This window comes from Flavonifractor sp. AGMB03687, from assembly GCF_017811815.1.
Lineage (GTDB): Bacteria > Bacillota > Clostridia > Oscillospirales > Oscillospiraceae > Flavonifractor.
Window position 1 is genome coordinate 113536 of record NZ_JADKZI010000001.1, and the last position, 228140, is coordinate 341675.

A 228140-nucleotide genomic window follows, 5' to 3' on the forward strand; every position below is an offset into this window, starting at 1 on the left:
TATATCCCGGTGGGGAACAAGCAGCTGCGCTGCGGCTACACCACTGGTACCTGTGCCGCCGCCGCGGCCACCGGGGCGGCCCGGCTGCTGCTCACCGGGCAGAGCCTGCCCGCCGTGGTCATTGACACCCCGGCGGGGATCACGGTGGAGGCCGAACTGCTGGAGCACGCTGCCGGACCGGGCTGGGCCAGCTGCGCCGTCCGGAAGGATGGGGGAGACGACCCGGACGTGACCCACGGCACCCTGATTTTCGCCCGTGCGGAAAAGACCGACACCCCCGGCGTTACCATCGACGGCGGTACCGGCGTGGGTCGGGTGACCCGGCCCGGCCTGGACCAGCCGGTGGGCCAAGCCGCCATCAACTCCACCCCCCGGCGGATGATAAGCCGACAGGTGGAGGAAGAGATGGCCCGGGCGGGCTATACCGGCGGGCTGGCCATCACCATCTCGGTGCCGGAGGGGGAGGCCCTGGCGGGGCACACCTTCAATCCACGGCTGGGCATTGAGGGGGGCATCTCCATCCTGGGCACCAGCGGCATCGTCCGGCCCATGAGCGAGGCCGCCCTCATTGACTCCCTCTATCTGGAGCAGGACATGGCCAAAGCGGCCGGCGTGACCGACCTGCTGGTCACCCCCGGCAACTACGGGGATTCCTTCGCGGAGGAGACCCTGGGGCTGGACCTGACCCACCGCTGCACCTGCAGCAACTACCTGGGCCACGCCATCGACCACGCCGCCGGGCTTGGCTTCCGGTCCTTCCTGCTGGTGGGCCACCTGGGTAAGCTGATCAAGGTGGCGGCGGGGAGCATGAACACCCACTCCAAGGTGGCCGACGGCCGGCGGGAGACCCTTACCGCCCACGCCGCCCTGGCGGGCGGGAGTCCGGCGCTGCTGAAAGCCCTCTTTGATTGCCCCACCACCGACGCGGGGGTGGCGCTGCTGAAGGAGGCCGGACTGCTGGAGCCAGTGATGGCCTCCATTGCCCAAGCCCTGGAGGAGGTGCTCCGCCACCGGGCTGGGCCGGACCTGGCTATTGAGGCGGTGTTCTTCTCCAACCAGTACGGACTGCTGGGAAAAACCACAGGGGCCGAGAAACTGCTGGCCCTGCATCAACATCAATCGTAGGGGCAACCGTTACGGTCGCCCACCGGTACAGATAGGAGTTTCGATTATGGTACATTTCATCGGCGCGGGCCCCGGCGGGGCCGATCTCATCACCGTGCGGGGAGCCAAGCTGCTGGGGGAGGCGGACGTCATTATCTACGCCGGTTCCCTGGTGAACCCCGCTCTGCTGGATTATAAAAAGGAAGGCTGCCAGGTCTATGACAGCGCCAAGATGACCCTGGAAGAGGTCATTGAGGTGATGAAAGAGACCGAGGCCAGGGGAGGCACCACCGTTCGGCTCCACACCGGCGACCCCTCCCTGTACGGCGCTCACCGGGAGCAGATGGATGAGCTGGACAAACTGGGTATCTCCTACGATGTAACCCCCGGTGTGTCCTCCTTCTCCGGAGCGGCTGCTGCCCTCTGCGCGGAGTATACTCTGCCCGATGTATCACAGTCGGTTATCATCACCCGCATGGCGGGCCGCACCCCGGTGCCCGAGGGAGAGCAGCTGCGCAAGATGGCCTCCCACGGCTGCACCATGGTGCTCTTCCTGTCCACCGGCCTGCTGGAGCAGGTGGAGGAGGAGCTGATGGCGGGCGGCTATGCCCCCGATACCCCGGCGGCCATCGTGTATAAGGCCACCTGGCCGGAGGAGAAGGTGTACCGCTGCACCGTGTCCACCCTGGCGAAAACCGCCCGGGAGAATAAGGTGACCAAGACGGCCCTCATTACCATCGGTTATTTTCTGGGGAACGATTACCAGCGGTCCAAGCTGTACGACCCCACCTTTACCCATGAATTCCGGGAGGCCAGCAAGTGACGGCGGCCATCATCGCCTTTACCCGGCGGGGGGCGGCCCTGGGCCGTACCCTGGCCAATGCCCTGGAGGCCACCCTCCGTGTGCCCGCCCGCTTCGCCCCTGAGGTGGGGGCGGAGGCCTACGACAGCCTGGAGGGCTGGACCGCCAAAGCCTGGACGGAAGCGGACGCCCTCCTCTTTGTGGGGGCGGCGGGCATCGCTGTCCGGGCCATCGCGCCCCATGTGAAGGATAAATTCACCGACCCCGCCGTGGTGAGCGTGGACGAGGCGGGACGCTTTGTGATCCCCCTGCTGTCCGGCCATGTGGGGGGCGCCAATGAGCTGGCCCTGAAGGTGGCCGCCCTCACCGGCGGCCAGGCGGCGGTATCCACCGCCACCGACGTCAACGGCCTGTTTGCCGTGGACGTGTGGGCCAGGGAGCGGGACATGGTCATCACCGACCGGGTGCTGGCCAAGGAGATCTCCGCCGCCCTGCTGGAGGGGAAGCCGGTGGGCTTTGTCAGCGACTTCGGCCACCCCTGCCCGGCGGGACTGACCCGGGGCCCGGCGGAGCTGGGTGTGTGGGTCACCTACCGGCGGGGAGAGGGCCCCTTTTCCCGCACCCTGCGGCTGGCCCCCCGGGGACTGATCCTGGGTATCGGCTGCCGGAAGGGTACCCCGGAGGAGACCATCCGGGAGGCGGTGGAGGAAGCCCTGTCCGGCTATGAGCCCCAGGCGGTGGTCCAGGCGGCCACCATTGATTTGAAGAAAGAGGAGCCCGGCCTGCTGGCCTTCTGCGCTGCCCACAACCTGCCCCTGGCCATCTTCTCGGCGGAGGAGCTGGCCCAGGCGGAGGGGAGATTTACCCCATCCGCCTTTGTGGCCCATATTACCGGGGTGGACAACGTGTGCGAGCGGGCGGCAGTGTGTGCCGGAGGCACCATTCTGATGCCCAAGCGGGCAAAAAACGGCGTCACCACAGCGGTGGCGGGAAGGAAGATCCTATGAAAGTAACTGTTATCGGACTGGGCCCCGGTGGGGGCGCCGATTTGACCGGGCGTGCCCGGGCCGCGTTGGAAGCGTGCGACCTGATCGTGGGCTATACCGCCTATATCGAGCTGGTCAAGCCGGACTTTCCGGAGAAAGAGGTGCTGTCCACCGGCATGCGCCGGGAGGTGGACCGCTGCCGGGCTGCCGTGGAGGCTGCCCTCACCGGCAAGGACGTGGCGGTGGTGTGCTCCGGCGACTCCGGCGTGTACGGCATGGCGGGGCTCATCTACGAGGTGGCTCAGGAGTATGACCCCATTGAGATCGAAGTGATCCCCGGCATCACCGCCGCCTGCGGCGGCGCTGCTGTGCTGGGCGCTCCCCTGACTCACGACTTCGCGGTGATCTCCCTGTCCGATCTGCTCACCCCCTGGGAGAAGATCGAGAAGCGTCTGACTGCCGCGGCCCAGGCGGACTTTGTCATTTGCCTCTATAACCCCTCCAGCCGGAACCGGCCTGACTATCTCCAGCGGGCCTGCGACATCCTGCTGCGGGACAAGGACCCGGAGACCGTGTGCGGCACCGTCCGCAACATCGGGCGGGAGGGGGAGGAGGGCAAGCTCCTCACCCTGGCCCAGCTGCGGGACACCCAGGTGGATATGTTTACCACCGTGTTCATCGGCAACAGCCAGACCAAGGTGCTGGGCGGCAAGATGGTCACCCCCCGCGGCTACCTCCAGCGGGGGGAGTAAGATGAACATCCTGCTCTTCGGCGGCACCGGCGAGGGGAGAGAGCTGGCCCAGTGGCTGCTGGATCAGCAGATCCCCACTCTGGTGTGCGTGGCCACCGAGTACGGCGAGACCCTCCTGCCTCCTGAGGCGGAGGCCCATGTGGGTCGGCTGGACCGGCAGGGGATGGAGAAGCTGATGGCCTCCCGTCCCTTCACCCACGTGGTGGACGCCACCCACCCTTACGCCGTGGAGGTGACCGCCAACATCAAGGCGGCGGCGGAAGGGGCCGGTCTGCCCCTCCTGCGGCTGGTGCGCCAGTCCGACGGGGAGGACCTGTGCCACAAGGCGGGGGACATGGCCGGAGCAGCGTACATGCTGGAGCAGCTGCCGGGCAACGTGCTGCTCACCACCGGCAGCAAGGAGCTGGACGCCTTTGCCAAGCCCGGCCTGGTGGAGCGGTGCTATCCCCGGGTGCTGCCTATGGCGGACTCCCTGGACCGCTGCCTGAAGCTGGGCTTTCCGCCCAAAAACATCATCTGCATGCAGGGCCCCTTCTCCAAGGAGCTGAATGTGGCCCTGCTGAAGCAATATCACATCAAGACTCTGGTGACCAAGGACACCGGGGGCTACGGCGGGTTCCGGGAGAAGGCGGAGGCCGCCCGTGAGGCGGGCTGCGCGCTGCTGGTGGTGGAGCGGCCCCGGGCCGAGACCGGCCTGACCCTGGAGGAATGTAAGGAGAAGCTGCTGGAGGAGGGAGAAGCATGAAAGTCTATCTCGTCGGCATGGGCATGGGCGCCCCCGAGACCATGACGGTGTGGGCGCTGGAGGCCGTCAAGGAGTGCTCCACCCTGGTGGGCGCCCCCCGGCTGCTGGAGCGCTTCCAGGAGAGCCACACCTGCGTCCCCCTCATCGCCGGGAATGATATCGCCGAATACATCGAACAGCAGCAGGAGGGCCCCATCGGGGTGCTCCTGTCCGGGGACACCGGCTTCTACAGCGGAGCCAAAAAGCTGTGGACCCTGCTGGGCAACCACCAGGTGGTCACCATCCCCGGCATCTCCTCCCTCAGCTACTTCTGTGCCAAGCTGCACACCAGCTGGCAGGACGTGAAGATCGTCAGCGCCCACGGCCGCAGCCACAATGTGGTGGGGGAGATCCAGCGCAACAGCCGGACCTTCGCCCTCACCGGCGGGGCCACCAAGGCGGAGGACATCTGCAAGGAGCTGACCCGGCGGGGCCTGGGCAACGTCACCGTCTCGGTGGGAGAGCGGCTGAGCTACCCCGACGAGCGGGTGGTCACCGGCACCGCGGCGGAGCTGGCGGAGCAGTCCTTTGCCGACCTGTCGGTGGTGCTGGCTGAGAACCCCGACCCGGTGGTGCGGCCCTTCAACTCCCCCGGCCTGCCCGACGGAGCCTTCCTCCGGGGGGACGTGCCCATGACCAAGGAGGAGGTGCGTACCCTGGCCATCTCCAAGCTGCGGCTGGAGGAGCACCATGTGGTGTGGGATGTGGGCGCCGGTACCGGCTCGGTATCGGTGGAGTGCGCCCTGGCCTGCCCCGCCGGGCAGGTGTACGCCGTGGAAAAGAAAGAGGAGGCCCTGGCCCTGCTGGCGGAGAATAAGGCCCGGTTCCACACCAACAATCTGGTGATGGTGCCCGGCACCGCCCCGGCGGCCCTCCAGGACCTGCCTGCCCCTGACCGGGTCTTTCTGGGTGGCACCTCCGGCGAGCTGGAGGAGATTCTGAACATCATCTTCCGGAAAAATCCTGCCGCCCGGGTGGTGTGTACCGCCGTCACCCTGGAGACGGTGGCTGAGGCCGCCCGGCTCTTCGCCCCTCTGGAGGGGGCGGATATGGTGCAGATGGCCGCCACCCGCACCCGTAAGGCGGGCCGGTATCACCTGATGGACGCCCAGAATCCGGTGTGGATCTTCTCCGGGGAGGGACGGCCATGAGTACCCCACGGCTGCTGCTATGCGCCCCCGCCAGCGGAGGGGGTAAGACCACCGTCACCTGCGCCCTTTTGCAGGCCCTGATGGATCGAAACCTGAATCCCGTGGCCTTTAAATGCGGCCCGGACTACATCGACCCCATGTTCCACAGCAAGGTCATCGGGGCCAAGAGCCGCAACCTGGACCTGTTCTTCCTGGGGGAGGACCGCACCCGGTCCCTGCTGGAGCAGAACAGCGTGGGGTCCGGCCTGGCCCTCATCGAGGGAGTCATGGGCTACTACGACGGCATCGCCATGAGCCATGAGGCCAGCGCCTACCACCTGACCAAAGCCACATCCACCCCGGCGGTGCTGGTGGTGGACGGCCGGGGAAGCGCCCTCACCCTGTCCGCCGTGGTCCACGGCCTGAAAAACTTCCGGCCGGACAGCGGCATTCAGGGTGTGATTTTAAACCGGGTGTCCCCCATGCTCTACCCCCGGCTGAAGGAGTGTATCGAGGGGGAGACCGGCGTTACCGTGTACGGCTTCCTGCCCAGCCTGCCCGACTGCGCGCTGGAGAGCCGCCACCTGGGCCTGGTCACCGCCGACGAGGTGGCGGGACTGAAGGAAAAGCTGAAAAAGCTGGCCGCCCAGGCGGAGCAGACCATTGACCTGGACGGCCTGCTGGCCCTGGCCGCCTCCGCCCCTGACCTGAACGCCGGACCTCTGGCTCTGCCGGAGCTGGTGGAGGGAGCGCCGGTGATTGCCGTGGCTCGTGACAAGGCCTTCTGCTTCTATTATGCCGATGGCCTGGAGCTGTTGGAGAAGCTGGGGGCTAAGCTGGTGGAGTTCTCCCCCCTGAAGGACCAGGCCCTGCCGGAAGGTACCTGCGGACTCTACCTGGGGGGCGGCTACCCGGAGCTGCTGGCGGAGCAGCTCAGTCAAAACACCGCCATGTTGTCCGCCATCCGGAACGCGGTGGCGGGCGGCCTGCCCACCGTGGCCGAGTGCGGCGGCTTCCTCTACCTCCATGAGAGGCTGGAGGATACCAATGGAACAGACTGGCCCATGGCGGGCGTCATTCCCGGCCGGGCCTGGAATACCGGTAAGCTGGGCCGGTTCGGCTATGTGACCCTTACCGCCCGGACCGACGGCCTGCTGTGCGGGGCGGGAGAAGAACTGCCCGCCCACGAGTTCCACTACTGGGACAGCCAGCAGCCCGGCGACCGCTTCCGGGCACAAAAGCCTTTGAGCAACCGTGGCTGGGACTGCGGCGTCCATACCCCTACCCTGTACGCCGGCTTCCCCCACTTTCATTTCTGCGCCAAACCCGATATGGCCCGTAATTTCGTGGCGGCGGCCCGCCGCTACAAGGAGGAATCGCTATGACACTGGAAGAAGTGGTCCGTTCCATTATCCCCGCCGATCAGAACGCGGCGGCACAGGCCAAGGCCCGCTGGGACTCCATCGCCAAGCCCCTGGGCAGCCTGGGCGCTCTGGAGAGCGCGGTGATCCGCATGGCGGCCATCACCGGCACCCCCGATGTGGACATCTCCAAGCGGGCGGTGGTGGTGATGTGCGCCGACAACGGCGTGGTGGCCGACGGAGTCACCCAGACCGGGCAGGAGGTCACCGCCATTGTGGCGGAAAACATGTCCACCGGTGACACCAGTGTCTGCGCCATGGGCCGGGCCGCCGGGGTGGAGATCGTGCCGGTGGATATCGGCGTGGCCAACCCACTCCACGGTGAGCGGATCCTGCAGAAGAACATCCGCCGGGGTACCGCCAACCTGTCCCAGGGTCCTGCCATGACCCGGGAGGAGGCCGAGCGGGCTGTGCTGGTGGGTGTGGAAGTGGCCCGGGACCTGTGCGCCAACGGCGTCAAGCTGCTGGGCACCGGCGAGATGGGCATTGGCAACACCACCACTTCCTCCGCCGTGGCTTCGGTGTTTTTGAACAAGGAGCCCGAGGTCATGACCGGCCGGGGCGCCGGTCTGTCCAGTGAAGGCCTGGTGCGGAAAATCCACGCCATCGAGCGGGGCATCGCGGTGAACCAGCCCGACTCCAACGATCCCATGGACGTGCTCCATAAAGTGGGCGGCCTGGATCTGGCGGGCCTGGCGGGCGTGTTCCTGGGCGGCGCTCTGTGCCATGTGCCGGTGCTGGTGGACGGCTTCATCTCCTCGGTGGCCGCCCTTATCGCCGCCCGCATCTGCCCCACCTGCAAGGATTACATGCTGGGTTCCCACGCCTCCGACGAGCCCGCCAGCAAGCTGGTGCTGGGCGAGCTGGGCCTGGAGCCCTTCCTCTACGCCGGTATGCGGCTGGGTGAGGGCACCGGCGCGGTGGCGGTAATGCCCCTGCTGGACATGGGCCTGGCGGTGTATCGGGAGATGACCACCTTTGAGGCCGCGGATATTGAGGCCTATCAACCGTTGACCTAAGAGCCGGATACCGAACGGCTTCCATGAAAGGAGGAATCACCATGTTAATCCTGGTTTCCGGCGGCTCGGCCAGCGGGAAGTCGGAATTTGCCGAGGGCCTGGTGACCTCCTCCGGCCTGGAAAAGAGGATCTACCTGGCCACCATGCAGGTGTGGGACGCCGAAAGTGTCCGCCGGGTGGAGCGCCACCGGCAGATGCGGGCCGGGAAGGGCTTTGAGACGGTGGAGTGCCCCACCGGTCTGGCGGACGCCGTTCTGCCCACCGGCTGTGCCGTGCTGCTGGAGGACCTGTCCAACCTGTGCGCCAACGAGTACTTTTCCCCCGACGGAAAGGATGACGCTCTGGAACGGGTGCTCTCCGGCATCTGCAAGGCGGCGGAGCAGGCAGAGCTGCTGGTGGTGGTCACCAACGAGCTCTTCTCCGACGGAATGGATTACGACCCCGTCACTCTGGACTATTTGTCGGTGCTGGGGGAGCTGAATCGCCGGGTAGCCGCCCTGGCGGGACAGGTTTACGAAGTGGTGTGCAGCATCCCCGTGGCGTGGAAAGGAGAACGTGCGTGAAAAGTCTCATCATTGCCTTTGCCATGTACTCCAAGGTCCCCATGCCAAGGGTAGACTGGGAGAAGAAGGCTCTGTCCTGGGCCCTGTGCTGGTTCCCCCTGGTGGGGGCGGTCATCGGCGCGGTGCTGTACGGCTGGATGGCCCTGGCACGGTATCTGGGCTTCGGCCCCCTCTTCTTCGCCGCCTTCGCCCTGCTCATCCCTATCGCCCTCAGCGGCGGCATCCATCTGGACGGCTTCTGCGATACCTGCGACGCCCTGTCCTCTCACCAGACCAGGGAGCGCAAGCTGGAAATTTTGAAGGACTCCCACACCGGGGCCTTCGCCATCATTTGCTGCGGCCTCTACCTGCTGGTGTTCTTCGCCTGCTGGAGTGAGGTGGCGGCGGCGGGACGGGCCGCCCTGGTACTGGCGTTGGGGCCGGTGCTCTCCCGCAGCCTGTCGGGCCTCTTTGCCGTCACCCTGCCCAACGCCCGGGGTACCGGTCTGCTGGCCACCTTTACCGACACTATGGACACCGCCAAGGCCCGTGGCGTCATGGTGATCTGGGTGGTGGCCTGCGTGGCCGTCCTGCTGTGGCTGGACCTGTGGACCGGCGGCGCCGCCCTGCTGGGGGCGGGACTGGCCTGCCTGTACTATCGGGTCATGAGCCAGCGGCAGTTTGGGGGCGTTACCGGCGATCTGGCCGGATTCTTCCTCCAGATCTGCGAGCTGGCTATGGTGCTGATGGTGGCTGTGGTCCAGAAGATCGAGGTGTTGGTATGATACTCATTATCGGCGGCGCGGGCCAGGGCAAGCTGGACTACGTGCTGCAAAAAACGGGATATACCCCCGACCAGGTGGCCCATACCCCGGAGGAGGCCAAAACCAAGCCGATCTTTGACGATCTGGAGCAGTGGCCCCACCTGGACGAGGAGGAGCTGCTGACCGCCAACCCCAACCTGATCCTCATCTGCGATGAGGTGGGCTGCGGCGTGGTGCCCATCGACCCGGACCAGCGGGCCTGGCGGGAGGACGTGGGGCGGCTGTGCTGCCGTCTGGCCAAGCGGGCGGAGCGGGTGGAGCGCATTTTCTGCGGCCTGCCCATGCCCCTGAAAGGAGACAAACCATGGAACTGATCCTCATCCGTCATGGAACCACCCAGGGCAACCTGGAAAAGCGCTTTGTGGGTACCCTGGATGTACCGCTCACCCCCCAGGGGGAGGAGCTGGCCCGTAAAGTGGGGCCCACTCTGCCCCGTGTGGAGCACATCTACCGCTCCCCTCTGATGCGGTGCCGTCAGACGGCGGAGCTGCTGTGGCCGGGGGTGGAGACCACCGTGATCGAAGAGCTGCGGGAGACCGACTTCGGCCCCTTTGAGGGGAAAAACCACGAGGAGCTGAAGGACGATCCCTTGTATCAGGCCTGGATCGGCCAGCCCGGTACCCACCTGAACTTTGCGGCCATGCCGGTGGGCGAGACCGCCGAGCAGGTGGTGGAGCGGGTGTCCATCGGCCTCGGGAAGCTGGCCAAGGACGCCGCCACCCGGGGCTTTGAACGGGTGGGCGTGGTGTCCCACGGCGGGGCGCTGATGGGCCTGCTGTCCAAATATGGCCGCCCAGAGCGGGAGTATTACGGCTGGATGTGCCCCAACTGCGGCGGCTTCCGTATGGCGCTGGACCCGGACACCCTGGAGCTGACGGTACTGGAGGAATATAAGGGATGAGTTGGTGGATCAGTCATCTGACGGCGCTGCTCATTGGCTTCTGCCTGGACCTGCTGCTGGGGGACCCCCACTGGGCCCCCCACCCGGTGCGGGCCATCGGCGCCCTCATCTCCGTGCTGGAGAAGGGCCTGCGGAAGATCTTCCCCAAGTCCCACGGCGGTGAGCTGGCAGGGGGTGTGGTGCTGGTGCTTCTCACCCTGTTCATCCCCACCGGCCTGACGGTGCTGCTGCTGTGGGCCTGCTGGCAGGTGAGCCCCTGGCTGGCCCTGGCGGTGGAGAGCGTGGTGAGCTACCAGCTGCTGGCCACCAAGTCTCTGGCCGCTGAGAGCCGGAAGGTGTACGACGCCCTGAAGACCGGGGACCTGGACAAGGCCCGGTATGCCGTCTCCATGATCGTGGGCCGGGACACCGACCGGCTGGACGAGGCGGGGGTGACCAAGGCGGCTGTGGAGACGGTGGCGGAGAACGCCTCCGACGGCGTTATCGCCCCCCTCATCTTCCTGGCCATCGGCGGCGCGCCCCTGGGTATGTTCTATAAGGCGGCCAATACCATGGATTCCATGGTGGGTTATAAAAATGACAAATACCTCTACTTTGGCCGGGCGGCGGCCAAGTGGGACGATGTGCTCAACTTCCTGCCCGCCCGCATCTCCGGTGTGCTCATGTGCCTGGGGGCTGCGGCGGCGGGGTATGACGGGAAGAATGCCTGGCGCATCTTCCTGCGGGACCGGAAAAAGCACAAGTCCCCTAACTCCGCCCACACCGAGGCGGCCTGTGCCGGCGCCCTCCAGCTTCAGCTGGCGGGCCCCAACTGGTACTTCGGCAAGCTGGTGGAAAAGCCCACCATCGGGGATGACCAGCGGCCTCCGGAGCCCCTGGATATCCTGCGCTCGGGCCGGGTTCTGTACGCCACCGCCTTTTTCGCCCTGCTGCTCTTCTGCGGGGTACCTCTGTTGATTTTATTGTTCCCCTGAGGGCAAAGGCCCGCAAGGGCCACGAAAAGGAGCGTTGTTATGCCAGTCTACACCCACGGCGGGGATATCCTCACCGCCCAGGCCGCCTATGGCGGGGAGGTCCTGGACTTTTCCGCCAACCTGAACCCCCTGGGGATGCCTGCCCCGGTGGCCGAGGCGGTCCGGCAGGCGGCGGACCAGTCGGCCCGCTACCCGGACCCTCTATGCCGGGACCTGCGGCGGGCCATCGCCGCCCACGACGGAGTGGGGGAGGAGCAGGTGGTGTGCGGCAACGGAGCCGCCGACCTGATCTTCCGATTGGTGTTTGCGCTGAAACCGAAAAAGGCCCTGGTCACCGCACCCGCCTTCTCCGAGTATGAGGAGGCCGTGACCTGCGTGGGCTGCGAGGTGGCCCGGTATGCCCTGGACCAGAGCAGGAACTTCGACCTGGATGCTGGCTTCGTGGATGCCATCGGACCGGACACCGACCTGGTGTTCCTGTGTACCCCCAACAACCCCACCGGGCGGCTGATCGATGAGGAACTGCTGGAAAAAGTGGTGAAGCAGTGCGGCGCTGTGGGCGCGGTGCTGGTGGTGGACGAGTGCTTCCTGCCTCTGGCCACCGGCGGGCCGGGGCTGGCTCCCTGGCTGGCCCACCACCCCCATCTGGTGCTGCTGCGGGCCTTCACCAAGAGCTACGCCATGGCGGGTCTGCGGCTGGGCTACTGCCTGACGGCCAACGAGGGCCTGCGGGAGCAGCTGGGCAGGTTCGCCCAGCCCTGGAGCGTGTCCACCCCCGCCCAGGCGGCAGGTGTGGCCGCCCTCACCGGCTGCCCCCACTGGCCGGAGGAGGGCAGGCGCTTTGTGGAGGAGGCCCGGCCCGGTCTGGCCGCCGGTCTGACGGCGGCGGGCTGTACCGTGATCCCCGGGCAGGCCAACTATCTCCTGTTTCAGCTGCCCGGTGTCACTGATCTGAAAGAGAAACTGCTGGAGCGGGGCGTCCTGATCCGTTCCTGCTCCAACTACCACGGCCTGGGCCCCGACTGGTATCGGGTGTGCGTCCGGGGCAAAGAAGAAAACCGGCGGCTGCTGGCCGCCCTCAGCGAGGTGCAGTGATGGCAAAGGCAATTATGATCCAGGGTACCGCCTCCAACGCCGGCAAGTCTCTGCTGGCGGCGGGGCTGTGCCGCATCTTCAAGCAGGACGGCTACAAAGTGGCCCCCTTCAAGTCCCAGAACATGGCCCTCAACTCCGCCATCACCCCTGACGGGCTGGAGATGGGCCGGGCCCAGGTCATGCAGGCCGAGGCGGCAGGAGTGGCCCCTGATGTGCGGATGAACCCCATCCTCCTGAAACCCACCAGTGATGTGGGCTCCCAGGTCATCGTAAATGGGATACCACGGGGCACGATGAAAGCCGGAGATTACTTCAAGTATAAGAAAAACCTGATTCCCGACGTGATGGAGGCCTATTCCTCTCTGGCAGAGGAGTATGATATCATCGTCATTGAGGGGGCGGGCAGCCCGGCGGAGATCAACCTGAAAGAGGACGATCTGGTCAATATGGGCATGGCCCGCATGGCCCACGCCCCTGTGCTGCTGTGCGGCGACATCGACCGGGGCGGCGTGTTTGCCTCCCTCTACGGCACGGTGAAGCTGCTGGACCCCGAGGAGCAGGACCTGATAAAGGGCCTTATCATCAATAAGTTCCGGGGAGATGTGGACATCCTCCGCCCCGGCCTGACCCAGCTGGAGGAGCTGGCGGGCAAGCCGGTGCTGGGCGTGGTGCCCATGCTGGAGGTGGACGTGGACGACGAGGACTCCCTGTCTGCCCGTTTGTCCAGATTCGGTAAAGTGGGCCTGGTGGACATCGCGGTGATCCGCCTGCCCCGGCTCAGTAATTTTACCGACTTTAACCCTCTGGAGCGGATGGAGGAGGTCTCTCTCCGCTATGTGGGGAGCGTGGGGGAGCTGGGCCACCCCGACCTCATCATCCTGCCCGGCACAAAGAACACCATGGACGACCTGCGTTGGCTGCGGCAGAGCGGCCTGGAGGGCGCCATTCTGAAGCACGCCGCCAAGGGCGGCGCTGTGGTGGGTATCTGTGGTGGCTATCAGATGCTGGGCGACACCGTCTCCGACCCCGACGGGGTGGAGGGAGGCGGCACCCTGGCGGGATTGGGCCTACTGCCTGCCAAGACCGTTTTCCAAGGGGAGAAGACCCGCACCCGGGTGACCGGGACCTTTGCAGCTGCCGAGGGCATTTTCTCTGGCCTGGCAGGAGCAGCCTTTGAGGGCTATGAGATCCACATGGGCAAGACGGAGAGCGCCGCCGCCCCGTTGGTGCAGTTTGCCACCCAGACCGGGGAGGAGCACACCGACGGCCTCAGCGACGGCAACGTGTGGGGCTGCTACGTCCACGGCATCTTTGACAAGGCCGGCGTGGCCGAGGCCCTGGTGAACGCCCTGATGAAGGCCAAGGGCCTGGAGGGCCAGGCCGCCAGCGTGGACTGGCAGGAGTATGCCCAGCGGCAGTACGACAAACTGGCGGACGGTTTGCGCGCCAGTCTGGACATGGAGCGGATCTACCGCATCCTGAACGGGGAGGAATGACCCATGAAAAAAATCGAGTTGCAGCGGGTGGCTCCCGCTGATATTGAGGCCAGAAGCATGGAGATCATCGGCCAGGAGCTGGGCGACCGGGTATTTCCCGCTGACCAGCTGCCGGTGATCAAGCGGGTGATCCACACCAGCGCCGACTTCGACTATGCCGACAACCTGGTGTTCTCTTCCGACGCGGTGGCGGCGGGCATCGCCGCCATCAAGGGGGGCTGCACCATCGTCACCGACACCCAGATGGCCTTCTCCGGCGTCAATAAGCGTGTGCTGGAGAAGTTCGGCGGCAAGGCGGTGTGTTTCATGTCCGACCCGGACGTGGCCGCTGAGGCCAAGGAGCGGGGGGAGACCCGGGCCACCGTGTCCATGGAGCGGGCCGCTCAGCTGGAGGGCCCTCTGGTGCTGGCCATCGGCAATGCCCCCACCGCTTTGGTGCGGGCCTGCGAGCTCATTGAGGAAGGAAAGATGGCCCCCGCCCTGGTCATCGGCGTGCCGGTGGGCTTCGTCAACGTGGTGGAGAGCAAGGAGCTGCTTCTCACCATGGATACCCCCCACATCGTGGCCCGGGGCCGCAAGGGCGGCAGCAACGTGGCCGCCGCCATCTGCAATGCCCTGCTCTACCAGGCCAGCAACAACGTACGGGAGTGAAGGATATGAATACACAAGCCCTTCTGGCGGTGTCCTTCGGCACCAGCCACCGGGACACCCTGGAAAAGACTATCGCCGCCATCGAGAAGGCCCTGGCCGCTGCCTTTCCGGAGCGCACCCTGCGCCGTGCCTTCACCAGTGGTATGATTCTGCGGAAGCTGGAAAAAGAGGGCACCCACATCGACGACGTGCCCGCCGCCCTGGAGAGGCTGGCGGCGGAGGGGTACACCGACGTGTTGGTCCAGCCCACCCACATCATGAACGGCGACGAGTACGACAAGATGATGGACCTGGCCGCCCCCTTTGCGGGGAAGTTTGAGAAGCTGACCTTCGGCCGCCCCCTGCTCACCGAGACCGGGGACTATCTGGACGCGGTACAGGCTCTGCTTCAGGACCTGCCGGAGCGGGAGGAGGGCAAGGCCATCCTCTACATGGGCCACGGCACCGAGCACTTTGCCAACTCCTGCTACGCCCTGCTGGAGTATGTGTTCCACGACCTGGGCCGAAAGGACGTAGTCATCGGCACGGTGGAGGGCTATCCCGGCTTTGGAGAGGCGGTGCGCCGCATCCAGGAGCTGGGCGCTGCAAAGGTGGAGCTGCGGCCCCTGATGATCGTGGCGGGCGACCACGCCAAAAACGACCTGGCAGGCGATGAGGAGGACTCCTGGAAGTCCCTGCTGGAGCAGAAAGGCTACGCCGTCAACTGCGTGCTCCAGGGGCTGGGAGAGTTCCCCAGCATCCAGGCCCTTTTCGTCAAGCACGCCGGAGAGGCCCGGCAGCTCCAGGCCTGAGGCCTGTTTTGAATAGAGGGCCGGGAAAAGGGAAGCCGGGTGCAATTCCCGCGCAGTCCCGCTGCCGTAAGAGAAGAGCCGCCGGGCACCATGTCACTGGGGTCACCTGGGAAGACGCGCGGCGGCAGAGAGACTCAAGCCGGAAAACCTTGCCCGGCCCGGCAATCCAAACCGCCTACGAGTGATAGGAAAGGATGAAACAAGTATGAGAAATCTGACTGCCAACAAAACCGTCCGCGCCGCGGCGGTGCTGGTGGGGCTGCTGGGTCTGATGACCATGAGCGCCTCCGCCATGCACATTGCCGAGGGCATGCTGCCGGTAAACTGGGCCATTGGTTGGGGGGCGGTGTGTGTGCCCTTCCTGGTGGCCGGCTTCTTCTCCATCAAGAAGAAGATCGACCAGGCCCCCCGGGCCAAGATCCTGCTGGCCATGTGCGGCGCCTTTGCCTTCGTGCTGTCGGCCCTGAAGATCCCTTCGGTGTCCGGCTCCTGCTCCCACCCCACCGGTGTGGGCCTGGGCGCCATCCTGTTCGGGCCCCTGGTAATGACCGTGCTGGGCCTCATCGTGCTGCTCTTCCAGGCCCTGCTGCTGGCCCACGGCGGCCTGACCACCCTGGGTGCCAACACCTTCTCCATGGCCATCGCCGGACCCATCGTGTCCTGGCTGGTCTACAAGCTGCTGCGGAAGGCCAAGGCCCCCGCTGCCGTGGCGGTGTTTGCCGCCGCCGCCCTGGGGGACCTGTTCACCTATGTGGTCACCTCCCTCCAGCTGGCGGTGGTCAACGGCGGCCTGGTGAAGTTCCTCACCATTTTCGCCGTGACCCAGGTTCCCCTGGCCATTGCCGAGGGCCTGCTCACCGTGGTCATCTTCAACGTGCTGGAGAAGTACAGCAAGACCGAGCTCCAAGAGCTGCAGGTCCTGTAAGGAGGGTATCGGTATGAAGGTTTGGCAGAAAAATTTGATTTTGATCCTGCTGGTGGTGCTCATTGCCGCCGTGCCCCTGTGGCTGCTGCCCAACGCAGAGTTCGGCGGGGCGGACGGCCAGGCCGAGGAGGCCATTATGGAGCTCAACCCTGACTATGAGCCCTGGTTTGAGCCCATCCTGGAGCCCGCCAGCGGCGAGGTGGAGTCCCTGCTCTTCGCCCTCCAGGCCGCCATCGGCGCGGGGGTGGTAGGCTTCATTCTGGGCCGCATCACCAAGAAGAGCGACGGAAAAGAGAAAGGAACGAACTGACCATGGGTACCGACCGCTACGCCTACCAGTCCCGCCTGCGGCGGGTGTCCCCCATGCCTAAACTGCTGCTGACGGTGGTGACGCTGGTGGTGTGCCTGTGCTGCAGCAGCGTGGCGGTGGGCCTGTTTACCCTGGTTTTGATGGGGGTGCTCATCACCGCCCTGGGGGGCCTGTCCCCCAGGGTGTACCTCCACTTTCTCAAGGTGCCCCTGGTGTTTCTGGTCATTGGCTGCATCACCATCGTGGCGGGGTCCTACCCTGCTGGAACAGAGGTGGTGGCCGCCATCCCGGTAGGGGACCGGCTGTTGGGCTTTACCGCTGACGGCCTGCACCTGGGCGGGCAGATCTTCTGTAAGGCCATGGGCACCATCGGATGCATGTATTTTCTGGCCCTCAACACCCCGGTTACAGATTTGACCATGGCCATGGAGAAGCTCCATGTGCCCCGGCTGCTGGTGGAGCTGATGGAGCTCATCTACCGCTTCATCTTCGTGCTGGCGGAGACGGCCTCCAACATCCGTACCGCCCAGGATTCCCGGCTGGGCTATCAGGGCTTCCGCCGGTCGGTGTCCTCTCTGGGGATGCTGGCCTCCATGGTGTTCCTGCGGGCGTGGCGGAAGGCCGACCGCATCTATACCGCCCTGGAGTCCCGGGGCTATACCGGCAGCCTCACCACCCTGTCCGATGCTTACCGGCCGGGGTGGGGGCTGCTCCCCCTCACCGCCCTGGCGGCGGCGGGGCAGATCGCCATTTGGTTTGTGGAAGGGAGGCTGCTGCCGTGAAGGCCATCCAGGCAGAAGATCTGTGCTATACCTATGAGGACGGCACCGTAGCGCTGGACCATATCACCTTCGGGGCCGAAAAGGGCAAGGTCACCGGGATTCTGGGGGCCAACGGGGCGGGCAAGTCCACCCTGTTCCTCAGCCTCAACGGCGTACTTACCCCCAAAAGCGGCAGGGTACTGCTGGGAGGAGAGCCGGTGCGCTACGACAAAAAAGGCCTGCTGGAGCTGCGCCGCCGGGTGGGCATCGTGTTCCAGGACCCGGACGACCAGCTGTTCTCCGCCGATGTGTACCGGGACGTGTCCTTCGGCGGGGTGAACCTGGGCCTGCCGCCCGAGGAGGTCCGCCGCCGGGTGGAGGCCGCCCTGGAGCGTACCGGCGTGTCCCACCTGCGGGACAAACCTACCCACGCCCTGTCCTACGGGCAGAAAAAGCGGGTGGCCATCGCCGGTGTGCTGGTGATGGAGCCGGAGGTGCTCATCCTGGATGAGCCCACCGCCGGCCTGGACCCCCAGGGGGTCAGCGACATCATGAAGCTGCTCACCCGCCTGCGGGATGAGCTGGGCATGACGGTGCTCATCGCCACCCATGACATGGACATCGTGCCCCTGTACTGTGATCACACCTATCTGCTGGGGGGCGGTAAGGTCCTGATGGAGGGCACCCCGGAGGAGCTCTTTGCCGATCCCACGGCCCTGCGGGCCAACCATCTCCGCCTGCCCCGCATCGCCCACCTGATGGAGGTGCTGCGGGATGTGGACGGGCTGGATACCGACCGCTCCGCCGCTACCATCGGGGCGGCCCGGCGGGAGATCCTGCGCATGCTGAAGGAGGAAAGACCATGAGAGGAATGCTGTACGGCGTGGGGGTCGGCCCCGGGGACCCCGAGCTGATCACCAAAAAGGCGGAGCGCATCATCCGCCAGGCGGCGGTACTGGCCGTGCCCGACGCGGGCCGGGGAGAGAAGACCGCCCTCAATATCGTGGGGGAGCTGGCCCAGGGCAAGGAACTGCTCAACTGCGCCGCCCCCATGGTGCGGGACCATGCCGCCCTGGACGCGGCCTATGAGCGCAATGCCGACCTGGTGTGCGCCGCCCTGGATGCAGGCAAGGATGTGGCCTTTATCACCCTGGGCGACCCCACGGTGTACTCCACCTACCTCTACCTCCACAAGAAGATCCTGGAGCGGGGATATGAGGCCGAGATCATCCCCGGCGTGCCCTCCTTCTGCGCGGTGGCCGCCAAGCTGAACATGGCCCTGTGCGAGAAGAGCGAGCGGCTGCTCATCGTCCCCGCCTCCCATAAGGACGTGTCCGACTGCCTGGACCTGGACGCCAACCTGGTGTTCATGAAGGCGGGCAAGGAGATCGGCGCCCTGAAAAACACCCTGGAGGAGCACGGCCTGCTGGGTAAGGCCTCCCTGGTGGCCAACTGCGGCATGGAGGGTGAGCTGGTGTGCCCCCACTTTGCCGACCTGGAGGAGGGCAGCGGCTACTTCTCGGTGGTGCTGGTGAAAAAGGGGGAACAAGCGTGAATCTCATTATGACCGGCCTGGACTGGCACAAGGCTCCCATTGACCTGCGGGAGACGCTGTCCTTCACCCGGAATCAGGTCGTGGGGCTGGACCGGCGCATCAGGGACCGGGCCGGGGTGGAGGGCTGCGTGCTGCTGTCCACCTGCAACCGCACCGAGCTCTATCTGTCCTGTGCGGAGGGGCCTCTGCCCGACCCGGGGCGGCTGCTATGCGCCGCCGCCGGGGTGGACCACGCCCCCTTTGAGGCTGCCTTTGTCACCCGGACGGGGGAGGAGGCGGCCCGCCACCTGATGGAGGTGGCTGGCGGCCTGCGCTCCCAGATCTGGGGCGAGGATCAGATTGTCACTCAGGTAAAAGCGGCTGCCGCCGCCGCCCGGGAGGCGGGGACGGCGGACGGCGTGCTGGAGACTCTGTTCCGCAACGCCGCCGCCGCCGGCAAGGAGATCAAGACCCGGGTGCGTTTCATCGGGGTGCCCCGGTCGGCGGCCCGGTCCGCTGTGGACCGGCTGTCCGCCCATCTGGGGGGACTGAAGGGCCGCAAGGCTCTGGTCATCGGCAACGGAGAGATGGGCCGGCTGTCGGCCTCCCTTCTCCACGAGGCAGGATGCGCCGTTACCATCACCCTGCGCAGCTACCACCACGGGGAGACCGTGGTGCCCGCCGGCTGTGCCGTCACCCCCTACGAGGAGCGCTATCAGGCCATGGAGGGCATGGACCTGGTGCTCTCCGCCACCACCAGCCCTCACTACACCGTGACGGCCTGGGAACTGGCTGAGCTGTCCCATCCCCCTGTGGTGCTGGCCGACCTGGCCATCCCCCGGGACATCGAGCCCCAGGTGGCCACCCTGCCCGGCTTCACCCTCTACAATGTGGACGACCTGGGGGTGGACGCCAGCCGGGAGATTCCACCGGAGGCGGCAGAAATTGTGGAAAAGTATCTGGACCGGCTGAGCCAGTGGGAGAACTACCGCTCCTGCCTGCCCGGCCTGGAGCGGGTGAAGCAGGCGGTGGCCGCCCGTGTGCTGTCCACCGATCTGGAGGGCCCGGAGGCCCGGGAACTGGTGGAGCTGGCGGTGAGCCGGGCGGTGGACCTGCTGTCCGGCGGGCTGAAGGATAACCTGACTCCGGAGGACCTGGAGCGGTGCGCCGCCAAGATCGAGGTGCACACCGCCGCCCGGCCTCGGTGGAGCCTGCCGCCGGAAAAGCACTTCCGTTTTCCACTTTTCATCGACCTGGTGGGGAAAACTGCCGTGGTCATTGGCGGCGGCGTGGTAGCCTGCCGCCGGGCGGAGGTACTGGCCCGCTTCGGCGCGGAGGTCACCGTCATCGCCCCCAGGTGTAAACCTCTGGACGGGCGCATACAGTGGGAGGGACGGCCCTACGCTCCCGGCGATCTGGCGGGAGCTGCCATTGCGGTGGCCGCCACCGACGACCGGGCCGTCAACCGCGCCGTGGGGGAGGAGGCCCGCGCCCTGGGGATCCCGGTGAGCGTGGCCGACGCCCCGGAGGAATGTACCTTCTTTTTCCCCGCCATCTGCACTGGGGACAACATTGTGGCCGGAGTGGCCGGGCGGGGAGACGACCACGCCCGCACCGCCCGGGCCGCCAAGGCCATCCGGGCCGTACTGGAGGGATTGGAATGAAGACCATACGGTTGGGCAGCCGGGAGAGCAAGCTGGCTGTCATCCAGTCGGAGCTGGTGATGGAGGCCATCCGGGCCCATCATTCGGATATAGCGCTGGAGCTGGTGACCATGAAAACCACCGGCGACAAGATTCTGGACCGCACCCTGGACAAGATCGGTGGCAAGGGCCTCTTTGTGAAGGAACTGGACGCCGCCCTGCTGGACGGTCGGGTGGATCTGACGGTACACAGCTGCAAGGACCTGCCCATGGAGGAGGATCCGGCCATTCCCCTGGCGGGCTTCTCCAAGCGGGAGGACCCCCGGGACGTGCTGGTGCTCCCGGAGGGAGTGACCGAGCTGGACCCCGGCAAGCCCATCGGCTGCGCTTCCGCCCGGCGGACGGTGCAGCTCAAGGCCCTGTTCCCACACATGGAGGTGGCTCCGGTGCGGGGTAATGTGCTGACCCGGCTGCGCAAGCTGGACGAGGGCCAGTATTCCGCTTTGGTGTTGGCGGCTGCCGGTCTGAAGCGTCTGGGATTGGAAGGGCGCATCACCCGGTATTTCACCGTGGAGGAGATGATCCCGGCAGCAGGCCAGGGCATTATGGCCCTCCAGACCCGGGCCGGGGAGGATTTGAGCTATCTCAGCGGTGTGGTGGATGAGGAGGGCACCCTGTGTGCCCGGGCCGAGCGGGCCTTTGTCCGCAAGCTGGACGGGGGCTGCTCCTCGCCCATCGCCGCCCATGCCGTGCTGGAGGGGGAAAATATCACCCTCACCGGCCTCTATGTGGACGAGGCCGGGCAGGTGTTCCGGGACAAGATCTCCGGACCCAAGAAACAGGGGACCGCGCTGGCGGAGCAGCTGGCAAATTCCATGAAGGAGGGAAGCCCATGCCTGGTAAAGTGACATTGGTAGGAGCGGGCCCGGGCGATCCCGGCCTGCTGACCCGGAAGGGGCTGGAGGCCCTCCAGAAGGCGGAGGTGGTGGTGTATGACCGTCTGGTCAGCCCTGCCATCCTGGCCATGATGCCCGAGAAGGCCGAGCACATCGACGTGGGCAAGCAGGCTGCCCGCCACCCGGTGCCCCAGGACCAGATCAACCAGATCCTGCTGGACAAGGCCCTGGAGGGCAAGAACGTGGTGCGCCTCAAGGGCGGCGATCCTTTCCTGTTCGGCCGGGGCGGCGAGGAGCTGGAGCTGCTGGCCCAGCACGGCGTCTCCTTTGAGGAGGTGCCAGGCATTACCTCCGCCATTTCCGCCCCCGCCTACGGGGGCATCCCGGTGACCCACCGGGACTGCTGCTCCTCCCTCCACATCGTCACCGGCCATCAGCGGGCGGGGAAGGAGCTGGACATCGACTTTGAGGCCCTGGTGCGCACCAAGGGTACCCTGGTCTTTTTGATGGGTGTGTCCGCCCTGCCTCAGATCTGCAAGGGCCTGCTGGACGCGGGCATGGAGCCCCATATGCCCGCCGCCGTAGTGGAGCGGGGCACCACCACCGCCCAGCGGCGCATTTCCGCCACCCTGGGCACCCTGCCCGCCGTAGCGGAGGAGGCCAAGGTGGAGAGTCCCGCCGTTATCGTGGTGGGCAAGGTGTGCGCCCTGGCCGAGGATTTTGACTGGTTTGATAAGCTGCCTCTGAAGGGCAGACGGGTGGTAGTCACAAGGCCCCGGGAGCGGGCGGGTACCCTGTCTGCCCGGCTGCGTGCCCTGGGGGCCGATGTGTGGGAGTATCCCTGCATCGCCACCGTCCCCCTGGACCCCTGTCCTGCGGTGGATGAGGCTATGGAGCGGCTTTCCGGCTATGAGTGGCTGGCCCTCACCAGCCCTGCCGGGGTGGAGGCCCTGTGGCGGTGGCTGGAGGGCCACGGCAAGGACGCCCGTGCTCTGGGCGCGGTCAAGCTGGCCGCCATCGGTCCCGGCACCGCCCGAGCCCTGGCCGCCCACGGATTGAAGGCCGACTATGTGCCGGAGGTGTACGACGCCGCCCATCTGGGAGAGGGCCTGCCCGCCACCGGCAAGGTGCTGGCCCTCCGGGCGGAGGAGGGCTCCCCCGCCTTGACAGAGGGGCTGGCAAGGCGTAACATTGCCTGTGACGACGTGGCCAGCTACCGCACGGTGTATGAGAATCCCCGCTCCCAGGAGCTGCGGGAGGCGGTGGAGGGAACAGAGGGTCTGCTGGTGACCTTCACCTCCGCTTCTACCGTGAAGGGCTTCGTCTCCTCCATGGGAGAGGACGCCAACTTCTCCCGCATGGTGGGTATGTGCATCGGGGCCCAGACCGCCGCCGAAGCGCAGAAGTACAGCATTCCCGTGCGGGTGGCCCGTGAGGCCACCATGGACGCACTGGTGGAATTAATAACAGAAGGTGTTTGATATGGAACTGATCCAACGGCCCCGCCGCCTGCGGGGCAACGACGCGGTGCGCCGCCTGTGCCGGGAGACCCGCATGTCCCCCGACAGCCTGATCTACCCCATCTTTGTGGATGAGACCCTCCAGGGGGTCCGGCCCATCGAGGCCCTGCCCGGCCAGAACCACTACGGCCTGGACAGTGTGTGCCAGGCGGTGGAGGAGTGCCTGGCCAACGGGGTGACTCACTGCATCCTCTTTGGCCTGCCCGCCCACAAGGACGCCATCGGCTCCTCCGCCTGGGATGAGCACGGCGTGGTCCAGGAGGCCATCCGGGCCATCAAGGCCAAGTACCCCGACTTCTATGTCATCACCGACGTGTGCATGTGCGAGTACACCGACCACGGCCACTGCGGCATCCTGTGCGGCCATGAGGTGGACAACGACCAGACCCTGGAGGTGCTGGCCAAGACTGCCCTCAGCCACGTGCAGGCCGGGGCCGACATGGTGGCCCCCTCCGACATGATGGACGGCCGGGTGGCCGCCATCCGGGCCATTCTGGACGAGCACGGCTACACCTCCACCCCCATCATGGCCTACTCTGCCAAGTACGCCTCCGCCTTTTACGGTCCCTTCCGGTCGGCGGCAGGTTCCGCTCCCTCCTTCGGGGACCGGAAGGGCTACCAGATGGACCCCCACAACCGGAAGGAGGCCCTGAAGGAGTGCGCCCTGGACATTGAGGAGGGTGCCGACATCATCATGGTCAAGCCCGCCCTCAGCTACCTGGACATCATCCGGGAGTGCTCCGACGCTTACGACCTGCCCATGTGCGCCTACCAGGTGTCCGGCGAGTACGCCATGATTAAGACCACCGCCGCCGCGGGCCTCATTGACGAGTACCGCATCATGTGCGAGGCTGCCCTGTCCGTCTTCCGGGCCGGCGCCAACATGCTCATTACCTACTACGCCAAAGAACTGGCTCAGGCCATTCAGAAGGGGGATATCGGCTGATGGGACGCTCGGAAGAACTGTTTGAGCAGGCGGTCAAGGTACTGCCCGGCGGGGTCAACTCCCCGGTGCGGGCCTACCGGGCGGTGGGCATGGCTCCCCGCTTCATCACCCGTGCCGACGGCCCCTTCATCTGGGATGAGGACGGCCGGAAGTATATCGACTATGTGTGCTCCTGGGGCCCCATGATCCTGGGCCACAACCATCCCGTCATCCGGGAGGCGGTGGAGAAGGCCGTGAAGGACGGCCTGTCCTTCGGCGCTCCCACCCGCCGGGAGGTGGAGATCGCCCAGCTGATGATCGACCTGGTGCCCAACATCGAGATGGTACGCATGGTCAACTCGGGCACCGAGGCGGTCATGTCCGCCGTCCGTCTGGCCCGTGGCGCCACCGGCCGGGACAAAATCATCAAGTTTGAGGGCTGCTACCACGGCCACTCCGACTGCCTGCTGGTGAACGCCGGCTCCTCCGCCCTGGCGGGAGGCCATCCCTCCTCCGCCGGTGTGCCCGAGGATATCGTGAAGCACACCCTCACCGCTCAGTTCAACGACCTCTCCTCCGTGGAGGCCCTGCTGGACGCCTGGCCCGGCCAGATCGCCTGCATCATCGTGGAGCCGGTGGCCGCCAACATGGGCGTGGTGAATCCCGCTCCCGGCTTCCTGGAGGGCCTGCGGAAGCTGTGCGACAAGAATGGTACTCTGCTCATCTTTGATGAGGTCATCACCGGTTTCCGGCTGGCCCTGGGCGGCGCGCAGGAGTATTTCGGCGTGAAGGCCGACCTGGTGACCTTCGGCAAGATCATCGGCGGCGGCATGCCGGTGGGCGCCTACTGCGGCAGCCGTGCCCTGATGGAGCAGGTGGCTCCCTGCGGCCCGGTCTACCAGGCGGGTACCCTCAGCGGCAACCCGGTGGCTATGGCTGCCGGTCTGGCCCAGCTGAACTACCTGAAGGACCACCCGGAGGTCTATACCGACATCGCCGCCAAGGGCGAGAAGCTGGCGGCAGGTATGCGGGAGACCATCGCCAAGACCGGCGCGCCGGTGGTGGTCAACCAGATCGGTTCCCTGCTGGCCCCCTTCTTCACCCCCACCGCCGTGTCCACCTTCGTGGACGCCAAGGGCAGCGATGTGGGCAAGTACGCCCGCTACTTCCAGGGCATGCTGGAGCGGGGCGTGGCTCTGGCTCCCGCCCAGTTCGAGGCCATGTTTGTCTCCGCCGCCCATGGGGAGGAGGAGCTCCAGGCCACTCTGGCTGCGGCCGAAGAGGTATTCGCCGCGCTGTAACCACAAAGCCGCTGCTGATGCAGCGGCTTTGTTTTTGGACGGTTGACAGATACCGGAAACCTGCTACACTGGGAGCAGGAACAGGAGGGAACGCCTATGCCAAGACCGAAGAAATGCCGCCGCATCTGTGCCCTGCCCCGGCACAGCAGCTTTGGCCCCCTGGAGGGGGCGGCGGACGGGGTCGTGGAGATGGCGGTGGAAGAGTATGAGTCCATCCGCCTGATGGACCTGCTGGGCTGCACCCAGGAGGAGTGCGCCGCCCAGATGGGGGTGGCCCGATCCACGGTGCAGCAGGTGTACGACGCGGCCCGGAAAAAGCTGGCCCTGGCCCTGGTGGAGGGGCGGCGGCTCCACATCTCCGGCGGAGATTACGCCCTGTGTCCCCAGGGGGAGGTCTGCCCGGGACGCAGCTGTGCCCGAAGGGACTGCGGCAGAGGGCGTTGCGGGTGCGGCTCCTGTTCGGACAAGGATGATGGGCAAAATTCACAAAATATTTTGAAATAAGTTGTGACAATCTGCGGACTTCGTGGTATAATCAAATCAGGGAACCGGTCCAGACCGGAACCCAGTCCCTCCTCGGAGGGTGGAAGGAGTTGAAAACGATGAAGTTCGTATTCACAGACAAGAAGATCAATCTGCCCAACAAGGTCCATGCCTATGCCGAGAAAAAGGTGGGCAAGTTAGACCGTTACTTTAAGGCGGATGCGGAGGCCGCCATCGTCTTCAGCGTAGAAAAGGACCGCAACAATGTGGAGCTGACCATCCGCTCCGGCGGTACCATCATCCGTGTGGCTGAGAGCACCTCCGATATGTTTGCTACCATCGACGCGGCTGTCTCCTCCGTGGAGCGCCAGCTGCGCAAGAATAAGAGCCGCCTGGAGAAGCGCCTGCGTCAGGACGCCTTCTCCCGCAGCGTGGATGTGGAGGAGATATCCTCCTTCGCCCCCGAGACCGACGAAGAGGAATTCAAGATCGTCCGCACCAAGCGCTTCCCCATCAAGCCCATGACGGTGGACGAGGCGGTGCTGCAGATGAACCTGGTGGATCACACCTTCTTTGCTTTCAAGGATACCGACCAGGATGGCCGCTTTGCCGTGGTGTATAAGCGCAACGATGGCGGCTACGGCCTCATCGTGGATGAGGACTGAGATCAGACATAAAAAAAGGGAGCGGCGACGCTCCGGCCTGATAAGGGTATCACCGAAACCGTCCAGAGCAAAAGGAACTGCCACATCACCGTGGCAGTTCCTTTTTATATGCAAGTAATTTGAACAGGCAATTCCTGCTATTATTATCCCCAAAGGTCACTTCATCGTCATGAAAACCGGCACCCACCCCATGCGGACCCGGCTGCGGCTGTTCCTGGAATGGGGGATCACCTTCGGGGAGCCGTACAGCATCCCAGAAAAAGCGGCCCGCTCTGTGGCCTATGCCAATAAGCAGGAACTGGAGCTTGCCATCATGTGCCGACATGTGCGGATGCCCGCGGCAAGCGGCGCGGCGCCGGTATCCAACAAGGCGGATGCCAGACGGGAGCAGCAGGCCGATCCCTCAGCAGGCCATCACGGCCAGGAGCCACCTGATGGGCAGAAAAGCCTGCGCCCATGAGGATATCGTGTATGGCTTATTTTCAGAATATCTACCACTCCGACCTGAGCCACAGGGCCAGATCGGTCTATATGTATCTCAAAGATCGCGCCGACAGTGAGGGCCGGTGCTGGCCGGGGATCCGGACCATAGCCGCCGAACTGGGGTTCTCCCGCTCCACTGTCAAGCGGGCGCTGGACGATCTCTACGGAGCCGGCCTGCTTACCAGAGAGCCGCGCTGGCGGGAGAATGGGAGTCTCAGTTCCAATCTATACCGGCTGGTGTGAATTCAAAATAAAAAGGTCCACCGCCAGGGGGAGATTTTGCCCTGGTGGTGAACCGAGGGTAGGTCCATGATGGATCCACCAGAAGGACACACTCTATCACACCGCCTTTGAAAACGATAACCTTTGTTTCGCTTTCGCTTCTTATTTTATATACGAGACCCCGTAGGTTTTCAAGATTTAAGCAGCCGGAAGAAAAGCCATATTTTTTTCTTCCTGCAGCCCATCTTGAAAATATGCTGATATTCGCATATAATATATACAGCAGATTTCAGACAGGATATATTGACAAAGCAAGCATGACACCTGATGTATCTTTGGGAAAGGCGGAGCGCGAATGAAAGGCTATCTATCCATAAAGGAAGCCGCCCGCAAGTGGGGGATTTCAGAGCGTTGGGTCAATCAATACTGCACAGACGGGCGTATTCCCGGTGCGGAGCGTTTTGGGCGGTCATGGGCAATTCCAGACACCGCCGAGAAGCCCACTGACCCGCGATCTAAGAAACAGCGCCGGGATTGCAGAGAGACAAACCGCTGAGAAGTGTCTTTGTAAAGAAGATACGGCGAGGAAGTGAATGACATGATTTCCGATGAAGAATTATACAGACAATATATAAGCGGCGATGAAACAGGACTTGACGAATTGATGAAAAAATACGGCGACCCGCTGACCTTATACATAAACGGGTATCTGCATGACGTTCACGAAGCGGAGGACTTGATGATAGAGGCTTTTTCCTATCTGTTTACGAAAAAGCCGCGCATCCGGGACGGTGGTTTTAAGGCTTACCTGTATAAAACGGCGCGGCACATGGCTTTGCGCCACAAAAGCAGACAGCGTCTTTCCTTCAATCTTGACGATCTGACTGAGGAACCGGACGGACAAATACTGGTAGAGGAGGTTGTCCAAACAAAGGAAAGAGATCAAATTTTGCATTTCTGCATGGACGAATTAAACCCAGATTACCGGGAGTCACTTTATCTGACCTATTTTGAAGGCATGAGCTACTTGCAGGCTGCCGAGGTCATGGGAAAAAGCGTAAAGCAGATCACCAATACGGTGTACCGGGGAAAAGAGCGTTTGCGCGGATTATTGGAACGGGAGGGAATTACAAATGTTGAGCCATGAGGAACGAATAGCAGAAGTAAAACGGCGTATTGCTGCAAAAGAACATCAAAAAAGACTGCGGCGAGGTCGGATCACTGCTGTTTCTTGCGTGGCGGCGTGTCTTGCGGTGATCGTGGGCTTTTCCCTTTCCATGCCCGGTATTGTGGAGCAAATCGAGCTGGGAACTTCCTCCGGCTTTGAAACGGCGGCAACGATTTTAGGCGGTAACGCCGCGCTTGGATATATCGTGATCGGGCTGCTCGCTTTTGTCCTCGGCGTGTGCGTGACCATTTTGTGCTTCCGCATCCGTTTGTTGGATCAGGAAAAACAGCCAGCGGAAAAGCAAAAAGGGGACGATGCGGATGGAACTGATCAGTAACCTTTTGCAATTTTCTGTCACGTTACTGGGCTTTTGCCTGAGCGGTATCCGGTATCTAAAAAACCGAAAACAGGCGTATTTCCTGCTGACCTGCTTTTATGGCTGCTTTGCCCTCGGCTCTCTGTACTGGACGCTGTATTTGCTTTTATATTCTGAAACACCGCAGGTCTTTTATGTGTCGGAGTTTGGCTGGGTAGCCAGCATTATTTTTCTTTACATCCTGCAATACGCCCTTTCCTCCGCGGAGGAAAGGGGCTTTCTGTGCCGGAAAGCCCTAATCGCCCTCCTGATCAGCGTTCCGCTGTGCGTGTTTTACTGCACCTTTGGCGACATTCTCTCCAATCTACTCTGGTGCGGCATGATGATCGTTGTTTCCTATCATGCGATCCGGGGGCTTGCTTACGCCCGGACGCAGGCGGGAGCGGCGCGTGATATGCGATATTTCCATATTGGGGTACTGTGCTATGTGGCGGCAGAATATGCCCTCTGGACTTCCGGCTGCTTTTGGCCGGGAGATTCCATTTCCAGCCCCTATTGCTGGTTTGATCTTCTGCTGACGCCCTGTATCTTCGCTCTGCTGCCCGCTACAGGAAAGGCGGTGGAGGGATGACCTATATTGAAAATATTTTTATCTGTATGGCGTCGCCCCTGCTGATCGCCGCCCTGTGCATGGGAAAGCGGCAGACAAAGTTTTTCCTGTTTTGCCTTGCGGGAATGGGTGCGTGTCTGCTCTCCGCTTACATCAATACCTTTCTCGCCGCACTTTATGGGGCGGACACCTTTGGCGCAACTGCGGAGATCGCCCCGGTGGTGGAGGAAGTGATGAAGCTTCTGCCGCTGCTCTTTTACCTCTTGGTATTTGAGCCGAAAGCGGAACAGATCAAGATTGCCGCTGTGATCACCGCCCTTTCCTTTGCCACCTTTGAAAATGTCTGCTATCTGATCCAAAACGGGGCCGGACATTTTTCCTTTATTTTCTTCCGGGGCATCGGAACGGGAGCGATGCACGTCATCTGCGGGGCCATCGTCGGAGGAGGGCTTGCGTATGTGTGGCGGCGAACCTGGCTGAAGATCGCCGGGACCTGCGGTTTGCTTGGAGCGGCCATCACCTTTCATGCGATCTATAATCTGCTGATTGCCTACGGCGGCGCGGCGCAGTATATCGCCTATCTTCTGCCTGTGCTGATTCTGACAGCGGGAAAGCTGCTTGCCCGCCGTCTGACACCATAATGAAATAGATTTTTCTCTTTTGGGAGCTGCCTTTGTGCGGCTCCCAAATTTTTTGAAAAAATATGATTTTGGGGTGAGAGTTTTTCCGCGTTTTTGTACCTATATAAATGAAAGGTTTTTTAAGCTACTTTTCAGACGAACCGGAGAGAGGAGGTTTTGCGTGTATGTACGATACAGAAAGGCGTGTTGCGATAGTAAAAAAGCGAATAGCGGAACACCGCCGCAGGCAGGCGCGGCGAAGCATCCGCAGTTTGTCTGCCCTGTGCGTCCTGCTGTTCCTGTCCCTTGTGGGAACGGTGGGAACGGTAGGGACGGTACGGGACCAGCCGATAGATGCCGCAGGAATGTACGGCGCGATCCTGCTGCATGAGAGCGCGGGCGGATATGTGCTGGTGGCGGTGGCGACGTTTATGCTGGCCGTGGTGATCACGGTCGTCTGTATGCGGCTGCATGAACGGGAGAAGCAAAAACAGAAACAAGAACAAGAACATAAGGAGGACGCAACATGAAAAAAATCCTGTCCCTGCTTTTGACCCTCTGCCTGCTGCTGGGCGTTCTACCCTCTCAGGCCCTCGCCTATGTGGGGGACATTATATCGCCTGGCAGTACAAATGTGCAGACGAGCACGAACAATAATTCGCTCGTCCTACAAAACGACTATATCCGTGTGACGCTGAACAGGCAGACCGGCATCCTCACGACCGCTCCGACTGCGGCATCGGACAGCCCCGGCCAGCAGAAGCCCTACTGCGAGTTCATCACGTATGATAACGGAATCGGTTACAATAAGAAAGAAATCACACATCCCGCAACGCTCAGTCTGAAAAGCGCATCGTTTATGGAGAAAACGCCGAACGGCGACACAAAGGCCATTAAGGCGGAGTATGCTCTGACATTCGAGCTGTCCGGGAAATCTGTTTCCGCAACGACTGCGGTTTACTATGAACTGGTGCAGTGCGGAGAAAATAAGTCGTCAGCAGACGCATGGGGCGTGCTGACGTCCGTTGATAACATCAAAATCAACGCCAACAGCTTCGGCGACCTCAACCTGGCTACCGATATGAGTGCTTGGTGGGGCTATACCCTCGACGGCTTCAGCGGTATGGGGCACGCCAACGCCACAGACGGCCCCGCCATCAAGATGAGCCGTACCGTCGTCAAGAATGAGGCAGAAGAGGAGATTTCAACCGAAAGCTCCGTCATCACCAGCAAGGTGGATGATTTGGATACCTGGCAATCTTTCTCACAGGGGACGGATTGGTGCTACAACTACATCACCGAGGTCTATGTGGACGGCTACGCCTGGGCAAATCCCTTTGTAGGACTGTCGGGCTACTATAAGAATAAGACCATCAAAGCCTATCTGCCCGATACGGTCAGCGTCACGCCGGGCAATAACCCCAGCAGCACCCGCGTGGAGTGCAGAAACGATATTGGTTACTATTTCAGCGGTGACGAGAGCTATCCGAATTCAGGACGCTTTCTCTGGGGCTTCCGCAATCTGACAAAAAATGCGGCTGATGTTCCATCAGAGCCGGACAAGGTGGAAGTATCCATCAACGCCAAGCGGCTTGCTGCCTTTGCTGACGGGAATGACGGCGTAACGGTGGAATATGTTGCCGATGACGCGGCGCTGAACGCGCTGAAACAGCGGTACGGAAATCCCGTCGCCCTCATCAGCGGCGAGTATGAGAGCAAAAACGGCGCGGAATTTACCTTTACCGGCGGGGCGGCGCTGCTCTCGCCCTCTGTGACGGCGACATGGGGAAATGGCGGTGAGCTCGTCATTCACAAGGACGGAACAATCACCCACAGTGGCCTGAGCCTGAATGCGCCCAGCTTCAAGTTCTATCAGCCGAACAGCGGCGCGGGCGAGGAATTGAAAATCAAGCTCACACAGGACGGCTTTTTGTTTGAGATTGACCCCGAAAAGAACGACGCCGTGATCTATGTGGACATCCCCTATGCCACGGCGAAGCTGGAAAAGGTCACCGCTGATGCCGCGGGAAACCTGGTGTTCGCCGGCGGGATCAGCTTCCAGACGGTCTTTGAAGGGGCGAGCTTCACCTTGAAAGAGCTGGGCTACGGCTTAAATGACAAAAATGAATTTACGGTCAATGGCGTCCATGCCACGGGCAGCTTTGACACGGCCAAGACGCTGTCGCTGGAGCTGGCGAAGGTCGAGGGCGAGGTCAACACCTTCAAGGGGAAGGAGAAATATGCGTTCACGCTGGAACTGAACGCCTTTGACCTCTTTGAGACTGAGGCGGAGCTGGAGCTGGTGCGCAGCAAAAAGGACGGCAGCCTGCTCCCCAATACGCTGTACTTCTTTGTGTCGGCAAGCCCCGGCATCCCCCTCATTCCTCCGGTGCCCATTGGGCAGCTCAACGGCGGCGGCGCGGGCTTCAAGGATCTTGCCGCCACGGTGAACGGCGACTACTTTGCCATTCCGCCCCTCAAGCTGCGGGGTACGCTGAAGGGCACCTATCTCCACCTCATCGAGGGCAAGGGAGATGTGGTCATCGGCCCCAGCGAAATTTCCCTCAAGGCGAACGATGTGGGCATCGTGGGGACGAACGCGTCTATCATCGACAGCTTCGGCTATTCTCTCCAGCTCAACGGCCAGGAGCGGACCTATCATGGAACGACCTACAAGGGCATTTACTTCGTCGGTTCCGAGACCCTTGAATTGGATCTGCCAAGCACTGAGATAGACGTATTTATCCTGGATACCTCCATCGAGCTGGGCGCGTTTGGCGGAACGGGTACGAAAAATGATACAAAGCATTTGTATCTCGGCGTGGGTGCCAACGCCGTTGTCAAAAGCAAGGTGCAGGTTCCAAGCGATGTGCCCGTGATTGGCGGTTGGAAGCTTGGCAGTTGGGACGTTGACCTCATTGTGGGCGGACAGACGGAGTTCCCCATCGAGGGCGTCAGCGTCAGCGAGGGAATGGAAGACGCTTTCGACAACATTGACGTGTACCTCGGCGCGATGACCGGGGTGTATGCCGGAATCATCGACGCGCGGCTGTGGGTGCTTGTGCCGAATATCGTGGAGACCAACTTCCGCAGGGGTGGCGGTTGGGATGTGGAAACCAAGTGGTTTGGCAGACTACCCGAATGGGACTGGTCGGAAAAGGGCGTTGAGCCAGTGGTGCAGTCTATGCCGTCGGAGGACAGCGGCGAGGCCGTCCCCATGCTGCTTGCGGCGGAGCCCGTTGCGCTTGTAGCCAGCGGCGAGAACTCAACGACTATCACAGTAAATGCCGGTACAGACGAAACGCCGTATATCCTGCTGGCATTTGACAAGAACATCACCGAGGACGAAATTAAACAAGCTCTGTCTGTTACAAAGAGTGGTGAAACCACCCCGATCCAAATCAACTGGCTGGGTAATAGCTACGAAATCAATTCCAGCTACGCCATCAACGCAGACACCGACATCATACATAACAAGAAGGACAACAAGGACTACCGCGTGGCGATCCTGCGGCTGAAAGAGGGCGGGACTTATCAGGTCAACCCGGGCTCGCTTACGCTTGACACGCAGAAATCCCAAGGCGTTTCCATTGCTCCGTTTGAAGAACTGGCTTTGTCTTTGAACAGCAATCAGGTGTCCGGTGAAATCAAATACGCCGAGGAAAATACAAAGTATGTGCTTCGCACCTATTTTGCCAATGAAGAGGGCGGCGCGGATTATCTGATCGACGAGCAGGAAGTAACGGATGCAAGTAAAATCTCAGTCACGATCCCGCAGAGCGGTGCGCTGGCCCCATCGGGCGAATACTATGTGACCTCTTTCCTGATGACGGAAAAGAGCGTGGAAAGCATCGACGAGAACGGCGAAAAGGAAACCCTGACCGGCCTTGTCGCCATCGACCATCAGCAGTTTAATACTCAGGTAAACTATCAGAACCAAAACCAGCCGACCGCACCCCAAACTGTTACGCTGGAGCTGGCCGGAAACGAGGTCATGACGGCAAAGTGGGATAAGGTGGACGATGCTGCCGGCTATGCCGTGACGATTTATCAGAAAAACGGAGGCAAATGGATCGACACCGGCTTTGGCTATGACCTTGATAAAGAAACGACCTCTATCAATATGGCGCTGACCGTGGGCGGAGAAGAAACAACAAAGTCTAAAAACCTGTCCGCAAACGAGGCCTACAAAGTCGGCGTGAGGGCATACAAGGAAGATGCTGAGAACGAGGGCGGCAAGTATTACAGCGCGGAAATCGAGTCTGCGGATGAGGGTGTGTATCTGCCTGAATATACGCCGCTGAAACTGACACTCTCTGTAAACGGCACGACCTGCACAGCAGACGAAAATGGCGTGTACCACGCCTATATCGGCGGTGAATCGAATACGCTGGCGGTAAGCTGCGCTGACGACAACTCCAATGCTACTTTCAAGGTTACAAGAATGGACAAGACTACCGAAAACGAGATTGCGGCGAGCCAGGATGGTAGCTATACAATCCCTGATTTTGAGGGCAGCCTGATGTTCAAAATCGACGGCATTTCAAGCGTCACGGGCAGTTCGACCGCCAAAGATGTGACCAGCGTATTCCTGCTGGTGAGCGTGGACAAGACCGCCCCCGTGCTGACCCTCTCTGATCCGATATTCTATGCCGATATGACCACGGGTGCGTATGAAATCACCGGAACGGCGGACGCGGGAAGCGAGATCTTTTACGGCGATAATAAGGAGTCTGTCTACGCCGACAGCGACGGAACCTTTACCATTCCCGGTACGCTGGATGAAAACAGCGGCATTCTCTCCCTCTGCGCACAGGACAGCGCAGGGAACAAATCCACATCGCGGTTTGCGCTGATTACGAAGCAGAACACCGCTACCGAGTTCATCGTCACCTTTGACGGAAACGGCGGTACGCCCTCTGTCGGCAACATGACCACCACCAATCAGAAGCTGACCTCTCTGCCCAGCGCATCTCAAAGCAAGCACAGCTTCGACGGCTGGTACACCGAAAAGAGCGGCGGCACAAAGATCACGACGGATACCGTATTCCATGCAGATACCATCGTCTACGCTCACTGGACATACACCGGCGGCTCGTCTTCCAATGATGGGGAGGATTCCGTTAACAACGATGCCACCATCATCCAACGCCCCGATGTGAACGAACCCAATGTCCCCACCACGGCACAGAGTGAGAAGGTCAAGACAGATGCTAAGGGCAATGTGACCATTACCAATCCCATGGTATCGGATGCCATCAAGGCAGCAAAGGATGATACGAAAAAGCATGGTAATCAGAAAAATGGTGTTGCGGTGGAAGTCCCTGTGGAGATTGATAAGAAGCTGGACGGTGTACAAATCACGCTGAAAGCGGATGCACTGGATACTTTGGTGAAGGAAAATGTCAAGCGCTTCACCATCGACACAGACCGGATGGCCGATTTCGGCTTCACCTTGGATACCCTCAAGGAGCTGAACCGCCAGACCAGCGGCGACATTATCTTGAAGGTGAAGAAAACTACCGTTTCCTCTATTGAGGCAAAGGCGACTATCGGAAATCGCCCCGTTTATGACATCTCCCTGTGGGAAGTCAAAAACGGCAAGGAAACCAAGCTGAGCAACCTGAATGGAAAGACTATCAGCATTGCCATTCCGTACACACCGGCAAAGAACGAGCAGCCCGGCAACCTCTATGCGGTTTCTGTGGATGGAAATGGTAAGCCCCAGTGGATCACCAAGTCCAGCTATGATGCCAACCAGAAGGCAGTCATCTTTGAGCTGACACAGCCCGGTGTTTACGGCGTGGGCTATGATGCTAAAATGCCAGCCTTGACCGACATTGAAAACCACTGGGCTAAGGATAACATTCTCTTTGTGGTCAGCCGTGGGTTGCTGAATGGCACCAGCGAAACCACATTCAGCCCCAATACCGGCATGACCCGAGGGATGTTCGTCACCGCCCTGGGACGGCTGGCGGGTGTTGACCCGGCTGATTACCAGACCGGCAAGTTCACCGATGTGAAAGCCGATGCCTACTATGCACCGTATGTCAACTGGGCGGCAAAGACCGGTATCGTCAGCGGAACAACGGACACCACCTTCGCCCCGGATACCAACATCAACCGGGAGCAGATGGCGGTCATTATGAAGAACTACGCTGTCAAGCTGGGCTACACAGTTCCGAAAGCCCTGGAAGCCGTGACCTTTGCGGACAACGCAAGCATTTCTTCCTGGGCAAAGGAGGCAGTTAAGTCCATGCAGCAGGCGGGCATCCTGGCGGGCAAGACGAACAATCGCTTTGACCCTGCAGGAACCGCCACCAGAGCCGAAGTCGCCACCGTCCTGTGGCGGTTTGTGGAAATCATCATTGACCCGCAGACCGCAAACGGCTGACAACAGAATGACAGCGGCCAGTGGAGCTTTCTCCGCCCACTCCGCCATAGAGACTCAGCGGTTCTACCGCTCTCTGGGCTGTGTAGATGCGGCCCAGCCCCTGCAAAAGCATGTAGAGGCCGAACCGTTCGACTGCCAGCTGGAATACAGACTGTAAAAGCACGAGCTGCATGGAAGTAAAACATAAGCTCCCCCGGAAGGCAAACGCTTTCCAGGGGAGCTTTGTGGTTACTTGGGAGTAGTATGTATTTCCACTTATCCACAGAGCATGACTTTGGCGGAGAAAGCGCCATTCTGATGGGTAAACGTACTTGTACCGCCGTTTTTTTCCGCAATGTGGTTGACAGCCTGGATACCAATTCCGCTTTCTTTTCGCTTTGATGAGAGGAAAACGCCATTTTTTTCGTTGACTTTACCGTCAAATGCATTTACAACCTCGATCAGAAGAAGCCTCTTGGCATGCACATATGCTGTTATTTCGATTTGCCGGCGGGCGGGTGCGGTGCGAAGGCTGGCTTCCAGCGCATTTTCCAGTAGATTGGATAAGATCAGGCACATATCGACCTCATCGATCGGAAGCGATTCCGGCAGATCGAGCTTGGTGCGGAAGGGAATGTCCTCGCGCTTTGCAAGAGCGCAGTAATAGCCGACAACACTGTCCGCCGTACGGTTTTCACAGAAGCACATATCGAGATTCGGGATGCGGGAGACAGTTTTTGCAAGGTAGCTTTTCAAGTCCTCCAGTTCACCAGCCTCGGCCAGCGCAGAAATATGATTTAATTGATGGCGCATATCGTGCCGCGCCTGCCGGGCCTCTTCAATGGCGGTCTTGAGGCTCTCATAGCGCTGCTGCTGCATGGAAAGCAGCTGGTTTTCCTGCTGTAATCTTGCGTTGCGGTTGAGGCTGTTCGCCATCAGAAGGAAAATCGTGTTGAACCAGAAAAGCAGCACCAGAAGCGCGATGCTGAGCACAATGTAACCCTGCAGGACCCTTCCTGTCTGAAGTGTTGTCTGGTAACGCGGGATCATGAACAGGTTTAGAAGGATGAACCCCAGCGGTAAAACCCAGAACACATACCATGTCTGTGCAAAATTGTCGTCCTCGACCATCGCACGCACCGCATGGGTCGACGGATAGGATGCCGCCAGTACAAAAACCCAGCAAACTGCGTTATAAAAAACGCAGGCAGCAAAGCAGAACCATGGCCCATCCGGCGGCAGCTGCATATGTAGAACAATCGCCGCGCTGACGGCTCTGGAAAGACTATTCAGGCAGGCAAATACCGCGCAGATCGACAGCGCGATCGTTCCGGATTTCCAGAGGGATATCCGGAGCGTTCTGGTATACAGAGCAATCGCAAGCAGCGTGATACCCGCAAGGACAAAAACAGTGGAAATGCGAAGCTGATAGCAGACGAGCCCACCGCCGACGCTCAGGCCTGCCATCAGCGGCAGAAGCCAGGCGGCAAGTTTTCTTGGCGACTGCTTCAGATAGGATTTTACAGGGAAATATGCAAGCAAAAGACCGGGGAGTGCGACGAACAGTTCCAGCATCGGACGCAGAATATCTTTCATCTCATACGCTCCCCTTGCAGCAGAAATTCCATAAACGCCTGCCGGGCAGGCTTCAGAAGCTCCTGGTTGACATAGACACGGCTGCCGTCGGTCATGCAGAAGGCGGTATCCCGGAAATCAGCGGCGTGCTCTAAATTGACGATCACACCGCGGCCGCAGACGAAAAAGCGCGGATCTTTTTTAAGCGGCTCGGTGAACGCCTTGAAGCTTTGGCGCGTGGCCAGCGTTTTTCCGGCGGTGGTGCGGATGTTGATTCTATGAGCAAAATGCTCGGCGGAAATAATGTCCCGATAGCGAAGACGAACGTCGCTGCCGCTGACTTTCACAGTCAGAACCGGCTCAGGACGCGGCAGTTTTGCAAGCATTTCGGTAAGTAAACCGGAGAGTTCTTCCTCGGAAAAGGGCTTCACGAGATAGTGAAGTGCCCGTACCTGAAAGCCTTCGAGCGCGTGATCGGTAGACGTCGTGGTGAAGATCAGAAGGCAGTCTGTGTCCGTCTTTCGAAGCTCCTTCGCTGCGTCCATGCCGCTTAGGCCCTCCATGTAAATATCGAGAAACGCGGCCGAAAAGCGCCGCTCTTTTTCTGCCGCGAGAAAAGCCTCGCCGCTTTCAAATCCCAAAATATCCGCTTCCACACCGCGAAGCGCCAGCTGCTGCGATAAGCGTTCTTTCAGCAGTGCGCGTTCGGTCTTGAGATCATCCACAATTGCAATCCTCATGCTGACCTACTCCTCCCCTCCGTAAAAAACTCCGGTATGATTATATCACAGATGTCCTGCCCCGGCACACCAGCAAAGCCAGATTTCGTGCCGGAAACGGGGCTTTCGTGCCAAACAGCTTGAAAAGCGTGTGCGCATTCGTATACTGACAAGCAGAAAACGTCAACGACGGCAGAAAGGAGGAGCGCTGTGTACCGAATTGCCGTGCTGACAAATAGTGAAGCGCAAGAAGCTTTTTTTACAGAGCAGGTCTCGCAGTTCTACGCCGAATGTGAACGGTTTCCCGTAATTGAAACATTCCGCGATCAGGAACAGTTTTTTGAAACCGCACAGAAAACGCCGCCGACCAATGCGGTGATCGCCCTGCCGGGTGTCGACGGAATGAATGCGGTGGAACATCTGCGTGCGCTTTGCCGCAATACGCGCATCATCTGGTGCAGCGATCTGGATTTTTCGCTTCATGCTTTCCGACTGCGTGCAGATTATTTTCTGCTGGAGCCGGTAACAAAAGCAGCTTTCCAACAGGGGCTTTGCGTCTGGCTGAACGAGAAAAATTTGGTTGCTCAGCTCCGGCCCAACTACGCCGAAACCAACAAGGAGGACTATTCATGAAAAAGAGAAGCATCATCCGTTCTGCGCTATGCCTTATGCTGGCAGCAGTATTGTGTCTGTCAATGGCCGCCTGTGGTAGAACACAGACACCCGCAGACGAAGGTACAACTTCAGAATCTTCTGCGCCGTTATCCGGTGCACTGCCCGTGAAGGCTTTGCAGCCCAAACAGGTGGAGGAAAACCCCTACATGGCAAAGAGCGACGCGAATATTCACCACGACGGGTACAACACCGACTCCACGGATGAAATTCTGCCGCTGGGCATCTATCCGGAGATCAATGTCTCCTACGAGACGACGAACGCAAACGCCTCCCCTGCCATCTACTTTGACAGCTACGGTCATGCGGTCGTGCCGCTGCTCGGCGGCATCGCCATCCGCGATCTGAACGCCGAAGAGACGAAGACGCTCGGCTATTTCTCCCCGAAGCAGCACGACGGCGGTGGTTACGTCATCCAGAGCTCCTACACATTCCTTGACTCCGAAAACCGTATCGTCTGCCCGACCAGCAACAACCATGTGCTGATGCTGCGTGCGACGGAGGAAGACGGCAGCGTCATTCCGGAATTTGAAAAGGTTCTGGACATCGACATCAAGGCTGCAGCAGAAGCCGCGCTCGGCAAGGAGCTGACGCAGAATCTTCTGTCCGTGGTCTTTGACTACGACGGAAACCTTTGGTTTGCAACGGGCGGCTTCCGTATCTACCCCGAGCGCCAGCAGCAGGGTGTTCTCGGCTACATTGCCCGTCCGGCCATCGATGCGATTTTAAGAGGCGAACAGACGGATCTTTCGAAGGCAGTTTTCGTCTATGAGCTGACGCCCGGCGAGGGTGCGGAAAACGGCATCGCCGCATCCAAAGACGGTGCCGTCATTCTGACCAATATGAACTGCTATCTGCTGCGCGCCGACAATGGCGTGGACGTTGCGTGGTGCACGCCGTATGAGAGCGTTGGTGCAAAGGTCAGCGGTGAAGGCGATAAGACCACCGGCGGCGGTCTTGCATGGGGCGGCGGTTGCTCGCCCACGCTGACACCGAACCTTGTGATGTTCACCGACAACGCAGACCCCGTGAAGCTTCTTGCGCTCGACATGAAGACCGGTGAGGTCGTAGCCAGTATGCCGGTTTTGGATGATCTGCCCGAGGGGTATCAGGTGGCGGTTGAGAACTCTGCGATCGTCTATGACGACGGTGAAGGCACGGTCAGCACGATTGTCTGCAACTGGTTCGGCGCAGGCAACGCAGGTCTTGCCGACCCCAACAGCGACTCCTCAATTCAGAGCTATGCCAACATTTATGACCAGAACTGGTTGATGAAGGGTAATGTTATGATTGCCCCGGGCATCGAGCGCGTGGACACTGTGAAAACCGATAGCGGCTATGAGATGAAGAGCATCTGGTCTCGAAATGACCTGAGCGATACATCGATGCTCAAGCTCTCCACCGCGACGGGCTATATCTACGGCTATGTGCAAGATCTGACCGCCGGGATGTGGCAGTACATCATTCTGGACTTTGAGACCGGCGAGACCGTCTTTACGATGGATGTTTCCAACAGGTTTGGCTACAACAATATGGCCATCGGGATGTACGCCGGAAACAGCGGCAACGCACTCTACTGCCCGACGGGCTATATGGAGCTGCTGCGCTTGCAGGATCGCTTTGTGTATCTGCCGGAGATGCCGTATCGTGAGGTAGACTTAGACAAGGCGGCAAGAAATATCCTTTCGCAGGAGCAGTTTGAACTTGACGGCGGCGAAGGTACGGTCGCCAGCTGGAGCAACAGCGTGAGCATCCGCAACGTCCACCCCAACACCACGGTCGCTTTCCGCATGAATAATTTGTCTGGCAGCGCCTCTGATCTGATGCTCTACGCTTATGGCATGGACGGCAAGCTGGCGAAGGTCGCTTCTGAGCTATGGTCGATCACGGATGAGGCCGGTGAGGCTGTGACGGAACTCACTGAAGGAACGCTCTATGAAGTGCGCATCACTGTCGCCGACGGTGGTGAACTCGACCTGAGTGAAGTAGAAAAGGAGATCAAGTTCTCCTGCGTACTTGGGAAATAATTCATTTCAGAATCCGGCGTTTTGAACGCCGGATTCCTTTTAAACAATCATATTCATTACGGAGGAAGTGCCCATGAAACGAATGATTGCGGCAGCATTCATGTTCTTATTTCTGCTTTCTGTCACCGCTTGCGACAAAGCGCCATCTAAAGAATCCACACCGCTGAATGCCGAAAGCAAAGCTGCAACAGAAATTACAGCGCAGACCAACGCTGAGGTCTATCAGCTGCTCGATTTTGACGACGAGCAGGAGGCCGAATTTGCAGGCCGCGGCCTCATCTTCGCGCCGGACTCGCTCGTCATCCAGGCCGAAAACGGCATGACGATCTGGTCGCAGGATGCGTATGACTTCGTGCGGGAAAGCGGCGATGCGCCCACGTCTGCAAACCCAAGCCTCTGGCGCAACACGCAGTACAACGCCCGTTACGGCCTGTTTGAGGTCACGGACGGCATCTATCAGGTGCGCGGCTATGATATTTCGAACATCACCTTCGTCCGCAGTGAAAACGGCTGGATCATCATGGATTGCGGCAGCAGCCGCTATACTGCGTCCGAGGCACTGAAGCTCTTCCGTGAGCAGATGGGCGATGACCGCATTGTCGCTGTCGTTATTAGTCATGCGCATGTCGACCACTACGGCGGCATCGAGGGGCTGATCGGCGCAGAAGATGTGGCGGACGCATCGCTTCCGCTGGACGAGCAAATTGCCTCAGGCAAGACAGCCATCATCGTGCCGCAGGGCTTTGCTGACGCGGTCATGAAGGAAAACGTCTTGGTCGGGACGGCGATGAAGCGCCGCGCGAGCTACCAGTACGGCAGTTTCCTGCCGTACTGCGAGCAGGGACGGCTTTCGGTAGGTATCGGTCTGACCGTCGTGCAGGGCGGCACGGGCTATCTCGCACCGACATATGAGGTCACCGACACACTCTTTGAAACGGAAATTGACGGCGTGAAGGCTGTCTTCCAGCTGACGCCGGGCACGGAGTCTCCCGCGGAGATGAACACATATTTCCCGGACAAACAGGCGCTCTGGATGGCGGAAAACTGCACCGGCACGATGCACAACCTCTACACGTTGCGCGGCGCAGAGGTACGCGACGCCAACGACTGGGCGCGGTACATCACGCAGGCGCAGACGCTCTTTTCGGACGCGGAGGTTGTGTTCCAGTCACACAACTGGCCGCACTGGGGAGCCGATGTGGTGCAAGAATATCTAACCAATACCGCCGCTGTCTATAAATTCATCCACGACCAGACACTTTTGTACATCAATCAGGGCTACACCGCGACGGAGATCGCCGCCACGATCGGGTTGCCGGAGGCTTTGGATAAGGTCTGGTACACGCGGCAGTATTACGGCACGCTTCGCCACAACGTCCGCGCGGTATATCAGAAATACATGGGCTGGTATGATGCGAATCCCGTGCACCTGAACGAGCTGGAGCCGAGCGAATACGCGAAAAAGCTCGTCGAATATCTCGGCGATCCCGAAAAAGTGCTCGAACAGGCGCGCGCGGACTATGAGAAGGGCGAATACCAGTGGGTCGCGCAGATCACAAACACGCTCGTCTTCGCAGACTCTGAAAATATGGACGCGCGGTATCTCTGCGCGGACGCGCTCGAGCAGCTTGGCTATCAGGCGGAGTCCGGCGCGTGGCGCAACGCGTATCTCGCCGCAGCATATGAGCTGCGAAACGGTACAGGCAGCTATCCACAGGTCAGTAGCATCGGCGCCGGCACGACGGCGCAGGGCATGGATGCGCAGACAATGTTAGACTACATGGGTATCATGCTCGATACGGAAAAGCTTGCAGATACGTCCTTTACCATCCGGCTTAAGCTCACGGACAGCGAGGATTATTTCCTGAAGCTCCACCATGGCGTCCTGCTGTATTATAAGGACGATGGCACGGCGGAGGCCGACTTGACGCTCTCAACCGTCCGCACCGGCATTCTCGCCATTGCAAACAGTGATCAGGAAAATATCGCTAAGCTTGTTACAACAGAAAGTGGAGATATGACACTGTTTGAGGATCTGTGCACCAGTATGACCACACCGAAGTTGTATTTTAATATTATCGAGCCATGATTGCCGCTCATCTGACTATATCGTGTATGGCTTATTTTCAGGATATCTACCATTCCGATCTGAGCCACAGGGCCAGAGCGGTCTATATGTATCTCAAAGATCACGTCGACAGTGAGGGGCGGTGCCGGTCGGGGATCCGGACCATAGCCGCCGAACTGGGTCTCTCCCGCTCCACGGTCAAGCGGGCGCTGGACGATCTCTACGGAGCCGGTCTGCTCACCAGAGAGCCACGCTGGCGGGAGAATGGGAGTCTCAGTTCCGATCTATACCGGCTGGTGTGAATTCAAAATAAAAAGATCCACCGCCAGGGGGAGATTTTGCCCTGGCGGTGGACCGAGGATAGGTTCATGATGAACCAGCCAGAAGATTCCACTCTAAGGAGAGATTAAGGCAGAAGAAAATTGAGAGCGGAATAGAAATTACATCCAATGTCCTCGCAACTTTTGCGATGTATGGCAAAGTATGCTCAACGAACTCATTAACCGCATCAACATCTATACCCCCATGATAGGCCGCAACCGCATCGGCAAGGAGAAAATCATCACAATCTACTACAAGTTTGTGGGCGCGTTACAGTAATCTTCTCTTTACCAATTGGAGTGTTCATTATCTGTTGTGAATCGGCAGGGTGATCCCCACCTGAAAGACATCCTCTCCGGGGTAGAGATCCATTGTCCCGCCGTGGCGCTCCACCGTCTCCCGCACCGAGCTCAGGCCGATGCCACAGCGGACACCTCCTGCCTTGCGGGAGAGGATATGTCCTTCCGACCGGTCAAACCGCCCGTCGTAGGTGTTCTCCACCAGAAGGAACAGAGTCCCCTCCGTGGCCCGGCTGGTGAGGGACAGCCGCCGCTCCCCCCGGCTCTGGCGCTGGCAGGCCTCCAGGGCGTTTTCCAGCAGGTTGCCCAGAACAGTACACCACTCCACGTCCCCCAGAGGGACCCCCGCTGGAATGGTCAGAGCCAGGTCCGCCCGGATCTCCTGCCGCTGGGCGGCGGCGCTGTAATATTGCAGCAGGGCGTCCACCGGCGCCCGGTTGCAGAAACTGCCGGGGGACACCCCGGGCCGCCGTGCCAGAACGGAAGGGAAATCCTCCAGATAGCGCAGCAGCTCCCGGCGGTGTTCCTCGGTCTCCGGACGGCTCTCAATCTGTCCCGCCAGCTCCGTGATGGTACGCAGGTGCTGACGGAAGTCGTGGATGAGCCGTCGGTTTTCGTCGGAGCGCTGGGCGAGCTGGTCGGCGTACTCCACCTGCATGGCCAGTTGCCGCTCCATCTGCCGGTACTCCGCCGCGAAGGCCAGATTGAAGCGGTAGGCGCTGACGATGTCCCGCCAGAGGACATACCCAATGGTCAGCGTCATGGCAAAGCTGCCCCACTCACCGAACCAGCCGGTGACCACCGGCTCAAAGGCCGGCAGCAGTCTGTCCCAGAGAAGAAGCGTTGCATAGAAGGCGGCGGCGAAAAACAGCGGCGCAGCCTGGGGGACCTGCTGCCGGACCGCCCGGAGGGCCGCTCCCAACAGATAGACCGCGGAACCAATCTTGAAGCAGAAAATCAGCAGGGAGAATACTTTCATCACCGGGATCGTCAGGTATGGAGACAGCAGTCCGTAGCAGAGGGCTGTCAGGCAAAACAGCCAGCCCGCGATTTCCACCGTCAGGGCAACTGGGCGTCGGGTCTGACAGAGCCGGTTTTGCAGCGTTATCACCAGCACCACCATGGCATAACCCACGGAGATCTCCAAGGCATACCAGGGCCGGGGTGGCAGGGCGGCGGCGCTGTGCAGAATGGGGTAGGCAGTGAACAGCGATCCTGCCAGGCACAAAAGGGCGAAAAGCAGGGCGTTTTTGTGGCGCATCCGCACACCGAAATAGGCGGCCAGCGCCGCCCCCAATACCCCGCACAGCGTTACGCATACCGCCAGTCCCAACCGCAGCCCCCGGCTGAGGTTGACTGCTAGGGGTGTGCCCAGGGCCGGGGGATAGACCAGCCCGCTGTAAAAATGGGAGTCATCCCGCACCGCCAGCAGGATGGTGGTGAGACCGCTTCCTGTAAAGGTGAGCATGCGGTTCTGGGTGCGGGGCTGGTAGTGCTCCAAGTCCGGTTCCCCCACCTGCAATTCCAGATTTCCGTTGAGATAGAGCCGATAGGCGGAGTAGATCTCCGGCAGCTCCAGACCGTATTGGGCGGGCTTCTCCGGAAGCTCCAGGGTCAGCACATAGGTCCCGCAGCCGTGGGGCGTCACCCCGTCCGGCTGGTCAAAGCGGGTGCGTTCCCCGATGGAGGTATCGATCATGTAGTGCTCCGTGCCGTGTGCAGCCCACTCCTCCGGGGTGAGAAGCACGGCGGGGTAGAAGGCCCAGCCGTGGATGAGGAAGTGGAGGTCGGTCTGCTCCAGTTCCTCATCCGTCAGGGTCAGCAGGCCGTCCATAGGCTGGGCTCCGGGGCGGGTATATTTGTTGTCCCAGACATACAGGCTCAGGCACAGGGCGGAGCCCAGCACCACGGCCAGCAGCAGGGCCAGCAGCTGACGGTGGACAGGCTTCATCGCCGCCACCTCCTCCAGAGAAGGGCTCCAAGGCCAACCAGCACCGCCCCGCCCGGGAGAACCAGAGCAGCGGAGAGGACTGTTGCCCGTTTAGGCAGAAACGGCTCGGACAGTTCTTTAGGCTCCTGAGATGCAGGAGCCTGCTCCGGGAGTTCGGGCTCCGGGCTGTCCGAAAGGGCGGCAGGCTCCCCAGCGGTCTGCTCCGACGGGTCAGACGGCTGTGTGGACACGGCACAGGGCTTCGTCTGCGCGGGAACGGAGGCCCCTGCTTCTTCCTCTGCTGTGACTGGTTTCTCCGATTGGGCGGCGGGGAGTGCATCCGGCACAGGTTCCGTCTCCGGCTGCTGGGTCAGCATCTCTGACAGGGTGTACCGGCCCGTGTGCCGGATGGGAAAGACCGCGATGCCCCGCTCGGCATCCAGTGTTCCGGCAGCGGCCGTACCATCTTCCCCCGTCAGCACGAGGACAGCTCCATCCTGTTCCAGCGTGACCGGCAGCATCACCTCACAGTCCGGCAAATCGGATATTCCTCGCCCGTCCACCTCCACAGTGAGGGAAAAGCCGTCCTCCGTGGGAAACAACTCGATGTAAAAGACGCTGTCAGCACGGAGGGAAAGAACGTCTAAGGCGGCGTCAGACAGGGTGAGGGTCACCCCCTGCTTGGAAAAGCGCACCGGCCTCACCTGGGCCATGGTCAGCACCCGGGCCCCGGACAGCAGGCTTTCGGTCTCCGTCACCCGCTCCTGAGAGGGCTCCGGTTTTGAAACCTCCGGATCTTCCTCTGGCGGCTCCGGGCGGCGGGGCGGGTCATCCTCCTCCGGCTCCCATGGCTCCGGGGCGGCGTCGGTCCGGTCATCCCCAGTGTCAGCGGGAGGCTGGACGATGTCCTGGGGCGGATTTCCGCCGGTGTCCCCGCCGTCCCGGTCCCCGTCGTGGTAGCCCTCCAGCACGATCTCGTCGGCGTAGAGAAAGGATAAGATTCCCGTCTGTCCGCCATCGTAGTCGGCCTGGATGCGGTAATGGCACCCCGTATTCAGAAGATCGGTGAACAGGGACAGCTGGGTTTCATCCCAGTAGGCTCCGTCCGTAATCTCCTCCCACGGCCCGCCATCCTCCGACAGCCATACGCGCACAGCAGCCAGATCACCGGGTGGGGCCACCCAGGGAAAGACCAGCGCCCCCCGTGCGGCCAGAAGGCAGTTGAGTTCCGGCCTGCCCTGCTGCTGGACGGAGACGGGAACGGTGATCTGGGGCAGAACAAACCCATCCCCAAAGACCGTGTTTTCCGGCAGGAGCACCGTGCCCACCGCCAGATAGACCCCCACGGTCTGGAATTCCACGCCGGAGAAGTCCCACTCGATGGCAGCGGTCACGGTTTTCCCACTCTCCGTTTCGCATTGGAGGGTATAGGGGGAGAAGCAAAATTTCTCCTCCAGAACCTCCAAATCACTGCCCAGGGGCAGGGCAAATGCGTCAGTATAGGGGTACCAGGATTCCACTGCGGTGATGACCTCCGGGGACTGATCCTCCACCGTGACCGGGATGTACAGTGCCCCCGGCACACCCTCGGCGAGGACGTAGCCCTCGGGCAGCTCGATCCGTCCCACCGCCTGATAAGTCCCGGTCTTGGTTTGGTCGATGTCGCCAAAATCCCAGGCCACGCCCAGGGGTTCCTGCCGGTTCTCCTCCCCCTCCGTCACAAGGGCGGTCACCGATTGATGCTGAACCGCCAGCCGGTATAGCAGCTCCAGATCGTCGTCGCTGTTGCCCGTCTGCCGCACCGGGAGGGTAACGGCGGGCAGAGCGGGCAGCCCGTCTCCGGCAAAGCCGGTCACGACGGCGGAGATCATGGGCGCAGGCTGCGGGGGTTCCTCTGGTTCCGGCGCAGGCAGGCCACCCTCCGGCAGGCCGCTTTCTTCTGTGGCCGCAGGCGGCGGGGTCTCAGGTTCTGCGGCATAGGCGGGCCAAGCGCCGCCCAGGGTCAGGAGCAGCGCCAACAACAGCGCGCTCCCTCTGTTTCTTTTCCTCATTACGGTTCCCTCATTCTTCCAAACATATAGGCCCTGTATTGGGCCAGGATCTCCCGCCTGCGCCGGGGGGCGATGGGCAGGGTGCTCCCGTCGTCCAGACGCAGCTCGTCCCCCGTCTGGGCGGCGATGTGGTCCATGTTCACCAACACTCCCTTGAAACACAGGAGAAACCGCCGGTCCCGCTCCAGCGGGGCGGCCGCGGCGGAAAAGCTGCGGCCCAGGGGCAGGTCTCCCCGGGTGGTGTGCAGCACCACGCTGCGCTGCTGTACCTCCAGATACCGGATCTGGCGGGTGTCCACCTCCAGCGTCCGCCCCTCCACCGTAACGGCAAGGGTGGGTACCTGGAGGGCCCGCCCCAGGCGGCAGTTGGCCATGGCCTGGGCAAAGTCCTCGTCCTTCACCGGCTTGATGAGGTAGTGGGCGCTGTTGAGGGAGAAGCCCTGGCGCATAAAGTCCTCGCTGGTGGTAAGAAAGACCAGCTTGCAGTCCATGTCCCTGGCCCGGAGGGTTTGGGCGGCCTCAATGCCGGTGATGCCGTCCATGTAAATGTCCATAAACACCAGATTGAACCGCTGGCCCTGCTCCAGAGCCGCAGAGAACGCTTCTCCGCTGGCAAAGGCAGTCAACTCGTATTCCAACCGTTCCCGGGCCATATAGTCCGCCAGCTTCTCCGCCAGCCACGCCCGGTCCCGCTCCAGATCGTCCACCACGGCAATGCGGTATGGCGTCATATTGATCCCTCCCGTCCGCATAAAATTCCAGTTTCAGTATACCATAAATCCACCGGCCTGGACGTGTATTTCGCGCCAAAAAAATGCACTTCGTGCCAAAGACCTTGCACTCCTCTTGACAACCTGATACCGTATAGATGACACCAGACTGTGAAAAGCCTGGTGTTTTTTATTTTCAAAATTGGTGGAAGGAGGTGCGCCCGGATGAAGCTGGCCATCTGTGCCCCGTTTATGGAGTCCGATCTGTGGCAGCAGCGGCTGCGGCGGGCTGCGCCCTGGGCGGCGCTGGAGTTTGACGAGTTCTACCGCCCGGAGGAAATCCGCTCCGTCCCCGGTTTCCGGTATGATGCCGGGGTGGTGGTCATGAAGGGGGCGCGGGGGCTGGAACTGGCCACGGCCCTGCGGGAGCGGTCCGACGACCTGCCCCTGCTGTGGCTCAGCGACGACGAGAAATTCGGCCTGGCGGCCTTTGACTTAGGGGTGGCCATGCTGCTTCCTCTGAACTGTACCGATCAGGAACTGGCCGATGGCCTGCGTCGGTGTGGAGTAAAAGAACGATGGGAGGCGATGGGATGATCGCGCTGATCTGTGACAGCTGGGAAAACTTCTGGAGGGAGGTGCTGTCCCCATGGGGAGAGATAAAAACCTTTTCCGACGGGGTGACGCTGGCATACTACCTGCAGCATGGCGGTCCCTGCGACCTGGCAGTGGTGGCGGTTGACGGGGCGGACGGCATGAACTACTGCGACTACGCCCGGCATATACGCCACGGAGTCCGGGTGCTGTGGGTGACCCAGGATGCGGATTTTGCCCCCCGCAGTCAGCGCATGGGGGCGGACGGATTTCTGGTCAAGCCCCTGCCCCGGGGCGAGCCGGAAAATACCCTGCACCGCATCCTGGGCCCGCCCGGCAGCGCCGGGTGACCACACGCAAAACCCATTGGCAAGGGGGAACCCCCTTGCCCCCGGAGGGGTCCCTCCGGGGGCTGATCCCTCTTGTGCCACATTTTTATATGGAGGCGATCTGATGAAGCACATAAGAAAAAACTGGAGACGGTTTGCCGCTGTGCTGCTCTCCGCCGCGCTGATGATTTCCACGGTTTCGCAGACGGCATTCGCCGCCGGAGCAGACACCGGCAAGGCGATACAGCTTGTGGACGGCGGAACGGCCGCAAACATCAGCGGCGGGCAGGCCAGCAGCGTTTATTTCGGAACCTATCCGCAGAACAGCGCCGGAAGCGGCGGATATCATACCGACCCTAATGAAAGCGGCGATGTACATACCCACTGCGTCTGCGGCGGGAATGGAGATGTCAACGGACACGAACATGACACTGCTGCAACATGGATAGCTGCCGATTCCCTGCCTGATTCTGCTGGTAACTACTACCTGACGCAATCTGTGTCGGGGAGCTGGACTGTGCCAACGGGCGAGGTCAACCTCTGCCTAAATGGGCAGACGATTTCCGGCAGTATCACGGTCGGCAGCGGCGCGACGCTGACGCTGACCGACTGCATCGGCAGCGGCAAGGTTCAAGGCGAAGTGCTCGTCAATGGCGGCAAATTGGAGCTGTACAGCGGCACGATCACCGGCGGCGTGCAGGTCGGTAAAAAGGGCGGCACCTATCAGACCGGCTCGTCCTTTACCATGTATGGTGGAGCGATTACCGGTAATGAAGACTACGGCGGTGTGTTCCTTGTCGGCACGACGAATCATATCGCCCCGCCGAGCTTCACCATGCATGGCGGAACCATTTCCGATAACACTGCGGGTGCGTCTGACGGCGGTGGCGGCGGCGTCTATGTGGGTGAGAAGTGCAGCTTCACCATGGACGGCGGCACCATCACCGGCAACACGGCCACCAACGGCAACGGCGGCGGCATCTATATCCACTTTAACGCCGGCAATGTTTCGATCTCCAACGCCACGATCACCGACAACAAGGCGTCCGCCACGGGGAATACAAGTTATGGCCACGGGGGCGGCATTTATTCGGAGAGAGGGGTAACCGTCAAGGGTGTGACGATCACCGGAAACAACAGCACCTTCGAGGGCGGCGGCATCTATGGAAAGGGCGCTATTACCCTCACCGATGCTACCGTTACCGACAACAATCGATATGACGTTTACTACGGCGGACAGGAAAGCTCAGCTCCTGAGCTCACTGTTTCCGGCTTGGTGAAGGCCGGTTATTACGCCAATAATGATTGGAAGCTGCCCATTCTTGTATCAGGCGAATTGAGTGAGGATTCGGTCATCCGTGTGGGCGTGTATGAAGGCATAAAGCCCAATGCCGGCGGCAGTCTCCTGATTGCCGAACCGGCAAGCGGCGTGACGCTCAGCGCCGAGAACTTCAAGGCGGACGCCGCCGACAGCGTGACCAGTCTGGGCGAGGACGGCAAGGTCTATCTCTCCCTCTGCGAACATGAAATGGACGATACCGGCTACACCTGCAAAAAGTGCCATACGCAGTTCGATGCACGTATAGGCGAGAGCGCCTATTATCAGACGCTTGCAAAGGCGTTTCAGAATGCGTGGGATGGCAGCACGATAACACTGATGCGGGATGTGAACCTTAATGGAAGTTGCTCCGCCTCCGATACTATAACGCTGGATCTGCATGGAAAGACGATCACCAGCGGGGATAAGTTCTTCAATGTCAACGAAAAACTGACGGTCAAGGATTCCAGCGAGGGCGGCGGAACGCAGACGCTCAATGTCAAGTTTTCGGTTAGGTCCAACGGAACGCTGGCGGTTGACGACTCCTACACCGGCGAGATTTCGCGCGTGGAGCTGCAGACCGGCGGCGCGCTGGAAGCTTACACCGGTACGATTCAGGAACTGCTCCTGGGAAAGGGTAATGGAACCGGTTATAGCGTGAAGTTGTGGAAGGATAACGCCCACTGCTGCACTGTCAAAACAATTACGCTGGCCGAGAATGCTGACCAGAACCTTACCGTCGGCGGCCTGCTGGAAACCAACCATGCAAAGTGCGAACTGTACGGCGAAAAGGGCGGTATATGGAGCATCGTTCCCAAGACGAAAAAAATCTCCGAACTGACCGGCTATACAGCGTACAAGGTGCAGTTCCCGGAGTGCGTCCATCAGTGTGACAATGATACGGTAGAAAAGCCTGTGTGCTCCAAATGCGGCAAGGTGCTGGTCGTTAAGATAACAGCCACTGCTTCCGATGGCAAAACAAGAACGGCCTGGTTCCCGGCGGACAGCGGTATCGAAAACGGGGACGGCTATGTAGAGGCCATCCAGACCTTGAACGGCTGGAGCGCCGAAGAGTACACTGATGCGACCCTGATGCCGCTCTGTGATGTACACGATGGCACCGGCGGTATCGGCATTAAGAGTGTCACCCTGACCGGAAAGCTTGCTGTGGACGGCGGAGAGCATCTCATCAATTCTACGACCATCGCCGCCGGCGCAGATGTGACCTTCAAAACCGGTCAATTCCGTCATATCACCATCAACGGCAAGGCGTCTTTCGTGGGCGGCACCTACCTGGGCATGGTGACTGCTTCCTCCGGCGCAGAGGCGGTCTTCAGCGGCGGTGCGTATCAATACCTGAAGGTCGAGGACGGCGGTACGGCAGTGGTGAAGGACTCAGCTGCGTTTGGTGAAGATGTTACGGTGACTAAAGGTACGCTGACTGTGGAAGGCGGCAGCTTTCGTGCTGCGGTTGTCGTCGAGGGCGACGGAACAATGAATGTGAACGGCGGCAGCTTTACCGGAACCGGCAAGCTTGATAGAGTGAAATATAGCGGCGGTGCGAAGGGGACGGTCTCCGGCGGCTCCTTTGCCGATCTTTACTTATATAGCAGCGGCACAGCTTGGCTTGCCGGAGGCAGCTTCACTAAGCTGAGCACAGCCGATTCCGGCGTGCTCAGCAGCCTGCTGGCGGACGGTGCGGCTTACTACGATCAGAGCGGTAACGCCATATCGGGCAGCGGAGTTTCAGAACTTAACAATGTGACTGTGAAGACCCATACCCACACTGTGGATGAGCAAACCGGCATTTGCAGTGTCTGTCAGAAGCAGATGGCGGCCTCCCTGACTGCCGGCAATGAAACAAGCTGGTATTTGACCCTTGACGCGGCCATCAAGGCGGTCAATGAGGGAAACGGTGAAAAGACGCTCAAGCTGTATCAGGATGTTAAGACAGATGCTCCGTCCTATGAATTGACCCATGGGCCGGTAACGCTGGACGTGAATGGCAAAAAAGCCTCTGGTTTGATAATCACTATAAAAGGCATCCAGCTGACGGTCACCGGCACAGGTACGATCCGGGATGTGACGGCCAGTGGCAGCAGCGCTGTGGTGAAAAATTCCACGGTCAATATCAACTACATCACGGCCGAGAACGGCGGCAGGCTGGAGCTGGGCGGCGGCTCATACATGGGGCTGGCCGTAAAAAACGATGGCAGCAGCGCCAGCCTGAGCGGCGGCGCATATAAAAAGATTGAATGGGGTAGACCTTATGTTCCGGCGAATGAATATCTGGCGGATGGATATGGCTATAAAACAAGCGAAGGCACATGGGATGATGGCACTGGCAGCGTAGGCAATGTAACTGTCACGCCAGCGCCCATCAAAAGCACAAAGGTCTATCCGAACAGCGAGATGGGCTACTCCGGCAGTACCTTCGACGCAAAGGACAGCACCTCTGTGACGCTGACAGTGTCGGTCACACCCGATGAGAGTGCAGGCCTGACCTATATCTGGTGCAGATCCATCAATGATGAGTGGCGTTGGCTTACGAATCCTTCTATTACGCAAGGCTTGACTGAGAAATATACCGGTGCCGACAGCCAGACGCTCTCCATTACCAAATTGCCCGCAGGCCAGACCTTTTCGTATAAAGTCCAGATTGTAACGAGCGACGGCTATAAGTGCTACAGTGAGCCCTTTACTGTGAGCACCTGTGCCCACGACGGAGATAAAACCTTGCAGCATGATGAAACGCATCACTGGTCTGTCTGTGGAAAGTGCGGTGCGGAACTTGACAGAGCAGAGCACAGTGGCGGCACAGCGACCTGTACCGCAAAGGCGGTATGCAGCACCTGCCAAACTGCCTACGGGGAGCTGGGAGGCCATACATTAACAAAGCATGATGCCGTAGATGCCACCTGTACCGCACCCGGTAATGTGGAATACTGGCACTGCTCTGTCTGCGGCAAGAATTTCTCGGATTCTATAGGAACAGGAGAACTCACAGAGATCACCAGTCCGGCTCTGAACCATAACTGGGGTGCGTGGACTTCCAATGGCAACGGCACCCATACCCGCACCTGTCGGCGGGACAGCCGCCATACGGAAACAGAAAACTGCTCCGGCGGCTCCGCCACTTGCACGAACGCAGCTATCTGCACAAGCTGTAGAGGTTCCTACGGGAAAGAGCTGGGTCATGACTGGGGCGAATGGAAAAACACCAGCAACGCCCAGCAGCATACCCGCACTTGTCGGCGGGATCAGAGCCATACCGAAACCGCCGCCCATACTCCAGGCACTCCGGCCAACTGTACCACCCCGCAGACTTGTACGGCGTGCGGCTATGAAATCACACCCGCTAACAATAACCATGATTGGAATGCGTGGGAATCCAATGGAAATGGAACGCATACCCATACCTGCAAAAACGACAGCAGTCATACAGAAACCACAAATTGTTCCGGTGGTTCCGCCACCTGTGAGGCGCAGGCAGTCTGCGACGTCTGCCATATGGTGTATGGAGAACTTGCACCCCATACACTGACCCATACTCCCGCAGTGGACGCTACCTGTACCACTCCCGGCAATGTGGAATACTGGCACTGCTCTGTCTGTAACAAGAATTTCTCAGATTCTGAAGGGAAAGGAGAACTCACAGAGATCACCAGTCCGGCTCTGAACCATAACTGGGGTGCGTGGGAGAAAGTAAGTGAGACCCAGCATCAGCGGATCTGTCAAAACGACGGTTCCCACAAGGAGACCGGAGACCACACCCCGGGCACTGCCGCCACCTGCAAGGCTCCGGCGAACTGTTCCATCTGCGGACAGTCCTACGGAGAAAAGAATCCGAGTAACCATACGGGTGGAACAGAAGTGCGGAATCAAAAAGAAGCAACCACAACCACCGAAGGTTATACCGGTGATACCTATTGCTTAGGCTGTGGTGAGAAAATCGCCTCCGGTATGGTCATTCCCAAGCTGCCCAGCAGCGGCGGTGGGAGCAGTAGCGGCGGAGGCGGCGGTTCTTCTACTCCGTCCGTCACGATCCCAGTGTCCTCCGACCATGGCGGAGCCAAACTCAGCGCCACGATCTCCGGCAGCACCGCCACTGTGTCCGTCAGCGGAAAGGAAATCGACAAAGTCATTGCCGATGGGGCAAAGTCAGTGACGGTAGATCTCTCCGGGCTTTCCAAGGTAGACAGCGTGAAGCTGCCCGCCTCGATCATTGCCAAAACCGAAGATGCTGAGGACACAAGACTGACGATCCGGCTCCCTGATGGCGCCGTGGAACTGGACGAAGCGGCGCTGGAATCCATCGCCTCCGGCAAAACCGTGACCGTCTCCGTCCAGCAGGCCAATCTGACCGATGCCCAGCAGGAGGCCGTCAGCGCGCTGGCTCAGGTGGCCGTGGTGGTGGACGTGGACATCGTGGTCGGGACGGTGAAGCAGTCCGCCTTCAACGGCGGGCGGCTGACCATCTCCATCCCCTACATCCCTGAGAAGGGCGAGGACACGTCCACGCTGGCGGTCTGGTACATCCGGGACAACGGCTCCATTGAGAACAAGGGCGGCAGCTATGACGCCAAAAGCGGCTGCTTCGTCTTTGAGACCGACCACCTCTCCCGCTACCTGCTGGTCCACACCGAACAGGTCATGGGTTTCACCGATGTACCCGCAAATTCCTGGTACGCCGGTGCGGTAGCATGGGCGGTGGAGCAGGGAATCACTTCCGGCACGTCGGACACCACCTTCAGTCCCAACGTCTCCTGCACTCGGGCGCAGATGGTGACCTTCCTCTGGCGGGCCAGCGGCACCCCCGAGATTGGCACGACGAGTCCCTTCTCCGATGTGAGTGCCGATGCCTACTACTATGATGCAGTGCTGTGGGCTATTGAACAGGGCATCACCGGCGGCACCGGCGACGGGAAATTCTCCCCAGACGCCCCATGCACCCGGGCGCAGATGGCCACTTTCTTGTGGCGAGCCAACGGCTCCCCCGAGGTTACGGGAACAACACCCTTCTCTGATGTGAGCGCCGGAACCTACTACTGCAATGCAGTGCTGTGGGCCTATGAGCAGAACATCACCAATGGCACCGGCGGCGGGAAGTTCTCCCCCGATGCGCCCTGCACCCGGGCGCAGATGGTGCAGATGCTGAAAAACGCTTCGGACGCAGCGTAATACTCGGATCATTGGCGGGGCGGGTCAGCTCGCCCCGCCGGGTTGATAATAGGATTAGGAACAGCAGGCGGTTTTCGGAGGAAAATCTCCGAAAACTGCCTGCCTTTAACCAGACGGGAAAATACAGGCTTTGTGGGGCAAGGTATCCACCCGCAAAGATAAAAAGTTGGGGCGGTTTTCAAGACCGCCCCAACTCTACAATTGGGTTAAAATGATAGATTCCTGCTTTATTGTCTCTCCAAAAAACTCGTGAGCATCAACGCTACTCTCCCCGCAGATCCTTGACCGGCACGGCGACCTGCGTGATATAGTCGCCGCTGTTCTCACCGCGGTTGGGCGGCCCCTCCAGGTAGATGGAGCGGAACGGCCCAGTGGTCTGGACGCCATGCTCCCGGACATATGCCGCCAGTGCCCGGACAGCGTCGCCTGTCCCCTCATAGGGGCCCCGGTAGTAGATGCACAGTGCGGACGTTTCCGCAAACTCCACCCGCTCCGGCCCGTCGAAGCGCTCCTCCACGGGAATACAGCACATGAGATCCAGCACATTGGGGTCCGGCGTCATGCGCATGGTGAAAAATCTCAATGTCCTGGACATAAGCCCCGTCCGGGCGGCGGCGATATAGGTATTCCGCAGATTGACTGCGGCCTCGGCGGTGTCCCGGCACTGGTACCGTCGGCAGAAGCACACCTGCCGGGGAAGCGCCGTACTGCGGACGGTCAGGTCGCCCTGCCGGGCGGCGCGGGCCTGAAGGGTCTGGATATTCCGGTCCAGGCCCGCCCGCAGTTCCAGGAGGCGCTGTAAATGAGCATCCATATTTTCCGTATCGTAGTAATATTCCGCCACCTCTTTCAGAGAGAGGCCGAGAGCTTGCAGGGATTTGATAGAGCGGATCTGTGTCATATTATCCGCCGTATAGTAGCGAAAGCCGCTTTTCTCATCCTTGACCGCTGGGGTCAGCAGCCCCATATCCTCATAGAGCAGGATCGCCTTGCGGGTCACACCGAGGATCTTTGCCACTTCCCCGATTTTGAACAGGTTATCCCCATGCTTTTTCACAATAACCACCTGCTTTTATGAAAAAAGTCTCTTGACTCGCCCCTTTAGGGGCGAATTATAGTGACAGTGTAGCAGAATATATCCATCTCCGCAAGACCAGCTTCCTCAAAAACCAGACCGCTTTTTTTGGGGGGCGTCCTGCCGGAGTGCTGCAAAAAGGGGGGGGGAGAGATACGGTGACAAAGGTGGCATTTTGCGATGATGACAGCGCCGTACTGCGTGAGCTCCGGTTGCTGCTGGAGCAATACCGCGCGGATCGGGACGAAGAGCTCGACTGCGCCGTGTTTCACAGCCCCCTGGAGCTGATCCACTCGATGGAACGCGGCGACGGGTTTGACATTCTGTTCCTGGATGTCCTGATGCCGGGGGTCAACGGGATCGACACGGCGTCAGAGATCCGAGCGTTTGACAAAGCAGTCAAGATCATTTTTCTGACCTCCTCGGCGGAGTTCGCGGTACAGTCCTACGCAGTGGGAGCCTACTTTTACCAGTTAAAGCCTATCTGGAAGGAGGGCTTTTTCCGGCTGATGGACTCCGTCCTTGCGGCGTGTGAAAAGGAGCAGTCGGACAGCATTGTCCTGCGGTGCAAAACCGGTGTTGCCCGAATCGGGCTGAAGGAGCTGGAATACTGCGAAGTCATCCACCGGACGCTGTTTTTCCACCTGACCTCCGGCAAGGTGCTGGAGAGCATCGGAAGTCTGGACGATTTGAGCGCCCAGCTGGAGCCATACCGGTGCTTCCTGCGGCCCCACCGCTCTTATCTGGTCAATCTGGAATATGTCCGGAATATCTCCGCTCGGGCGGTCACCATGTCCTGTCTGACAGAGATCCCGCTCCCACGGGGGAAGTATAATGAGGTCAAGGACACATATCTGGAATACGCCTTCCGGAACAGGCGGGTGATGGTATGAGCACGGCTGTCTCCCTGCTGAACGATGTTGCGGTGAGTCTGTTCGGGAGCATTCTGGCCGCCAGCTTCTGCGGCGCGCTGGACTCCCGCCGGAACCGGGTGGCGTTCTGGTGCTGCATGGTGGTGATCCCCCTTGCGTCGGGCTGGATCTATGCCACATGGGATGGGAAATTTCTCCGGATGATCTACCCGCTGATCATCCACCTGCCCCTGATCCTGCTCATGTCCTCACTCACCGAAAGGCCATGGTGGTCAGCGGTTTCCGTCCTGACCGCCTACCTCTGCTGCCAGCTCCGGCGCTGGCTTGCGCTGTTTGTGGTGACGCTGGCCTCCGGCGACCATGTGATGCAGGATGTGGTGGAGCTTGTTGTCACGCTGCCGCTGCTTGCCCTGCTGCTGCGGTTTGCCGCGCCGTCCATCCGGAGGCTGGCGGATCACTCCATCAAACTGAAGCTGGTATTCGGCGTGATCCCAACGGTGTACTATGTGTTTGACTACGCAACCGTCGTCTACACAGACATTCTCACCAGCGGCAGACCTGTGGTGGTGGAGTTTATGCCCTTTGTCTGCTGTGGAGCATATCTGGCATTTCTTCTGTATTATGTGGCTGAGGAGGAGCAGCGGAACCGGCTCCAGCAGCTGCAAAACAGTCTGGGGATGCAGGTGACCCAGGCTGTCCGGGAGATCGATGCCCTGCGCCAGTCCCAAAAGCAGGCCAGCGCCTACCGCCATGACCTGCGTCACCACCTGCAATATCTGGCGGGCTGTATCGAAGAGGGGCAGACAGAGCGGGCACAGGCCTATATCTCCGGCATCTGCGCGGAGATCGAGGCACAGAAGGTACAATGGTACTGTGAAAACGATACGGCAAATCTCATCCTCTCCGCCTTTGCGCAGCGCGCCAGCCGGGACGGCATTTCCCTGAACGCGGCGGTGACGCTCCCACCCTTTCTCCTGATCTCCGACAGCGATCTGTGCGTGCTGCTGTCCAACGCGTTGGAAAACGCCCTTCACGCCTGTCAGAATCTGCCCGCTGCGGAAACACCCCCCGTCATTTCGGTGGGGGGCTATGAGCAGGACAGCAGGCTCTTTTTGCAGGTGGCCAATCCCTGCGCCGAACCAGTCCGGTTTGAAAACGGCGTTCCCATCTCCAACCGGCCCGGTCACGGTCTGGGCGTTCAGAGCATCTGCGCCATCGTGAAGCGGTACGGCGGCATCTGCTCATTCTCGGCGAACAACGGAATATTTCTCCTGCGGCTGTCCCTTTGAAGGTGGGCGCGCGGTCGATTCAGTACATTCTGCGTACGATTCAGGCCGTGCGCCCCCTTTTTTTGTTCATGGGGCTTATGATACAGATAAGCCAAACGGCTGTATGAAATACAGGAGGAATACAAACATGAGAAAACTACTTACCATTTTGCTGGCAGCGGTGCTGTGCCTCTCCCTGGCGGCCTGCGGCGGCAGCGGCCCGGATAAGCAGCCCGCCATCGACGCCTACAACGAACTTGCCGAAAATTACAACAAGTTTGTGGAGATCACCAATGAAGATCTGAGCGGCTGGAGTGAAGAAGACATCGACTACATGAATTCGATTGCCGACGCGATCACGCAGTACGGTGAGCAGCTGGAGAGCGATGCCGAACTGACGCAGGAGCAGCTTGACGAGATGGTTGAGGCGTGCAATGAGTTCAACGGCATCATTGAGGAATATCTGGAGAACGAAGGATAATTCAAGACAACGATACATGATGTCATTTTGATTCTGCTTGAGGCGGATGCGCCAGTCCGCATCCGCCTTGAGTTTTGAAGGAGGCTATTTTTATGCCGTTCATCATAATTGGCGGGCTGATCGCAATTTTCGTGATCTGGGGGATCGGCGTCCAGCGCAGGCTGGTGGCCATGGACGAGAATGTCAACAACGCCATGAGCCAGATTGGGGTGCAGCTCTCCTCCCGTTTCGATGCGCTCACCGCCCTGCTGGATCTGGCAAAAGGATACGCCGCTCACGAGTCCCAGACCCTGATCGAGACCATCAAATCCCGGCGCAGCGTCATCACGGCCACATCCACCCCGGACGATGTGCTGAAGCAGGAGGGAATCATCTCCGAGGCCCTGGGCCGCATCTCCATGGTGGCGGAGCGGTATCCTGAGCTGAAGGCCAGCGAGAGTTATAAAAAGTGCATGGATGCCGTGGACAGCTATGAAAAAATGGTGCGCACCAGCCGCCTCATCTACAACGACAGTGTGACCAGGCTGAACCGGGAACTGCGGATGTTTCCCACCTCCCTGCTGGGCGGCATGTTCGGGTTCCGTCAGCGGGACTATCTGGAGGCGGTGGAAGAAAAGGCGGATGTGCCCAGTATGAAGTGAGCCAATGAAACAGAAGATTGCGGTCATCATTGCGGCTTTCCTTTGCGCTGCCTTGCTCTGCACGCCGGCTCTGGCGGCCAGCCGTGTGCCGGAGATGGAGCTCGATGTGGCTTTGCGGCCCGACGGCGCGGCCCACATCATCCAGACCTGGACGACCGACGCCGATGAGGGAACAGAGTTTTATCTCGGATGCAGGGACAGCGGCTATCTGACCATCACCGATTTTTCCGTCTCCGACCAAAACGGCCCCTATGTCTATGTGGAGGACTGGGACGTGGACGCTTCCTTTGAGGAGAAGGCGAACCGCTGCGGGATTCTTGAGACCGGCGAGGGCGTGGAGCTATGCTGGGGCGTCAGCGAATACGGGGATAACCGCTATACCATTGAATATGTGCTCCATGATCTGGTGGGAAACTACTCCGACGCAGACGGCTTCAACCACCGCTTTGTGGACGAGATGAACTTTTTCCCCACTGATGTGACGCTGACCATCCGCAACCAGGACGGCACGCCGCTGACGGACGAGATCTGTGACATCTGGGCCTTTGGCTTTGACGGGCAGATCCAGTTTGAGGACGGCGTTATCCGGGCGTGGAGCGAAGCGCCGCTGGAAAGCGGAGCGCACATGACCGTTATGGTGGCTCTGGAAAAGGGCGTCCTCTCACCCGTGCGCGTCGTGGAGGACAGCTTTGAAGCGGTGAAGGAGCGCGCCCTTGCGGGCAGCGACTATGGAGCCGGTGAGGATGCGGAATGGGATGACGAACCCCTTACGGCAGGGGATCTCCTGCTGTTTGCCGCTATCATTCTCACACTGGTTTTGCTCATCCTTCTGCTGGTTGTATTGCTCGTAAAAGTGGGAAAAGCCAAGAGAAAAAAGCGAATGGAGCGGGTCGGCTACTTTCGTGACGCGCCCAATGGCGGCGATTTGAATGTGACCTATCAGCTGGGCCTTTGCAGCGGCCTGTGTGAAGAGGACGCCCTGCTGGGCGCTTATCTTATGCGGCTGATCAGCCAGGGCTGCATGGAAAGCACAGACGATTCCAACGATGCGGAACCAGTCCGTTTGCGTTTGAGCCATGGGCCTCAGAGCGGAAATGTGTACGATGACGCGCTCTACACCATTCTGAAAGCTGCTGCCGGAGCGGACGGCGTTTTGGACCCCAACGAGCTGGAGCACTACTGTGGGCAGAACTACGTCCCCCTGTCCCGCTTTATGGAGTCCTGTGAGCGCAGCGGCAAGCAGACGCTGATCAGGAGCAGCTGTTTGAAAGGCGCTGTTCTGGATCACGACAAGGATCTGACAAAAAAAGGGCAGCAGGAGCTGGACGAGATATACGGCCTGAAGCATTTCCTGTTGGATTTCTCTTTGATCCACGAACGGGGCGTCAAGGAAGCGGTCATCTGGCAGGATTATATGGTATATGCCCTGATGCTGGGCATCGCAGACAAGCTGGAGGCACAGATTCAGGAGCTATATCCGGATCAGCTTCCCCAGTTAAATCAATATCGCCGTTATGTCCGTTATACCGGCTGTTACAATGGCGTGATGTACGGTGCGTACAGCCGTGAAAAACTGCGCAGAGCACCGAACCGCAGATCGGGCGGCGGCGGCAGGGTGTCCTTTGGCGGAGGCGGCGGTTTCTCCGGCGGAGGCAGCGGCGGGATCCGCTGAAGATAACTGAATGTGATAGGAGGAACATGATGGGACTGTTTCACAAGAAAGAAGCCTGCCCGATATGCGGCGGCGAGGTCAAGGGACTGTTTCACAAAAAAATCGGCGGCAAGAAGGCTCTGTGCAAGGATTGCTCTGCCCAGGTTTCTATGGCAAAGGAGCTGCTGAAGGACGCAACGCCGGAATTTATAAAGGAACATCTGGAATATCGCAGGGAGAATGCCCTGAAATACAACGCGCTGCACTGGGAGGCAGAGTACGATGCCCGCGGCACGAAGATGGGCGTGGATCCCGGCGCCGGTTTTTTGTATCTCATCGATGCGGATATGGATGATTCGGATAATCCCGTGGTGTTTTCCTTTGATCAGATCACCCGGTATGAGCTGTACCGGCTGAATCAGAAAGTGGATGATTCCGATACGCCCGGCGCAACGGCACTGGAAAGCACCCTTTCCGCCCTGTCTGGCATTGCAAAAATACTGGATAAGGATAAGAACAGCAACGATTATTTTCGCCTTGTGCTCACCACCACGGAGCCCTACTGGCCGGATCTGAAGATCGAGATCTACTTCAACAGCCCTGATGACATTTACGGCTTTGGCGGCTTTGGCGGCGATTTGGAACGGATGTGTCAGGTACTCAAGAGCGCCGCCCGCAGGGAACCTGTCGCCATTTGCTGATGTGGGGAGGAGCGTACTATGGGATTATTCAGCAACAACAAAAAATTGTGCCCCATCTGCGGCAGCCCAACGCCCCGTCTGCTGGCGACCAAAATCGAGGGGCAGCCCATCTGTAAGGAATGCGACAGCCAGATCGACCTGCCGGACGGTGCGGTAAACAGGATGTCCCTCTCCGACTTCAGGCAGTACCTCGCCGCATTTGCGGACAACAAGCGCCTTCAGAGTGAGTTTCAAAGCAGTTATCAATTTCATATCGGCTTTTGGAGCGGCACGCTGTATGTGGATGAGGCTCACGGTCTCCTCCGTGCCAAGGAGAACCGCGGCTGGGTCTTTGAGGGGAAGGATCTGAAGTCCTTCCGTATTTCAGAGGATGGCGAAACCCTGTTTGAAAGCGGCGACGGGGTGCTGAGCTGCCACGCCAGCAGCGTTCCCGACCGGGTGAACGGTATGGCGCAGATCATCGCGCAGTTCCATATGCACAAGCAGGAGTATGAGCGCCGGGAGGCCATGGAAGACCTGCGGAACTGTATGGATGAAAGCAGCGAGGAGCGCCGGGACCGCCAACGTGCCAGCGACCTGTACCGCCCCCGTTTTGAAGGGCCTGCGCCGATGCAGAAATTCCGTATTGAGATCATGCTGGACCACCCCTATTGGCAGAAAATCGAGGACGAGTTCTCCGGCCCGGAATTTGACAGGGACTACCCCCGTGCGGAGGACTATCTGAAAAGCTACCGGGAGCAGACGGAGGAACTGCATCTGATGGCCTCCAAGCTGATGCGCATGATGGATCCCACTGCGGGTGAAATACATCTCAATTCCTCCGCCGCAGCGCAGACCGCGCAGAGCGGTGCGGCGGCGCCGGCGGATGCTGTGAATGAGATTCAGAGGTACAAGGCCCTGCTGGATGCGGGTGTGCTGACGGAGGAAGAATTTGTGGCCAAGAAGCGGCAGCTTCTGGGGATCTGAAATGGAGGCAGGGATGAAGAACAAAATATTCGTATTTCTTTTGGCAGCGGTTATGTGCCTGTCCCTCGCCGCCTGCGGCGGGGACGAGGCTGCGGATGGGTCCACCCCGGACGCCGCCCCCGTTTTTCACGCCGGGGACGGAAGCTGGGCGGTGTACTGGTATCTGTGCGGCAGCGATCTTGAGACCAACGGCGGCTTCGCCACCACCGACCTTTCCGAGATGATGGAGGTACAGCTGCCCGAAAACGTTAATGTGGTCATCCAGACCGGCGGCGCCGCCGTGTGGCAGAACGACCAGATGGATCCGGAAAAACTTCAGCGGTGGCTCTACAACAGCGAGGGGCTGCAGCTCATCGAGGAGCAGGATACCGCCAATATGGGCGACGCCCAGACCCTCTATGAGTTCCTTGCTTTTGCCAATGAGAATTACCCCGCCGACAAGGTGGCAGTGACCTTCTGGAACCACGGCGGCGGCTCGGTGAGCGGCGCGGCCTTTGACGAGCTTCACGGGCTGGATTCCCTGGACCTTGCCGAGATGTATCAGGCCTTTGACGCCGTATGGCCGGCAGACGCCGAACACCCGGCGCTGGAGCTGGTGGGCTTCGACACCTGCCTGATGGCCACGGTGGATGTGGCGTCCACCTTCCAGAACTTTGCCAAATACTTGGTGGCCTCCGAAGAGGTGGAGCCTGGCAACGGCTGGCTCTATTCCGGCTGGCTGGGGGCGCTGGCGGAAAATACGGATATGGACGGCGCAGCGCTTGGCACCGCCATCTGCGACACCTATTACCAAGGCTGCGAGGCGGTGGGCACCCAGGATCAGACCACCCTGTCCGTGACCGACCTCTCCAGACTGGAACCGTTGCTGGAGGCCTACGAGTCCTTTGGACAGGAGGCGCTCGCGGCTGCGGCGGAGGATCCTGGCTTCTTTGCCGAACTGGGCCGGGCCGCCGCCCGGAGTGAGAACTACGGCGGCAACACCCGGGAGCAAGGCTACACCAACATGGTGGATCTGGGCCATCTGGCTCGACAGACCGCATGGATGCTGCCCTCCGCCCAGAGGGTCTGTGACGCGCTGACGGATTGTGTGATCTATCAGGTGGGCGGTCCCTATCGGGCCGAGGCTACGGGACTGAGCTGCTACTATTCCTACAACGGCGATGTGGACGATCTGAACGGGTATATCACCGTGGGTGAGAGCACCGCGTTCAAGCATCTCTACGCCTACGAGCTCACCGGCGAGCTGGCCGAGGACGGCGAGGAATATCTCAGTTCCCTGGATATTGGGGAACTGCCGGAACGGGTCACGCTGGCCGATATGGACTGGGACGGCGCACCGCTGGATCTGGACGATGAGGGGACCTCCTTCCTGACCCTCGGGCCAGAAGCCAACGATGTTCTGGCGGGCATCGGCTTCTCTCTGTTCTATGTGGACGAGGCGGGCGACCAGATGCTCCTGCTGGGCACCGACAACGATTTGACCGCTGACTGGGAAAACGGCGTGTTCTACGACAATTTCCGGGGCGTCTGGGGCGCACTGGACGGTCATCTGGTCTATATGGAGCTGTCCTTCGAGGGCGATGATTACAACCTCTACTCCGTTCCCATCCTGTTAAATGGCGAGGCGTACAACCTGCAGGTGGCATACGACTTTACCGCTGAGGAATGGAGCATCCTGGGCGCTTCCCAGGGGCTGGACGAGTCCGGCATGGCCAGCAAGGAGCTGCGTCTGCTGGCCGAGGGCGACGTCATTACCACCATCTGGAAAGCCGCCACCTTCACTGGGGATGATGATTTTGAGATGTACGCCGCTGAGGAACTGACCGTCACCGCCGACACGGCCTTTGGAGAGGCACCCCTGTTCGACGGCAGCTACTCCATGGTCTTTGAGATGTGGGATGCGGCAGGCAATTACGCCTGCTCCGACGCCGTGACCTTCGACTGCGCGGGAGGCGAGATCTCGACTACCGTTTATGAGGACTGAGCAGAGGTGTTCAGGGAAAGGGGGCTCGCCCCCTTTCCCTCTCCCATGGGGGAGGGATTGTCCCGCTGAGAACGGGGACACATTCGGCCGGCCGCATCAGAAGAATTCGAGCGGCTGCTGTTATTGTTGAAACAGGAAGATTCCAAAATGACCAAGGAGGAGGAATGCACGATATGAAAAAACGGATACTCAGCCTGCTGCTGGCGATTGTTATGGTAGTCTCTCTGATCCCAACCACGGCTTTTGCCGTTACGGATACACAGGGAGCATCTGCGGAGCAGGCAAACCCATTTGCCGATGTGAAGGAAACAGACTGGTTCTACAAGGCTGTGCAATACGCGCGCATCAACGGTTTTTTCAGCGGCACCAGCAAAACGACCTTTGAACCCAACGGAACCATGACCCGCGGGATGTTCGTCACTGTGCTGGGGCGGATGGCTGGAGTAGATGCCGATCGCTATCAGAGTGCGAGCAGCTTCAGCGATGTACCGGCAGACGCCTATTATGCCCCTTATGTGGCATGGGCGGTGAAGCACGGGGTCACGGCTGGTACGGGCGGCGGGAAGTTCTCCCCCGATGCGCTCATCAACCGGGAGCAGATGGCCGTATTTTTTGTGCGCTATTTTGAGAAATTTGATGTGGACTATACGACTGACGCGGTGGTCACCACCATGCCTGCGGACATCGACACGGTTTCCCCCTATGCGCGGGACGCGGTCTTGAAGCTGTGGAAAACCGGCCTTCTGAACGGCGACGGAGTAAACTTTAATCCGGCGGGCAATGCCAGCCGTGCCCAGGCGGCCACACTGTGTATGCGGACGGACGAAACGGTGGAGACCTGGTATCAGGAACCCGGCGTGCCCTCCGAGCGGGTCAGCATCGACCCCGAGGCCGGAGATCCAGCCGTCAAGCCGGAAAAGCCCTCCACAGGCGGCGGATCTTCTGGCGGAGGCGGCTCCTCCGGCGGAGGGACGAGCCAGACCACCTATTACGAAGTGCAATTTGCGCTGGGCAGCGATCAGACGGACATCACCCTTCCTAACGCCCAGACTGTTGCGAAGGGCACTCCCGTCGCCAGCCTGCCTACGCCGGCCAAGGCCGGGGTGATCTTCCTGGGCTGGTACTATGATCAAGAGCTGACCCGCGGGGTGGAAACGGGCGACACCGTGACAAAAAACATGACCCTCTATGCCAAGACGGCGGCGGGAGCAGAAGTGCAGTCCATGGAAACGCCAAACTATGTGACCCGCACGGAACTTCAGGCGGGTATCTATTCCTTTGACGTGGTGGGCGTGACCGGAGAGAGCAATATCAAAGCCGCCGTGAAATTCATCAATATCACAGGCGGCAATATGGCCGTGGACTACACCGTCAGCGGTTCCACGGTGTCCGCTGTGCTGGAGGCCGGCCAGACCTACCAGGTGGAGCTGCTGGACGAGGCGGCGCGGTTCAAACTGGACGATGGCGAGCAGAGCGCGTCCATCCGCTATCTGAATCTCCTCACCGCAAAAGAAGAGGTGAAAAACGCCGAACTGAACGATGGGGTGAAGCAGATCCCGGTCACTGACACCGAGGGCTTGGAGGACACGGTGTTCGCCGGGCTGTATCAGATCGACGGACAGGGCCGCAGCGCCGAGAACACCACCAGCGGCAGCTTTACCTACACGGGTTCTGAAACGCTGGCAGTGGGCGATACCCTGGCCGTCACCTCCGGCAGCGTAGATCTGAACGATGTCAGTTCCACCGAGGGCGAGGTAGGTTACATCAAGATCACTGCCGTCAACGGCAGCGGCAGTTACAGCTATGAGATGGCCGATGTGGAGGATGTGCTCTTTATGCCCGATGTGCTGCCCATCCAAAGCGTCTGGGATACGGACAACAACGAAAACACCATTACCATCACAGCGGACAATCTATCCACAGCCATGGAAAATGTGGACGCGGACAGCCTGGACGCAGGCGACTTCATCGGCTTTATCAGCAGCGCATACAGCGAAAATGCCTCTGCAAATTCTTATGGAAAAATAACTGAATTTACCCAAACTGGCAACAGCTATGTCATCACCTACACCTCCGCAACAGAAGCGGACATCGAAACCGCACTGGACGTCTACTACACGCAGGACAGGGAGATCGAAGTCAGCGACGAGGAGAAGGCGGAGATCGAAAACGAGATCCGGGCAGACGTGGAAGCAAGCGGTTACGCCGAGGAGGCCGCCCTCTATCTCGCGGCCGTGATGCTGGAGAGCGACGAACTGAACGAGCTGCCGGACCCCGAGCAGGTGGAGGAAACCATGAAAACCATGCGAGCCTCCGCCGTACCGTACAGCGGCGTTGTTGCCGCGGCCAAAGACGGAAACAAGGTAGAGGTGGAATTTGACGCTAAGGACATCAATATCAAGGTGCGCGCCAACCAAAGGCTGGATCATCTGCAGGGCAATGGCTTTGACGTGGAGATCAGTATCCCCTTTACTGTGAAGATCAACGACAAGGTGGAGATCGGCATCACCGCCACCTTTGAGGAGGAGATCATCCTCCGGCAAAGCGTCAGCACCAAGCGCCACAAAATAGGCTTCCTGCGCTATGACTACTCTTTGAACGCCTCCTTTGATGTGGGCAACTATACCGGCATCGGCTTCACCGCTGACATTACGGCAGGCGGGGACGAGGAGGACGCCTCCATGACGGCAAAGTTGGACGCCATCATGGAGCGCATGGAAGACTATGCCGAGGCGGGCGGCGTGCAGGGCACAGACGGCGAGATGGATTCCCTGGCGGAGATCTATGCCGGCGTGATGGATAACGCCAATGACACATGGTTCGAGATCGTCAACGTCAAGCTGTTTGAAAACAACGGCAGCGCCTTCCTGCATATCTTCTGCTGGCAGGTAAAGGGCAGCTTCGTGGTCAGCGCCAATCTGGCGGTGTCCATGGGTATGAGCTTTGACTATACCACCCAGAAACGGTACAACTTTTCCGTCCGTGTGAAGTCCAGACAGGCTACCAATGAGACCATTGACATCATCACGCCCCAATACAATTTCGATTTCTATGTGGTGGGCACCGTTGGCATCCGCGCGGGACTGCGGCTGGAGATGTATGTGGGCCTGATCTCCCTAAATCTGGATAAGATCGGCATCGTGGCGGATGTCGGGGCCTACTCCCAGCTTTGGGGCTACTTCTTCTATCATCTGCGTTGGGTGCAGGGACAGGGGAAGGAGGAGCGTTCCGCCGGAGCCATGCTCATCGAGATCGGAATGTATATCGACATCAAGTTTTTGGCACAGGCCTTCAACAGCAGCAAGCTCACCTGGGCGCCTACCCTCTATGCCCATGAGTGGCCGTTGTGGTCGGCGGGTGAGCAGCAGAATGTCTATGCCTTCGCCGTGACGGATGACACAGGCTACAACATTAAGACCGTCAAGAGCCTTGCTCTGCCCGGTTCCACCTATACCATGCAGTACATGGATCTGAAATCAGGTGAGACGGGAGCGGTCAATCGGGATGACGGCAGCGAGAGCGCCTTTACCATCTCCTTCTCTAACCCGGCCTTCCGCTACGACCCGGCCGGCAATACCGTGACGGTCACGCCGCCCACCGGCTCATTGAACGAAGAGACCGACATGACCATTACATGGAAGAAGGCTGCGCTGTCCTTCACCTCCGAGCCCATCCAGAAGGTCATCCATATCACATGGAGCGATCCGGAGGGGCTGCGGTACATCAGCTTTAACCCCATGGGCGGTTCCGCCGTAGCGCAGCTCACCGGCGGCGTGGGCGCTGCCATCACCTGGCCGCAGGATCCTGTGAAACAGGGCTATACCTTCGCGGGTTGGTACATCGATTACACGTGCAGCAAACCATATACCGGAAGTACAAGCACGATGCCCTCGACCTTTACCAATGCCCTCGGCCAATCTGATCTCAAAGCAAAGGGTATGGTGCTCTTCGCAAAATGGATTCCCAGCGCGGATACACAATACACCGTGGAGCACTATCTGGAGGAACTGAACGGCTCGTACAAACTGAGTGCCGCGGAAACCAGGCAGGGCACCACGGAGGCCATGACCGCGGACAGCGCCAACGAATATCCCGGTTTTACCGCCAGGGCTTTTGAAGAGCAGACCATCGCCCCGGACGGCTCCACCGTGGTTCGGGTGTACTATAACCGGAACCAGTACACCGTGACGTGGGATCTGAATAACGGAATGCAGCAGACCATCCAGATCTGCAAATACGGCGCGGAGATGGCTGCGCCCAAACCGGCACGGGAGGGCTATACCTTTGCCGGCTGGGACAAAACTCCGTCTGAGACCGTCACCGAAAGCGTGACCTACACCGCCCAGTGGACGCCCAACAACAATACCATCGTGTTCAACGCCATGGGCGGCAGCGCGGTTCAGACAACTACCGTCAAGACGGATGCCAAGATCACAAAACCCGATGACCCGACCCGTACGGGCTACGCCTTCGGCGGCTGGTACACCGATCAGAGCTGCACCCGGGCATGGGAGTTCAGCAACACCGTTTCCGGCCCCATGACCCTCTATGCCAAATGGACGGCTAACCAGTACACTGTGACCTTCGATGCCAAGGGCGGCGTCCTGACGGATGCGGGGGGCAGCAAAACAGTGACTTACGGCGCTGCCTACGGCGACCTGCCCGCCCCCACCCGCGCCGGCTACGATTTCGCGGGCTGGTTCACAGCTGCAAGTGACGGCGAGCCGGTCACAGCCGAAACCGTGGTAAGCACGGCTGCTTCCCACACGCTGTATGCACACTGGACAGAAGGTGCTGCAAGCTACACCGTCAAACACCTCTGGCAGAATATTGAGGACGACGATTATACGCAGCACGAATCCGAAGAAAAATCTGGTACAACATCTCAGCAGACCGCCGCAGAAGCCAAGAGCTATACCGGCTTTACAGCGCAGTCCGTCACACAGGCGGAAATCAAAGCGGATGGTTCCACTACGATCGAAATCAAGTACGACCGAACCAGACATACGGTCACATGGATGAACGGCAGTGACACGCTGGAAACCGATTCCGATGTGAAGTTCGGCTCAAAGCCCAGTTATGACGGCAGCATCCCCACGAAAACCTCCACTGGCCACACCTATACCTTCACCGGTTGGAACACAAAGGAAGACGGTTCGGGCACGGCCTTGACGAAGAGCACCACCGTTGGTGGAGATGTGACCTATTACGCCCAGTTCAGCGATACGTTAAACACCTATCAGATCACCTATGAAAATGTGGATGACGCAGCCAATCCCAACCCGTTCTTCTATACCTACGGGACTGCCGTGCCCCTGGCTCCGCCCACCCGCACGGGCTATACCTTCGGCGGCTGGTACGAGGACAGCAGTTTCAGCGGAGAGCAGGTGACAGCGATCGCTGCGGATGCGACGGAAAACAAGACCCTCTACGCCAAGTGGACGGCCAACACCTACACCGTGACCTTTGACGCCAACGGCGGCGAGGTGGATCTGAGCGAAAAGGAAGTCGCGTACGGCAGCACCTATGGCACCCTGCCCACACCCACCACAACGCGGACAGGTTATGGGTTCGACGGCTGGTACACAGAGCCTAACGGCGGCACAAAGGTCACGTCGGATACAGTGGTGACCACCACGAACAACCAGACGCTCTACGCCCGCTGGGTACCGGCATCCTACGAAATTATCTACCATCTGGAGGTGCCGGAGGAGGAAGCGGCCGGAGAAGCTGCCACAAATCCGAACCCGGATACATACACCTACGGCCAGGGCCTGATTCTTTCCGCTCCGTCCAGAACAACCCATCGCTTTGAGGGCTGGTATACGGACAGCGGATATACCACGCCGGTGACCAGCATTTCCCCGAGCCGGACCGGACCTGTCGAGCTTTACGCCAAGTGGTACTATACAGGAAAGATCTCCACCGAAACGGAATATAAGGGGTTCAACAAAACAATCAAATTGTGGGTCGGTGGACAGCAAGTAACCAATGATGGAATGCAAATTCACCGGGACATCAAGGGGGTGCAGTCCGTAACCTATGATGAGACGTCCAATACCTATACGCTGACCCTGTGCGGCTACCGCTATCAGGGCTCCGGATATACCTATGGACTACATGATTCGGGCATTCGGTTTTCAGAGAACGCAGCGCTGCACATCGTGCTGGCAGACAACTCTGTGAACAGCATTGACTTGAGTCCATCCACCAATTATGCTATCTATGGAATCCATTCCACAGAACCTGTGATTATTTCCGGCAACGGCGAGCTGGAGCTGAACTGTTACAGACCGTCGGAGGGCAGTGAATCTTACGGAATTTGGGTGGACTACGGCAACCCGCTGACGATCAATGGCGGCAATATCACAATTAAGGCGGATTCGGATGTGAATGGCCTCGGAATTTTCATGGAGGGACACTCGACCATTGGAACAGTAACGATCAACGGCGGCACACTGGACATTGACGCAGAGAGTTGCGGGATCAGATGGAGGGAGCCGGGTACGCTGGCAATCAATGGCGGCGATGTGACTCTGCGCGGCTATTTCGTACTCTATAACGGCACGCTTCAGCTTGGCAGCGGAATGACCGCTACTGCCAGCGACAATAGGGACGGCTCCAATGCGGAGACCTATGATCCAGCGCATACTGACCAAGATGTGCCGAGTGTGAGCAGCTATAAGTATTTCCATGCAGGTTCCAACTGATCTCGTTTGCACGATTTGAACCGCAAGAACGGCGGCTGGGATTATCTCCCAGCCGCCGTCGTTCTCTTGCCGCATATCCGGATGCAGCTGCGCACAACTCAACGGAGAGGAGCCACAGCAAAGCGTTAGGTCAGTTTACAAGGAACTACACGCAGACCGTGAAACGGGCTGCTGACAACAAACGGCGGTATGCTCCCGGAGAGGGCAGCATACCGCCTGTTTTGTTGTCCGGGGTTTCCAAAGGGGTGCCCCCTTTGGCACACGACTTTGCTTGCAAAGTGTAGTGTGTTATACCTGCTGGCGTGGCTGACGGGGGAAACGGGGTGCGGTGCTTCTTGCGCCCCGTTTGCTCCGGCAGGAAAACAGGCTGAATTTTTGCGAATGGGAATGAGCAAAAAATCGGCCTGTTTTCAGAGAACGGCGGCAGGTATATGAAAGCCCCCGTCCCTCGTCCTACGCTCCGACTTGTGGACAAAGTGTCCCGAAGTTGTGGCCACACTCCCGGAAAAGTAGCAGGACAGCGGGCAACCGTCAAGGCTGAAATGAACGGGGTTACACCCGGCCTTGACCGCCGCCCGCCGCCCCGCTGGATGGGTGGACAAGGCGGCCAATCCCTCAAAGTGCTTGTCCGCGCTCTTTCTGATTTTGAGGTATTCAGTTTTTCAAAATTGAATAATCAAAATAAATTTTTTCGATTGAAAAAATTTTATTTGTTATCATCTTCAATGCCATATTTTTTCTTTTGCCGAATCACATAATTACTGATTTTTTCATCATATAGTGGATACTGGTAATCCAACTGGCATGCCACTTCTGACGAAACCTCCCGGAACAATGCCATACATTGTTCAAAGGATTCCCACATATGGGGATAGGAATCCATATTATAAGTGGACATAAGTCGTTCCCACAATTCCTCTGGGACATATTGCTTCATAAATTTATAGTTTTTTCCCAAACTGAAATGAAATCCCTGTTTGATACCAATCAGCCAGGAAATCATGCGAAGCAATTCTTTTCGTACTATATCATTCATATGGTCAATAGCAAAAAGAATTTCTTTGCGGCATAAGCCCTTTACTACATATGTTGTAGTATTCCAAAATTCATTACAGCAATCGTCAAACATTCTTTGAGTAGGCTTCTGCAAGTGGTAGTCTATATCCGTTGGTATTGGCGGCTTTACGATACGGTTGTCTTTATCCAACAGTAACTTTACCAGTTTATCCCATGTAAAATACTCGTCTATCAGTTCCAGCGGCAGCAAAGTTAAATCTATCTTAACATCATCAGTAAACAGCATTAAATATGAAAATCCCTTTTCTACAGCTGGAAATAATTCCATATCTTCCGGCTTTTGCAGAATCAACCTTTCACCAAATATATCTAGCCATTTATCATCACTTGTGAAGCTGTCCATATCCGTAACAAAAAAAGTAATATCAAAATCCTGAAAATCATCAGGCGGAATATTTGTATTTGTTCTAGATCCTTCCAAAGTAACCATGCGAATGCGTTTGTCTGTTTTTGCAAAATTCAAAACAATATCATAAACTTCCTTTTCTGATCTCATTTTTATCTCCTCCAATTATTGAAATAGGTGTGAAGCCATTTTAGGGCTTTCCCGCCTTGATTACCCTTTAGCAAAGACGGGCGGGGCTGTCAACGGCGGCGCATGAAATGCGCCGTTCATCTTGACCGTTGACTGGCTCGGCTGGCTTTGCTATTTTTATCGAATTGCATATTGGTAAATTGCATTGATATGTACTTGGGTTGTATTCACGATTGGCACATTAACATCTTCGGGCTTTATGGCAAGTGGCAGCTCCGTACAGGCGAGAATGAGTGCATCTACATTTTCTTTTTCAATGTATTTATTTGCCAGTGCAATCATTTTCTCTTTATCACTAGGAATTACTATGCCATTCTCTAAATTGGGGTATATCAGTTTTCCTAATAGAGATATTATTTTTTCGCTATCGCCTTTACAAGTAACATCATCGGGCGGCGAAGTTCATCTTCCATACCCGGAATATCCATCATCTCTTTAGGCGGTTCTGCTTCCTCTACAACTTTAAGCTCAAACCCATTGTTCAGCAATCCCATTATAATCTGTGTAAGTGTGTGATGTTGTTTTACTACATCACATCCTAAAAAATGTGTATTTCGTTCTCCTGTTATAAAGTAATTATCAATCGCCCAATATTGCGGTTTCCCATCATCTGTATAAATCCAATCCTGCCCAACTCCTGCGGTAAAAACAGGGTGTTCGATATTAAAAAGAAAAATTCCACCTGGTTTTAATGTCCTATACACTTTTTGAAATATTTCCACTATGTCCTCTATATAGTGCAGAGCTAAATTAGATATAACACAATCCCATTCATTTTCTGGATAGTCATATTCCTCTAATCCGCTAATACGATATTCAATTTGATTTCCTGAATTGCGCTTTTGGGCTTCCTCAATCATTTTCTTACTTAAATCGATCCCTAATATTTTTGTAGCTCCTTGTTCTTCTGCGAACTTGCAGTGCCAGCCATATCCGCACCCCAAGTCAAGAACAGATTTTCCTTCTAACGAAGGAAACAAAGGTTTTAATTGATGCCATTCACCAGCAGCTTTTAACCCCTCTTTACTGCGGGACATCTTTGCATATTCTTCAAAAAACTTCTCATTATCGTATTCATTATTCATAACCTTAACATCTCCTATTTTATCCTTCGGCACCGCCGCCTCCAGGCGGCTCCCCAACTTCATCTGCTCGATAAATGGGAATTGCACCAAAACAATCTAAGACAACAATGCTGCCCTACTTGCGATTTTTTCTTGTACTGCGGAAACAGTTTCTTGAATGGAATAATTGGTCGTATCTACAACATTCGATTCATATATTCCCAGATTGCAAAATTGCTCCCACATTGTTTCTACCAATTCGATATTTGTTTTTCGGTCTAACTTTGAGCGTTCAACAGCCCGCTTTAAGGTTTCTTCCTTACTTGCCCTTAAAATAATATAATGCACCTCATAATGTTCCCGAACAAGAGCTTTCCATGGCTCCAAAAACCATGGCCCGACAATCCCATCTACAATTACATCATATCCGCCACGAGCATATCGCTTTGCAGCTTCTAAAAAGGCTTCAATGACAACCAGATTTTGCTCGTTGGATTCTGGCAAATGTGGTGGTATTGCGCCTTTGCTTAAGTAATGAAAAAAGTCATCGGTGTGCATATGCACTGATTTATCCATATCTGATTCCTTTGCGACAATTGACGCAGTTGTTGTTTTTCCTGTCCCCGGTGAGCCTGTAATCACAATAATTCTTCCTTGATTCATCTATATTTTACCTCCACAAATTTTGATTTGTTGATAACTCATTATATCATAATTCTTTCGGTACGTCAGCACGAAAATAAGTATGTGGTTTTTCGTAAAGTGGTCTTGTCAAATAGAAGCGGGGAGCCGGCTGTGAAGTGGAGTCCCATGGTTCCCTTATAGTCATAAGTTCGTTCTTTTCATTCATTGTAAACAGTGCTTCTACATGAAGCTGCATATAGTACGAGTTGCTTTTTCCCATTTTCTAATATTCTCCTACATTTATTTCTCTGCCTGTTCAATCATTTTCTTTACTAACCGCTGAAACAGGTCGGCGGTTTCCTCGTCCATCGGCGCAAGCTGTCCAATCTGTCCGGCTATCATCGCCGTTACATCGTCAATGGAAAGCGGTTTTTGTTTCTGTTCCGCCAGTGCGTCCCGCATGGCTTGGAACATCGCGGCGGTCACAGCTTCTCCCGGCTGTTCCCCGTTGTAAATGTCTTTCTTAATGTCCCGCAGGATAGCCAGGAACACATTTTTGATTTTTTCAATCTCCGCTTCATGTTCCCCCATCTTTTGGGCGTTCAAAAGCTGTAAATCCTGCTTCGCTTCTGCCCGGTGTTCCGGGTGTTCTTTCATCAGGTCGGACAGGGAAGCCGTTGCCATCTCGATAAGCTGGTTTCTTGCTGTTATGCCCTTTGCCGCCGTATCCTGAAAATAAATCCGTATCAAATCTATCAGCTTGGGAAAATTCCTGTGTTCCAACAGACGGTTGAGGATTTGCACATCAACAGCACCCGTCACAAGCCCCCTCACGGCCCCCTCTGACAAGCCTAATTCAGAAATATCGTAACTTTTACGGACGCTCACGGTAGACAAGCCCAGTATGTAGTCTGTCGATACCTTAAATTCCTTTGCCACACCTATGAGAATATCACTGCTTACCGTTCTTGTTTCGCCGCTGACAATGCGGCTCAATTGGGAAGCGGAAACGCCTATCTTCTCCGCAAGTTCCTTTTGTGTGATGTGGTTCCCGTTGCATAAATCGGAAATCCGCTGTCCGGGTGTTCCGGGTAAAGCCATAGACACGCACCTCCTCCGCATACTTCCATTATACAAGATAATTGCAAAAATGCAATTTCCAAAGTGTAAACTTCATCAAAATGCAATTCTCGCAAAAAGCCGGGATTTGCATTTTTTTCGTGTAGACTTAGGGTAGTTCATCGATGGACAGCACCTTGAAAACAGAATGACCGTCCGAAAAGAGAATACCACGGCTGGGGAAGCACCGCCAGGAGCCGGACTTTTGGACACTTTGTCCAGAGGTCACTTCGGGACAAAACGTCCCGAAGCTGCGGGGAGCGTGCCAACGCCGGAATACGCCGCTATTGTCGGGGCCCCCGCAAAGCCGCATGGCTTTGTGGGGAGAGGAGGAGCAGCGGAGCGAGTGAGTTTTGCCGCTTGCGGCGAAACGGGCGATACGCAGCTTGCGACGACGAGGCAGGAAACCTTTTCGGGGAGAACGGCAATGGAAAGCAAAATGGAGGGAACGCATGAGAGATAACCCCTATAAAGACTTGCCGCCGCTGGAACGCAGGCCGGACGGTTCCCTTTACCGCATGACACCGGCGCAGAAGAAACAGGCGGCCAGCCTGATACGCCGGGAGTGCTGTTGCTGTGAGGACGGCAACTGCATTGTCCTTGACGATGGGGACGCCTGCACCTGCCCGCAGACGGTTTCTTTCTCGGTCTGCTGTAAGTGGTTCCGCTGGGCGGTCTTGCCGCTGGACGGGACGCTGAAAGCGGAGATTTTCCGGGATAAGGACATGAAACGCTGTGCGGTTTGCGGCGGCGTGTTCGTCCCCAAATCCAACCGGGCTAAATACTGCCCGGACTGCGCCGCCAGAGTTCACAGGCGGCAGAAAACAGAAAGTGAACGGAAAAGGAGGTCTGCTGTGGACAGTTAGGAGCGGAAAAGCCTTGATTTATAAGGCTTCGCAGGCCCCAAACCGGGGCAGGTGGTATAAAGTATCGCCCGCCCCGGAAAACGGGCTTCTAACCGTCCACAAAACACGATATGACAAACACGATTTACATTCACCAGCCGGAACAGGCGTTCAGCTTCACCCGGCTCCCGAATTTTCTCTTTGAAGCCCCTACATTCAAGCCCCTGTCCAACGAGGCAAAGGTGTTGTACGCCTTTATCCTGCGCCGGACAGAGTTATCCCGCAAGAATGGGTGGGCGGACGAGTACGGGCGGATTTACCTGTACTATCCCATCTGCGAGGTAGTTGACCTGCTCCGCTGTGGGCGGCAGAAAGCGGTAAATACCATGCGGGAACTGCAATATGCCGGACTGGTGGAGATCCAGAAGCAGGGCTGTGGAAAACCCAACCGCATTTTCCCAAAATCCTATGAAGCGGTTCCGAACACCGACTTCAAGAAATCCCGTTCTGGTACGCCGGAGGGCTGAAAACCGTACCCATGAAGTACGGAAATCACTCCTGAGAAGTACGAAAACCGGACGGTATATAGAAATACAAAGATTAAAAAGATTGATTTATATTCTATCCATTCCAATCCTATCCGAGCTATTTTCTGCGGGATTTTCCCTGTGGAAAACCCCGGATAGGAAAGGAATGGGGAAAGGAGCAGAATGGCACAGCACGCAATTTTGCGTTTTGAGAAGCACAAGGGCAACCCGGCAAGGCCGCTGGAAGCCCATCACGAACGGCAGAAAGACCAATACGCCAGCAACCCTGATATTGACACCAGCCGGAGCAAATACAACTTCCATATCGTCAAGCCGGAGGGACGCTATTACCACTTCATTCAGAGCCGGATTGAGCAGGCCGGGTGCCGAACCCGCAAGGACAGCACACGGTTTGTCGATACGCTGATAACCGCCAGCCCGGAGTTTTTCAAGGGGAAATCCCCAAAGGAGATACAGGCGTTTTTCCAGAGGGCGGCGGATTTCCTCACCCACCGGGTAGGGCGGGAAAATATCGTGTCGGCGGTGGTACACATGGACGAGAAAACGCCCCACCTGCATTTGACCTTTGTTCCGCTGACAAAGGACAACCGCCTGTGCGCTAAGGAGATTATCGGCAACCGGGCAAACCTGACGAAGTGGCAGGATGATTTTCACGCCTACATGGTGGAGAAATATCCCGACTTGGAGCGTGGGGAAAGCGCCAGCAAGACAGGCCGGAAGCATATCCCCACCCGGCTTTTCAAACAGGCGGTTTCCCTCTCCCGGCAGGCAAGAGCCATTGAAGCCACACTGGACGGCATTAACCCGCTGAACGCCGGAAAGAAAAAAGAGGAAGCCCTCTCCATGCTGAAAAAGTGGTTCCCGCAGATGGAGAATTTCTCCGGGCAGTTGAAAAAGTACAAGGTCACAATCAATGACCTGCTGGCAGAAAATGAGAAGCTGGAAGCACGAGCCAGAGCCAGCGAGAGCGGCAAAATCAAAGACCGCATGGAGCGGGCAAAGCTGGAAAGCGAACTGCACGATATGCAAAGGCTGGTTGACCGTATCCCGCCGGATATACTGGCGGAACTGAAACGGCAGCAGCGGCAGTATGGAAAGGAAAGGTGATTTTATAAGTAACAATATCAGATACAAAAAGGAAACAGAAGTCGTGACTTTTCAGGGAAAGGAAATCACGCTGGAAAACCTCTCCCCGGTGTTCACGCCGGAGCAGGAAGCGACCAAACGCCGGGAACTGGAGCAGCAGCTTTATGAGGTGTTCCGCAAATATGCCGATAAGCGGCAGAAAGAGGAAGCCGGGGCATAAATCCCGAAGCCATCGTTGATTTGCGGGGCTGCTGGCGGTATAATAGAACTGTCAGCAGCTCCGTTTCTTTTTAAGAAAAGGAGCGACAAAATGAATAACAGGATAGACGCGATCTATGCAAGGCAATCGGTAGACAAAAAGGACAGCATTTCCATTGAAAGCCAGATTGAGTTTTGCAAATACGAATTGAAAGGCGGGAACTGTAAGGAATACACAGACAAAGGGTACAGCGGCAAGAACACAGACCGCCCGAAGTTTCAGGAACTGGTGCGGGATATTAAGCGGGGCTTGATTGCAAAGGTCATTGTTTACAAACTTGACCGTATCAGCCGTTCCATTCTGGACTTTGCCAACATGATGGAACTGTTCCAGCAGTACGATGTGGAGTTTGTGTCCTCTACGGAGAAGTTTGATACCTCCACCCCGATGGGGCGGGCTATGCTGAATATCTGTATCGTGTTCGCCCAGCTTGAACGGGAAACGATACAGAAGCGGGTGACAGACGCTTACTACTCCCGCAGTCAGCGGGGCTTCAAGATGGGCGGGAAAGCCCCTTACGGCTTCCACACCGAGCCTATCAAAATGGACGGTATCAACACAAAGAAGCTGGTGGTAAACCCGGACGAAGCGGCCAATATCCGGCTGATATTTGAGATGTACGCCCAGCCCACAACCTCTTACGGGGACATTACCCGGTACTTTGCCGAACAGGGGATTTTGTTCTACGGCAAGGAACTGATACGCCCCACACTGGCGCAGATGTTACGCAATCCCGTCTATGTGCAGGCGGACTTGGATGTGTACGAATTTTTCAAAAGCCAGGGTACGGTTATCGTCAATGACGCCGCCGACTTTACGGGGACAAACGGCTGTTATCTGTATCAGGGGCGGGATGTGAAGCCCAGCAAGAAAAACGACTTGAAAGACCAAATGCTGGTGCTGGCTCCCCATGAGGGCATTGTTCCGGCGGATATATGGCTGGCTTGCCGCAAGAAGCTGATGAACAACATGAAAATCCAGTCCGCCCGAAAAGCCACCCACACATGGCTGGCGGGGAAAATCAAGTGCGGGAACTGCGGATATGCGCTTATGAGTATCTTCAATCCGTCCGGCAGGCAATATCTCCGCTGTACGAAACGGCTGGACAATAAAAGCTGTCCGGGCTGTGGGAAAATCATCACTTCCGAACTGGAAGCGGTGGTTTACCAGCAGATGGTGAAGAAGCTGGAAAAGCACAAGACGCTGACGGGCAGGAAGAAAGCGGCAAAGGCCAATCCCAAAATCGCCGCCCTGCAAGTAGAGCTTCTCCATGTGGACAGCGAGATTGAAAAGCTGGTGGACAGTCTGACGGGCGCGAACAATGTCCTGCTCTCCTATGTGAATGTGAAGATAGCGGAACTGGACGGGCGCAAGCAGGAACTTGTGAAGCAGATAGCCGAGCTGACGGTGGAAACCATCAGCCCGGGACAGGTCAACCAGATTTCCGGCTACCTCGACACATGGGACGATGTATCCTTTGACGACAAGCGGCGGGTGGTGGATTTGATGATTACCACCGTTGCCGCCACAAGCGACAGCTTGAACATTACATGGAAAATCTGACGGGCGGTAATCCTCCCGTCAGACCGTTACCCTGTGTAGTCCCTTGTAAACTGTACTTTACCGTTGATGAAACTACCACCGGCAACCTGCACGATACCGCAATATGTAGATTGCCCCAGCCAACTTTAAAACATGACTGTATGGGTGTTCATGATGAGCCGCTGTGATAGTTCTCATTGGGAAAACCTTTGTTTCTCTCTGACATCGCGAACCACTTTGACCAATCTATCTACCAAAGATTATGCATCCATCCCTCTATTGCAATTTTACCGTGCAAAATTCATATAGAGGGGACAGGGCATGCCCCGTCCCCTCTCCGCCGTAAGGAGGCAAATCCCATGCAAAACAAAGAAGGCCAGCGCCGACTCTTTTTACTACTGCAACTTCTCTTGGAACAGACAGACGAGGTCCACTCAGTGTCGAGTGGGGACGTTTTGCAGTTTTGGGCATCCAACGGCATCCCAGCCAACCGGAAGAATGTCTACAGCGACATTCAACTGCTCATGGATTTCGGCTTGGACGTTATCTGCGTCCGCAGTGCGCAGAACCGCTATTGCATCGGTTCCCGGCTGCTGGAACTGCCGGAACTCAAACTGTTGGTGGACGCCGTGGAGTCCTCCCACCTCATCACAGAGAAGAAAAGCGCCGCCCTCATCGAGAAGTTGGGCCATCTCACCAGCCGGCACAACGCCGCGCTCCTGAACCGCCCCGTCTACATGGATGGCACGGCCAAGCCGGACAATGAGGCTGTGTACTACGCCATCGACACGATCCAGACGGCGATCCACGAACAGCGGGCAATCTCCTTCCGGTATTTTGAGTATACGCCGAAAAAAGAAAAGGTCCTGAAACACAAGGGATACCGCTATGGGTTCAGCCTCTACGCGCTCATCTGGAACCGGGACTTCTACTACGCCGTGGGCTGGTCGGAAAAGCATGGCAAGCTGGCACAGTTCCGGGTGGACCGCATGACGGCCATCCGGGAGTCGGATGCCCCCTACACAGCAGACCCGTCCTTCGATCCGGCGTCCTACATCCGGGAAGTCTTTGGAATGTATCACGACGCGCCCAAACGGGTGACTCTGCTGTGTGAAAACCGCACCATGCGGAGCGTCATAGACCACTTTGGCGAGGATGTGGCCACAGAGGTGGTGGACGCCAAACACTTCCGGGCCGCGGTGGATGTGGCGCCCACCCCACCATTTTTCTCTTGGGTGTTCACTTTCGGCGGCGCCATCCGCATTGAAAGCCCAGCCGATGTGTTGGCAAGGATGAAAGAAATGGCCGCATGGCTGTGCATATAAAAGCAAGAGGGATCTGTCCAGAGAGGTCTGGGCAGATCCCTATCACCTTTATTGGGCAGGAGAGCCGCCGCAGGGATATATCCCCGCAGCGGCCCTTCCTGATTCTCAGTCCGAAAAGTATACCGGCCTGCTGATGGCCGTAAAGCCCTCGATGCCTGTGATCACCACATTGTTGTATCCGCTGGCGCAGTGGATGATGAGCAGATTGCCGCTCTCATCCCTGCCGCCCACGATGCCGACATGGCTGTCGCCAGGGTAGAATACCAAGTCGCCTGGGAGCGCATCGTCCCAGGAGATGGCAGTGCAGTAACTGTGCTGACTGGCTGCTCCGCCGCCGTGGCCGATGATGTACTCGCCGCCTGTGGCGTTATAGAATACCCAATCGACATATCCCGAGCAATCCATCCCGTAGGGGCGGTAGGTGCCGGAACTGGAGCTGCCGGGGGCGGTGACCTGCATGGTGGTTCCCCAGCGGGAGTCCCAGCCAAGGACCAGGCTCTTGCCACCCCAGAAGTAATTGACCTTACCCACCAGCTGGCAGGCTGTTTTTACGATCTCCCGGCGCTCGGCGCTCAGATCCTCTGGCAGCGAAGCAAGCAGTTCCTTGGCGTCAGCCTCTGTCACAGCCAGATTCCCAATGGCCTCGCCCAGCAGATCGAGGTTCTCCAACAGGTCGTCCAGCATATCGTTCTGCTCATCAGTAAAGGCATAGTATTCCCGCATCTCATCCACAGTCTTGCCTGTGACGGTAATCGTCAGAATGGTTTCCGTCCAACTGTCATCCTCGCCATCGTCCGGGGTGCTGTCTGGGTGGTCTATGGTTTCTGCCTCGGAGGAGAGGGTTGTCATATCCCCGAACACCTCCTTCAGCCATGCTACCCTGTCGGTGTCCAGAGTAACCACATCCACACCGTCATTGGTCCCCGCAGTTTTTACCGCAAACACAGCCACGACCTCCCGCCAGTCCGGCGGGGCACGTTCTATGATGATTTGATCGTAGTCCCCAGCCTGCAGTTCCTCCAGTTTGCCGGCGTACTCCACATTGATCTGAGCGATGGCTGTGCTGAGCGCCACGGAGGTGCTGTCTGCAGGCTCGTTGGCGAACAGGATGCCGAAGGGCGAGGCGATGAGCATGCCGATCAGGCAGATGAACACCAACAGGGCGAGGACAACGGAACCGCCGGCGGCCGCGGCGGCGATCAGGCTCCGTGCCGCCGCGAGGATGGCCCGCAGGGCGTTCCCTGCTTTGGCGGCGGCCTTTTTCGCTGCACTACCGGTTTGCTTTGCCACCTGACGGGACATAGCCATCTGCTGTGCCGCACGGGCTGTTTGGGCGCTCTGGGCGGCGCGGGTGGCCCCTCGCCCCGCCTGGGTGACGGTCCTCCCGGCATGATCCGATGTCTTTACCGTCTGCCTGGGAGCGCTCACAGCCGGTTTTGCGTGATGCACCGCCCAGCTCCGGCCCGTCTCTTTTATGGCAGGCGTTCTGCGTTTCCCTTTTGGCAGCGGGTCGGCGTCTTGGACAGGCTTCGCCTTTGTCCACGTGGGAGACATAGTCCTGTCCTGCCTGCCCCCTTTCCCAAGCGCAGATCTGCCGGAAAGCCGGAGATCTCCTGCAGGAGGTACAAGATCATTCCCGCTGTCTGCTGGCTGCCGCATCCGTTCGACTTTGGCCTGCGCTGATTTCTGCGCCGCCTGCCGTCCGCGCTCCCGAATGAAGGGCTGCTGGCCCTGGGTGCGCACTGGGGACAGACCGGAAGTTGGCGTTCCCGTCTGGGTGCGCATGTAGATGTCTTTGGTCTTGATCCGCTGTCCGGCGTTTCCGCTTGGTTTCGCTGGCTGGCCTATTGCTACGGTGCTATGTCGACTTTCCCAACCCTGTGCGCGGATCTCCGGCGCGGGATCCACGGCAGTTGGATCTGCAGGGGCGCTGTCGCTGGAGGTGCGGTTCTTCCGCCTCTCTTTGACGAGTTTTTCCGCACCGCGCTCCATGCGGCGAATACCGCCTGCGGCGGTGTCCTCGATTTGGTCGCCGCCATAGTCATCCCGCTGCCCCTGCTGTGCGGCGTCCCGCAGACCTGTCCGCAGGCGGTCTGATCCGTCCTCCAGACCGCGATGGACCAGTTCCTTCGGTGCGGCTTTTATCTTCTTGTGGATAGAGGACACAGTCTGGGGTTTCTCCTTGATCTTATCCATCCGGCCGCCTCCCCATGAATGCGGGCCGCATTATGTGGCCCGCCCCGGCGCATGGATGCCGTCCGAGTCAGAGGGTTTGGTGGTCATCAGGCGGTACAGCCGGTTTTTGGGGAAGTTGTCCATAAAGGGCACAATGGCGCTGCCGCATTTGATGAGACCGCGGCCGGAGTCCACGTTGGTGATGTAGGAGAGTTGGTTGTCCGAAATGTTCAGCAGCCGGGCAAGCTCCGTCCGGTCCGTCGCCGCCTGATTGAGCATGACGAGAAACTCGCTGTTGGCCAGCATAGTCCGGGCGGTATGGGACTGCAGGAGATCGTCTACATTCTGCGTGATGCCGGTACAGCAGGCCCTGTATTTGCGCACGCGCTTCCACAGGGTAAACAGGAAGTTGGCACTGTACTCGTGCTGAAACAGGAGATAGATCTCGTCAATGTAGATCCAGGTGTTGCGCCCCTGTTGCCGGTTGCGGATGATGCGGTTGAAAATGCTGTCCAGCACCACCAGCATGCCCACAGGCAAGAGCTGTCGGCCCAGATCCCGGATGTCATAGCAGAGGATACGGGAATTAGTGTCCACATTGGTGGGCTTGGCGAAAGTGTTGAGGCTGCCCTCTGTGAACAGTTCAATGGCCAGCGCCACATCCCGCGCCTCCGGCTCCGGCTGGCGCAGCAGTTCGGCGTGGAAATCCTGCAGGGTGGGCACAGCCCCTGTATAGTCTCTGCGGATATACTCCCGGTAGCACTGGGCGGCACACCGGTCGATGATGGATTTCTCCTTGGCGGAGAGTTTCCCAGATCCCATGAGCTGCTCACACAGGGACAGAAGGAATTCAGATTTCAGCACTACCGGATTCTCACCATCGCCGTAGCCCTGCTCCATGTCCATTGCGTTGATGTGGTTTGGCGAGGTAGCGGACACCTCGATGACCTCGCCGCCCAGCCCCTCGATGAGCGGCCGGTATTCAGATTCGGGATCGATGACAATGATGTCGTCCGGCAGACCGCCTGCACCGTTCTCCGCCGCCAGGGCCAGCCCCACCATCTCACGCTTGGCGGTGAAGGACTTGCCGGAGCCGGACACGCCGAGGACAAAGCCGTTGGCGTTGAGCAACTCCCAGCGGTTGGCGAGGATGAGGTTTTTGCTGATGACATTCTGCCCATAGTACACACCGCCCTGATGGCGGATCTCCTGGGCCTTGAAGGGCATGAGGACGGCCAGCGCCTCGGTGGTGAGGGTGCGAAGGGCGTCGATGCGGCGCAGGCCCAGTGGCAGTGCCGTCACCAGTCCCTCCGCTTGCTGCCAGTTAAGGGTGGAGAGCTGGCACAAATGCTTGCGGGCGATGGACTGGAGGGTTTCCGTGTCGCTGTCCAGTTCCTCTCTGCTATCCGCCAGATGTACCAGCGTCACCACGGCGAACATCATCCGCTGGTCACGGGTGGTGAGGTCGTCCAGCATCTCTCGGGTTTCCTTGCGCTGCTGTTCGAGGTCATACGGAACAACGGCGGAGAAATTGTTGTTGCTGTTCTGCCGGCGCTGCCAGTTGGTCACATTAGTTTCCACGCCCAGCAGGCGGTTCTGCATCTCCCGCACGGCCTCGTCCGTAGGAACGGGGATCACATCAATGGACAGCATGAGCGTCCGGTTCAGTTCCGTCAATTCGTTGATCATGGAGTCCTTGATGTAGGAGGCGTACTCCTTCAGGAACAGGACCCGCCCGAATTTATCGCCCATGACGAAGTGGTCCTTCTTGAATTCCAAACTGTCCGGGCAGATGGCATCCTTGTAGGAGGAGCCCTTCCGCATGCTGTCTTTCAGGTCAAAGCGGAACTCTGTTTCCTCACCTATCCGGTAGAAGTCATGGTGAATCCGCAGGCGCTCGATGGCGTCCAGTTCCTCACTGCGGGAGTCCAGCTTGTTGAGCCGGCTGGTGATGTCACTGGTGACACGGTCAAAAAAGGTTCTGGCTTCATCTACATTTTTCTTGTGGGTGGACACAGTGATGTACCGCTCCTGCACCACGCTGTTAGACGAGTCGGTGACCTTGTCCGTGAGCATGGTGTTGTACTCGGCCCGGTAGCCGTCCAGGAAATCCCCACGGGGCGGGAGGAGGATGGTCTCCTCAAAGTTCTGGCGGTTGAGCCGTTTGTTGTTGATGGTGATCTTCGTGGTGGAGCCGGTGTCCAGCGCATTGAGCAGTTCGGAGTAATTCAGGAACATCGCCGTCTTGTCCTCTTTGGAGGCGATGGCGTAGTTGATATCCGAAAAGCGGATGCACTTGGAGAACTTGCTCCCAAACTGAAAAACCCCATCCGGCCAGATGCGGCGGATGGGGATGGTGTCCTGTACAGATCTTGGCACGGTAAATTGTTCTTTGTCCTGCTTGAGCGTATTCTGCAGTGTTTTAATCAATCTTCAGGGCCTCCTTCATACTCGAATGCTCCATGAGTTTTGCGTACAGGTTGTCCGATTGGAAGACGAGCCGATGAGGATATAAAAATTCCGTGCGGATATAGGCAAGTAGAAACTGCTCCAGCGTCATGCCGTTGTACTGAAAAAAGCCACCGAGGGCGAACGGGAAAGCGCACAAGACGCAAACCCATCCGATCTCGGAGGTAGCCAGCACGGAGCGCAGGCCAAAATATACGCCTACGGCAACGGCGACGGCCAGCAGCGCAAAGATGAGCTGGCGAAGCGACAGCCCGAAAAACAGGCTCTCCTGATAATTTCGGACTTCTTTGTTGATGCGTACCTCGATTGGATTTCACCTCCGTTTCCATTCCTGAACTTTTGGCAGACAGGAGTTGCCGTGTCCGCCGGGATATGCTAACATCAAAGTGAAAAAATACGAGAGGGGTGTACCCATGTTATATGCATATATTTTTCTGGGAGCCGGGATCCTGATCCTGTCCATCTTGTTTCGCCTGGCTGCGGTATTCCGTTTGACCATCCCGCTGCTGTACGCGCTGGTGATGCCGACGCTGCTGAGCGATTGGTACTACGCCCACTACACGCTGGCCAATGCAATATGGTACGTCCTGCTGGCGATCACGGTCCTGTCTTGGGTGTACTCTCTGGTGCGGAAAATCTCCGCCAGCATGGAGCGGCGTCGGCATGAAAAAGCGAAAGAGGAGATCTTGATCCAGCGGGTGCGGGAGGCCGGCCGCAATGGCGGCGGCATCATCCATGTTGACGACCTGTCGGATTAACCAAGGCCCATCAGTTCCCGCACCAGCCGGTCGCTCATCTTGATGGCGCCGACTAATACAAGCATGTTGAAAATCAGTTCCCCGACGTAGTTCCAAACGATGGTGGCGGCAGCCATTGTATCATCCGCGATGGCTGGCGGCGCCGCGGCAAACTGTGAAAAAATAATACAGGCTAAAACGATCATACAGCCCTCCAGGCAGATGGCGGCGTAACTCTTGATAAAAGCCACGCCGATGCTGCTGGAGGGCTGTCCTGCGAAACTGGCCAGAGGGATAGGGGCGATGGCCGTCGCCATGTAGAGTTTGAAAAGCGGGAATACACGGTGAGGATCATCACCAGCGAGAGGACCCAGATAAACAGGGACCCCAGGAGCGTCACCGCCCACAGCGGGATGCTCTCCAGAAAGCCCACATCCTCAATGATGGTCACCATCTCGTCCGGCAGGGCCGTGCCAGACATAGCCGTGAGGCCGGAGGCGTCCATGATGGTGGACACCGCGCCCTGGGCAATGTTGAACAGGGCCATCATCAACTCCAGACCGTATGTGACGGCCCCCTGCGCCAGCGCGAACCGCACAAAGGTCTTGACCGCCGCCTCTGGCCGTTTGAGTTCCGTAAAGCTGCCGCAGGTCTTGACCACGCCGGCCACGAAAAACAGCACCAGCAGGGCGTAGCCAATGGCTCTCAGCGCGTCATGGATATTGAGAATGACATCCCAGATCCCACCGCCTTTGAATTCTTCCGGCGACGTGGAGATGAGCGTCCAGATCTCGGTGAGTTTATCATTCCAGGTAGCAAGGGCTGAGTTCAGGTTGTCAACGATCCAGTTTCCACTTCCGATGGTTTTTCACCTCCATTCTCGTAAATTTGTGTTGATATTTACTCATAATTTTGCTATACTATTTGCACAAGGAGGTGACAGCAATGCCGAGCATCCGTCCCATTTCTGATTTACGAAACAGTGCGAATGAAATCTCGGATTTCTGCCGGCAGACAAAGGAGCCTGTCTATATTACTCGCAACGGCACCGGGGATATGGTGGTGGTCAGTATAGAAGAATATGAGCGCCAGCAGGCTCTGATCGACCTGTACGGGAAATTGGCGATTGCCGAACAGGAGATTGCCTCCGGCGCGGAGGGCGCAGATTTCGCGGACTTTGCCAAGCGTATGCGGGAGCGTGTCCATGGAAAACTATAAGGTAAAAATCTATCCTACTGCCCAGCAGGATTTGCTGGAGATTATAGAGTACCTAAACACGCTGTCGCCGGAGGCGGCACTGCGCTACTACGATTTGCTGACGGAACAGATCGCGAGCCTGTCGAGGATGCCGGAGCGATGTCCGAAGCCGAAGGACCTGGCACTGGCTGCCAAGGGCTACCGCTATCTCATTGTAGAAAACTATCTGGTGTTCTACATCGTATCCGATGACACGGTTCAAATCCGCCGCATCCTCTATGGCCGCCGGGACTACCGGCTCTTGCTGTAATATAAACTACGTTACAGGAGGGCGCATTTGCGCCCTCCTGCTTTTACCCCTCAGCCGGTGATGAGGGTGAGAATCTCCTTTGTAAAGGTAATTACAATGCCGCCTGCGATGGTGAGCATGCCGTTGGCACGCTGGGAGGGGTCGTGGCTCTTGAGGGACAGGCCCAGCTGAAGGACGCCAAAACCCAGCAGGATGAGGCCGATGGCCCGGATAAGGGAAAAGATAAAGTCACTGAGGTTGTTGACCACAGAGAGCGGGTCATCCGCCGCGAAGGCGGGGCAGACGGTCATGACGGCAACCAGCACAAAGCAGGAAAGCATGGCGTAGATGCGTTTGACCCGCTTCTCGAATTTATGATTCATGCTGCATTCTCCTTCTCTTCGTTAGTGTCATCGGTAGAAAATGCCGCAAACAATTCATGTCCAGGAATCATCGATGCGTGATTTTGTCCATGGTGGATGTAGGGCGGACCGCCGGCCAGAGAGGTTTGGCGGACCGCGGGATGTTTCATCAGATCGTATTTCAAGTCCATCACCGGCCCAGCGCCGCGGATGAGCAGGACGGCATAGCGGTTATCCAGCCGACGCACCTCGTCCGGCGTCAGCAGTTCCCGCCCGCTGATCTGCATATTGGTGGACCAGGAACCGGACTTGCCCTTGGTTTCCCCGTGGGTTTTGGTGTCGATGGTGGATTTGCCGAGTGCCTCGGAAATATACTTGTGGGTGCTGGACTCGTTGCCGCCAAGGTACAGCAGAGTGTCCGAGTTGCCGGGGATGGTTTCCCAGGAGTCCTTGAACTGCTCCTTGATCTGTGCCATGTTCTGAATGATGGTGCTGCATGAGATGTTGCGTGAGCGCATCGTGGCCAGTTCACGGGGCAGACCCGGCAGGTTGACCGAGGGCGCCTCATCCAGAATAAAGTGGACATGGCGTGGCAACGGGCCGTGGTGGATCTGATCGGCGCAGTAGTAGAGGGTTTGGAACACTTGGGCGTAAAGCAGACTTACCAAAAAGTTGTAGGTATTGTCATTATCTGGGATGACGGCGTATAGAGCACACTTCTTATCCCCCAGAGTGTAGAGATCCATATCGTCGTGGTCGGTGATGGCCCGGATCTGGGGCAGGTTGAACGGCGCCAGGCGTACAGCGGTGGATACAAGGATGCTCTTGGAAGTTTTGCCCGCCGCCATCTTGAACACCTTGTACTGCCGGACAGCGACACTGTCCGGCTTTTCCCGCTCAATGGCGCTGAACAGCAGATCCAGCGGCGAGACGTGTTCCTCGTCATCCTCCTTCACCTCTGCGTACTCCAGCACCCGCATGACCATAGAGAAGTTCTGCTCGGACTCGGGCGCCTCCTGGAACAGCATGAGGATGATGGCCTGAAGCAGCGCCGTTTCTGCCTTGGTCCAGAACGGATCCGACTCATGACTGTTCTTGGGCGTAGTGGCTTGGATGAGATTATTGACCAGCCGCAAAGCGTCTTTCTCATCCCTGATGTAGCGGAAGGGGTTGTATCCGTCCGACTGTTCCAAGTTGACGAGGTTCAGCACCCGAACGTCGTAGCCCTGGCTTTTGAGGTAGCCGCCAGTGGCGGTCAGTACCTCCATTTTCGGATCGGTGATCACATAGTTGGTATTCGCCTCCAGAATGTTGGGCAGCACATAGCTGCGGGTCTTGGCCGCGCCGCTGCCGCCGATGACCAACACATTGAGAGATCGGCGGTGCCTATGGGTATCCAGCCCCAGACGGATATGCTTTGTCAGGAGCTTATTCTGCTTTTGGCAGAACGTGGCGTTGACCTGTTTTGGAGACGCCCACTGTGCGGATCCGTGTTCCTCACCGTCACGGGTGCGACCCTGTGTGGTGCGGTAAAGACAGATGCCCATGATGTACGCGCCGGTGCAGGCGAGGATACTCATCAGGCTGTGTTCCGTCCAGCGTATCTTCAAAGGGGCCTGCAAGGCTGCGGTCAGGTTCGTGAGCAGTTCCGGCAGGCCGTCTCCGATGGACTGGGCGATCAGGAGCGCAGCCCAAACCACGGGAATGTAGAGAAACAGATACGGGAGAAAGCCTCCCGTTCTGCTCGGTTGATTCAGCGGCATTCACCTCCAACTGAAAACACGGGAGCGCACTGTGATAAGTGCGCCCCCATAGGATGATTCGATGTATGCCGGTTTGTTTAATCCTGCTCGAATGGGTACAGGATATCCACGCCGAGTGTGTGCAGATGATCTTCATATTGCAGCAGCCCCCGCAAGTCATTGCCTCGATAAATCCGCCCCTGGTTACAGGCCAGAATGTAGTCCATGCTTCCACTGTCCGCTTCTTGCGCCAGCAGTCTGAGGCTATGTCGTTGAAGATTCTGTCCGCTGGTATAGTCCCTGTACTCCCCAACAATCTGCATGTCATTTTTCTCCGCAAATTGGCGCAGGTAGGAAGCTTGTCCATTCATGGCAATCTTATCTGCGTTCCGATTCCCGGTATCCACTCTGAGATACAGCCAGCAGCGTTTTCCATATAACTGGCCTTTCGGCGGCAGGCTGTCGTGAGTGAACAACCTTTTCAGCAGTGCAACATCCTCAGGGAGTAGGAATCCGGCGCTGCCGGTGCATCCTCTGTAGTAGTAAGCGACTTTCATGGTATCTGACCTCCTTCAACTTTTTGCAACTCAACCATACCCGAACTGACCCGGAATATCCATCACTTTCCCCGAACAGTACCCAATCATCTGCTCTTGGTCTGCGTCTTGGTTTTCTGCCTGGCCGGGACGCGTTTGCGCAGGTCATCCAGATGCGCGCGATAATCTTTCAGCCGCCCTTCAACGGAGGGCCGCTCATCACTCGTCGTCCTCGCTGCGCTCTCTGCGTGCGTAGGAGAGTTGGTGCCTGTATCGCGCGAGGCGCGTCCCGACCGGGAATCTTTTTTTGGCATTCCGGGTTTCTTTTCTGGCTGCCGTCCCCGATCCGGCTGTTCCTTTTTGGAAGACTCCGGCTGCCGGTACATCATCTTCTGGAACACCAGATTGGCCCGTTCCACCTCTGTGGCTGGCATGACAACATCTACCATGCTATTGGGATCCCTGGAGTTTTGGATGGCCGCATAGAGCAATTTAGGTTCCCGCGCCTTGTGCCTGAACTCCCGGTATTCCTCCTGCGTCATGGGGAATACACGCAGATCCCGCGTCTGCTGCAGCATTTTGCCCATGCGCACCCTGCCGCTGATTTTCCTATGGCTTTTTGCTAAGGCCAACGACATGGCCAGCAGGTTCTTCGTTGCCGAACCGCCCAGCCGGACAGCCACCTCTCCGCCGGAGAGCATCATGCGGACCAGCTGGTCCGCGGCCTCACCGCCTCCGATATTCATCTCGTTCCACCTCCTTTGCCTTGGCCTCGGCCACCTGAATATCATGTTCCATCTGGGGCCGGTTTTGTTCAATAGTTTCGCACAGGGAGATCTCCTTCCGCGCCCGCCGGATCTCCTGATTGATATCCGCCAGCTACCGGTACAACTCCATCTTTTCCACCATGAGCTGCTCCATGGGGATCCCGCACTGTTCCAGCGTAGAGACAGCATCCATGTAGCGGGAAAACTGTTTCTCCATACCGGGCATGCCAGACTCATAGCATTCCTTTGCTGGCGCAAGAGCCTCCACATCGGAGAGAGCGTCGTAGAGCGCCCGCTTTTTCTTCTTCCGCACATTGAAGATGGTGCGCTGCTTTATTAAGTTGGCCAGCGTTTTCTCTGTGCGGGCACGGACGGCCTGAAGACTCTCTGTTGTGGAAACGCCATGCGCCCGCAGGAAGGCGAACTGTTCTTTGTAGCTCTCGAACTTCATGATCTCTCTTCTGAGATGGGGCGTCATTTTCGGCGGATACTGCCGCTGTCCAGCCTTGCCCAGCAGATAGAGGTAGTGGACGTACAACGCCATGAATCCGGTGTACTTCTGGGGGTGACGCCTGCGGTACGGTTCATACCGGGACCGGTAGATGATGGCCGGACGGTTGCCGGCAGCAATCTCATCCAGATTCCCCGCAATGGCAGCGCGGATGCCGGCCTCGGTGAACAGCGGATTCTTCCGGCCCGGCGCCATGAATCGCTCCTGCCCTTTGAGACGAAAGCCGAGATGTGCGCCGTGCTTGATCTCATACCCCTTGTGTTCCATAATGAGGAAGAAGTGGCCGATATCGTTGGCGTCCTGGATGGCCTCCCGCAGATCTGCCTCCAGCATGGAGCGGAAGGTGGGCTGGCCCTTGCTCTGCCGCAGCCACTCGATGTAGCTCACAGCCTTTTCTCCCTTGCCTTCCATAATGATGGACAGGCCGTGTTCCCGGCACAGCCGGTCTGAGATGGCGCGGATCCGGCTGTAATAACTGCGGGAATTGCTGTGGTACTTCTCGCCGGTATCCGCATTCACGGAATTGAAGATGGTATGGGCGTGGATGTGCTCCTTGTCCACATGGACGCCGATGACCGCCTGATACCCAGACAGATGCTCTGCCGCGAACTCCTTGGCGATCTCCAGCGCCAGTTCTGGGGTGACCTCGCCGGGGCAGAAGGACTGGATGATGTGATAATACTGGACGCCGTCTGTTTTTCCCATTGCGCATTTGGTATCCAGCATCTGCCTGCATGCGTAGCCAGGATCACAGTTCAGATGGGCTGTAAGAATCTGTTCGTCAGTCTTATCGCCATTGAGCACATAGCGGATGCCAACATCCAGCCGGCCTTTCCTGGCAAGAATTTTTGTAACAGCCATTTACTTTTTCGCCACCTGGTACATAAGTTCATAGATCCGATCCAGCATATACAGCCCGTACTTGGCATCGTCTGGTTTGGCAATTCCGGCATTGACACTGCGGGCGATTTGATTGATATTGTTGCCGATATGATGAATCTCGGTGCGGAGGGCTTTGATCTCCTGAGAAGGGAGCGCCCGAATCTCCGCCCCCAGAATGAGGCGCCGGAGGTAGGTGGTTTTGGAAAGGCCGCAATGTCGGGCGCTGTTCTCCAGCAGCGTTTTTTCCTCTTGGGACAGCCGTAGGCAGATCTCGTATTTCTTTTGCATGCTCACTCCTTCCACGGCTCACAGCCGACAATTTTCCGCCGATGGGCGGCATTGGGGACAGGGGTATCCCCTGCAAGCGCGCAAGAGATATCTTTGCGCTATGCTTGCGCCGTCGCCGCCAGAGGCGGCAGTGGCTTCGCCGCGCAGGGCGCGGCCATTTTCAAGCGGTAGATGGATTTCAATTCCTCTTCCTGCGGAAAAGAAAAATAATCACTGCTTACGGGCCTTGAGGTCGATAATCTCCCGCACCACCGAAAAAGGTGCGGCCTTGATGATCTGGGTGTCGTTTTGCAGACCAGTAACAGGAGCCGGCTTTCTGAAAAATCGCACATACTGTTCTTTCACTATGGTCCAGACCTCCCTTCAAAGGCAGGGCGTACCATTGGACGTCCTTGCCGTTCGCAGTTGGAAAGCAAGGGTGTGTCATTGGACGTCCTCCAGCCCCTGCTCCCGCGCCTGACGGATCCGGCCTCTGGCTAGTGCGGCATAAGCGTCCGTCACCTCGATGCCGGTGGCGGAGTAGCCCTCCAGCACAGCGGCCAGCACCGTGGTGCCGCTGCCGACAAAGGGGTCCAGGATCCGTCCGCCCGGCTCAGTGATTTTCACAATGTCCCGCATGAGCTGCAGGGGCTTTTCCGTCAGGTGGATGCGATTCTGCGGGTTCCCGTATTTGAATACACCGGGCAGGCAGGGCACAGGCCGGTTGATGGGCATGTCCCCGTTGGATCCCCAGACGATGTACTCCGCCTGCTGGCGGAAGCGCCCCTTCTGGGGCCGGCTGTTTCCCTTGTCCCAGACGGCGGTACCGCGCCAGATCCAGCCCGCCCACTGCAGGGCGTCCGTAGCTGCGGGGAGCTGCCGCCAGTCGATGAACATACACACCGGGGCGCCGGGTTTGCAGATCTTTCGGGCATCATACAGCCACTCTGCGGCCCAGCGGGTCCAGGATCTCTGATCCTTGGCATCGCCGTCAAAAGGCGGAGGGGCGTTGTCGCCCATGCTGGAGTATTTCTTAGCCGTGGATTTGTTCTTTTCCGCTTGGGTACGTCCGCCGGATGCATAGGGCGGGTCTGTGATCACTGCGTCGAAGGTGTCCGGCTCAAAGCCGTGCAGCACCTTCAGCGCGTCGCCTTGGATGATCTCCCACTGAGGGTTATCTCTCATAGGCAGTTTTCTCCTTCTTCTTGTTTTTTGTAGGTGTTGGCAGTACAGGTTCCTGATATTCTTCCAAATGCACAGTTCCGTCTTTTTCCGTTACGATTGCAGGCCGGTAGACACGCTGGCCGAGATCCAGCAGCGTTCCTTCGATGGCATCTGCTACTTCTCCAATATAATGCATATCCCAAGGAAACTCATCTTCCGTCTTGTTGAGGAAGGTGAGGATCGTTTGGTAAACGGCATTATCAATTTCGTCTAACTGCTCTATATGCCTGTCTGAAAATTCGATCTCCATTTCTTCTGACGGAGTATTGTTCATAGCATCATCGCTCCTTCCCTTGCTTAATTCGCCGGCGCAGAGGCTTCCCTAACTCCTTCTGATCTGTCAAGACGGGGATGCCCAGCCTTTCTGCATGGCGGATCTCCGCCCACATGCCATCTGTCCAGACGGGACCGTAGACATTGACCTGCTGGCAGGACTCTACCAGCCGCAGACCCATCTCCCTTGCTGCCTGATCCTGTGCCGGGTTTTCCGGATCGGCAATGGGAGGAAACATCAAATGGGGGCAAACAGGCACATCGCCCTCTGCGAACACTTCCCGCGCTTTTTCTTTGGCGAAGGCGATGTTCTTTTCCGCATTGCCGCGCAGCGGGGCGCAGATATAGACAAGTTTTGGGCCGTCCTGCCGGCGCTCTGCCACACGATCCCGGAACACTTCCAGGTACTCATTTACAGCCTGCCGCATGGCGGAATAGTCCGCTGCAGATGGGTGGAAGGCATACCACTCCGCTTTCTTACCATCTTCCCAGATATGCGGCGCTACGCCGCTGCGAAAGTTGGGATTGCCCGGCACCTGTTTGACACCGAGGACATCCTTCAGCCGGAGGTGGAGTTTATCTACTACGCCGTCTGTGCGATTCAGCACTGTAACGCTGATGGCGTCATAGTGATCCGCATAGCCTGATGTCACAAACTGCACACGGACACGGAGATCCTTTCCCAGAGTTCCCAAACAGGTCCGGCCCACAAATTTGGGGCTGCTGACCACCGTGCCGTCCGCAAACAGTTTCCGGAGTTCCTGTTCATAAAATGTCATCGCTCCGGCCCATCCTTGGTGCGTTTTGCCTTGGGCGGGTTCTCATGGTACTCATAGGTGCTTTTATCCTTAGAGAGATAGAGGTCAAAGTCCGCAAGGTCGATCCCCATGATATCTGACGCCATTTCATACGCCTCTCTGGAACAGAATTCCGGGATGTTAGCGTCCGTCATTTCTCCGTTTTTATATACAGCCTCTCCCACATTGCGCCCGAAATCCTCATCTGCCCAGCGGTAGGAGATGGCTTGGTCGGGGTACTTCTTCGAGAGCGCCTCCAAAATTGTTGGGACGCTGCTCCATGCGGTAGAGAACTCCATAGTATCATCATCGTTGCCCAGTTCTACACAGGAATACGCATTCCATTTGGTTCCCCAATGTTTATTGCACCACTCATACCAGGTGGGAGAGTCATATTTTTGGATGTTCTCATATGCCTGTTTGCCCAGCGCCCATTCCTCTGGATGTTCTTCTTTGAAAGCCTCTGCCGTTTTATCCCCATTCATAAAACGGCGGTATGCATTAAGACCCCTGTCCGTCCTGCTGCCAGACTCAATACTCAAAGGCTCCGGCATTGGAATCAACTTGTTAAAATCAATGCTCCCATACACATCGTCCTCCTGGCGCAGATCCCGCAGCATTTGATGGAAAGCGGCGACCTGCTCCGGCTGATCTCCAAATGAGATCAAGTTTGTGATATGATTTGGCATGTGCCCTCCTTTCGCCGCTATGCGGCATTTTTCCATAGGCTGAGTTGTTCATCTTCTCGGCGGAAAACTGTGTCAATTTCCGAAAATGTCATGGACCGGTTGAATTTTTCAGTGACCTTCCCCGGCAGGATCTGCAGTTCCAGCATTCTGGACCACAGGTCGGGGTGATGGTCATAGAGGTGGCGGAGTTTCCGCCGTCTGGCGTTGGGACAGAACCAGCAGCCGCCCCTGTCGGTAAATTCATAGACAGGAGAAAGCAGCCCCGCCTCCCGGCAGAGCTGCTTTGCGTCCTGTTCCGTATAGCCGTATTTGTCCAGCAGGGAGACACGGCGTCCCTCCAGCCGAAGCAGCCGCTCCTGCTCATCCTTGGCGATGCCGATGTACTGTACCGTGTCCGGCGGGAGGCTTTTCTGATACCGCAAGATTGGTTTCAGTTTGCAGTCTCGCTGGACAGCGCATCGCCCACAGATGGGAAAGGAACGGAGCAAGCCCTTTTTCGGCCCGCGGGTGATCTGTCCAGTGAATAACCCCACATAGGTCTGCGGCCCACGGAGGACACGGATCTTTACGCCCATGTGTTCCAGTACAGGAATGGCTGTTCCATAGATAAAGTCACGGTGTTCCGGCACCTCGCCAGAGATATGACGGTCAAACATGACTTCGCAGTACACCGCCTCATCCAGTGGTTCCCCATAACGGAGCGCCAGTAGGATGGTGGCAATGCTGTCTTTGCCAAAAGAACAGGATGCTATATGTTTCAGGTGCCACCATCCCCATGATCCAGTGCCGCACACAGTTTCGTAAACTGTCCAGCCTGTCCGGTCTGTTCCCACGGCAGAGTTGCCCTGGTAAAGTGCCCATAGTTGCAAGCGTCTGCGAAGATGGGCTGAGCCAATCGCAAAATACGAATCATGCCGGCAGGCGTGAGGTCAAAGAAACAGCGGACCGCCTGTTCCAGCAACTCATCAGGGTATGTGCCAGTAAGATAGGAATCCACATCCACAGCCACCGGCTCGGCCCGACCGATGGCATAGGCCAGAGCGACCGTACATTTCTCCGCAAGGCCGGCGGCCACAATATTCTTTGCGATGTGGCGGGCCATATAGGCGCCGCTGCGGTCCACCTTGGTTCCATCCTTGCCGGACAGTGCGCCGCCGCCGTGGGGCGCCAGCCCTCCATAGGTATCCACCATCAGCTTTCGGCCGGTCAGTCCGGTATCCGCCTCGATCCCACCCAGCACAAAGCGGCCGGATGGGTTGATAAGGATCTCCGTATTTTCATCCGCTTGGAAGATGCGGAGAGCAGGCCGAATAACACATTCCAGCAGTTCCTTCCGCAGCAGGGACAGATCCTTATCCTCCGCATGCTGGCAGGAGAGGACGACGGCGGAGATTCGCCTGGGAGCGCCGAAGGCATACTCCACGGACACCTGCGCCTTTCCGTCCGGTCGCAGGCCGCTGATCTGGCCGCTTGTCCGCGCGCAGGTGAGCAGGGCGGTCAGGCGGTGAGCCAGCACCACCGGCAGGGGCAGGAGGTTTTCTGTTTCGCTGCAGGCGTAACCATACACGATTCCCTGGTCACCGGCTGCGGTCTGTTCTCCGCGCTGTACCGCCTCCGCGATGTCCGGGCTTTGGGAGTGAATGAGGACATCCACGCCAAAGTTCCTGCAGTCGTATCCGGCACGGCGCACCGTGTCGCGCACGATGGAAGGGATATCCGGGATCGCCAGCGCAGTGATCTCGCCGGCAACTACAAATTTGCTCGCCGTCGCCAGAACTTCACAGGCGACGCGGGCGTTGGGATCGTGTTCCAGACAGCAGTCCAGCACTGTATCCGCTATGGTGTCACATAGTTTATCAGGGTGGCCCCCTGTGACAGATTCCGCTGTCATAATCGTTTTATCTTTCATGCTTATTCCTTCTCTCTTTCTTTTTGGGGAATGGGAACAGCATCTCCCGGCTGTACAGGGCTTCATATTTTTGAAGTTGATCCGGCGTCAGAGACACAAAGGTTTCTTCGCCAAGCCCGGCAAGGAAAAAGGTGCCGCACACAACATCATACGGATCCCCGTTTTCCAGCCGGAGGAGGCGGTTTGGCTGCAGGCCGGCAAACTTGCCGCTGCTGTTGCACACAAGCGCCACGGGGTCCTCATAGGGATATATGGCCTCGATGTCCCCGCCGACAATCGCCTGCATGGCCTGCAGGGTGTCCAGGATCTGCCGGGGGTATGGCGGTATCCCCGGCTCTACAACGAGGATCGTCAGATGGTTATCGCTCATGGTGGTCCTTCTTTCTGCATGGCTTTTCGCCGGAAAACAGATCCATCTCCTGCATGCGCTCGAAGTGCCGGGCCTGTCGCACCTCGTCATGCACATTTTTCAGCGCGGCCTCCAGTTCCGGCACCGGCAGGCCGTTCTGACGGTATCCCTCCAGAATGCCTCCATAATAAGCAGGAGAAGGGATGGCGGGATCCCGCCACAGTTCTCCGGTCATAATATAAGCCATGACGGCCATTTCGCTGCCGTCCCTTGTGCGGACCGTGATATCCTCTTTCTCATACAGGCGTGGGTATCCCTCATAGATGTCCAGAGATTGCTCACACTCCGGCGTCAGTTTCCACAGTAGGCCGTGGACCTGACAGCCGGGCAGAGGCTCGATGGTGGCAACGCCGCATCCGCTGCGATTGCCGCGAAACAGCAGTTCATAGCCGTCCAGCACCGCAGACCCAACCACTTGGGCGGCAGGACAGCGGACAGCCATCTGCTCCAGATTGATGTTGCTGCCATAGGCAAAATACAACCGTTCTGCCATATCAGTCCTCCAGAATCGTGAGGGCGCCTGCTTTCGCCAACTGTGCAAACACGGTCTGGGCCTGCTGCTCTACATCTCCATCCGGCAGGGGAAAGTCCAGACCGGTGGTGCGGATGATGTTGTTTCGCAGGAACCAGATGTAACTTTCCGTATCCGGAAATTCCGCAGGGTCAAAGACACGGGCGCGCAGATGGTCCATGATTTCCGTTCCGGTACCCTGCAGTACATCTTCTTCAATTCGGATCTTCATCTTGTCACCTCTCCATCTCTCGGTTCTTTTTCTTCTTTTTATTGGCTTCGTAACAGTCTTTGTCATAGCGCCATGCCCGGTCCCCATCCAGGTTGGCCAGCAGGTGGTCGCGGGTGTTCTTGAACTCCGGCCCGTTGAGGCCCAGACGCACCAGCCAGACTCGGAAGGTAAACAGCTCATTATCGCTATGCGTTTTGCGCATGACAGTGCTGCGCTGGGCGATGGCTTGGGCGGAGATAGCGAGACACAAGTTGATGTATGCCGCCGCCCGTCCGGCATGGAGGGTGGAGTTGAAGCAGCGCCACTCCACCGTACCACGGAAGAATACAGAGTGAAGATTCAGGGCGTAGTAGCGTGTCCAGTTATAATGTTCGCTGCTCTGTATATTCCCCTCGTACCAGATACTTTCCAATTTGGTCAGATCCTTGGTTTCCTCGGAGGAAAGGGTGCGGGCTTGGCGCAGCATGGGTTCCCGCACTTTCTGACAGTATTGATTTACCCTGCTCTGGTTAACCTGCAGTGCCTTAAACAAAATATCCTCCTTGGAGTACATGATGCCAAGGAGGTTCTTGAGGCTCTGCCGGTTGTGGTTGGCAGCGTCTACATGGACATGCAGTCCGCAGGAGGAATTGACCTTTGCCCCTGCTTTACGCACCCTCCGCACACACTCCTGAAACTTGGGCAGTTCCTGATAGGTCAGTTTTGGGGAAACCATCTCAACAGAATACTCACTGTCGCGGATTCTTTCATATCCGGTGCTTGTCTTTTTCTCCAGAGTCAGGCTTCCATCATACATAAACCGCCATTCTTTCCCATCGGGATCTTCCACATACCAACTGTCATAATAATCATCGCCGTGGCGCGGCTGGGTGCCGAAATAATCTGCCAGCGCCTGCGCGGCCTGTTTGCGGGTGATGCCGGTCATCTCCACTTCCACGCCGAAATACTGGTCTTTCAACCCGGTCACGCTGCCGCCTCCTTCCGCAGATCCTCATCCACAGCGCGGATGCGCCGGCCAATGGCCTCAATCACATTCACAGTGACGCTGTTGCCTGCCTGCTTGTAGGCTTGCGCATCCGAGGTGATGGCGAGGATCTTGTCGATCTGCTCATCTTCAAAACCCTGCAGGCGCAGGCACTCTCTGGACATCAGGCGGCGGATTCGTCCGCCACGCTCCACGATGCCCTGTGTACTGCTGGTATCCAGAGTATGCGCAATATCATGTCCGACTCGGCCACGTCTGGTATTACTTCCAGCGTAGCCGAGATTCACGCTGTCGCCAATCTCGGCTTCCTTGTATCCCTTTTTTGTTGCCTCTTTAATCAGCAGCGCCCCTGAGCGTTCTGCCTTGTGGTTGGACAGTGTAGTTTGTCCATAGCGAGCAGTGATACACCGGGATTCTTTTGCCCGTTTCGGGTGTCCGGCACACAGATCCACAAAGGGCGCATCCGGTGGCAGCATGTACAGCCCAGTTTTCACACCGAGGCCGCCACCGCCTGCCGTCTGGGTGCAGGCTACTCCGCTGATGTCGTAGACGCGACGTCCTTGTGGTCCGCCGATGAGTTGAATAAGAGTTTTTCCGTCATTTCCGAAGACAGGAAGTATTTTTCCGGCGCATCGGGAATCAAGATAGCAGACAAGGAACACCCTTCGTCTTGACTGTGGGACTCCAAAATGTTTGCTGTTAAGCACAGGCCATTCGACATAATACCCCATGTCAGAAAGCGTGGAGAGGATGGCCGCAAACGTCTTGCCGCTGTCATGGTTAAGCAATCCCATGACGTTTTCGAGCAGAAGATACGAAGGCCGTCTGGCTTCAGCCAGGCGGGCAATTTCAAAGAAGAGAGTACCTCTTGCGTCGTCAAATCCTTTTCTGCGACCAGCAAGAGAAAATGCCTGGCAGGGGAATCCTCCGCATAAGAGATCGAAGTCTGGCAGGTCGTCGGGGTCAATGGTTCGGGCGTCTGGATAGTATCGTTCCTCCTTCCCAATGTCGTGGATCGCACGGTAACTGGCGTCAGCGTATTTGTCGATCTCGCAGTGGCCGATACACTGAAATCCACCGGCGCGGGTGAGTCCGGCGCGGAACCCGCCGATTCCAGCGAACATGTCAAAATATCGAATCAGATGATATCATCTCCCTCCTGCAGCGCACGGAGAAAGCCGAGGACGTCCTCATCGACGGCCCCGGCCTGCTCCGGCTGTGTAGTGGTTTTTGTAAACAAAACACCTGTCAGTTCCTCACGGATGACACCTCGAACGGTCTCCAGCAGTTCCTGCTGTTCCATATAGCCGTTGATCATCCTGCACACGGCATCCATGCGCTGTCCGGGCGCAACAGCGGACAGACGCTCCCAGGCATTCCGCTGCTCTCGCTGGGCCAGGGAGAAGGAGAGGCTGAGCCGTCGCTTTTCAGCCATTGGCACCGCTCCCCGACATCTGCCGTACAAGCCGTTCATAGCCCTTGGCGTTCAGGGATACGTCGTCGAGGATCACGGGCCGACACAGGCCGTTTGTGGCCGGAACATGGCGCTTCAGGAGTGCCGCTCCGCCTCCCATAAAAATAGTGGGCATGGCGCGCGTGTCCAGACCGCACTCTGTGATAGCGGAGAGCAGGTTCTGCACATATAGGTCCGTCTGGGCATGGATGATGCTTTTCGCCTCGTCCGGGAGGCTGCTGGCGTCACCCCGCAGGACGCACTCGATCTGCGTCGCCGTCAGGGAAACACCCAGAGCACGGCGCACCTGTTCACCGATCTCATCGATGCAGCGGATCATACCCAGTTCCAAACTGCGGCAGGTGGCGGCATTGGGGAGCCGGTTGTCCAACCGCATCAGGTCTACCGTCCAGCCGCCGATGTCTGCCACGATGACAGACGGCTCATCTATCAACTCCGCCTGAGTCAGTACAGCGGCATAGCCCTGGGGGAACAGTTTCACATCTCTGATGGTGACGGTATAGTCCCGGCCCTCATAGCAGAAGGACACCGGCTTGCTGTCCCGCAGCAGATAGGAACGGAACTTTTTCTTGTCCCTGCCAAAACTGGTCAGAGGCAGGCCGGCGGCCAGAATGACGGAACAAGTGCGCTCGGCGCTACGGCAATCCAGTTCTCTGGCGATGGCCGCCAGTGTCAGCAGATAGTAGTCCTCCGTTCTGGTCTTGTCCTTCTGCAGGGGCTGTCTGCCGCTGCCTACCACATAGTACATTCCGCCGTATTCCAGCACATTCTTCTGGGTGTACGGCTCATGCTCATAGGCCACCAGCCCCGTGGGAAAGGAACTGTGGACAGTTTTCATGGCCGCGTAGCCGTGGTCCACGCCGATGATGTATTCCTCGCTCACCGAGCGCCGCCCCCTTTCTCTTTTTTGGCAGCCCTATCCTGAGCCTTGCCCTCATCCAGCAGTCGGCGGATCTCATGAAGGTCGAAGTTCCAGGTGGAGGATGCCACCTGGAAACGCTCAGGCCCGCCGTATTTCTCGCACAGACGGGGCAGGAACTGCGGCAGGTCTTTCGGATCCCTGGGGTATTGGATGCCGTCCTTGTAGACAATATCCGCTGCCAACTCGTCCCGCAGATCCTCCATCCTGTCCGGCTCCATCTCATCATAGGCGCTGCGGCCGGTGAGCTGCTCATAGGCGTAATCGCCCACATAGGATATGCACTCGAAACAGCAATCGCCGTATGGCTCTACATTCGCCAGTGTGTCCGGATCCCGCAACGCATTCATGTACACATCTTTACCCTGGGCAATCAGCCAAGCGCGAAAGTCGATAAAGCCGTCATCTGAACAGCCATACTCCTTGATCACACTGGCGGCGTCCCAAAGGCCGTATTGGGCCGCCAGATCCTCATAGGTGTGCAGGATGTCGTGGAAACTCTTGGCGGCGGCAGGCCCCATAGATACAAGATGATCCCGCAGGTAGTTCTCCATAGCGCCCATATCCTGACCACAGGTGGTTTTCGCCTCATGAATCAGCGCCCAGAAGGTATCCTTGCTCATCCCATTATCAGGTTTCAGTTCTATCTCTCAGCACCTTCTTTCCATTTTTCGTTTTGTTTGCTTTTCTGCCGCTCGTGTTCCTGGGGCAGAAGGCCCTGAAAGCCCAAGTCACACAGCACCTGTGTATAGAGCTGCTTTTCAAAGGCCCGATATTCCGGGGCGGCGGTATCCACATCCAGCAGGACGGCCTTTTCATAGGTTGTCCCCGGCACAACCTCCCACCGGACAGCGTGGAACCGCAAGGCGGTCAGGTACTGCAGGAGCTGACATCCGTCGGCATAGTCCAAAATGCCACAGTTGTCCTCATAGGGGAACGCGCTTGGGAGATTGGGATAGCCGGAGATCGCCAAGGCGGCATCGTAGAGACGGAAACCGCCCTCATCAAAGTCTGGCGCGATGGCATGATAAAACCGCTGGAGTTGTTCTGTGCTGTCCAATGCCGGACAGAAGGACGCAAAGGCTTTCTGAAGCGTTTCCACTTTTTGACGCTCCTGATTGGCGGCATATTCCTCGCCGCAGCTCTTCTGGTAGTATTCGTCGGCGAGCGATTCCAGTTCATTGATCTTGTTTTGCATCTGCGCACATTCCATTCGGCTGAGATCCAGTTCAGCATTGGATTCTTCCAATGTCTGCTGCAGTGCGGGGTAGTCCCGGAGCGCGGCGATCAATTCCCTGATCTTCATATCACGCCGCCTTTCGAATGCGGACAATCAGGCGGTCCAGTACGACGATGCGGGATCTCACCTTGCTGGCGGAGGCGTTCAGGCAATGCGCCTGATTTTGGATGCGGCGGCGGATGGCCGCAAGTTGCTGGCGATCCCGGCAGCACTCCAGTACAACGTACCGGCCTTTGCCGTTGGACAACACTTCCCGCTCACCGGAGTCGTCACGAAGGCTGGCCATGAGACGCTGGCCCAACTGCCGACGGTAGCGATCCTGCAGAACATCGACGTCGCAGGAGACATGGTGCTTTTTCAAAATGGTCGCAATTTCATCGCCACTGATCTCCATATTGGCGAACAACACCTCCATGATTTCGGCCTTGGCTTTGGGCGGCAGTGTGGGATTACCGTGGGATTTCTTGGTCATCGTGCCTGCTCCTTTCTGCGCTGTGCGCGCTGCACCACATAACCGGCCTTGTCCAGGGCAGGCATCTCGCTTGGAAAGACATAAAGCGTGCCATGCTGCTCGGCCCTCTCGGCAGGAAAGCCCTGTGGGATATTCTCAAGAGAGTCCGAAACCGCGACGGTTCTGTATTTCCAGTCACGGGGGGATTGGTAGGCGAACAGGTGATCCCCCGCCCGCCGGATACAGCAGGCGTCTTTCCCCTCATGCTGCCAAACATATTCGACCACAGCCGCTTTCTCCAGCACGAAACGAGGCTGGATCCCCTGCGCCAGTTCTGGCGCGATGGCATTGATGTATTTCACCATGTCACGGACATTGCCGCATTCAAATTCCGGCGCATCATAGCCATACCGCTCTGTAACGAGCGCCCACTTCATACACTCATGGGGACTATCCAAAGAGACGACAAAGTATTTTCCGTCACGTTCCCCGGTGAGAGGCTCAAACCGGACATCGTCATAGAGCGGTCCATCCAGCGGGCAGTTGTTCTTGAACCACACATAGTAGTTGTCCAGGATGAAGGGATCCGTGATCCCCAGCACCACGCTGGAGATCTTCTTCAGGCGGCTGGACAGGGCATCGTCCCGGCAGAACCAGTCGTACCAGCCGGCCTCACACTGAACAGTTCGGTCCCGGCTGCTGAAATCTCCAGCGCGAAATCGGTCCTGCCATGTCCGCACACTCATCTCATTCATAGCGTCCCCCTCTCCGGCAGAATACGCTCCATAAGGTCGGCAACGGCAGCAAACACACCGGCCAGTTCATGGGACTCCTTGATGGTATCCTCCATTTCCTCCCTGGTCATGCGGGTGCATTGGACCCAGATCCGTACATTTTCCTCTGTGGGCGTCAACAGAACAGCCTTTTCATACGCCTTGCAGAACACACCGGCAATCTTGCTCTGACGGTCAATTTCCGCGTCCTTCTCCCGGATCTCCTTTTTTGCTTTTTCCAGCTCCACCAGTTCCAATGCCGCCTGCCCCTGCTCGTCCTCCGGCAAATCCTGTATCTGCCGGGTGATCTGATACCCCTGGTTGACGGACAATTCCTTTTTATCCAGGGCTTCCTTTACGGCGGCGGGGGCATGTTCGTCGATCTGCATTACCTTGCCCATTGTGCGCTCCCCAAGACCAACGGAGGAGGCCAGTTCCTTACGGGTGTCCACAGGGGAGGAACCTTCCGGCAATGTTGCCGAAAGGTCTGTACGGGCGCCTTGGTTGGCCTTGGCTCTGGCCTCGATCTCCGGCCTCAGTTTTAAGGCGATCTTGCCCAGCTCCCATTTGTCCAGATTACGGCGGCCCTTCTGGGTATCCAGCGCCCATTGCTTGGCCTCCAGCAGATCGTCAAAGGCAAACACCGCCATTTTGTAGGGCAGGCCATGCCGGGTGCAGATCCGCTGGCGGTTGTGGCCGTCTACGACGACCAGATCCTCGCTGACGATAATAGGCGCATAGCAGCCGTTTTGCAGGATATCCTTCTCCAGCGCGGCAAACTGCTCCCCACTGAGAGGGGGGAGCAGCTCCGCCAGTTCCGGCAGGATCGTGGGCGTCCGTTCCGCACTGGTATACTCGGTTCCGGTATTCCGCATGGCGCTCAGGCCACAGCCACATCCATGTCCTCCGCAGACATGGACGCGGCGCCTTCCTCCATACGGCGGGGAGACAGGAATTCCACCTCTGTGGCTTTGATGAGGAAACCGGGCTGACGCTCCGGCTCGTCCGCAAAGGTGATGGTTTCAAAATCGCCGGAGGCGGCCAGCTTGCAGCCCTTCCAGGCAAACTCCGCGCAGCGTTCCGCCAGCGGGCCGCGGACCTTGATGGAGATGAAATCCGTCAGGCGGTTGCCCTCCTTGTCCCGGTAACGGCGATCCGACGCGATCCGCAGGATGGCATAGGGCTTTCCGGTGGCCTCATGAACCTTCAGTTCCACGTCGTTGGTCAGGTTTCCGATTGCTACGATCTTCAGCATAGGTACATTCTCCTTCTTTATTATTTAATGTAGGGTGAATTGGGGGATAAAAGCGCCACGGCCCACAGCGGGGCCGCGGCACAGCGGACGAATCACTTGTCCCAGGTTTCGGGATCGGTGAGGATGGCGGTGTGGGGGTTGGCGGCCTCCAGCACCTGATAATAGGCCCAGTGGCGAGGAGACACATCAGGGAACGTCACCAGACGGCGGCGGTGCTCTGCGATGTAGTCCTCATCGGCCTCACGGCCCAGCAAGCGGTTGACGATGGTGACGACCTCCGCCCGGTCAATGGGATCATCTGCCCGGAAGGTGCCGTCGCCGTAGCCCTCCACCCAGCCATGGATGGCGGCGTCCTTGATATACTCTGCCGCCCAATAGCCATCATTTACATCGTCAAAACCCTTGTACTGCTCTATGATTTCTTCGGCTCCATCGCAGTACACATCAAAGAACCGCGCCGCCATAGCGGTGAACTCGGCGCGGGTGATGGCCTTATCGCCCCGATAGGTGCGGTCATTATAACCCACGGCCACGCCGTAGCCAGTCAGGTACTCCACATAGCCTGCATACCACACCTCCGAGTCAATATCCTTAAACTTCACTTTATTTTCGCTGGGGATGCGCTCATCCAGTTTGTCGGAGAGCAGGCGGGCAAAGATGGCTGCGGCCTCGCTCCGGCTCATGCTGCGCTCTGGGCCGAAGGTGCCGTCTGTGTAGCCATAGATATAGGCCCCATGGTACTCTGTTTCCGTAACAGCGGGAACGGTGAGTTTGCCGTCCTCATCGGTTTCGCCGCGCTCACTCTGCCCCAGATCGCCCTTGACGATGATGGTCACGCTCTCCTGTGGGGCGCGCTTATTGTCCGTCACCGTAACGGTGATGCGGTTGTTCTCATCCATATCCACATCGTCGGGCAGAGTGACCGTAATATTGCCGCCCTTTCCGATGGACACTCCCGCATCCTCAATAGGCCGCCCAGTTTCGTGGTCCTCTACGGTGACGGTCAGGGTCCAGCAGTCGTCGTCCTCGTCCTCCCAGCCCACGGTGGCGTTTCCATTCCCGCTGGTCGTGCCGGTGGTACCAGGGACAGTGAGCTGTCCAGACTTGTCGGTCTTACCCTCGCAGTAATTGTCGTGCTTATCTGTCACCGCGATGAACATGCCCGGTGCGGCGCTCTTGTCCTTGGTGAGCAGGACGGTAACGGTAGTCTGGCCGGCATAGTCCAGCAGGCGGGAACCCGGCAGGCGGATGGACAGTGTATCGTCTTTGTGGAGGATGACAGTGGCGTTGGCAACAGGGGCCTTGGTGTCGGTATCCGTGACGATTACCAGATATCCTCCCACAACGGCTTCGCCTTTGCTGTCTGTGGTAGCCTGATTGTAGATCTTCTCGATTTCCTCGGTTTCCAGTGTTTCGCCGCAGACGGTACATTCCTTATGCTTGCTGCCCTCGCTGCCGGTGGTAGGCTCCTTGTCGATGATCCAGTCACCGGGCTTGTGACCTGCCGCCTCGGTGTAGTCACCCTTATAGGTATCACCGCAGCGGGTACAGGTAAAGGTGGTGTAGCCCATTTCCGTACAGGTAGGCTTGGTCACTTCTTCGGTATAGTCATGGCCCAAAGCATTCTCAATGATTGCCCCGCAACGGGTACAGAGTTGGGGCTTGGTACAGGAGGCGGGTTCGCCAGGGATATGCCCCGCAGCTTCGTCGCCCTCCAAACGGGTGGCTCCACAGCGGATGCAGGTGTATTCGGTCATGCCCTCGCCGGTGCAGGTGGCCCCGGTGATCTCCGTACCCTCATCCCAGGAGTGGCCCAGAGGGGACGTGTAATCCGTGATAAAACTGGAACCGCAGCCCTCGCAGCGATGAATGGTCTTGCCGCCGCCCTCACAGGTAGCCGGGGTGGTCTTACTCGCATAATTGTGGGGCAGGGCCGCTGTGATATCCTCGATGTGGCGCTCCCCACAGACGGCGCACTCCCGCAGAGTGTAGCCGGGGTTGGCGCAGGTGGCAGAAACAACGGTGGTGGAAAACGCATGCTCGGTCTGAGGCAGGTCGGTTTCTTTCACATTACCGCACCGCTCACAAATATCAATGGTCTTGCCGGGCACTTCACAGGTCGCATCTCGAATCACCACGCTCTGATGGGCGTGACCCAGCGCCGCCTCATAGTCCCGCTTTTCAATCTTGCCGCAGTCCGCGCAGAGATAGCGATCATAGCCCAGAGTCAGGCAGGTGGCAGGGACACGATCTAACAGCGTCCAGTTGTGATCTTCGCCGCAGGTGCCGTCACCGTCGGATTCCTCAGTGCTTTCATCCCGCAGATGGACATAGGCCACACCGTCCTCCACCATATCGGTGTCGTGGAAGGTGTAGGTGATTTTATAGTACACAGCATAGTCCCCAGCTTCGGTATAGTTGGGGGCGCTGGTCAGGGTACAGGCGTCTGCACTGTGACCATAGCGAATGGCCGTGGTGACGCCGGCCTCGGAGAGATCCGATACCGTGACCGTGTGGGGCTGTCCGTCCACCACGCCGAAGTAGTCCGCCACAACAGACTTGGCGGTGGTGTAGGCAGTTTCGGTATAGTCGCAGTCGGCGCAGGCGTCCATCTCCACAAAGCGGTCATGGGCCAACTCGGGACGGATGTTGCTCTCCATGTGGTGGCGCTCCAGCGTAGAATTTTCCTCTTTGAAGGTGCCGTAGCAGAATCCGCAGTACTCGCCGCTGGTAGTGGTGACACGATGATACTTGCTGTCTACCTGCTCGATGGCCTGTGTTTCGGGCAGCTCCTCAAAAAAATTGTTAGCGCAGTCATACAGCCAGTACACATTGTTTTGATAGCAGTAATCTTTCTTGCTCATATTGGTATTGATACCGCCGCAGGTTTCACATACCGCTTTCGTCCAGTGATAGCCTGTATAGTAAGCGTCCTGCCCGGGCACGCCGTCTAAAACCGCGCCTTTCCCTTCGCCGCCGATCAAAGTTCCGTCTGAATACCGGACATTCCGGCTCATGGCTGTCTGACCGTCCCGTGTATATTCCGGGGTGCGGAAGGCAAGGAAAGAGGTCTGCTGCTTACACTCCCTGCATTGAAAAGTTTCATGGGTGATTGTAGCATTAACATCCAGTTCATTGGTGCGGTTGTCCGCCTCCTGCCAATGCTCGGCAGGATCGTGATAACTGTTTTCCTGCGCAGCAAAGGCGCTGGGTACCATGCCGACGCACAGCACTGCCGTCAGCAGCAGGGCCGTTATGCGCTTCAGGCCATGCTTTTTTGTCTTGCTTTTCAAATGGGCGTTCCTCCTTTTTTGTATAGAAATTGCTGTTGGATATCTTTTGTTTACTTTTACTTGATCACCGCCCCCTTTCCTGGCACTGCTGCACAAAGGTCAGATAAGCGTTCCAGTCCTTACGGGAGGGAGGGGACAGCGTCTGCACGGCGTAGCCCTCTGCCGCGTATTTCCGACCCATGCGCTCTGCGGCCTCCTGGCCGGGGCGGTCGTGATCCAGGCAAAGGACGATTTTCCGTACTGCGGGATGTGCCCGAAGAAACTCCGATAGGCTACGGTCGTCCAGGCAGCACAGGGCCAGGGCGTTGCTGTGGAATCCCCTGTGCAGGGTGCAGTAACTCATGAGGTCGATGGGGGCCTCGAACACATACACGGTCCTGCTGTCCTGGGCATACGGCAGGCGGAAACCGACGGATTTGTCGCTGCCGGCGACGTCGCCTTTGAAACCGCTGCCGTCCCGGTCGTAGGTACCCCGCAGGCTGGCGAAGGCTACCTTGCCATCTGTCCCATAGCCAACGAACACACAGTTGTGATGCTCAGCGTCCTCATACAGCAGTCCGGCGTCGAAAAAGCTGCGGATAACGCGAGGAGCGATCCCACGCTTTTTCAGGTAGGCGTACACCCGGCGCGCATCGTTGTGTTTAGGTGGCAATTCGAACGATTTGGGCGGTTCCGGCGCTTGCTTGGGCGGCTTGCTCTGGTCCACAGGGGCATCTCTGGCGCGGCCATGGAAGGCCAGCAGTTCCTCTACCGCCTGGGGGAAACTCCTGCCGCAAAAATGCTGCAGGAAGGTGATGGCGTCCCCGCCCACTCTCTCGGAGTAGCGGTACCAGATGCGGCGGTTCTTGATCCGCAGACTGTCCATTTCTTTGGTGGAGTGGTAATGGCCCACCCGCGTCACGGTATAGCCGAGAGATGTCAGCAAATCTGGCAAGTCTGTCCCGCGGGCAATCTCCATCTCCTGTTCTGTGAAACGATTGGATTTCTGTTCCGACATTTTTCCACCTCCAGTTCCCTGCAAAACAGACCGCCCGGATCGTCCCTGTTGGACAATCCGGGCAGTTCTGGGATCCTGATTTACTTGATTGTTCTCTTTTGGGGCGGCCCCTCCACATACTCGGATATGTCGCAGTCGCAGCCGATGAGCTGCCCACCGCACACGGGGCACCGCTCCGCGTCGCATCCCACATGGTGGTAATGGCCAGGCTTGGCGCCGCAGTCGTGGCAGCGGGCGTCCTCATACGCCATGCCGTCCACACCGTACTTGATACGGCGGTAGTATCGATCTCCGCATCGCACATGGGTCCAGGTGCAGCCATCCGCTTTTAGCATCCGCTGGCCGCAGGCTTTGCAGAGTGCGCCGCCAGCAGCGATAAAGGCATCGAGTTCACTCTGCTGCATCCTCGTTGCCTCCTTCTATGGTTTCCCTGTTCTCGGACTCCACCTTGGTGTATGCCTCCTGATCCTCAGCGGGGGCGGGGATATCGTCAGGGGCGGCGTCCGCCGCCTGCTGCAAGGCGTTCTCGATCAGCCCCAGGACGAACTCCCGCTGTGTCACTTTGCGGCCCTGACGCTCGCTCTCCAAGGACAGGTAGTCCTTGATCCGTTGAAACAGGTCCTCACTGATTTGAAATGCCATTGTTCTCGTCTGTGCCATGCCGTTTTTTCCTCCGTTTTCATAGTAACTGGTGAGCAGGTCTGTGATGTACTCGCTGAGGGACTGGTTTGCCGCAACGCGCTCCGCTGTCACCCTGGCGTGTAGGGGTTCCGGGATCTGACAGGAAAGGCCCTTGGTCTGCTCCATGTCTGATTGCCTCCTTCCGTTGATTTGCAACGCAAGTATAGCCGGAAAGCATCACGAAAGCCATTACCAACACCACCAAGGAATGGCGGACAGACGAATCAAATGCAACAATTTCATCCTGCAGTGGGGATCCGGAAATAGCCGGCCTCCTTGCGCTCATGGTAGAACTGTTCCACTGTCCGCAGGTTCCCTGTCACCGGCATCTCCGGCAGGGCCTCCGCCATGCTCTGAAAATATCTCCGGCCGAGGGCGGCGCGGGGATCCAGAACAGCGACGACACAGGTGTCCGTTTCCGTACGGATAGCCCGGCCAAAACCCTGCCGCAGTTTGATCTGCATTTCCGGGACAACAACGGAGCGCAGGAACTCCCGCAGGTTCGGGTAGTCCTTTCGCTCTTTTTCTTTTACAGCGTCCGGGTAGGCAAAGGGCAGGCGCGGGATGATGAGCAGGGACACACCGTCGCCAGCGAAGTCCAGCCCCTCCCATGCCGCGCCGGTGGCCAGCAGGATACTGCCGGGGGCGGCGCGAAAGGCTGTCAGAGTGCGGGCTGGGCACCGCCCCATCGTAAATACAGGAAAGGGCAGCGCTGCAGCCTGCAGCCGTTCCTTGACAGCAGACATGGCGAGATAGGATGTGAACATCACCAGAGCGTGGCCATGGGATGCCACCGCCAGTTGCCGGATCTGTGCAGCCAGCCGGTCATAGTAGTCCGCCGTGTCCAGTGGGATCGGATCTTGTGGTAGATAAAGGAGGCAGTTGCGCTGATAGTCAAAGGGGGACGGACACACAGTTTCTGTCACGAGCCGCTCGCCTGTCAGGCCGGCGGCGGTGCGGAAACGGCTGAAATCCTTCCCAACAGCAAGGGTGCCGGAAGAAAGGACAATGGGCTGTTCCCGCCGCCAAAGCGTGGCCTGGAGCTGCGCGGTCAGTTCTGCCACTGTGCCGCACAGCATGGCCCCGCCGTGGTCATTGTCTGCTGCGTAGAAAATCATTTCAGGATTCCCTAAATAAAAGAGGGATACTGTGGAGGCGACGGCAGACAGAAGACGCCAGGTTTCCTTGGTCAGCAGACCCTCCAGCTGTCGGCAGACCACTGTCAGGACTTGATGCGGCCGTTCCAGGAACATCTGGTAGGCATCAAATCCAGCCCCTTCTTCCACTGGAACTGACAGTTTTTCCGTCAGCGGCGCCACAGCTTCGGAGAGCAGTTCCGCTGCGAGGACATACCGCTCCACATGTAAACTGCGAACCAGCTCTGCAAAGTCCTGAGCCTTCAGCGTCACGCCAAACATCTGCCGGGCAGTTTCCGGCAGTTTGTGGGCCTCATCTATGATGATGGCTGCGCTGTCTGGAAGAATGGTTTTTTTCTTTTGGCTGCGGTGGATAAGATCTGCCATCAGGAGGTTGTGGTTACAGATCTGGACCGTATACTGTCCGCTCTGGCAGGTGTCCAGAAAGCAGTGATACCGGCAGTCCTTCAGCCGGCACCTGCACCGCTGCGGAACACAGATCCGCTCCCTGTCATAACTGCTCATCCCAGACATCTGGTCCAGATCCAGCACGTGCCGTGCGGCGTGCAGGGCTTGGTGGGCGGCGGGATTTTTATGGCTGCCCTCCACCTGCCGGATCCGCCGTTCCAATCGGGCGTCACAGGCGTAGTGGGCCTTGCCCTTACGGATGACTGCCTCGATGGGTGCAGAGATCAGTTCCGCAGACAGCAGTACACCAGACAGAAGGGGCAGATATTCCTTCTGGATGGCATTCTGCAAAGCGATACTGGAAGTGGAAATCAGGATAGGCCGCTGCGGCTTGCCCTCTGCCGCCCGGCACTTGCCCAGCAGGATGCCGGCAGTCAGGTAAGCGAAGGTCTTGCCGATGCCGGTCCCAGCGTCGCATAGGGCGATGCCGCCGTCCAGCATGGTGTTCAGGATGCTGTGGCATAACCGGATCTGTTCCGGACGCTCCGTCATGCCCCTTCGAGGCAGTAGGGTTTTGAAAATATAGTCAATTTACTCATGGGCCTTTTCATGGGTATATTTCTTCATGGATACTTCCGTCCTTTTATCTTTTTTTCGTGTTCCCATCGCATTCGCACTCGCCCTCCGATGGGTTTGGGAACAATGCGGGCAGACCCCTGACAGGAGGGCCTCACGGGCATGTTTCCGGGATCTCTACTGCTTTCAATCCCAGAGCAGCGCCGCCTGTCTTACGCGCAGGCCGTGCTTGGTGTGTCATTATTTGAGCCGTCCCATCTCTTGCCCGGCCTGTCAGGGCCGGCCACAGGCTGAATCGCTCGCCGGCCGTTTGGACCGGGTCCTGGCGCGCGCTATGGGGTGGGTGCGGCTGCGTGTTACCCGCATTGCTGGTATGCACTTTTCAAGGAACAGTGGAGGGGGAGGTGTTTTCCCCCTTCACTTTCCTCCCGAAAAAAACGCCAAGTGAATACCCTCACGCCGCAAATTTTTCAAAATACTTTTTCAGATCCTTCAGAATCCGATCCCGGCGCTTGATGACGGCCCGCTGGGTAATGCCCAGACGCCGGGCGTATTCTCTGGTGGAGAGGCGGTTGTAGAACAGCGCGATGATGAGCTGCCTGTCACGATCCTCCAACGAGAGAAGGGCGGCCAGAAGCATGCTGGACATCTCCTGCCGCAGACAACAGTCCTCCGCGCTGGGTGACATTTCTTCGCCCACATAGTCCGGCAAAACGCCGTCCTCTGCCATCTGTTCCAGAGAGAGCTGCTGACCTCCAGCAGGAACGTCCTCGCTGAGATACCGCTCCCGACGATCCATCCGGGCATAGGCAGAGAACACATCCTCCGGGACGGATACGTCTATGCCGTCTACCGTAATGATATGGTCGACAACTTCGCCCTTGTCGTCACAAATTTTCCTGTAGTTCCGATTTTCCTGCCATTTTTTCATAGTTTTGATCTCCAATCTCAGATTTTTTGGGGAAATTTCTGAGTTGGCGATCATGGGTATTTCGCTATGTAGGGCTGCCAAAAATTCCGCATTTCAAGCCTTTCCGCCGCCCTGCCGCGGAAAAGGCGCAAAAAAAGAGCCTTACAGCACAGCAGAACTGCTGCCTGTAAGGCTCCGAACGCGGTAGATCCCGCTTTTTATGCGGGCGGTTGGTGCGCTTGACGAGGTCGATACTCTATTTTCATTTTAGGAATATCCGGTCTTTTCAAAGGAGATGCCGATCTGTAGCCCACATTTGGGACACTTGGAGAACAATTCCGCCTTGTCCGCATGCTCCGGGCCGTAGAGACGCAGACGCCCCGGATCCACGCCGGCCGCAGCGTCGATCACACGCCCACGGCCGCACACAGGGCAGCGCACCGCTTGGGTTCTTTTTACTTGTTGCATGGCGTTCCTCCTACAAAGTGTTCTCTGTTTTGAGAACAGCGTAGTAAAAAATTTTACAGCAAATGGTGGTTGGTGAGACGGATCCGCATGGCCTGGCGGGATACCTGAAACACCTCCGACATGGCCTGAACAATGGCCTGATTGTCACGGCCAGCCCGCATTTGATAAAAACACCGTTTCACCATAGGCATGGGCATGAGCAAGGCGGACCCAAGCATATTCGCCTGGATCTCCATACTGGTTTCCTTGACGGCAGGCTGCAGCGCCGCGCTCTCTCCAGTACCAACATACAGCCCCTTATGCAGGATCCAGTGGGACAGTTCATGGGCCTCAGTAAACCGCAGTCGGCCGGTGCTGGATTCTTCTTCACACAGCGAGGCATCTATGAGAATCGTACCGGCTTTCACCGGGAACAGGGTATACTTGCCCAGTTCCATATCATATACGGCCTCCAGACCGGTATCGAACACGGTTTTTCCCAGAATGCGGCCATTTTTGCGGAGGTATTGGAACTCCAGCGTCAGACCATGGCGCTCGATAAGATCCTCGATGGGAATGGCGCAAGGCTGACCGCGGTAGAGGCGCTCATCGTAGGCATCCAGCACACGCCGTGCGATGCCCTCCATCGTCTGCTCTGTATAATACTTCCGCATGGGCTTGTCCCCCTTTTTCAGTTGCCCGGTTTCTCCCGCCGGGTAATGCGGTCTATAAATTCCTGCCATTCCTCGTCTGTGGCGTCCACTTCCTTGGCTGTCCGTAGGGCAGCCCGGACGATATCCCGTTCCATAATGTACTCTGGCAAGTCCGCGGACACCCGCTGCGTTCTGGATTTGGCAGCCAGATCCAGCAGAAGTTCGGCATCTGCCTGGCATAGTCCCAGAATTTCAATGAGGTGGTTTAATTTCTCTCTGGTGGGCGCCGGCCTCCGGTCATTCTCGATGTTGCTCATATAGACCGGAGATACCTCCAACTGTGCCGCCAGAGCGCGTAGGGACAGTCCGCGGGCCATTCGTTTCTCCCGCACATAACTGCCGAATGTCTGCTCCATTGCGGTGTGCCTCCTATCTGTTCTCTGTTTTGAGAACGACTGCTCTTAGTATACACGCATACCTGCCTCCGTACAAGAGGGGGCTGGGAACATGTCCCCCACCGGGGACATGTTCTTTTTTTGATTGGACATGGGTATTCGCTCGGCCTTTTTTTCGGGAGGAAGATGAAGGGGGAGTTTTCTTTTCGGGCATGAACTTAAGACTGGGTTTGGCAATGCTGCCGGACCCAATTCGCCGTTTTCTGGCCCCTCATATTCTGTAGAGGAGGGACGCAATGCCCAAAATCATTCCCATGCCCGGCAGGGCGGAAAAAGTTGTAGCCGAGCGCGACCAGTTGAGTCACGGACGGCTGATCCATGTGGTTTCTGTGTTCCCCACGGATGGCACCTGTTCGCCGGAGGAAAAACTGAAAATGTTCATTGACATGGACCTCAAAAATTCACACACAGTTTCGGAAAGGGGTGGACAAACCACCCCGTCAGAGGTAACATCACACAAACTCTGGATGGTTTGACTGGAGAAAAGGAGGATCGCATGAAGCAGTCAAACCAAGGAAAAATCACCGCTCTGTACTGTCGCCTGAGTCAGGACGATGGTCTGGACGGGGAGTCTAACAGTATCCAAAACCAAAAGCGAATATTAGAGCAGTACGCCATCGACCACCACTTTCCCAACACCCAGTTCTATGTGGATGATGGATACTCTGGAGCCAGTTTCAACCGGCCGGATTTCCAACGCATGATGTCCGACATGGAGGACGGCAGAATTGGGATTATCATTACCAAGGATCTCAGCCGTCTGGGGCGTAACCAGCTGCATACTGGCCTGTACATTGAGGAACGGTTCCCACAGTTCGGCGTCCGTTACATTGCCATCAATGACAATGTGGACACAGAAAACGCCGAGAGCAACGACCTGATGCCCTTCAAAAACCTGTTCAACGAATGGTTTGTGCGGGACACCAGCCGGAAGATCCGGGCGGTCCAGCGGGCCAAGGCTCAGCGCGGGGAGCGTCTGGGGACACGGGCGCCCTATGGCTACAAAAAGGATGAGAACGCCAAGGGGAAACTCATTGTGGACGAGGAGGCTGCTGCTGTGGTGCGCCGTATCTTCGCTCTCTGTGCCGCCGGTCGCGGGCCGAGCCAGATAGCCAAACAGTTGAAGGCTGAACGTGTGCTTTGTCCGGCGGTTTATACCTACTGCAAGTTCGGATCCGGCCATACCTGTCTGGATCTGTCCCAGCCCTATAACTGGTCTAACAGCACCATCGCCAACATCCTGGAAAATGAAGCCTACCTTGGGAACACAGTCAACATGAAGTTCACCACGAAATCCTATAAAGACAAACGGTATGTACAGCATCCCAGGGAAGAGTGCTTGGTGTTTGAGGGAACTCATCCGGCGCTGATCACGCAGGAGGTTTGGGATATCGTCCAGCGGGTACGGCAGCACAAACGGCGGCGCACCAACATGGACGAGCAGAACAAGTATTCTGGGCTGGTAGTATGCGCCGACTGCGGCTCCACGATGGTCTTGCATCGGGCACACACAATGTCCGCCTCCTACAACCACTTCACCTGCCGCACCTACAAGAAGGAAGGCGCTGAGGTTTGCACAGCCCACTACATACGGGAGTGTATCCTGGATGAAGTTGTGCTGGAGGATATCCGCAGGGTAACGGCGATGGCGAGGGAGCATACCCAAGAGTTCGCTACCTACATCTGCGACCGGCAGTCTGCCGAACTGCGGCGGGAAATCCGAAAGCAGGAAACAGAGTTTGCAGACATGAGAAAACGCGAGGCAGAATTGGAGGCTATATTCAAGCGGCTGTATGAGGACTCGGTGCTGGGGCGCATCACCACGGAGCAGTTCCAGACCCTCTCTGCCAGTTATGTGGCGGAACAAGAGCAACTGAAAACCACCATCCCGCAGAAGGCGCAGGCTATCACCAAACTGAAAGCCACGGTATCCGGCGCAGACAACTTCATTGCCAGAGCAAAACGCTATACTGACATTCAGGAACTGACGCCGGAGCTTCTGCGGCTGTTCATTCAGAAAATCGTAGTGCATGAGAAGGATGTGAAATGGTCCAAGCACGCAAGGCAGACCGTGGAGATCCATTACACGGACATTGGCGTGGTTGGGAACCTGAACATCTCCCAAAGTGCATAAAGGAACAGGCAGGTGCTGCCAATGCAACACCTGCCTATCCTTAAAATTTGTAGTTGTCCTTATGAGGCCGGACATAAGCCGCTCCCTTTTTTATGCGTTTTTATTCCAGCGGGGTAAACTCGCCGGTGACCGCGTTCACATAGTAGGTGCCGGTGTCGGTGAGGAACCGCCACACCGGGGTGAGCTGGATCTGCCGGGTGGTGTTGCTGGAGGTCAGGTAGCCGGCGGTCATGTCGTCGATGCGGCTGCACACGTAGCCGCCCTCGTTGATGCCGGCCAGGAACTGGACCAGGATGGTGGTGGTGGACAGCAGCTTAGTATTGGAGGACGCCGTTACCGTGCCGTCCAGCCGCTGGCCTTCCACCCGGATCAGGTCCTCCCCCTGCCAGTAGAGACTGACCGAGCAGGAGAAGAGGGGACTGCCGTCCCAGCTCTGGCAGTAGGTGAGCAGGGCGTCCGAGCCGTTCATCTCCAGATCTTCCAGGGTCCCCGTAAAGCCCATGGCCTCCAGACAGGCCTGGCTGGCCTCATCATAGTCCTCACCGCTCTCCAGGGTGCGGACGCCGGGCTGCAGGGAGATGGTAAAGCTGCCGTTCATGGAGAACTCGGCGGTGCCCCCCTCGCCGGCGTAGCGGGGACGCACCTCGCTCTCGCCCTGGAGGGTGACTTCACCCAGCAGGGCGGCGGCCACGGCGGCCTCGCTGTCCCGGTCCCGGTTCACGGTCACCAGGGGGAGGGACAGGTCCTCCGGTACCTCATCCAGTCCGAAGGTGATGCCGCCCTTCTCCAGAACCTCCTGAACGGCCTGCAGGGTCTCCTCCCGGTAGCGGTGGTCACGGCTCTCCTGGCTGCCCACCAGCAGCAGGAGAATGACGTTGACGCACACCAGCATCAGCAGGATCACATTTTTCAGCTTTGACCATTCCATAGGAACCTCTCACTCCTGCCTGCCGGAAATGCAAATGTTATTTGGCCACCCAGTCGGCCTGGACGGTCTCGCCGCCGGTATCGCTGTAGCAGAGCACCAGCTCCCGCTCCTCAGGCTGGAGGGCCTCCAGGGCGGCGGCGGCCTGCCGCTCCGGCAGGACCAGGCTGGTCTGCCCCGCGTCCTCGTAGCGGCGGAACCGGAGGGTGAAGGCGGTGATCTGTCCGTCCCGGATGGTGAATTGGGCGGCACAGGCGCCGCCGGAGAGACTGACCTCCGTGCCGTTGAGGCAGTAGCCGTAGGAGACCTCCACGCCCTCCTCCGTCTGCTCCACGCCCATGAGATAGATGCGGGCGGCGGAGCAGTAGCGGCCCACCGTGTCGGCGGCCAGGCGGCGGGTGGTCTCAATCACTTCGGTCACGTCGCTGTCGCCCACCGGGTAGCGGGAGGCGGTGTCCTCCGCAGTGCTGTATACCACCGTGCCGTCCCGGTTGATCTCCAGAGTCTCCTGCCCTTCCCGGATGCGGATGCCGTTGGGGATGGGGTAGGAGGCGGTCTGGAAGGACAGAGCCTCCTGCAGCTCAGCAATCAGACTGTCCTCCAGGTTGGACAGGGGATTGGAAGCACGGTAGACGGTGGGTGTGGGGGTGGAGGCGGAGATGAGCACATAGGGGTCCAGCCCTTCATAGCCGCTGTCCTCTCCCAACTCAAAGGCAAAGAGGATGCCGTTGCCGCCGTAGTCGCTGATGAGTTCATCCATGTGGCCGGTATAGGCCACTGCCGTCTCGCAGGCATAATACAGGCCGTCACTTTCATTATGATAGTACAGCCGCACGCTCTTCTCATCCAGCGCCACCGCGATCTGCCGGGCGGAGCCGGACAGGGCACGGTTGGCGCTCCCCTCGCCGGTCCAGGCGCTGAGGGTCTCCAGGGGGATGTTCCCCAGGAAGTCGAACCACACGCCGGGGGACTGGAGGGCGGCCTGCCAGTCATCCTCTGTGATCTCCACGGGGGTCTTGGCGCTGGTCAGGGCCTCGCCCAGCAGGATGCCCAGGCTGTCATACAGTTTGTCGGTCTGAGCGGCGTTGTACTGAATGGCGTAGCGGTTGACGCCGTCATACACGGCGATACGCACCGGCCGGGCGGCGGCGGTGAGCTGACTGCTGCCGCCGGGATCGGGGGTTGTGTCAGACTCCTGGGGCTGAAACAGGGAGACCACCGACCCCAGAATGCCCTGGGAGCCGGAGACCACCTCGTTCTGCACCAGGGCCCGGAGGGTCAGATAGACGGCGGAAAGGGAGAGCAGCACGATCAGGATGCTCTTGAGCCGCTCCACCCCGCGGTTGCGGCGGCGTCTGGACTTACTCCTTTCCATGGCGCGGTCCCTCCGTCAGCAGGGTGATGCGTACCGTCAGGCCGGGACCGGGCCGGTCCAGCAGCTCGATGACGCCCTCGTGGCGGTCGATGATCTCCTTGGCGATGGAGAGGCCCAGGCCGGTGCCGCCGGACTCCCGGGAGCGGGCCTTGTCCACCCGGTAGAAGCGTTCAAAAATGCGGCCCCGGTCGGCCTCGGGAATGCCGATGCCGTTGTCGGCCACCTCCATCCACACCTTGCCCGGCCACTGGCCGGCGGAGATGCGGATGTGGCCGCCGTCGGGGGTGTACTTGATGGAGTTGGATACGATGTTCATCATCACCTGCACGATGCGCTCCCGGTCGCCCACGATGTCGGGCAGAGTGGCGGGGAGCTTCAGCTCCACCTGATGGCCGTGGCGCTGGGCCTCCATCAGAATGGCGTTGTATACGTCCTGCACCGCCTGCCCGAAGGAGAAGGGGGCCAGCTTCAGCTCCGACCGACCGGAATCGAACCGGGACAGGGTGAGCAGGTCCTGAACGATGTGGGTCATGCGGTCGGACTCGTTGAGGATGACCCCCAGGAAGTTCTTTTCCATGTCGGGGGGCAGTTCTCCGGCGTTGTCCGCCAGGGTCTCGGCGTAGGAGCGGATGTTGGTCAGGGGGGTGCGCAGCTCGTGGGACACGTTGGCCACAAACTCCCGGCGCATCTCCTCGGTCTTGTGCTGCTCGGTGACGTCGTGGATCACCACCAGCACGCCGCCCAGCCGCTCCTGGTCAAAGGGGGTGAGCAGCAGCTCCAGGCTCTTGCCGCCCACGTTGCGCACGCCGTCCAGATAGCCGGGGGACTCCACCGCCAGCACCCCCTGGAGGGGGGCGATGTCGGAGAAGAGGGTGTCGTAGTTGACGCTGCCGCCGATGGGAATGGCCATCCCCAGCAGCTCCTCGGCGGCGGGGTTGGACTGGATCACCGCGCCGTCCCGGGCAAAGGCCACCACGCCGTCGGTCATGTGGAGGAAGAGGGTGCCCAGCTTGTTGCGCTCGTTCTCCACCTCTTCCAGGGTCTGGTGGAGCTGCCGGGCCATGTCGTTGAAGGTGCCGGTGAGAATACCGATCTCATCCCGGGAGGCCACCTCCAGCTTCTGGGAGAAGTCGCCGTTGGCCACCCGCTCCGCGCCCTCGGTGAGCCGCTCAATGGGGGTGATGAGGGTCTTGGACAGCAGGAAGGAGAGCAGCACCGAAATCACCAGGCCGAAGACCAGAGCCTCCACAATGAGGGTGATGAGCTCGCTGTTCAGGGCGGCGGCGTTGGTGCCGTCGTCCCGGACGTAGATGATGTACCGCTGGCCGCCCCGCTGGACCGCCACCGCCACATCCATGTAGGAGGCGGAGGGGGTGCTGTCGTCGCTCTTCTCCTCCCCGGCCAGGACCCGCATCAGGTTGCGGGAATCCATGTCCAGAGGTTCATCGGCGTCCTGGTCGTCGGAGCCCGCCAGCCAGTGGCCGTCGGAGCCGTCCAGTACGTAGTACTTCCGGCTGCGGTTGTCCACGCCCAGGGTGCCGTTGTAGGTGTTCAAGATCTCGGCGATGCTGGCCGCTCCGTCCTCCTCGCCGGGGGTGGGGGTGGTCAGGTCGGACCAGAATACCTCGTCCTGGAAGGCCTCAGACATCTGGGTGTAGAAGTCCTGGGTGTAGTAATTGGCCACAGAGTTGATGAGGAATGCGCCCACAACGGTCATCAGCAGAATGATGAGCAGCGTCATGATGAGCATGAGCTTCATGTGCAGGCTGCGGAACATACTGTGGACCACTCCTCTCTTGTCAGAATCAAAGTTGGGGCGGGCAGGGACGGCCGCCCCGGCCCGCCGGACTTGGTTTTATCAGGCGTTGAAGTAATAGCCCAGACCTCTCCGGGTCACGACGAACTGGGGAGAAGCGGGATCGTCCTCCACCTTTTCACGCAGGCGGCGGACAGCCACGTCCACGGCCCGGACGTCACCCACATAGCCCTCGTAGTTCCACACGTGCTCCATGAGAGCCTCACGGGAGAAGACCTTGCCGGGCTGGGCGGCCAGGAACTTGATGAGCTCATATTCCCGCTGGGTCAGGTCCAGGGCCCGGCCGTCCTTGTAGACCATCATCTGGTCGGGGTCAATGGTGATGCGGCCCAGCTCCATCCGGCTGCCGGTGGCGGCGGGGGCGGAGACAGGGGCGCCGTTTACCATCTCGTTGCGCCGGATGTTGGCCTTCACCCGGGCCAGCAGCTCCCGCATGGAGAAGGGCTTGGTGATGTAGTCGTCGGCCCCCAGCTCCAGGCCCAGGACCTTGTCGGTCTCCTCCTCACGGGCGGTGAGCATGATGACGGGGGTGGAGCGGTTTTCCTTGCGCAGGTTGCGGCACACGTCAAAGCCGTCCATCTTGGGCAGCATCAGATCCAGCAGGATCAGATCGGGGTTCTGCTCCAGGGCCAGCTGGAGGCCGGCCTCGCCGTCGTAGGCCTCCAGGGTCTCGTAGCCTTCCTTGCCCAGATTAAAGCTGAGGATGTCAACGATGTTCTTTTCATCCTCCACAATCAAAATACGCTTGCTCATGGTAACCTCCTGTCCTTACAGACCCAGCAGCTGCTTGACCTTCAGCACCAGGGCCACCGTTTTGGCGTCCATAATCTCGCCGGACATCACCTGGTCCACCAGCTGGGAGAAGGGGACCCGCTCCGCGTCCAGAAACTCGTCGTCGTCCGGGTGGCAGGCGCCCTGGGTCAGCTCCTGGGCCAGATACATGTGAAGCACCTCGGTGGAAAATCCGGGGGAGGAGTACAGGCAGCCCAGATAGGTCAGCTTGCCGCAGGTGACGCCCACTTCTTCCTCCAGCTCCCGCAGGGCGGCGGGGCGATGGTCCTCGCCCTTCTCCAGCTTGCCGGCGGGCAGCTCGGTGACCACTTCCTGGAAGGGATAGCGGAATTGCCGCACGATGCTGACTGTGCCGTCGTCAAACAGCGGCAGAATGGCCACCCCGCCGGGGTGCTCCACCACTTCCCGCCGGGCCACGCGGCCGTTGGGCAGCTCCGCCTTGTCCAGCTTCAGGGTGACGATCTTGCCTTCAAAGAGAGTGTCGCTCTCCACGGTCTTTTCCCACAGTTCCATCCGGCGTATCCCCTTTTCTTCAATCGGTTAGGTGCATTATATCATACTTCCAGTTCTTGTGCCACCCTCAGCTTTTCCAATCCCGCCAATCATTACAGCTGTACGCCGCCGGGCGGAACAGCTATAATCAGTTTCATCACATGAGGAGGTAGCCTATGACCATCCAGCCCATCGGCAGCGCCAGCGTTGCCCTGTACATCACCCCCGCCGATCTGAAGGAGCACGGCCTGACCTCCGCGGGCCTCACCCTGGAGCAGGCTCTGGAGCTGACCCGCACCGCCTTCCGCCAGGCGGGCATCGACCTGGAGGGGGCCATTGAGATCGAGGCCTACCCGGAGTCCTGCGGTGTACTGGTGTTTGCCCATGTCCGCGCCCCCGAGCGGTGCTGGTTCTCCTTCGGCAGTTTGGAGGATCTGGCCGCCGCCGCCCGGGCCCTGTCCGATCCCCGGCCGGACGCCGCTCTGCTGTGGTGGGAGGACCGGTGGTGGCTCTCCCTGCCCACCGGGGCGGAGCAGGCCGCCGCCCGCCTCTCGGAGTTCGGCCGCAGCGAGACTCACCGCCCCCATCTGGCGGCCAGCCTGGCCGAGCACGGCCGCACCGTGCTCTCCTCCGACGCCCTCACCGGACTGCTGACCTATTTTCCCGTCTGAGATATTGACAGGTGTGATATAATATATTCTCAAGAGATTTGTCCCGGTTGGGAGGTGGCGGAATGGAGAGTAAGGGCATCAAGATCGTGGCCAAAAACAGCAAGGCCTACCATGACTATTTCATCGAGGATAAGTACGAGGCGGGCATCGAGCTGGCGGGCACCGAGGTCAAATCCATCCGCCAGGGCCACGTCAACCTGAAGGACTCCTTCTGCATCGTCAAGGATGGGGAGATGCATGTCCACGGCATGCACATCAGCCCCTACGAGAAGGGCAATATCTTCAACAAGGACCCTCTGCGGCCCCGCCGCCTGCTGATGCACAAGCGGGAGATCCTGAAACTGTTTGCCAAGGTCAAGCAGGACGGATACGCATTGGTCCCTCTGTCCATCTACTTCCGGGGCTCACGGGTCAAGCTGGAGGTGGGCCTGGCCAAGGGCAAGAAGCTCTATGACAAGCGGGACTCCGCCGCCGCCCGGGATGCCAAGCGGGAGATGGACCGTACCATGAAAGCACACCGCCGCGGCGGTTATTGACAAAGCGGGAGATGGATCTCCCGGAGAAAGGAAGGAAACACACATGGCTCAGAACCCCATTGTGACCTTTGAGATGGAGAACGGCGGCAAGATGGTGGCCGAGCTCTATCCCGAGGTGGCTCCCAACAGCGTGAACAACTTCATCAGCCTGGTGAAGTCCGGCTTTTATAACGGCCTGATCTTCCACCGGGTGATCCCCGGCTTCATGATCCAGGGCGGCTGCCCCCAGGGCACCGGCATGGGCGGCCCCGGCTACTCCATCAAGGGCGAGTTTGCCCACAATGGCGTGAAGAACGACCTGAAGCATGACCGTGGCGTGCTGTCCATGGCCCGCGCCATGCATCCCAACTCCGCCGGCAGCCAGTTCTTCATCATGGTGGAGAAGGCTCCCCACCTGGACGGCGAGTATGCCGCCTTCGGTAAGGTGATCGAGGGCATGGACGTGGCCGACGCCATCGTCAATGTGAAGCGGGACCGGATGGACCGCCCCTACGAGGATCAGCGGATGAAGTCCGTCACCGTGGAGACCTTCGGTGTGGACTACCCGGCTCCTGAGAAGTGCTGAGAGCGACCGAAGCACAGAACTGAACATGTTACCTGCCGCGGCGCGGTTGAACCGCGCCGCTCTACGGGGGCGTACTGGTTTCGACGGGGACGTAGAGGCGGGAATAGCGGGCGGATGTGCCTGACATCCTAAAAACGGGCAACTTATAAATTAAAGAACAACGATAACGTCGTTCTCGCCGCTGCTTAATTAGCGGCCGTCCCGTCCGGAAGGACCACGAGCCGGAACGGGGCGTCGTTTAGTGGTGCACGTGTGTGCGCAAAGCTTTGAGCGCACCATGAACAATGAAGCTACCGAATCTTGAAGTTTGACGGCCTGCGTCAGGATAAGGGAATGTAATCGACCGTCTGCGCCCGGAGAGGTTCCCGAGGAAGCGTTTTCGGACGGGGGTTCGACTCCCCCCGCCTCCACCAAAACAATATAATCCGAACCTTGTGCCGATTGGTCATGGGTTCGGATTTATTGTTTTTATAGAAGAAGTTGAAGACTGGTAATAAAGAAACCGGGAGGACTGCCGATCATGGCAATCCTCCCGGTTTCTTTATGTAGATGCACTGTCTGAAATCTCCTTCTTTGCTTTCCATTCGGCAAATGCCTTTTTGCCACCTTCGCTTTCGTAGTACTTCTGAATTACCGGAAGCAAACTCCGTGCCAGCGATTCAAAGACGTATTCCGGAATTTCGGTTGCATCCACGCTGTTTGGGATATTCGTTTTTTCTGCGTTCACATGGTACCTCCTTTATCGCTTCTGTAGCGCGTATAACCCCATTTTGGCGTTGCTGTAAGGAAAAGATATTCCCCTGTGTTTTCGCGCCGATTGTGGGGCGAAAAATGCCACGTTTTTGACCTTTATCCGAACAATATTGAGCTGCCTTTCTTCGGCCGAATCAGCTTCGCATTAGAGGGATAATTCAGCGTAATCAATGCGGGTTTTCCAAGCCCCTGTTTCTTTCGGCAGATCAAACCGCTGAACTCAAGCTCATGAAATATCCGCGTCGCACATTGTCGGCTGCGGTGCAGCTTCTTCTGCGCCTGTTCCACGGTGAAGTAAATTCGGATGGTGCCGTCAGTTTCAAGAAAACCGTTGACTTTTGAAATGCTCGCCCGATCCAGCATCAGAGCATACAGCACTTTTGCATCGTTGGACAGCCCGGCAAGACTATCCTCCATCAAAAACCGTGGAAACGGTATGTAGGATGCCGACAAGCTCTCGCTTGTAAACTTCAAAAACTTCTGTGACATAATCCTCCTATCCCATCCATCAAAACCAGTATTGATAGGATTGATGGATGACTATATTGAGCGTTGATTTATTTCTTATTGTTTTGGGTATGAATTTCATCCCCTGTGACAGTTTGGAAATCCATGCTCCAAAAATCCGGTTGTGGTACGCTCCGGAGCGTCAGCTTGTCCACCGTCCGGAAAACCGGTGACGGAAAACCCACACATGGAAAATCCCGTTGTGGTCAAAGTTCTTCCCTCTGCCGCGTTTTCAACAGCTCCCAAATTTCGGCCTGCCGCGCTTTCAGTTCGGCAACATCGGCATCGTAAAAATGCCCGGTGCTGTTAATGCGGCGGCAGACGTGGTTGATGTTTGTGGCAATCCTGCTGACAGCGGCAGCTAACTTTTTCTGCTCGGTGTAATCGACCTTGATGATGTACCCGTCAATCAGCATTTTCCGGGCATACGCGCCGAAGTTGCGGGTGCCGAGTTGGTTCATCTTGTGGCGAACCACGCTCAATTCCTGCTCATTCAGGCAGATTTCTTTGCGGATGGGTCGCGTGCGATCCGGCATGATAAAACACTCCTTTCACAATACAACGGACATTTTTTCTCAAAAACTTGGTAGTGGCGAAAAGAAAATTTTGAAGACGAGGGCATTGGCGATTCGTTGCCCCTCACTTTACAACGGACATTTCTTCGTCGAAACGCAGGTATCGAAACAGAAAATTTTCAAAAAATATGCGCTCCTGCTTTTGCGAAAGCGGGAGCGCGTTGTATCTGCGGATATGAGATTTGAGAGAGTAGCAAGCACATCCGGTGTCCGTACACACCGGAAAAATGGGCAGTTCAGCTTTGCGCCTGATCTGCTCATTTTATTGTTGGGGAAGCCCCACACCCCTTTCATGTCTGAATTGAAGATACTTCCTGAGATTTTCCGGAAAGTCCTTGCTTTTATTCGCTTTGACGATTATAATTATACTGTGATTTTGTAAGCAGACGCAGGAATGAACTGCAACAGGAGTACCGCCCATGAAGTATTTATCTATCACGCAAACCGCCGAACGCTGGGGTATCTCCACTCGCCGTATTCAGATTTTGTGCGGCGAGGGGCGCGTTCCCGGTGCGATCCGCATTGGCTCGGTCTGGGGGATTCCAGAGAACGCAGAGAAACCGGCGGACGCGAGAATCAAGAACGGGAAGTATATCAAGAAACCCGCCGAAAACGAAAAATGAGCCGCAGATTATATCAGCGACTCTAACTCGAAATAATGGGGTCTATTCCATCTCGCGGGTGCGAATGGGCGCACTGACCCCTTGTCACGAATCTACCTAAATCGTCGATTCGACAGACAATGACGTAAACAGGCAAGAATATAAATTTTTCGATTAGATTATAAGGTTTTAGGAGGATGAGTATATGGCAATAGACAAAAAAACATTATCAGAGGCCGACATCCGAACTAAATATATTACTCCTGCAATCGAACAGTCCGGTTGGGATAAAATGTCTCAAATGCGAGAGGAGTATTCCATTACCGCCGGGCGCATCATTGCTCGTGGGCAGGTTTGCAAACGGGAAAAGCCGTTAAAGGCAGACTATGTTCTTTTTTATAAACCCAATAAACCAATTGCCATTGTTGAAGCAAAGGATAACAACCATTCTATGTCTGACGGTATGCAGCAGGCATTGAACTACGCGCAGATGATGAATGTGCCTTTTGTTTTTTCGTCGAATGGAGATGGATTTGTTTTCCATAATCGCTACATACAAGAGGGCGAACGGGAAACAGTTCTTCCTCTCGATGGGTTTCCATCACCTGAAACTCTTTGGGAAATGTATGTAGAACAGAACTGCATTGGCCCTGCGCAGAGCAAAATTATAGATGAGCCATATTATATAGATAATCCGAATAAGCAACCTCGGTATTATCAGATCAATGCAATCAACAGGACTGTAGAGGCAATTGCAGCTGGTCAGGATCGAGTCCTGTTGGTGATGGCTACCGGTACAGGTAAAACGTATACAGCATTTCAAATTATCTGGCGTTTGTGGAATGCGGGAATTAAGAAAAGAATCTTGTTTCTTGCAGACCGTACTGCTTTGATTTCACAAACTTTCACAAATGATTTTGCACCCTTTAAGGATAAAATGACCTGGGTAACAAAGCAGAACTTTGATACGGCCCACGAAATTTATCTTGGATTGTATCAGGGATTAACCGGTGAAGACGAAGACGCCAACAGCTTGTTTAAGCAGTTCAGCCCCTCGTTCTTCGATTTGATTGTGGTGGATGAGTGTCATCGTGGCAGTGCAAAAGCCGATAGTCAGTGGCGCGAGGTTTTGGAATACTTCTCTGCTGCAACGCAGATTGGTCTTACTGCAACGCCAAAAGAAACCAAGGAAGTTTCAAATATTGACTACTTTGGAGATCCTGTCTACACCTACACCCTGAAACAAGGTATCAACGATGGCTACCTCGCTCCGTATCGTGTTATCCGTGTGTTCTTTGACAAGGATGTAGAAGGATTCGTTCCTTACACCGGCCAGACAGATGACAACGGCGAAGTGATTGATGACCGGATTTACAATGCACTGGATTTTGATAGAAAGATCGTTCTTGAACAGCGTACCAAGTTGGTTGCAAAGACAGTGTCCGATTACCTGAAAAAGCATAATTGCCGCATGGACAAAACCATATTCTTCTGCGTCGATCAGGAACACGCAGACAGAATGCGCCGGGCGTTGGTGAATGAAAACTCCGACATGATGGCAGTTGATGAACGCTATGTTATGAGAATTACGTCCAATGATGAAGCAGGTGTCGATCAGCTTGATAATTTCCGTAATGTAGAGAGTCAGTATCCTGTGCTTGTTACAACATCCAAGTTACTATCTACCGGTGTCGATGTTCAGACGATTAAATTCATCGTTTTGGATTCTAATATCCGTTCCATGACTGAGTTCAAGCAGATTATCGGTCGTGGTACTCGTGTGCGTGAGGATCTTGGCAAACTTTACTTCACAATTTTTGACTTCCGTGATGTTACCCGCTTGTTCTATGATCCTGATTTCGATGGCCCGTGCGAACAGGATGAGGATTTTGATCCGGCAAATGGGTACAATGGTGATCCTCCACCCAAGCTCCCGAAGCCAGTTAATCCACAGAAAAAATATATGGTCAGCGGAGAGCCGGTTACCATTCTCAAAAAGATGGTACAGTACATGGATCGGGATGGCAAGCTCATTACAGAAAGCCTGATTGACTATACCAAGAAAAACGTTCTTAATCAATATGCGACGCTGGATGATTTCCTGTCTGCTTGGGGAGCTGCCGAGCGCAAGGAAGCCATTATCAAGGAGATGGAGGAACACGGCATTCTGTTCTCTGAACTCTGTGAGCAAATCAATCAGGATCTCGACCCGTTTGATCTGATTTGTCATATTGTATTTGACCAGCCGCCGCTTACCAGACGTGAACGAGTCAATAATGTTCGGAAGCGCAACTATTTCACCAAATACGGAGAAAAAGCTGCTGAAATTCTGGACGCACTGCTTACCAAATATGCCGACTCCGGCTTGTCTGACTTAGAGAATGTAGATGTACTGAAAGTCGATCCTATCAAGCAATATGGAACTCAGGTATATATCGTCAACACGATTTTCGGTGGTATTGCGAAATTCCGACAGGCGATTAAGGATTTGGAGGCTGCCATCTACGCTGCATAAAGGAGAATAATTACTATGGCAATGTCCGCTTTGATTAAGTCACTGGAAGACATCATGCGCAAAGACGCAGGTTTGAACGGTGATGCGCAATATATCGAACAGATCACCTGGCTTCTGTTTCTAAAAGCTTTTGATGCCAAGGAAATGGAGTGGGAATTCCGACCCGAGTACCGTGGCAGTACCATCCCAGAGGGCTTCCGATGGCGTGATTGGGCGGATGATAAAGAAGGTATTACTGGCGATGCCCTGATTAAATTTGTGGACGAACTGTTCGACAAATTGAAGAAACTGGACGTATCTGATGGCGATCTCAAAAAGTTTGTAGTTCGTAATGTATTTACGGACATTAACAACTATATGAAATCCGGTATCTATCTTCGCCAGCTTATTAACCGTATCAACGAAAAGGTTGATTTCATCGACGCTACGCAGAAGCATACATTTAACGAACTGTATGAGGGTATGCTCAAAGATTTGCAAAGTGCAGGTCGTGCCGGCGAGTTTTACACGCCTCGTCCGGTAACCAACTTTATTGTTGAGAAAATTGATCCCAAATTGGGCGAGACCGTTCTTGATCCAGCTTGCGGCACCGGTGGTTTCTTAACCAGCACTATTGCGCACATGGGCAGTATTACAACGACCGAGCAGCTCAATACTCTGCAAACTACTATTTTCGGTTGGGAGAAAAAGCCTCTGCCGTATCTGTTGGCTATGACCAACCTGATTCTGCACGATATTGAAACTCCACAGATTCGTCATATCAACTCCCTGAACAGACCGGTAACGGATTATTCTGCCAAGGACAGGGTTGATGTTATTGTTGCAAATCCTCCCTTTGGCGGCGCGGAAGATGATGCTGTGAAGCAGAATTTTCCAGCAGAATTCCGCACAAGCGAAACTGCCGATCTGTTCCTTGTGCTAATGATGTATCTGTTGAAGGACAAAGGACGCTGCGGTGTAGTTCTTCCCGATGGCTTCATGTTCGGTGATGGCGTAAAGGCTGCTATCAAAAAAAGAATGCTGGATGAGTTCGGTTTGCACACCATTATCCGCTTGCCGCAGGTTTTCAAGCCCTATGCCAGCGTTAATACGAATCTGTTGTTCTTCCAGAAGGGGGTTCCCAGCCGAGGCGTCTGGTTCTACCGGCTGGATTATCCGGAAGGAGTCAAGAGCTTTACAAAGACCAGGCCTATGTTGGACAAGCATTTCGATCCGGTTCGTGAGTGGTGGGCTGATAAACAACCAATTGTGGTAGAAGGGAAAGATAAGGCGAGATTCTTCACTGTAGACGAATTGGTGGCTCTAAATTACGATTTTGACAAATGCTGTCCTTTCCCCCATGAGGAAGAAGAAATTCTGGAACCAGCCGAACTCATTGCCCGCTATCAGTCCGAGCGCGCCGAACTGAACGCTAACATTGACCGCATTTTGACGGAGATTTCCGCAATGCTGGAGGTAAAAGAATCATGACCGCACAGGACTTGAAAAACTCCATACTCCAGCTTGCTGTTCAGGGAAAATTGGTGCCTCAAAATCCATCTGATGAACCTGCTTCCGAATTATTAAAGCGTATTGCTGATGAGCGTACCCGTAGAATGGCCGAAGGAACGCTTGTAGTGGATAAGAAGCATACAGCATCTCCAATCACCGCAGACGATATTCTTTATGATCTTCCTGAAAACTGGAAATGGACCCGTTTTGCGGATATTGTTACATTCAGCTCAGGAAAGACACCTCAGAGACAAAACACTGCCTACTGGAGCAATGTAGAATATCCTTGGGTTTCCATTGCAGATATGCAAGCAGATTCACTTACAACCACTACAAAGGAACAGATCAGTGAAGCGGCCTTCGAGGATTGTTTTTCGGGAAAAATTGCTCCTGCTGGAACAATGATAATGAGCTTCAAACTGACGATCGGAAAGGTGAGCATCCTTGGAATGGATGCTGTCCACAATGAAGCAATTATTAGCATATATCCTACGGCACCTGTTGGCGATAGTCGCATATTGCAGAAATGGTTGTTCAAGATTCTTCCGCTTGTTGCGGCGACAGGTAATTCCAAAAATGCAATTAAGGGAAAGACTTTGAATGCTATATCAATGAGTAATTTGATGATTCCTGTCCCTCCCCTCGCAGAGCAGGAGCGTATTGTTGCCAAGCTTGAGGAACTGTTGCCGTTCGTAAGCGAATATGATAAGACAGAAAAACGGCTATCTGCACTAAATGATGAATTCCCTGATAAGCTCCGCAAATCTATTTTGCAGCAAGCAGTACAAGGGAAACTGACCGAACGTGACCCTTCAGATGAGCCAGCATCAGAACTACTGAAACGAATCCAGACGGAAAAAGCCAAACTCATAACCGAGGGGAAGATAAAAAAGGAAAAGGCACTGTTACCGATTGCAGAGGATGACTGCCCGTTTGAAATTCCAGGCACCTGGAAGTGGGTAAAGTTTGGGGGAATTGCGGATTTATGTCTTGGTAAAATGCTTGATAAAGCAAAGAATCAAGGCAATCTGCATCCTTATTTAAGAAATGTAAATGTACGATGGGGATTCTTTGACTTCGAAGATATTTTAAAAATGCGCTTTAAGGACGACGAAGAGGAGCGGTACTCAGTAAAATATGGCGATCTTGTTGTCTGTGAAGGCGGAGAGCCTGGTCGCTGCGCTGTTTGGACGGATGTCAGTCAAACATTTAGGATTCAAAAGGCACTTCACCGTGTGCGATTTATTGGTGATGTAGATAGCTTTTACGCATACAGAGTATTTGAGTATTATGCCTCTAACGGATACTTTGCTAAAAGATTTACGGGTGAAACAATTAAACATTTACCCGGAGAAGTTCTTAAAAACATTGCATTCCCGCTTCCTCCAATTGCTGAGCAAAAAAGAATTGTTGTTCGAATTAACGAACTTCTGGCAATATGTGACGGATTGAAACATGTGCGCTAAGGAGAAAAAGTTATGGATATAGAGAAAATTAGGCAAATAGATTTCGGAGAAATCGATGGCTATGGTGACCCCAACCTCGAAAAGTACTTTTTGGATAATGGTTATTGGGGCAAAATTATCGATAGCAACGTATTTTTTGTCGTCGGCAAAAAAGGGACAGGAAAATCTGCTATCTATCGAATGATTGAGCAAGCGTCATTACATAACGGCTGCTTAGTGATAAACAAAGATTTTGGTGAATTCCCTTTCGAAAAACTGCTAAGCTTGCAAGATGATAATTTTGCTAAACCGAATCAGTATCAAACGATTTGGAGAAATGTCATTTTTAATTTGTTCATTCAAGCTATCGCCAGTCTTCCAGATGAAGACAACAGCTATTATCGAGAGATCAAAGCTTATAAAGAGATGTATTTAGGTAATGCATTAGATCTGCACAAGGAAATTGTGTCAAAAGCTGTTAAAAGCCAAGGAAGTCTTCTCGCACATGGTGTCGGGGTAGGCGTTGAAAAAGGTGTCCAGTGCGATTTTAGATATAACGAAGATAATATAACGACTATCAATTCTACATTGTCCCGCTTACTTGAAAACTATTTCATTACAACGGCATCTGAGGCCAAAATTGTTATCCAGTTTGATAGACTAGATGACAACTACAACCAATATCAAGATTTAGAAGAGTATTATCAGGCAATTATTAGCTTATTTAAAGCGGTATATAACTACAATCAATCGCTTCGTGCAAAAGCGGTGCGGAATGCTAAAGTTGTCCTATATATCCGATCTGATATTATGAAAGCCATGGCTATTCGTGATGCGGAAAGTGCCCGATGGGATGATTTCAGAATTGACTTGGACTGGCGTGTTAACAATCTAAAAGAAATCTATGATTCCGATCTTTATAAAATGGTGATGAAGAGAATTGACGTATCATGTCCTGCGGTCGCAGGCAAAGATTTTGGAGAAATTTTTGTGTCGGGGAGTGATTTGAAAAGGGATTATCAAGTACATGATCTGTTCAAAACTCTTGTTCTTCAAACGTTATTCAGACCACGTGATTTGATTAAGCTGTTAAAAACATTGCAGAGTGCAATTCTAAGCAAAGGAACACTTAATAGTGCCGTTTATGGTGATGCATTAAAAAAGTATTCTAACTGGCTTGTGAACACAGAACTTGCAAACGAAATTAACCCTGTGCTGAGAGAGGATTATCCATACGTAATTGAACTGCTCCGTCTCTGTGGTTCCAGAAATCTCAGTGTTAAAACATTTACCGAAAGATATAATTCGGTTAAGCATGAGTTCACGTTGAAACCCTTGGAACTGCTGAATTATTTGTACGGTGTAGGAGTAATCGAAAACTCTTGGAAAAACAAAGCTACTGGGAAATATATGCACCGGTCAATTTTTAGAAACGAGGGAGATTTTGACCGTAATCTGAACTTCCGAATTCTCCCTGCTGTATGGAGCGGGTTAACAGTATAAACTACAGCATAAGGGGCGATTTATAGATGCACTATTTGATATTTACAGATGAAGCCGGTGCATACAAAGCCCAAACAACGCCCGACTTCCGCAAGCGGCATCCTTTCTACGTGCGCTCTAACGTGATAATCTCCATGGATGACTACATGGAGTTCCAAAAGGAAATGCAGACACTTAATGGTATGTATGAAATACCGGTTGGCGAAGAAATAAAATGGAGTGACCTTTGGGAAAAACTGCGCAACCGTCCCCGCACTCCTGCAATTGCTGCTATAACTGAAGACCGTCTAAAAGGATATTACAGGAAAGTTTTCGAGTGTGCGTCGCAGAAAGATTCCCTTCAATACATATTTACCATCACCAACGTCTATGAACAATACTGCCTTTTGGAAGAACGGCATGTATACAAATTTCATTTACAGGAAGCTTTTCAGCGCGTACAGATGGACTTGCGTCCACGCAATGAGTTCGCTGTATTCATTATGGATGAGTTAAATACGGAAACTATAAAACAGATCAAAGCTGTTTGCCATGAATTTACTGTAAATGGTGACTTCATCCGAAACTACGGAAATGTATATCACAGCATTTTAACTGAGAGCAGCAACCAGAGCGCAGGTATTCAACTTGCGGATTATGCTGTTGGAGCTATGTACGGTTACCTGCGACGATCCTTCATTGCACCGGACAATTACGCCTTTGCGACAGACATGTATAATGACTACATTTACAGGAAATTGCGGCATAGTGCAATGGGAAGTATTATGGGCTATGGTATCCGAGAGGTACCTAAACACTTGACCTTGAGGCAAAACTTGGCAGCCCTATTTCCTGATATTCAGGTGGATACTGCTACATAAAGATTATCGATAGGTAATTTTGAGGTTATCGTTTACGCAAAAGTTTCAAAATCCGGGTTGACATCTGCTCGGATTTTGATTATACTATGCTTAACCCGAATTGGAGGTTGAACAGCATGAAACAACTGGGTATGCGTCTTCGCGCATTGCGGGAAGGTATTGGCTTATCCCAATCAAAATTTGCCGACGTGATCGGTTCTACGCAGTCCAGCATCAACCGCTATGAAAACGGTCAGGCAACGCCGACTGTTGAGCTTCTGCGCAAGTATGCGGACTATTTTGACGTTTCAATGGACTATATTTTTGCCCGCTGCGATGATCCGCATGGCAAGCTGTATGAAGCGAAACCTCCGGTTGACGCGAACAATCCTGAACTGAGGAAGTTCGTTGAGATGTGCTTCGATCCGGAATCACCGATGAACGAAAAGCTGAAAGAAGCAATGCTGAAAATGCTTGGGGAGGCGAGGACATGAGCAATGAATTAACCCATAATCCGGGACGGTTTGACGAGGTCATTCATATCATCGACAACGCCCGCAGCCGCGCCATGAAAGCAGTCAATGCAGAGCTTATTCAGATGTACTGGGAAATCGGCTCTTATGTCAGCGGCAGAGTGAAGGATGGCGGCTGGGGAAAAAGCGTGGTTGCAGATTTTTCCGAATTTCTGCAAGCGCATTATCCGGGAACAAAGGGATTTTCTGCGCAGAACATCTGGCGTATGAAGCAGTTTTATGAGACTTATTGTGACAACGAAAAACTCTCACCACTGGTGAGAGAAATTCCATGGACAAGCAATCTGCTGATTATGACTGGCTGCAAGACCGACGAAGCGCGTGAGTTTTACCTTCGCCTATGCATTGCAAATCGTTACACGAAACGCGAATTGGATCGTCAGATCGGCAGTATGCTGTATGAGCGGACGATGATCTCTCACGAAAAACATAAGGATTTGCTTGCTGGGAACGGCGGACTTGCGGCTTTGCGCGATTCCTATGTGTTTGAATTCCTTGACCTTGAAGAACCGTACAAGGAAAAGGATTTGCGGCGTCAGATTGTCTCGCATCTGAAAGATTTCATTTTAGAGTTTGGACATGATTTCACTTTTGTTGGCGAAGAATACCGCGTTCAAGTTGGCAACACGGATTTCTTCATTGATTTGCTGTTCTATAACCGTGCATTGTCCTGCCTTGTTGCAATCGAATTGAAAATTGATACTTTCCGTCCTGAACATCTGGGACAGCTCAATTTTTATTTGGAAGCACTTGACCGTGATGTAAAGAAGCCGAATGAAAATCCGAGCGTTGGCTTAGTCCTCTGCACCGGTAAGGATGATACCGTAGTCGAATACGCGCTCAGCAGGTCTATGTCTCCGACAATGGTCGCAGATTACACATTGCATCTGCCTGATAAAGCTATCCTGCAAAGTAAGCTGCGTGAACTGACAGAGCTTGCGTTGGAAAGCGGCGAAGGCAACGAGGGTGATGAAGAATGAACGCTGTTATCTACGCCCGCTATTCCTCAGACAGCCAGCGCGAAGAATCCATTGAAGGTCAGCTCCGTGAGTGCCGGGAATATGCCGAGCGCAATAATATGACCATCGTTGGAACGTATATTGACCGGGCATTATCTGCAAAAACAGCAGATCGACCGGAGTTCCAGCACATGATCAAGGACAGCGCAAAAGAGCTGTTTGAGATTGTCCTTGTATGGAAGCTCGACCGCTTTTCCCGTGACCGTTACGACAGCGCACACTACAAGCACATTCTGAAAAAGAATGGTGTAAAGGTTGTTTCTGCGAAAGAGCATATCTCCGAAGGTCCGGAAGGAATCATTCTGGAAGCGATGCTGGAAGGCTATGCCGAGTTCTATTCTGCTGAGTTATCAGAGAAAATCCATCGCGGACAGAAAGAGAATGCTCTGAAAGGGAAAAACAACGGCGGTGGCGTTCCTCTCGGCTATCTGTTGGACAAGAAAGCACAGAAACTTGTGATCGATCCCGTGACTGCACCATTAGTGGTTGAGATATTTGAAAAGTATGCTGATGGCAAATCGGTTCGTTCCATTGTTGAGGATTTCAATACCCGCGGACTTAAAACGAAAAAGGGACAGCCGTTCAATATCAATAGTTTCAGCTCTCTGCTGAAAAACCGCAAATACATTGGCGAGTATCGCTATCAGGATGTTGTAATTGAGGGCGGCGTTCCTGCTATCGTTCCGGAAGACCTGTTCAACCGTGTGCAGGAACGCATGGAGAAGAACCGCCATGCTCCCGCAATGGCAAAAGCAAAAGAGGACTATCTGCTGACAACGAAGCTGTTCTGCGGTAAATGTGAGCGCATGATGGTTGGTGAAAGCGGCAAGAGCCATACCGGCGCTATGCACTATTATTACAAATGCAGCGGTGCGAAGCGCCTGAAGGATTGCGACAAGAAGGCTGTTCGCAAAGACTGGATTGAATGTGTTGTTGTCCGCCTGACCATGCAGCGCGTCATGGATGAAGAGAAGATTAACAGGCTCATCGATGCAATTTTTGTTATGCAGGAGCAGGAAAACATAACAACCCCTGCGCTTCGCTCACAGCTTGCGGAAACCGAGTCCTCCATTGGAAACATTCTGAAAGCAATCGAGCAGGGCATTTTCACGCCGTCCACCAAACAGCGGCTTGATGAGCTGGAAGCACGAAAAGAAGAAATCCTTGCGAATATCCAGACCGCCGAACTGCAAAAGCCAAAGCTGACCCGCGAACAGATGACGGCATGGTTTGAGCAGTTCCGTCATGGCGATCCAGCAAACCGTGATTTTCAGAAACGCCTGATTGATACATTTGTAAACGCCGTGTATGTGTTCGATGATAAACTGGTCTTGACCTACAACTATCAACATGGGACGCAGACAATCTCACTTGACGAGATCGCGTCGGCACTGAGTTCGGATTTTGATGGGGATACTCCACCAGAAAGAGGCCTGAAATCCTAGGATTTCAGGCCTCTTTTGCTGTTTCTATATCGTATTTATTTGAAAATTTTAATTTGGTAGATATCCTGGTAGATATGGGCTCGAGTCCCGGTTCAGCCCTGCGCCTGATGCAGATAGAATTCATTTTCCGTCACCTTGATCACGAATTCATATTCCAGTTTGCTGGCCTTGGAGGGCTCGATGTTATATCGTTTGCAGACAGAACGGAAATGGGAGAGGTATGCCCTGTCCGACCGATCCAGCGGGGCGACCCAACCCTTTGCTGCGCCATGTATCTCCATCTTCCGAAGATAAGAACGATCCAGTTCCGGCATAGTGAGAACGCCTCCTTACTGATATTCTGCGATGATGGTCTGAGCAGCATCCTCCCAGATAATGAGCCGGAAGGGATCGTAGACGCTCAGAGGCATCGCCCCAAAGGTGCGGATATAGTATTCCCGCAATTCAGAAGTCTTTGCCTTGAAATAGAGGACGCCTCCATAACCGGCTTCCGTGGAGACAGATGCGGCGTAGGCAAACAACGCCTTTGCAATACCGATGTATTTTTTCTGGCCGCCCCTGCTGTGCAGGAGGTTTTGATTACTGTGGCCAGCACTTTCCAGATAGATGATCTCCACAGCAAGGCCGTTATCGTCCAATTCGTAGGACATCAGGCCCAGCAACTCGGAGTCATCAGCCCGGCGCAGAGCTACTTTGTTGGGCATTTGCCGGGCTGCCCTGGAGGTCCATCGAGTCTGCCAGTCAGCAGTATTCTCCAGGTCCTCGGGACTGGCAGGAGAAACTGTGACCGGGATTTTTTCGGAGAAATCATAGTCCCAGACAAACAGGTGCTCGAGCAAGGTCATTCCTCCTCTTATGTCTGTAGTTTATCACAAATCATGATCAGGTACAAGGTCACTATGGCCGTCCGCCGCATTGCTTCCGCTGATGGCAGATGGTTCGGCTTCCTCCCACATCCGCTCCAGCAGCTCCCGGTGATCACGGTCCAGCAGATGGGTGTACACCTTGCTGGTGGTGGAGGGAGAACTGTGGCCCAGTGCCTTGCCGATATCATACATAGGGATACCCTTGGCGTTGGCGATGCTGGCAAAGCTGCGGCGTAGCCCGTGTAGAGTGAGGGGTGGCAGGCCCTGCTTGCGGACAAAATCAACGAACAGCTCGGATGCGTAGTTGGGCCGCATGGGACGTCCGTCCTCGTGGGCCACCACATAGCCCTCATTACAGTAGCCTTCTCCCAGATAATCCCGGTAGGACTTCTGACGTGCCTGCTCCCGGCGAAGGGCTCCCTCCAGATCGGTGGGCATATGGAGGGTACGCCGGGAGGTATCGGTTTTGGGTTCCTTTACGACGATAGATTTACCTGCTGCCGTACGGACGGACTTGATATGGATGACCTTATGCTCAAAGTCCACACAGGACCAGGTCAGCCCCAGGATCTCCTCCCGGCGCAGGCCCAGCAGGCCGGCCAGCTTGATCATGACCTCCAGCCGGGTATTATAGCAAAGCTGCAGCAGCTGACGGAGGTGCTCCATATCATAGAAGTGGATCTCGGGCCGCTTGACTTTGGGCGCCTCCACCCGGTCGGCCGGGTTGGACAGGATCACCCCCTGTTTGACGGCCAACTTCAGGGCAGTATTCAACAGGTCGTGGTGCTTTCTGGCAGTGTTGGAGCTGAGACCTTTGTCCCGGATCAGGTGTGCGTAGTATTCCTGCAGGTGTTGGGGCGTCAGCTTTTGGAGCGGGATGGTCCCCAGGCTTGGAACGATGTGGGCCGAGATGATGTTTTGATAGGCGTAGGCAGTGGTGGACGCTCTGTTCAGACGGACCACATCGTTCATCCATCTGTCGAGCCATTGGGCGACTGTGGTATCCTTAGGGAGCACCACAGAGCCCGCATCCCGGGCGGCCTCGTGTTTGCGCAGGGCGGCCCGAGCCTGACCGATTTTATCGAATGTCTTGAGCTTCTTGATCTGCTTCCCGGTGGTGGAATCGATGCCGAAGTCGAGATTGACATAGAATTTTTTGCGCGCATCGTCATACGAGATGTTGCGTTCCACCCGTTTGCGGGCCATGCTGATTCCTCCTCTGTGGGTAATAAGGACCCCCGGCTTTGCAGCCGGGGGCGCTTGGGTGAAGCGTCTCAACTGGCCTGCACCATATCCATGCGTAGGTATTGGGCGAGGGCTGCCCGGCTGATCCGGATCTGGCGTCCTACCCGGATACAGGGTATCTCGCCGGAATTCACCAGTTGATATACCTTGTTGCGGCTGACACCCAGCAGGGTGGCGGTATCCAGGACTGTGTAGAAGATGGGGTGGGTCGGAAGACCGGGGTCCGGGATCATGGAAGTGTGGATCATGGTAAGTCGCTCCTTTCGGGAATGATAGATTATAGTTGAAGGTGCTTGGGGCTTCAAGGATATAGTATATAATTGAGATCAATCGGAAATCGGACGCATCGTCATGCGGAGAGGGACCGGCGGACCGGCAGCCCGGCATCAGGTCGGAACCACACCGTCTCCTTCCCAAGTTTGGTACGGATAACGCCGCCGGCATCCAGCATCTGTTTGAATTTGGGCAGCTTCAGCAGGTCCTTCCAGGCGGAGGGGGTGATATCCAAAAGCTTCCGCAGCTCAGAACTACGAACAGGCATGCCGTCCCAGCTGTCCAGAAACTCCTTCATTTTGGCGTAGGCTGTGGGCTTTCCGCCATAAGTCTGGGTATTTTCCCGGGCGGCTGTGATGCAGGCGGGAAGATCGGTGTAAGTCTCAACGCGGCAGCCGGGGAACCGCGGCCTCAGCAGCCGCCATACTTCGGCAGGCGGTGCAAAGAGGAAGATGTGGATCTCCTCCGTGCAGTCAGGGTCACGCAGCGCACAGCGGAAGATCTCCTGCTCCAGCCGGGCGGCCAGGTGCCGGCTTTCATACTCGACCAGCATAGGAACATCCCGCAGTGCATTTTTCCAAGTTTTCTGGGAGCGGATCATCATGCTGCAGACCGACTCCAGCTGTTCCTGGAATCCATGCCCTTGCCAGGCGGCGTAGCAGTGGTCCAGATAGATATCCGGGTTGAGTCGAGGATAGCCCAGCAGGATGACATTTGTGCAGGTGCGAAAGGCATTACTGCCGTTGGTGCCGCCGAAATAGGGGACTGTCGGGGAAGTCTGGTCCGGCATCAGGAGGATATGCTTCATGGCGCCAGAGCTGAGGTGCTGAGCGAAGAAGAGGCTTTGCTCCTTATAGGTGACAAGGAAGGTCTCTCCCGGGAATTGCCGGATGAGTTCCTCGATCAGATCGGACAGGCCTTGAAGAAGCCAGTTCTTCTGCATAGCGGATTTGGACACGTTGAGCTTTGGGTGGTCGTAGATGTGGAATACCACATGATCCATGGTGCGAGGTGGTGCGGGGTCGAGAAATCGCAGCGAGGGATGGTGACGATAATCCCCGTCCACCTCTGCGGTAGCATCGAATATCAGGACCTGATGTTGGTCCAGGCAGGCCATACCGTCGGTAGAGGTGGACAGCTGGAAGCCGCATATCTTAGAGAAGAGACAGGTCTCTCCTGCGTGCAGGCCGGCCATGACGGGGAGACTACCCTGCAGCTCCCGATTCCCGCTGCCAAGATAACGGAGCATCTGGTGCTGCATCTGAGCAAATCCGACGGGGTCACGCTCCTGCAGCGTGGCAAATCCGGCCAACTGGTCTACCGGTGGCTGGTTTGGAAACTGGAGCACCGAGCTCTGTCTGAGCTGTTGGAATGGCCGCTCCACCAGGAAGCGCAGTTTCTTTTGCAGGCTGCTCACATGGCGGTCGCTTATCTGCCGCCCGGAGGTCAGCGACTCCAGCCGGGTGGACAGGCTATTGATGTCCGTCTGATCGAGAGAGAACAGCTGGAACAGCTCCGGCTTCTCGTCAAAGATGACCAGGCGTCGGTGTACCTGGCTTCCATCGGGCAGGGTGCGCAGCAGCAGTTGGTCCAATGCGCCGGACTGGCGCAGCCGACAGAATCGGGCCTGGGTGGCCCCCAGCAAATATGTAAAATCACCCTCCTCCTGCTGGAGAAGCAGCGGACACTGATCGGCGTAAGAACAGGACTTTCCCGGGCAGTCCAGTACGTCCTGGATCTGGGGATTGCAGCACAGTCCCCGAGCTTTGCCTGATAACGTGAGACTCTGGAGAGACAGCATGGGCATATCAGCGTCAGAGGGACATGCTTGGTTGACCCGCTCAGTGATGGCATTGAGATCGGCCACCTTCTGGAGAACCAGCAGCACCCCGCCGAAGGTATGGGCCAGAGGATCATTGCTGGTGTACAGCTTTGCCATGACCAGAAGAAAGGCCAGGATCCAGGTGGATTTCCCATAGCCCGCTCGGGCAGGGATGATCTGGATGGTGGGTCCGTCCACTGACATGATCTCGCGGGTGCAGTGCTTCCAGTAGGAGACGTCCAGTCCGGGCTGGAGTTGCTGGAGCTGTTTGACCACCAGAGAGACCAGGCGATGGACGGAGGGATCGGGAAGAGCCTGAAAGCCCTCCCTGGGATCTGGGCAAGTTGAATGCAGGTGTTGGAACTGGTCCGGTGGAAGATGAGGCTTAACTGCCTCCTGTGGGGGGTTCAAGTCCATTGCGGAAGGGGGTGCAGCGGCACCCCTTTCTTTTTTTGCCAGGGAGCGCAAGAGAGTGGTATGCTGATTTTTGTGATTTTCTTTTGACATATGGTTCATATTCCTCCTTGTGAGCGTAAGAATCAGAATAAAATCATTGCAATAGAATGGCAAGTTCGTGGGCAACACATCTTGCCGGGCAGCAATGCACGTTGCCCGCGTTTTTGCCACGATCACGAGCCTCTGAGTACGTCGGCTGGGATCGCGATCACGTAGGTGGAGTCGCGTTTTCCGGTGCCATAGAGGTCGAAGCGGTATCGGGCGCCGGAGCTGGGTTTCTTGATAAACTCTTCATCCACCAGGATCCGTTGAAGGTCCCGGATCCAGCTCTTCTGAGAAAAGAAGGCCGTGTCCACATCAGGGAGCGCCCGAAGTGCTTTCCGATAGGCGGTCGCCCATTTCGCTTCCGGGATTACCCAATAGAGGACCCCGGAGATCTTGCGCCAGGCGCCCAGATGCTTGTCCGACTCTCGATAGGGCTCGTCCAGTTCTGTGATGGAGGTGGACTTGGACAGGTGCCGCATGGTCTCCAGAAAGACCGCTGAGTCTTCCGCGTGCCGTACCGGAAGTTCGGGTACCGGATCGGGATCATAGACATCCTTGACAGCTTTGCGGTAATCTGCCGCTTCGTCGCTGGTGAGCAGATCACATTCCTCGAGCGTGTCGAGGAATGCGAGCAGCAGTTGGTAGCGGATGGCCCGATTGAGCTTCTTGGGATCGAGGACTACAGAGATGTAACGGCTGTCCACAGGGCCAAAGGATGCCTTGGCGGCCTGAATGATCCTTCTGGCCCTGTGTTTTTTGCATGACCATGTCCACCCATCCAGTGCCCAAGCTACGATATCTCGATGGCTGCGCAGGGCTTCCAGGATGGAGGGGTCGCAGGCCTGGAGCGCCGAGGAGCTGATCCTGTGACCGTGCAGGTCACAGCTGCCGCAGTTGAGAAGGATGAGCCCTGAATGCTCCAGGTAGGGAATGGAATCTCGCAGTTGTGCGCTGCTGGCGCCGACTACGAGAGCCACCGAGTCGGTGTATGGGTAGGGCAGACGGATGGGCTTGAGTCCCTCCTGCCTTACGCGGAGCTTCAGAGAGGTGAAGTCCTGGATCCTGTGAGGAATAGCCAGGGAACTGGTGCGGAAGTCCAGGACGGCTTTCCGGCGGATGTGTGCCCGCCGCTTGTGCCGCCACTTCTTGCAGTTGACTGCTGCGCGCACGATTGCACGGAGGCAGTCCTCCACCAGCGGAGCGGTAGAGTTGATGGACAGGACGGGATGATAATCAGGCTCCACAGCACGCAGGGCAGAGCACCACGTACCGCCCAGAAGGGTAGCGACCAGATCCCAGCCGGCTTCAGGGTTTTGAAACAGGCTTCCAACGGAGAGCAGCGTGAGGGCCCCCTCCCTAAATACCGCGGCGGGCGGGGAACACTCGCTGCCGAATTCGTCCAGGCAAGGCTTGCAGTTGGGCACCTTCTCTGGAACGCGGCCGCAGGAAACCACGCCTGCGGATTTCAGATAGCGGGACAGCGCCTTCTTCCGGGCGGCTTCATTGAGGTCCCGGAACCCGGGAATAGTACCGATCAGATGCTGCTCAGTCAGGGGGGTATAGGTCTTGGACTCGGAGTTGTAGGTGTAGTAGGGGGAGTAGAATCTGTTGTTGATGTGTAGGATCGTCATGGGTGATGGCTCCCTTCGTATGATCATTGCCGGCATCGATAGCATAACGCATGACGAGTTATCTGACAAGTAATTTATAACTTTTAGCGGTTATAAGATAATTTATATTTGGTTGATAATATATTAACTGAACTTTTTACTTGAAATTTAAAAAATGCGGTGAAGGGAGAGATTACATATAAACTATAAAACACTAATTCATTATAGTGGTTAGTAAATATTTACAGTTTTGATAGAGATGTGTTATATCAGGGGGCGGGTAGCACTATTTTAATCTTGCTTTCTATTTGCAAATCCTAGTATCATAGAACTGAAGGAAGAACTCCTGGAGCCTAAGGTTACACTAAAATCGTCACTATGACGAGGTAATATATGTAAATTTATATATTATACAGGAAAAGAAGGGTTATAATGTCATTGCCTCCTAATGTGAAAACCTTACTGGAAAAGAACGTACACGAGGACAAACCATGCCATATTAGATTGACTCCCAGGGTGGGTGCGTATGATAAGGAAATCGAAGTTCTAATAGAGGAGATTAAAAAAGGAGCAAAAGAAAGTTATAAGTTGCTTCCTAATGGAGAAGCAAACCGCATTCTTAATTATTGGAACCAATTCCATAAGCAGTTTGACTATGCGTCATTTGAGACGTTCTACATCAAAAATATCTTTTGTAGAAGTCATCATATGCTTGATATCAAAAAGGAGGTGTTTTTGACCTTGATTGCTGACCGTACGTTCCTGTTCATGGAGTATAATCAGCACAGTACAAATGAGAAGTATCCTACATTGCTCAACGTATGCCAGAACCATGTTTTGTCTGAATGTGAGGAGCAGGCTAATTATATCCGCGATAATGGATTTGCGCCCACAACTGCTCACAGGGCTTCCTATGAACGCCTACTGGAGAACAGACGCAAACTGAAGGAAGCCATAGAGCGCAGGAAAGAACATATAAAACGCTGGAAGAGCAACGAGGCTCTGGATAAGCAGGATTTTTCCATAGATTTTGGCAAAACAAAGCGAATAGGTAGAAGAACCAAGGATACGACGATTGAAAACCTATCGCGTTTGTTCTACGCTTATCTAAAGGCGATGGTTGATCGCGGTTACCGATATGAGTACAAAAAATATGCATCGAGCGAAGAAAACGCCGACCAAAAGAGTGTAGCAAAAGCCTGTGCGGAGGATGAGTGGATCAGAGAAATAGGTTTGGTCCATCAAAAACTAGTTAAACTAAACGCGAGCGGGACTGCACTGAACCCAGCCATCGTATACTTCGATCTCTTTGCAAATTACACTAGTAAATTGGCAAAGCATAAATTAACCAAATACAAATTTCGGATGCCTAGCCCAAATAAACGTGCAGAGGATCGCCGGGTACCTCTTACCATATCTAGAAAAATCGAATGTCAGATTATCCTTTATGACTATCTGCTGGATCTATTCTTTCCTAATGGTGATAGCAGTGAGCGGGCCTACGCAAAATATGAGTTCTATGCAGCTACCCATTATCAATGGTATATGCACTATCAATTACCTGAGAAACCAAAACAGAGAATAAGCTCCAGTGAGAAACAAGACTCTGAGGCAATCCAAGAGCTGCCCAATTTTCATCTGCTGCCTGACCTGGAGGACGGCGTGGATGAGCTGGGTCATCTGATACGCCGTAACATAGAATTATGCTTACCCAACGGATATGAGTGGCTTGCGACAGACCCGTTGAACGCAAGGTATTATGATAATATTCATACTAAAACGCTTCTGCTTGAGGAGGCATGTTTGCGCCTTCCATCCCAGAGAATGATCACAAAGGTGCGCAATTACATAAAAGAGATCCAAGGAAGCCGAAATCTGTTGGAGGAGTATGCAAGAATAGAAGCAGATCCTCGGAAGGTGATCCAGCTTTTAAATCCGATATGTCAGGAGAAGGAGTTTTATTTCTACTCTGAAATAGCATTGAGCGAATATGCTCCCATCAGTGCTGATAGAAGAGTGGAGTATACGAGACTGATCCTGGAGCATGAGTTGAGAGCACAACTCAATGAAGCAGCTCACAGAGAGCTGTTTCATGTTGCGCATAGATATTTTGCAAAGTTGTTTGTGACAAAAGATCCATTTGGAATAAGCGAGTAGGGGGAATGGCATCAGGGGGGAATCTTTAAGCCTCCATTTATTTATAGAGGATTCCCCCCCTATATAAAATGCACCCATACCAACGGCTCTCTATGGGAGCCGTTGGTATGGGTGCGGAAAATCTCTGATTCACGAGCATCGGACGAAAAGGGATGGACTTGCTGAAGGCTCGCGAGAGACTGAAAAGCAAGTTCCAGAACTTTCGTCCGATGTGAGGTTTCAGTAAGGACATACGTTTTTGTCCGATGCGCAGTGAATCTTATTTGACACAAGAGAGGGCACTTCCCCCGTCGAAATGAGACCCTTTGAAGAGACTATACTATTTTTTAGAGAACTACCACAGACGAAAGCATACTTCAGCGATCTTTATAACGTTGCTGGATCTCCTGGACGATTTGCCGAATTTCTTCCCATTGCTCGGCGGTAAACTGATAGCGGCCGCACATATCCTGCACCTCATTCTCTCAAAATTAATCTCCTACCGCAAGGGATAGTATACCACGAACTGCTGTCCCATCAGAAGGACTTTGTATCCGCCACAAATTCCCTCTTGCCATTTAAGAACATTCGTTCTAGTCTATAGACAAGAGGTGATGGATATGGGGCGGCACATTCTGCACGTGGATCAAAACTGTTTTTACGCCTCGGTAGAGATGCAGCGCCACCCGGAGCTGCGGAACAAGCCTCTGGCGGTATGCGGCAGCCAGGAGGAGCGGCACGGCATTGTGCTGGCCGCCAACTATATCGCCAAGCCTTACGGCGTCAAGACCGGTATGGCAGTCTGGCAGGCCAGGCAGCGCTGCCCCCATCTGGAAATCCTGCCCCCGGATATGGGGGAATATATCCGCTTCAGCCAGATGGCACGGGAAATTTATGAGGACTACACCGACCAGATCGAGCCCTTTGGCCTGGATGAAAACTGGCTTGACGTCACCGGCAGCGTAGGGATGTTTGGCTCCCCCATGACCATTGCCAGAGAAATCAGCGACCGGATGAAGTTTGAGCTGGGCATCACCTGCAGCATCGGAGTGGCAGACAACAAGATCACCGCCAAGCTGGGCAGCGACTACAAAAAGCCGGACGCCATCACCCGCATTGAGCGGGACAACTACCAGGAGATGGTCTACCCCCTGCCGGTGGAGGATCTGCTCTATGTAGGACCGGCCACCAGCAAGAAGCTGCGGGGGCTGGGGATCAGCACCATCGGGCGGCTGGCCCAGACTCCTCTGGACACCCTGACCAGGAAGCTGGGCAAGATGGGGACGGTACTCCAGACCTTTGCTCTTGGGCTGGACCCCTCTCCCGTCCAGAAAAACAGCCACATCCCCAACATCAAGTCGGTGGGCAACAGCGCCACCACGCCCCGGGACATGACCTGTGACAGCGACGTGGAGCTGATGCTCCTGCTGCTGGCGGAGAGCGTGGCTTCCCGGATGCGGGAGCTGGCCAGCCGATGCACGGTGGTGGAGGTCTATGTCCGGGACATAGAATTAAACTCTTTCTGCCGGCAGCGGAAGCTGGAGGTGCCCACCTGCTCCAGTGACGAGATTGCCCGGACGGCCTGCGACCTGTTCCGCCAAAACTACCGCTGGGTGCGTCCCCTGCGCAGCATTGGCGTCCGGGGCGCCGGGCTGGTGGAAACCACAGCGGGCACCCAGCTCTCCCTCTACCCGGAGGAGACTCGCCGGGACAAATGGGAGCGGATTGATGCGGCGGTGGACCGTCTGCGGCAGCGGTACGGCTACCGGAGCATCCAGCGGGCCAGGCTGTTTACCGACCCCCTGCTGGGGGCCATCAATCCCAAGGACGATCACACCGTGCATCCGGTCGGTTATTTTGGAGGATAAGCAAATGGAAGAACGGGAAAAGCGCTATGTGCCGGTAATCGTCCGGTTTGAGGCCGACGGCAAACTGCGTCCTCTGGAGATCCAGTTCGACGAGGCACACCGCTACCCGGTAGACAAGATTCTGGACGTCCGCCGGGCAGCCTGTCAGAGTGTGGGCGGCGTAGGGGATCGCTATACCTGCCGCATCCAGGGGAAGGAGTCCTATCTGTGGTTTGAAAAGGGCCGCTGGTTTGTGGCAGCCAAGCGATAGCACAGGCAGGATGGTGGCAAAAAATGATTCCATATGACCCACCAGCCATATACTTTTTATGATTCAATACTTTTGGGATTTATAATACAAAAACTATCGAAATCTTTTGATTTTGTGGGTGGGATAAATGCGCTATACGCATTTATCCCACCCATAAAGCCGGATGTCACCGCCACGGAGCCATATCGTACAGCTCCTCCTCGATTTCATCGGTGGAATACCCGGCCTCCAGCAGCTCATCGATGTCCTCCGGCGTATAGCCCAGAGCAGAGGCGATGTTCTTCAGGGTATGCAGATAGCTCCGGTCCGGCTGATACGAGCGGGCGCAGGGATGCCATGGGCGATAGACGGGATAGGTCATCGCAAAGTGCCCTGTCGTGGTCATGCCATGCTTGTCCCATCTCAGGATCTCCCCGTCTGAGACAGGTACCTCCCGGAACGACTCCCCGGCCAGCCAGGTGCGGTTCACTGCCTGCCGCAGGATGGCTAGAGTGGAGGCGTAGACATACAGCCCCAGCCGGGGATAATGCCAGATGGTCAGCGGATTATCCCCCTTCACCAGGTACAGCCGGTCCTTATGATCCAGCACCGTAAATACAAAGGAGCCCTCCACCGTCTCAGCCATCTCGCTCAGGCTGTCCGGTGTGAGGGCTCCCTGTTGTTCCAGCAGCTGCACCGCCACATAGCTGTCCGTCTGAATGTAGGTCTGGGGCAGCTTCCTGCTGTTGCGGAGGCTCTTGTCATTGTACAGAACTCCGTTATGGGCCAGGGCAAAGTGCAGCCTGCCCACCTTCCCGGCAAAGGGATGGTTGTTCTGAGGATATTTCGCGTCCCCCTGAGTGGTCATTCGGGTATGTCCCATCACCACCCTGGCGTCCCCCGGCACGAAGAAGCGGTGCTTGCGGGCGGGGCCGGGGCCTTTGCAGATCTGGAGTCTGCCGCCGCTGTTGTAGGCGATTCCGGCGGCGTCCGTCCCCCGGACCTCGCTCGCAGCCGCCAGTGCCCGGATAAGCTTGGTCTTCTGTTTACCGGTGAGATTTCCGTTGTTGTCCATGATTCCAAACAAACAGCACATCAGCTTTCCTCCTCACTTTCTACCGGCTCATTCACATAGAGCCGCCGTTCCTTCAAATACTGGATGAGCTCCGGCTGCTGACACCCGGACACAAAGGAGGTCCAGGCCAGGCTCTTCAGCTCCACATCATTAAGGCAAATAGCACAGCTGCAGATCTGGTCCACCAGCTGCAGCGTAGCCAGAATGGTGTTAGTTTTCAGGGTGCCCCTAAACATCCGGAATTCCACTGTATCCGGGTTTTGCAGATTGACGCAGGTGTACCGTCCCCCGTGGTAGCCCTTCTTGGCGAAGTCCAGAATGTCCATGGGGTGCTCCTTGTAGCCGTATCGGGCGGCCCAGCGCTCCAGCTGCCGCTGGGTGCGGCGGCTGAATTTCAGCAGCTCCTCCCAGTGCTTCTCGAAGAAGTAAGGCACCCGGGCAATGGCCTGGTCCTGCTCCTGCTGGGTATTCCCGAAAGCGGCCCGGCTCACATGAACGTGGAGGCCGCAGGTATTTGCCCGGTGACTGCGGTAGCCCAGGGAGAGCGCCTTCCGGCAGAGGGCCTCCCAAGGCATGGTGTGGAGCTGCCAGTCCAGGGACAGAGGATGGGTCACCAGCTCCAGGCCGTCGTCCAGGGAGCCGTCGTGCTTGATGTACATCAGGGGATGGTTGGCATTGGCGATATCCAGCAGATCCCGGGCGTTGTCCGCCTCCTCGCCGCCCTGGTCCAGTTCCAGCTCCACACCGAAAAACCGGGGCCCCTCTCCCTGGAAGATGGGCTCCGGTTTGTAGTAATAGTCGTGGATGGGCTTGTCCCGGGACAGGGTATGGAAGCAGTCCAGGCAGTAGGGCCGCTCGTCGTATTCATCCCCTTCCTCATAGTAGGCTGAACTCTCCCGGATCAGGGAGCCGCAGCGGCAGCAGTTGGTATAGTGGTCATCAAAGCAGTTCTGGCACAGGGGCGTGTCTGTCGTGCCCGCGTTGTCGCTTTCCCAGATCCGCTCTCCACAGTGGCGGCAGAACAAGGTGTTGTTGTCCAGGCATTGGGCGCACAGGTCCTGGCCATCGAAGTGGTACAGCTGCTCGGTTGGCAGAGCGGCACCACAGAGCTCGCAGGTGTGCAGTTCTTTCATAGAAATTCCCCCTTTAAAACGCAAAAAAGCCCCGGGGCTTTCCCCGAGGCCATCGTAGTTTATAGTATGTAGTTCAGTTTTGGGACGATCCGGATGGCGGAAAGAGGTCCAGGGCCAGCAGAATTGCCACCCGGACGCCCTCCCGGAAGGCTCCCTCCACGGAAGCCGTCTCTCGCTTCACAAAGACATCCTCCAGTTTGTCCAGCAGGGCGGCCGACTCCCGGTCCAGCTGCTTGCGCAGTTCCTCTGACAAGGCCATCATCTCCTCTGAGCATTGGGTATACGCCGGCTCCCCGTAGCGGAAGCTGTCCTCCATAAGCCGCTCCATCATAAGTAAATCTCCGGCCGGGCGAAGCGTCTGGCGTACCGTTCCAGCTGCTCCGGCGTCAGGCTCTCAAAGTTCTCACTGTCCGGCGGGGCGGCGCACAGGAAGAAGGTGCCCGCGACAATGTCGTAGATCTCCCCGCTGTCCAGCCGCAGACAGCGGTTGAGGGGCAGCCCCACCAGCTTGCCCTCCTCGTGGCAGATGAGGGCCACCGGTTCCTCAAAGGGATAGACCGCCTGGATGGGGCCTCCTACCGCCTGCTGCATGGCCTCCAGGGTGTTGTCCAGCTCCGCCGCCCGAGGCGGCTCCAAAGGTGGGACCAGTAGTACGTTCATAACCATACCTCCAGATAAAAGGATAGCCCAGGGAGCAGATGCTCCCTGGGCTTCATAGGTATAATATACAGGCCTATGTTGGAAGAGACCGGATAAAAATAATCCTGACGTCAATAAAATGATAGTTCCTTTTTAGAAATGGAGTTTATTGCTGTTCGGGCTCTGCTAGATAGGCTCTTAATGCTCACAATAACTTTCACACCCTTCATATGGTCGCTCAGAAATTCATTATGCACATCCGGCATCTGGCTCCATATGTAAGAGCGTAAAATATCCATTACGAACCGCCGTCTAATAACGAACAGGCGCTTTTGACAGAACGATTCTATCCTCGCAGGCAATGTCAAACTTGTCAAAACCGATGTCGTGGAGGAACATATTGATGCGACACAGGTTGTAGGTGGTGATGTTGATCTCCTGGCCGAAAAAGCCGTTTCGCACCGCATCGTGGCCCAGCACCTTCACCGCCTTCAGCAGCAGGGAGCCGGAGCCGCAGGCCGGGTCGTATACCTTGTTGACCTCGGTCTTGCCCACGGTGCCCAGTCGGGTGAGCAGCTCGGATACATCCGCCGGAGTAAAGAACTCGCCGCCGGACTTGCCCGCGTTGCTGGCGTACATGGTCATAAGATACTCATAGGCATCACCAAAGGCGTCGATGTCGTGGTCCTTCACATCCCCCAGGTTCATGTCGGCCACGCCGTTGAGGAGCTTCACCAGCTTTTCATCGCGCTTGGCCACGGTGGCCCCCAGCTTGTTGCTGTTCACATCGAAATCGTCAAACAGGCCGGCAAAGCTGCCCTCAGACTCGCTCCCCTTGGCCGACTCCTCAATGTGGCGGAAGACGGTCTCCAGCGTCTCGTTCAGGTTTTCGTCCCCGGAAGCCCGGGCCCGCACATTGCAGAAGAGCTCGCTGGGCAGGATGAAGAAGCCCTTCTCCTGTACCAGGCCCTCCCGGGCCTCCTCGGCCTCCTCATCGGTCATTTTGGCATAGTCAAAGTCGGTGTTGCCTGCCTCGATCTCGCCGCTGTTGATGTAATTGCAAATGTCTTTCCAATCCAGAGAATGAATGAGTCTACCGGAACCTGATGGTCGGCGCTTTTCTAAGATGGTCTGTTTCTTGAGTGCGGAGGAGCTTTAGAAAAATCAGGAATAGTTCGTTCTAAATGATGTTATCTTTTTTGCTTTTTGAGAGATAGATCAGGATAGCCTCGAAACGCGGTCTGCAAGGGCCGTCATGGACTTCCGCCGTGCTTTACAAAGGAAAAGCATGCCTGCATCTGCATACATCTCTAGTATCCAAGGAAACAAAATTAGCCAAGAAGATGTGATGGAATTTTTTACACGCTAAAAAGTTGCACAAAGCGAAACGATTCCAGAAAGAAAAAAGCAAGATTTCCGTCTTGTTGTACAATAAATTGCAGAAAAATCTCTTATATTAAAACATATCGTCAGAAATCGATGCATGTTGACATCTTAGAAATACTTTGCTATATTTTATTTACCAGGAAACAAAAGAGGTGAGATGAAGCTTCATGGATTCATTTTATGGTGAGATAGAGACCAGGTTTGTCCGCATCTTCAACACCTACGCCGAGATGCAGCGTAACCGACATGAGTACTGTCCGGGCGTAGCCCTGACCCCGTTGGAGATCCACGCTATAGAGCGGATCGCCATCACCAATCCCATCAACATCACCGAGCTCTCCCTGGCGCTGGACATGACCAAGGGAGGTGTCTCCAAATGTGTGGACCGGCTGGAAAAGCTAGGACTGGTGCGCAGATACAAATACATGCGCAACCAGAAGGAAGTCTATCTCCACCTGACCGAGCAGGGGGTGGATGCCTTCCACGGACACGAGAGATACCACAGGGTCGCAGACCAGGTCATCATCGATTACGGAAAGCAGCTTTCGCCGGAGACACAGGATGAGATCTTGGGCTTTCTCGATATGTATCTAAAGCAGATGAACATTTTGTTGAACCAACCCAACGAAACTACAAGCAACGAAAAAGGAGAGTAAGACTATGGAGATCGTATTGTCTTCCGCATCCCATCACGCAATACTCTTCGCGTATCTGGCGAAAGAGGCCATCGACACCTTCGGTGAGGCGGGCAAGGCAGCAGTGACCGCCGGCGTCAACCGATATGGAGAGCAGCGGGGCCACCGCATGGCCCTGAGGACCCAGGCCGACGGTAACCCGCTGAACGTGGAGAACTATCTGGTCTACGGCGAGTGGGAGGCATTCCCGGGTCAGATGGACTTGCGTTTCCCAGAGTATTCCCCCGAAGTCAAAATGCAAAATTACCGTTGCCCCTGGCATACCGAGTGGAGCAAGCGTGGTCTGGAAGAATACGGGCGTTACTACTGCCGGGATGTAGACGCCGCCCTGGCCCGAGGCTACAACGGTATGGAGCTCACCCTCAACGCCAACCGAATGATGGGGGATGCCTGCTGTGATTTCACCTTCCGGGGCTGCTCTGTTCCGCCAGAGCGGATGGAGGGATTCAAACGCAAGCAGGCTAAGATAGGCAGTAAGGCCAAGATGCCTTGGGAGTACCATGTGGGCCACATCTATCGCACCATGAAGGAGGCCATCGTGGATGCCTTTGGTACCGAGGGTGAGGCCGCCGTTGCCCGGGCACTGGAGTCCTACCGCCAGGAGTATGGCGACGAGGCCCGGGATCTGGTACTCCAGTACGCTGATGTCGATTATGATGCGATGCCTCCTTATGCCGGGATCGAAAGCGAGGGGTGAGCGATGGAACGTGAGTTTGACCGTGTGATCGCCTGTGACCTGCTGGCTGTGGGCGGTTCCGGCGCCGGTGTTACAGCCGCTATCTACGCCTCCCGTCAGGGACTGGATGTGGTGCTGGTCTCCAAGGGCAAGGTGGGCTTTAGCGGCAACGCCATCATGGCCGGTGGTGGTTTCGGTGTAGACGGCGAGAGCGGCAAGGAACTGCTGGGGCTGGAGGGGGCAGATCCCTCTTTCAGCAAGGAGCGCATGTTTGATTGCATCGTCAAGGAGTCTTTCTTCCTCTCTGACCAGAACATGGTGGAACAGTACGTGGAGGAAGGGCCCATAGTGGTCAAAGACTACCTGGGCTGGGCCCAGCGGGCCGGGCAGGACTACTTCTTTTGCAAGCCAGCCAACTGGATCGCTTCCGGCCTTAGTTTTACTAAGGCCCTGGTCCAGGGCCTGAAGGAGGCCGAGGGGATCCGCACAGTGGAGGATGTGGCTGTCATCGAGGTGCTCACTAACGACGGTAAGGTCTGCGGCGCTGTGGGTATGGACATTTACACCGGCGAACTCATCCTCTTCCGGGCCAAGGCTGTGGTGTTGGGCACCGGCGGCTATCAGCCCTTCAGCATGAACAACACCGTCACCGACATGACCGGCGATGGTCCGGCCATGGCCTACCGGGCTGGCGCCCGTCTGACCGATATGGAGTTTATCCTCTCTTTCCCCACGGCGGTCGTACCCCAGGAAATGAAAGGTTCTATTTACCCCTATGTGTTTGAGTACAATATGCGCAACCTCAAATACACCATCCGGGACAAGAACGGCGACCCATTGCCCATGCCTGAGGAGATCATCCAGCTCTCCCGGGGCGGCAAGCTAAGCAAGTTGGTCACATCCTACTACTTCGGCTACGCCGCCGACGCTGGCCTGGCCGGACCAAACGGCGGATTCTTCTACGACTACTCCGCCAACACCCGGGAGGAGAAAGAAAAAGGCTTCCAAATCTTTTATGATCGATTTGACCGCTGGCACCGCCACGGCTACTACAAGGGCGAGAGCCTGGCCAAGGTGGAGAAGATGATCTTCGATGACGAGCCTCTGGAGGTCGGTATCGGCGCCGAGTATTGCATGGGCGGTGTGGAGATCAACGAGAAGATGGAGACCGGTGTGCCTGGCCTCTATGTGGCCGGTGAGGCTGGCAGCGGTGTCTTTGGTGCCTGTCGGGTGGGCGACGGCTTGGTGGAAATGATGTGCCAGGGGATGCGCTCTGGTCTGAGCGCTGCCGAGTACTGCAGGGACAACCCCCTACCCGCGGTGGACGAGGATCAGGCTGACCAACTCCTGAAAAAGATCCTGGGGCTCTTCAATAACGAAGGCGGGCGCAGTCCCCTGGAGTTCTATCAGGATATCGAAGCTGTCTGCGACAAGGGCTTCGGGCTCATCCGCACCGGCGAGAAGCTGGAACAGGCACTGAAGGAACTGGAGGAACTGAAGGCGGAGTGGCCGACCCTTACTCTGGGCACCAAGAGTCGGGCCTACAACGCTGAGTGGCTCTGGGCCCTCCAGGCCGAGAACCTGCTCATCTGCTGTGAGGCAGGTGTGCGGGCGGCTATCCTCCGTAAGGAGAGCCGCGGCTGTCATATCCGTAAGGACTGCCCCCAGGTGGATCATGACAATTATCTGGTAAAGTTTGTCCATCACGCAGGGGCCCAGGGAATGGAGACCACCACCCGTCCCCCTGTCCACACCAAGCTGGCGTTGCCTACAGGCCAGAAGGAGAATGTCATCTCCTACTTCCTGGATCCGACGCTGGACTATCACCGTTGAGAGGAGGGGCTTGCAATGACTGTGAAGATCGATCGGTACGACCCTGAAAGCGGCCGGATGTGGACCGATAGCTTTGAGCTCCCCACCCTGGAGCGCCGCATGACGGTGATGGATGTGCTAGAGTACATTACGCTGCACCTGGACCCTACGGTGGCCTATTACCACCACAGCGTCTGTGACCACGGTATCTGTGGCCGCTGTACCCTGAAAGTCAACGGGAAGAACGCCTTGGCCTGCTTGACGGTGGTCAACGACCTGACTGAGCTCCACCTGGGTCCCGCCGCCGGACGGACGGTAGTGCGAGATCTGGTGACCCGGCACTGAGTGAGCGTCAATTCCACGGCCTCCCGCCGTGTAGTTGGAAGATATGAGGGAAATCAAAAGGAGGAATCTCAATGTCAACAAAACCCGCAACGGCCCAGCAAAGTGACATCTTTGACATGCCAAAGGGCAGCATTTTTAAGAAGCTGGCCTACGTTCTGGCCTTCGTTGGCCCCGCATCCATGATCTGCTCCACCTCCATGGGTCCCGGTACCGCAACGTCCTGCATCCAGGCCGGCGCGTCTTTTGGCTTTGATATGCTGTGGGCGGTCATTCTTAGCGGCCTGATGTGCGGCGGCGTCGCCTATCTGGGCGCTAAGGTCACCGCTATCTCCGGCAAACCCGCCTATGAGTTCATTGAGGAAAAGATCGGTCGCGTTCCCTCCGTTATCCTGTTCCTGGTGGTGCTGTGTACCTGGTACATGGTCGTCTACAGTCAAGGCGCCACGATGATGCACCTGAACAATATCATCTTCGGCGAGCGTTTCGGCACCATCGCCTTCATCATCACCATCGCCATCATCGCCTACCTCTATGTGGTCAGTTCCAACACCAGCGTGGTAAAGATCGCTTCCATCATGTGTACCCTGATGGCCGCCATCTTCTTCATCAATATCTTTGTCTGCCAGCCCAGCCTGAGCGACATGGCCAAGGGCTTGATCCCCAGGATTCCCGGCGGCGTGCAGGGCGCCATCATCATGGCCGGCATCGTGGGCGGCTCTGCCCCTGGCACCTCCGCCCTGTGGTATTCCTACTCCGTCAAGAACCAGAAGTGGGATACCCCCAAGGCTCTGGGCTTCATTAAATATGATCAGATCATCTTCGCCGGTATGTTTACCATCTTCTCCCTGGGTATCTTCATCTCCGGCGCTGCGGTGCTAAATCCCGCTGGGATCCAGGTCTCCTCCGCGCTGGACGCCGCCGTGGCTCTGAAGCCCATCGCCGGGAACTTTGCCACCTACATCTTTATCGCCGGTTTCTGGGGCGCCGTGTTCACCACCATCGGCGGCATGAGCACCTTGGCTACCTACTGCCTCAACTCCATGGTCCGCATCCATGAGGACCGCACCAACATCAAGGTCCGCAAGTTCGTCCTCATCGGCATCGTGGTCAGCCTGCTGGGCGGTCTGTCCGGCGGCAATGCCCTGTCCCTGCTGGTCAACTTCATGGGCGCACTGAACATCGGCGGCCTGGTCATCATTGCCATCCTGCTGTTCTACTGCTGCAACAAGAAGTTCACTGGCCCCGAGTATGCCACCAAGTGGTACACCATCGTGCTGGGCCTCGTTATCCTGGGCTTCAACGTCTACTCCGCCTGGACCTACGTGGCACGTTTTCTGTAAGCTACCCCGACCTGTCCCCACCGGGGTCTTTCCGGTGGGGACTTTTGACCAAAGAAAGGATGTGCTGCTATTATGGAACTGCAAGATCGAGTCGCCATCATCACCGGGGCCAGCTCTGGCATCGGCGAGGTGATCGCCCAGTTTTACCTGAAGGAGGGCGCCTACGTCTACGGTTGCGGCCTGGAGCCCGCCGCCAACTTCAGTGACCCCAGATTCTTCTATCAGCAGTGTGATATCTGTGACCCGGACCAGACTACTACAGTGGTGGAGGGCTGCGTCAGAGAGTTCGGCAAAGTGGATATCCTGGTCAACTGCGCCGGAGTCACCGGCCTGGGCACCATCGACGACACCTCGGTGGCCGAGTTCCGCCGTCAGTTTGAGATCAACGTCTTCGGCCTGTACACTATGACCAAGGCAGCCATTGACGAGGTGCGCAAGTCGGAGCACGCCGTCATCGTCAACATCGTCTCCGAACTGGGCGTCAAAGCTATCCCAAACCGTATCGCCTATTGCCCCTCCAAGGCTGCAGTGGAGATGCTCACCCGCTGTCTGGCCGCCGACTGCGGTCCCCGGGTGCGGGTCAACGGCATCCTTCCCGGCTTGACCGAGACCCCTATGACCAAAATGCGCTACGAGGACGCCCCCGACCCGGAGGCTGAGCGTCAGAAGACCCGGGACCGCTACGTCCTCAAGCGGATGTGCGTGCCTGAAGACGTGGCCAACGGCGCCGTGTTCCTGGCCAGCGACCGCAGCTCCTTCATCACCGGCGACATGCTGGCGGTGTGCGGCGGCGGACAATTCATTACCTGTCAGTAAGGAGGTCCTGCTATGGACACGCTCACCGCTGTTCTCTCCCTTGAAGAACACCTGCTGGAGCTGCGGCACCACATCCACCAAAATCCTGAACTGGGTTGGCAGGAGCAGGAGACCCAGGCGCTCATCCTCCGTGAGCTGGAGGAGCTGGGTATCCCCTGTGAGACTGTGTGTGGAACTGGCGTCATTGCTACGCTGGAGGGAGGGCAGCCCGGGCCGGTGGTGGGCCTGCGGGCCGATATGGATGCTCTGCCCATCCAGGAGAAGCTGGACGCGCCCTATCGCTCCCGGAAAGACGGGGTCAAGCACGCCTGTGGTCACGACTGTCATGTGGCCATGCTGCTGACTGCGGCCCGGGTGCTGACCGGATGTCGGGACCAGCTCCACGGGACGGTCAAGTTCATTTTCCAACCCGCGGAGGAGATCATCGAGGGGGCCCATGCCATGGCCCAGCTCCCCCAGATGGAGGGTATCGACCGTATATTCGGCCTCCATGTATGGAATGACCTGGATGTAGGCACCTTTTCGGTCGAGGTGGGTCCCCGCCTGGCCTGCGCCGACAACATCTACCTCACGATCCGGGGCAAGAGCGCTCACGGCGCCCAGCCTCACAACGGGGTAGACGCCATCGTGGCGGCCTGCGCTGTGGTGGAACAGCTCCAGACGGCGGTCAGTCGGAAGGTCGACCCCCTGGAGCCGGTGGTGGTGACCATTGGCACCATCCATGGGGGCACCGCCTCCAACATCATCGCCGATGAGGTCCAACTTTCCGGCACGGTGCGTTGCTTCAATAAGGATCTGCGGGCCGATCTGCCCCGGATACTGGAGGACCTCGCTGTAACGACCGCCCAGGCCCACGGCGCCACCTGTGGATTTAAATATGCCCCCTGTGCCCCCCCTGTCATCAATGAGACATCCAGTACCGCCATCGCCCAGAAGGCCGTGACCGACCTCTTCGGCGCGGACAAGCTGGTCCACCTGGAAAAAACCATGGGCGGTGAGGACTTCTCCTGGTTTCTGGAAAAGATCCCTGGCTGCTATATCTTTGTAGGAGCCCGCAACGAAGCTGCCGGCAAGTGCTGGCCACACCACCACGCCTGCTTTGATGTGGACGAGCGATCTCTGGTGAACGGCACCGCGTTGCTGGTGAAGCTTGCCCTGGGCGATGGAAAGGAGTGAGGATCATGCCGGAAGGTGAAAAGGTGAATTTCACCGCAGAGTTCAACAAAAACAAAGAAGAACTCCTGGCCATGGACGAAACGGAGTTCCGCGCCCGCTTTCGGGAGCGGACCCACCACACTCTGGAGATCCAGACCTACGCCAACGCCTACCGCCGCAAAGTCCTCTCGCCCAATCAAGACAAGACGGTCCAGATGTACCTGGAGGTATGGCGGGAGCGGGGACTGTCCGAGGACCTGCCCGAGTATGTCTTTGCCCAGACACTCCTGAGCATGGCCTACACTCTAATGGAGGGTGGGCAGGTGAACCTGGCCCCCTACGTCTGTCCCCCGATCACAGAGGAGGAGCGGGCGGCCTTTGAGCGGGTGCTCTACGAGCGCCGCTCTGTGCGGGAGTGGAAGCGCGCCCCTGTGCCCGACGAGGTGCTGAACAAAGTACTGGAAGCGGGGCTTTGGGCGGCCCACGCCTGCAACCTCCAGTCCATCCGCTACCTGGTAGTACGGGAGGAGACCACCCCAGGTCTCTTCCGGGGGAGCGACATTCCCGGCGGCCCCGTCCATATCGTGGTCCTTCAGGACATGCGAGTCTACCGGGCCAACCCGGTGATGCCAGAGTCCAACCAGTTGCTGGACGCGGGGGCTGCCGCCCAGAACCTGGTGCTGGCGGCCTACGCCTATGGCTTGGGTGGCTGTTGGCTCACCTTTACTAGTCAGGCCATGAAGGACCGCATCCGCCAAGCAGTGGATCTGCCGGACCACTACCGGATGACCACCTATGTGGATGTGGGCTGGCCCGACCAATCTCCCTATCCGCCCCAACGTCTGGGGCTGGAGGAAGCCATCATCAAGTCATGTTAGGAGAATCACCCATGGAGGAAGCACTCTATCAAAATCACCTGGCCATTCTGAAAAAAGAGCTGACGGTGGCCCTGGGATGTACTGAGCCCATCGCGATCGCCTTCGTGGCCGCCAAGGCCCGCCGGGTATTAGAGACGGAACCTGTCTCCTGTGTGGTGCGCTGCAGCGGCAATATCATCAAAAATGTGATGGGCGTCACCGTTCCAAACTCGGGAGGCCAGCGCGGCATCGACGTGGCCGCTACTCTGGGCATCGTGGGGGGCGACCCCGACCTGGAGCTGGCAGTCCTGGAGCCGGTGACCCAGGCCCATATCGACCAGGTCAAGGTCCTGTTAGACCAGGGTTTTTGCCGCTGCGAGCTGGTGGAGGGGGTTGAGAACCTCTACATCCAGGTCCTCCTTACCGACGCGCAGGGCAACACCGCCCAGGTGGAGGCCAGGGAGTATCATAGCAACATTACCCAAATCGTCAAAAACGGCCGGACCCTCCAGTCCAATGGTGGCAACAGGGCCTCTGTTCAGTCCGACGGAGGAGAGAAGTCTCTGCTGACGGTGAAGAACATCTTGGAGTTTGCGGACTGTGTCCGCATGGAGGACGTAAAGGAGGTCATCGACCGCCAGATCTCCTACAACACTGCCATCTCCCGCGAGGGCCTATCCGGCCACTACGGCGTAGAGGCCGGCCAGGTGCTCATGTCCCACGGCGGGCAGGATGACCTGCGCATCCGGGCCAGGGCCGCCGCCGCTGCGGGCAGCGATGCCCGCATGAGCGGCTGCCCCCTGCCAGTGGTCATCAACTCAGGCAGCGGCAACCAGGGCATCACCATCACCCTACCTGTGGTGGAGTACGCTAAGCATCACCATGTGAGCGAGGAAGGCCTGCGCCGCGCCTTGGTGGCCGCCAACCTTCTTTCCGTCCACCAGAAGAAATACATCGGCAGTCTTTCCGCTTACTGCGGCGCGGTGAGTGCCGCATGCAGTGCCGCGGCGGGCATCGCTTATATGCTGGGCGAGCCCTTTGAGGTCATTTGTGACACCATCACCAACACTATCGCCACCATCGGCGGCATGGTGTGCGACGGGGCAAAGTCCTCCTGTGCCACCAAAATAGCCACAGCTGTGGACTGTGCCCTCAACGCCCTGGAGCTTGCCAGGGAGAAACACGTCTTCCAGCCCGGTGAGGGGCTGGTCAAGCAAGATGTGGAGACCACCATTCGCAGCGTAGGCCGTATGGGCTGCGTCGGGATGCGCAGCACGGATGTGGAGATCCTCAACATCATGCTGGAACACTGATCTGATATCTGCCTCTCTTCATCTTGAAACCGGCCGGGCACCCTTTGCCCGGCCGGTTTCAAGCCTATAAATTAAAAAGCGGACCAGTTTAGACGACCAAGCGTCTGATACGATAGGCAACTGTGCAGTCTAATAGATGACCTCTATTACGCCAGCCGTACTCGAGCGGAAGATACAGCTCTTTGCCGTTTTCTCCTTGACCGAATATTTTCGTACTGTTTTCCTCATATCCTGTTTTCTGGTATCCTGCTAACCGCCATTTTTGATGAACAGGAAGCAGATCCCCCCAACAACTACCAGTATCATGATCCATTTGAGGATCTTTTTCCAGTTCCAGCTTTTGATCTGCTCTACGTTCTCCCGGGGCTTTTCTTCATCAAAACAAAACTGTGCTATCATAAATGGCGCGGCGCTCGACACGATATAGCCAAAATAATACCCGATGGAGCCGGGCTGGATAAATGCCAGTACCAGAGTAACGAGATATCGCGGTATGACCAGCAGCATCTGCCGTATGACCAGCCAAAAGAAACCAGCGACGGCCCAAACGATGTTCCCGATGATGCCTGGACCAAAGCCCTCTAAATAGTCTAAGACCCCCTCGACAAACATATCGCCTATGGCTCGGCCAAAAATCACAAGGCCATTTTTGACACCGTCATAAAAATCCAGTTCGATCGCTGGTGTCTGGGCCTGGATCACAAGAGGTATCCCTGCGATATCCACACTTTTGCCAAAAAGCTTCCCGGTCGCAGAGATCTGGAAAAAGTAACTGCCGATTACTATGGCCAGGAGCAACAACGCACTGATGGTACTCATAAGGCCGATGGCCTTCAGCTGTGTGGAATTCTCGCAGCGGAATGCCAACTCATCCAGTTCATCCTTTGCTTCCTGAGAAAGATCAGCAGATACGATCTGATGTTTTATCTCCTGAATATGCCGCTTTGCGTGCTGACCACTCAGACTGTCTTTAATTTTTTGGTAGGTTTTTTCTGCCTGCCGCGCTTGTTCGCGTGTAGCGTACTGTTTTCCGAGGGCAGTCCGACAAGCCTGATCGATCTTGTCCAGGCGGTATTGGATCTCATCCAAATATCGGTGTGCCAGGACCGCCGGATTGTTCCCACTGCGGATCTGCGCCTGGAGCTTCAACAATGCCTGCTCTGCATCCGGACCGTCTCCACAGACTTCCAACGCCTGGTATAGTTTCTTGGCAACAGCTCGGATATGCACGGCTTCCTCGGGCGTCTCACAGTTCAGCGGTTCACTTTCTGGAAGCAAGATATCAACAGTGCAAAGTTCCTGTTTCAAATCAAGACGGCGCTGCTGCAAGTCCTCCTGATATCGCTTGCTGATGGCAGAGGCATATGCACCGATCCGCTGCTCGGCATCCTCCATGGAAGATAGACTTTGGAAATCTACGGATCGGAGGATGTCTTGGATCTGTTTCTGTTCTTCACGGGCTTCATCTGCTTCTCGCCTGCTGGGGAACACCACACCCTCAACGGTTCGATATCGAAGATCAAAGCGGCTGATAGCATCGTCGATTTCCTGTAATACTTCCATATCGCCGGTATAGTGCATCTTGGCGCAGAGAGCCAACACTTTATCATGGGCTTCCAGTGCCTGCGCCTCAGTGTCCAAAGGAAGTGTTTTGGCGTATGCGATCAACTGTGCCTCCTTTTCTTCCTGGATCGCCAATACGCCAAAATAGCCGGCGACCTGCTCCAACTGGCCGTCAGGATCTCCGAATCTGCGCAATGCAAAGCGATACCAATCATCCTGATAGGGATCCAGATAGAAAGATTGGATCAGGGCATTGCGGCATTGGGTATCATCGGAAATGTACTGCGCGTTATTTAGGATGGATACAGCAGCCCTTTGGGCTTCTTCCGTCGGCATGCCCTTCATAGGTAGCGAGTCTATCCCTGTTTCAGAGAGGCAATGGATGAGTGCATAGTGACAGTTGAATGCTGAAAGAAACACACCATCTGCGATCTTAGCAAATGTATTTGGATCATCAAAGATACGGCCCATCTTCATACTGCTGGAGATGCTGGAGGCCGCTTTTCCAAGCGCATTGAAGACCATATGCCCTGCGCCGATAGCCATGTTCATAGCCCCAGCCATGGCCATCCCTTTTACGGCCCCGGAAAACCCAAAGCCGCCTCCAACGATCCTGCCGCGATACTGTCTCCGGGCCTTTCTGTACTCATCCATTTGAGCTTCGTTCATAGTGATCTCCGCATATTTATCGCAGACTTCCATATAAGGCTCTGTCCATGCGGTGATGAGTGGCTCATACGCTTGTGAGAACGCCTCCTGGTCGATGGTCAGGATATCATGATCGACCAATTCCTGGATGCAGGCTTGTACAACGGGAAGCAGAGCTCCTTCGACCTGATCAGGTATCGCTTTAACGACTTGTTCCAAACTGTGGTTATTTTGGTACAGTCCTTTAAATCTACTTTTCGCTTGTTGGGCAAGCAAAAAGTATTGTCTCCTATAGTCATTATAAGCTACCTTAGATGCATCGATGGTGATTTGCTGTCCCAGTAATCGGTACTCCATTTTTCTCCCTCCTGTCTTCTTTAAATATATAACATATATCTATATAGATGTAAATAATCCCAGGATATTTTGCTAAAGTTATAGCAAAATGAATGGGAGTATCATTATGGAGATAGGCAAACGCATCATGGAATTGAGAGAAGCTGCCGGCTGGACTACCAACCGTCTGGCCAATCTATGCGGGCTTTCCCAGAGCTTCCTGCGCTCAGTAGAGCTAGGTGAGAAAGGGATCTCGGTGGAAAACCTCCAGCTGATCTGTGATACCCTGCATATCTCTCTGCGGGATTTTTTTGATGTTCCATCTGACCAGGACACAGAGCAGGAGCGTTTGCTGAGGCAAATAGCCAAACTCACAGATGAGCAGAAACTGGCATTGATCTCTTTCTTAGAAACAATGTCCAAATAAAAACAGGGGGTTCCCGTCAGTACGGGAACCCCAGATAATCCAGCAGGGCGTTCTTGCTGATTCTCCACTCCCGGCCTACCTTGACGGCCGGGAGTTCTCCATTCTGGATCATCCTGCGAATCTGCTGGCGGCTGGTTTTGAGCAATGCTGCCGCCTCCTTCACCGTCAGGACCTCGCTCATGCCCAGGGATCCTGTTGGAAGCTGCTGTTGCGTTTGGGCTGGTAGCCCCGTTGCTCCTTATAGATGGCGTTGTGCAGTTTCCGCACGTCCGACTTGAGAAAGCCCCAGTTGCCGAATTGGTCCTCTACGGGGCCGACGGCATATTTGTCGGCGTACTGCCTCAGTTCTGGTTTGTCCATCTCAAAGAGACGGCACAGTTCCGGGATGGTGTAAAACTCTTTCATGTCACGATAAGGAATATACTTCATTGTGATACCTCCATATAGAGTGATTTAGGAACGGCAAGGTCTGTGTCAAGTGTTTGATCGTAAATCACCGTTCCGTATACTAATGTTGGTGATCTCATCTTATTTCAATTTGTTTTATAAGTGAGTTTGGTAGATACATGGTAGATATCACAGGTAAAATAGCTCTGTTTTTTGCTGGGAAACTTATGAAAAGAAGTAAAAGCAAAAAGCGGGCTTTCCATTGGGACACAATGAATTGAAGGTAATGGAGAAGGAGAGCTGAGAAAGTCTCCACTAGGGTTCGACTCCCCCCGCCTCCACCAAAGGGGTATTACACGAACACATTTATTTTTTCAAAGGCGGCTTTGCTGTCACTGTGTTCCTGTGATACCAGAAAAGTGCCGTTCCGTTAAGGAGCGGCACTTTTGCTATATTTGCAGAATATGTAAGCTGGAGCATGAATAATGCCGCCCCATCCAGGAGGCGGCATTATTGCAACGGTATCAAAGCTGTGCTATCATAGAAACAGGTTGTTTGGGGTATGCTGTTGCCCCAAAAAGACGGAAAAAGTTGCCTATAAAAAAGGCCCCATGTGCCATAAAATCAGACATGAAAAGGAGATGCTACAATGGCCAAATGTCCTATTTGCGGAGAGAAACTCGGATTGCTTGCAAAAGTAAAAGTCAGTGACGGCGATATTTGCCCCGTATGTGCGTCCATCTGTGCCTCTCACGCCACTTTACCCATCGCCACCATCCAGGGATACTGGGAAACGAACAAAGCCCGCTGGGGCTCTTTTACGCCCACCCAGACCCTTAAGTCTCTGGCATCTGAAACGATTACCATTGATGATACCCACCGCTATTTTATTTTCGGTGATGTTAAAAAGCTCAAGGTGGAGCCGGTAGTGTTCAGCTTTGATGAGGTTGACAGCTATGAAATGGAAACAGTTGGCGGTAAGACTGTCACCAAGAAAAAGGGTGGCATTACCAGAGCTGTTGTGGGCGGCGTTGTTGCTGGCCCTGTCGGAGCTCTTGTCGGCAGCGGCACGGCCAAAGCCGAAACAAAGACCGTTGGCGGCGTAAAAATGACCAAAGTGCATTTTACCACTTATGCAGGAAAGGTTCAGAGAATGAGCTCCACCTATCCGATTGGATTTACTGACTTCCTTGACAGGTGTATTGCAGATGCGTCCTCTGAGCCCGCTACCACCGCCGTTGCCTCTGCTGCGGACGAGATTTTGAAATACAAGGAGCTGCTTGACAAGGGCATCATAACGGCTGAGGAATTTTCCGCAAAGAAAGCCCAGCTCTTGGGGCTCTGATCTGTGACGGCTCATTCCAAGCCAATGCTATAATGGATTGTCCCAGTGTATGTGCCAGGAGCCAGATTTGCCCCGCCGTTATACAGAATATACTCCATGCGGACGCTGCCCCATGAGCTGGGGGTGAGTTCACCGTCCCCAAAGGATGCGAGTATGGGATGCTGTCCAGTTACAGCTCCCGTAACATCTCCCTGGATACGGTAGAGGTTGCACAGCACCCAATTTTCACTGCTTTTGTCACCATTTAGGAATAAGTAAAAGCTCCCATCATTCTCAAATGTTTCTGCGCCATTGACACGCACAACAAGCCGCTTATCGGTGGGGATGTTCATTTCAGACGCAGTGATTTGAAAGGTGTTGCTTTTGCTGGTGATGGTGTAGCTTGCTGGGATGTTTACCAAGTAGGAATATGCCGGGTCCTCACCGCCCGTGCCTGAGCCAGTGTCAGTGCGCTGCGGTATCTCTAAGTTTACATCTGTGCTGCCAGCAGTTTCATTGATGGCAAAAGCCGTCAGCGGTGAAAAGCAGGCCAGCACAACAGCCAGGCTCAGGAGAAAGCTGATTTTCTTTTTCATGGTATGACCTCCAAAGTAAAAAATGTATTGGCTCCGTTGATTTCTGTTATTTCACCATCTGCATCAACACTCCAGCAAGAATAGTTAAGAGTTGCATTTTCATAGACACCCGCCGCAGGTGTGTTTTTTAGGCGCAAGAGGTCAATAACTGTTCCGGGAGCTATCAGCCCAGACTTGTAAAGTTCTGTGCCGTCTGGCAGTGCAATGGAAATGATGAAAGAACAGTCGTTTTGGGCCGGGTTTTCAAGGGACACATATTGAGTGCGTTCTCCGGCCTTGAATGTGAGCTTGTCATATCCAGGGATTGCAATAGAGCCCACAGCTCCAACGCCATATTGCTGGGGCTCCTCGGCGCTCAGAGGGGAGTTATTGGCTCTGCCTGCAACTTGATACCCCGTATATGCTCCAGCCAATACAAGTGCCACAGAAAGCACCACAGCCGCTGCTATAACACGCTTTTTCATAGCATCACCTCCTCCAGCGCCGTATAGTAGAGTTATCTGCCGGACACATTTCAAAATGCCCAGCCTTAGCCTCGGCAATTACATCTGCTTGATAGTGCTTTCTGGGCACGATAAATGCCGGAGCCGCAAGATGGAGTTTTTCACAGTCCAAGCAACGGTAGCGCTGTAACAGGAGCCAGTATGTATTGCCAGCAGCATCCACAACATGGCGGCGGCGTGTGTCATACCCTGACAGCCTGCCGCCGCACAGAGGGCAATAGAGCGCTTCTCTGCAAGATACTTTGTAAAGGTCACTTTTAAGATCGTGCTCTATGGCATACTGCGTGATGATTACCATGGGGCCCATATTGGGAGCCCACAGTTCTCCTCCAGCAATTAGTATTCCGATGGAAAGAGAAATGTGGTGGCGCTCCTGTCCCATTCTGTGATAATCCATACCTTTCCCTCACTGGTGTGGTAGCTGCCCAGTATTCGCTCACCGGCCAATACAGCTCTGTTGTTTTGCTCCCAGTCCTCTGGGCACAGATCACCCCAGTCACCGAAGCAGTAGCGGGCCAGGATGCGGGAAAGTTCTGCCCGAAACGCCGGACGCTGATTTGCACGCTCTGCCACTCCGCTTGTTGCGTATATCATTCCAAGTTCCATAACTGGCTCACTCCTTAGCACCAATTATGACATGTACCGGAAAGCTCATAAAGGCAAACTGGGTGGGTAAAAATGAAAAAGAGGCCGCCGGGCAATTTTTACGCCCAGCGGCCTCTCACATTGACTTTTATTGACCGTTTTTCATGTATCGACAAGCCATCATCCGCAAGGATGCGGGTGTGTTATTCCCGCCAACTGCCATGGCAATCTGGCTCCATCGGAGGCCGCCAACAAAGCGGAGCGTAAAGACTTGCAAAATAAACTCCTCTTGAATTGCGGCAAGATACTGCTCAAGCTCATTGCGCTCCGCAACGCATTTTTTTAGCCGTTCATTCAGTATAGAGGTGAGTTCCGCATTGTTGGATGCTTTGATAGATTTCTCCAGTAATGGGACCTCTTTGAGGAGATACTGGAGCTGCTCCAATCGCTCTGCGGTCATGCGTGCACCCCCTCAGCAGCGGTGACCAGCGCCTCAGTAAAGCCCTCGGTGAGCTGGCTGATAACGCCGTCCAGATCAGCACTGCCGTCAATTCTGTTGGTCATGCCGGTCATGTCAATCTTGACCTCTGCGGTGGTGAAACGGTTGATTGCATCCCTTTCTGCGATGTCCCGCAGGTATTCAAGCTGTTCCTCTGTCACGGCCAGAGCATCAGCGGTCTTGCCGGTATTGTCGGCAGTCAGCCCGGTGTTGTCAGCAATGCTGCTCAGGTCAAAGCCGCTGCCCAGTAGCCCGTCCATGTCAAGGGCGTTTCCGGGATTGAGCACATTACTCACTTTATCCATAATGCCATCACCCCAGGCTGCCCCAGCCTTGAAGGCGTCCTCCTGCCAGCCATCAGACCACGCACTGCCCCAAGCATCTTTGACACTCTCATATTCTTTTACATTGCCATAGGCCTCTGCCGATTTTGCGGCATATTCATCCGCCTTTGCGGAAATGCCGGAGTAGTCAAACTCGACAAAGGGCAGCTTATTCAAAGCCGCACAGATGCCCTCCACAACGGTGAGGGCAGTGGACAGCAGACCGTAAAACCACCCACGCACATTGGAGATGACATTGTGGAACGCAATGCCAACATCAGAGCAACAAGCAAAGAAAGCATCACGAATGCCAGCACCGACATTGAAAACAAACTGTTTGGCTACATTGAGTGCCCCCATAAATGTGCCCAAAACGGAGGTGCTTTTGGCACCGAACAAATCAAGATAGCGAATGATTGCCACCACAGCAGCAGTCAAGGCGAGAACGCCCACCACAATCCAAGTGATGGGGCAGGCCAGCAAGGCCGCATTGAGGCCATACTGTGCCACCGTAGCCGTAAAGGTTGCCCCCGTACTCATGGCAAGTGCGGCGGCATGCACCTTTTCCTGAAAAGCGGCTTGAGCTTTCAGCCCGTTTTGAATGGCCTGGGCTATGTTGAGTGCCAGCACAACGCCATAGTAAATGCCCAGAGCGGTGGCGGCCGCCATGATAATGGGCTCAATCACAGACCAGTTATCAACGATTGCGGGGCCGACATTGAACAGCACACCCAGCAATGCAGCGCCAACAGTAGCAATCACGCCAAAGGCCCGCAGTGCACCGTTGACAACTTTATCAAACTGCTCACTGTTTGCAATGGCATTGAGCTTTCCAAGTATTGGCGTTAGGGCAGAGAGCGCCCGGTTTTGCATGTTGGTCCAGATTTGTGCCCAGGTCATGGGCATACTCTCAAACTTGGCGTTGGTTTCATCTGCCACAGAGAAAAGGGCGTTTTTGACCACCTCAGCGGTGACCCGGCCCTCCTGGGCATATTGCTTGATGGAGCCCTCTGCAATGCCCATGTACTGCTCAATGGCTCTGGCGATGCCGGGCGCATTTTCAAGGATGGAGTTTAGCTCCTCACCTCTCAGAGCGCCTGCCGCCATTGCCTGGGTGAGCTGGAGCATGGCCGCCGCCTGTCCCTGGGCGGATGCGCCGCCAATGGTAAACTGGCGGTTGACTTGCTCCATAAAGGCAATGAGCTCATCATTGGAGCTGAAAGCGGCTCCAGCGTTTGCGCCCATGCTGGCAATAGCAGATGCCGTGTCAAGGTAGGCAGCTCTGGAGCGCTGGGCAGAGGCCATGATTTTGGCCTCCAGCTCATCCACGCTGCCGCCGTCATCCACAAGGAAAGACAGGCGGGCGGTGGTGCTGGTCATCTGGTCAGAGAGGCCGATGAGCTTATTGATGCCCACTCCCACGCCCAGAGTAGCGGCCACAGTTTTGATCTTGCCCAGCATACCGTCCAGGGCATCACTGCTGCCTCGGACATTGTGCTCCAGCTTCTCAGCCTGGATTGCAGCTTCCTGGTATGCATCTGCCATCTCCTGCACCTCGACACCGGCCCCTGCAAGTGCCGCCCGTGCTTGGTTAAATTCATCGGTGTCAAATGCCATGCCAGAGGCACGCTGGATTTGCTCAAAGGCGTTGAGTGTAGTATTGAGCGCACTTATGACATGATTAAGCGTGCGGGTCATACCATCATCCAACACCATCTGAGACTTAATTGTTGCCATGTTGTTTCGCCTCCTTTTTGACCGCACGGCGGACTATTTCACCAGAAATGCAGCTAATACACAGATTGTCATATGGGCGGCGGTGCTTATTTGCCAGCAGGGATGTACGCCGCTGCTTTAAGATCGCCCGTGGCAGATTTATCAGAGAGAGCACAATGCCTTTTATAATTTCGTATCCATCATGGTCCTTGTTCAGCAAAAATAGTCCATCGCTTGTGATACGCAGAGGCTCAGCGTAGGCAGCAGGACCAATCCCTGGGTCTGGGGTATAGCTTATTTCCTGAATAAATGGGATATAGGAAAAGCGTACAGCCGCCACTTTATTGGGCACAAGTATTTCAATGTTGTGGTTTAAGTCAGACATTGAACGCCTCCTGCAATAGCCGCTTTAGCCGTGCCTCAATCCAAGCCGGGGCTCGTCTTTTTATTTCATTTTCGGAATTGGTGAGAAAATATTGACCCTCTACCCAGCCGCCGTTGGGTTTGCGGTGGCCAAACTCAACATAGCTGGCATATTCCACGGGATTGATGATCTCAATGGCGTAGGTTGTGCCCACCCGTTTTACCGCCATAGTGGCGGCAAACTCTGCGGCCTTGGTCCCGTTTCCTGAGCCACTTTCGGCCTCTGCCTGTGTTCTGGCCGTCCAGCCCCGGCGTAGCGTACCACCCTTTTTGCCGCTGGTATTGACCTTTTTGGTATAAACCTCGCCTTTGAAATGCTTTTTGCCGGTCCGTTTTGCAACGACAGTGACCTCTCTGGAATAGTCCCCAACAGGTGTTGCGTGGATGACCAGAGCCAGCAGTTTAGCTGCAAGCTCCTTAGACATATCGGTGCAAAACTTCTCCATGTCAGCATCTTGGAGCTTTGTTAGGTTGTCCCGGAGCCGTTTGAGCTGTCGGCAATCACACTTTACACCGCCTGCCATACATCAGCACCTCCCATCTCAACCGATCTGGCCGCTTTCAATGCTGCCAGCGGGATAAGTAAAGGGCTTATCACTCAGCAGACTGTCAATGCGTCCAGCCAGCTCCAGGAGGCGGTCCTGGGCTGCACGCTCGGCATAACTATCAGAGCCATACCCACCAAGGACCGTAAACTCATCCAGCTTGCAGCTCTTGTCCGCCGTTTTTTCGGAAAGGAAAATATTTTCGGCCAGCATATCAGCCTCATTGAACAGGGCAAGGTAGGTGTCGGCTCTGTTCAGAACAAAGCCCAGAGAAGCAGGGAAAGCATGACGGAGATTTACCTCATCATCCATGCCTGTCTGCTGGAGGATGACACGCTCAAAGAGGTGCATCTGGTCCCAGTCATTGAAAAAGGGTTTGAGGATGCTGTGAGCGGTTTTGTCCGTCAGGCCTTTCCCCTCTACCGCAAGGAAAGAAAGCGCATTGCTGACCTGCTGCTGGTAGTCATAGGGCTTTGTAAAGTTGCGGACTTCCTCCGGGATGACAGCCTCACGCACACTGTCCAAAGCAGCTTTGACCCTGGCATTAAACAGCTTGTCCATGGCGTTCTGACTGGCTACCAAGTCATTGATCTGCTTTTGCAGGCGCTTGGCGGCCTCCTCATAGGAATACTCTTTCAAAAGCTGGCGGCCTCCGATGATGGAGCGGGGCTGCGCCGAAACAACACCGGCAGGGTCCGAAACTGCGGCGCTGGTTTCCTCATAGAGCCTGTCCATCAGGACACGGTGGTTTTTGACGGCGGTTTCAATCGCCTCTCTGCACTTGATTTCCATGGTAAAATCCTCCTTTTGAATATAAAAGAAAAGCGTGGGAAAATGGCCGGTGGTGTGACCATCTTCTCACGCTTTGAGTTTTGCCTCCCCCGCAGGGACAAGCAGAGGGAGCACTCGTATAGGAAGAAAGGAGGACTACATACCATGCCATTTTCCCACGCCCAAGGGCTTCCCTGTGCGTCTGCACAGAGGGTACTTGCTGACTATGATTATAGCTCCCACGCAAGCTGTTGAACAGAAAATTTATAAATATTTTTCCGTGGTAGCCTCTGGGGCGTGGAGCTCCACATAGAGATACACATAGGGCTTGCTGTTGTCATCCTGCACCTTGACCCTGCCATAGGGCTCCAGCAGGGGTGCAAGCTGCTGGATGAGAGCCATTTGCTCACGCTGGCCCTGTTCTGTGCGTTCAAAGGTAAACCGGCCCTTAATCATGTCCGCCACGCTTTCTGGCCTGGAGATAGTCATACCAGCCCTTGATGACAGGGGCCTGCTCCAGTAAGCGCTGCTGGCGGGCGATTTCTCGCACAATATAGGGGTTGGACATCAACACCTCTGCACGGTGTTGAATGTTGCGGCCATATCCAGCTCTTATGGCGGCAAGCTGTGCGTCACCGCAGTCTATGTATTCAATTACAAACTGCTGCTGTTTTTCAGATAATCTAAGCCCTGACATATTATTCTCCTTTCTGCATCTTTGCCCGTCCCTCAGCAACACGCTCTAATGATTTCTGCACGCAAGCATCCCCGTCAACCATCCACCAGCTCTGATCTCTAAAGCGCTCCCGCATTTCCACTATGCGCTCCACAGCAGAGCTGCCGGTGTTCTGGAACGATTGCACACCAACATGCATATAAAAAGGCGTTCGGAAGTCAACAAACTCCTCCAGCTTATTGCGGATGTCATGTTGCCGCAGTCTTTGCATTGCGGCCTGTTCTATGCGGGAGCAGCACTGACGGCTTACACCAAGCTCTGCCGCAGTGTTTTCTTGTGACAGGCCCCGATAATAAACAGCCTCAATGGTTTGCCGCTGAGATGGGGTTAGCACTGCCATAGCCTCATCCAGCTTGTTATGGAGCTGTTGCTGGTATATGGTATCCTCAACATCTGCGTAGGCATCGCTGGGGTCCGCAACAAAGTCACCAAGCTCAGAGAGGTCACCACCGTCCCCATCGCCAATGGGCGCATTTAAGCTGGAAACTCTGAGGTGTACTTTCAACTCAGGCGGAGGGAGCCCAGCATCCTCACACTGTTTAAGCAGTAGTTTCTCAGTTTCAGAACGCTTATAAGCGCTCCAGCTCCAGCCGGAGGCATTTGCTTTGGTTTTGGCAAAATGCTTTTTCAAGTAGTAGGTGAAATAACTGATAAATGATGCTCCCTGCGTTGCATCAAATGTTTCCACAGCCTCAAGCATGGCAATATAGGCGCTCTGCATGAGATCATCCAGCTCCAGACTTTCTGAGCCCATTACACGGGCGGTGCCACCCGTAAAAGCACATTGACGGGAGGCTATGGCATACGGATAGCGCCGCACCTGTTCCCAGAGTTCTGAGAGCACATCCCGCTCGCCCTGTTGTATCTTTTCAACTAACTCCTCATTGGTCATTGCAATCTCTGCCCCCTTTTGATAGAATAATCTTGCAAGTGAATACCCAGACCAAAAGGGGCCATCTCTGCGGAGGTGGTCTTTTTTGCGCTGATCTGGAGTGGAGATAAACACACCAGTTTCCCCGAAACTTAACTTTTCTTAGGTGCGCTGATTAAGAAACGGCCCAAGTTTTCACAAGTGGTTGCTGCCTGCACCCAGGGCCTTTCTCAGAGCCTCCAGCATTTGAGGTGAGATACCAAGCCGGGCATTTTCATAGAGGCGGATGCACTGCTCTGTACGCCCCACCATCTCGGCAAGCCGTTCTTGGGTGATGCCCCGCTCCTGCCGGAGCGCTTTGAGCCTGGCCGCCTGAGCGGGGATGATTGACCGCCGTGGTTTAGACACGCAATCACCACCTTTATGCCAAAGTGTCCATGAAACTCTCAAGGCGGCTAAATGTGCGGGGGTCCCGCTTGAGGCAAGACAGGCCGATACGGGCAAGCCCTTTTTCCTTTGCAGATAATGCCTTACCGCCATATTTTCTCCAGAGAGCAGCGGCCTGCTCTTTGGTTACACAAGAGAGTGCTTGTTCTAAAGCAAATCGCAATTCACCAAGCCACAAAATGTGCAATATCTCCTCAACATCATCTTTTGTATCAGGAATAAGTTCTGACAGTGTACCTGCATTACCTGCATCTGTGCCTGTTTGCAGAGGTGCGTCCAGACTTGTGGCCCGGTTTAATGCCTTAGCGGTTTGATAGGTGCTTTGCCCCGTTAGCCGGATAAAGTCATTTCGCAAAGCGGCTTTCATCAGTCCATAAAAGTTGCTTTCTGGTGTCCAGACCTTGATGACTTTAAGCATCGTAAAATAACTTTCTTGGTGTAAATCCTCAAAGGTGACACCCGCAATGCTGTTTGAGCTTTGAAGAAATGAAGCGGCACAATTTGTTATAAGCGCCTGCACATTATTCCAAATCACCAACAGCGGGCGTGTGTCTCCGCACTGACAGCGTATGATAAGTATTTCAAGCTCATCTTTAGACATCTGTTGCATTGTTAAGCCCCCTTTTTTTGCTGGCGGTGCCATAACGGCGGCCACATCTGGCATATATGTATTGAAATGCTTTAGCCTGCACTGTTTCCTTACACGCATAGCACTGTGCAGCAACATTGCACCAAGAAAGCCCATCCAAAAAGCGGAGCCTGATGATACGCTGGATGTATTCATCATCAATCTCAGATACATAGCGCTCTACTTTTTTGCGTTCTTGCTTGTAAAGCGCTTTTCTTTCTTGCATATCGCAAAGAATGGCGGCTCTAAGTGCGGCGGTATGTGGAGTGTTACCTTTCAGCCGCCGCAGACTTTGGGCACTCTGTTTAATATCATCGTGTAAATCAGAAAGCCGCCGCAGATCAGCTAAGGTCAGATAAAGCATTGAGGGGGTCCAAGAGCAGATGCTACCCTCATTGGGAGGCACTTTAACAGGCACAGATGAAAAAATAGTGTTCTGAGGAATGTGTAAAAATTCAGAGATAATCGAGGCGTGGTCTGCACGGATGCGCTTTTCTTGACCGGCCTTATTGCGCTGCTCTACAGAACGATAACAAAGGGAGATTCCTTGATGGTGTAATACAGCATCAACTTGTCTGGCACTCTTGAAACCTTGGCTACTTCTCCAGGATTTTAGCTCTGCTATATTAACAAACACGGTGTCCATGTATGTGTTCCTCCTCTTGCACCACGGCGCTCTGTATGGTACGATAGGAGCGCATAGGTGCTATAATTTAGCGGTTGTGGTATTTGTGCACTGTCTCTCAAGCGTTTGCAGCACTTGGGAGCACTGCGGGTCCTCTGGGGTGTTTGCAGCAGCTCAGAGGGCCTGCTTTCGTTTTTCCTTTGTCATCCTACCAAGACGGTGGCCGTTTAACTTAAAAACTGTTTGCCTACCAAAGCGGCGGAATACTTTATACTGGCCATACATAACTCGGCGCATTGCCTCTTTTTCCAGGGCATCACTCGGAAGATTGTGCCTCATGGCGTAATCCCGCAGAAAAGCGGTGGTCAGCCCACAGCGTATATGCTTCGGCATCCAAAACAGTTGGTCAAGCAGCGCCCATGCTCTTTCCTGTTCGGTCATTTGATAGTCACCTCCCGCCGGAACATTTAGGGGCTTGTCTACATGTTTTCCTTGATAGCTCTATGCTGGGTGGTTAGATAATTTAGATAATTTTGTAACTGTTACACTTTCTTATCTAAATTATCTATTTTCTCTGTTTTGGCATACATAGAAATTTCAAGTGTAACAATTATCCTTTTGCTCAAAAAGCCTTGTTTTTCAATGGGTTTGGCTGGAACATTCAAGCCGGAACATTTGGAGTTTGGTGTAACATGTTCCACTTGAGCCCGCCCGGAACATTTAAGGAATGAAGTGTAACAATCTCAGGTTTCAGAAAAGCAAACACATAATAAAGTGTAACAATAATTATCTGTTTTCCACTGGATTGTTACACTTGATGCATCCACGCTGCACCCCATAGGGGCCAAAACGCATGGGCTTACCTGCTCTACTCCAGCCAGGAACAGTGACAATGATGTTGTTGATATGGGTGGCATCTTTGTTGCTCATTTCATCCAGATTACGCTGGAGAAGTTCACACCATATTTCTGCCGGACAGACTTTGACCCGCTCGACCGCATAGCTGACATCAAAGCTCTCTTTGGCCAGCCAGAACACCTGCCGTTGGTAAATGTTCAGGCGCTCCCAGTGCGGGAGTATTCTGGCCTGCACAAAGGCATAAATCCTAAGCTCAAGCGGCTGCACATCGTCCTCAGGCGGCAGTTGCAAGCTCTTAATCTGGCCGAGGTATTCATGCCAGACTGCCTCTGCGTCTGCGGAGGGCTCAGAGCCCGGATGGATGATGATGTCTGAGCCAAGGGTCTGGGCCAGTTTGCGGCCTGTTGCCGGACTGCATGAGCCCCGTGCTTTTATTCTGGAGAGTAGCGTTGCTTGGATGCCTGCCGCACTGGCGGCCTCTTTATTGCTCAGTCCACGATAACGCATAGCAAGCTCCAGGCGGTTGACATCTATTTTCATTGCGTGCTCACCTCCTGATGGGCTTTTTCCCATTCTTTCAGAAAAAGCTCATATTCCTCACGGTGAGCGTCAACATATTCCCGGATAACAGGAAAGAACACTGCCGCCAGAGCCGCCGCTTGATCGCCAGACAGGGTGACCATCGGCTGCATGAGTTATGCCTCCTCTGTGCTGATAAGCTCTGCGGGGTCAACGCCCAGGGCCTTGGCAATTCGCCCCAGCGTAACCGGCCTCACATTGCGCCCACTCAAGACTTTTTTAACAGTCGGCTCCGGCATCGCAGTCATGCAAACCAAATCAGCCGTATTCATGCACGCCCTGGCCAAGGCCAGCTCCATTTTTTCCTTATTGGCTTTCAATTCGCTCACCTCCACAAAAGAAACACATTCAATATGACTGTGTTCATATAATAACATAGTCATATTGAATGTGTCAAGAGGCTTTTCACATTCTTTTTGATTGCCAAATGGTAAAAAGCGTGCTACACTCTAAAATGAGGTGATTTATGTGGTTTTAGGTCCAAGAATTGCAGCTGCCAGGAAGCAGAAAAAGATGACGCAAAAAGAGCTTGCGGCTATCCTGGGTCTGGCAACTGGTACTGTCCAGCAGTATGAGCTTGGGAAACGCCGCCCAGATATTGATGTCTTGAAAGCTATTGCAAGCGCCTTGGATGTATCTGTAGATGCGCTTGTGAGCGTCAATGAGCCGGAGGATGAGTATGAGCTAATCTGCGACACACTTAATACCGCTGGCCTGAACATTGCTCACGCAAGCTGCACCTCTGGTGATGCTGACAAGGACATCTACTATATTTCCAGAATTGAGGACCCGGATGACCCGGACCTGAGAATAGAGATTGAGTATTCTAAGCTGGCAAATATCATCCACCAGGTGCTTGAGGATGCCGATGCTAAGAAAGAGGAATATATCCAAAAGCGCCTGGACGCTGAGTTTTCATTGTGAAAGTGAGATGAGCCCTACATGATACCCGCTGTTATCTATGCACGGTTTAGCAGCCACTCTCAAACGGAGCAGTCTATTGAGGGGCAGCTTGCGGCTTGCTATGATTTTGCGGAGCGAGAGGGCTATACTGTCATTGGAGAATACATTGACCGTGCTATTAGCGCCAGAACGGATGACAGACCGGACTTTCAACGCATGATTGCTGACAGCGCAAAGCACACCTTTGAGGTAATTCTGGTTTATCAGCTTGACCGGTTTAGTCGTAACCGCTATGATAGTGCTGTGAATAAGCAGAAGCTCAAAAAGAATGGTGTGAGGGTAGTCTCTGCCCGTGAGAACATCACAGCAGATGCAAGCGGTGTGCTTATGGAGGCCGTGCTGGAGGGCATGGCGGAATATTACAGCGCAGAATTAGCCCAAAAAATCCGCCGTGGAATGGACATAAGCGGCTCAAAGTGTTTGGCAACAGGTGGCCGCCCAGCCCTTGGGTACAAGGTCGATGAAACGAAACACTACCAGATAGATGAGGATACAGCTCCCACGGTTGTCAAAATATTTGAAATGTACGCCTCTGGCATGACAGTGGCGCAGATCATCACGGAGCTCAACCACCAGAATATAAAGACCTCCACCGGCGCTGATTTCAATAAAAACTCCCTGCGTAAGATGCTCACAAACAAGCGCTATATTGGCATTTACACATATAAGGGGTCAGAAACGCCCGGCGGCATCCCTCGGATAGTTTCTGATGAGTTATTCAACAGGGTGGCAGAAATGATGGAGAAAAACAAAAAGGCTCCCGCCAGAGCGAGAGCCAAAGAGGAATATCTGCTGACAACAAAGCTGTTTTGTGGGCATTGCCGGGAAATGATGACCGGCATAAGCGGGACATCAAAGACCGGGACGATACACAATTATTACACCTGCAACGGCAGAAAGAAAAAGATGTGCAGCAAGAAAAATGTGCAAAAAGAATATATTGAAGAGCGTGTCATTGCTCTGGCCCGTGCACAGCTCACCGATGAGAATATCAGTAAGATTTCAAAAGCGGTTGCAGCTCTTTGTGAACGAGAGAAAGAGAGCAGTGAATATAGACGCTTGGAGCGCCAGCGCCGTGACATCGAAAAGCAAAAAGCTAATTTGGTGGATGCCCTCAAGTATGGAAAAGCCACAGAAACTTTGCTCAATGAGATAGCAAAATTAGAAAGCAGCATAGAGGGAATTGACCGTCAAATACTCATGGAGAAAGCAAAGTGCCTGGACCTAAAAGAGCCTGAGATTGCCTTTTTCCTCACCAAGCTCCGGGATGGTGACATCAATGATATAACCTACCGGCGGGCTATAATTGCCGTCATGGTTAATGCTGTTTATCTGTATGATGATGGGCGGCTCACTGTGATATTCAACTCAAGTGACAGGCCGGTAGAGGTCACGGAGGGCCTTTTGGCCGATGTTGAGGAGGATGCCGCAGAGTTCGTTTCTGGGGTCTGTCGCTCCACCATAAAATCAAAACGGTATAGATGCCACTGGCGAAAAGCCAGTGGCATCAACCGTTTCCGGGCTTTTTCAGCTCAAAAATTCACGGATGATTCCATAGATGCCAACCGCTGTTTCCCCCTAACTGGTGGGATTCGACCCCCCTCTTCTCGGAGGTTGGCAAAACCAGAAACCATGTAGCGCCCTTTTTGAAGCATCAATTTTCAAAAAGGGCGCTATTTTTCTATCAATAGAATACACAAAATTTGAGGCGTCAATTTGTTGGTCACGACGGGCCATCAGATTGGCGCCCTTTTTGCTTTCAGACAAATTCAAAAAGGGCACTAAATATCAGGAGGTAGTAAATGAACCGAGAACAGTTTTTTCAGGAGCTTCGCACCGCTCTCCACCGTGAGGGATTCACTCCGCAGCCGGAACAGGATGAATTGCTTCCTGTGGAGTGGGATGGTCTCCCCCTCTGCCGGATCACAGCGGACGGAGGCGTTCGCTACTGGCAGGAGGATGTAGCGACGCCAGAACGGGAACGAGCCTGTGAGCGAGCCACCGATCTGGCCTGCACCGTGCGGGAGTACATGACGCTGCTGGAACAGGCTCCGCCCCTGCAAGCCCAGAGCCTGACCGGCGACTACCGCTTGCTGGCTGACTTCAACGGAGCCGTGTTGGCTGCTCATCCCACCCGGCTTGGCGTCCAATTCGTCACATGGGACTGGAGTTTCGACCGCACGGGTCTCAACCAGGGAAATTACTTTCAGGACAACTATGCCGGTGCCAAGCAGGACTTCGCCATCCGCGCCGGCCTCATTCTCAAACAGCAGATCTTCAATCAGGAGCAGCTTATCGAAATCTACCGGTGCTGCTCTGACACCTTGGATACTGGTTTTGACCTGACTGCCGAGCAGGAAAAGTGCATCCGGGGCGTTCAAGAGCAGATTGCCATTGCAGCTCCCGATGCTTTGGATCGCATAAGGGAGCAGGAGCAGCACTCCATGGAACCCTATAACCAAGAACCGATCATGTAATATTCAAGCGCCGGAGTTTTAGAAATAAGACTCCGGCGCTTTTTTATTGCCTCAAACCAGACAGGAGGATTGAAGATTGGATCAAAAGAACGAACAAAAAGCGCCGCTGCGCATCAAAAACCTGGCTGAGTTGAAACGCTGTATCCGCCCCGGGACAGAGTTGGTGGCAACCAGCCATAGCAAGCACCCTGCCCTGGTCGGGCTTGTACGGGTGGTGACTGAGGTTCAGACCAACGCTTACTATTCCGTGGTCAAGGATCAGCCGACTCATCAGTATTCGACCTGTAATTACGGGAAGGGATTCCGCTCTGATTTCGAAAAGGCATCCAACTATTTATTTGAGGGCACGACCATCAAGGTTCTTGACCGCAGAAGCGGTGATAACAGCGTGCTGTACGAAATGGAGCTTTATCCGGGCGAATGCCTTATGCCCGGCCAGAAAAGCGATACGGAGGAGAATGAGGGAATCAGGGAAGACGATTGCGAAATCAAGCAGAAAGGGATGGGCATGACCTTATGACACGCTACTTCATGCGGGATACACCGCTGTGCCAGATGGAACAGCAGATGATGACCCCGCCCTATTTCAAGCCCAGAGGCCATGGCCGATACTATCCCGGTTTTCAATATAGCAGAGATGACATGGAGTGCCCATACTGCATGAACTTCAGACGCAATCATCCCTGCCCTTTGGAGCAGTGCGTCTGTCTGGATGAACGGATCGTGGCCGGTGCGATTGACCTCAACGAGTTTATCAGGGATTGCTTCTTCCCTGAAGCTGGAGCGCAGCTTCAGGCCCGGTTAGAGAGGAGTTTCAATGGCTGCTCCATTGAATTTTTCCTGAGCGATAGTCATCGTGAGCGCTGGCAGCACTGGCGTGAGCGCTGTTTTCGAATGCCGAACCGTAACCTGGCCGCACTGTTTCTTCTCACGGCGTATGGGGACATCTGGCGCAGGATGATCTGGAAGTTTGATGCCAGTGGGTTTGACTTCCAATCTGTCCAGCTCGCCGGCATCCAACCGGAGCTGTACAGTGTTTATCAGGCGGCCAAAGCCATCTCCACCGGCAGCCGCAATATCACTCTTGCCGATCTCGCATCCCCCGAATTGGTCACAGATGAGGCGTTCCACCTGATTGTCTGCGCTCTGCTTCTGGCTAAGTACGGAGATGCGATTTTGAATTTTGAAGGAAAGTATCACCCACTGTGCTCCCAGCAGTATTGTAGACCAACTGGGCGCAGGAGGATATGCCCATGATCCCCTGACAGATTATCTGGAAGAAGTCAAAGAAAGAACCCGGTTTCATTACTGGCTGTTCGGACACTATCATGACAACAAAATCCTGGATGACCGATTCGTTCTTCTCTGGGAACAGATGATCCGGGTGGTGTAAACAGGCCAAAGAGAAGTGCGGGAATATCCTGCGTTTCTCTTTGGCTTGTTTTCGGTTAAGCATAATTTATCAGGAAGGAGAAACTATGAACACTCGCAAAAACATCGACTATTCTGCCATGTTTGCGGATTTGGATGCAGCAGTAACTGCTGACTTTTCTCAAGTGCAACTATACTGCGAATTAGGCCGAATTGTATGTGGTCGTTCTGAAAAGGGTGCTGCGGTTGCTGCTGCAGAATACCTGTCTGAACAGTATCCGAATGTCCCTGGGTTCTCCCCGCGCAATCTGCGGAGGATGCGTGATTTTTACCGGATGTATGGTGAAAACGAAGAACTTTTGAAACTCGCCGCAGAGATCTCCTGGACACAAAATGTTGTGATTCTGGAGGCGGACCTGAACATGGAGGAGCGACGCTGGTATCTGCTGGCCGCAAAACAGTACGGATGGTCAAAATCCGCACTTCAGAACGCTATCCAGGAATGTGCTCATCAGGAACTCACGCTCGACGAATTTGAGGTTCCATGTTATACTGATCATGAAGAAAATCAATTGGAGAGTTCCGAAAATGATCAAGATACTTTTTCTCTGTCATGGGAATATTTGCAGAAGCCCGATGGCCGAGTTTGTGATGAAAGATATGGTGAAGAAAGCTGGTCTGGCACAGGAGTTTCAGATCGAATCAGCTGCTACCAGCACCGAGGAAATCGGAAATCCTGTTTATCCGCCTGCCCGCCGGAAACTGGTCGAGCATGGAATCGACTGTTCCGACAAAACAGCACGGCAGCTCCAGAACAGCGACTACGACAAGTACGACCTGCTGATCGGCATGGATCACGCCAATATCCGGAGTATGTACCAGATCTGTGGTGGCGACTTTGCCGACAAAATGCACCTTCTGATGGATTTTACAAGCCGACCAGGAGAAGTAGCCGACCCATGGTACACCGGCGACTTCAATGCGACTTGGCGGGATGTTATGGAAGGCTGTCATGGACTGCTTGATGATTTGCTGAAGAAAAGAGGTGTGATATGAATGGGGCAAGAGGATAAGATTCAGCTTTTTGAAGATAAGCGCATCCGCACAGCCTGGGACGAGGATAAAGAGGAATGGTACTTTTCTGTTGTTGATGTCGTTGCAGTTTTGACCGATCAGCCGGATCAGCGTGGCGCAAGCAACTACTGGGCAAAGCTGAAACAACGCCTTAAAGACGAAGGTGCAGATCAGTTGCTGACAAATTGTCAGCAACTGAAATTGAGGTCCCCAAAGGATGGAAAACGGTATAATACTGATGTGGCAGATACGGAACAGCTTCTGCGTATCATCCAGTCCATACCATCTCCCAAAGCTGAGCCGTTTAAGCTATGGTTGGCACAGGTTGGTCGGGAGCGAATCGAAGAAACGATAGATCCGGAACTGACCATTGAACGGGCGCTGGAAACCTATCTGAAGAAAGGCTATACCCGTGAATGGATCAATCAGCGACTGCAGGCGATCCAGGTCCGCAAAGAGCTGACCGATGAATGGGATGCCCGTGGTGTTCAAAAGGGCATTGAGTATGCCATTCTTACAGATGAGATATCCCGAGCATGGTCCGAGATGTCCACCAGACAGTATAAGAATCTCAAGGGGCTGAAAAAGGAAAACCTGCGGGACAATATGACTACACTGGAATTGGTTCTGAATATGCTGGCCGAGGCTACGACCACAGAAATTTCCAAGCAGAAAGCACCGGAATCTTTTTCTGATAATATCGAAGTGGCTCGTGCAGGCGGTAAAGTCGCTGGAGATGCCCGAAAGGCTATTGAGTTGCAAACAGGTGTCCCTGTTATTACGGAAAAGAATGCTGCCCAACTCAATCAAGTGATAACCGATTTGATTGAAGGGGGTATCTCCGAATCGGAAGTTGACTCATCAAAACAAGAATAAATAATTTGAGTTTTGCGGAGATAACATGACATCTACAGCGTTTTGATGTTACAGAAAGAGGCCTGAAATCTTAGGATTTCAGGCCTCTTTTTATATTTTCAGTGCATGTTAGAAAAATGTAAAATACATAGTAAAAAAGTATGATATAATGAAGCAAGACCCATATCCATCGATTACGGGAGGAATGTATGAACTTGATTCTCAGTGACCGGCCTCTGGCGCTGCCGGAGACCGGTCCGGATGATATCCGGCTGATTGATCTGTCTCAGCGGAAAATTGCAAATTGTGTGGGCTGTTTTGGCTGCTGGACCAAGACCCCCGGTAAATGTGTGATCCGGGACGACGCGGTGGAGGTTTATCCCGCCATCGCGGCCAGCGACCGGGTCCTCTATGTCAGCAGGGTGAAATACGGAGGCTACGACACTATTATGAAGAGCATGCTGGAGCGGGCCATCCCGGTGCAGCAGGCCTTCATCCGCCTGTTCCATGGGGAAACCCACCATGTGCAGCGGGCGGTAGCTCCCAAGCAGGCGGTGATTCTGGCCTATGGCGACATCTCCCCGCGGGAGCAGCAGGTGTTTCGGCGCCTGGTGGAGCGCAACGCCAGCAATATGAACTTTGAGAGCCACCGGGTGGTCTTTGTCCCGGAGCATGAGGTAGAAGAAGCTGTGAAGAAGGAGGTGGAGGCATGGGCAAGATCCTGATTCTCAACGGCAGTCCCAGAGCGCCCAGATCCAACTCCAAAGCGTACGCCCAGTGGTTTACCCAGGTCTGTCCCACTGAGACGGAGACCTACGCCATCACCAGGGACAACCACCTGGAGCTGTGCCGGGCAATGGAAAATTGCGACCACCTGCTGCTGGTGTTTCCCCTCTATGCCGACGGAATCCCGGTGACGCTGCTGAACTTCCTGAAGACCCTGGAGGAGAACCCGCCCCAGCATAAGCCCACGGTGTCCGTGCTTATCAACTGCGGCTTTTTGGAACCGGAGCAGAGTGAGGTAGCCATCAGCATGGTGGAGCTGTTCTGTGAGCAAAACAGCTACCCCTTTGGCTCAGTGCTGAGCATCGGCAGCGGAGAGGCCATCCTGAACACCCCATTCCGGGGGCTGGTGGGGCGGAAGCTGAAGCAGCTGGCCGCTTCTATGACCCGGAGACAGGGACGGCGGCTGAAGGTGACCATGCCACTTCCCAAGAAGCTGTTCCTTCGGGCCTCCACCACCTATTGGGAGAACTACGGAAAGCGCAACGGCATCACCAGAGCCCAGATGGAGACCATGGATATCGAGATTTGAGGCTGCGGTAAACTGCCTGCTGATTGAGCATTATATAGCGATAAAACGGGCTGTCCCAGGAAAGGGCTCAGTCCAGATCTGGGATCTGATGCAAGAAGTGCTCCCAGTATCTGGAGGAAGACCATGGAACTGGGGCAGCCTGAATTTTTCTTGATAAAAATTCAAAATGTAAGGAAGCTTATATTCTTTTATCTGGGCAATATGCTATAACCAAAACAGGCAAGGGGGTGAAGGATCATGCCGGACAGCGTTCATTTCTCACCTTGGATCCAGTATGATCTGGAGCGTTGGAGACTTCTTGCAGACGAGCGGTATCTGATCCGTCTGAAGGGAAAGACGGTGATCTACAACCAGGAGGAGGATACCGCACAGATCTATATCGTAAAGAGCGGACGGGTGCGCCTGTCCTATTTTGACAGCGAGGGCGCGGAGAAGATTTACATTTTTGCACTGTCGGGCTGTATGTTTGGGGAAGAGACCTGTTTTGAGCCGTCGGCGCAATTTCTGCATGCGGCTACCATTGTGGACAGTGAACTCTACTGTATCCCAAAGGACCGCTTTCTGCGTCATCTCTCACAGGATGTAGCGCTGAACGCCCAAGTGCTGACATCTCTGTCCCATAAGATCTATGTGATGATGGAGCATATCCGCCGCTTCAGCTTTCTCAACGCCCGCGGACGGGTGGCGGCGGTATTTGTGGACTTGGCCCACCGATTCGGTACTCCCACCGGGCAGGGTATCCGCATCGACCTGCCGGTGATCCAGCAGGGAATCGGCAACCTGATCAATGTGTCCAGACTTACAGTCAATCAGGTGATCGGCGAGTTGGAGCTTCAGGGCCTGCTGGAGAAGAAGGACGGACGGTGGATGATTTATGATCTGGACACGCTGACTGCGCTGAGCCAGATCAGGTAAAGGAGGAGGCAATGGAAAAGATCGCGATACTTGGGTTTGGCTGTGCCGGATACCATTGCGCCAAGACGCTGCGGGAGGAAGGCTTTGAGGGTGCCATTCATGTATACTCTGATACCGACCTGCCGCCTTATAACCCCATGCTTACCACCTATTACACCGGGCACCGGCTGCCGTGGAAGGCGTTGTTTCCCTTCGGCTCGCTGAAGAGCATTGCCCAGTCACTTTCACTGAACATACACCGCCGGGCTAAGATCAGCCGGCTGGACGCCGTGCGGCGGGAGGTGGTGCTGGAGAACGGAAAGCGCAGCCGATATGACGCAATTCTGATTGCCACGGGTGCCCGGGTCTTTGTCCCGCCCCTGCCCCACATGCCGGAGCGAGATGTCTATGTGATGCGTACTCCGGCGGATGCCGAGGCCCTGCGCCAGCGACTGGATCAGGGAGATGTGCGCAGCGGCGTGGTGGTAGGCGCATCCATGGTTGGCATCAAGGTGGCTGAGCTGTTTCAGCGAGCCGGTATCCGCTGTGTCCTGGCGGACCAGGCGCCCACGCTCTTCCCGCTGGCAGCGGTGCCTGAGGTAGGCCGGGAGCTGGGCCGCCGGGTGGAGGAAAAAGGCGTGTGCCTGCGGCTGGGCCAGCGGCTGACCGATTTGCGGGAATCCGAGGCTGGGCTGGAGGTATGCCTGGAGCAGGAGACTCTGCAGGCAGATGTGGTGGTCCTGGCCATCGGTACCCGCCCCAATCTGGACTTCCTGGACGCGGATGGCCCCAGAGTGGATCGGGGTGTGCTGGTCAACCAGCGGATGGAGACTTCTGTCCCTGGCATTTATGCCGCCGGAGACTGTGCCAGTGCCCTGAATATACAAAGCGGAAACAACCAGATCATTGGTCTGTGGGCCAATGCCGGCTATCAGGGTGTGACGGCGGCGGGCGCCATGCTGGGCAAGACAGTGCGCTATCCCGGCAGCCTGCTGCATAATATCACACATTTTCTGGATATGGATTTTATCGGCTTCGGCGATGTCAATGCCCAGGGTGAGGTGCTCCGCTGCAGCAACGACGGCTTCTACCTGTATGCGGTCCGGAGGGAGGGTAAGCTGGCCCTGGTCAACATTGTGGATAATCACATCATCAGCGGCGTCATCAAAAATTATATGACCCGGCGTTTTCTGGGCCATCAGGAGCCCATCAGCCCCATGCAGCGCGTGATTCTGCTCCGCAACGGGCTGAGCGAGCCCATGATTGATCTGCTGGAACACTGAGCTTTGAAGGGAGGTTTTACCTGTGGATGAAAAAGAGCGCCTGCTGAAAGCCAAGATTCCCGGGGATGAGACGGGGATCCAGGTGAAGCGGACCATCTGCGATATTTGTTGTCCCTCCTTCCACTGCGGCATTGATGCCTATGTGAAGGATGGGCAGGTGATCAAGATCGAGGGTACGGCGGACCATCCGGTCAACCACGGCCTGCTCTGTCCCAAGGGCCTGTCTAACCGGCAGTACATCTACCGCGAAGACCGCCTGCAGACCCCTCTGCGCAGAGTGGGACCAAGAGGTTCGGGCCAGTTTGAGCCCATCTCCTGGGAGGAGGCCTACCGTGAGATCGCCCAGCGGTTGAACGCCATCAAGGCAGAGAGCGGACCGGAGAGCGTGCTGTTTTACTCTGGCTATACCAAGTGGTACCGACCCTTCCTGCACCGGTTTACCTACTCCTTCGGCTCTCCCAACTTCCTTACCGAGTCCAGCAGCTGCATGACTTCTACCTTCCTCAACTGGTGGGTGACCACCGGAAATCCCATGTGCTCCTCCGATGTGGCGCGGGCCGGGGTATTTCTGGGTTGGGCATATAACCCCTATTACTCCCGCCATCTGGCTGCCCTTAATGTAGAGAAGCGCAAGGCGGAGGGGATGAAGGTCATCATCATTGATCCCCGGATCACGCCCGCCTCCCTCAAGCTGGCGGACATCCACCTGCGGCCCCGCACCGGTACCGACGGTGCCCTTGCTCTGGGGCTGGCTCACATCCTGATTCGGGAGGACAGGATTGACCGGAATTACATCGATCGCTATGTGTATGGATTTGAAGCCTATGCAGACTATGTGAAGCAGTTTACCCCCGAGCGGGTGGAGGAGCTGACTGGTGTGCCGGCAGAGCAGCTGGAGGCGGCTGCCCGGATGATCTGGGAGAATCTGCCCGTGGCCATCAACGAGAGCGCCGCACCCCTGGCACACCACCGCAATGGCTTCCAAAATTACCGGGCCATCATGTCCCTGTCCGCCATTCTGGGCTGCTTTGACCGGCCCGGCGGCCAGATCCCCATCCAGTTCAGCTATAACTATCTGCCCGGAGGCTTCCCCACCCGGGAGGATGCCTTCATTATGGAGCACTACGACCGGGTAAAGGCCCCGGCAGTGGGGGCGGAGCGCTTTCCTATCTGGAACGACTTCATCCATGAGGCCCAGGCAAACGATTTGTCCCGCCAGATCGAAGAGGGGTCCCCCTATCCCATCCGGGCCATGATGGGCTTCGGCATGAATTACCGCATATCCCCTGATGACACCCGGCTGAAGAAAAACCTGATGAAGCTGGATTTCCTGGTCAACACCGAGCTGTTTATGACCGATACCTGCAAATTCTGCGACATAGTGTTGCCAGCCTGTACCTCCTTTGAGCGCAGCGAGCTGAAGAGCTACGGCGGGGGCTACCTGTACCTGACCAAGCCGGTGATCCCGCCACGGTTCCAGTCCCGCAGTGATATCCAGATCCTGTGTGAGCTGGCCCAGGCCATGGACCTGGACGATGAGCTGCTCCGTCAGGGACCGGAGGCCTGCTGGGCCTACATCCTTCAGGACCTGCCGGTCTCTATAGAGGAGTTGAAGGAAGCGGAGGGGCTGGTAAAAGTGCCCGGTGTGACCCCCTACGTGCCCGGCACCATGCTGGAGCGGGGACTCAATACCGCCAGCGGAAAGTTCGAGCTCTACTCTCTAGCCATTGAGAAGCATCCCGGCTTCGATCCGCTGCCCACCTATCGTCCTCCCTATGAGGACCGGCCGGACGAGGATCTGCCCATGGTGCTCTCCTCCTCGCCCCGGCTGCCCAACGTTCTTCACAGCAGGCTCCATAAGGTACCCTGGAACCGCTCCCTCCGGCCGGAGCCAACCGCCGACCTCCACCCGGAGGACGGGGCCCGGCTGGGGATCGCCCAGGGGGACCGGATCGAGATCACATCCCACCGGGGGAGCATTCAGGTCAAGGCCAATCTGACGCTGAAGGCCGAGCCCGGCGTGGTCTGCTTCTACCACGGTTATGCAGAGGCCGACGCCAATGAACTGACCGACAATGAGATCCTGGACCCCTATTCCGGATTCCCCAGCTATCGGGAGACCAGAGTCTCCATCAGGAAGGTGTGAGCCATGGAGAAAATGATATTTGATTTTGATCCCTCCAAGTGCACGGCCTGTCAAGCATGCGTCATGGCGTGCTTTGACCAGAACGACATCGACGTGGAGCATCGGCAGCACCCCTTCCGCAATGCGGCAGCGCTGGAGTCGGTGGAGGACGGGCGGGAGAAATTTGCCTTCCTGTCGGTGGCCTGTATGCACTGTGAGGAGGCGCCTTGCGTTATGGGTTGCCCCAGCGCCTGCTTGTATAAGGACGAGGAGAGCGGCTTGACGCTCTATGACAACACCAACTGTGTGGGCTGCCATTCCTGTGCCATGGCCTGCCCTTTTGGAGCGCCATCCTTCAACCGGGAGGGAAAAATGGAGAAGTGTGACGGCTGTGTGGAACGTCTGCGCAGAGGTATGGTGCCCGCCTGTGTGCGGGTGTGTCCTACCGGAGCGCTGACCTGCCGGCCGGCCAGCGAGTACCATGAGGCCCAGACGGCCCGCTCCTTGAATGTGCTTGCAAAGCACCTGCTGGAGGAGGGGCCCGGAGGCCCCCACACAACATAAGACGTTTGACGGAGAACTGGCAGGCGGCATAACGGTCCCGATCATAACGTATTGATAAGGGAGGTCTTGTAATGAGTGAGAAGAATCGTTTGGAATTCCGTTTTGGCATGGTAGGGAAACTGATCCCCCTGCTGGTAGCCATCGTATTCATTATCTGGGCTGCGGTAAGCCAGTCCAATGTAAACGGTTATGTGGTGGCCTTTTTCATGGCCATTATCTTCGGCGTGGTGGTGGCCAAAGATGAGAAGGCCTACGGCCAGGCCATTATGGCAGGGCTGACCAAGCCTATGTTCCCTGTGATTGCCATGGCGGTGATCCTTGCGGCCATCTCCGGCAAGCTGATCTCCAACAGCGGCATGGTGCAGACCATTGCCTCCTATGCCATTGAAGCGGGCTTTACCGGGAAGCTGTTTGCAGCGGCCACATTTATTATTACCTGCTTACTGGCCTTTTCCACCGGCACTTCGGTAGGCACCTATATGGTGGTCATCCCCATCCTCTTTCCGGTGGGCGTTATGACCGGTGTATCTCCCATCTACATGATTGGTGCGGTGGTGTCCGGTGCTGCTTTCGGCGATAACCTGGCCCCCATCTCTGATACTACCATCGTTTCCTCTGCCACCCAGAACGCTGACCTTGGCAAGGTGGTGCGGACCCGAATGAAGTATTCCATCCCTGCGGCCATCATTGCACTGATATGCTTCCTGATCTTTACCAAAACGGAGGCCAATCCCGCAGCTTTGGAGGCTGCACAGGTAGATCCCCATCCGCTCTCCATGACTATGCTCATCGTGCCTGTGGTTATCATTGCTCTGTGCCTGATGAAAAAGCACCTGATTACTGCCTTGGCCTGGGGTGTGATTGCGGGCATCGTAATGGGTTTGATCACTGGCATCTATCAGATCTCTGATCTCTTGGCTTTTCCCGGTGGTTTCAGTGTCTCCGGTGCCATTATCGACGCCATCACCGGCTGCATGGGTACGGTGGCCATGCTTATCGGCGTGTTCTCCATGCTGGGCATTCTGGAGGCCAGCGGCCTCTTTGAGGATGTAGGCAAGGGCCTGACCAAGATGGCCAAGGGCCCGGTTAGTACCGAGATCACCATCGTGGGCAGCATCGGTATCCTGAGTATGGTGACCGGCGTCATCTCCGTAGCCATTGTGGCCATGGGTGACCTGGTTCGGGAGCTGGGCGAGAAGAATGGCCTGGACCGGTACCGCAGAGCCAACCTGATGGACTGCGCTGGATGTGTGTTCTGCTTCCTGGCTCCCTGGACGGTCCACTGCGTGATACCGGCCATGAAGGCGGCGGAGTTCGGCGAAGCTTTTGCTGTGGCTCCCGCTTCTGTTCCGTTTGTCAACTTCTACTCCATTTCCATGCTGGTGATCCTGATTGTGGCTATTGCTACCGGCTATGGCAGAAAGAGCAAGTGATAGACCTGAAAGGTGCGACGCCGCTTGCCGTACCTGTCATTAAAAAAAGACGTGCCGCTCAGCGGCACGTCTTTTTTATTTATGGGGGTGGATCAATGCTGCAGCAGCCACACAAAGCTGTAGGGATAGAGCTCCACATGGCCCAGCTCGTCGTAATGACCGCCGTACACCAGTTCCTCAAAGGCACCGGCCTCGGGGGCGCTGGCGGTAACGAAGTCACCGCTGAAGTTGAACAGAGCCACCAGCTTGCGGCCCTCGTACCAGCGGCCCAGACCCAGCACGTGGGGGTTACCGGTATCGAAGGTCCACACATCGGCCCGAGCATCGAAGGCGGGCTCCTGGGCACGCAGCTGGGTCAGGCGGCGCAGTCCCTGGAACTGCTTGCCCTGGCGGGTGTTCTCATCCCCCCGCATGGCGGCCAGATCCCACTGGAAGGCGCCGTGCTGGAGGTTGCGGGCGTCGCCGGCCTTGGCGGCGTCCTCATGGTAGCTATAGTCGTTGAGCTGGCCCACCTCGTCGCCGCTGATGAGAGCGGGCATGCCGCTCTGGGTCAGCAGGAAGGCGTGGAGCAGCAGGTCGCAGGCCACGGCCCGCTCCAGCTTGATGTCGTTCTGCTCGTAGTCGGCAGCCTCCACACCGCACAGGGAGGCGGTGGTGCCGCACACCTTGCCCTGGGCAGACCGCTCGCCCCGGCTGTTGCTGCCGGGGAACTGGCCGCAGGCCCAGTCGTTGAGGTACTGGCGGTGGGGCTCCTCATCGGCGCCGCAGTGCTCCTTCAGCCAACCGTAGTCCAGGGCCCAGTCCAGACCGTCGTCACCGTGGAGCCGGTTGAGGAAAAGCTGCTCCCGGGGCAGGGAGAGGGTCTGCTGCACCTGGTTGCGGAGCAGGGACACATCGCCGGTGGCCAGGGTGTTCCACAGCAGGGAGCCGCCCTCCCGGCAGAGCAGGTGACACTCGGGCTTGTCGGGGGTGAAGGAGTAGTCGCCGCAGGCGGGAGCCTTACCGGCCAGCAGCACGCCGGGGCACACCAGCTGAACGATCAGCCGGGCCATCCGCAGCACAGGGTGGGACAAGGCGGACAGATCGCCCAGGCAAAGAGCGTCGGCGCCGGCGTTGGCCAGCTCCAGCAGGCCGTTCACCCAGGTCTGGAAGGAGACGGCGTTCTGGGGGGCGGATTCCTTCAGCTCCAGGCACAGGCAAATGTCCTGGGCCCGGCAGGCGTCGGCCAGGTCAGCCAGCTCCGCGACGGTGCCGTGGGCAGCCAGGCGGAGGAAGTTCACACCGCACTCCTTCAGGTAGGGCAGCCGCTCCGCCACGCCGGACAGGGAGCCGGCAAAGGCGGCGGCGTCGGCGGTCATGGCCAGACGGTCCCGACGGCAGTACCAGTCGGGATCGGCCTCACGGTGCTGGTCCTGATCCAGCAGGGCCTGGGGACGGCTCTCCTGATACTGGCGCAGCAGGGTGAGCAGGCCGTCCCAGGCGGCCAGGTCGCCCTGGAACTGAGCGCGGTACAGCCGCTCCAGCTCCTCGCCATACTGGGCCAGACGCAGGTCCAGCAGGCTGTCAGTGGCCTGGGCGGCGGGAGCGGTCTCCACAATAACGGGGGCGGCCTCCACCTGAGGCGCGGCCACCACCACGGGCTTGGAGACCAGCAGGGTCTCCGGCATCACGATGGGAGGACGGCGGCCGGGAACGGCGGGGCGCTTGTAGTACAGATCCTCTTCCAGGGCGCGGATCATGCGCCAGGTATGACAGGGCACAGTGCCCTTGCGGTAATCACGATGGTCCATGTTGAATCTCCTTTATGGTACGGGCCCGGAGTACGGACTCGGAAAATACATGGGAGCAGGCCGGGTGGCCTGACCAACCTAACTTATATACTATAGCACGCTGGGACTGGTTGTTCAACTGAAATAGCCCAAATTTCCCTGAATTTTACACTCCGAAGGGAAATGACAGAAGAAAAGGATTGTATTTTTCGGCCTGTCGTGGTAGCTTGTTGAGAGAACGACGCCTGTGAAAGGGGGGACGGCGGATATGCCGATCCTGGAAGAATATCATAACGCGCTCCGTCTGGGTCAGAAGGAGGTCAAGGCGGCGGCGGCCCGGGGGGAGGAGACCGGCCTGCAGGTGCTGCCAGGCGACCCGGAGGAACTGGCCGTGCGGCGGGAGAGTCTGGGCGTGGTGGAGGTCCCCAGCGAGCTCATCGTGGGTACCTGCAACGAGCTGCGGCGCAGCAGCTTTTCTCCCGGCTTCTACCCGGTGCTGGAGGAGGACAGCGAGTTTGCCAACAAGTGGGCCACCCTGTGCCAGGCCCACCTGGAGGAGGGCATCCGGGACCCCATCAAGGCGGTGGAATATCTGAACCGCTTCTATGTGGTGGAGGGCCACAAGCGGGTCAGCGTGCTGAAATACTTTGGAGCCATCACCATCCCGGCGGTGGTCACCCGGCTGCTGCCCCGGCCCTCTGACGACCCGGAGATCACGGCCTACTATGAGTTTTTGAACTTCTACCAGATGACCGGCCTGAATTTCCTGGTGTTCAAGCGGCCCGGGGAATACCGGGAGCTGCTGGAGGCCATGGGACGTCCCGGCCACGAGCCCTGGAGCGCCGAGGAGATCCACGCCTTCCGCTCCTTCTACTACATGTTCCGGGACGCCTGCATCCGGGAGAGTGCCGACCAGCGGTATGTCTCTCTGGCCTTCCTGGTGTATGTGAAGCTCTTTGGGTATCAGGCCTCCCGGGGCAAGCTGTCCACCCAGATCGCCAAGGAACTGCCCATGATCCGGCAGGAGGTGCGCAACCGGCTGGAGAATGCCGGGGTGGCTCTGATGCTGGACGACGTGGTGAAGAAGCCGCTGTTCACCCTGCCGGTTACCGAGCGGCTGTGCGCCGCCTTCATCCACGCCGGCAGCAGCGAGACCTCCCGGTGGGTGTACGAACATGAGTGCGGCCGCTACCTGCTGGAGGACACCATGCACGACAAGGCGTACACCCTCTCCTACGAAAACGCCGTCACCGACGAGGCGGCGGAGGCCGCCATCAACGATGCGGTAGAGAAGGGGGCCGACCTAATCTTTACCACCGACCCGTCTTTGCTGCTGGCCAGCGTCAAGCAGGCGGTGCGCCATCCCGAGGTCAAGTTCTTTAACTGTTCCCTCAACAACTCCTACCCATCGGTGCGCACCTACTACCCCCGGATGTATGAGGCCAAGTTTATTAAGGGTGCCATTGCCGGTAGCCTGTCCCGTAGCGGTTGGATCGGCTATGTGGCCGACTACCCCACCTTCGGCACCATTGCCTGCATCAACGCCTTTGCCCAGGGGGCCCGGATGGTCAACGCCAACGCCCGGGTGCTGCTGTCCTGGGAAAGCCTGAAGCAGGGGGGCGGCATTGACAGCTTGCGGGCCAAGGGCATCGTGTATATCGACTACCTGGACCGGCTGGCCTCCAACGCCGGACCCCGGTCCCGGGAGCTGCACAACCTGGCCCTCATCCACTGCGACTGGGGCCGGTTCTACCAGAGCCTGGTGCGCCGGGTGTTGGAGGGAAGCTGGAAGAAGGAGAGCCAGGGCAGCAGAGCCATCACCTACTGGTGGGGCCTCAACCAGAAGATCGTGGATGTTCTCTGCTCCCGCCGCCTGCCTGCCGGGACCCGGCGGCTGGCGGGGGTGCTGCGGGACGCCATCCGGGCCGAGCGGCTGGACCCCTTCTACGGGGTGCTGATGAACCAGCAGGGCCATGTGGTGTACGGGGATGACGGGCCCATGCCTGCCCAGCAGATCCTGACCATGAACTGGCTGTCCTCCTACGTGGAGGGCTCCATTCCAAAGCCGGAGGAGCTGACCGACCGGGCCAGGGAGCTCATCCGGGTTCAGGGTGCGGAGGAGGCGTGGCTGAAGTGAAGATCCTGGCCGTTTCCGATCACGAATCCTCCTACCTGTGGGATTATTATACGCCGGGCAGGCTGGACGACATCGACCTGATCCTCTCCTGCGGGGACCTGAAGCCCCACTACCTGTCCTTCCTGGCCACCTTTGCCCACTGCCCGGTGCTCTACGTCCACGGCAACCACGACGGCCGCTATGAGGAGGACCCCCCTCTGGGCTGCATCTGTATCGACGGGATGCTCTATGAGCACCAGGGGGTGCGTATCGTGGGCCTGGGGGGCTCCATGCGCTACAACGGGGGGCCCTTTCAGTACACCGAGGGGCAGATGCGCCGCCGGGCCATGCGCCTGGCGCCCCGGATCTGCTTTAAGGGGGGCTTTGATATCCTGCTGACCCATTCCCCCGGCCGGGATATGGTGCCCTGTACCGACCTGGCCCACACCGGCTTTCAGACGTTCAATCAGATGCTGGACAAGTACCGCCCCGCCCTCTTCCTCCACGGCCACACCCACATGAACTACGGCCGGGGCATCCGGCGGGAGCAGCGGTACGGCGACACCCGGGTGGTCAACAGCTACGAGCGCTGCCTGGTGGAGCTGTGAGCGGCGGCGCGGGCGACTTTTTTCTCTCCGGTGAAAACTTTTCCTGTTTAAAATCGTCTAAAGAAACGGCGGCAAAATTCAGCGAAAGCCGTTTGCGGCGGGGAAGGGGAGACGAACCGCCCAAACGTAAGCTTTTATTAAGAATTTGTCACTGCTTTGTCATCCCTTGCCGGGCCGCTTATGCTAGAATGACAGAGCATCAGAATGTGGATCAAGGACATAAGGAGGAGATTCTATGACGGATCAACAGACGCCCGTGCTTGAGCGGCCTGTTCAGGACAAGACCCCGCCCGCGGCGTCCGCGGGCCCCAAGGGCCCCAAGAAGAAGCAGCGGGGCCGGGGCAAAATGATCGCGGGCATCCTGATCGCTGCCGCCGTCATCATCGCGGTGGCCGTGGTGCTGTGGTATTTTGTCTTCCGGGAGACCGAGGACAAGGGCGAGATCATGACGGCCACGGTGGAGTACGGCTCCATCCAGTCCGTGGTGAAGGGCAACGGCATGACCAAGGCCCGTAATTCCGCCAGCGTTACCCCGGGCAACGGCACCATCCTGGAGCTCTATGTCAAGGAGGGCGACCAGGTGGAGGCGGGGCAGCAGCTCTACAAGATGGACGACACCTCCGCCCGTGAGGCGGTGCAGACCGCCCAGGAGAGCGTGGACAACGCCCAGAAGGACCTGCAGGCGGTGTATGAGAAGATCGGCGAGCTCACCATCAAGGCCCCCCACAGCGGCAACCTGCGGGAGGTGGCCGACCTGAAGGCGGGGGACACCGTCAGCGAGGGGGACACCATCGCCACCATCGTCAACGACACCAAGCTGCGGATGTCCCTCTATTACAGCTACGCCTATGAGAACAGCATCAAGGTGGGCCAGACCGCCCAGATCTCCATCCCCGCCATCATGGGCAGCCTTACCGGCAAGGTGGAGCAGGTCAACAAGGTCCGCTTCGTCTCTCCGGAGGGCGCCACCCACTTTGAGGTGGTCTTTGTGCTGGACAACCCGGGCACCCTCACCGAGGGGATGGAGGCCTCCGCCTCCCTGACCACGGCGGACGGCACCCCCATCTATCCCTATCAGAACGGCAAGCTGTCCTTCTATGAGACCACCAAGATCACGGCCAAGGCCTCCGGCCCGGTGGAGAGCGTCCACCTGCTGAACTACGGCGACGTGAAGGCCGGGCAGGTCATGGTACAGCTGGGCGCCAAGAACACCGACGAGGAGATCTCCGCCAAGGAGGAGGCCCTGAAGGCCGCCCAGGAGAAGCTGGTGGAGGCCAACAACGAGCTGAGCAAATACAACGCCACCGCTCCCATTTCGGGCACGGTCCTGTCCTGCAGCCTGCAGGAGGGCATGGAGGTCCAGAGCGGGCAGGGCATCAGCATCGCGGACACCACCCAGATGGTGGTGGAGATCAATGTGGACGAGATGAACGCCCGCTATGTCAAGCCCGGCATGATGGTCGATATTGACCAGTACGGCACCCCCTATATGGGCATCGTGGAGAGCGTGTCCATGACCGCCACCGGCGAAAACGGCGTGGCCTCGGTGCCCGCGGTGGTGACGGTGGACAACTTTGACGGCTCCATGATCCCCGGTACTTACGTCAGCTACTCCTTCGTGGCCAGCGAATCGGAGAACTGCCTCACCGTGCCCATCGCGGCGGTGATGTACGTCAACTTCTCCAACGTGACCCTGCCCGACGACCTGGACGCCCCTCCGGCAGAGACCGGCGGCATGGACGACATGGGTGACATGGGCGACATGGGCGACATGGGCGACATGGGCGACATGGACGACATGGGCGACATGGGCGATATGGGCGATATGGATATGCTGCCCGAGGACGGTGCGCTGCCCGAGGACGGTGGCATGGTGGACTCCGGCGGCGCGGTGGCCGTGCCCCAGCGGTATGCCGGCGGCGCCTTTGGCCGCAAGCTGGGAGCCATCGCCATCCCCATGCCCGACGGCGGCGTGAACGGCGGTATGAACGGCGGCTCCATGGGCGGCGACGGCCTCAACACCATCGTCTTTGTCAAGGCCAAGGAGGCCCCCTCCAATGCCATTCTGGAGCCCGATCCCGCCTGGGAGTGCCCCGAGGGCTTCTGGGCCGTGCCGGTGGAGGTGGGCCTGTCCGACAACAGCCGCACCGAGATCAAGCGGGGCCTGAACGAGGGCGACGAGGTCTATATCGGCCGGGAGACCCAGAGCGCCGACAGTTGGGGTTGACACCATGCTCATTGATGTAAAAGACCTCTTTAAGATCTACCATGAGGGGGAGGAGAGCGAGGTGCGGGCCCTGGACGGGGTCTCCCTGACCATCGACCGGGGGGAGTTCGTGGCCATCATCGGCCAGTCCGGCTCCGGCAAATCCACCCTGATGAATATCCTGGGCTGCCTGGATATCCCCACCTACGGGGACTACCACCTGGACGGGGTGGACGTCACCGAGCTCAGCGACCGGCAGCTGGCCCACATCCGCAACAAGCAGATCGGCTTTATCTTCCAGGGCTTCAACCTGATCCCCGCCCTCAACGCCTGGGAGAACGTGGAGCTCCCCCTGATCTACCAGGGGGTGCCCGCCTCCAGGCGGTGGGAGCGGGTGGAGGCCGCCCTGGAGCGGGTGGGCCTGGCCGAGCGGTCGGAGCACAAGCCCAGCGAGATGTCGGGCGGCCAGCAGCAGCGGGTGGCCATCGCCCGGGCCATCGCCGCCCAGCCCCCCATCATCATGGCCGACGAGCCCACCGGCGCCCTGGACTCCCGCACCGGCAAGCATGTGCTGGAGATCCTCCACGGCCTCCATGAGGAGGGCACCACCATCATCCTCATCACCCACGACAACGGGATCGCCGCCACCGCCGAGCGGGTGGTGCGCATCTCCGACGGACACATCATCTACGACGGGGACAGAGAGGGGGCGTTCGCATGAATCTGACGCAGGCCTTCAAGATCGCCCTCAAGTCCATCGCGGCCAAAAAAGCCCGCTCCGCCCTCACCATGCTGGGCGTCATCATCGGCCTGGCCGCCGTCATCATCCTGGTGTCCTACGCAGAGGGCCAGAACCAGCAGATGCGGGCCTACTACGAGAGCCTGGGCAGCAACGTCATCAACATCAACGCCAGCAGCTGGGACAGCGAGGGGGTCTCCGACGCCCTGTACGACTACTGCCTGGAGATGGACGAGTATATCCTGGGCGTCACGCCGGTGGTGCAGATGTATGAGCGCACCGTCATCAAGTTCGGGGCCAAGACCCTGGACAGCTACGAGACCGCCTGGGAGGAGAGCCCCCAGGTGGTCATGGGCAACCAGGACTTCTCCCTGTGCAACAACTTTACCGTGGCCAAGGGCCGGGACATCGCCTATCTGGACATCAAGAGCTACAATCAGGTGTGCGTTCTGGGCGCCAAAATGGCCGCTACGCTCTTCAACTACATGGACCCGGTGGGACAGACCATCACCATCAACGGCGTCCCCTTTGAGGTGATCGGGGTCTATCAGGAGAAGGACCCGGAAAATATGAGCGGCATGGACCGCTACATCGTCCTGCCCTACACCGCCAACCGGGTGCTCAATAAGTCCACCCAGATGGACACCTTTGTGGCCAAGGCCAGGGACGCCAGCTCCACCACCAAGGCCATCACCCTGCTGAAGGGCTTCCTCCAGGGGATCATCAACGAGGACACTGGCTACTACTCGGTGACCACCCCCAACCAGTGGCAGGAGGAGGGCAACGAGCAGATCAAGCTGCAGCAGCGCTTCCTGGGCGGCATCGCCGCCATCTCCCTGGCGGTGGGCGGCATCGGCATCATGAACATCATGCTGGTCACCGTCACAGAGCGCACCCGGGAGATCGGCATCCGTAAGGCCATCGGCGCCGAGCGCAAGAGCATCATCGCCCAGTTCCTCATCGAGGCCTGTATGATCTGCGGCATCGGCGGCATCTTCGGCATCGCGGTGGGGTACATCGGGACGCTGATCGTCGGAAAGGCGTCCTTTGGACTGATCCTGCTGCCAAGTCCGGGCCTGACCCTGGGGACCTTCCTGATCTCGGTGGCCCTGGGCGTCATCTTCGGCATCTATCCCGCCATCAAGGCCTCCGGTCTCCAGCCGGTGGAAGCCCTGCGGGCTGATTAAAGGAGTGAGTATATGAAAGTGAGAAAATGGCTCTCCGGCCTGCTGGCGGCGGCGCTGCTGGCCGGGCTGCTGATCCTGCCGTCCTCTGCGGCGGGGAAGACGGGCTTTACCGACATTACCGACCCCAAACAGGCCAACGCGGCGGAGATGCTGCGGCTGATGGGCGTGGTGTCCGGCGACGGCACCGGCGCATTCCGCCCCAACGGCACCCTGACCCGGGGCGAGTTCTGCAAGATGGCGGTGGAGATCATGGGCCGGGGGGACGAGGAGCCCGCCCAGCGCAGCCGCACCATCTTCACCGACGTGGGCCCCAAGCACTGGGCTCGCGGCTACATCAACCTGGCCACCTCCATCACCGTGGGCGGCAGCAGCTCCAGTGGGGAGGGGGAGAGCAACCCCGGCACCCGCCTGATTATGGGTGTGGGTGACGGTACCTTCCGGCCCGACCGGGTCATCACCTGCGGCGAGGCTGTCACCATCCTCATGCGGGTGCTGGGCTACGGCAACGGCGACGTGGCCACCGGCGGCAACTGGTATGACGGCTATATGGGCCTGGCCCTCTCCCGGGGCCTGCTCAACGGCCTGGAGCTGGACGGCAGCTCCAACCTGACCCGTGGCCAGGCGGCTATCCTGTTCTACAACGTGATCTTCGCCAACACCAAGGACAGCGAGGATCCCTATCTTACCACCCTGGGCGGCAAGATCGAGGACGGCGGCATTCTGCTGGACGTCAACGCCACCTTCGCCGGTGCCTCCGGCGCGGTCAAGACCACCACCGGTACCTACCGCACCGACCGGGTGGGCCTGGACAGCAGCCTGGAGGGCATGCCCGGCCAGATCGTGCTGGATAAGCGGGGCAAGCTGCTGGCCTTCCAGCCCAAGGAGAACGTGACCCGCCGGGTGGTCAGCGTGGCCGTCTGGGATGCCACCTGGATCGAACTGCTGGACGGCACCAAGATCCGCATTGAGCCCGATACGCCGGTCTACCTGAACGGCGAGGAAAAGACCTATAAGGACATCTATCTGGATCGTGGTCCGGGCAGCTCGGCAACCATCTATTACGACGAGGCGGGCAAGATCAGCTACCTGTTCCTGGCCGGCCTGGGTTCCGGCGGCGATGCCATGGTGGCCCGCAACAAGCCCAACGGCAATCCGTTTACCGCTCTGACCGGCGGCGATACCGATTACCAGATCTACAAGAACGGTATCCCCGCTGATGTAAAGGATATCCGTCAGTACGACGTGGCCACCTACGACAGCATCTCCAAGATCCTGTATATCTCCGACCTGAAGCTGACCGGTTCCTACGAGAACGTGGATCCCAGCCCGGCGGCCCCTGTGACCATTACGGTACTGGGCAAGAAGTTCACCGTTCTGCCCGGAGCTGCCGAGGACCTGCAGAACTTCAAGATCGGCGATATGATCACCCTGCTGCTTACCGAGGACGGCCGTGTGGCCGGTGTGGTCAGCAGCAAGACCGCCCGCTCCAACAGCGTGGGCTATGTGTCTGAAATCAGCGAGGACGGCCAGGCCACCGTAGTTATGCTGGACAAGGCGCTGGGCGAGCTGAAGGGTCAGACCTCCTACAAGGGCGAGAGCGCCGAGAAGATGATGGGCGAGCTGGTCATCGTATCCTCTTACAAGGCGGGCCAGATCAGCCTGAACAAGGTGACCGCCGGCAACGGCGGCGGCGTTAAGGGCAGCCTCAATGTGGCCCAGCGTACCGTGGGCGACGTGCCGCTGGCGGACAACGTGGCCATCTATGAGAAGGTGGGCAGCAGCGCCCTGAAGCCTGTCAAGTACAGCCAGATCACCTGCAACACCGTGCCATCCTCCAAGATCCTCTATGGGGCCAAGGACTACGCCGGACGGTACAGCATTCTGGTGCTGGACGACGTCACCGGCGACCAGTACAGCTACGGCTTTATCTGGGAGACGGAAGAGGAGATCGGCGGCGTATTCAACGGCCAGCCCATTACCAACCCGGTGGTCCACCTGAACACCGCCGGACAGGAGAGTGAGCTGCAGCTGGTGGGTCACGCCAACAACATCGACCTGAAGACGCCGGGCGGTGTGGTTGCCTCCCTGAACAAGCTGGACAGCTACTCCAAGCTGGCAAGCTATGTGGTCCTGAAGGAAGTGAAGAATGTGCGCCGCAGCGCCTTCGACATGGAGAGCAAGACCCTGACCCTGCCCGACATGATGCTTCCCATCTCGGAGAAGGTGGTGTGCTACAACAAGGCCAACAAGCTTTGGTTCACTGCGGAGGATCCCATGGACGCCCTGAACCAGGCCCGTGCCTACGCAGAGACCATGACCATCTATTACGACAAAGCGCCGGAGGACGGCGGCAAGGTCCGTATGGTCGTGGTGGAATAAGACCCATCCAAAAACGGGGCGTGCCGCCGGCACGCCCCGTTTTTATGAACAAAAAGGCCGCCCCTGCGTCAGCAGGGGCGGTCTTTGCTGTTTGTGGGTATGAAATTAGCCCTTCAGGCTCTCAGCCCAGGCGGCGTACTTAGTTACCTTCTCGTCGCACGCGTCCTTGGTGGCGCCGTTGGCCAGGATATACACCTTGACCTTGGGCTCGGTGCCGGAGGGACGGACGATGAGGCTGGTGCCGTCGGCCATCTCGTAGCGCAGCACGTTGGAGCCGGAGAGCTCCATGGTGCTCTTGGCGCCGTCGGCCACATTGACCACGGAGCCGTCCTTGTAGTCCTTCTGCTGGGCCACCGCCACACCGGCGATCTCCACCGGGGGGTGCTCCCGCAGACCGGCCATCAGGTCGGCCATCTTCTTCAGGCCGTCCAGGCCGGGCATTACCAGGTTGAGGGTCTTCTCGCCGTAGAAGCCGTACTTCTCGTAGCACTTCTGGAGGGCATCGTACAGGGTCATGCCCTGTCCGGCGTACCAGGCGGCCATCTCAGTGAGGGAGAGGGCGGCGGTGACGGCGTCCTTGTCCCGGACATAGTCGCCCAGCATGTAGCCGTAGCTCTCCTCGTAGGCGAAGATCACCTTGCCCTCGCCGGCGTTCTCCAGCTTGTCCTTCTTCTCGGCCAGGAACTTGAAGCCGGTGAAGGTGTCATAGCAGGCCAGACCGTTGGTCTCGGCCACCTTGCGGGCCATCTCGGTGGTGACGATGGTTTTCAGGGCCACCGGCTTGTCCGGCATCTTGCCGGTGCGCTGCTTGGCGCCGATCAGGTAGTCCAGCAGCAGTACGCCGGTCTGGTTGCCGGAGATGGTGATGTACTCGCCCTGGTTGTTGCGCACCATGATGCCCACGCGGTCGGCGTCGGGATCAGAGCCCAGGATGAAGTCGGCGCCTTCCTTCTTGGCCAGATCCACAGCCAGGTAGAAGCCCTCGGGATTCTCCGGGTTGGGGGAGACCACGGTGGGGAAGTTGCCGTCAATGACCATTTGCTCGGGGACACAGATGACGTGCTTCATGCCCAGGCGGCGCAGCGCCTCGGGGATCAGCTTGTAGCCGGTGCCGTGGAAGGGGGTGTACACCATCTTGAAGGTGTCGGCCACCTTCTCCACAGCGGCCTTGTCATTGACCTGGCCCATTACGTTTTCCAGGAACTTCTCGTCGGTCTCCGCGCCCATCAGGGTGATGAGGCCGGCCTTTACCGCCTCGTCATAGTCCATGCGCTGGATGGAGTCGAACAGGTCCAGCTCCTCCATCTTGGCGGCGATGGCGGCGGCGTGGTGGGGGGGGAGCTGAGCGCCGTCCTGCCAGTAGACCTTGTAGCCGTTGTACTCCTTGGGGTTGTGGCTAGCAGTCACGTTGACGCCGGCGATGCAGTGGTACTCCCGCACGGCGAAGGACACCTCAGGGGTGGGACGCATGGCGTCGAACAGACGGACCTTGATGCCGTTGCCCGCCATGACGCAGGCGGTCTCACGGGCGAAGGTCTCGGAATTGTTGCGGCAGTCGTAGCACACGGCCACGCCCCGCTCCACCGCCTCGGGGCCCTCGGCCTTGATGACCTCGGCAAAGGCCTGGGTGGCGTGACGGATTACATGAATATTCATCTGATGCAGGCCAACGCACATAGTGCCGCGCAGACCGGCAGTACCAAACTCCAGAGGAGCAAAAAAGCGGCTCTCGATCTCCTTCTCGTCACCGGAGATGGACTGCAGCTCCGCCTTCTCAGCCTCGCTGAGGGCAGGGCTGTTGAGCCACTTCTCATATACATCACGATAAGCCATGGGAATTACCTCCAATACCTCAATTTCAGCAAAAGCACATCTCTGCGCTTGTGATTATAGCACAAACTGACCGGTATATCCACCCTGTTTTTTGGAAGTTTACGCCGTATGCTGTCAAATAATACCGGATATTTACTTGTGGTATCCGGAGCCTTCCTGGATCTTGAAGCAGCGGTAAATCTGCTCCAGCAGCATGACCCGGGCCAGATGGTGGGGGAAGGTCATGGGGGACATGGACAGGCGCAGATTGGCCTTTTCCTTCAGGGAGGGATGCATGCCGTAGGAGGAGCCGATGAGGAAGACCAGGGTGTTGGTACCGCTGCCCGTCCACTTCTCCAGTCTAGCAGCCAGCTTCTCGCTGGACAGCAGCTCACCTTCCACGCACAGGGCCACCACCGCCGCTCCCTTGGGAAGCTTGGCGGTGACGGCGGCTGCCTCCTTCTCCAGAGCGGCGTCGATCTGGGCCCGGGAGGGGTTCTGGGGCAGCCGCTCCTCGGGCAGCTCGGTAAGCTGCAGCTTGCAGTAGCCACCCAGCCGCTTGACGTATTCCGCCGCTCCGTCTATGTAGAACTTTTCCTTCAGCTTGCCCACGCAGATGATGTGAATGGAGACACCTTTCATACCGCATACCTCCGTCCCGGCTCGCTGCGGGGCGCCACGTCCAGCAGTACGTCCCGTCCGGGGACCGCTCCCATGCGGGTGAGGGAATCTCCCACCACCTGCCGGGCCCGCTCCGGGGTGTTGTTCTCATGGGACAGGTGGGCCAGCACCACGGTGGAGGCCCCAGCCGCCACGGCGGAGCATACCAGTGCCGCTCCCGCCTCGTTGGACAGGTGGCCCCGGTTCCCCAGGATGCGGTCCTTGAGGAAGTAGGGATAGGGGCCGGAGCGGAGCCACTCCACATCGTGGTTTGCCTCAGCCACCAGCAGATTGGCTCCCCGGATGCCTGCCTCCACCTCAGGGGTCACATGGCCCAGGTCGGTGACCACCGCCGCCTTGCGTCCGCCCTGAGACAGGGCGTAGCCGGTGCTTTCGGCGGCGTCGTGGGGGGTGGGGAAGGTCTCAATGTCGATGGAGCCGATGGAGAAGGACTCCCCCGGCGTAAAGGGGTGGAGCACCTCGTCCAGGAAGGCGATGCGGTAGCACAGCTGCCGCCCGGTGCCTCGGCTGGCGTACACCGGCACCTTCCGCTGCTTGGTCAGGGTGGTGAGACCGGAGATGTGGTCGGTGTGCTCATGGGTAATGAGTACGGCGGACAGGCTGGCGGGGTCGATGCCCAGCCCCTTCAGGGCGGTGGTGATCCGGCGGCAGGAGATACCGGCGTCCACCAGAATGTGGGTGTTGCCGTCGCTCACCAGCAGACTGTTGCCGCTGGAGCCGCTGGCCAGGGTACACAGTTCCAGCACAAAATCGCTCCTTTCCAGAAAAAACAGGCGGGAGATGAACTCTCTCCGCCTGCTGTTGCATATTGGTTTGATATCAGCCCACCTGGGCCTGCTTATCCTCGTCGGGGGTGACCACCACGCGGATGTCGGCGCCCACGCCGGAGAGCTTACGGACGATGTCCTCGTAGCCACGCTCAATGTGGTGGATGCAGCCGATCTCGGTGGTGCCCTGAGCGGCCAGACCGGCGATGACCATGGCCGCGCCGGCCCGCAGGTCGCAGGCCTGGATGCGGGCGCCGGTAAATTTCTCCACGCCCTCGATGACGGCGATCTTGCCGTCCACCTGGATCTGAGCGCCCATGCGGCGGAACTCATCCACGTACCGGAACCGGTTGTCCCACACGCCCTCAGTGATGACGCTGGTGCCCTCCGCCAGACAGAGGACAGCGGCGATCTGGGGCTGCATATCGGTGGGGAAGCCGGGGTAGGGCAGGGTCTTGACGTTGGTGCGGGTCAGCTTGCCGTGACGGCGCACCAGCACGGCGTCGTCACGCTCCTCCACGTCCACGCCCATCTCCAGCAGCTTGGCGGTGATGCACTCCAGGTGCTTGGGGATGACGTTCTTGATGAGGACCTCGCCGCCGGTGGCAGCCACGGCGGTCATGTAGGTGCCCGCCTCGATCTGGTCGGGGATGATGGAATAGGTGCCGCCGCTGAGCCGCTCCACGCCCCGGATCTTGATGACGTCGGTACCGGCGCCCATGATCTTGGCGCCCATGGAGTTGAGGAAGTTGGCCAGGTCCACGATGTGGGGCTCCTTGGCGGCGTTTTCAATGATGGTCATGCCGTCGGCCAGAGCGGCGGCCAGCATGATGTTCATGGTGGCGCCCACGGAGACGATGTCCAGATAGATCTGGGTACCGGTCATGCGGCCATTGGCGGCCTTGGCATGGATATAGCCGCCCCGGACGTCCACATTGGCCCCCATGGCCACAAAACCCTTGATATGCTGGTCAATGGGCCGGCCGCCGAAGTCACAGCCGCCGGGCGGGGGAACCTCCGCGGAGCCAAAGCGGCCCAGCAGAGCGCCGATCAGGTAATAGGAGGCCCGGATCTTGCGGGCCAGCTCCTCGGGCACCCGGGCGTTGCGGATGTGGGAGCAGTCCACGTCCACCGTGGTACGGTTGACAGTGCGCACGTCGGCGCCCAGCTCCTGCAGGATGTTGAGCAGCAGCGTCACGTCGCTGATCTGCGGCAGATTCTCAATGCGGCAGACCCCGTCCACCAGCAGGGCGGCGGGGATGATGGCAACGGCGGCATTCTTGGCGCCGCTGATATCGATTTCACCAAAAAGCGGCTTTCCGCCATGAATTACATACTTTGTCAAAATGCAACCCTCTATTCCTTCCACCGGGGAACACACCCTCACCGGCGGGATCCAGGTCCGGAAAACTCCGGCACGGTAAAGCATCTAAAAGCGCTCATTTTCCTCAGAGCGCTCCAATACACATATATTATACCATAACTTGCAGTAAAGTCAAAGAGGTTTCTTTTCTGAGACTTTCATGGGGCCCTGCAGCGGTAATTTGCCCTGATTTCACCGGGAATATACCTCTGTTAAGGCAAATGGGACTTTTGGACAAGCGGTTTACAGAAGTTTTCCATCCGCCGCTCAGTCCGCATTATTATACCCTATGGAATCCCATCTGTCTTTCTGAAAAATGCACAAAAAAAGCCATGGGAAGCTGTATATTTCGCAGCTGCCCATGGCACAAACTGGATATGATTTCTATTTGCTCTGCTTGTCCCGCACCAGGATGTGGGTGACGTTGGGCTGACTGGTGGGGCGCACATCCACCTCGAACCGGGGGAGGGACTTCACCAGCTTGGACAGCTTGGAGAAACCGAAGTTCCGGGGGTCGAAGTCGGGCTGCTTTTTCACCAGCAGGTTGCCCAGTTCGCCCAGGGCGGCGAAGCCGTCCTCGTCGGCAATGGTGTCCACCGACTCTGCGATGAGCTTGACCACCGCCTTGGGTACCTTGCGCTCTCCTTCCTGGTTCTGGGCAGGGGCCTCCTTCTTTTTCTGGGGCTTCTGGTTCTTGGACTTTTCTTCCTCCGCTTGCGCCTGCTCGGCGGCGGCCCGGATGACCTCGATATAGACAAATTTGTCGCAGGCCACGATGAAGGGGTTGGGGGTCTTGCGCTCCCCCATGCCGTATACCTTCTTGCCCGCCTCCCGCAGTCGGACGGCCAGGCGAGTGAAGTCGCTGTCGCTGCTCACCAGGACGAAGCCGTCCACCTGGCCGGTGTACAGGATGTCCATGGCGTCGATGATCATGGCCGAGTCGGTGGCGTTTTTGCCGGTGGTGTAGCTGTACTGCTGGATGGGGGTGATGGCGTTCTCCAGCAGCAGCCCCTTCCAGGAGGCCAGGTTGGGAGTGGTCCAGTCCCCGTAGATCCGTTTGATGGTGGGGGTGCCGTATACCGCCACCTCTGCCATGATGTCGCTCAGGGCGGAGCGGGGGGCGTTGTCCGCGTCAATGAGCACGGCCAGGCGCTGGTCGGTCTGTTCTGACATGTGAGTCCTCCTTGCGTGTGATGGATGTTATGTTCGGTTTCCGTATCCAGGAAGATTGTGATCATCCTATATCATATCTTGATATTGCTAAAAAAGGAATAATATGATTGGAAATGAAGGAAATATCATGAAAATTTACAGCATAAGGAAGGAAAATCATTACAAATGAAGGAAAAAGACAAAATTTGAAGGAATTTTTTTGATTAACCTCTTGACTTTTGCGAATGTGGAACTATAATGTAGACGCTTCAGGCGGTAGGGATGTTTCAGCTGACATCGCTCCGCCTGCTATGCTTTGCTCCTGGGACAGAGGGCGCGCGGCTCTGCTCGGAGGCAGTTTGAGGAGGTTCCTGTATGGTTACGTTTTTTGTTTGCCTGATTCTGCTGATCGTGGGCTTCTTCACCTACAGTAAGCTGGTGGAGAAGATCTTCCGGATTGATGACCGTCCGACCCCTGCGGTGGCCCACCCCGACGGTGTGGACTACGTCCCGATGAAAACCTGGCGTATTTTCCTGGTCCAGCTGCTGAATATCGCCGGCCTTGGTCCTATCTACGGTGCACTGTCCGGTGCCTGCTGGGGCCCCTCGGTGTATCTGTGGATCGTCTTTGGTACCATCCTGGGCGGCGGTGTCCATGACTTCCTGTCCGGTATGATGAGCGAGCGAAACGACGGTAAGTCCATCTCCGAGGTCGTGGGCCTCTACATGGGCAAGGTCATCACCTTCATCATGCGTGTGTTCTCTGTGGTGCTGCTGGTGATGGTGGGCGTCAACTTCTCCGTTGGCCCTGCCGGCCTGCTGGCCAAGCTGACCCCTGATTATCTGTCCACCATGTTCTGGCTGGTGGTCATCATGCTCTACTACCTGATTGCCACCTTCCTGCCCATCGACAAGATCATTGGTAAGCTCTATCCTGTGTTCGGTATCTGCCTGATCGTTATGGCCCTGGGCATCGGCGGCGGCATCCTGACCCAAATGGGTGGGGATATGCCCGAGCTGTCTCTGGCCAGTCTGACCACCGCTCATCCCGGCGGACTGCCCAAGTGGTCCATGATGTTTGTGACCGTGGCCTGCGGCGCCATCTCCGGCTTCCATGCCACCCAGTCTCCCATGATGGCCCGCTGCATCACCAGTGAGAAGCAGGGCCGCACCATCTTCTACGGCGCCATGGTGGCCGAGGGCATCATTGCTCTGATCTGGGCCGCTGCCGGTGTCACCTATTATACCAACCACGGATCTCTGCTGGACGGCATGACCGGCCTGACCAACGCCATCGCTGCCGGCGGCGCCGGTGATGTGGTGTTCCAGATCTCCACCGGCCTGCTGGGCACTGTAGGCGGCATCCTGGCCATGATCGGCGTCATTGCCTGCCCCATCACCTCCGGCGATACCGCTTATCGTGCCGCCCGTCTGACCATCGCCGACTGGTTCCACATCGACCAGTCCAAGGTGGGTCCCCGTGCCGCTCTGTCCATCCCCCTGCTGGGCGTGGGCGCCGTCATTGCTCTGGCGCTGCCCTGGGACGTGCTGTGGCGTTACTTCTCCTGGGCCAACCAGACCTTGGCTATGATCGTGCTGTGGACCGGCGCCGTGTTCCTGCATAAGTTTGGCTATCCCCCCAAGGCATGCTTCATCGCGGCTCTGCCTGCTACCTTCATGTCCGCGGTGTCTGTGACCTATTTCATCCAGGCTCCCGAGTGCCTGAACCTGTCCACCGCCATTGCTTACCCCATCGGCATCGTGGTGGCTGCCCTGTTCCTGGCCATCTTCATCTGGCGCGTCCTGATCGTGGGCAAGGACGACGTGAGCGTTGTCACCGCCAAGTAAGTCTAAGCGCCCTTTATCAAGATCCGGAGGAAATTCCTCCGGATCTTTTTTTGGCTCTTTTGCAGCAAAACCCCGTCTAAAAGCGTATATAAGGGTGAAAGGAGGGGAGAGGATGGAATCCAACCGGTTGGAGACCCTGCTGTTTCAATATGAGAATACCCTGTACCGGGCCGCTCTGGCCATCCTTGGGGACGCCCATGAGGCGGAGGACGCGGTACAGGACGCCTTCCTTCGCTGCCTGGAAAAGGCCCCGGACTTTGAGAGTCCCGCCCATGAGAAAGCCTGGCTGCTGCGGGTCACGGTCAATGGCTGCAAGAGTCGCCTGCGCTCCCCCTGGCGGCGGCGCACCGCACCGTTGCTGGACACCTACCCCGCCGCCGGACCGGAGGAGCAGAGTCTGATGGAGACCATCGGGAAACTGCCCGCCAAAGACCGCACCGTGCTCCACCTTTATTATTATGAGGGGTACCAGACGGCGGAAATCGCCGAAATGACAGGCTGGCGGGAGGGCACCGTCCGCTCCCGGCTCACCCGGGCCCGGGCAAAGCTGGGGGCACTGCTGAAAGGAGAAGAGCCATGAACCGATATCGAACCTATATGGATCGCATCCAGGCCCCCGAAGAGCTGCGGGACCGGATTCTGGCGGGGGAGCGCCCCCGGCGGTCCCGCCCCGCTCTGGCGGTGGGGGCATTGGCGGCCTGCTGCCTGGTGGCGGCGGTGGGCGGCTGGCAGCTGTGGCAGGGCCGGGCGGAGACACAGCTCAATATCGGGGCGGCGGCCACCCCGGCGGGCAACCAGCAGAGTGAATATACTCTGGTGGTGGAAGACCCCTTTGAGGGCCAGCCCCACAGCTTCCCCAATATCCCTGGCTATGACTACCCCGACTGTACCAGCTCAGACGCCATGGCCGCCGACTACGCCCCGCCGGATGGGTGGTTTATGGAGGTAATGTCTGCTCAGGAGATCATCACCGTCCTGGGGGGTACCGACCAGGTGCCCTGGACACTGGACTGGACCGGCTTTGGCCTGGATGGCATGGTGACTTACGACGGCGAGGGCAATCCCTGGCGGATCCAGATCTGGGGAATCCGGGGAGAAGAGGGACTGATGCTGGAGCTGTGGCCCGGCCGGGAGCCCCTGATCGACCTCATCTATGCCGACGCCGGAGTGGAAAATGTGGACGGCATGGAGGTCACTACCTACTCCTTATATTACGATAGCGATGGGGACGATGCCAAGGAGCATGTGTACCACGCCCACTACTTTGATGGGGAGATGGGGGTCTCCTTCTCCTGCAACAGCGGGGAGGCGGAGACGGGAGCCCGGCTGACCAGCCTGGTGGTGGGGCATGAGGGCTTTACCGCCGAGGGCCTGACACCTGAAACCATGGATGCCGACCATCTGCATTTGGGTACCGCCCGGCTCTACGGCAGCGGGGAGTTGACCCAGGGCGAGGCCTATCAGCAGGAGCTGTCCGAATATCTGCCCGATAAGGACCTGCTGCCCGATGGCTTTACCTTTGAGAGAGCCCAGTGGCACTTTGACGAGGTGGAGGACAGCCTGAGTATTCTGTGGTGCCGGGGCTATGACAATATCAGCGTGCGGGTGGAGCAGCTGCTGACACCCCGTACCGAGGAAAAGCTGCCCGGCAATCTCCTGCCTCATGAGGTGGATGCCCAGACGCTGGAGGGGCTGGGCCGCTATGTGGACGATGACCAGGGGGATACCCCCGGCTGGCGCTATGATACCTTTACCGTCTACTGCCAGGAGACGGACGGAGGTACGGTGGCCGTTACCTGGTCCATCCGGGGACTGGAGCCGGAACAGGCTGCCGACCTGGTGAAGAGTGTACCCACCGCCAAAGAGACCCAGGTCCATCCTGTTACTGGCGTCGTTGATTGAAACGAAGCGCGGAACCGTTTGGTTCCGCGCTTTCGTTATATTAAGGTAGGATCACTTCGTCCTCCTCGGTGAGCCCGGAGAGGATCTCGATATAGGTGCTGCCTACCATGCCGGTCTCCACGGTGACGGTCTCAGCCTTGCCGTTTCGCAGCACCTGGACGGTGTCGCCGTCCACCGCCTTTACCGGCACCCGCAGGCAGTCCTCCTTCCCCTCGGTGAGGATGGATACCGACACGTTCATGCCGTCCCGCAGGCCGTCGGTGTCCTCCAGGGCGATCTCTACAGTGTAGTCAGTGACGCCGCCGGAGGTGACGCCGGTCTCCTCCACCCGGCGGACCGAGCCCTCGTAGGTGCGCTGCTCGCCGGTGTCGGTGGTGAAGGTGATGGACACGCTCTGACCGGTGCCTACCCGGTCGATGTACTGTTCGTCGATGCTGGCGTGGACGCACAGGGCCTCCGGCTGGGCCAGTACTGCCATGGGATTGCCCGCGGAGGCCAGATCCCCCTCCTTGGCGGTGCGGCTGAGGATGGTGCCGTCCACCGGTGCGGTGATGGTGTAATCCTCCCGCTGGTCCTCCAGCTGGGACAAGCTGGTTTGGGCCGAGCGGACCTGGATCTGGGCGTTGGTCACCGCGTTGGTCAGGCTGTCATTCTTCAGGGTGCACACTGTCTGGCCGGAGGAGACGGTCTGCCCCTCATGAATGGAGAGGGTAAGCACCTGGCCCGATTGGGTGGCGTAGATGGACTGCTCGGTGCCGTAGGAGATGGTGCCTGCCTCCATGCACTGCATCCCGTTGACCGAGGCAGTAGCGGTGGTTTGGTTGGTCAGGGTGCCCGGGTTCTGGAAGGAGAACTCCACGTTGACGCCGGTGCGGCTGCCGCTGAGGGCCACCGGCGTGTCATACACCCGCACCACCTTGCCGGACAGGGTGTCCGCCATGCCGGGGAAGGAGATGACGGCGGCGGCTCCCGGAGTCAGGGACTTGGCGTCCTCCAGGGAGAAGGGGACGGTGAGCTTCAGGTTCACATTGTCCACCACCTGGGCCACCGGCGTGCCGGAGGCGATCATGTCCCCCACATGGACGTTGACCGCCGTAACGGTGCCCGAGGCGTGGGATACCACCGACAGGTCGGCGCAGGCCGCCTGGGCCTGGCTCAGGGAAGCCTGGGCGCTGTCCAGGGACAGCTGGGCCTGCTCGATCTGGTCTTCCAGGGAGCTGGAGTCGATGGTGTACAGCACCTGGCCCTCGGTCACGGTGTCCCCTTCCGCAAAGGTGCAGGACTCCACCGTGCCGCTGACGGTGGGGACGATGGTGTAGTTGTCGGCGTAGGTCACCGTACCTGTGTCCTCCACCCGGTATTCCACCGGACCCATATCCGGATTTACGGTGCGGTATTCCTCTTTGTTCCCGCCGGAGCAGCCGGTCAGCAGAAGCAGACCAAAGACGGTACACAGCGCGGTCCCACGCCGCCAGAATACAGCTTTCATACGAATACACCCCCGTGTGCTATTCCACGCTCTTGAGAGCGCCCAACATGTCGATTTCCCGCATTTTCCGCCCGATGATCCCATTGACCGCCAGCGCGAAGCCCATGGTCACCGCGCAGGACAGGCCGATGGCCATGGGGGTGATGACTACCTCCAGTGGCATGGCGGTGATGGACAGGATCAGGAAGCGGTCCAGGGCAATGCCCAACGGGATACCGCACAGAATACCCGCCCCGGCGAAGATCAGGTTTTCGCTGAGCTGCAGTTTCTTGATCTCCTTTTCAAAGAAGCCCAGCACCATCAGAGTGGCCAGACTGCGGATCTGCTCATAGAAGCTCATGATGCCCAGGTTGTAGATGACGATGCAGGCCAGCCCGCCGCCAAAGACGATGAGGATATACACCACCATAGAGGTGTTGGTCATCTTCTCCACCGCCGCGGCGGTGACTGCCTCCCGGCTCTGCCAGCCGTCCACAAAGTCGTAGCGGTCCAGCTCGCTTTCCAGCGCGGCGGCGTCCCCGGTGGTGAGGTAGGCGGTGGTGGGGGAGTAGCCCTTTCCCAGGTCACGCCACAGGCTGCGGCTCACATAGGCGCCGCTGACACAGCGGTTGACCTCCGCTACTCTTAACGTATAGTAATGATTATCTCCGGTAAAACGAAGGGTAATGAAATCTCCCTCTTCCACGCCCAGTTCGTCGGCCAGGAGCTGCTCCAGCACCAGTCCGTCCTCCGGCAGGGTGAGGGAGCCATCGGCGTAGGGATCGTACAGGTGGAGGGAGACCGTGTCCTCCGTTACAGTCAGGGTGGAGGTGACCCGCTGGTCATCGGTGTACATCCAGCAGGCGGTGGTCATCTCCAGCTCCGCCCCGGTGACGCCGGGGGCGTTGATGAGCCGGGTGTACTGGGATTCAGTCACCGAGCTGTTCAGACTGGCCATCACGTCGTATTTGTTCTGGTTCTGAGCCAGAGCGTCGGAGTAGGCGTCCATGGAATCCTTGATGGCGAAGGCCATGAAGACCAGGGCCATACAGAAGGCGATGCCTACAATACAGGTGAGCATCCGCACCTTGTTGCGGAAGGTGTTGCGGATGATGTACTTGGTGTTGAAGCCCAGCCGCCGCCACAGGGGGCCGATCCGCTCCAGAAGGACGGTTTTGGCATTCTTGGGGGGCTTGGGGCGCATACATTGGGCGGGGCTCTCCTTCAGCAGGGAGCGGGCCACCAGCCAGGCGCTGCCCAGGCAGCACAGGGCGGTGAGTCCCGCCGCCCGGCCCCAGGCGGCAAAGTCGTGGACAATGGTGTAGGCCGGCAGGTCGCAGCCGGTGGCAATGGTCCACACGATAAGGGCGGCGATGTACTTGCCCAGAAACGCGCCGATGGGGAAGCCAACCACTACCACCAGCAGGGCGTGGAGCAGGTAATAGATAAGGATGGTGCGGTCGTCGTAGCCCAGGGCCTTGAAGGTGCCGATGTCCATGCGGGCGTTTTCAATGAGTCGGTTCATGGTGCTCACCATCATCAGCACGGCGCACAGGAAAAACAGGGTGGGGAAGAAGGTGAGGATAGGCGCCAGATTGTCCTTGCTCTCCATGAGGGAGTAGGCGGGCTGGTTGTCCTTCAGGGCCAGAATGTTGACCACCTTGTTGCCCAGCACCTCGTCAATAGCGGTGCGAAGGGCGGAGGCGGGCACATCGTCGGCGGTGGTGATGCAGATCTGGGTATACTGGTTGGCCCCCAGCACCCCGCTGAGGACCTCCTCGTCCACATAGGCGAAGGCGAAGCGGGACAGATCGGGGGAGGGGTTGGTGGCGTTGATGTTATAGAGACACTCCGGGTCCTTGCCGATTCCGCAGATCTGGAGCCGCAGGTGGATGCCAAGGCCCGTGAGGGTGATCTCATACCAGTCCCCCACCTCCAGGCCGTGGGCGTCGGCGTACTGGTCGCTGAGGAAGATTTCACGGCTGTTCTGGGGCAGGGAGCCCTCCACCACATAGGGGGTATTGATGGAGAAGTCGGCCACGCCGTAGAGGGTGAGGGTCAGGTCGCTGTCATGCCGGTCCTCGGCGTCCAACACCACCCGGGGCTGCACGCCGGTGATCCCCTGGATGGCTGCCAGATCCCGGCAGTCCCCCTGGTCCAGTCCCGAACCGGAGATCCAATAGTCGGCCACGTTCTGGGCGTCGTAATAGTCCCCCATAATCCGGTCTACATTATAAATGATTCCGCTGAGACCGGTGTACACCACCACGGCAATCATGGTGATGATGCTCACCGAGATCAGCCGGGAGGCGGTGCGCCGCAGGTCGCGGAAAAAATTCTTCCAGATCATGCTACCACTCCAGCTCCTGTACCGGCACCGGGTTGGGATTCTCCTCAAAGGATTCGATCTTGCCGCTCTTCATGCGGATGAGCACGTCGGCGGTGGGCGCCAGGGCTCCGTTGTGGGTAACCACCACCACCGTCTTTTTACTCTGCTTGCACAGGTCGTACAGCAGAGCCAGGATGGATTTGCCCGTCACATAGTCCAGAGCGCCGGTGGGCTCGTCGCACAGCAGTACGTCGGGGTTTTTGGCCAGAGCCCGGGCGATGGCGCCCCGCTGCTGCTCGCCGCCGGAGCACTGGGCGGGAAAATTCCGCCGCCGCTCATCCAGACCCACCATTTTCAGTACCTCCCGGGTGTCCAGAGGATTGGGGCAGATCTGGCTGGCCAGCTCCACGTTTTCCTCCACCGTCAGGTTGGGCATCAGATTGTAGAACTGGAACACGAAGCCGATGCTCTCCCGGCGGTACTGGGCCAGCTGGTGCTTGTTGAAGCCGGAGATCTCCTTGTCGTTGACAAAGACCTTGCCGCCGGTGGGGGAATCCATGCCGCCCAGAATGTTGAGCACCGTGGATTTTCCTGCGCCGCTGGCACCCAGAATGATGGTGTACTTGCCCTCGGGGATGGTGAAGCTGATGTCGTCCACTGCTTTGATCACCGTTTTGCCCATGATATACTCCCGGGACACATGCTCCAGCCGGACCCCCGCCATAGGACAATACCCCCTAAAAATTGGTGAAAAAGTACGGATAACGATGGAAATTCAGAAATAATTTGTAGCAATATATCATATTATAGCATGTTGCGATTTCTTTCTCAATCCCCGCCGGGGTATGCTGTTATGAAAAAAGCTGCGGACCGTTTCCGGTCCGCAGCAGAGTGCTTATGCAAACTGATAGATGCCGTCGGCAGTGAGGGTGAAGTGGGTCTGGAAGAAGGCGGCGCAGGCCTTGGCCATGTAGGCAGGGTCCTGGCTGCCGGCGGTCTCCACGGCGGAGTGCATGGCCAGCTGGGCCATGCCGATATCCACCATGGGGATGCTGACGGCCTGGCTCAGCAGGTTGCCCAGGGTGGAGCCGCCGGGCTCGTCCGCCCGGTTGGCAAAGACCTGCACCGGTACTCCGGCCTGCCGGCAGATGGCCTTGAACAGTCCGGCGGTGAGGCCGGTGGTGGTGTACTTCTGGTTGGCGGACAGCTTGACCACCACGCCGCCGTTGGGGTAGACCTTATTGGCCGGGTCGGCCTTCTCGGTGAAGTTGGGGTGGACGGCGTGTCCGTTGTCGGCGCTGAGCAGCATGCTGGCGGCCAGAGCCTGCCGGACCTGCTGGGGGTCCAGGGCCATTACATGGGCGATGCGGGAGAGCACGTCAGGCAGGAAGGAGCTGAGGGCGCCCTGGCGGGTGCTGCTGCCCACCTCCTCGTTGTCAAAGAGACAGTAGATGTGGCCGGTGCTGTCCATGGTCTGGGCGGTGAGGAAGCCCTCCAGGGTGGCGTAGGCGCAGGCCAGGTCGTCGATGCGGGGGGCCTGAAACAGCTCCCCGGCGGGACCCAGCACCACCGGTTGCTGCCGGGGGCAGAGGGTGAGATCGGTGGCCAGAATGTCCTCGGGGGATACCTTCAGCTCCTCCGCCACCAGCTGGGTGAGGGAGGGGCTGTCCGCCAGACCGTACAGGGGCTGCATGTCCTTCTGGGCGTTGTAGTCGTGGCCCTTGTTGACGTCCCGCTGCTGGTGGATGGCCAGGCTGGGAATGGTGAGCAGGTCCCGGTCCAGGTAGACCAGGCGGCTCTCCACGCCCTGAGCGGTCTTGACCACCGCCCGGCCCGCCACGGTGAGGGGGCGGTCCAGCCAGGAGGCACAGTTCATGCCGCCGTAGCCCTCAGCAGACAGACGGAGATAGCGCTTGTCCCCCTCCAGCACGTCGCCCTTAATATAAAAGGTAGGGGAGTCGCTGTGGGCGGCGGTCATCCGCCAACCGGTTACCAGGTTCTTGGGCAGCCGGAAGGCGATGAGGCTGCTCTGGTTGCGGGTGGTGTAGTAGCCATTGCCCCACTCCAGAGTCCAGGGGGCGCATTCCTCCAGCCGGGCAAAGCCCGCCTCCTCCAGCAGAGCGGCGGCGCTGCGGACCGCGTGATAGGGGCTGGGGCTGCCGGCAATAAAATTCATCAGTTGATGCAGTGTATCCATGTTCTATAACCTCCTGCACAGACGATCGAACATACAAAAGCCGCGAACGCTTCAGCGTCCGCGGCGCGTGGTGCGGGCATGGGGACTCGAACCCCAACGCCGTGAAGCACGAGAACCTAAAGGTGATGTCACCTTAGTGAAAGATTTTCAGAGCCCTCCATATCATAAGGGGAGGGCATCTTTTCCAACACTTCAAAAGATGTTTCGGTCGTGACCGGCCGAACACCTGCTAAATCATAGCACACTCTGCCGGAAAAGTATAGCATGATTATAGCTTGCTGAGAAAATATCATGTGCATGGATAAATTTCGTGATTATAAACGCAATAGCAGTAGCCTTTTTGCTATTGTAGCGCAATCGACAGCATGATACAAAAACATATTCTTTTTGCTCTTGATTTCTTTCTGATAGTTATTATAATAATTGTTAGAAGCGATTGTTAGAACGGAGGCCGTTTTATGATTGAGAATAAGACCACGGAGTTTAAGCGCGAATATGTGGACGACATCAAATATGCTATAGTTGCCTTTGCAAATACGGATGGCGGAAAGATTTATATTGGCGTGAATGATGATGGAAGTGTCCGTGGTATTGAAAACACCGATGCAGTCATGCTTCGGATCACAAATATGATTCGAGATTCCATTCGTCCGGATGTTACCATGTTTACTGAGTGTGCCATCGAAACCATCGAAGAAAAGCCTGTTGTGGTTTTGACAGTGCAGCGAGGTACTGCCCGTCCCTATTACCTCGCAGGGAAGGGCATCCGCCCAGAGGGCGTGTATGTTCGCCAGAGCGCATCCTCTGTTCCGGCTTCTGAGACAGCCATACTGAATATGATTAAGGAGACCAGCGGTGACCGTTACGAGGATGCCCGCTCCATTAATCAGCAGTTGACTTTTGAAAAAACGGAAAGCTATTTTGCAAAGCGTAGTCTTCCTTTCGGAGATCAGCAGAAGCGAACGCTGAATATCATCGGCTCCGATGGTACCTACACCAACCTTGGTATGTTGCTATCTGATCAATGCGTTCACACCATCAAGCTGGCTGTATTTGATGGCAGCAAGAAAAGCGTGTTCCGTGACCGCAAGGAGTTGAGTGGCTCTTTGCTTACGCAGTTGGAGGATGCCTATTCCTACATTGATCAGTTCAACCATACCCGTGCGGAATTTGAAGGGCTGGAACGCATTGACAGGCGAGATTACCCCAGCGAAGCGTTACGCGAAGCATTGCTCAACGCCATCACCCATCGTGATTACAGCTTCAGCGGCTCCACGCTGATCAGCATCTTCGATGACCGCATTGAGTTTGTGACCATTGGCGGTCTGGTTCGCGGCCTTACTTTTGACGATATTATGCTCGGTGTATCTGCGCTCCGTAATCCAAATTTGGCCAATGTATTTTATCGGCTGAAACTAATTGAAGCTTACGGCACTGGTATTCTAAAAATTAATGAGAGCTATGCTGACTTCGCTGTAAAGCCGCAGTTTGAGGTTACAGATAACGCCTTCAAAATTACACTACCTAACATTAACTATGCAGGTGCTCGAAAAGACGTAACCGCGACAGCCCCATTGAAGGTCGCTGATAAAGCAGAACGGCGGGAAATACTGCTCCGACTGGCTGGAAAGCAAGGATATATCATTCGCAAAGATGTGGAAGCTGAGTTGAAAGTATCTCAGGCGACCGCTATTTTGATTCTGCGGGATATGGTTGAAAAAGGACTCCTGATTAAGGAGGGTTCCGGTAAACAGCAGAAGTACCGCATTGCGGAATAATGCCCGTACCGAAGTGGAGGTTAATATGTATATTGAATTAAAATGCCGTTCCTGCGGCAAGGCTTTCCACGTAGACTTTACCAGGAATGAGTAGGTCGTGCTTGTGAAACACACCCTTTGTCTATCTGCTTATAGTATAACCGTTCCGGTGATTTTTTACAGAACGAAAGGGCGGCGGGGAGCGACAGCCGCATGAATTTAAATAGAAAAGCTATAATTAAAATGCGCCTGACTGCAAAACGCAGTCAGGCGCAAAAACACAATGTAGGACCCCCCTGTATTCATTTACAGATCAAAGGGGATATTCCATGCTTGATATCAGGAAATGGTGACATTTCCAGTGAATGTCATGATCCCGAAAAACAGCAGGATTAGAGCTCCGAAGAAGAACAGAAATCCGCCCAGGACAGGTTTTCGGGGGCGGTTTTCCGTAATGTGGTCGGGCCGATCGGGATCGTAATAGCCAACCACCTGCCGCCCGAGATCCCGCTTGCTGGAAAGGGCCTGACGGCTTGCGTACTGATAGGTCCTGCCATTTACCGCGTACTCATAGGTTGGAAGATAAACCGTCTCCCGGCGCAGCCGATCACTGCCGTCCTTTTGGTGCGCCCACCGTTCATCGGCCGATTCCTCGATCCATACCACCTTCATCATCGTGGTGCCTGTGTACCGCCGCACGTCATCCTCGTATTCCTTCTGTGCGCTTTTTCGACGACGGACACCAAGCCATGCCATCAGCACGGCCGCGAGGAGAAAGCCAATGCCCGCTGTGATATACTGCATATATCCTGCGGGCCATGCCACAAGCGCTACTGCAAGAATGAAACCGATCACGATAACTTTGATACTCTTCATACGTCCTCCATCCCGCCGCCATGGGCGGAGATATCCTCTTATGATACCGGTGGTTGGTTCTGCACGGCATCTACAAACAAGATGGTCAGTCCGATATAAGCGGCGCAGGCTACTGCCAGCAGAACGCAGAGGACGACACAGACCGATTGAACCGGTTTCCGCAAGTAACGGCGGGAGAGAACTATCCCCAGCAGCGACAGCAACAGCAGCACCACAGCAAGCCAAAGAGGCATATTGCTCACCTCCCTCACACGCCGCGGAATGCGTCGATCATGTCCGTAAACCACTTCAGCTCGCGGGCAAAGCGCTCTCGTAGCTGCGCCGGGCTTTCATGGCCCTTGCCGATGTCGAAAAAGCCGCGTCCGCTGTGAACGGCGATATATACCCTGCCGTCGGGGTTGAGATTTACAGCAAATTTACCGATGGAGGAATCCGCCAGTGCCAGGATACGCTCCATGCGGCCAGGGGTCAGGATGCGAAGGGCTGCCGCTTCATCGTCGCTACTCAGATTGAAGCGTTTGTCGAAGACCTCGCTGCCTGTTTTGATGGTTTTGGCGCTGAACAGCTTATCCAGCCTTTCTCTCGGCCAGATGGTCAGCCATGTCGGAAATTCTTGTCCCAGCTCACACAGCATCCACTGACCGGTGTAGACAGGCTGCTCGTTCTTTTCCCACAGGCCTGTTTCCTCCCGCTGGACCTCGTTGACCTCCGTCAGCCTGACGGTACACAGCTCCGTAGTCAGGCCACGATATGTTCCCCGGACATACCCACTGCCGCTGCAATGGGTGTGTCTGGGCAGGGGTATGTTCGTGTCCTCTGCGTCCAGAAGATGCGGCGTGGGGCTCATCTGCACGTTTTCAAGGGCGGCGCTTACGATGTCCGGTGCGATGGCATCGAAGGTCTGCTGGCTTGCCTTGTCCTTGGACTTGCCCTGCACCATCTGCCCCAAGCCAAGGATCACGCCGCCGATGACGACCAGCACAATGTTGCCGCCCAGAATGATGCCTGCGATGGCGACCACACCGCCCACCAGCGAAAGGAGTTTTCCGCCCAATTTGCCGCCCTTGCTTTTGCGAAGCTGCTGCGACAGATGTTCATCCGTCATGTTCCTGCTTTTTTCTTCCATATTCTTCTCCTTATTCTGTCGTGCCGGTCAGCGCGGGGCTTTCCGTTATCATATCCAGCAGATTGCCCATACCAGCCAGCGAGGCGATGAACCACTTGCGGATGCCGTCAATGTCCCGCAGATCCAGCTCCTCCGGAACGCCCGCAAACACATACCGGGTGTTCAGAGCCAGCGTCAGCTCGCTGTCACGGAGGACAAGACCGCACAGCTTGGCACTGTTGGAAGATGTCTCCAGCTTCTGTACCAGGTCACGAAGCTGCGGTGTGACCTGATCGTCCGCCTCCCGGCCATCCGCCGTGTGAGCGGCAAAGTGCTTCCGGAAGGCAGCAGGGTCGGTGATGTCGTCCTTCTTCCGCTCCTGGAACGTATCATTCAGGGCGATGTCCAGCGTCGGGTCACAAATGTCCTTGCAGCGGACCACGATGCCGCGGAACAGCGTCTCGGTTCGGGTCATCCAGTTGTCGTTGTCAGGGCCGGATTTTTCCTCTACGGTGCGGCGCAGCTCCACGTTGGCCGCGGAGAACCGCAGCCCCTTGTGCTCACCCTCGTGAAAGTCTGTCACGGTACACTCCGTAAAGGAGACCGTCGACAGCTTTGCCGCCTTCAAGTACGCCCAGTCGATGGGCAGTGTGGCCGGCTCCGGCTCCGGGCCGAAGGCTTTTGTCAGCTCCGTGCGGAAGAAGCCGCCCAGCTGCTGCTGCATCAGGGCTTTTTTCTTCTTCTGGGCGGGGTGTGCCACCAACAGGAACAGTGCCACACCGGAAAAGACCAGAATGCAGATCACAATAATATTGCGATACACAAACATCATGATGCATCCGGTGATCACCAGAATAACGCCCAGCAGGATTCCGATGCTCTCCATTCTCTGATAGCTTCCCAGCTTTTTTGACAGCTCCGTGTCGGTCATGCGCTCGGCGCCCACAGCGTCAAAGTCATTGCGTTTCTTTCGCATAGCTATCCCTCCTCAGTAGCAAAGGCTGAAATACAGGCTGCGGTAGGGATCCACAGTGTCGATGTCCATGAGGGCAGCTTCGGGCGAAATGCTGTCCAACTGCATACGCTTGGCGCTGTCTTTGTAGCTCGACGGCTGTCCCTCGGCAGCAAATACGAGTCCGTCATAGTCCTCCGGGAGATAGACGGAGTAGCTCTTGGTCAGAACCTGTGCCCAGTCGCCGACATTGTACTGCCAGTCGGTCGAGTAGGCAAACTCGATTAGGTAGCTGTTCCCCTGCCAGCTGATGGTGTGGAGATAATAGTTGTCCCCGCGCTGGCTGTTGCCATAGGCCGTTGAGGTGGTGAGCCACATCCCAGTGTAGAAGTCATAGAGCTCACTGCTGGTGACAGTCGTATACTGCTGGTCAAAGTAGGGGATGGAGTCCTCCGGGATGTAGCAGACGGCGTCAAAGTGCAGCTCGCGGATGCCGTCGTGGGTGTAGTCGCCGGTCTTCGTGATCTCCCAATAGCAGTCGTCGGTATTGTAGCCGTCGCCGAGTCCTGAATAGCTGCAAACTCCGTCCTTCAGCAGGAAGGTCCCCCGCTCCACGGCGGCATTGATCTCAAGGCTGTTTCTTGTGAAGTACGGCTCCTGAGACTGGATGCCCTCCACAGGCAGGAGCGTACCGCCGTTCACGCTGTCAATGAGGTCGCCGCTGACGGTGCGGTCCAACTGCAAGGTATCGCCGCTGCCGTCGAAGTGGAGCGTGATGCCATATTCATCCACCCAAAGCGTACCGTATTCGATCACTTCATCCTGATCGTTTACAAATTCCCATGTGGCGTCATCGCAGATGCGTAGCCAGAGGTTCTTCCCTTGATACTCCCAAAGGCCCACATACTCACTGAGGTCACTGCCGCTGACGGTGACGGTGGAGAGGTCCTCCTGGAACACATAACGCTCCACGGGATCCCAGATCCAGATCAGCTCCGTCGCGTCGCCGTTTTCGTGGATGAAGCTGACCAGCACATCGCTTTCCCCATCGTCGTCCATATCCTCAAAGGAAATGGCGTTGAACGCCTGTTCCGCATCAGGGATGCTCATGGGAAAAGACACGCTGTCAAAGAGAATCTGCTCCGGTAGATCCCGGTAGAAGGCCGCGCTGCTCTCGCTCACCGTAACCAGCACGTCCACGCTCTCCCCGTCATGGGTGATGGTGCCGCTGCCGGCCACCACGCCGGTGGTGCGCCAGTCATCTCCCGCCACGTCATTCGTCCCGCCGCAGGCCGTAAGGCCCAGGCAGAGAATGACCGCCAGCAGGAGGGACAGACTTCTTTTCCGTCGATCCATCATTGTCATCCTCCCTTTCTGTCACTCCATCAGATAGTAGACGCCCTCGTCGCCCCAGACCAGAGAGTCCTCGTCAACCTCAAAGACCCGGTAAGAAACGCCGTCATACATGGTGGAGTCCGCATAATAGGTGCTTACCTCATCCATGGAGTAGGTGAAAACTCCGCAGTCCATTTCCGCAGGCTCAGCGCCGGGAGCGCGCTGGTAATAGCTCCAGTTTCCATTACCGTCGATGACGATATAGGTCTCAGCCGAGAGATCGCCGTCATAGTACCAAATGCCCTTGAATTCCGAGACATTCCGCTGGCAGAGGTCGGAATCCCAGCTCCAATAGGAGTCTGGGTCTCCGTCTAAACGGCCGTTCCAGTCGGGCACCTCGTCCTCCGAGGGATCGGGCTCGTCGTCCTCGGTGAGACGACCGCCGTCTTCATACCAAAGGTACTCCATCCCTTCGCCGGGGTTAAAGTAGCCGTAAGCGGCGCTGTAGAGCTGGCCGTCCTCCATGGCGATGCGGCTGCCGGAATCGTCTAAGTTGCTGTAGGCATAGATGGCCTCCCACTCCGGCTCATAGCGGAGGTAGCCGTCGTCTACCACATCACCAGTAAGATACAGCTGCCAGTTGCCGTCTGCGTCAAACTCGATGTAATCGTATTCGTTGTTCGCCTCGCCCAGCCAGATGCCCTCGAAGCTACTGAAATCGTTGACGGTATCTTCATTGAAGCCGCCTCCCAGCCCCTCATTGGGATCATCCTGCGGGGCGATTTGTCCCTCCGCATTGCCGCAGGCTGTACACAGCAGGAAAAGCAGCAATACCAGTCCCGCCAGAAGATATGGCTTTTTTCTCTTCATGTGATATTCCTCCTCATTCTTCATCGCTCAAATACAGCTGCGAAAAAATATTTTGATAGGTCTCATCCATATCCGCCGCAGCATCGGGGGGTACGCAGAAGCCGTAAAGATAGGTACAAATGTCGGTGTCCATGACAAATACGGTCCATTCCCGGGTATCTTCGTTCTCACCGGCGATATAGGTTACGATGTAAACCGGATAGCTTAAATTTCTGCTGTATTCCTCATTTTCTTCGGCGGACAACAGCTCATAGGTATCCGCATCACTTAAAGACAGAGCGCAGGCTGTCAGATAATCGTCCAGCTCCTGCACATCCGGAACAAAGCAGCTTTGCTCCGCCGCATTGACCACAAGGAGCTGCCCGTCCTCGGTGATATCCTCATAGCGGTAGGTGCCGTCGTCATGATTCTCAGAGAGCAGGTTCTGCATATTGGTAAAAGGCAGTGCACCACCCATCAAAACCGGGATGCTGTCCTGCGGAATTACATCGCCCCGGCCGTCGCCGTCCGCATCGTAGAGCTCCGCGATCTTCTGGTCATAGGTCTCCCGGTCGTAAGCGGTGTCCATGAAGATGGCAATGCTGAGATCCGGCGGCGAGAAAATGATGAAGTCGCCGTTTTCAAAAAAGGTAGGGGAACTGGGATCGTAGTCTGGGTTGACGGGCTGGCCGTCCTCCCCGTAGAACTGAAGGTGGAAGCCTGCGCTTAGCTGTTCTTCCGTGTACTCGCCCAGGCTAATACCAGCGCTTTCGCCTTCTTTCAGCGTGGCCTCCAGGCGGTTTTCGCCCCAGCCCTCTTCCGAGGTAAGGCTGATGCGGATATCCGCGATGGGGTAGGTGCTGCGGTTCACCACGGTGATCTGCATGGGATAGTGCTTTGCACCGCAGGCGGCAAGGCTCAGACAGAGCAGCACCAGGGTGAACATCAAAAGGGAGCTTTGTTGTCTCATTTCCTTTTCCTCCTTCTTCTGCGAGGCCTCAGATGTCCCAGTTGTCCATCCAGTTTGCACTCCAGTCAACAGCGGGATCATAGGGTTCTTCAGGGATCCAGCCTGCGGGATAGACGAGACCGTCTTCGTCGTGGTAGGCAAGGCCGTCGTCGCCGATGATGTAATCGTTGCCCAAAAGATAGCGGTTCACGCCATCGTAGTACCAGATGTAGAAGGCGGAGTATTCGTCTTCGTAGAACTCCGCATTTTCCATGTCGGTGTAGGCGTAGAAGTCGGCATTTCGGTAAAAGACACCGTCAAAATGCTGATCGTCCCCATAGCGCCCAAAGCGGGCAGCGGAGAGAGTGAAGCTGTTGCCGTCATCGCCGGGGCAGAGATAGGCGCGCGTCCCATTATCATAGAGGTAGAGGCCCATGCCCTCGCCTTCGTCGTTCATGGTGCCGCTCATGGAGTATTCCGGCGAGCAGGCGATGTACTGCATGAGAGACGAGTCGATGACGATGGTCTCGCCCAGCGCGTTCTGCCACATGCCGTCCCAGTTGCTTTTATCCCATTCGACGATCTCTGCCTCATCGTCCCGGAGGAAGGTGTGACGGTGGATGGCGAACCCGCTGCCCTCACCGTTCTGGTTCGGCAGCAGTGCGCCGTCATCGCGCAGGAGAAAATTGTAGAGAAAGCCGTTGAAGTAGATCATCGGTCGGCCGCTCGCTTCGGACAATTCGAATTCTCCGCGCCCGCCGAGTCTCCAGCCGGTGCGATAGGCGTAAAAGCCCTCCGTACTGTCAAAGTACAGCTTCGCAGTGCCGTCGATGCTCCACATCCCGTCGAGAAATTCCATGTCCGTGACGGTTTCATAGCCGCTTTGCGTATCGTCAGATT

224 protein-coding genes, 1 other RNA gene, 3 pseudogenes and 1 riboswitch (2 of these 229 only partly in view) are annotated in these 228140 nt (G+C 57.0%); of the genes and pseudogenes, 119 read left to right on the forward strand and 109 right to left on the reverse strand.

Features of this window, described 5'->3' with window-relative positions; translation table 11 throughout:
* The 39 genes and pseudogenes from cbiD to J9789_RS00700 all read left to right on the forward strand — a co-directional run.
* A protein-coding gene (cbiD, locus tag J9789_RS00510) for a cobalt-precorrin-5B (C(1))-methyltransferase CbiD (RefSeq protein ID WP_348633608.1) crosses the window boundary here: on the forward strand, window positions 1–1125 show its 3' portion. It extends 12 nt beyond the left edge of the window; only the last 1125 of its 1137 coding nucleotides appear in the window; its start codon lies beyond the left edge, outside the window; it ends in the stop codon at window positions 1123–1125.
* A gap of 46 nt (window positions 1126–1171) precedes the next feature.
* Window positions 1172–1927 carry a precorrin-4 C(11)-methyltransferase gene (gene cobM, locus J9789_RS00515; RefSeq protein ID WP_209341265.1) on the forward strand — a complete coding sequence of 252 codons (756 nt, stop codon included), beginning with the start codon at window positions 1172–1174 and terminating at the stop codon, window positions 1925–1927.
* Window positions 1924–2913: a cobalt-precorrin 5A hydrolase gene (locus J9789_RS00520; protein WP_209341267.1), complete on the forward strand. Its 990-nt coding sequence runs from the start codon at window positions 1924–1926 to the stop codon at window positions 2911–2913. Before cobM ends, J9789_RS00520 begins: the two co-directional genes overlap by 4 nt.
* Window positions 2910–3644 carry a precorrin-3B C(17)-methyltransferase gene (gene cobJ, locus J9789_RS00525; protein WP_209341268.1) on the forward strand — a complete coding sequence of 245 codons (735 nt, stop codon included), beginning with the start codon at window positions 2910–2912 and terminating at the stop codon, window positions 3642–3644. The genes J9789_RS00520 and cobJ overlap by 4 nt, the downstream gene beginning before the upstream one ends.
* 1 nt (window position 3645) lies before the next feature.
* Window positions 3646–4389 (forward strand): precorrin-6A reductase, encoded by a 744-nt coding sequence (gene cobK / locus J9789_RS00530; protein WP_209341270.1) that lies wholly within the window; start codon window positions 3646–3648, stop codon window positions 4387–4389.
* Window positions 4386–5579: a precorrin-6y C5,15-methyltransferase (decarboxylating) subunit CbiE gene (gene cbiE / locus J9789_RS00535; RefSeq protein WP_209341272.1), complete on the forward strand. Its 1194-nt coding sequence runs from the start codon at window positions 4386–4388 to the stop codon at window positions 5577–5579. Before cobK ends, cbiE begins: the two co-directional genes overlap by 4 nt.
* Window positions 5576–6943, forward strand: a complete 1368-nt coding sequence (locus J9789_RS00540) for a cobyrinate a,c-diamide synthase (protein ID WP_209341274.1) — start codon at window positions 5576–5578, stop codon at window positions 6941–6943. The genes cbiE and J9789_RS00540 overlap by 4 nt, the downstream gene beginning before the upstream one ends.
* Window positions 6940–7998, forward strand: a complete 1059-nt coding sequence (gene cobT / locus J9789_RS00545; RefSeq protein ID WP_209341276.1) for a nicotinate-nucleotide--dimethylbenzimidazole phosphoribosyltransferase — start codon at window positions 6940–6942, stop codon at window positions 7996–7998. The genes J9789_RS00540 and cobT overlap by 4 nt, the downstream gene beginning before the upstream one ends.
* A gap of 41 nt (window positions 7999–8039) precedes the next feature.
* Window positions 8040–8561, forward strand: a complete 522-nt coding sequence (locus tag J9789_RS00550; protein ID WP_209341278.1) for a bifunctional adenosylcobinamide kinase/adenosylcobinamide-phosphate guanylyltransferase — start codon at window positions 8040–8042, stop codon at window positions 8559–8561.
* Window positions 8558–9325 (forward strand): adenosylcobinamide-GDP ribazoletransferase, encoded by a 768-nt coding sequence (locus J9789_RS00555; RefSeq protein WP_209341280.1) that lies wholly within the window; start codon window positions 8558–8560, stop codon window positions 9323–9325. The genes J9789_RS00550 and J9789_RS00555 overlap by 4 nt, the downstream gene beginning before the upstream one ends.
* Complete coding sequence (locus J9789_RS00560) at window positions 9322–9678, forward strand: bifunctional adenosylcobinamide kinase/adenosylcobinamide-phosphate guanylyltransferase (RefSeq protein WP_209341282.1); 357 nt, start codon at window positions 9322–9324, stop codon at window positions 9676–9678. Before J9789_RS00555 ends, J9789_RS00560 begins: the two co-directional genes overlap by 4 nt.
* Window positions 9669–10265: a histidine phosphatase family protein gene (locus J9789_RS00565; RefSeq protein WP_209341284.1), complete on the forward strand. Its 597-nt coding sequence runs from the start codon at window positions 9669–9671 to the stop codon at window positions 10263–10265. The genes J9789_RS00560 and J9789_RS00565 overlap by 10 nt, the downstream gene beginning before the upstream one ends.
* Window positions 10262–11239 (forward strand): adenosylcobinamide-phosphate synthase CbiB, encoded by a 978-nt coding sequence (cbiB, locus tag J9789_RS00570; RefSeq protein ID WP_209341285.1) that lies wholly within the window; start codon window positions 10262–10264, stop codon window positions 11237–11239. The genes J9789_RS00565 and cbiB overlap by 4 nt, the downstream gene beginning before the upstream one ends.
* 39 nt (window positions 11240–11278) lie before the next feature.
* Window positions 11279–12334 carry a threonine-phosphate decarboxylase CobD gene (cobD, locus tag J9789_RS00575; RefSeq protein WP_209341286.1) on the forward strand — a complete coding sequence of 352 codons (1056 nt, stop codon included), beginning with the start codon at window positions 11279–11281 and terminating at the stop codon, window positions 12332–12334.
* A complete protein-coding gene (locus J9789_RS00580) occupies window positions 12334–13830 on the forward strand; it encodes a cobyric acid synthase (protein WP_209341287.1) in 1497 nt (498 codons plus the stop codon). Before cobD ends, J9789_RS00580 begins: the two co-directional genes overlap by 1 nt.
* A gap of 3 nt (window positions 13831–13833) precedes the next feature.
* A complete protein-coding gene (locus J9789_RS00585; protein ID WP_209341289.1) occupies window positions 13834–14481 on the forward strand; it encodes a precorrin-8X methylmutase in 648 nt (215 codons plus the stop codon).
* Window positions 14482–14486: 5 nt separating this feature from the next.
* Complete coding sequence (locus tag J9789_RS00590; protein ID WP_209341291.1) at window positions 14487–15272, forward strand: sirohydrochlorin cobaltochelatase; 786 nt, start codon at window positions 14487–14489, stop codon at window positions 15270–15272.
* Window positions 15248–15444, forward strand: a riboswitch (cobalamin riboswitch). It overlaps the preceding gene by 25 nt.
* Before the next feature lie 99 nt (window positions 15445–15543).
* Window positions 15544–16197 carry an energy-coupling factor ABC transporter permease gene (locus J9789_RS00595; protein WP_245185017.1) on the forward strand — a complete coding sequence of 218 codons (654 nt, stop codon included), beginning with the start codon at window positions 15544–15546 and terminating at the stop codon, window positions 16195–16197.
* A 13-nt stretch (window positions 16198–16210) separates the two neighbouring features.
* Window positions 16211–16507: an energy-coupling factor ABC transporter substrate-binding protein gene (locus tag J9789_RS00600; protein ID WP_209341295.1), complete on the forward strand. Its 297-nt coding sequence runs from the start codon at window positions 16211–16213 to the stop codon at window positions 16505–16507.
* Window positions 16508–16509: 2 nt separating this feature from the next.
* Window positions 16510–17289: a cobalt ECF transporter T component CbiQ gene (gene cbiQ, locus J9789_RS00605; protein ID WP_209341297.1), complete on the forward strand. Its 780-nt coding sequence runs from the start codon at window positions 16510–16512 to the stop codon at window positions 17287–17289.
* Window positions 17286–18134: an ATP-binding cassette domain-containing protein gene (locus tag J9789_RS00610; RefSeq protein WP_209341299.1), complete on the forward strand. Its 849-nt coding sequence runs from the start codon at window positions 17286–17288 to the stop codon at window positions 18132–18134. The genes cbiQ and J9789_RS00610 overlap by 4 nt, the downstream gene beginning before the upstream one ends.
* The gene (gene cobI, locus J9789_RS00615; RefSeq protein ID WP_209341301.1) at window positions 18131–18823 is read left to right on the forward strand and encodes a precorrin-2 C(20)-methyltransferase; all 693 of its coding nucleotides are present in this window, start codon (window positions 18131–18133) and stop codon (window positions 18821–18823) included. The genes J9789_RS00610 and cobI overlap by 4 nt, the downstream gene beginning before the upstream one ends.
* Window positions 18820–20466, forward strand: a complete 1647-nt coding sequence (locus J9789_RS00620; RefSeq protein WP_348633609.1) for an NAD(P)-dependent oxidoreductase — start codon at window positions 18820–18822, stop codon at window positions 20464–20466. The genes cobI and J9789_RS00620 overlap by 4 nt, the downstream gene beginning before the upstream one ends.
* A complete protein-coding gene (gene hemC / locus J9789_RS00625; RefSeq protein ID WP_209341303.1) occupies window positions 20463–21353 on the forward strand; it encodes a hydroxymethylbilane synthase in 891 nt (296 codons plus the stop codon). Before J9789_RS00620 ends, hemC begins: the two co-directional genes overlap by 4 nt.
* A complete protein-coding gene (gene cobA / locus J9789_RS00630; RefSeq protein ID WP_209341306.1) occupies window positions 21338–22822 on the forward strand; it encodes a uroporphyrinogen-III C-methyltransferase in 1485 nt (494 codons plus the stop codon). The genes hemC and cobA overlap by 16 nt, the downstream gene beginning before the upstream one ends.
* A 1-nt stretch (window position 22823) precedes the next feature.
* Window positions 22824–23807, forward strand: coding sequence for a porphobilinogen synthase (gene hemB / locus J9789_RS00635; RefSeq protein WP_209341308.1), 984 nt, complete (start codon window positions 22824–22826; stop codon window positions 23805–23807).
* The gene (gene hemL / locus J9789_RS00640; RefSeq protein ID WP_209341310.1) at window positions 23807–25087 is read left to right on the forward strand and encodes a glutamate-1-semialdehyde 2,1-aminomutase; all 1281 of its coding nucleotides are present in this window, start codon (window positions 23807–23809) and stop codon (window positions 25085–25087) included. The genes hemB and hemL overlap by 1 nt, the downstream gene beginning before the upstream one ends.
* A 96-nt stretch (window positions 25088–25183) precedes the next feature.
* On the forward strand, window positions 25184–25591 hold the full coding sequence (locus J9789_RS00645) for a DUF134 domain-containing protein (protein WP_209341312.1): 408 nt from the start codon (window positions 25184–25186) through the stop codon (window positions 25589–25591).
* Window positions 25592–25689: 98 nt separating this feature from the next.
* Window positions 25690–26235: a ribosome-associated translation inhibitor RaiA gene (raiA, locus tag J9789_RS00650; protein ID WP_209341314.1), complete on the forward strand. Its 546-nt coding sequence runs from the start codon at window positions 25690–25692 to the stop codon at window positions 26233–26235.
* A gap of 145 nt (window positions 26236–26380) precedes the next feature.
* Window positions 26381–26695, forward strand: a pseudogene (locus J9789_RS00655) (type IV secretory system conjugative DNA transfer family protein); the annotation flags it as partial.
* 11 nt (window positions 26696–26706) lie between these two features.
* Window positions 26707–26961, forward strand: a complete 255-nt coding sequence (locus J9789_RS00660) for a helix-turn-helix domain-containing protein (RefSeq protein WP_044942083.1) — start codon at window positions 26707–26709, stop codon at window positions 26959–26961.
* A gap of 334 nt (window positions 26962–27295) precedes the next feature.
* Entirely contained in the window at window positions 27296–27496 is a 201-nt protein-coding gene (locus tag J9789_RS00665; protein WP_209341316.1) for a helix-turn-helix domain-containing protein, read from the forward strand.
* Window positions 27497–27538: 42 nt separating this feature from the next.
* Complete coding sequence (locus tag J9789_RS00670; protein WP_209341318.1) at window positions 27539–28087, forward strand: sigma-70 family RNA polymerase sigma factor; 549 nt, start codon at window positions 27539–27541, stop codon at window positions 28085–28087.
* Window positions 28074–28445: a DUF4179 domain-containing protein gene (locus J9789_RS00675; RefSeq protein ID WP_209341319.1), complete on the forward strand. Its 372-nt coding sequence runs from the start codon at window positions 28074–28076 to the stop codon at window positions 28443–28445. The genes J9789_RS00670 and J9789_RS00675 overlap by 14 nt, the downstream gene beginning before the upstream one ends.
* Complete coding sequence (locus J9789_RS00680; RefSeq protein WP_209341320.1) at window positions 28429–29055, forward strand: histidine kinase; 627 nt, start codon at window positions 28429–28431, stop codon at window positions 29053–29055. The genes J9789_RS00675 and J9789_RS00680 overlap by 17 nt, the downstream gene beginning before the upstream one ends.
* Window positions 29052–29675, forward strand: a complete 624-nt coding sequence (locus J9789_RS00685) for a PrsW family glutamic-type intramembrane protease (RefSeq protein ID WP_209341321.1) — start codon at window positions 29052–29054, stop codon at window positions 29673–29675. The genes J9789_RS00680 and J9789_RS00685 overlap by 4 nt, the downstream gene beginning before the upstream one ends.
* 164 nt (window positions 29676–29839) lie before the next feature.
* Complete coding sequence (locus J9789_RS00690; protein WP_209341323.1) at window positions 29840–30184, forward strand: hypothetical protein; 345 nt, start codon at window positions 29840–29842, stop codon at window positions 30182–30184.
* Window positions 30181–36048: an S-layer homology domain-containing protein gene (locus tag J9789_RS16875; RefSeq protein ID WP_245184968.1), complete on the forward strand. Its 5868-nt coding sequence runs from the start codon at window positions 30181–30183 to the stop codon at window positions 36046–36048. Before J9789_RS00690 ends, J9789_RS16875 begins: the two co-directional genes overlap by 4 nt.
* Window positions 36049–36055: 7 nt before the next feature.
* On the forward strand, window positions 36056–36205 hold the full coding sequence (locus J9789_RS00700) for a hypothetical protein (protein WP_227111813.1): 150 nt from the start codon (window positions 36056–36058) through the stop codon (window positions 36203–36205).
* A 98-nt stretch (window positions 36206–36303) separates the two neighbouring features.
* Here J9789_RS00700 and J9789_RS00705 read toward each other — a convergent pair whose 3' ends face one another.
* A complete protein-coding gene (locus tag J9789_RS00705) occupies window positions 36304–37623 on the reverse strand; it encodes a sensor histidine kinase (protein WP_209341325.1) in 1320 nt (439 codons plus the stop codon).
* Window positions 37620–38342 (reverse strand): LytTR family DNA-binding domain-containing protein, encoded by a 723-nt coding sequence (locus J9789_RS00710; RefSeq protein WP_209341327.1) that lies wholly within the window; start codon window positions 38340–38342, stop codon window positions 37620–37622. Before J9789_RS00710 ends, J9789_RS00705 begins: the two co-directional genes overlap by 4 nt.
* A 189-nt stretch (window positions 38343–38531) precedes the next feature.
* Between J9789_RS00710 and J9789_RS00715 the strand changes: the two genes are divergently transcribed.
* The 5 genes from J9789_RS00715 (at window position 38532) to J9789_RS00735 (ending at window position 43688) form a co-directional block, all read left to right on the forward strand.
* Window positions 38532–38954: a response regulator gene (locus tag J9789_RS00715; RefSeq protein WP_209341329.1), complete on the forward strand. Its 423-nt coding sequence runs from the start codon at window positions 38532–38534 to the stop codon at window positions 38952–38954.
* Complete coding sequence (locus tag J9789_RS00720; protein ID WP_209341331.1) at window positions 38951–41020, forward strand: hypothetical protein; 2070 nt, start codon at window positions 38951–38953, stop codon at window positions 41018–41020. Before J9789_RS00715 ends, J9789_RS00720 begins: the two co-directional genes overlap by 4 nt.
* 73 nt (window positions 41021–41093) lie before the next feature.
* Window positions 41094–43109: an alkyl sulfatase dimerization domain-containing protein gene (locus J9789_RS00725; RefSeq protein WP_209341333.1), complete on the forward strand. Its 2016-nt coding sequence runs from the start codon at window positions 41094–41096 to the stop codon at window positions 43107–43109.
* A 26-nt stretch (window positions 43110–43135) separates the two neighbouring features.
* A complete protein-coding gene (locus J9789_RS00730) occupies window positions 43136–43390 on the forward strand; it encodes a helix-turn-helix domain-containing protein (RefSeq protein ID WP_209341336.1) in 255 nt (84 codons plus the stop codon).
* Between the two features lie 181 nt (window positions 43391–43571).
* Window positions 43572–43688 (forward strand): DUF4368 domain-containing protein, encoded by a 117-nt coding sequence (locus J9789_RS00735; RefSeq protein ID WP_209341338.1) that lies wholly within the window; start codon window positions 43572–43574, stop codon window positions 43686–43688.
* 27 nt (window positions 43689–43715) lie between these two features.
* Here J9789_RS00735 and J9789_RS00740 read toward each other — a convergent pair whose 3' ends face one another.
* Genes J9789_RS00740 through J9789_RS00750 form a run of 3 tightly spaced genes read right to left on the reverse strand, consistent with a single transcriptional unit; the run spans window position 43716 to window position 48420 of the window.
* A complete protein-coding gene (locus J9789_RS00740) occupies window positions 43716–45659 on the reverse strand; it encodes a GHKL domain-containing protein (RefSeq protein WP_209341339.1) in 1944 nt (647 codons plus the stop codon).
* Window positions 45656–47659 (reverse strand): hypothetical protein, encoded by a 2004-nt coding sequence (locus J9789_RS00745; RefSeq protein ID WP_209341341.1) that lies wholly within the window; start codon window positions 47657–47659, stop codon window positions 45656–45658. The genes J9789_RS00740 and J9789_RS00745 overlap by 4 nt, the downstream gene beginning before the upstream one ends.
* Before the next feature lie 29 nt (window positions 47660–47688).
* Window positions 47689–48420, reverse strand: coding sequence for a LytTR family DNA-binding domain-containing protein (locus J9789_RS00750; RefSeq protein ID WP_209341344.1), 732 nt, complete (start codon window positions 48418–48420; stop codon window positions 47689–47691).
* Window positions 48421–48624: 204 nt separating this feature from the next.
* Here J9789_RS00750 and J9789_RS00755 point away from each other — a divergent pair, with 204 nt between their 5' ends.
* The 3 genes from J9789_RS00755 to J9789_RS00765 all read left to right on the forward strand — a co-directional run bounded on the left by J9789_RS00755 (window position 48625) and on the right by J9789_RS00765 (window position 55821).
* Window positions 48625–48996, forward strand: a complete 372-nt coding sequence (locus J9789_RS00755) for a hypothetical protein (RefSeq protein ID WP_209341346.1) — start codon at window positions 48625–48627, stop codon at window positions 48994–48996.
* A complete protein-coding gene (locus J9789_RS00760) occupies window positions 48993–49343 on the forward strand; it encodes a response regulator (protein ID WP_209341347.1) in 351 nt (116 codons plus the stop codon). The genes J9789_RS00755 and J9789_RS00760 overlap by 4 nt, the downstream gene beginning before the upstream one ends.
* A 103-nt stretch (window positions 49344–49446) precedes the next feature.
* The gene (locus tag J9789_RS00765) at window positions 49447–55821 is read left to right on the forward strand and encodes an S-layer homology domain-containing protein (RefSeq protein WP_209341349.1); all 6375 of its coding nucleotides are present in this window, start codon (window positions 49447–49449) and stop codon (window positions 55819–55821) included.
* Between the two features lie 262 nt (window positions 55822–56083).
* Here the strand turns inward: J9789_RS00765 and J9789_RS00770 are convergent, their stop codons facing one another.
* Window positions 56084–56878 (reverse strand): MerR family transcriptional regulator, encoded by a 795-nt coding sequence (locus J9789_RS00770; RefSeq protein ID WP_209341350.1) that lies wholly within the window; start codon window positions 56876–56878, stop codon window positions 56084–56086.
* Window positions 56879–57054: 176 nt separating this feature from the next.
* On the opposite strand from J9789_RS00770, the gene J9789_RS00775 reads away from it, so the two are divergent.
* The 9 genes from J9789_RS00775 to J9789_RS00815 all read left to right on the forward strand — a co-directional run bounded on the left by J9789_RS00775 (window position 57055) and on the right by J9789_RS00815 (window position 72170).
* Entirely contained in the window at window positions 57055–57789 is a 735-nt protein-coding gene (locus J9789_RS00775; RefSeq protein WP_209341352.1) for a LytTR family DNA-binding domain-containing protein, read from the forward strand.
* The gene (locus J9789_RS00780) at window positions 57786–59057 is read left to right on the forward strand and encodes a GHKL domain-containing protein (RefSeq protein ID WP_245184970.1); all 1272 of its coding nucleotides are present in this window, start codon (window positions 57786–57788) and stop codon (window positions 59055–59057) included. The genes J9789_RS00775 and J9789_RS00780 overlap by 4 nt, the downstream gene beginning before the upstream one ends.
* Window positions 59058–59184: 127 nt before the next feature.
* Entirely contained in the window at window positions 59185–59517 is a 333-nt protein-coding gene (locus tag J9789_RS00785) for a hypothetical protein (protein WP_195446940.1), read from the forward strand.
* 92 nt (window positions 59518–59609) lie between these two features.
* The gene (locus tag J9789_RS00790; RefSeq protein WP_245184971.1) at window positions 59610–60158 is read left to right on the forward strand and encodes a LemA family protein; all 549 of its coding nucleotides are present in this window, start codon (window positions 59610–59612) and stop codon (window positions 60156–60158) included.
* A gap of 4 nt (window positions 60159–60162) precedes the next feature.
* Window positions 60163–61830 carry a DUF2207 domain-containing protein gene (locus tag J9789_RS00795; RefSeq protein ID WP_209341353.1) on the forward strand — a complete coding sequence of 556 codons (1668 nt, stop codon included), beginning with the start codon at window positions 60163–60165 and terminating at the stop codon, window positions 61828–61830.
* Window positions 61831–61856: 26 nt separating this feature from the next.
* The gene (locus J9789_RS00800) at window positions 61857–62510 is read left to right on the forward strand and encodes a hypothetical protein (protein ID WP_209341354.1); all 654 of its coding nucleotides are present in this window, start codon (window positions 61857–61859) and stop codon (window positions 62508–62510) included.
* A gap of 18 nt (window positions 62511–62528) precedes the next feature.
* On the forward strand, window positions 62529–63476 hold the full coding sequence (locus J9789_RS16880; RefSeq protein ID WP_245184972.1) for an SHOCT domain-containing protein: 948 nt from the start codon (window positions 62529–62531) through the stop codon (window positions 63474–63476).
* Between the two features lie 13 nt (window positions 63477–63489).
* Window positions 63490–65460, forward strand: coding sequence for a clostripain-related cysteine peptidase (locus tag J9789_RS00810; RefSeq protein ID WP_209341356.1), 1971 nt, complete (start codon window positions 63490–63492; stop codon window positions 65458–65460).
* Window positions 65461–65633: 173 nt separating this feature from the next.
* The gene (locus J9789_RS00815; RefSeq protein WP_209341358.1) at window positions 65634–72170 is read left to right on the forward strand and encodes an InlB B-repeat-containing protein; all 6537 of its coding nucleotides are present in this window, start codon (window positions 65634–65636) and stop codon (window positions 72168–72170) included.
* Between the two features lie 706 nt (window positions 72171–72876).
* Here J9789_RS00815 and J9789_RS00820 read toward each other — a convergent pair.
* From J9789_RS00820 to J9789_RS00840, 5 genes are all read right to left on the reverse strand, one after another.
* Window positions 72877–73743 carry an aminoglycoside 6-adenylyltransferase AadE gene (locus tag J9789_RS00820; protein ID WP_001255868.1) on the reverse strand — a complete coding sequence of 289 codons (867 nt, stop codon included), beginning with the start codon at window positions 73741–73743 and terminating at the stop codon, window positions 72877–72879.
* A gap of 156 nt (window positions 73744–73899) precedes the next feature.
* Entirely contained in the window at window positions 73900–74139 is a 240-nt protein-coding gene (locus tag J9789_RS17350) for an aspartate/glutamate racemase family protein (RefSeq protein WP_071585656.1), read from the reverse strand.
* Window positions 74136–74867, reverse strand: coding sequence for a class I SAM-dependent methyltransferase (locus J9789_RS00830; RefSeq protein ID WP_022582627.1), 732 nt, complete (start codon window positions 74865–74867; stop codon window positions 74136–74138). Before J9789_RS00830 ends, J9789_RS17350 begins: the two co-directional genes overlap by 4 nt.
* A gap of 96 nt (window positions 74868–74963) precedes the next feature.
* Window positions 74964–75509 carry an AAA family ATPase gene (locus J9789_RS00835; RefSeq protein WP_007215980.1) on the reverse strand — a complete coding sequence of 182 codons (546 nt, stop codon included), beginning with the start codon at window positions 75507–75509 and terminating at the stop codon, window positions 74964–74966.
* Between the two features lie 261 nt (window positions 75510–75770).
* Window positions 75771–76571 carry a helix-turn-helix transcriptional regulator gene (locus J9789_RS00840; RefSeq protein ID WP_209341360.1) on the reverse strand — a complete coding sequence of 267 codons (801 nt, stop codon included), beginning with the start codon at window positions 76569–76571 and terminating at the stop codon, window positions 75771–75773.
* Between the two features lie 470 nt (window positions 76572–77041).
* Here J9789_RS00840 and J9789_RS00845 point away from each other — a divergent pair, with 470 nt between their 5' ends.
* The 6 genes from J9789_RS00845 (at window position 77042) to J9789_RS00870 (ending at window position 82194) form a co-directional block, all read left to right on the forward strand.
* Window positions 77042–77455 (forward strand): cysteine-rich VLP domain-containing protein, encoded by a 414-nt coding sequence (locus J9789_RS00845; RefSeq protein ID WP_007215983.1) that lies wholly within the window; start codon window positions 77042–77044, stop codon window positions 77453–77455.
* Window positions 77456–77565: 110 nt separating this feature from the next.
* A complete protein-coding gene (locus J9789_RS00850) occupies window positions 77566–77961 on the forward strand; it encodes a replication initiator protein A (protein ID WP_007215984.1) in 396 nt (131 codons plus the stop codon).
* Between the two features lie 183 nt (window positions 77962–78144).
* Window positions 78145–79089 (forward strand): MobV family relaxase, encoded by a 945-nt coding sequence (gene mobV / locus J9789_RS00855; RefSeq protein ID WP_007215985.1) that lies wholly within the window; start codon window positions 78145–78147, stop codon window positions 79087–79089.
* On the forward strand, window positions 79073–79288 hold the full coding sequence (locus tag J9789_RS00860; protein ID WP_007215986.1) for a hypothetical protein: 216 nt from the start codon (window positions 79073–79075) through the stop codon (window positions 79286–79288). The genes mobV and J9789_RS00860 overlap by 17 nt, the downstream gene beginning before the upstream one ends.
* Before the next feature lie 90 nt (window positions 79289–79378).
* Window positions 79379–80890, forward strand: coding sequence for a recombinase family protein (locus J9789_RS00865; RefSeq protein WP_007215987.1), 1512 nt, complete (start codon window positions 79379–79381; stop codon window positions 80888–80890).
* A gap of 338 nt (window positions 80891–81228) precedes the next feature.
* The gene (locus tag J9789_RS00870) at window positions 81229–82194 is read left to right on the forward strand and encodes a WYL domain-containing protein (RefSeq protein WP_209341362.1); all 966 of its coding nucleotides are present in this window, start codon (window positions 81229–81231) and stop codon (window positions 82192–82194) included.
* A gap of 105 nt (window positions 82195–82299) precedes the next feature.
* Here J9789_RS00870 and J9789_RS16885 read toward each other — a convergent pair whose 3' ends face one another.
* Genes J9789_RS16885 through J9789_RS00885 form a run of 3 tightly spaced genes read right to left on the reverse strand, consistent with a single transcriptional unit; the run spans window position 82300 to window position 87145 of the window.
* On the reverse strand, window positions 82300–84390 hold the full coding sequence (locus J9789_RS16885) for an NlpC/P60 family protein (RefSeq protein WP_245184973.1): 2091 nt from the start codon (window positions 84388–84390) through the stop codon (window positions 82300–82302).
* A 30-nt stretch (window positions 84391–84420) separates the two neighbouring features.
* Window positions 84421–86799, reverse strand: a complete 2379-nt coding sequence (locus tag J9789_RS00880) for a VirB4-like conjugal transfer ATPase, CD1110 family (protein WP_209341364.1) — start codon at window positions 86797–86799, stop codon at window positions 84421–84423.
* Window positions 86792–87145 carry a PrgI family protein gene (locus J9789_RS00885; RefSeq protein ID WP_209342254.1) on the reverse strand — a complete coding sequence of 118 codons (354 nt, stop codon included), beginning with the start codon at window positions 87143–87145 and terminating at the stop codon, window positions 86792–86794. The genes J9789_RS00880 and J9789_RS00885 overlap by 8 nt, the downstream gene beginning before the upstream one ends.
* A 106-nt stretch (window positions 87146–87251) precedes the next feature.
* Between J9789_RS00885 and J9789_RS00890 the strand changes: the two genes are divergently transcribed.
* A complete protein-coding gene (locus tag J9789_RS00890) occupies window positions 87252–87596 on the forward strand; it encodes a molecular chaperone GrpE (RefSeq protein WP_209341366.1) in 345 nt (114 codons plus the stop codon).
* Here J9789_RS00890 and J9789_RS00895 read toward each other — a convergent pair.
* Window positions 87593–88437: pseudogene (locus J9789_RS00895) on the reverse strand (hypothetical protein). The gene J9789_RS00890 and the pseudogene J9789_RS00895 overlap by 4 nt on opposite strands.
* 83 nt (window positions 88438–88520) lie before the next feature.
* Between J9789_RS00895 and J9789_RS00900 the strand changes: the two are divergent.
* Together J9789_RS00900 and J9789_RS00905 are read left to right on the forward strand one after the other, a co-directional pair.
* Entirely contained in the window at window positions 88521–88793 is a 273-nt protein-coding gene (locus tag J9789_RS00900; RefSeq protein ID WP_209341368.1) for a type II toxin-antitoxin system Phd/YefM family antitoxin, read from the forward strand.
* Window positions 88780–89082, forward strand: coding sequence for a type II toxin-antitoxin system RelE/ParE family toxin (locus J9789_RS00905; RefSeq protein WP_209341370.1), 303 nt, complete (start codon window positions 88780–88782; stop codon window positions 89080–89082). The genes J9789_RS00900 and J9789_RS00905 overlap by 14 nt, the downstream gene beginning before the upstream one ends.
* Before the next feature lie 50 nt (window positions 89083–89132).
* Here J9789_RS00905 and J9789_RS00910 read toward each other — a convergent pair whose 3' ends face one another.
* From J9789_RS00910 to J9789_RS01075, 35 genes are all read right to left on the reverse strand, one after another.
* Entirely contained in the window at window positions 89133–89402 is a 270-nt protein-coding gene (locus tag J9789_RS00910; protein ID WP_348633620.1) for a formate hydrogenlyase, read from the reverse strand.
* Between the two features lie 38 nt (window positions 89403–89440).
* Window positions 89441–91186 (reverse strand): VirD4-like conjugal transfer protein, CD1115 family, encoded by a 1746-nt coding sequence (locus tag J9789_RS00915; protein ID WP_348633610.1) that lies wholly within the window; start codon window positions 91184–91186, stop codon window positions 89441–89443.
* Window positions 91187–91263: 77 nt separating this feature from the next.
* Complete coding sequence (locus tag J9789_RS00920; RefSeq protein ID WP_209341374.1) at window positions 91264–91722, reverse strand: recombinase family protein; 459 nt, start codon at window positions 91720–91722, stop codon at window positions 91264–91266.
* An 86-nt stretch (window positions 91723–91808) separates the two neighbouring features.
* The gene (locus J9789_RS00925; protein WP_209341375.1) at window positions 91809–92447 is read right to left on the reverse strand and encodes a DUF3801 domain-containing protein; all 639 of its coding nucleotides are present in this window, start codon (window positions 92445–92447) and stop codon (window positions 91809–91811) included.
* A gap of 133 nt (window positions 92448–92580) precedes the next feature.
* Complete coding sequence (locus J9789_RS00930) at window positions 92581–93840, reverse strand: relaxase/mobilization nuclease domain-containing protein (protein WP_245184975.1); 1260 nt, start codon at window positions 93838–93840, stop codon at window positions 92581–92583.
* The gene (gene mobC, locus J9789_RS00935) at window positions 93841–94149 is read right to left on the reverse strand and encodes a plasmid mobilization relaxosome protein MobC (protein WP_209341378.1); all 309 of its coding nucleotides are present in this window, start codon (window positions 94147–94149) and stop codon (window positions 93841–93843) included. It lies immediately after the preceding gene.
* A gap of 210 nt (window positions 94150–94359) precedes the next feature.
* Window positions 94360–94494: a hypothetical protein gene (locus J9789_RS17220; RefSeq protein ID WP_280842563.1), complete on the reverse strand. Its 135-nt coding sequence runs from the start codon at window positions 94492–94494 to the stop codon at window positions 94360–94362.
* Between the two features lie 78 nt (window positions 94495–94572).
* Window positions 94573–95313 carry a site-specific DNA-methyltransferase gene (locus tag J9789_RS00940; protein ID WP_209341379.1) on the reverse strand — a complete coding sequence of 247 codons (741 nt, stop codon included), beginning with the start codon at window positions 95311–95313 and terminating at the stop codon, window positions 94573–94575.
* The gene (locus J9789_RS00945; protein WP_209341381.1) at window positions 95303–95626 is read right to left on the reverse strand and encodes a hypothetical protein; all 324 of its coding nucleotides are present in this window, start codon (window positions 95624–95626) and stop codon (window positions 95303–95305) included. Before J9789_RS00945 ends, J9789_RS00940 begins: the two co-directional genes overlap by 11 nt.
* Before the next feature lie 4 nt (window positions 95627–95630).
* Window positions 95631–96287, reverse strand: a complete 657-nt coding sequence (locus J9789_RS00950) for a DUF4406 domain-containing protein (protein WP_348633611.1) — start codon at window positions 96285–96287, stop codon at window positions 95631–95633.
* 113 nt (window positions 96288–96400) lie between these two features.
* A complete protein-coding gene (locus tag J9789_RS00955; protein ID WP_209341385.1) occupies window positions 96401–97111 on the reverse strand; it encodes a hypothetical protein in 711 nt (236 codons plus the stop codon).
* A 17-nt stretch (window positions 97112–97128) separates the two neighbouring features.
* Window positions 97129–97872, reverse strand: a complete 744-nt coding sequence (locus J9789_RS00960; RefSeq protein WP_209342258.1) for a phosphoadenosine phosphosulfate reductase — start codon at window positions 97870–97872, stop codon at window positions 97129–97131.
* Complete coding sequence (gene metK, locus J9789_RS00965; RefSeq protein ID WP_209341387.1) at window positions 97869–99020, reverse strand: methionine adenosyltransferase; 1152 nt, start codon at window positions 99018–99020, stop codon at window positions 97869–97871. The genes J9789_RS00960 and metK overlap by 4 nt, the downstream gene beginning before the upstream one ends.
* Window positions 99010–99390: a DUF3846 domain-containing protein gene (locus J9789_RS00970; RefSeq protein ID WP_209341388.1), complete on the reverse strand. Its 381-nt coding sequence runs from the start codon at window positions 99388–99390 to the stop codon at window positions 99010–99012. The genes metK and J9789_RS00970 overlap by 11 nt, the downstream gene beginning before the upstream one ends.
* On the reverse strand, window positions 99380–99922 hold the full coding sequence (locus J9789_RS00975) for a gamma-glutamylcyclotransferase family protein (RefSeq protein WP_209341389.1): 543 nt from the start codon (window positions 99920–99922) through the stop codon (window positions 99380–99382). The genes J9789_RS00970 and J9789_RS00975 overlap by 11 nt, the downstream gene beginning before the upstream one ends.
* 1 nt (window position 99923) lies before the next feature.
* Entirely contained in the window at window positions 99924–100172 is a 249-nt protein-coding gene (locus J9789_RS00980; RefSeq protein ID WP_209341390.1) for a hypothetical protein, read from the reverse strand.
* A gap of 4 nt (window positions 100173–100176) precedes the next feature.
* On the reverse strand, window positions 100177–101139 hold the full coding sequence (locus J9789_RS00985; RefSeq protein WP_209341391.1) for an amidoligase family protein: 963 nt from the start codon (window positions 101137–101139) through the stop codon (window positions 100177–100179).
* Window positions 101136–102281: a DNA (cytosine-5-)-methyltransferase gene (dcm, locus tag J9789_RS00990; RefSeq protein WP_209341393.1), complete on the reverse strand. Its 1146-nt coding sequence runs from the start codon at window positions 102279–102281 to the stop codon at window positions 101136–101138. Before dcm ends, J9789_RS00985 begins: the two co-directional genes overlap by 4 nt.
* A gap of 14 nt (window positions 102282–102295) precedes the next feature.
* Window positions 102296–102592: a hypothetical protein gene (locus tag J9789_RS00995; protein WP_209341395.1), complete on the reverse strand. Its 297-nt coding sequence runs from the start codon at window positions 102590–102592 to the stop codon at window positions 102296–102298.
* Window positions 102585–103514: a ParM/StbA family protein gene (locus J9789_RS01000; RefSeq protein WP_209341397.1), complete on the reverse strand. Its 930-nt coding sequence runs from the start codon at window positions 103512–103514 to the stop codon at window positions 102585–102587. The genes J9789_RS00995 and J9789_RS01000 overlap by 8 nt, the downstream gene beginning before the upstream one ends.
* Complete coding sequence (locus tag J9789_RS01005; RefSeq protein WP_209341399.1) at window positions 103511–104173, reverse strand: DUF4240 domain-containing protein; 663 nt, start codon at window positions 104171–104173, stop codon at window positions 103511–103513. The genes J9789_RS01000 and J9789_RS01005 overlap by 4 nt, the downstream gene beginning before the upstream one ends.
* Window positions 104174–104193: 20 nt before the next feature.
* Entirely contained in the window at window positions 104194–104856 is a 663-nt protein-coding gene (locus tag J9789_RS16890; protein WP_245184977.1) for a hypothetical protein, read from the reverse strand.
* A 1-nt stretch (window position 104857) separates the two neighbouring features.
* Window positions 104858–105262 (reverse strand): synapsin-1 (Synapsin I), encoded by a 405-nt coding sequence (locus J9789_RS01015; RefSeq protein ID WP_209341401.1) that lies wholly within the window; start codon window positions 105260–105262, stop codon window positions 104858–104860.
* Window positions 105259–105996 carry a hypothetical protein gene (locus J9789_RS01020; RefSeq protein ID WP_209341403.1) on the reverse strand — a complete coding sequence of 246 codons (738 nt, stop codon included), beginning with the start codon at window positions 105994–105996 and terminating at the stop codon, window positions 105259–105261. The genes J9789_RS01015 and J9789_RS01020 overlap by 4 nt, the downstream gene beginning before the upstream one ends.
* Window positions 105993–106889 carry a hypothetical protein gene (locus tag J9789_RS01025; RefSeq protein WP_209341405.1) on the reverse strand — a complete coding sequence of 299 codons (897 nt, stop codon included), beginning with the start codon at window positions 106887–106889 and terminating at the stop codon, window positions 105993–105995. The genes J9789_RS01020 and J9789_RS01025 overlap by 4 nt, the downstream gene beginning before the upstream one ends.
* Before the next feature lie 5 nt (window positions 106890–106894).
* Window positions 106895–107269, reverse strand: coding sequence for a single-stranded DNA-binding protein (locus tag J9789_RS01030; RefSeq protein WP_209341407.1), 375 nt, complete (start codon window positions 107267–107269; stop codon window positions 106895–106897).
* Between the two features lie 92 nt (window positions 107270–107361).
* A complete protein-coding gene (locus J9789_RS01035; RefSeq protein WP_245184978.1) occupies window positions 107362–110562 on the reverse strand; it encodes an S-layer homology domain-containing protein in 3201 nt (1066 codons plus the stop codon).
* Between the two features lie 64 nt (window positions 110563–110626).
* On the reverse strand, window positions 110627–111559 hold the full coding sequence (locus tag J9789_RS01040) for a toprim domain-containing protein (RefSeq protein ID WP_245184980.1): 933 nt from the start codon (window positions 111557–111559) through the stop codon (window positions 110627–110629).
* Between the two features lie 80 nt (window positions 111560–111639).
* Complete coding sequence (locus J9789_RS01045) at window positions 111640–111963, reverse strand: hypothetical protein (protein WP_209341409.1); 324 nt, start codon at window positions 111961–111963, stop codon at window positions 111640–111642.
* On the reverse strand, window positions 111950–112366 hold the full coding sequence (locus J9789_RS01050) for a translation initiation factor 2 (protein ID WP_209341410.1): 417 nt from the start codon (window positions 112364–112366) through the stop codon (window positions 111950–111952). Before J9789_RS01050 ends, J9789_RS01045 begins: the two co-directional genes overlap by 14 nt.
* 113 nt (window positions 112367–112479) lie before the next feature.
* Window positions 112480–114336, reverse strand: coding sequence for an ATP-dependent DNA helicase (locus J9789_RS01055; RefSeq protein WP_245184982.1), 1857 nt, complete (start codon window positions 114334–114336; stop codon window positions 112480–112482).
* Window positions 114337–114814: 478 nt separating this feature from the next.
* Window positions 114815–115291, reverse strand: a complete 477-nt coding sequence (locus tag J9789_RS01060) for a sigma-70 family RNA polymerase sigma factor (protein WP_209341412.1) — start codon at window positions 115289–115291, stop codon at window positions 114815–114817.
* Window positions 115292–115537: 246 nt separating this feature from the next.
* On the reverse strand, window positions 115538–115738 hold the full coding sequence (locus tag J9789_RS01065; protein WP_209341414.1) for a hypothetical protein: 201 nt from the start codon (window positions 115736–115738) through the stop codon (window positions 115538–115540).
* Between the two features lie 53 nt (window positions 115739–115791).
* A complete protein-coding gene (locus J9789_RS01070) occupies window positions 115792–116391 on the reverse strand; it encodes an ImmA/IrrE family metallo-endopeptidase (RefSeq protein WP_209341416.1) in 600 nt (199 codons plus the stop codon).
* Window positions 116392–116408: 17 nt separating this feature from the next.
* Window positions 116409–116786, reverse strand: a complete 378-nt coding sequence (locus tag J9789_RS01075) for a helix-turn-helix transcriptional regulator (protein ID WP_209341419.1) — start codon at window positions 116784–116786, stop codon at window positions 116409–116411.
* Window positions 116787–117061: 275 nt separating this feature from the next.
* Between J9789_RS01075 and J9789_RS01080 the strand changes: the two genes are divergently transcribed.
* Both J9789_RS01080 and J9789_RS01085 read left to right on the forward strand, forming a co-directional pair.
* Window positions 117062–117301, forward strand: a complete 240-nt coding sequence (locus tag J9789_RS01080; protein ID WP_209341422.1) for a hypothetical protein — start codon at window positions 117062–117064, stop codon at window positions 117299–117301.
* Window positions 117302–117321: 20 nt separating this feature from the next.
* On the forward strand, window positions 117322–118959 hold the full coding sequence (locus J9789_RS01085) for a recombinase family protein (RefSeq protein ID WP_209341423.1): 1638 nt from the start codon (window positions 117322–117324) through the stop codon (window positions 118957–118959).
* A 100-nt stretch (window positions 118960–119059) separates the two neighbouring features.
* Here the strand turns inward: J9789_RS01085 and J9789_RS01090 are convergent, their stop codons facing one another.
* The 5 genes from J9789_RS01090 to J9789_RS01110 form a co-directional block, all read right to left on the reverse strand.
* On the reverse strand, window positions 119060–119887 hold the full coding sequence (locus J9789_RS01090; RefSeq protein WP_209341425.1) for a hypothetical protein: 828 nt from the start codon (window positions 119885–119887) through the stop codon (window positions 119060–119062).
* A 37-nt stretch (window positions 119888–119924) separates the two neighbouring features.
* Entirely contained in the window at window positions 119925–121259 is a 1335-nt protein-coding gene (locus J9789_RS01095; protein ID WP_209341426.1) for a hypothetical protein, read from the reverse strand.
* Complete coding sequence (locus tag J9789_RS01100; protein ID WP_209341427.1) at window positions 121246–123036, reverse strand: ATP-binding protein; 1791 nt, start codon at window positions 123034–123036, stop codon at window positions 121246–121248. The genes J9789_RS01095 and J9789_RS01100 overlap by 14 nt, the downstream gene beginning before the upstream one ends.
* Window positions 123037–123117: 81 nt before the next feature.
* Window positions 123118–123828: a response regulator gene (locus J9789_RS01105; RefSeq protein ID WP_209341429.1), complete on the reverse strand. Its 711-nt coding sequence runs from the start codon at window positions 123826–123828 to the stop codon at window positions 123118–123120.
* Between the two features lie 15 nt (window positions 123829–123843).
* Entirely contained in the window at window positions 123844–124380 is a 537-nt protein-coding gene (locus J9789_RS01110) for an NUDIX hydrolase (protein WP_209341431.1), read from the reverse strand.
* Window positions 124381–124535: 155 nt separating this feature from the next.
* Between J9789_RS01110 and J9789_RS01115 the strand changes: the two genes are divergently transcribed.
* The 4 genes from J9789_RS01115 to ssrA all read left to right on the forward strand — a co-directional run bounded on the left by J9789_RS01115 (window position 124536) and on the right by ssrA (window position 126544).
* Window positions 124536–125030 carry an adaptor protein MecA gene (locus J9789_RS01115; RefSeq protein WP_209341434.1) on the forward strand — a complete coding sequence of 165 codons (495 nt, stop codon included), beginning with the start codon at window positions 124536–124538 and terminating at the stop codon, window positions 125028–125030.
* Between the two features lie 62 nt (window positions 125031–125092).
* Window positions 125093–125566 (forward strand): SsrA-binding protein SmpB, encoded by a 474-nt coding sequence (smpB, locus tag J9789_RS01120; protein ID WP_087336329.1) that lies wholly within the window; start codon window positions 125093–125095, stop codon window positions 125564–125566.
* 43 nt (window positions 125567–125609) lie between these two features.
* Complete coding sequence (locus tag J9789_RS01125; protein WP_209341436.1) at window positions 125610–126131, forward strand: peptidylprolyl isomerase; 522 nt, start codon at window positions 125610–125612, stop codon at window positions 126129–126131.
* Window positions 126132–126196: 65 nt separating this feature from the next.
* Window positions 126197–126544, forward strand: a transfer-messenger RNA (tmRNA) gene (ssrA, locus tag J9789_RS01130).
* A gap of 128 nt (window positions 126545–126672) precedes the next feature.
* On the opposite strand, the gene J9789_RS01135 is transcribed toward ssrA, so the two are convergent.
* From J9789_RS01135 to mobC (J9789_RS01145), 3 genes are all read right to left on the reverse strand, one after another.
* Window positions 126673–126858 (reverse strand): hypothetical protein, encoded by a 186-nt coding sequence (locus J9789_RS01135; RefSeq protein ID WP_209342321.1) that lies wholly within the window; start codon window positions 126856–126858, stop codon window positions 126673–126675.
* Between the two features lie 122 nt (window positions 126859–126980).
* Window positions 126981–127373: a replication initiator protein A gene (locus tag J9789_RS01140; protein ID WP_209341437.1), complete on the reverse strand. Its 393-nt coding sequence runs from the start codon at window positions 127371–127373 to the stop codon at window positions 126981–126983.
* A gap of 224 nt (window positions 127374–127597) precedes the next feature.
* Window positions 127598–127927, reverse strand: coding sequence for a plasmid mobilization relaxosome protein MobC (gene mobC / locus J9789_RS01145; RefSeq protein ID WP_209341439.1), 330 nt, complete (start codon window positions 127925–127927; stop codon window positions 127598–127600).
* On the opposite strand from mobC (J9789_RS01145), the gene J9789_RS01150 reads away from it, so the two are divergent.
* The 10 genes from J9789_RS01150 to J9789_RS01195 all read left to right on the forward strand — a co-directional run bounded on the left by J9789_RS01150 (window position 127914) and on the right by J9789_RS01195 (window position 139358).
* A complete protein-coding gene (locus tag J9789_RS01150) occupies window positions 127914–128348 on the forward strand; it encodes a hypothetical protein (protein WP_209341441.1) in 435 nt (144 codons plus the stop codon). The two genes, mobC (J9789_RS01145) and J9789_RS01150, sit on opposite strands and share 14 nt — an antisense overlap.
* Window positions 128349–128385: 37 nt before the next feature.
* Window positions 128386–128589, forward strand: coding sequence for a DNA-binding protein (locus J9789_RS01155; RefSeq protein WP_209341442.1), 204 nt, complete (start codon window positions 128386–128388; stop codon window positions 128587–128589).
* A gap of 184 nt (window positions 128590–128773) precedes the next feature.
* Window positions 128774–131083, forward strand: coding sequence for a DEAD/DEAH box helicase family protein (locus J9789_RS01160; RefSeq protein WP_245184983.1), 2310 nt, complete (start codon window positions 128774–128776; stop codon window positions 131081–131083).
* A gap of 15 nt (window positions 131084–131098) precedes the next feature.
* A complete protein-coding gene (locus J9789_RS01165; protein WP_209341444.1) occupies window positions 131099–132553 on the forward strand; it encodes a class I SAM-dependent DNA methyltransferase in 1455 nt (484 codons plus the stop codon).
* Window positions 132550–134040 carry a restriction endonuclease subunit S gene (locus J9789_RS01170; protein ID WP_209341446.1) on the forward strand — a complete coding sequence of 497 codons (1491 nt, stop codon included), beginning with the start codon at window positions 132550–132552 and terminating at the stop codon, window positions 134038–134040. The genes J9789_RS01165 and J9789_RS01170 overlap by 4 nt, the downstream gene beginning before the upstream one ends.
* Window positions 134041–134052: 12 nt before the next feature.
* Entirely contained in the window at window positions 134053–135522 is a 1470-nt protein-coding gene (locus J9789_RS01175; protein ID WP_209341448.1) for a hypothetical protein, read from the forward strand.
* 26 nt (window positions 135523–135548) lie between these two features.
* Window positions 135549–136382 (forward strand): DUF3800 domain-containing protein, encoded by an 834-nt coding sequence (locus J9789_RS01180; RefSeq protein WP_209341451.1) that lies wholly within the window; start codon window positions 135549–135551, stop codon window positions 136380–136382.
* Window positions 136383–136498: 116 nt separating this feature from the next.
* Window positions 136499–136855 (forward strand): helix-turn-helix transcriptional regulator, encoded by a 357-nt coding sequence (locus tag J9789_RS01185; RefSeq protein ID WP_209341453.1) that lies wholly within the window; start codon window positions 136499–136501, stop codon window positions 136853–136855.
* Window positions 136852–137874: a PDDEXK nuclease domain-containing protein gene (locus J9789_RS01190; RefSeq protein WP_209341455.1), complete on the forward strand. Its 1023-nt coding sequence runs from the start codon at window positions 136852–136854 to the stop codon at window positions 137872–137874. The genes J9789_RS01185 and J9789_RS01190 overlap by 4 nt, the downstream gene beginning before the upstream one ends.
* Entirely contained in the window at window positions 137871–139358 is a 1488-nt protein-coding gene (locus tag J9789_RS01195) for a recombinase family protein (RefSeq protein ID WP_209341457.1), read from the forward strand. The genes J9789_RS01190 and J9789_RS01195 overlap by 4 nt, the downstream gene beginning before the upstream one ends.
* Before the next feature lie 92 nt (window positions 139359–139450).
* Here the strand turns inward: J9789_RS01195 and J9789_RS01200 are convergent, their stop codons facing one another.
* From J9789_RS01200 to J9789_RS01225, 6 genes are all read right to left on the reverse strand, one after another.
* Window positions 139451–139672 (reverse strand): hypothetical protein, encoded by a 222-nt coding sequence (locus tag J9789_RS01200; protein WP_209341459.1) that lies wholly within the window; start codon window positions 139670–139672, stop codon window positions 139451–139453.
* Between the two features lie 15 nt (window positions 139673–139687).
* Window positions 139688–140197, reverse strand: coding sequence for a hypothetical protein (locus J9789_RS01205; protein WP_209341460.1), 510 nt, complete (start codon window positions 140195–140197; stop codon window positions 139688–139690).
* 30 nt (window positions 140198–140227) lie between these two features.
* Window positions 140228–141430 (reverse strand): tyrosine-type recombinase/integrase, encoded by a 1203-nt coding sequence (locus J9789_RS01210; protein WP_209341461.1) that lies wholly within the window; start codon window positions 141428–141430, stop codon window positions 140228–140230.
* Window positions 141431–141498: 68 nt separating this feature from the next.
* Window positions 141499–141717 carry a helix-turn-helix domain-containing protein gene (locus J9789_RS01215; protein ID WP_209341462.1) on the reverse strand — a complete coding sequence of 73 codons (219 nt, stop codon included), beginning with the start codon at window positions 141715–141717 and terminating at the stop codon, window positions 141499–141501.
* Window positions 141718–141818: 101 nt separating this feature from the next.
* Window positions 141819–143840 carry a hypothetical protein gene (locus J9789_RS01220; protein WP_209341464.1) on the reverse strand — a complete coding sequence of 674 codons (2022 nt, stop codon included), beginning with the start codon at window positions 143838–143840 and terminating at the stop codon, window positions 141819–141821.
* 353 nt (window positions 143841–144193) lie between these two features.
* Window positions 144194–145696, reverse strand: a complete 1503-nt coding sequence (locus tag J9789_RS01225; RefSeq protein ID WP_209341466.1) for a hypothetical protein — start codon at window positions 145694–145696, stop codon at window positions 144194–144196.
* A 411-nt stretch (window positions 145697–146107) separates the two neighbouring features.
* On the opposite strand from J9789_RS01225, the gene J9789_RS01230 reads away from it, so the two are divergent.
* From J9789_RS01230 to J9789_RS01240, 3 genes are all read left to right on the forward strand, one after another.
* Entirely contained in the window at window positions 146108–147832 is a 1725-nt protein-coding gene (locus tag J9789_RS01230) for a hypothetical protein (protein WP_209341468.1), read from the forward strand.
* Between the two features lie 599 nt (window positions 147833–148431).
* Window positions 148432–149679 (forward strand): DNA polymerase IV, encoded by a 1248-nt coding sequence (dinB, locus tag J9789_RS01235; protein ID WP_209341470.1) that lies wholly within the window; start codon window positions 148432–148434, stop codon window positions 149677–149679.
* 4 nt (window positions 149680–149683) lie between these two features.
* Complete coding sequence (locus J9789_RS01240; RefSeq protein WP_024724508.1) at window positions 149684–149929, forward strand: hypothetical protein; 246 nt, start codon at window positions 149684–149686, stop codon at window positions 149927–149929.
* A 166-nt stretch (window positions 149930–150095) separates the two neighbouring features.
* Here the strand turns inward: J9789_RS01240 and J9789_RS01245 are convergent, their stop codons facing one another.
* The 5 genes and pseudogenes from J9789_RS01245 to J9789_RS01265 form a co-directional block, all read right to left on the reverse strand.
* Window positions 150096–151004 carry a class II glutamine amidotransferase gene (locus tag J9789_RS01245; protein ID WP_209341472.1) on the reverse strand — a complete coding sequence of 303 codons (909 nt, stop codon included), beginning with the start codon at window positions 151002–151004 and terminating at the stop codon, window positions 150096–150098.
* Window positions 151004–152116, reverse strand: coding sequence for an amidoligase family protein (locus tag J9789_RS01250; protein ID WP_209341474.1), 1113 nt, complete (start codon window positions 152114–152116; stop codon window positions 151004–151006). The genes J9789_RS01245 and J9789_RS01250 overlap by 1 nt, the downstream gene beginning before the upstream one ends.
* Window positions 152117–152189: 73 nt before the next feature.
* A complete protein-coding gene (locus tag J9789_RS01255; protein WP_209341476.1) occupies window positions 152190–152447 on the reverse strand; it encodes a DUF6809 family protein in 258 nt (85 codons plus the stop codon).
* A complete protein-coding gene (locus tag J9789_RS01260; RefSeq protein WP_209341479.1) occupies window positions 152444–152776 on the reverse strand; it encodes a DUF3846 domain-containing protein in 333 nt (110 codons plus the stop codon). The genes J9789_RS01255 and J9789_RS01260 overlap by 4 nt, the downstream gene beginning before the upstream one ends.
* 318 nt (window positions 152777–153094) lie before the next feature.
* Window positions 153095–153826, reverse strand: a pseudogene (locus J9789_RS01265) (type I restriction-modification system subunit M); the annotation flags it as partial.
* 482 nt (window positions 153827–154308) lie between these two features.
* Here J9789_RS01265 and J9789_RS01270 point away from each other — a divergent pair.
* The 9 genes from J9789_RS01270 to J9789_RS01310 all read left to right on the forward strand — a co-directional run bounded on the left by J9789_RS01270 (window position 154309) and on the right by J9789_RS01310 (window position 163150).
* Window positions 154309–154797, forward strand: a complete 489-nt coding sequence (locus J9789_RS01270; RefSeq protein WP_209341480.1) for a MarR family transcriptional regulator — start codon at window positions 154309–154311, stop codon at window positions 154795–154797.
* Between the two features lie 4 nt (window positions 154798–154801).
* Window positions 154802–155533, forward strand: coding sequence for an L-2-amino-thiazoline-4-carboxylic acid hydrolase (locus J9789_RS01275; protein WP_209341482.1), 732 nt, complete (start codon window positions 154802–154804; stop codon window positions 155531–155533).
* A gap of 3 nt (window positions 155534–155536) precedes the next feature.
* Window positions 155537–157345 carry an FAD-binding protein gene (locus J9789_RS01280; RefSeq protein WP_209341484.1) on the forward strand — a complete coding sequence of 603 codons (1809 nt, stop codon included), beginning with the start codon at window positions 155537–155539 and terminating at the stop codon, window positions 157343–157345.
* Between the two features lie 15 nt (window positions 157346–157360).
* Window positions 157361–157669 (forward strand): 2Fe-2S iron-sulfur cluster-binding protein, encoded by a 309-nt coding sequence (locus tag J9789_RS01285; protein ID WP_209341486.1) that lies wholly within the window; start codon window positions 157361–157363, stop codon window positions 157667–157669.
* 71 nt (window positions 157670–157740) lie between these two features.
* Window positions 157741–159009 carry a divalent metal cation transporter gene (locus J9789_RS01290; RefSeq protein WP_209341488.1) on the forward strand — a complete coding sequence of 423 codons (1269 nt, stop codon included), beginning with the start codon at window positions 157741–157743 and terminating at the stop codon, window positions 159007–159009.
* Between the two features lie 72 nt (window positions 159010–159081).
* Window positions 159082–159825: an SDR family oxidoreductase gene (locus tag J9789_RS01295; RefSeq protein ID WP_209341490.1), complete on the forward strand. Its 744-nt coding sequence runs from the start codon at window positions 159082–159084 to the stop codon at window positions 159823–159825.
* Between the two features lie 12 nt (window positions 159826–159837).
* Complete coding sequence (locus J9789_RS01300; RefSeq protein ID WP_209341492.1) at window positions 159838–161001, forward strand: amidohydrolase; 1164 nt, start codon at window positions 159838–159840, stop codon at window positions 160999–161001.
* Window positions 161002–161006: 5 nt separating this feature from the next.
* Window positions 161007–161858: a nitroreductase family protein gene (locus J9789_RS01305; RefSeq protein WP_209341493.1), complete on the forward strand. Its 852-nt coding sequence runs from the start codon at window positions 161007–161009 to the stop codon at window positions 161856–161858.
* A gap of 11 nt (window positions 161859–161869) precedes the next feature.
* Window positions 161870–163150: an L-serine ammonia-lyase, iron-sulfur-dependent, subunit alpha gene (locus tag J9789_RS01310; protein ID WP_209341494.1), complete on the forward strand. Its 1281-nt coding sequence runs from the start codon at window positions 161870–161872 to the stop codon at window positions 163148–163150.
* A gap of 249 nt (window positions 163151–163399) precedes the next feature.
* On the opposite strand, the gene J9789_RS01315 is transcribed toward J9789_RS01310, so the two are convergent.
* Window positions 163400–165718, reverse strand: a complete 2319-nt coding sequence (locus J9789_RS01315; RefSeq protein WP_209341495.1) for a hypothetical protein — start codon at window positions 165716–165718, stop codon at window positions 163400–163402.
* A 106-nt stretch (window positions 165719–165824) separates the two neighbouring features.
* Here J9789_RS01315 and J9789_RS01320 point away from each other — a divergent pair, with 106 nt between their 5' ends.
* The gene (locus J9789_RS01320) at window positions 165825–166124 is read left to right on the forward strand and encodes a helix-turn-helix transcriptional regulator (RefSeq protein ID WP_209341497.1); all 300 of its coding nucleotides are present in this window, start codon (window positions 165825–165827) and stop codon (window positions 166122–166124) included.
* Between the two features lie 16 nt (window positions 166125–166140).
* Here the strand turns inward: J9789_RS01320 and J9789_RS01325 are convergent, their stop codons facing one another.
* Together J9789_RS01325 and J9789_RS01330 are read right to left on the reverse strand one after the other, a co-directional pair.
* A complete protein-coding gene (locus J9789_RS01325; protein WP_087340640.1) occupies window positions 166141–166305 on the reverse strand; it encodes a helix-turn-helix domain-containing protein in 165 nt (54 codons plus the stop codon).
* Entirely contained in the window at window positions 166302–166553 is a 252-nt protein-coding gene (locus J9789_RS01330; protein WP_209341499.1) for a hypothetical protein, read from the reverse strand. Before J9789_RS01330 ends, J9789_RS01325 begins: the two co-directional genes overlap by 4 nt.
* 607 nt (window positions 166554–167160) lie before the next feature.
* On the opposite strand from J9789_RS01330, the gene J9789_RS16895 reads away from it, so the two are divergent.
* The gene (locus J9789_RS16895) at window positions 167161–167856 is read left to right on the forward strand and encodes an SHOCT domain-containing protein (RefSeq protein ID WP_245184984.1); all 696 of its coding nucleotides are present in this window, start codon (window positions 167161–167163) and stop codon (window positions 167854–167856) included.
* A gap of 11 nt (window positions 167857–167867) precedes the next feature.
* On the opposite strand, the gene J9789_RS01340 is transcribed toward J9789_RS16895, so the two are convergent.
* The 19 genes from J9789_RS01340 to J9789_RS01430 all read right to left on the reverse strand — a co-directional run bounded on the left by J9789_RS01340 (window position 167868) and on the right by J9789_RS01430 (window position 178860).
* Window positions 167868–168431 (reverse strand): hypothetical protein, encoded by a 564-nt coding sequence (locus J9789_RS01340; protein WP_209341501.1) that lies wholly within the window; start codon window positions 168429–168431, stop codon window positions 167868–167870.
* On the reverse strand, window positions 168428–168895 hold the full coding sequence (locus tag J9789_RS01345; protein WP_209341503.1) for a hypothetical protein: 468 nt from the start codon (window positions 168893–168895) through the stop codon (window positions 168428–168430). Before J9789_RS01345 ends, J9789_RS01340 begins: the two co-directional genes overlap by 4 nt.
* Before the next feature lie 4 nt (window positions 168896–168899).
* Window positions 168900–169331 carry a DUF6431 domain-containing protein gene (locus J9789_RS01350; RefSeq protein WP_209341505.1) on the reverse strand — a complete coding sequence of 144 codons (432 nt, stop codon included), beginning with the start codon at window positions 169329–169331 and terminating at the stop codon, window positions 168900–168902.
* Window positions 169332–169667: 336 nt separating this feature from the next.
* Window positions 169668–169979, reverse strand: coding sequence for a hypothetical protein (locus J9789_RS01355; RefSeq protein ID WP_209341507.1), 312 nt, complete (start codon window positions 169977–169979; stop codon window positions 169668–169670).
* Window positions 169976–172078, reverse strand: coding sequence for a tape measure protein (locus J9789_RS01360; protein WP_209341509.1), 2103 nt, complete (start codon window positions 172076–172078; stop codon window positions 169976–169978). Before J9789_RS01360 ends, J9789_RS01355 begins: the two co-directional genes overlap by 4 nt.
* Window positions 172065–172442, reverse strand: a complete 378-nt coding sequence (locus J9789_RS01365) for a hypothetical protein (RefSeq protein WP_209341511.1) — start codon at window positions 172440–172442, stop codon at window positions 172065–172067. The genes J9789_RS01360 and J9789_RS01365 overlap by 14 nt, the downstream gene beginning before the upstream one ends.
* The gene (locus tag J9789_RS01370; protein WP_209341512.1) at window positions 172435–173004 is read right to left on the reverse strand and encodes an HK97 gp10 family phage protein; all 570 of its coding nucleotides are present in this window, start codon (window positions 173002–173004) and stop codon (window positions 172435–172437) included. Before J9789_RS01370 ends, J9789_RS01365 begins: the two co-directional genes overlap by 8 nt.
* A gap of 18 nt (window positions 173005–173022) precedes the next feature.
* Entirely contained in the window at window positions 173023–173817 is a 795-nt protein-coding gene (locus tag J9789_RS01375; RefSeq protein WP_209341514.1) for a hypothetical protein, read from the reverse strand.
* Between the two features lie 243 nt (window positions 173818–174060).
* The gene (locus J9789_RS01380; protein WP_209341516.1) at window positions 174061–174252 is read right to left on the reverse strand and encodes a hypothetical protein; all 192 of its coding nucleotides are present in this window, start codon (window positions 174250–174252) and stop codon (window positions 174061–174063) included.
* Window positions 174245–174493, reverse strand: coding sequence for a terminase small subunit (locus J9789_RS01385; protein ID WP_209341518.1), 249 nt, complete (start codon window positions 174491–174493; stop codon window positions 174245–174247). Before J9789_RS01385 ends, J9789_RS01380 begins: the two co-directional genes overlap by 8 nt.
* Before the next feature lies 1 nt (window position 174494).
* Window positions 174495–175424: a sigma-70 family RNA polymerase sigma factor gene (locus J9789_RS01390; protein ID WP_209341520.1), complete on the reverse strand. Its 930-nt coding sequence runs from the start codon at window positions 175422–175424 to the stop codon at window positions 174495–174497.
* A 174-nt stretch (window positions 175425–175598) separates the two neighbouring features.
* Complete coding sequence (locus J9789_RS17355) at window positions 175599–175811, reverse strand: helix-turn-helix transcriptional regulator (protein ID WP_209341522.1); 213 nt, start codon at window positions 175809–175811, stop codon at window positions 175599–175601.
* A gap of 13 nt (window positions 175812–175824) precedes the next feature.
* Complete coding sequence (locus J9789_RS01400; RefSeq protein ID WP_209341524.1) at window positions 175825–176460, reverse strand: hypothetical protein; 636 nt, start codon at window positions 176458–176460, stop codon at window positions 175825–175827.
* Window positions 176444–177124 (reverse strand): hypothetical protein, encoded by a 681-nt coding sequence (locus J9789_RS01405; RefSeq protein WP_209341525.1) that lies wholly within the window; start codon window positions 177122–177124, stop codon window positions 176444–176446. Before J9789_RS01405 ends, J9789_RS01400 begins: the two co-directional genes overlap by 17 nt.
* Before the next feature lie 153 nt (window positions 177125–177277).
* Window positions 177278–177544, reverse strand: a complete 267-nt coding sequence (locus tag J9789_RS01410; protein ID WP_209341527.1) for a hypothetical protein — start codon at window positions 177542–177544, stop codon at window positions 177278–177280.
* Window positions 177545–177645: 101 nt separating this feature from the next.
* Window positions 177646–177804: a hypothetical protein gene (locus tag J9789_RS01415; protein WP_209341528.1), complete on the reverse strand. Its 159-nt coding sequence runs from the start codon at window positions 177802–177804 to the stop codon at window positions 177646–177648.
* 85 nt (window positions 177805–177889) lie between these two features.
* On the reverse strand, window positions 177890–178501 hold the full coding sequence (locus J9789_RS01420) for a helix-turn-helix transcriptional regulator (protein WP_209341529.1): 612 nt from the start codon (window positions 178499–178501) through the stop codon (window positions 177890–177892).
* Entirely contained in the window at window positions 178498–178653 is a 156-nt protein-coding gene (locus J9789_RS01425) for a hypothetical protein (protein ID WP_209341531.1), read from the reverse strand. The genes J9789_RS01420 and J9789_RS01425 overlap by 4 nt, the downstream gene beginning before the upstream one ends.
* Before the next feature lie 3 nt (window positions 178654–178656).
* Window positions 178657–178860, reverse strand: a complete 204-nt coding sequence (locus J9789_RS01430) for a helix-turn-helix transcriptional regulator (protein ID WP_245184985.1) — start codon at window positions 178858–178860, stop codon at window positions 178657–178659.
* A 148-nt stretch (window positions 178861–179008) separates the two neighbouring features.
* Between J9789_RS01430 and J9789_RS01435 the strand changes: the two genes are divergently transcribed.
* The 14 genes from J9789_RS01435 (at window position 179009) to J9789_RS01505 (ending at window position 192894) form a co-directional block, all read left to right on the forward strand.
* Window positions 179009–179464 carry a helix-turn-helix transcriptional regulator gene (locus J9789_RS01435; protein WP_348633612.1) on the forward strand — a complete coding sequence of 152 codons (456 nt, stop codon included), beginning with the start codon at window positions 179009–179011 and terminating at the stop codon, window positions 179462–179464.
* A gap of 18 nt (window positions 179465–179482) precedes the next feature.
* On the forward strand, window positions 179483–181141 hold the full coding sequence (locus J9789_RS01440; RefSeq protein ID WP_209341534.1) for a recombinase family protein: 1659 nt from the start codon (window positions 179483–179485) through the stop codon (window positions 181139–181141).
* Window positions 181142–181305: 164 nt separating this feature from the next.
* Window positions 181306–181980 (forward strand): hypothetical protein, encoded by a 675-nt coding sequence (locus tag J9789_RS01445; RefSeq protein ID WP_209341536.1) that lies wholly within the window; start codon window positions 181306–181308, stop codon window positions 181978–181980.
* Window positions 181981–182056: 76 nt separating this feature from the next.
* Window positions 182057–182500 (forward strand): hypothetical protein, encoded by a 444-nt coding sequence (locus tag J9789_RS01450; RefSeq protein WP_087291155.1) that lies wholly within the window; start codon window positions 182057–182059, stop codon window positions 182498–182500.
* Window positions 182497–183237: a hypothetical protein gene (locus J9789_RS01455; RefSeq protein WP_209341538.1), complete on the forward strand. Its 741-nt coding sequence runs from the start codon at window positions 182497–182499 to the stop codon at window positions 183235–183237. The genes J9789_RS01450 and J9789_RS01455 overlap by 4 nt, the downstream gene beginning before the upstream one ends.
* Window positions 183238–183939: 702 nt before the next feature.
* Entirely contained in the window at window positions 183940–184407 is a 468-nt protein-coding gene (locus J9789_RS01465; RefSeq protein ID WP_209341540.1) for a low molecular weight protein-tyrosine-phosphatase, read from the forward strand.
* Window positions 184408–185301, forward strand: coding sequence for a Bro-N domain-containing protein (locus J9789_RS01470; protein WP_209341542.1), 894 nt, complete (start codon window positions 184408–184410; stop codon window positions 185299–185301).
* A 188-nt stretch (window positions 185302–185489) separates the two neighbouring features.
* The gene (locus tag J9789_RS01475) at window positions 185490–186005 is read left to right on the forward strand and encodes an NAD(P)H-dependent oxidoreductase (protein WP_209341544.1); all 516 of its coding nucleotides are present in this window, start codon (window positions 185490–185492) and stop codon (window positions 186003–186005) included.
* Window positions 185990–186595, forward strand: a complete 606-nt coding sequence (locus J9789_RS01480) for an NAD(P)H-dependent oxidoreductase (RefSeq protein ID WP_209341546.1) — start codon at window positions 185990–185992, stop codon at window positions 186593–186595. The genes J9789_RS01475 and J9789_RS01480 overlap by 16 nt, the downstream gene beginning before the upstream one ends.
* A gap of 237 nt (window positions 186596–186832) precedes the next feature.
* The gene (locus tag J9789_RS01485) at window positions 186833–187510 is read left to right on the forward strand and encodes a Crp/Fnr family transcriptional regulator (RefSeq protein WP_209341549.1); all 678 of its coding nucleotides are present in this window, start codon (window positions 186833–186835) and stop codon (window positions 187508–187510) included.
* Between the two features lie 11 nt (window positions 187511–187521).
* Window positions 187522–188772 carry an NAD(P)/FAD-dependent oxidoreductase gene (locus J9789_RS01490; protein ID WP_209341551.1) on the forward strand — a complete coding sequence of 417 codons (1251 nt, stop codon included), beginning with the start codon at window positions 187522–187524 and terminating at the stop codon, window positions 188770–188772.
* 22 nt (window positions 188773–188794) lie between these two features.
* The gene (locus tag J9789_RS01495) at window positions 188795–190918 is read left to right on the forward strand and encodes a molybdopterin-dependent oxidoreductase (RefSeq protein ID WP_209341553.1); all 2124 of its coding nucleotides are present in this window, start codon (window positions 188795–188797) and stop codon (window positions 190916–190918) included.
* Window positions 190919–190921: 3 nt separating this feature from the next.
* Window positions 190922–191461, forward strand: coding sequence for a 4Fe-4S dicluster domain-containing protein (locus tag J9789_RS01500; protein ID WP_209341555.1), 540 nt, complete (start codon window positions 190922–190924; stop codon window positions 191459–191461).
* A 71-nt stretch (window positions 191462–191532) separates the two neighbouring features.
* Window positions 191533–192894, forward strand: a complete 1362-nt coding sequence (locus J9789_RS01505; protein WP_209341556.1) for an SLC13 family permease — start codon at window positions 191533–191535, stop codon at window positions 192892–192894.
* Between the two features lie 92 nt (window positions 192895–192986).
* Here the strand turns inward: J9789_RS01505 and J9789_RS01510 are convergent, their stop codons facing one another.
* Window positions 192987–194684: a hypothetical protein gene (locus tag J9789_RS01510; RefSeq protein WP_245184986.1), complete on the reverse strand. Its 1698-nt coding sequence runs from the start codon at window positions 194682–194684 to the stop codon at window positions 192987–192989.
* 247 nt (window positions 194685–194931) lie between these two features.
* Between J9789_RS01510 and J9789_RS01515 the strand changes: the two genes are divergently transcribed.
* The 6 genes from J9789_RS01515 (at window position 194932) to J9789_RS01540 (ending at window position 203898) form a co-directional block, all read left to right on the forward strand.
* On the forward strand, window positions 194932–196800 hold the full coding sequence (locus J9789_RS01515; protein ID WP_209341558.1) for a BMP family ABC transporter substrate-binding protein: 1869 nt from the start codon (window positions 194932–194934) through the stop codon (window positions 196798–196800).
* Window positions 196797–197387 (forward strand): metallophosphoesterase family protein, encoded by a 591-nt coding sequence (locus J9789_RS01520; RefSeq protein WP_209341560.1) that lies wholly within the window; start codon window positions 196797–196799, stop codon window positions 197385–197387. Before J9789_RS01515 ends, J9789_RS01520 begins: the two co-directional genes overlap by 4 nt.
* A gap of 235 nt (window positions 197388–197622) precedes the next feature.
* Window positions 197623–199614 carry an HlyD family efflux transporter periplasmic adaptor subunit gene (locus tag J9789_RS01525; RefSeq protein WP_209341562.1) on the forward strand — a complete coding sequence of 664 codons (1992 nt, stop codon included), beginning with the start codon at window positions 197623–197625 and terminating at the stop codon, window positions 199612–199614.
* A gap of 4 nt (window positions 199615–199618) precedes the next feature.
* Window positions 199619–200314 (forward strand): ABC transporter ATP-binding protein, encoded by a 696-nt coding sequence (locus tag J9789_RS01530; RefSeq protein ID WP_209341563.1) that lies wholly within the window; start codon window positions 199619–199621, stop codon window positions 200312–200314.
* On the forward strand, window positions 200311–201519 hold the full coding sequence (locus J9789_RS01535) for an ABC transporter permease (protein ID WP_209341564.1): 1209 nt from the start codon (window positions 200311–200313) through the stop codon (window positions 201517–201519). The genes J9789_RS01530 and J9789_RS01535 overlap by 4 nt, the downstream gene beginning before the upstream one ends.
* 12 nt (window positions 201520–201531) lie before the next feature.
* Window positions 201532–203898, forward strand: a complete 2367-nt coding sequence (locus J9789_RS01540) for an S-layer homology domain-containing protein (RefSeq protein WP_209341565.1) — start codon at window positions 201532–201534, stop codon at window positions 203896–203898.
* Window positions 203899–204003: 105 nt separating this feature from the next.
* On the opposite strand, the gene J9789_RS01545 is transcribed toward J9789_RS01540, so the two are convergent.
* The 5 genes from J9789_RS01545 to J9789_RS01565 all read right to left on the reverse strand — a co-directional run bounded on the left by J9789_RS01545 (window position 204004) and on the right by J9789_RS01565 (window position 209694).
* On the reverse strand, window positions 204004–205731 hold the full coding sequence (locus tag J9789_RS01545) for a phospho-sugar mutase (protein ID WP_209341567.1): 1728 nt from the start codon (window positions 205729–205731) through the stop codon (window positions 204004–204006).
* Window positions 205732–205863: 132 nt separating this feature from the next.
* On the reverse strand, window positions 205864–206352 hold the full coding sequence (gene rlmH, locus J9789_RS01550) for a 23S rRNA (pseudouridine(1915)-N(3))-methyltransferase RlmH (RefSeq protein ID WP_209341569.1): 489 nt from the start codon (window positions 206350–206352) through the stop codon (window positions 205864–205866).
* A complete protein-coding gene (locus J9789_RS01555; RefSeq protein ID WP_209341571.1) occupies window positions 206349–207137 on the reverse strand; it encodes an MBL fold metallo-hydrolase in 789 nt (262 codons plus the stop codon). The genes rlmH and J9789_RS01555 overlap by 4 nt, the downstream gene beginning before the upstream one ends.
* A 73-nt stretch (window positions 207138–207210) precedes the next feature.
* Window positions 207211–208503 carry a UDP-N-acetylglucosamine 1-carboxyvinyltransferase gene (locus tag J9789_RS01560; protein WP_209341573.1) on the reverse strand — a complete coding sequence of 431 codons (1293 nt, stop codon included), beginning with the start codon at window positions 208501–208503 and terminating at the stop codon, window positions 207211–207213.
* Window positions 208504–208905: 402 nt separating this feature from the next.
* Window positions 208906–209694, reverse strand: coding sequence for an NYN domain-containing protein (locus tag J9789_RS01565; RefSeq protein ID WP_209341576.1), 789 nt, complete (start codon window positions 209692–209694; stop codon window positions 208906–208908).
* 354 nt (window positions 209695–210048) lie between these two features.
* Here J9789_RS01565 and J9789_RS01570 point away from each other — a divergent pair, with 354 nt between their 5' ends.
* The 3 genes from J9789_RS01570 (at window position 210049) to J9789_RS01580 (ending at window position 213423) form a co-directional block, all read left to right on the forward strand.
* Complete coding sequence (locus tag J9789_RS01570) at window positions 210049–211521, forward strand: carbon starvation protein A (protein WP_209341578.1); 1473 nt, start codon at window positions 210049–210051, stop codon at window positions 211519–211521.
* 112 nt (window positions 211522–211633) lie between these two features.
* Window positions 211634–212101, forward strand: a complete 468-nt coding sequence (locus J9789_RS01575) for an RNA polymerase sigma factor (protein ID WP_209341580.1) — start codon at window positions 211634–211636, stop codon at window positions 212099–212101.
* Window positions 212098–213423: a hypothetical protein gene (locus J9789_RS01580; RefSeq protein ID WP_209341582.1), complete on the forward strand. Its 1326-nt coding sequence runs from the start codon at window positions 212098–212100 to the stop codon at window positions 213421–213423. Before J9789_RS01575 ends, J9789_RS01580 begins: the two co-directional genes overlap by 4 nt.
* Before the next feature lie 40 nt (window positions 213424–213463).
* Here J9789_RS01580 and J9789_RS01585 read toward each other — a convergent pair whose 3' ends face one another.
* The 4 genes from J9789_RS01585 to J9789_RS01600 form a co-directional block, all read right to left on the reverse strand.
* Window positions 213464–214912 carry an efflux RND transporter periplasmic adaptor subunit gene (locus tag J9789_RS01585; RefSeq protein WP_209341583.1) on the reverse strand — a complete coding sequence of 483 codons (1449 nt, stop codon included), beginning with the start codon at window positions 214910–214912 and terminating at the stop codon, window positions 213464–213466.
* A gap of 19 nt (window positions 214913–214931) precedes the next feature.
* Entirely contained in the window at window positions 214932–217241 is a 2310-nt protein-coding gene (locus J9789_RS01590) for an ABC transporter permease (RefSeq protein ID WP_209341585.1), read from the reverse strand.
* A 1-nt stretch (window position 217242) separates the two neighbouring features.
* Window positions 217243–217944, reverse strand: a complete 702-nt coding sequence (locus J9789_RS01595) for an ABC transporter ATP-binding protein (protein ID WP_209341586.1) — start codon at window positions 217942–217944, stop codon at window positions 217243–217245.
* A 171-nt stretch (window positions 217945–218115) separates the two neighbouring features.
* Window positions 218116–219417 carry a M18 family aminopeptidase gene (locus J9789_RS01600; protein WP_209341588.1) on the reverse strand — a complete coding sequence of 434 codons (1302 nt, stop codon included), beginning with the start codon at window positions 219415–219417 and terminating at the stop codon, window positions 218116–218118.
* Between the two features lie 458 nt (window positions 219418–219875).
* On the opposite strand from J9789_RS01600, the gene J9789_RS01605 reads away from it, so the two are divergent.
* Window positions 219876–221195 (forward strand): RNA-binding domain-containing protein, encoded by a 1320-nt coding sequence (locus tag J9789_RS01605; RefSeq protein WP_058118197.1) that lies wholly within the window; start codon window positions 219876–219878, stop codon window positions 221193–221195.
* Between the two features lie 318 nt (window positions 221196–221513).
* Here the strand turns inward: J9789_RS01605 and J9789_RS01610 are convergent, their stop codons facing one another.
* The 8 genes in view from J9789_RS01610 to J9789_RS01645 are tightly spaced (at most 38 nt apart) and all read right to left on the reverse strand, a layout consistent with a single transcriptional unit that may run on beyond the window.
* Window positions 221514–222050: a DUF3592 domain-containing protein gene (locus J9789_RS01610; protein WP_209341590.1), complete on the reverse strand. Its 537-nt coding sequence runs from the start codon at window positions 222048–222050 to the stop codon at window positions 221514–221516.
* Window positions 222051–222088: 38 nt separating this feature from the next.
* On the reverse strand, window positions 222089–222283 hold the full coding sequence (locus J9789_RS01615) for a hypothetical protein (RefSeq protein WP_209341592.1): 195 nt from the start codon (window positions 222281–222283) through the stop codon (window positions 222089–222091).
* 14 nt (window positions 222284–222297) lie between these two features.
* A complete protein-coding gene (locus tag J9789_RS01620) occupies window positions 222298–223155 on the reverse strand; it encodes a DUF3137 domain-containing protein (protein ID WP_209341594.1) in 858 nt (285 codons plus the stop codon).
* 31 nt (window positions 223156–223186) lie between these two features.
* A complete protein-coding gene (locus tag J9789_RS01625) occupies window positions 223187–224131 on the reverse strand; it encodes a hypothetical protein (RefSeq protein WP_209341595.1) in 945 nt (314 codons plus the stop codon).
* Window positions 224132–224143: 12 nt separating this feature from the next.
* Window positions 224144–225466, reverse strand: coding sequence for a hypothetical protein (locus tag J9789_RS01630; RefSeq protein WP_209341596.1), 1323 nt, complete (start codon window positions 225464–225466; stop codon window positions 224144–224146).
* Window positions 225467–225484: 18 nt separating this feature from the next.
* Window positions 225485–226312, reverse strand: coding sequence for a hypothetical protein (locus J9789_RS01635; protein ID WP_209341598.1), 828 nt, complete (start codon window positions 226310–226312; stop codon window positions 225485–225487).
* A gap of 13 nt (window positions 226313–226325) precedes the next feature.
* Window positions 226326–227261 carry a hypothetical protein gene (locus J9789_RS01640; protein ID WP_209341599.1) on the reverse strand — a complete coding sequence of 312 codons (936 nt, stop codon included), beginning with the start codon at window positions 227259–227261 and terminating at the stop codon, window positions 226326–226328.
* Window positions 227262–227289: 28 nt separating this feature from the next.
* Window positions 227290–228140, reverse strand: partial view of a hypothetical protein gene (locus tag J9789_RS01645; protein WP_209341601.1) — the 3' portion only. 70 nt of this gene lie beyond the right edge of the window; the window shows 851 of its 921 coding nt (coding positions 71–921); the start codon falls outside the window, past its right edge; its stop codon occupies window positions 227290–227292.

What these genes read in the sequence shown, in the direction of transcription:
- hemL (WP_209341310.1), top strand. Translation starts at nt 23,807, where the DNA reads ATGGGACGCTCGGAAGAACTGTTTGAGCAGGCGGTCAAGGTACTGCCC.
- J9789_RS01445 (WP_209341536.1), top strand. Translation starts at nt 181,306, where the DNA reads ATGAACCGAGAACAGTTTTTTCAGGAGCTTCGCACCGCTCTCCACCGT.
- J9789_RS01185 (WP_209341453.1), top strand. Translation starts at nt 136,499, where the DNA reads ATGAAACAACTGGGTATGCGTCTTCGCGCATTGCGGGAAGGTATTGGC.
- cbiQ (WP_209341297.1), top strand. Translation starts at nt 16,510, where the DNA reads ATGGGTACCGACCGCTACGCCTACCAGTCCCGCCTGCGGCGGGTGTCC.
- J9789_RS00660 (WP_044942083.1), top strand. Translation starts at nt 26,707, where the DNA reads ATGGCTTATTTTCAGAATATCTACCACTCCGACCTGAGCCACAGGGCC.
- J9789_RS00690 (WP_209341323.1), top strand. Translation starts at nt 29,840, where the DNA reads ATGTACGATACAGAAAGGCGTGTTGCGATAGTAAAAAAGCGAATAGCG.
- J9789_RS01245 (WP_209341472.1), bottom strand. Translation starts at nt 151,004, where the DNA reads ATGTGCTGTTTGTTTGGAATCATGGACAACAACGGAAATCTCACCGGT.
- J9789_RS00795 (WP_209341353.1), top strand. Translation starts at nt 60,163, where the DNA reads ATGAAACAGAAGATTGCGGTCATCATTGCGGCTTTCCTTTGCGCTGCC.
- J9789_RS01350 (WP_209341505.1), bottom strand. Translation starts at nt 169,331, where the DNA reads ATGGATTATCACAGAATGGGACAGGAGCGCCACCACATTTCTCTTTCC.
- J9789_RS01215 (WP_209341462.1), bottom strand. Translation starts at nt 141,717, where the DNA reads ATGATCCACACTTCCATGATCCCGGACCCCGGTCTTCCGACCCACCCC.
- J9789_RS00800 (WP_209341354.1), top strand. Translation starts at nt 61,857, where the DNA reads ATGATGGGACTGTTTCACAAGAAAGAAGCCTGCCCGATATGCGGCGGC.
- J9789_RS01345 (WP_209341503.1), bottom strand. Translation starts at nt 168,895, where the DNA reads ATGAAAAAGCGTGTTATAGCAGCGGCTGTGGTGCTTTCTGTGGCACTT.
- J9789_RS01115 (WP_209341434.1), top strand. Translation starts at nt 124,536, where the DNA reads ATGACCATCCAGCCCATCGGCAGCGCCAGCGTTGCCCTGTACATCACC.
- J9789_RS00670 (WP_209341318.1), top strand. Translation starts at nt 27,539, where the DNA reads ATGATTTCCGATGAAGAATTATACAGACAATATATAAGCGGCGATGAA.
- J9789_RS00915 (WP_348633610.1), bottom strand. Translation starts at nt 91,186, where the DNA reads ATGCCGCTGAATCAACCGAGCAGAACGGGAGGCTTTCTCCCGTATCTG.
- J9789_RS01630 (WP_209341596.1), bottom strand. Translation starts at nt 225,466, where the DNA reads ATGATGGATCGACGGAAAAGAAGTCTGTCCCTCCTGCTGGCGGTCATT.
- J9789_RS01080 (WP_209341422.1), top strand. Translation starts at nt 117,062, where the DNA reads ATGCCCAAAATCATTCCCATGCCCGGCAGGGCGGAAAAAGTTGTAGCC.
- J9789_RS01250 (WP_209341474.1), bottom strand. Translation starts at nt 152,116, where the DNA reads ATGAAAGAACTGCACACCTGCGAGCTCTGTGGTGCCGCTCTGCCAACC.
- J9789_RS01625 (WP_209341595.1), bottom strand. Translation starts at nt 224,131, where the DNA reads ATGCGAAAGAAACGCAATGACTTTGACGCTGTGGGCGCCGAGCGCATG.
- J9789_RS01640 (WP_209341599.1), bottom strand. Translation starts at nt 227,261, where the DNA reads ATGAGACAACAAAGCTCCCTTTTGATGTTCACCCTGGTGCTGCTCTGT.
- J9789_RS00730 (WP_209341336.1), top strand. Translation starts at nt 43,136, where the DNA reads ATGGCTTATTTTCAGGATATCTACCATTCCGATCTGAGCCACAGGGCC.
- mobC (WP_209341439.1), bottom strand. Translation starts at nt 127,927, where the DNA reads ATGCCGGATCGCACGCGACCCATCCGCAAAGAAATCTGCCTGAATGAG.
- J9789_RS01380 (WP_209341516.1), bottom strand. Translation starts at nt 174,252, where the DNA reads ATGATTAAGGGCCGGTTTACCTTTGAACGCACAGAACAGGGCCAGCGT.
- J9789_RS00780 (WP_245184970.1), top strand. Translation starts at nt 57,786, where the DNA reads ATGAGCACGGCTGTCTCCCTGCTGAACGATGTTGCGGTGAGTCTGTTC.
- J9789_RS00760 (WP_209341347.1), top strand. Translation starts at nt 48,993, where the DNA reads ATGATCGCGCTGATCTGTGACAGCTGGGAAAACTTCTGGAGGGAGGTG.
- cobI (WP_209341301.1), top strand. Translation starts at nt 18,131, where the DNA reads ATGAGAGGAATGCTGTACGGCGTGGGGGTCGGCCCCGGGGACCCCGAG.
- J9789_RS00810 (WP_209341356.1), top strand. Translation starts at nt 63,490, where the DNA reads ATGAAGAACAAAATATTCGTATTTCTTTTGGCAGCGGTTATGTGCCTG.
- J9789_RS00955 (WP_209341385.1), bottom strand. Translation starts at nt 97,111, where the DNA reads ATGCCAAATCATATCACAAACTTGATCTCATTTGGAGATCAGCCGGAG.
- J9789_RS00850 (WP_007215984.1), top strand. Translation starts at nt 77,566, where the DNA reads ATGACAAACACGATTTACATTCACCAGCCGGAACAGGCGTTCAGCTTC.
- J9789_RS01100 (WP_209341427.1), bottom strand. Translation starts at nt 123,036, where the DNA reads ATGTTCCGCAGCCTGCACATGAAGCTCATGCTCATCATGACGCTGCTC.
- J9789_RS01230 (WP_209341468.1), top strand. Translation starts at nt 146,108, where the DNA reads ATGTCATTGCCTCCTAATGTGAAAACCTTACTGGAAAAGAACGTACAC.
- J9789_RS01635 (WP_209341598.1), bottom strand. Translation starts at nt 226,312, where the DNA reads ATGAAGAGAAAAAAGCCATATCTTCTGGCGGGACTGGTATTGCTGCTT.
- J9789_RS00540 (WP_209341274.1), top strand. Translation starts at nt 5,576, where the DNA reads ATGAGTACCCCACGGCTGCTGCTATGCGCCCCCGCCAGCGGAGGGGGT.
- J9789_RS01570 (WP_209341578.1), top strand. Translation starts at nt 210,049, where the DNA reads ATGGTTACGTTTTTTGTTTGCCTGATTCTGCTGATCGTGGGCTTCTTC.
- hemB (WP_209341308.1), top strand. Translation starts at nt 22,824, where the DNA reads ATGGAACTGATCCAACGGCCCCGCCGCCTGCGGGGCAACGACGCGGTG.
- J9789_RS00815 (WP_209341358.1), top strand. Translation starts at nt 65,634, where the DNA reads ATGAAAAAACGGATACTCAGCCTGCTGCTGGCGATTGTTATGGTAGTC.
- J9789_RS01200 (WP_209341459.1), bottom strand. Translation starts at nt 139,672, where the DNA reads ATGCCGGAACTGGATCGTTCTTATCTTCGGAAGATGGAGATACATGGC.
- smpB (WP_087336329.1), top strand. Translation starts at nt 125,093, where the DNA reads ATGGAGAGTAAGGGCATCAAGATCGTGGCCAAAAACAGCAAGGCCTAC.
- J9789_RS00710 (WP_209341327.1), bottom strand. Translation starts at nt 38,342, where the DNA reads ATGAGGATTGCAATTGTGGATGATCTCAAGACCGAACGCGCACTGCTG.
- J9789_RS00940 (WP_209341379.1), bottom strand. Translation starts at nt 95,313, where the DNA reads ATGAGAGATAACCCTCAGTGGGAGATCATCCAAGGCGACGCGCTGAAG.
- J9789_RS01260 (WP_209341479.1), bottom strand. Translation starts at nt 152,776, where the DNA reads ATGAACGTACTACTGGTCCCACCTTTGGAGCCGCCTCGGGCGGCGGAG.
- J9789_RS00665 (WP_209341316.1), top strand. Translation starts at nt 27,296, where the DNA reads ATGAAAGGCTATCTATCCATAAAGGAAGCCGCCCGCAAGTGGGGGATT.
- mobC (WP_209341378.1), bottom strand. Translation starts at nt 94,149, where the DNA reads ATGCAAAAGAAATACGAGATCTGCCTACGGCTGTCCCAAGAGGAAAAA.
- J9789_RS00755 (WP_209341346.1), top strand. Translation starts at nt 48,625, where the DNA reads ATGAAGCTGGCCATCTGTGCCCCGTTTATGGAGTCCGATCTGTGGCAG.
- J9789_RS01470 (WP_209341542.1), top strand. Translation starts at nt 184,408, where the DNA reads ATGGGGCAAGAGGATAAGATTCAGCTTTTTGAAGATAAGCGCATCCGC.
- J9789_RS01030 (WP_209341407.1), bottom strand. Translation starts at nt 107,269, where the DNA reads ATGCTGAAGATCGTAGCAATCGGAAACCTGACCAACGACGTGGAACTG.
- J9789_RS01360 (WP_209341509.1), bottom strand. Translation starts at nt 172,078, where the DNA reads ATGGCAACAATTAAGTCTCAGATGGTGTTGGATGATGGTATGACCCGC.
- J9789_RS01140 (WP_209341437.1), bottom strand. Translation starts at nt 127,373, where the DNA reads ATGTCACAGAAGTTTTTGAAGTTTACAAGCGAGAGCTTGTCGGCATCC.
- J9789_RS01330 (WP_209341499.1), bottom strand. Translation starts at nt 166,553, where the DNA reads ATGAAGTATATTCCTTATCGTGACATGAAAGAGTTTTACACCATCCCG.
- J9789_RS01160 (WP_245184983.1), top strand. Translation starts at nt 128,774, where the DNA reads ATGGCAATAGACAAAAAAACATTATCAGAGGCCGACATCCGAACTAAA.
- J9789_RS01585 (WP_209341583.1), bottom strand. Translation starts at nt 214,912, where the DNA reads ATGAAAGCTGTATTCTGGCGGCGTGGGACCGCGCTGTGTACCGTCTTT.
- J9789_RS00685 (WP_209341321.1), top strand. Translation starts at nt 29,052, where the DNA reads ATGACCTATATTGAAAATATTTTTATCTGTATGGCGTCGCCCCTGCTG.
- J9789_RS00580 (WP_209341287.1), top strand. Translation starts at nt 12,334, where the DNA reads ATGGCAAAGGCAATTATGATCCAGGGTACCGCCTCCAACGCCGGCAAG.
- J9789_RS16880 (WP_245184972.1), top strand. Translation starts at nt 62,529, where the DNA reads ATGGGATTATTCAGCAACAACAAAAAATTGTGCCCCATCTGCGGCAGC.
- J9789_RS01295 (WP_209341490.1), top strand. Translation starts at nt 159,082, where the DNA reads ATGGAACTGCAAGATCGAGTCGCCATCATCACCGGGGCCAGCTCTGGC.
- J9789_RS01605 (WP_058118197.1), top strand. Translation starts at nt 219,876, where the DNA reads ATGATTGAGAATAAGACCACGGAGTTTAAGCGCGAATATGTGGACGAC.
- J9789_RS01005 (WP_209341399.1), bottom strand. Translation starts at nt 104,173, where the DNA reads ATGAGCAAGGATACCTTCTGGGCGCTGATTCATGAGGCGAAAACCACC.
- J9789_RS01180 (WP_209341451.1), top strand. Translation starts at nt 135,549, where the DNA reads ATGCACTATTTGATATTTACAGATGAAGCCGGTGCATACAAAGCCCAA.
- J9789_RS01325 (WP_087340640.1), bottom strand. Translation starts at nt 166,305, where the DNA reads ATGAGCGAGGTCCTGACGGTGAAGGAGGCGGCAGCATTGCTCAAAACC.
- J9789_RS00550 (WP_209341278.1), top strand. Translation starts at nt 8,040, where the DNA reads ATGTTAATCCTGGTTTCCGGCGGCTCGGCCAGCGGGAAGTCGGAATTT.
- J9789_RS01085 (WP_209341423.1), top strand. Translation starts at nt 117,322, where the DNA reads ATGAAGCAGTCAAACCAAGGAAAAATCACCGCTCTGTACTGTCGCCTG.
- J9789_RS01305 (WP_209341493.1), top strand. Translation starts at nt 161,007, where the DNA reads ATGCCGGAAGGTGAAAAGGTGAATTTCACCGCAGAGTTCAACAAAAAC.
- J9789_RS01070 (WP_209341416.1), bottom strand. Translation starts at nt 116,391, where the DNA reads ATGCGGAAGTATTATACAGAGCAGACGATGGAGGGCATCGCACGGCGT.
- cobA (WP_209341306.1), top strand. Translation starts at nt 21,338, where the DNA reads ATGCCTGGTAAAGTGACATTGGTAGGAGCGGGCCCGGGCGATCCCGGC.
- J9789_RS00925 (WP_209341375.1), bottom strand. Translation starts at nt 92,447, where the DNA reads ATGAATATCGGAGGCGGTGAGGCCGCGGACCAGCTGGTCCGCATGATG.
- cobM (WP_209341265.1), top strand. Translation starts at nt 1,172, where the DNA reads ATGGTACATTTCATCGGCGCGGGCCCCGGCGGGGCCGATCTCATCACC.
- J9789_RS01475 (WP_209341544.1), top strand. Translation starts at nt 185,490, where the DNA reads ATGAACTTGATTCTCAGTGACCGGCCTCTGGCGCTGCCGGAGACCGGT.
- J9789_RS00945 (WP_209341381.1), bottom strand. Translation starts at nt 95,626, where the DNA reads ATGAACAATACTCCGTCAGAAGAAATGGAGATCGAATTTTCAGACAGG.
- J9789_RS00995 (WP_209341395.1), bottom strand. Translation starts at nt 102,592, where the DNA reads ATGGCTGAAAAGCGACGGCTCAGCCTCTCCTTCTCCCTGGCCCAGCGA.
- J9789_RS01165 (WP_209341444.1), top strand. Translation starts at nt 131,099, where the DNA reads ATGGCAATGTCCGCTTTGATTAAGTCACTGGAAGACATCATGCGCAAA.
- J9789_RS01465 (WP_209341540.1), top strand. Translation starts at nt 183,940, where the DNA reads ATGATCAAGATACTTTTTCTCTGTCATGGGAATATTTGCAGAAGCCCG.
- J9789_RS00845 (WP_007215983.1), top strand. Translation starts at nt 77,042, where the DNA reads ATGAGAGATAACCCCTATAAAGACTTGCCGCCGCTGGAACGCAGGCCG.
- J9789_RS01270 (WP_209341480.1), top strand. Translation starts at nt 154,309, where the DNA reads ATGGATTCATTTTATGGTGAGATAGAGACCAGGTTTGTCCGCATCTTC.
- J9789_RS01505 (WP_209341556.1), top strand. Translation starts at nt 191,533, where the DNA reads ATGAGTGAGAAGAATCGTTTGGAATTCCGTTTTGGCATGGTAGGGAAA.
- J9789_RS01175 (WP_209341448.1), top strand. Translation starts at nt 134,053, where the DNA reads ATGGATATAGAGAAAATTAGGCAAATAGATTTCGGAGAAATCGATGGC.
- J9789_RS01015 (WP_209341401.1), bottom strand. Translation starts at nt 105,262, where the DNA reads ATGACCAAGAAATCCCACGGTAATCCCACACTGCCGCCCAAAGCCAAG.
- J9789_RS01125 (WP_209341436.1), top strand. Translation starts at nt 125,610, where the DNA reads ATGGCTCAGAACCCCATTGTGACCTTTGAGATGGAGAACGGCGGCAAG.
- J9789_RS16890 (WP_245184977.1), bottom strand. Translation starts at nt 104,856, where the DNA reads ATGAAGATCAGGGAATTGATCGCCGCGCTCCGGGACTACCCCGCACTG.
- J9789_RS01525 (WP_209341562.1), top strand. Translation starts at nt 197,623, where the DNA reads ATGACGGATCAACAGACGCCCGTGCTTGAGCGGCCTGTTCAGGACAAG.
- J9789_RS01370 (WP_209341512.1), bottom strand. Translation starts at nt 173,004, where the DNA reads ATGGCAGGCGGTGTAAAGTGTGATTGCCGACAGCTCAAACGGCTCCGG.
- J9789_RS01065 (WP_209341414.1), bottom strand. Translation starts at nt 115,738, where the DNA reads ATGCAACAAGTAAAAAGAACCCAAGCGGTGCGCTGCCCTGTGTGCGGC.
- hemC (WP_209341303.1), top strand. Translation starts at nt 20,463, where the DNA reads ATGAAGACCATACGGTTGGGCAGCCGGGAGAGCAAGCTGGCTGTCATC.
- J9789_RS01025 (WP_209341405.1), bottom strand. Translation starts at nt 106,889, where the DNA reads ATGCGGAATACCGGAACCGAGTATACCAGTGCGGAACGGACGCCCACG.
- J9789_RS01210 (WP_209341461.1), bottom strand. Translation starts at nt 141,430, where the DNA reads ATGGCCCGCAAACGGGTGGAACGCAACATCTCGTATGACGATGCGCGC.
- J9789_RS01020 (WP_209341403.1), bottom strand. Translation starts at nt 105,996, where the DNA reads ATGAATGAGATGAGTGTGCGGACATGGCAGGACCGATTTCGCGCTGGA.
- cbiE (WP_209341272.1), top strand. Translation starts at nt 4,386, where the DNA reads ATGAAAGTCTATCTCGTCGGCATGGGCATGGGCGCCCCCGAGACCATG.
- J9789_RS00595 (WP_245185017.1), top strand. Translation starts at nt 15,544, where the DNA reads ATGACCATGAGCGCCTCCGCCATGCACATTGCCGAGGGCATGCTGCCG.
- J9789_RS00600 (WP_209341295.1), top strand. Translation starts at nt 16,211, where the DNA reads ATGAAGGTTTGGCAGAAAAATTTGATTTTGATCCTGCTGGTGGTGCTC.
- dinB (WP_209341470.1), top strand. Translation starts at nt 148,432, where the DNA reads ATGGGGCGGCACATTCTGCACGTGGATCAAAACTGTTTTTACGCCTCG.
- J9789_RS00790 (WP_245184971.1), top strand. Translation starts at nt 59,610, where the DNA reads ATGCCGTTCATCATAATTGGCGGGCTGATCGCAATTTTCGTGATCTGG.
- J9789_RS00860 (WP_007215986.1), top strand. Translation starts at nt 79,073, where the DNA reads ATGGAAAGGAAAGGTGATTTTATAAGTAACAATATCAGATACAAAAAG.
- dcm (WP_209341393.1), bottom strand. Translation starts at nt 102,281, where the DNA reads ATGTTCGCTGGAATCGGCGGGTTCCGCGCCGGACTCACCCGCGCCGGT.
- J9789_RS01090 (WP_209341425.1), bottom strand. Translation starts at nt 119,887, where the DNA reads ATGGAATGGTCAAAGCTGAAAAATGTGATCCTGCTGATGCTGGTGTGC.
- J9789_RS00910 (WP_348633620.1), bottom strand. Translation starts at nt 89,402, where the DNA reads ATGCTTTCCTGCTTTGTGCTGGTTGCCGTCATGACCGTCTGCCCCGCC.
- J9789_RS01485 (WP_209341549.1), top strand. Translation starts at nt 186,833, where the DNA reads ATGCCGGACAGCGTTCATTTCTCACCTTGGATCCAGTATGATCTGGAG.
- J9789_RS01420 (WP_209341529.1), bottom strand. Translation starts at nt 178,501, where the DNA reads ATGAAAATAGATGTCAACCGCCTGGAGCTTGCTATGCGTTATCGTGGA.
- J9789_RS01155 (WP_209341442.1), top strand. Translation starts at nt 128,386, where the DNA reads ATGAAGTATTTATCTATCACGCAAACCGCCGAACGCTGGGGTATCTCC.
- J9789_RS00560 (WP_209341282.1), top strand. Translation starts at nt 9,322, where the DNA reads ATGATACTCATTATCGGCGGCGCGGGCCAGGGCAAGCTGGACTACGTG.
- J9789_RS16885 (WP_245184973.1), bottom strand. Translation starts at nt 84,390, where the DNA reads ATGGATAAGATCAAGGAGAAACCCCAGACTGTGTCCTCTATCCACAAG.
- cobD (WP_209341286.1), top strand. Translation starts at nt 11,279, where the DNA reads ATGCCAGTCTACACCCACGGCGGGGATATCCTCACCGCCCAGGCCGCC.
- J9789_RS01615 (WP_209341592.1), bottom strand. Translation starts at nt 222,283, where the DNA reads ATGCCTCTTTGGCTTGCTGTGGTGCTGCTGTTGCTGTCGCTGCTGGGG.
- J9789_RS01275 (WP_209341482.1), top strand. Translation starts at nt 154,802, where the DNA reads ATGGAGATCGTATTGTCTTCCGCATCCCATCACGCAATACTCTTCGCG.
- J9789_RS01055 (WP_245184982.1), bottom strand. Translation starts at nt 114,336, where the DNA reads ATGACGGAGCGTCCGGAACAGATCCGGTTATGCCACAGCATCCTGAAC.
- J9789_RS01240 (WP_024724508.1), top strand. Translation starts at nt 149,684, where the DNA reads ATGGAAGAACGGGAAAAGCGCTATGTGCCGGTAATCGTCCGGTTTGAG.
- J9789_RS01110 (WP_209341431.1), bottom strand. Translation starts at nt 124,380, where the DNA reads ATGGAACTGTGGGAAAAGACCGTGGAGAGCGACACTCTCTTTGAAGGC.
- J9789_RS01390 (WP_209341520.1), bottom strand. Translation starts at nt 175,424, where the DNA reads ATGACCAATGAGGAGTTAGTTGAAAAGATACAACAGGGCGAGCGGGAT.
- J9789_RS00840 (WP_209341360.1), bottom strand. Translation starts at nt 76,571, where the DNA reads ATGGCTTTACCCGGAACACCCGGACAGCGGATTTCCGATTTATGCAAC.
- J9789_RS16875 (WP_245184968.1), top strand. Translation starts at nt 30,181, where the DNA reads ATGAAAAAAATCCTGTCCCTGCTTTTGACCCTCTGCCTGCTGCTGGGC.
- J9789_RS01540 (WP_209341565.1), top strand. Translation starts at nt 201,532, where the DNA reads ATGAAAGTGAGAAAATGGCTCTCCGGCCTGCTGGCGGCGGCGCTGCTG.
- J9789_RS00765 (WP_209341349.1), top strand. Translation starts at nt 49,447, where the DNA reads ATGAAGCACATAAGAAAAAACTGGAGACGGTTTGCCGCTGTGCTGCTC.
- J9789_RS01285 (WP_209341486.1), top strand. Translation starts at nt 157,361, where the DNA reads ATGACTGTGAAGATCGATCGGTACGACCCTGAAAGCGGCCGGATGTGG.
- J9789_RS01340 (WP_209341501.1), bottom strand. Translation starts at nt 168,431, where the DNA reads ATGAAAAAGAAAATCAGCTTTCTCCTGAGCCTGGCTGTTGTGCTGGCC.
- J9789_RS01515 (WP_209341558.1), top strand. Translation starts at nt 194,932, where the DNA reads ATGCCGATCCTGGAAGAATATCATAACGCGCTCCGTCTGGGTCAGAAG.
- J9789_RS01595 (WP_209341586.1), bottom strand. Translation starts at nt 217,944, where the DNA reads ATGGCGGGGGTCCGGCTGGAGCATGTGTCCCGGGAGTATATCATGGGC.
- J9789_RS00905 (WP_209341370.1), top strand. Translation starts at nt 88,780, where the DNA reads ATGGAAAACTATAAGGTAAAAATCTATCCTACTGCCCAGCAGGATTTG.
- J9789_RS01590 (WP_209341585.1), bottom strand. Translation starts at nt 217,241, where the DNA reads ATGATCTGGAAGAATTTTTTCCGCGACCTGCGGCGCACCGCCTCCCGG.
- cobK (WP_209341270.1), top strand. Translation starts at nt 3,646, where the DNA reads ATGAACATCCTGCTCTTCGGCGGCACCGGCGAGGGGAGAGAGCTGGCC.
- J9789_RS00975 (WP_209341389.1), bottom strand. Translation starts at nt 99,922, where the DNA reads ATGGCAGAACGGTTGTATTTTGCCTATGGCAGCAACATCAATCTGGAG.
- J9789_RS01530 (WP_209341563.1), top strand. Translation starts at nt 199,619, where the DNA reads ATGCTCATTGATGTAAAAGACCTCTTTAAGATCTACCATGAGGGGGAG.
- J9789_RS01510 (WP_245184986.1), bottom strand. Translation starts at nt 194,684, where the DNA reads ATGGACCATCGTGATTACCGCAAGGGCACTGTGCCCTGTCATACCTGG.
- J9789_RS01545 (WP_209341567.1), bottom strand. Translation starts at nt 205,731, where the DNA reads ATGGCTTATCGTGATGTATATGAGAAGTGGCTCAACAGCCCTGCCCTC.
- J9789_RS00675 (WP_209341319.1), top strand. Translation starts at nt 28,074, where the DNA reads ATGTTGAGCCATGAGGAACGAATAGCAGAAGTAAAACGGCGTATTGCT.
- J9789_RS01600 (WP_209341588.1), bottom strand. Translation starts at nt 219,417, where the DNA reads ATGGATACACTGCATCAACTGATGAATTTTATTGCCGGCAGCCCCAGC.
- cobJ (WP_209341268.1), top strand. Translation starts at nt 2,910, where the DNA reads ATGAAAGTAACTGTTATCGGACTGGGCCCCGGTGGGGGCGCCGATTTG.
- J9789_RS01290 (WP_209341488.1), top strand. Translation starts at nt 157,741, where the DNA reads ATGTCAACAAAACCCGCAACGGCCCAGCAAAGTGACATCTTTGACATG.
- J9789_RS01455 (WP_209341538.1), top strand. Translation starts at nt 182,497, where the DNA reads ATGACACGCTACTTCATGCGGGATACACCGCTGTGCCAGATGGAACAG.
- J9789_RS01190 (WP_209341455.1), top strand. Translation starts at nt 136,852, where the DNA reads ATGAGCAATGAATTAACCCATAATCCGGGACGGTTTGACGAGGTCATT.
- J9789_RS01075 (WP_209341419.1), bottom strand. Translation starts at nt 116,786, where the DNA reads ATGGAGCAGACATTCGGCAGTTATGTGCGGGAGAAACGAATGGCCCGC.
- J9789_RS01580 (WP_209341582.1), top strand. Translation starts at nt 212,098, where the DNA reads ATGAACCGATATCGAACCTATATGGATCGCATCCAGGCCCCCGAAGAG.
- J9789_RS01105 (WP_209341429.1), bottom strand. Translation starts at nt 123,828, where the DNA reads ATGAGCAAGCGTATTTTGATTGTGGAGGATGAAAAGAACATCGTTGAC.
- J9789_RS01095 (WP_209341426.1), bottom strand. Translation starts at nt 121,259, where the DNA reads ATGGAAAGGAGTAAGTCCAGACGCCGCCGCAACCGCGGGGTGGAGCGG.
- J9789_RS01320 (WP_209341497.1), top strand. Translation starts at nt 165,825, where the DNA reads ATGGAGATAGGCAAACGCATCATGGAATTGAGAGAAGCTGCCGGCTGG.
- J9789_RS01500 (WP_209341555.1), top strand. Translation starts at nt 190,922, where the DNA reads ATGGAGAAAATGATATTTGATTTTGATCCCTCCAAGTGCACGGCCTGT.
- J9789_RS01300 (WP_209341492.1), top strand. Translation starts at nt 159,838, where the DNA reads ATGGACACGCTCACCGCTGTTCTCTCCCTTGAAGAACACCTGCTGGAG.
- cbiB (WP_209341285.1), top strand. Translation starts at nt 10,262, where the DNA reads ATGAGTTGGTGGATCAGTCATCTGACGGCGCTGCTCATTGGCTTCTGC.
- J9789_RS01255 (WP_209341476.1), bottom strand. Translation starts at nt 152,447, where the DNA reads ATGATGGAGCGGCTTATGGAGGACAGCTTCCGCTACGGGGAGCCGGCG.
- J9789_RS16895 (WP_245184984.1), top strand. Translation starts at nt 167,161, where the DNA reads ATGGCCAAATGTCCTATTTGCGGAGAGAAACTCGGATTGCTTGCAAAA.
- J9789_RS01490 (WP_209341551.1), top strand. Translation starts at nt 187,522, where the DNA reads ATGGAAAAGATCGCGATACTTGGGTTTGGCTGTGCCGGATACCATTGC.
- J9789_RS00565 (WP_209341284.1), top strand. Translation starts at nt 9,669, where the DNA reads ATGGAACTGATCCTCATCCGTCATGGAACCACCCAGGGCAACCTGGAA.
- J9789_RS00980 (WP_209341390.1), bottom strand. Translation starts at nt 100,172, where the DNA reads ATGAAGATCCGAATTGAAGAAGATGTACTGCAGGGTACCGGAACGGAA.
- J9789_RS00590 (WP_209341291.1), top strand. Translation starts at nt 14,487, where the DNA reads ATGAATACACAAGCCCTTCTGGCGGTGTCCTTCGGCACCAGCCACCGG.
- J9789_RS00585 (WP_209341289.1), top strand. Translation starts at nt 13,834, where the DNA reads ATGAAAAAAATCGAGTTGCAGCGGGTGGCTCCCGCTGATATTGAGGCC.
- J9789_RS01405 (WP_209341525.1), bottom strand. Translation starts at nt 177,124, where the DNA reads ATGGACACCGTGTTTGTTAATATAGCAGAGCTAAAATCCTGGAGAAGT.
- raiA (WP_209341314.1), top strand. Translation starts at nt 25,690, where the DNA reads ATGAAGTTCGTATTCACAGACAAGAAGATCAATCTGCCCAACAAGGTC.
- J9789_RS00830 (WP_022582627.1), bottom strand. Translation starts at nt 74,867, where the DNA reads ATGAATAATGAATACGATAATGAGAAGTTTTTTGAAGAATATGCAAAG.
- J9789_RS00735 (WP_209341338.1), top strand. Translation starts at nt 43,572, where the DNA reads ATGCTCAACGAACTCATTAACCGCATCAACATCTATACCCCCATGATA.
- J9789_RS01045 (WP_209341409.1), bottom strand. Translation starts at nt 111,963, where the DNA reads ATGCAGCAGAGTGAACTCGATGCCTTTATCGCTGCTGGCGGCGCACTC.
- J9789_RS01315 (WP_209341495.1), bottom strand. Translation starts at nt 165,718, where the DNA reads ATGGAGTACCGATTACTGGGACAGCAAATCACCATCGATGCATCTAAG.
- J9789_RS00740 (WP_209341339.1), bottom strand. Translation starts at nt 45,659, where the DNA reads ATGAAGCCTGTCCACCGTCAGCTGCTGGCCCTGCTGCTGGCCGTGGTG.
- metK (WP_209341387.1), bottom strand. Translation starts at nt 99,020, where the DNA reads ATGAAAGATAAAACGATTATGACAGCGGAATCTGTCACAGGGGGCCAC.
- J9789_RS01365 (WP_209341511.1), bottom strand. Translation starts at nt 172,442, where the DNA reads ATGTCTGACTTAAACCACAACATTGAAATACTTGTGCCCAATAAAGTG.
- J9789_RS01280 (WP_209341484.1), top strand. Translation starts at nt 155,537, where the DNA reads ATGGAACGTGAGTTTGACCGTGTGATCGCCTGTGACCTGCTGGCTGTG.
- J9789_RS00920 (WP_209341374.1), bottom strand. Translation starts at nt 91,722, where the DNA reads ATGAAAGTCGCTTACTACTACAGAGGATGCACCGGCAGCGCCGGATTC.
- J9789_RS00865 (WP_007215987.1), top strand. Translation starts at nt 79,379, where the DNA reads ATGAATAACAGGATAGACGCGATCTATGCAAGGCAATCGGTAGACAAA.
- J9789_RS01050 (WP_209341410.1), bottom strand. Translation starts at nt 112,366, where the DNA reads ATGGAGCAGACCAAGGGCCTTTCCTGTCAGATCCCGGAACCCCTACAC.
- J9789_RS00645 (WP_209341312.1), top strand. Translation starts at nt 25,184, where the DNA reads ATGCCAAGACCGAAGAAATGCCGCCGCATCTGTGCCCTGCCCCGGCAC.
- J9789_RS00870 (WP_209341362.1), top strand. Translation starts at nt 81,229, where the DNA reads ATGCAAAACAAAGAAGGCCAGCGCCGACTCTTTTTACTACTGCAACTT.
- J9789_RS00720 (WP_209341331.1), top strand. Translation starts at nt 38,951, where the DNA reads ATGAAAAAGAGAAGCATCATCCGTTCTGCGCTATGCCTTATGCTGGCA.
- J9789_RS00835 (WP_007215980.1), bottom strand. Translation starts at nt 75,509, where the DNA reads ATGAATCAAGGAAGAATTATTGTGATTACAGGCTCACCGGGGACAGGA.
- J9789_RS01400 (WP_209341524.1), bottom strand. Translation starts at nt 176,460, where the DNA reads ATGCAACAGATGTCTAAAGATGAGCTTGAAATACTTATCATACGCTGT.
- J9789_RS01060 (WP_209341412.1), bottom strand. Translation starts at nt 115,291, where the DNA reads ATGAAAAAATGGCAGGAAAATCGGAACTACAGGAAAATTTGTGACGAC.
- J9789_RS00930 (WP_245184975.1), bottom strand. Translation starts at nt 93,840, where the DNA reads ATGGCTGTTACAAAAATTCTTGCCAGGAAAGGCCGGCTGGATGTTGGC.
- J9789_RS00750 (WP_209341344.1), bottom strand. Translation starts at nt 48,420, where the DNA reads ATGACGCCATACCGCATTGCCGTGGTGGACGATCTGGAGCGGGACCGG.
- J9789_RS01575 (WP_209341580.1), top strand. Translation starts at nt 211,634, where the DNA reads ATGGAATCCAACCGGTTGGAGACCCTGCTGTTTCAATATGAGAATACC.
- J9789_RS01410 (WP_209341527.1), bottom strand. Translation starts at nt 177,544, where the DNA reads ATGACCGAACAGGAAAGAGCATGGGCGCTGCTTGACCAACTGTTTTGG.
- J9789_RS00705 (WP_209341325.1), bottom strand. Translation starts at nt 37,623, where the DNA reads ATGAAAGATATTCTGCGTCCGATGCTGGAACTGTTCGTCGCACTCCCC.
- J9789_RS01375 (WP_209341514.1), bottom strand. Translation starts at nt 173,817, where the DNA reads ATGGAAATCAAGTGCAGAGAGGCGATTGAAACCGCCGTCAAAAACCAC.
- J9789_RS01355 (WP_209341507.1), bottom strand. Translation starts at nt 169,979, where the DNA reads ATGACCGCAGAGCGATTGGAGCAGCTCCAGTATCTCCTCAAAGAGGTC.
- J9789_RS01310 (WP_209341494.1), top strand. Translation starts at nt 161,870, where the DNA reads ATGGAGGAAGCACTCTATCAAAATCACCTGGCCATTCTGAAAAAAGAG.
- J9789_RS00970 (WP_209341388.1), bottom strand. Translation starts at nt 99,390, where the DNA reads ATGAGCGATAACCATCTGACGATCCTCGTTGTAGAGCCGGGGATACCG.
- J9789_RS01535 (WP_209341564.1), top strand. Translation starts at nt 200,311, where the DNA reads ATGAATCTGACGCAGGCCTTCAAGATCGCCCTCAAGTCCATCGCGGCC.
- J9789_RS01170 (WP_209341446.1), top strand. Translation starts at nt 132,550, where the DNA reads ATGACCGCACAGGACTTGAAAAACTCCATACTCCAGCTTGCTGTTCAG.
- J9789_RS00785 (WP_195446940.1), top strand. Translation starts at nt 59,185, where the DNA reads ATGAGAAAACTACTTACCATTTTGCTGGCAGCGGTGCTGTGCCTCTCC.
- J9789_RS00820 (WP_001255868.1), bottom strand. Translation starts at nt 73,743, where the DNA reads ATGAGATCAGAAAAGGAAGTTTATGATATTGTTTTGAATTTTGCAAAA.
- J9789_RS01040 (WP_245184980.1), bottom strand. Translation starts at nt 111,559, where the DNA reads ATGTCGGAACAGAAATCCAATCGTTTCACAGAACAGGAGATGGAGATT.
- J9789_RS01225 (WP_209341466.1), bottom strand. Translation starts at nt 145,696, where the DNA reads ATGACGATCCTACACATCAACAACAGATTCTACTCCCCCTACTACACC.
- J9789_RS01480 (WP_209341546.1), top strand. Translation starts at nt 185,990, where the DNA reads ATGGGCAAGATCCTGATTCTCAACGGCAGTCCCAGAGCGCCCAGATCC.
- J9789_RS01610 (WP_209341590.1), bottom strand. Translation starts at nt 222,050, where the DNA reads ATGAAGAGTATCAAAGTTATCGTGATCGGTTTCATTCTTGCAGTAGCG.
- J9789_RS00725 (WP_209341333.1), top strand. Translation starts at nt 41,094, where the DNA reads ATGAAACGAATGATTGCGGCAGCATTCATGTTCTTATTTCTGCTTTCT.
- J9789_RS00680 (WP_209341320.1), top strand. Translation starts at nt 28,429, where the DNA reads ATGGAACTGATCAGTAACCTTTTGCAATTTTCTGTCACGTTACTGGGC.
- J9789_RS00700 (WP_227111813.1), top strand. Translation starts at nt 36,056, where the DNA reads ATGACAGCGGCCAGTGGAGCTTTCTCCGCCCACTCCGCCATAGAGACT.
- rlmH (WP_209341569.1), bottom strand. Translation starts at nt 206,352, where the DNA reads ATGAAAGGTGTCTCCATTCACATCATCTGCGTGGGCAAGCTGAAGGAA.
- J9789_RS01620 (WP_209341594.1), bottom strand. Translation starts at nt 223,155, where the DNA reads ATGACGGATGAACATCTGTCGCAGCAGCTTCGCAAAAGCAAGGGCGGC.
- J9789_RS01425 (WP_209341531.1), bottom strand. Translation starts at nt 178,653, where the DNA reads ATGCAGCCGATGGTCACCCTGTCTGGCGATCAAGCGGCGGCTCTGGCG.
- mobV (WP_007215985.1), top strand. Translation starts at nt 78,145, where the DNA reads ATGGCACAGCACGCAATTTTGCGTTTTGAGAAGCACAAGGGCAACCCG.
- J9789_RS00900 (WP_209341368.1), top strand. Translation starts at nt 88,521, where the DNA reads ATGCCGAGCATCCGTCCCATTTCTGATTTACGAAACAGTGCGAATGAA.
- cobT (WP_209341276.1), top strand. Translation starts at nt 6,940, where the DNA reads ATGACACTGGAAGAAGTGGTCCGTTCCATTATCCCCGCCGATCAGAAC.
- J9789_RS01195 (WP_209341457.1), top strand. Translation starts at nt 137,871, where the DNA reads ATGAACGCTGTTATCTACGCCCGCTATTCCTCAGACAGCCAGCGCGAA.
- J9789_RS00890 (WP_209341366.1), top strand. Translation starts at nt 87,252, where the DNA reads ATGTTATATGCATATATTTTTCTGGGAGCCGGGATCCTGATCCTGTCC.
- J9789_RS01385 (WP_209341518.1), bottom strand. Translation starts at nt 174,493, where the DNA reads ATGTCAGGGCTTAGATTATCTGAAAAACAGCAGCAGTTTGTAATTGAA.
- J9789_RS01565 (WP_209341576.1), bottom strand. Translation starts at nt 209,694, where the DNA reads ATGTCAGAACAGACCGACCAGCGCCTGGCCGTGCTCATTGACGCGGAC.
- J9789_RS01440 (WP_209341534.1), top strand. Translation starts at nt 179,483, where the DNA reads ATGATACCCGCTGTTATCTATGCACGGTTTAGCAGCCACTCTCAAACG.